The organism is Duganella kummerowiae (genome assembly GCF_053572355.1).
Genome location: NZ_JBKFEH010000009.1, coordinates 283,252 through 513,937, shown reverse-complemented (window position 1 = coordinate 513,937; position 230,686 = coordinate 283,252). Strand labels below are relative to the sequence as shown.

179 protein-coding genes, 1 tRNA gene and 2 pseudogenes (2 of these 182 running past the window's edge) are annotated in these 230,686 nt (G+C 65.7%); 65 read left to right on the top strand and 117 right to left on the bottom strand.

Going from position 1 to position 230,686, the window contains the following annotated elements; all coding sequences use genetic code 11:
* Positions 1 to 822, bottom strand: partial view of a YhdP family protein gene (locus ACLB1G_RS13290; RefSeq protein WP_491627685.1) — the 5' end (the start) only. 3,357 nt of this gene lie to the left of the window's left edge; only the first 822 of its 4,179 coding nucleotides appear in the window; it begins with the start codon at positions 820 to 822; its stop codon lies off the left edge, out of view.
* A 159-nt stretch (positions 823 to 981) separates the two neighbouring features.
* On the opposite strand from ACLB1G_RS13290, the gene glnE reads away from it, so the two are divergent.
* The gene (gene glnE / locus ACLB1G_RS13285) at positions 982 to 3,714 is read left to right on the top strand and encodes a bifunctional [glutamate--ammonia ligase]-adenylyl-L-tyrosine phosphorylase/[glutamate--ammonia-ligase] adenylyltransferase (protein WP_491627684.1); all 2,733 of its coding nucleotides are present in this window, start codon (positions 982 to 984) and stop codon (positions 3,712 to 3,714) included.
* 144 nt (positions 3,715 to 3,858) lie between these two features.
* Positions 3,859 to 6,765 (top strand): TonB-dependent receptor domain-containing protein, encoded by a 2,907-nt coding sequence (locus tag ACLB1G_RS13280; protein ID WP_491627683.1) that lies wholly within the window; start codon positions 3,859 to 3,861, stop codon positions 6,763 to 6,765.
* Positions 6,766 to 6,845: 80 nt separating this feature from the next.
* Here ACLB1G_RS13280 and gap read toward each other — a convergent pair whose 3' ends face one another.
* A complete protein-coding gene (gene gap, locus ACLB1G_RS13275; RefSeq protein ID WP_491627682.1) occupies positions 6,846 to 7,856 on the bottom strand; it encodes a type I glyceraldehyde-3-phosphate dehydrogenase in 1,011 nt (336 codons plus the stop codon).
* 57 nt (positions 7,857 to 7,913) lie between these two features.
* Positions 7,914 to 9,908, bottom strand: coding sequence for a transketolase (gene tkt, locus ACLB1G_RS13270; RefSeq protein ID WP_491627681.1), 1,995 nt, complete (start codon positions 9,906 to 9,908; stop codon positions 7,914 to 7,916).
* 154 nt (positions 9,909 to 10,062) lie between these two features.
* On the opposite strand from tkt, the gene ACLB1G_RS13265 reads away from it, so the two are divergent.
* Positions 10,063 to 10,788, top strand: a complete 726-nt coding sequence (locus tag ACLB1G_RS13265; RefSeq protein WP_491627680.1) for a 16S rRNA (uracil(1498)-N(3))-methyltransferase — start codon at positions 10,063 to 10,065, stop codon at positions 10,786 to 10,788.
* 42 nt (positions 10,789 to 10,830) lie between these two features.
* Positions 10,831 to 12,117: an aspartyl/asparaginyl beta-hydroxylase domain-containing protein gene (locus ACLB1G_RS13260; protein ID WP_491627679.1), complete on the top strand. Its 1,287-nt coding sequence runs from the start codon at positions 10,831 to 10,833 to the stop codon at positions 12,115 to 12,117.
* A gap of 76 nt (positions 12,118 to 12,193) precedes the next feature.
* Here the strand turns inward: ACLB1G_RS13260 and ACLB1G_RS13255 are convergent, their stop codons facing one another.
* Both ACLB1G_RS13255 and ACLB1G_RS13250 read right to left on the bottom strand, forming a co-directional pair.
* On the bottom strand, positions 12,194 to 14,974 hold the full coding sequence (locus tag ACLB1G_RS13255; RefSeq protein WP_491627678.1) for a TonB-dependent receptor domain-containing protein: 2,781 nt from the start codon (positions 14,972 to 14,974) through the stop codon (positions 12,194 to 12,196).
* A 536-nt stretch (positions 14,975 to 15,510) separates the two neighbouring features.
* On the bottom strand, positions 15,511 to 18,414 hold the full coding sequence (locus ACLB1G_RS13250) for a TonB-dependent receptor plug domain-containing protein (RefSeq protein WP_491627677.1): 2,904 nt from the start codon (positions 18,412 to 18,414) through the stop codon (positions 15,511 to 15,513).
* A 384-nt stretch (positions 18,415 to 18,798) separates the two neighbouring features.
* On the opposite strand from ACLB1G_RS13250, the gene ACLB1G_RS13245 reads away from it, so the two are divergent.
* Positions 18,799 to 20,442 carry an NAD(P)/FAD-dependent oxidoreductase gene (locus tag ACLB1G_RS13245; protein WP_491627676.1) on the top strand — a complete coding sequence of 548 codons (1,644 nt, stop codon included), beginning with the start codon at positions 18,799 to 18,801 and terminating at the stop codon, positions 20,440 to 20,442.
* On the opposite strand, the gene corA is transcribed toward ACLB1G_RS13245, so the two are convergent.
* From corA to glnA, 5 genes are all read right to left on the bottom strand, one after another.
* The gene (corA, locus tag ACLB1G_RS13240) at positions 20,439 to 21,407 is read right to left on the bottom strand and encodes a magnesium/cobalt transporter CorA (protein WP_491627675.1); all 969 of its coding nucleotides are present in this window, start codon (positions 21,405 to 21,407) and stop codon (positions 20,439 to 20,441) included. The two genes, ACLB1G_RS13245 and corA, sit on opposite strands and share 4 nt — an antisense overlap.
* Positions 21,408 to 21,573: 166 nt before the next feature.
* The gene (gene ntrC, locus ACLB1G_RS13235) at positions 21,574 to 23,073 is read right to left on the bottom strand and encodes a nitrogen regulation protein NR(I) (protein WP_491627674.1); all 1,500 of its coding nucleotides are present in this window, start codon (positions 23,071 to 23,073) and stop codon (positions 21,574 to 21,576) included.
* 70 nt (positions 23,074 to 23,143) lie between these two features.
* Positions 23,144 to 24,253 carry a nitrogen regulation protein NR(II) gene (glnL, locus tag ACLB1G_RS13230; protein ID WP_491627673.1) on the bottom strand — a complete coding sequence of 370 codons (1,110 nt, stop codon included), beginning with the start codon at positions 24,251 to 24,253 and terminating at the stop codon, positions 23,144 to 23,146.
* Between the two features lie 9 nt (positions 24,254 to 24,262).
* A complete protein-coding gene (locus ACLB1G_RS13225; RefSeq protein WP_491627672.1) occupies positions 24,263 to 24,781 on the bottom strand; it encodes a DUF4124 domain-containing protein in 519 nt (172 codons plus the stop codon).
* 101 nt (positions 24,782 to 24,882) lie between these two features.
* Positions 24,883 to 26,298 (bottom strand): type I glutamate--ammonia ligase, encoded by a 1,416-nt coding sequence (glnA, locus tag ACLB1G_RS13220; protein WP_491627671.1) that lies wholly within the window; start codon positions 26,296 to 26,298, stop codon positions 24,883 to 24,885.
* Between the two features lie 369 nt (positions 26,299 to 26,667).
* Between glnA and ACLB1G_RS13215 the strand changes: the two genes are divergently transcribed.
* Positions 26,668 to 27,126 carry a rhodanese-like domain-containing protein gene (locus tag ACLB1G_RS13215; protein WP_491627670.1) on the top strand — a complete coding sequence of 153 codons (459 nt, stop codon included), beginning with the start codon at positions 26,668 to 26,670 and terminating at the stop codon, positions 27,124 to 27,126.
* A 114-nt stretch (positions 27,127 to 27,240) separates the two neighbouring features.
* Here the strand turns inward: ACLB1G_RS13215 and ACLB1G_RS13210 are convergent, their stop codons facing one another.
* From ACLB1G_RS13210 to ACLB1G_RS13180, 7 genes are all read right to left on the bottom strand, one after another.
* Positions 27,241 to 28,602: a TAXI family TRAP transporter solute-binding subunit gene (locus ACLB1G_RS13210; RefSeq protein ID WP_491627765.1), complete on the bottom strand. Its 1,362-nt coding sequence runs from the start codon at positions 28,600 to 28,602 to the stop codon at positions 27,241 to 27,243.
* 112 nt (positions 28,603 to 28,714) lie between these two features.
* A complete protein-coding gene (locus tag ACLB1G_RS13205) occupies positions 28,715 to 31,879 on the bottom strand; it encodes a transglycosylase domain-containing protein (protein WP_491627764.1) in 3,165 nt (1,054 codons plus the stop codon).
* Positions 31,880 to 32,208: 329 nt separating this feature from the next.
* The gene (locus ACLB1G_RS13200) at positions 32,209 to 32,994 is read right to left on the bottom strand and encodes a competence/damage-inducible protein A (RefSeq protein ID WP_491627669.1); all 786 of its coding nucleotides are present in this window, start codon (positions 32,992 to 32,994) and stop codon (positions 32,209 to 32,211) included.
* On the bottom strand, positions 32,994 to 33,809 hold the full coding sequence (locus tag ACLB1G_RS13195; RefSeq protein WP_491627668.1) for an EI24 domain-containing protein: 816 nt from the start codon (positions 33,807 to 33,809) through the stop codon (positions 32,994 to 32,996). Before ACLB1G_RS13195 ends, ACLB1G_RS13200 begins: the two co-directional genes overlap by 1 nt.
* Positions 33,809 to 34,807, bottom strand: a complete 999-nt coding sequence (locus tag ACLB1G_RS13190; protein WP_491627667.1) for a sterol desaturase family protein — start codon at positions 34,805 to 34,807, stop codon at positions 33,809 to 33,811. Before ACLB1G_RS13190 ends, ACLB1G_RS13195 begins: the two co-directional genes overlap by 1 nt.
* Positions 34,804 to 35,622, bottom strand: a complete 819-nt coding sequence (locus ACLB1G_RS13185; RefSeq protein ID WP_491627666.1) for a polysaccharide deacetylase family protein — start codon at positions 35,620 to 35,622, stop codon at positions 34,804 to 34,806. The genes ACLB1G_RS13190 and ACLB1G_RS13185 overlap by 4 nt, the downstream gene beginning before the upstream one ends.
* Complete coding sequence (locus tag ACLB1G_RS13180) at positions 35,619 to 36,581, bottom strand: YVTN family beta-propeller repeat protein (protein ID WP_491627665.1); 963 nt, start codon at positions 36,579 to 36,581, stop codon at positions 35,619 to 35,621. The genes ACLB1G_RS13185 and ACLB1G_RS13180 overlap by 4 nt, the downstream gene beginning before the upstream one ends.
* A gap of 157 nt (positions 36,582 to 36,738) precedes the next feature.
* On the opposite strand from ACLB1G_RS13180, the gene ACLB1G_RS13175 reads away from it, so the two are divergent.
* Positions 36,739 to 37,095: an FKBP-type peptidyl-prolyl cis-trans isomerase gene (locus ACLB1G_RS13175; RefSeq protein WP_491627664.1), complete on the top strand. Its 357-nt coding sequence runs from the start codon at positions 36,739 to 36,741 to the stop codon at positions 37,093 to 37,095.
* 185 nt (positions 37,096 to 37,280) lie between these two features.
* Here ACLB1G_RS13175 and ACLB1G_RS13170 read toward each other — a convergent pair whose 3' ends face one another.
* The gene (locus ACLB1G_RS13170) at positions 37,281 to 38,033 is read right to left on the bottom strand and encodes an anti-sigma factor family protein (protein WP_491627663.1); all 753 of its coding nucleotides are present in this window, start codon (positions 38,031 to 38,033) and stop codon (positions 37,281 to 37,283) included.
* Between the two features lie 220 nt (positions 38,034 to 38,253).
* Here ACLB1G_RS13170 and ACLB1G_RS13165 point away from each other — a divergent pair, with 220 nt between their 5' ends.
* On the top strand, positions 38,254 to 38,538 hold the full coding sequence (locus ACLB1G_RS13165) for an HU family DNA-binding protein (protein ID WP_491627662.1): 285 nt from the start codon (positions 38,254 to 38,256) through the stop codon (positions 38,536 to 38,538).
* Positions 38,539 to 38,701: 163 nt separating this feature from the next.
* Positions 38,702 to 38,956, top strand: a complete 255-nt coding sequence (locus ACLB1G_RS13160) for an acyl-CoA-binding protein (protein ID WP_491627661.1) — start codon at positions 38,702 to 38,704, stop codon at positions 38,954 to 38,956.
* 135 nt (positions 38,957 to 39,091) lie between these two features.
* Here the strand turns inward: ACLB1G_RS13160 and ACLB1G_RS13155 are convergent, their stop codons facing one another.
* Complete coding sequence (locus ACLB1G_RS13155) at positions 39,092 to 39,373, bottom strand: polyhydroxyalkanoic acid system family protein (protein ID WP_491627660.1); 282 nt, start codon at positions 39,371 to 39,373, stop codon at positions 39,092 to 39,094.
* 145 nt (positions 39,374 to 39,518) lie between these two features.
* On the opposite strand from ACLB1G_RS13155, the gene ACLB1G_RS13150 reads away from it, so the two are divergent.
* The 8 genes from ACLB1G_RS13150 (at position 39,519) to nth (ending at position 47,021) form a co-directional block, all read left to right on the top strand.
* Positions 39,519 to 40,859 carry a hypothetical protein gene (locus ACLB1G_RS13150; protein ID WP_491627659.1) on the top strand — a complete coding sequence of 447 codons (1,341 nt, stop codon included), beginning with the start codon at positions 39,519 to 39,521 and terminating at the stop codon, positions 40,857 to 40,859.
* Between the two features lie 10 nt (positions 40,860 to 40,869).
* Positions 40,870 to 41,157, top strand: coding sequence for a protealysin inhibitor emfourin (locus ACLB1G_RS13145; RefSeq protein WP_491627658.1), 288 nt, complete (start codon positions 40,870 to 40,872; stop codon positions 41,155 to 41,157).
* Between the two features lie 271 nt (positions 41,158 to 41,428).
* Positions 41,429 to 41,752 carry a ferredoxin FdxA gene (fdxA, locus tag ACLB1G_RS13140; RefSeq protein WP_491627657.1) on the top strand — a complete coding sequence of 108 codons (324 nt, stop codon included), beginning with the start codon at positions 41,429 to 41,431 and terminating at the stop codon, positions 41,750 to 41,752.
* Positions 41,753 to 42,057: 305 nt separating this feature from the next.
* On the top strand, positions 42,058 to 43,293 hold the full coding sequence (locus tag ACLB1G_RS13135) for a polyhydroxyalkanoate depolymerase (protein ID WP_491627656.1): 1,236 nt from the start codon (positions 42,058 to 42,060) through the stop codon (positions 43,291 to 43,293).
* An 80-nt stretch (positions 43,294 to 43,373) separates the two neighbouring features.
* Positions 43,374 to 43,808: a MarR family winged helix-turn-helix transcriptional regulator gene (locus ACLB1G_RS13130; RefSeq protein WP_491627655.1), complete on the top strand. Its 435-nt coding sequence runs from the start codon at positions 43,374 to 43,376 to the stop codon at positions 43,806 to 43,808.
* Between the two features lie 94 nt (positions 43,809 to 43,902).
* Positions 43,903 to 45,606 (top strand): chloride channel protein, encoded by a 1,704-nt coding sequence (locus tag ACLB1G_RS13125; RefSeq protein WP_491627763.1) that lies wholly within the window; start codon positions 43,903 to 43,905, stop codon positions 45,604 to 45,606.
* A 24-nt stretch (positions 45,607 to 45,630) separates the two neighbouring features.
* On the top strand, positions 45,631 to 46,377 hold the full coding sequence (rsxB, locus tag ACLB1G_RS13120) for an electron transport complex subunit RsxB (RefSeq protein WP_491627654.1): 747 nt from the start codon (positions 45,631 to 45,633) through the stop codon (positions 46,375 to 46,377).
* Entirely contained in the window at positions 46,374 to 47,021 is a 648-nt protein-coding gene (gene nth / locus ACLB1G_RS13115; protein WP_491627653.1) for an endonuclease III, read from the top strand. The genes rsxB and nth overlap by 4 nt, the downstream gene beginning before the upstream one ends.
* Positions 47,022 to 47,068: 47 nt before the next feature.
* Here the strand turns inward: nth and ACLB1G_RS13110 are convergent, their stop codons facing one another.
* From ACLB1G_RS13110 to rplU, 6 genes are all read right to left on the bottom strand, one after another.
* Entirely contained in the window at positions 47,069 to 47,830 is a 762-nt protein-coding gene (locus ACLB1G_RS13110; RefSeq protein WP_491627652.1) for a PEP-CTERM sorting domain-containing protein, read from the bottom strand.
* Between the two features lie 13 nt (positions 47,831 to 47,843).
* Positions 47,844 to 48,611 (bottom strand): PEP-CTERM sorting domain-containing protein, encoded by a 768-nt coding sequence (locus ACLB1G_RS13105; protein WP_491627651.1) that lies wholly within the window; start codon positions 48,609 to 48,611, stop codon positions 47,844 to 47,846.
* 151 nt (positions 48,612 to 48,762) lie between these two features.
* Positions 48,763 to 49,881, bottom strand: coding sequence for a glutamate 5-kinase (gene proB, locus ACLB1G_RS13100; RefSeq protein ID WP_491627650.1), 1,119 nt, complete (start codon positions 49,879 to 49,881; stop codon positions 48,763 to 48,765).
* A 177-nt stretch (positions 49,882 to 50,058) separates the two neighbouring features.
* Positions 50,059 to 51,168: a GTPase ObgE gene (obgE, locus tag ACLB1G_RS13095; RefSeq protein ID WP_491627649.1), complete on the bottom strand. Its 1,110-nt coding sequence runs from the start codon at positions 51,166 to 51,168 to the stop codon at positions 50,059 to 50,061.
* 165 nt (positions 51,169 to 51,333) lie between these two features.
* Complete coding sequence (gene rpmA, locus ACLB1G_RS13090) at positions 51,334 to 51,606, bottom strand: 50S ribosomal protein L27 (protein WP_491627648.1); 273 nt, start codon at positions 51,604 to 51,606, stop codon at positions 51,334 to 51,336.
* Between the two features lie 15 nt (positions 51,607 to 51,621).
* Positions 51,622 to 51,933 (bottom strand): 50S ribosomal protein L21, encoded by a 312-nt coding sequence (rplU, locus tag ACLB1G_RS13085; protein ID WP_491627647.1) that lies wholly within the window; start codon positions 51,931 to 51,933, stop codon positions 51,622 to 51,624.
* Positions 51,934 to 52,185: 252 nt separating this feature from the next.
* Here rplU and ispB point away from each other — a divergent pair, with 252 nt between their 5' ends.
* A complete protein-coding gene (gene ispB, locus ACLB1G_RS13080) occupies positions 52,186 to 53,175 on the top strand; it encodes an octaprenyl diphosphate synthase (RefSeq protein ID WP_491627646.1) in 990 nt (329 codons plus the stop codon).
* A gap of 126 nt (positions 53,176 to 53,301) precedes the next feature.
* Here the strand turns inward: ispB and arsC are convergent, their stop codons facing one another.
* Together arsC and ACLB1G_RS13070 are read right to left on the bottom strand one after the other, a co-directional pair.
* On the bottom strand, positions 53,302 to 53,649 hold the full coding sequence (arsC, locus tag ACLB1G_RS13075; RefSeq protein WP_491627645.1) for an arsenate reductase (glutaredoxin): 348 nt from the start codon (positions 53,647 to 53,649) through the stop codon (positions 53,302 to 53,304).
* 40 nt (positions 53,650 to 53,689) lie between these two features.
* The gene (locus tag ACLB1G_RS13070) at positions 53,690 to 56,044 is read right to left on the bottom strand and encodes a TonB-dependent receptor (RefSeq protein WP_491627644.1); all 2,355 of its coding nucleotides are present in this window, start codon (positions 56,042 to 56,044) and stop codon (positions 53,690 to 53,692) included.
* A gap of 208 nt (positions 56,045 to 56,252) precedes the next feature.
* Between ACLB1G_RS13070 and ACLB1G_RS13065 the strand changes: the two genes are divergently transcribed.
* Positions 56,253 to 56,329, top strand: a tRNA-Pro gene (locus ACLB1G_RS13065).
* Here ACLB1G_RS13065 and ACLB1G_RS13060 read toward each other — a convergent pair.
* Complete coding sequence (locus ACLB1G_RS13060) at positions 56,318 to 56,593, bottom strand: hypothetical protein (protein ID WP_491627643.1); 276 nt, start codon at positions 56,591 to 56,593, stop codon at positions 56,318 to 56,320. The two genes, ACLB1G_RS13065 and ACLB1G_RS13060, sit on opposite strands and share 12 nt — an antisense overlap.
* A gap of 12 nt (positions 56,594 to 56,605) precedes the next feature.
* The gene (locus ACLB1G_RS13055) at positions 56,606 to 56,947 is read right to left on the bottom strand and encodes a helix-turn-helix domain-containing protein (protein WP_491627642.1); all 342 of its coding nucleotides are present in this window, start codon (positions 56,945 to 56,947) and stop codon (positions 56,606 to 56,608) included.
* Between the two features lie 343 nt (positions 56,948 to 57,290).
* On the opposite strand from ACLB1G_RS13055, the pseudogene ACLB1G_RS13050 reads away from it, so the two are divergent.
* Positions 57,291 to 57,461: pseudogene (locus ACLB1G_RS13050) on the top strand (Fic family protein); the annotation flags it as partial.
* 61 nt (positions 57,462 to 57,522) lie between these two features.
* Here the strand turns inward: ACLB1G_RS13050 and ACLB1G_RS13045 are convergent.
* Genes ACLB1G_RS13045 through ACLB1G_RS13030 form a run of 4 tightly spaced genes read right to left on the bottom strand, consistent with a single transcriptional unit; the run spans position 57,523 to position 64,756 of the window.
* The gene (locus tag ACLB1G_RS13045) at positions 57,523 to 60,642 is read right to left on the bottom strand and encodes a type I restriction endonuclease subunit R (protein WP_491627641.1); all 3,120 of its coding nucleotides are present in this window, start codon (positions 60,640 to 60,642) and stop codon (positions 57,523 to 57,525) included.
* A gap of 45 nt (positions 60,643 to 60,687) precedes the next feature.
* Positions 60,688 to 61,626, bottom strand: coding sequence for a DUF5655 domain-containing protein (locus ACLB1G_RS13040; RefSeq protein ID WP_491627640.1), 939 nt, complete (start codon positions 61,624 to 61,626; stop codon positions 60,688 to 60,690).
* Positions 61,623 to 62,909 (bottom strand): restriction endonuclease subunit S, encoded by a 1,287-nt coding sequence (locus tag ACLB1G_RS13035; RefSeq protein WP_491627639.1) that lies wholly within the window; start codon positions 62,907 to 62,909, stop codon positions 61,623 to 61,625. The genes ACLB1G_RS13040 and ACLB1G_RS13035 overlap by 4 nt, the downstream gene beginning before the upstream one ends.
* Positions 62,906 to 64,756, bottom strand: a complete 1,851-nt coding sequence (locus ACLB1G_RS13030) for a type I restriction-modification system subunit M (RefSeq protein ID WP_491627638.1) — start codon at positions 64,754 to 64,756, stop codon at positions 62,906 to 62,908. Before ACLB1G_RS13030 ends, ACLB1G_RS13035 begins: the two co-directional genes overlap by 4 nt.
* Before the next feature lie 364 nt (positions 64,757 to 65,120).
* Between ACLB1G_RS13030 and ACLB1G_RS13025 the strand changes: the two genes are divergently transcribed.
* The 4 genes from ACLB1G_RS13025 to ACLB1G_RS13010 are packed head-to-tail and all read left to right on the top strand — an operon-like array spanning position 65,121 to position 71,129.
* Positions 65,121 to 65,462, top strand: a complete 342-nt coding sequence (locus ACLB1G_RS13025) for a thioredoxin family protein (protein ID WP_491627637.1) — start codon at positions 65,121 to 65,123, stop codon at positions 65,460 to 65,462.
* Positions 65,459 to 66,457, top strand: coding sequence for a hypothetical protein (locus ACLB1G_RS13020; protein ID WP_491627636.1), 999 nt, complete (start codon positions 65,459 to 65,461; stop codon positions 66,455 to 66,457). Before ACLB1G_RS13025 ends, ACLB1G_RS13020 begins: the two co-directional genes overlap by 4 nt.
* A gap of 30 nt (positions 66,458 to 66,487) precedes the next feature.
* The gene (locus ACLB1G_RS13015) at positions 66,488 to 68,260 is read left to right on the top strand and encodes an ABC transporter ATP-binding protein/permease (RefSeq protein WP_491627635.1); all 1,773 of its coding nucleotides are present in this window, start codon (positions 66,488 to 66,490) and stop codon (positions 68,258 to 68,260) included.
* 25 nt (positions 68,261 to 68,285) lie between these two features.
* Positions 68,286 to 71,129, top strand: coding sequence for a TonB-dependent receptor plug domain-containing protein (locus ACLB1G_RS13010; RefSeq protein ID WP_491627634.1), 2,844 nt, complete (start codon positions 68,286 to 68,288; stop codon positions 71,127 to 71,129).
* 30 nt (positions 71,130 to 71,159) lie between these two features.
* Here ACLB1G_RS13010 and ACLB1G_RS13005 read toward each other — a convergent pair whose 3' ends face one another.
* The 6 genes from ACLB1G_RS13005 to ACLB1G_RS12980 form a co-directional block, all read right to left on the bottom strand.
* Complete coding sequence (locus tag ACLB1G_RS13005; RefSeq protein WP_491627633.1) at positions 71,160 to 72,080, bottom strand: helix-turn-helix domain-containing protein; 921 nt, start codon at positions 72,078 to 72,080, stop codon at positions 71,160 to 71,162.
* Between the two features lie 60 nt (positions 72,081 to 72,140).
* Positions 72,141 to 73,007, bottom strand: coding sequence for a hypothetical protein (locus ACLB1G_RS13000; protein WP_491627632.1), 867 nt, complete (start codon positions 73,005 to 73,007; stop codon positions 72,141 to 72,143).
* A complete protein-coding gene (trxA, locus tag ACLB1G_RS12995; protein ID WP_491627631.1) occupies positions 73,004 to 73,339 on the bottom strand; it encodes a thioredoxin in 336 nt (111 codons plus the stop codon). The genes ACLB1G_RS13000 and trxA overlap by 4 nt, the downstream gene beginning before the upstream one ends.
* 66 nt (positions 73,340 to 73,405) lie before the next feature.
* Positions 73,406 to 74,380 (bottom strand): thioredoxin-disulfide reductase, encoded by a 975-nt coding sequence (gene trxB, locus ACLB1G_RS12990; protein WP_491627630.1) that lies wholly within the window; start codon positions 74,378 to 74,380, stop codon positions 73,406 to 73,408.
* A gap of 2 nt (positions 74,381 to 74,382) precedes the next feature.
* The gene (gene tldD, locus ACLB1G_RS12985) at positions 74,383 to 75,849 is read right to left on the bottom strand and encodes a metalloprotease TldD (protein ID WP_491627629.1); all 1,467 of its coding nucleotides are present in this window, start codon (positions 75,847 to 75,849) and stop codon (positions 74,383 to 74,385) included.
* 33 nt (positions 75,850 to 75,882) lie between these two features.
* Positions 75,883 to 77,286 (bottom strand): TldD/PmbA family protein, encoded by a 1,404-nt coding sequence (locus ACLB1G_RS12980; protein ID WP_491627628.1) that lies wholly within the window; start codon positions 77,284 to 77,286, stop codon positions 75,883 to 75,885.
* Positions 77,287 to 77,717: 431 nt separating this feature from the next.
* On the opposite strand from ACLB1G_RS12980, the gene ACLB1G_RS12975 reads away from it, so the two are divergent.
* Positions 77,718 to 77,927, top strand: a complete 210-nt coding sequence (locus ACLB1G_RS12975) for a cold-shock protein (RefSeq protein ID WP_491627627.1) — start codon at positions 77,718 to 77,720, stop codon at positions 77,925 to 77,927.
* A 47-nt stretch (positions 77,928 to 77,974) separates the two neighbouring features.
* Here ACLB1G_RS12975 and ACLB1G_RS12970 read toward each other — a convergent pair whose 3' ends face one another.
* Complete coding sequence (locus ACLB1G_RS12970) at positions 77,975 to 79,147, bottom strand: sensor histidine kinase (RefSeq protein ID WP_491627626.1); 1,173 nt, start codon at positions 79,145 to 79,147, stop codon at positions 77,975 to 77,977.
* Positions 79,148 to 79,344: 197 nt separating this feature from the next.
* Here ACLB1G_RS12970 and ACLB1G_RS12965 point away from each other — a divergent pair, with 197 nt between their 5' ends.
* Both ACLB1G_RS12965 and ACLB1G_RS12960 read left to right on the top strand, forming a co-directional pair.
* Positions 79,345 to 80,409, top strand: a complete 1,065-nt coding sequence (locus ACLB1G_RS12965; protein WP_491627625.1) for a glycoside hydrolase family 43 protein — start codon at positions 79,345 to 79,347, stop codon at positions 80,407 to 80,409.
* Between the two features lie 67 nt (positions 80,410 to 80,476).
* A complete protein-coding gene (locus ACLB1G_RS12960) occupies positions 80,477 to 80,803 on the top strand; it encodes a hypothetical protein (RefSeq protein ID WP_491627624.1) in 327 nt (108 codons plus the stop codon).
* A gap of 8 nt (positions 80,804 to 80,811) precedes the next feature.
* On the opposite strand, the gene ACLB1G_RS12955 is transcribed toward ACLB1G_RS12960, so the two are convergent.
* Positions 80,812 to 81,333 carry a hypothetical protein gene (locus ACLB1G_RS12955; RefSeq protein WP_491627623.1) on the bottom strand — a complete coding sequence of 174 codons (522 nt, stop codon included), beginning with the start codon at positions 81,331 to 81,333 and terminating at the stop codon, positions 80,812 to 80,814.
* A gap of 22 nt (positions 81,334 to 81,355) precedes the next feature.
* Positions 81,356 to 81,733: a BON domain-containing protein gene (locus ACLB1G_RS12950; protein WP_491627622.1), complete on the bottom strand. Its 378-nt coding sequence runs from the start codon at positions 81,731 to 81,733 to the stop codon at positions 81,356 to 81,358.
* A gap of 138 nt (positions 81,734 to 81,871) precedes the next feature.
* On the opposite strand from ACLB1G_RS12950, the gene ACLB1G_RS12945 reads away from it, so the two are divergent.
* Positions 81,872 to 83,506, top strand: coding sequence for an ATP-binding domain-containing protein (locus ACLB1G_RS12945; protein ID WP_491627621.1), 1,635 nt, complete (start codon positions 81,872 to 81,874; stop codon positions 83,504 to 83,506).
* Positions 83,507 to 83,528: 22 nt separating this feature from the next.
* Here ACLB1G_RS12945 and ACLB1G_RS12940 read toward each other — a convergent pair whose 3' ends face one another.
* Positions 83,529 to 85,244, bottom strand: a complete 1,716-nt coding sequence (locus ACLB1G_RS12940; protein ID WP_491627620.1) for a methyl-accepting chemotaxis protein — start codon at positions 85,242 to 85,244, stop codon at positions 83,529 to 83,531.
* A 378-nt stretch (positions 85,245 to 85,622) separates the two neighbouring features.
* Between ACLB1G_RS12940 and folE the strand changes: the two genes are divergently transcribed.
* From folE to ACLB1G_RS12925, 3 genes are read left to right on the top strand one after another with little or no spacing between them, the layout of a single operon-like run.
* Positions 85,623 to 86,330 (top strand): GTP cyclohydrolase I, encoded by a 708-nt coding sequence (gene folE, locus ACLB1G_RS12935; protein ID WP_491627619.1) that lies wholly within the window; start codon positions 85,623 to 85,625, stop codon positions 86,328 to 86,330.
* A gap of 13 nt (positions 86,331 to 86,343) precedes the next feature.
* Positions 86,344 to 86,769, top strand: a complete 426-nt coding sequence (locus ACLB1G_RS12930; RefSeq protein ID WP_491627618.1) for a BLUF domain-containing protein — start codon at positions 86,344 to 86,346, stop codon at positions 86,767 to 86,769.
* Between the two features lie 3 nt (positions 86,770 to 86,772).
* The gene (locus tag ACLB1G_RS12925) at positions 86,773 to 86,922 is read left to right on the top strand and encodes a DUF2256 domain-containing protein (RefSeq protein WP_491627617.1); all 150 of its coding nucleotides are present in this window, start codon (positions 86,773 to 86,775) and stop codon (positions 86,920 to 86,922) included.
* Here ACLB1G_RS12925 and ACLB1G_RS12920 read toward each other — a convergent pair.
* Entirely contained in the window at positions 86,919 to 87,950 is a 1,032-nt protein-coding gene (locus ACLB1G_RS12920; protein ID WP_491627616.1) for a patatin-like phospholipase family protein, read from the bottom strand. The genes ACLB1G_RS12925 and ACLB1G_RS12920 overlap by 4 nt on opposite strands.
* A gap of 151 nt (positions 87,951 to 88,101) precedes the next feature.
* Here ACLB1G_RS12920 and ACLB1G_RS12915 point away from each other — a divergent pair, with 151 nt between their 5' ends.
* On the top strand, positions 88,102 to 90,300 hold the full coding sequence (locus tag ACLB1G_RS12915; protein WP_491627615.1) for a sugar nucleotide-binding protein: 2,199 nt from the start codon (positions 88,102 to 88,104) through the stop codon (positions 90,298 to 90,300).
* Between the two features lie 211 nt (positions 90,301 to 90,511).
* Here the strand turns inward: ACLB1G_RS12915 and ACLB1G_RS12910 are convergent, their stop codons facing one another.
* Positions 90,512 to 93,142, bottom strand: coding sequence for an NAD(P)-binding protein (locus tag ACLB1G_RS12910; protein ID WP_491627614.1), 2,631 nt, complete (start codon positions 93,140 to 93,142; stop codon positions 90,512 to 90,514).
* 82 nt (positions 93,143 to 93,224) lie between these two features.
* Complete coding sequence (locus ACLB1G_RS12905; protein ID WP_491627613.1) at positions 93,225 to 94,985, bottom strand: glycoside hydrolase family 2 protein; 1,761 nt, start codon at positions 94,983 to 94,985, stop codon at positions 93,225 to 93,227.
* 175 nt (positions 94,986 to 95,160) lie between these two features.
* Between ACLB1G_RS12905 and ACLB1G_RS12900 the strand changes: the two genes are divergently transcribed.
* Entirely contained in the window at positions 95,161 to 95,940 is a 780-nt protein-coding gene (locus ACLB1G_RS12900) for an N-formylglutamate amidohydrolase (protein WP_491627612.1), read from the top strand.
* Positions 95,941 to 96,014: 74 nt separating this feature from the next.
* Complete coding sequence (locus ACLB1G_RS12895) at positions 96,015 to 97,310, top strand: leucine-rich repeat-containing protein kinase family protein (RefSeq protein ID WP_491627611.1); 1,296 nt, start codon at positions 96,015 to 96,017, stop codon at positions 97,308 to 97,310.
* Between the two features lie 7 nt (positions 97,311 to 97,317).
* On the opposite strand, the gene ACLB1G_RS12890 is transcribed toward ACLB1G_RS12895, so the two are convergent.
* Complete coding sequence (locus ACLB1G_RS12890; RefSeq protein ID WP_491627610.1) at positions 97,318 to 97,956, bottom strand: NAD(P)H-dependent oxidoreductase; 639 nt, start codon at positions 97,954 to 97,956, stop codon at positions 97,318 to 97,320.
* Positions 97,957 to 98,024: 68 nt separating this feature from the next.
* Positions 98,025 to 100,379, bottom strand: coding sequence for a DNA polymerase II (locus ACLB1G_RS12885; RefSeq protein ID WP_491627609.1), 2,355 nt, complete (start codon positions 100,377 to 100,379; stop codon positions 98,025 to 98,027).
* 108 nt (positions 100,380 to 100,487) lie between these two features.
* Here ACLB1G_RS12885 and ACLB1G_RS12880 point away from each other — a divergent pair, with 108 nt between their 5' ends.
* Together ACLB1G_RS12880 and ACLB1G_RS12875 are read left to right on the top strand one after the other, a co-directional pair.
* Complete coding sequence (locus tag ACLB1G_RS12880) at positions 100,488 to 101,177, top strand: response regulator (protein WP_491627608.1); 690 nt, start codon at positions 100,488 to 100,490, stop codon at positions 101,175 to 101,177.
* A gap of 6 nt (positions 101,178 to 101,183) precedes the next feature.
* Positions 101,184 to 103,106, top strand: coding sequence for a sensor histidine kinase (locus ACLB1G_RS12875; protein WP_491627607.1), 1,923 nt, complete (start codon positions 101,184 to 101,186; stop codon positions 103,104 to 103,106).
* Between the two features lie 14 nt (positions 103,107 to 103,120).
* Here the strand turns inward: ACLB1G_RS12875 and ACLB1G_RS12870 are convergent, their stop codons facing one another.
* From ACLB1G_RS12870 to ACLB1G_RS12835, 8 genes are all read right to left on the bottom strand, one after another.
* Positions 103,121 to 103,798, bottom strand: coding sequence for a hypothetical protein (locus ACLB1G_RS12870; RefSeq protein ID WP_491627606.1), 678 nt, complete (start codon positions 103,796 to 103,798; stop codon positions 103,121 to 103,123).
* A gap of 22 nt (positions 103,799 to 103,820) precedes the next feature.
* On the bottom strand, positions 103,821 to 104,558 hold the full coding sequence (locus tag ACLB1G_RS12865; RefSeq protein WP_491627605.1) for a hypothetical protein: 738 nt from the start codon (positions 104,556 to 104,558) through the stop codon (positions 103,821 to 103,823).
* A gap of 3 nt (positions 104,559 to 104,561) precedes the next feature.
* Positions 104,562 to 112,862, bottom strand: a complete 8,301-nt coding sequence (locus ACLB1G_RS12860; RefSeq protein ID WP_491627604.1) for a two-partner secretion domain-containing protein — start codon at positions 112,860 to 112,862, stop codon at positions 104,562 to 104,564.
* Positions 112,859 to 114,565 carry a ShlB/FhaC/HecB family hemolysin secretion/activation protein gene (locus ACLB1G_RS12855; RefSeq protein ID WP_491627603.1) on the bottom strand — a complete coding sequence of 569 codons (1,707 nt, stop codon included), beginning with the start codon at positions 114,563 to 114,565 and terminating at the stop codon, positions 112,859 to 112,861. The genes ACLB1G_RS12860 and ACLB1G_RS12855 overlap by 4 nt, the downstream gene beginning before the upstream one ends.
* Before the next feature lie 188 nt (positions 114,566 to 114,753).
* Positions 114,754 to 117,261, bottom strand: a complete 2,508-nt coding sequence (locus ACLB1G_RS12850) for a TonB-dependent receptor (protein WP_491627602.1) — start codon at positions 117,259 to 117,261, stop codon at positions 114,754 to 114,756.
* 236 nt (positions 117,262 to 117,497) lie between these two features.
* Positions 117,498 to 118,109 (bottom strand): PqiC family protein, encoded by a 612-nt coding sequence (locus tag ACLB1G_RS12845; protein WP_491627601.1) that lies wholly within the window; start codon positions 118,107 to 118,109, stop codon positions 117,498 to 117,500.
* Positions 118,106 to 119,731 (bottom strand): PqiB family protein, encoded by a 1,626-nt coding sequence (locus tag ACLB1G_RS12840; protein WP_491627600.1) that lies wholly within the window; start codon positions 119,729 to 119,731, stop codon positions 118,106 to 118,108. Before ACLB1G_RS12840 ends, ACLB1G_RS12845 begins: the two co-directional genes overlap by 4 nt.
* On the bottom strand, positions 119,724 to 121,049 hold the full coding sequence (locus ACLB1G_RS12835) for a paraquat-inducible protein A (protein WP_491627599.1): 1,326 nt from the start codon (positions 121,047 to 121,049) through the stop codon (positions 119,724 to 119,726). Before ACLB1G_RS12835 ends, ACLB1G_RS12840 begins: the two co-directional genes overlap by 8 nt.
* Positions 121,050 to 121,218: 169 nt before the next feature.
* On the opposite strand from ACLB1G_RS12835, the gene ACLB1G_RS12830 reads away from it, so the two are divergent.
* Positions 121,219 to 122,406: a serine hydrolase domain-containing protein gene (locus ACLB1G_RS12830; RefSeq protein ID WP_491627598.1), complete on the top strand. Its 1,188-nt coding sequence runs from the start codon at positions 121,219 to 121,221 to the stop codon at positions 122,404 to 122,406.
* Between the two features lie 18 nt (positions 122,407 to 122,424).
* On the opposite strand, the gene ACLB1G_RS12825 is transcribed toward ACLB1G_RS12830, so the two are convergent.
* Both ACLB1G_RS12825 and ACLB1G_RS12820 read right to left on the bottom strand, forming a co-directional pair.
* Positions 122,425 to 123,657 (bottom strand): M20/M25/M40 family metallo-hydrolase, encoded by a 1,233-nt coding sequence (locus ACLB1G_RS12825; protein ID WP_491627597.1) that lies wholly within the window; start codon positions 123,655 to 123,657, stop codon positions 122,425 to 122,427.
* 9 nt (positions 123,658 to 123,666) lie between these two features.
* Positions 123,667 to 124,893, bottom strand: coding sequence for a urate hydroxylase PuuD (locus tag ACLB1G_RS12820; protein WP_491627596.1), 1,227 nt, complete (start codon positions 124,891 to 124,893; stop codon positions 123,667 to 123,669).
* A 125-nt stretch (positions 124,894 to 125,018) separates the two neighbouring features.
* On the opposite strand from ACLB1G_RS12820, the gene ACLB1G_RS12815 reads away from it, so the two are divergent.
* Positions 125,019 to 125,954 carry a LysR substrate-binding domain-containing protein gene (locus ACLB1G_RS12815; RefSeq protein ID WP_491627595.1) on the top strand — a complete coding sequence of 312 codons (936 nt, stop codon included), beginning with the start codon at positions 125,019 to 125,021 and terminating at the stop codon, positions 125,952 to 125,954.
* Here ACLB1G_RS12815 and ACLB1G_RS12810 read toward each other — a convergent pair.
* From ACLB1G_RS12810 to aptA, 12 genes are all read right to left on the bottom strand, one after another.
* On the bottom strand, positions 125,923 to 127,296 hold the full coding sequence (locus ACLB1G_RS12810; RefSeq protein ID WP_491627594.1) for a tetratricopeptide repeat protein: 1,374 nt from the start codon (positions 127,294 to 127,296) through the stop codon (positions 125,923 to 125,925). The genes ACLB1G_RS12815 and ACLB1G_RS12810 overlap by 32 nt on opposite strands.
* 15 nt (positions 127,297 to 127,311) lie before the next feature.
* Positions 127,312 to 128,985: a putative bifunctional diguanylate cyclase/phosphodiesterase gene (locus ACLB1G_RS12805; RefSeq protein ID WP_491627593.1), complete on the bottom strand. Its 1,674-nt coding sequence runs from the start codon at positions 128,983 to 128,985 to the stop codon at positions 127,312 to 127,314.
* 92 nt (positions 128,986 to 129,077) lie between these two features.
* Positions 129,078 to 132,665, bottom strand: a complete 3,588-nt coding sequence (locus ACLB1G_RS12800) for a M1 family aminopeptidase (protein ID WP_491627592.1) — start codon at positions 132,663 to 132,665, stop codon at positions 129,078 to 129,080.
* Positions 132,666 to 132,674: 9 nt separating this feature from the next.
* Positions 132,675 to 133,556 carry an ABC transporter ATP-binding protein gene (locus ACLB1G_RS12795; RefSeq protein ID WP_491627591.1) on the bottom strand — a complete coding sequence of 294 codons (882 nt, stop codon included), beginning with the start codon at positions 133,554 to 133,556 and terminating at the stop codon, positions 132,675 to 132,677.
* 136 nt (positions 133,557 to 133,692) lie between these two features.
* Positions 133,693 to 134,928: a Zn-dependent hydrolase gene (locus tag ACLB1G_RS12790; RefSeq protein ID WP_491627590.1), complete on the bottom strand. Its 1,236-nt coding sequence runs from the start codon at positions 134,926 to 134,928 to the stop codon at positions 133,693 to 133,695.
* A gap of 129 nt (positions 134,929 to 135,057) precedes the next feature.
* Positions 135,058 to 136,452 (bottom strand): dihydropyrimidinase, encoded by a 1,395-nt coding sequence (gene hydA, locus ACLB1G_RS12785; protein ID WP_491627589.1) that lies wholly within the window; start codon positions 136,450 to 136,452, stop codon positions 135,058 to 135,060.
* 129 nt (positions 136,453 to 136,581) lie between these two features.
* Positions 136,582 to 138,066: an NCS1 family nucleobase:cation symporter-1 gene (locus ACLB1G_RS12780; RefSeq protein ID WP_491627588.1), complete on the bottom strand. Its 1,485-nt coding sequence runs from the start codon at positions 138,064 to 138,066 to the stop codon at positions 136,582 to 136,584.
* A gap of 64 nt (positions 138,067 to 138,130) precedes the next feature.
* On the bottom strand, positions 138,131 to 139,447 hold the full coding sequence (gene preA, locus ACLB1G_RS12775) for an NAD-dependent dihydropyrimidine dehydrogenase subunit PreA (protein WP_491627587.1): 1,317 nt from the start codon (positions 139,445 to 139,447) through the stop codon (positions 138,131 to 138,133).
* Entirely contained in the window at positions 139,447 to 140,820 is a 1,374-nt protein-coding gene (locus ACLB1G_RS12770; protein WP_491627586.1) for an NAD(P)-dependent oxidoreductase, read from the bottom strand. The genes preA and ACLB1G_RS12770 overlap by 1 nt, the downstream gene beginning before the upstream one ends.
* Positions 140,821 to 140,906: 86 nt before the next feature.
* Entirely contained in the window at positions 140,907 to 142,409 is a 1,503-nt protein-coding gene (locus tag ACLB1G_RS12765; RefSeq protein ID WP_491627585.1) for a CoA-acylating methylmalonate-semialdehyde dehydrogenase, read from the bottom strand.
* A 29-nt stretch (positions 142,410 to 142,438) separates the two neighbouring features.
* Positions 142,439 to 143,554, bottom strand: coding sequence for an alanine dehydrogenase (gene ald, locus ACLB1G_RS12760; protein WP_491627584.1), 1,116 nt, complete (start codon positions 143,552 to 143,554; stop codon positions 142,439 to 142,441).
* Positions 143,555 to 143,577: 23 nt separating this feature from the next.
* Positions 143,578 to 144,894, bottom strand: coding sequence for an omega-aminotransferase AptA (aptA, locus tag ACLB1G_RS12755; protein ID WP_491627583.1), 1,317 nt, complete (start codon positions 144,892 to 144,894; stop codon positions 143,578 to 143,580).
* 169 nt (positions 144,895 to 145,063) lie between these two features.
* Here aptA and ACLB1G_RS12750 point away from each other — a divergent pair, with 169 nt between their 5' ends.
* Together ACLB1G_RS12750 and ACLB1G_RS12745 are read left to right on the top strand one after the other, a co-directional pair.
* Positions 145,064 to 146,515: an aminotransferase-like domain-containing protein gene (locus ACLB1G_RS12750; protein WP_491627582.1), complete on the top strand. Its 1,452-nt coding sequence runs from the start codon at positions 145,064 to 145,066 to the stop codon at positions 146,513 to 146,515.
* A gap of 11 nt (positions 146,516 to 146,526) precedes the next feature.
* Positions 146,527 to 147,210 carry a TetR/AcrR family transcriptional regulator gene (locus ACLB1G_RS12745; RefSeq protein WP_491627581.1) on the top strand — a complete coding sequence of 228 codons (684 nt, stop codon included), beginning with the start codon at positions 146,527 to 146,529 and terminating at the stop codon, positions 147,208 to 147,210.
* 124 nt (positions 147,211 to 147,334) lie between these two features.
* Here ACLB1G_RS12745 and ACLB1G_RS12740 read toward each other — a convergent pair whose 3' ends face one another.
* The 5 genes from ACLB1G_RS12740 to ACLB1G_RS12720 all read right to left on the bottom strand — a co-directional run bounded on the left by ACLB1G_RS12740 (position 147,335) and on the right by ACLB1G_RS12720 (position 151,866).
* Positions 147,335 to 147,919: a DUF1828 domain-containing protein gene (locus ACLB1G_RS12740; protein WP_491627580.1), complete on the bottom strand. Its 585-nt coding sequence runs from the start codon at positions 147,917 to 147,919 to the stop codon at positions 147,335 to 147,337.
* Between the two features lie 173 nt (positions 147,920 to 148,092).
* A complete protein-coding gene (locus ACLB1G_RS12735) occupies positions 148,093 to 148,623 on the bottom strand; it encodes a hypothetical protein (protein ID WP_491627579.1) in 531 nt (176 codons plus the stop codon).
* A gap of 133 nt (positions 148,624 to 148,756) precedes the next feature.
* The gene (locus tag ACLB1G_RS12730; protein ID WP_491627578.1) at positions 148,757 to 149,656 is read right to left on the bottom strand and encodes a choice-of-anchor A family protein; all 900 of its coding nucleotides are present in this window, start codon (positions 149,654 to 149,656) and stop codon (positions 148,757 to 148,759) included.
* On the bottom strand, positions 149,653 to 150,549 hold the full coding sequence (locus ACLB1G_RS12725; RefSeq protein WP_491627577.1) for a choice-of-anchor A family protein: 897 nt from the start codon (positions 150,547 to 150,549) through the stop codon (positions 149,653 to 149,655). Before ACLB1G_RS12725 ends, ACLB1G_RS12730 begins: the two co-directional genes overlap by 4 nt.
* Positions 150,550 to 150,756: 207 nt before the next feature.
* On the bottom strand, positions 150,757 to 151,866 hold the full coding sequence (locus ACLB1G_RS12720) for a collagen-binding domain-containing protein (RefSeq protein WP_491627576.1): 1,110 nt from the start codon (positions 151,864 to 151,866) through the stop codon (positions 150,757 to 150,759).
* A gap of 237 nt (positions 151,867 to 152,103) precedes the next feature.
* On the opposite strand from ACLB1G_RS12720, the gene ACLB1G_RS12715 reads away from it, so the two are divergent.
* From ACLB1G_RS12715 to ACLB1G_RS12700, 4 genes are all read left to right on the top strand, one after another.
* The gene (locus tag ACLB1G_RS12715) at positions 152,104 to 152,373 is read left to right on the top strand and encodes a hypothetical protein (protein WP_491627575.1); all 270 of its coding nucleotides are present in this window, start codon (positions 152,104 to 152,106) and stop codon (positions 152,371 to 152,373) included.
* Complete coding sequence (locus ACLB1G_RS12710; RefSeq protein WP_491627574.1) at positions 152,373 to 153,284, top strand: sensor histidine kinase; 912 nt, start codon at positions 152,373 to 152,375, stop codon at positions 153,282 to 153,284. Before ACLB1G_RS12715 ends, ACLB1G_RS12710 begins: the two co-directional genes overlap by 1 nt.
* A complete protein-coding gene (locus tag ACLB1G_RS12705; protein ID WP_491627573.1) occupies positions 153,281 to 154,048 on the top strand; it encodes a LytR/AlgR family response regulator transcription factor in 768 nt (255 codons plus the stop codon). The genes ACLB1G_RS12710 and ACLB1G_RS12705 overlap by 4 nt, the downstream gene beginning before the upstream one ends.
* 123 nt (positions 154,049 to 154,171) lie before the next feature.
* Positions 154,172 to 154,597 (top strand): VOC family protein, encoded by a 426-nt coding sequence (locus ACLB1G_RS12700; RefSeq protein WP_491627572.1) that lies wholly within the window; start codon positions 154,172 to 154,174, stop codon positions 154,595 to 154,597.
* 12 nt (positions 154,598 to 154,609) lie between these two features.
* On the opposite strand, the gene ACLB1G_RS12695 is transcribed toward ACLB1G_RS12700, so the two are convergent.
* The 7 genes from ACLB1G_RS12695 to xapA all read right to left on the bottom strand — a co-directional run bounded on the left by ACLB1G_RS12695 (position 154,610) and on the right by xapA (position 163,278).
* Positions 154,610 to 155,830, bottom strand: coding sequence for a nucleoside deaminase (locus ACLB1G_RS12695; protein WP_491627571.1), 1,221 nt, complete (start codon positions 155,828 to 155,830; stop codon positions 154,610 to 154,612).
* A 3-nt stretch (positions 155,831 to 155,833) separates the two neighbouring features.
* Positions 155,834 to 156,241, bottom strand: a complete 408-nt coding sequence (locus tag ACLB1G_RS12690) for a cytidine deaminase (RefSeq protein WP_491627570.1) — start codon at positions 156,239 to 156,241, stop codon at positions 155,834 to 155,836.
* Positions 156,242 to 156,254: 13 nt separating this feature from the next.
* Positions 156,255 to 157,577, bottom strand: coding sequence for a thymidine phosphorylase (gene deoA, locus ACLB1G_RS12685; RefSeq protein WP_491627569.1), 1,323 nt, complete (start codon positions 157,575 to 157,577; stop codon positions 156,255 to 156,257).
* 132 nt (positions 157,578 to 157,709) lie between these two features.
* Positions 157,710 to 160,091 carry an aldehyde dehydrogenase family protein gene (locus ACLB1G_RS12680; RefSeq protein WP_491627568.1) on the bottom strand — a complete coding sequence of 794 codons (2,382 nt, stop codon included), beginning with the start codon at positions 160,089 to 160,091 and terminating at the stop codon, positions 157,710 to 157,712.
* A gap of 15 nt (positions 160,092 to 160,106) precedes the next feature.
* Positions 160,107 to 161,069 (bottom strand): deoxyribose-phosphate aldolase, encoded by a 963-nt coding sequence (gene deoC, locus ACLB1G_RS12675; RefSeq protein WP_491627567.1) that lies wholly within the window; start codon positions 161,067 to 161,069, stop codon positions 160,107 to 160,109.
* Entirely contained in the window at positions 161,066 to 162,259 is a 1,194-nt protein-coding gene (locus ACLB1G_RS12670; RefSeq protein WP_491627566.1) for a phosphopentomutase, read from the bottom strand. The genes deoC and ACLB1G_RS12670 overlap by 4 nt, the downstream gene beginning before the upstream one ends.
* 182 nt (positions 162,260 to 162,441) lie before the next feature.
* Positions 162,442 to 163,278 (bottom strand): xanthosine phosphorylase, encoded by an 837-nt coding sequence (gene xapA, locus ACLB1G_RS12665; protein ID WP_491627565.1) that lies wholly within the window; start codon positions 163,276 to 163,278, stop codon positions 162,442 to 162,444.
* Between the two features lie 232 nt (positions 163,279 to 163,510).
* Between xapA and ACLB1G_RS12660 the strand changes: the two genes are divergently transcribed.
* The 3 genes from ACLB1G_RS12660 to ACLB1G_RS12650 are packed head-to-tail and all read left to right on the top strand — an operon-like array spanning position 163,511 to position 166,508.
* The gene (locus tag ACLB1G_RS12660; protein WP_491627762.1) at positions 163,511 to 164,641 is read left to right on the top strand and encodes a carbohydrate kinase; all 1,131 of its coding nucleotides are present in this window, start codon (positions 163,511 to 163,513) and stop codon (positions 164,639 to 164,641) included.
* Positions 164,642 to 164,644: 3 nt separating this feature from the next.
* On the top strand, positions 164,645 to 165,577 hold the full coding sequence (locus ACLB1G_RS12655; protein WP_491627564.1) for a pseudouridine-5'-phosphate glycosidase: 933 nt from the start codon (positions 164,645 to 164,647) through the stop codon (positions 165,575 to 165,577).
* Positions 165,578 to 165,599: 22 nt separating this feature from the next.
* The gene (locus ACLB1G_RS12650) at positions 165,600 to 166,508 is read left to right on the top strand and encodes a LysR family transcriptional regulator (RefSeq protein WP_491627563.1); all 909 of its coding nucleotides are present in this window, start codon (positions 165,600 to 165,602) and stop codon (positions 166,506 to 166,508) included.
* Here ACLB1G_RS12650 and ACLB1G_RS12645 read toward each other — a convergent pair.
* The 5 genes from ACLB1G_RS12645 to ACLB1G_RS12625 all read right to left on the bottom strand — a co-directional run bounded on the left by ACLB1G_RS12645 (position 166,494) and on the right by ACLB1G_RS12625 (position 172,277).
* Complete coding sequence (locus ACLB1G_RS12645) at positions 166,494 to 167,213, bottom strand: PEPxxWA-CTERM sorting domain-containing protein (protein ID WP_491627562.1); 720 nt, start codon at positions 167,211 to 167,213, stop codon at positions 166,494 to 166,496. The two genes, ACLB1G_RS12650 and ACLB1G_RS12645, sit on opposite strands and share 15 nt — an antisense overlap.
* A gap of 165 nt (positions 167,214 to 167,378) precedes the next feature.
* Positions 167,379 to 168,029, bottom strand: a complete 651-nt coding sequence (gene pcp, locus ACLB1G_RS12640) for a pyroglutamyl-peptidase I (RefSeq protein ID WP_491627561.1) — start codon at positions 168,027 to 168,029, stop codon at positions 167,379 to 167,381.
* 40 nt (positions 168,030 to 168,069) lie between these two features.
* Positions 168,070 to 169,020 (bottom strand): DUF979 domain-containing protein, encoded by a 951-nt coding sequence (locus ACLB1G_RS12635; RefSeq protein WP_491627560.1) that lies wholly within the window; start codon positions 169,018 to 169,020, stop codon positions 168,070 to 168,072.
* Positions 169,017 to 169,736 carry a DUF969 domain-containing protein gene (locus tag ACLB1G_RS12630; protein WP_491627559.1) on the bottom strand — a complete coding sequence of 240 codons (720 nt, stop codon included), beginning with the start codon at positions 169,734 to 169,736 and terminating at the stop codon, positions 169,017 to 169,019. Before ACLB1G_RS12630 ends, ACLB1G_RS12635 begins: the two co-directional genes overlap by 4 nt.
* Before the next feature lie 237 nt (positions 169,737 to 169,973).
* Complete coding sequence (locus ACLB1G_RS12625) at positions 169,974 to 172,277, bottom strand: TonB-dependent receptor domain-containing protein (protein ID WP_491627558.1); 2,304 nt, start codon at positions 172,275 to 172,277, stop codon at positions 169,974 to 169,976.
* A gap of 388 nt (positions 172,278 to 172,665) precedes the next feature.
* Between ACLB1G_RS12625 and ACLB1G_RS12620 the strand changes: the two genes are divergently transcribed.
* From ACLB1G_RS12620 to ACLB1G_RS12600, 5 genes are all read left to right on the top strand, one after another.
* Entirely contained in the window at positions 172,666 to 173,661 is a 996-nt protein-coding gene (locus tag ACLB1G_RS12620; RefSeq protein WP_491627557.1) for a BMP family lipoprotein, read from the top strand.
* Between the two features lie 72 nt (positions 173,662 to 173,733).
* Positions 173,734 to 175,263, top strand: coding sequence for an ABC transporter ATP-binding protein (locus ACLB1G_RS12615; protein WP_491627556.1), 1,530 nt, complete (start codon positions 173,734 to 173,736; stop codon positions 175,261 to 175,263).
* Complete coding sequence (locus ACLB1G_RS12610; protein WP_491627555.1) at positions 175,260 to 176,333, top strand: ABC transporter permease; 1,074 nt, start codon at positions 175,260 to 175,262, stop codon at positions 176,331 to 176,333. Before ACLB1G_RS12615 ends, ACLB1G_RS12610 begins: the two co-directional genes overlap by 4 nt.
* Before the next feature lie 7 nt (positions 176,334 to 176,340).
* Positions 176,341 to 177,312: an ABC transporter permease gene (locus ACLB1G_RS12605; RefSeq protein ID WP_491627554.1), complete on the top strand. Its 972-nt coding sequence runs from the start codon at positions 176,341 to 176,343 to the stop codon at positions 177,310 to 177,312.
* Between the two features lie 168 nt (positions 177,313 to 177,480).
* Complete coding sequence (locus ACLB1G_RS12600) at positions 177,481 to 177,789, top strand: hypothetical protein (protein ID WP_491627553.1); 309 nt, start codon at positions 177,481 to 177,483, stop codon at positions 177,787 to 177,789.
* A 44-nt stretch (positions 177,790 to 177,833) separates the two neighbouring features.
* Here ACLB1G_RS12600 and ACLB1G_RS12595 read toward each other — a convergent pair whose 3' ends face one another.
* The 14 genes from ACLB1G_RS12595 to puuE all read right to left on the bottom strand — a co-directional run bounded on the left by ACLB1G_RS12595 (position 177,834) and on the right by puuE (position 194,970).
* Positions 177,834 to 178,226 carry a hypothetical protein gene (locus tag ACLB1G_RS12595; RefSeq protein WP_491627552.1) on the bottom strand — a complete coding sequence of 131 codons (393 nt, stop codon included), beginning with the start codon at positions 178,224 to 178,226 and terminating at the stop codon, positions 177,834 to 177,836.
* Positions 178,227 to 178,235: 9 nt separating this feature from the next.
* Positions 178,236 to 178,604 (bottom strand): hypothetical protein, encoded by a 369-nt coding sequence (locus ACLB1G_RS12590; protein WP_491627551.1) that lies wholly within the window; start codon positions 178,602 to 178,604, stop codon positions 178,236 to 178,238.
* Positions 178,605 to 178,634: 30 nt separating this feature from the next.
* Entirely contained in the window at positions 178,635 to 179,015 is a 381-nt protein-coding gene (locus ACLB1G_RS12585) for a type II toxin-antitoxin system VapC family toxin (RefSeq protein ID WP_491627550.1), read from the bottom strand.
* A complete protein-coding gene (locus ACLB1G_RS12580) occupies positions 179,012 to 179,215 on the bottom strand; it encodes a type II toxin-antitoxin system VapB family antitoxin (protein ID WP_491627549.1) in 204 nt (67 codons plus the stop codon). Before ACLB1G_RS12580 ends, ACLB1G_RS12585 begins: the two co-directional genes overlap by 4 nt.
* A gap of 145 nt (positions 179,216 to 179,360) precedes the next feature.
* On the bottom strand, positions 179,361 to 179,933 hold the full coding sequence (locus ACLB1G_RS12575; protein WP_491627548.1) for a hypothetical protein: 573 nt from the start codon (positions 179,931 to 179,933) through the stop codon (positions 179,361 to 179,363).
* A 130-nt stretch (positions 179,934 to 180,063) separates the two neighbouring features.
* Positions 180,064 to 181,134: a S1/P1 nuclease gene (locus ACLB1G_RS12570; protein WP_491627547.1), complete on the bottom strand. Its 1,071-nt coding sequence runs from the start codon at positions 181,132 to 181,134 to the stop codon at positions 180,064 to 180,066.
* On the bottom strand, positions 181,131 to 182,357 hold the full coding sequence (locus ACLB1G_RS12565) for a phospholipase D-like domain-containing protein (RefSeq protein WP_491627546.1): 1,227 nt from the start codon (positions 182,355 to 182,357) through the stop codon (positions 181,131 to 181,133). The genes ACLB1G_RS12570 and ACLB1G_RS12565 overlap by 4 nt, the downstream gene beginning before the upstream one ends.
* A gap of 16 nt (positions 182,358 to 182,373) precedes the next feature.
* Positions 182,374 to 184,071 carry a bifunctional metallophosphatase/5'-nucleotidase gene (locus ACLB1G_RS12560; protein ID WP_491627545.1) on the bottom strand — a complete coding sequence of 566 codons (1,698 nt, stop codon included), beginning with the start codon at positions 184,069 to 184,071 and terminating at the stop codon, positions 182,374 to 182,376.
* Between the two features lie 161 nt (positions 184,072 to 184,232).
* On the bottom strand, positions 184,233 to 186,650 hold the full coding sequence (locus ACLB1G_RS12555) for a TonB-dependent receptor (protein ID WP_491627544.1): 2,418 nt from the start codon (positions 186,648 to 186,650) through the stop codon (positions 184,233 to 184,235).
* A 625-nt stretch (positions 186,651 to 187,275) separates the two neighbouring features.
* Positions 187,276 to 188,748, bottom strand: coding sequence for an adenosine deaminase family protein (locus ACLB1G_RS12550; RefSeq protein WP_491627543.1), 1,473 nt, complete (start codon positions 188,746 to 188,748; stop codon positions 187,276 to 187,278).
* 41 nt (positions 188,749 to 188,789) lie between these two features.
* Positions 188,790 to 190,100, bottom strand: coding sequence for a guanine deaminase (gene guaD, locus ACLB1G_RS12545; protein WP_491627542.1), 1,311 nt, complete (start codon positions 190,098 to 190,100; stop codon positions 188,790 to 188,792).
* Positions 190,101 to 190,187: 87 nt separating this feature from the next.
* Entirely contained in the window at positions 190,188 to 192,530 is a 2,343-nt protein-coding gene (gene xdhB / locus ACLB1G_RS12540) for a xanthine dehydrogenase molybdopterin binding subunit (RefSeq protein ID WP_491627541.1), read from the bottom strand.
* Positions 192,527 to 194,011 (bottom strand): xanthine dehydrogenase small subunit, encoded by a 1,485-nt coding sequence (gene xdhA / locus ACLB1G_RS12535; protein WP_491627540.1) that lies wholly within the window; start codon positions 194,009 to 194,011, stop codon positions 192,527 to 192,529. The genes xdhB and xdhA overlap by 4 nt, the downstream gene beginning before the upstream one ends.
* Positions 194,012 to 194,013: 2 nt before the next feature.
* Positions 194,014 to 194,970, bottom strand: a complete 957-nt coding sequence (puuE, locus tag ACLB1G_RS12530) for an allantoinase PuuE (protein ID WP_491627539.1) — start codon at positions 194,968 to 194,970, stop codon at positions 194,014 to 194,016.
* 123 nt (positions 194,971 to 195,093) lie between these two features.
* Here puuE and uraH point away from each other — a divergent pair, with 123 nt between their 5' ends.
* Positions 195,094 to 195,447: a hydroxyisourate hydrolase gene (gene uraH, locus ACLB1G_RS12525; protein ID WP_491627538.1), complete on the top strand. Its 354-nt coding sequence runs from the start codon at positions 195,094 to 195,096 to the stop codon at positions 195,445 to 195,447.
* 358 nt (positions 195,448 to 195,805) lie between these two features.
* Positions 195,806 to 197,308, top strand: a complete 1,503-nt coding sequence (locus tag ACLB1G_RS12520; protein WP_491627537.1) for a tetratricopeptide repeat protein — start codon at positions 195,806 to 195,808, stop codon at positions 197,306 to 197,308.
* On the opposite strand, the gene ACLB1G_RS12515 is transcribed toward ACLB1G_RS12520, so the two are convergent.
* The 4 genes from ACLB1G_RS12515 to ACLB1G_RS12500 form a co-directional block, all read right to left on the bottom strand.
* A complete protein-coding gene (locus ACLB1G_RS12515) occupies positions 197,309 to 199,072 on the bottom strand; it encodes an extracellular catalytic domain type 2 short-chain-length polyhydroxyalkanoate depolymerase (protein ID WP_491627536.1) in 1,764 nt (587 codons plus the stop codon).
* A 254-nt stretch (positions 199,073 to 199,326) separates the two neighbouring features.
* Entirely contained in the window at positions 199,327 to 199,914 is a 588-nt protein-coding gene (locus ACLB1G_RS12510) for a hypothetical protein (protein ID WP_491627535.1), read from the bottom strand.
* A complete protein-coding gene (locus tag ACLB1G_RS12505) occupies positions 199,911 to 200,450 on the bottom strand; it encodes an RNA polymerase sigma factor (protein ID WP_491627534.1) in 540 nt (179 codons plus the stop codon). Before ACLB1G_RS12505 ends, ACLB1G_RS12510 begins: the two co-directional genes overlap by 4 nt.
* An 85-nt stretch (positions 200,451 to 200,535) precedes the next feature.
* Complete coding sequence (locus ACLB1G_RS12500) at positions 200,536 to 201,753, bottom strand: glutamate carboxypeptidase (protein ID WP_491627533.1); 1,218 nt, start codon at positions 201,751 to 201,753, stop codon at positions 200,536 to 200,538.
* Positions 201,754 to 201,914: 161 nt separating this feature from the next.
* Between ACLB1G_RS12500 and ACLB1G_RS12495 the strand changes: the two genes are divergently transcribed.
* The 3 genes and pseudogenes from ACLB1G_RS12495 (at position 201,915) to ACLB1G_RS12485 (ending at position 204,794) form a co-directional block, all read left to right on the top strand.
* Positions 201,915 to 203,198: an HlyC/CorC family transporter gene (locus ACLB1G_RS12495; protein ID WP_491627532.1), complete on the top strand. Its 1,284-nt coding sequence runs from the start codon at positions 201,915 to 201,917 to the stop codon at positions 203,196 to 203,198.
* A gap of 48 nt (positions 203,199 to 203,246) precedes the next feature.
* Positions 203,247 to 203,445 (top strand): annotated as a pseudogene (locus tag ACLB1G_RS12490) (ATPase, T2SS/T4P/T4SS family); the annotation flags it as partial.
* A gap of 131 nt (positions 203,446 to 203,576) precedes the next feature.
* Complete coding sequence (locus ACLB1G_RS12485; protein WP_491627531.1) at positions 203,577 to 204,794, top strand: type II secretion system F family protein; 1,218 nt, start codon at positions 203,577 to 203,579, stop codon at positions 204,792 to 204,794.
* Positions 204,795 to 204,806: 12 nt separating this feature from the next.
* On the opposite strand, the gene ACLB1G_RS12480 is transcribed toward ACLB1G_RS12485, so the two are convergent.
* Positions 204,807 to 207,890, bottom strand: coding sequence for a sensor histidine kinase (locus ACLB1G_RS12480; protein ID WP_491627530.1), 3,084 nt, complete (start codon positions 207,888 to 207,890; stop codon positions 204,807 to 204,809).
* Between the two features lie 112 nt (positions 207,891 to 208,002).
* Here ACLB1G_RS12480 and ACLB1G_RS12475 point away from each other — a divergent pair, with 112 nt between their 5' ends.
* From ACLB1G_RS12475 to ACLB1G_RS12455, 5 genes are all read left to right on the top strand, one after another.
* Entirely contained in the window at positions 208,003 to 208,881 is an 879-nt protein-coding gene (locus tag ACLB1G_RS12475) for a prepilin peptidase (RefSeq protein ID WP_491627529.1), read from the top strand.
* A complete protein-coding gene (gene coaE, locus ACLB1G_RS12470) occupies positions 208,878 to 209,513 on the top strand; it encodes a dephospho-CoA kinase (protein ID WP_491627528.1) in 636 nt (211 codons plus the stop codon). The genes ACLB1G_RS12475 and coaE overlap by 4 nt, the downstream gene beginning before the upstream one ends.
* A gap of 61 nt (positions 209,514 to 209,574) precedes the next feature.
* Positions 209,575 to 210,330, top strand: a complete 756-nt coding sequence (zapD, locus tag ACLB1G_RS12465; protein WP_491627527.1) for a cell division protein ZapD — start codon at positions 209,575 to 209,577, stop codon at positions 210,328 to 210,330.
* Positions 210,331 to 210,339: 9 nt separating this feature from the next.
* Positions 210,340 to 210,513 (top strand): DNA gyrase inhibitor YacG, encoded by a 174-nt coding sequence (locus tag ACLB1G_RS12460; RefSeq protein ID WP_491627526.1) that lies wholly within the window; start codon positions 210,340 to 210,342, stop codon positions 210,511 to 210,513.
* A gap of 128 nt (positions 210,514 to 210,641) precedes the next feature.
* Entirely contained in the window at positions 210,642 to 210,875 is a 234-nt protein-coding gene (locus ACLB1G_RS12455) for a DUF6139 family protein (RefSeq protein ID WP_491627525.1), read from the top strand.
* On the opposite strand, the gene ACLB1G_RS12450 is transcribed toward ACLB1G_RS12455, so the two are convergent.
* Genes ACLB1G_RS12450 through ACLB1G_RS12435 form a run of 4 tightly spaced genes read right to left on the bottom strand, consistent with a single transcriptional unit; the run spans position 210,850 to position 216,044 of the window.
* Entirely contained in the window at positions 210,850 to 211,809 is a 960-nt protein-coding gene (locus tag ACLB1G_RS12450) for a glycosyltransferase family 9 protein (RefSeq protein ID WP_491627524.1), read from the bottom strand. The genes ACLB1G_RS12455 and ACLB1G_RS12450 overlap by 26 nt on opposite strands.
* Before the next feature lie 7 nt (positions 211,810 to 211,816).
* Entirely contained in the window at positions 211,817 to 215,356 is a 3,540-nt protein-coding gene (gene dnaE / locus ACLB1G_RS12445; protein ID WP_491627523.1) for a DNA polymerase III subunit alpha, read from the bottom strand.
* A 54-nt stretch (positions 215,357 to 215,410) separates the two neighbouring features.
* Positions 215,411 to 215,776, bottom strand: coding sequence for a DUF7684 family protein (locus ACLB1G_RS12440; protein ID WP_491627522.1), 366 nt, complete (start codon positions 215,774 to 215,776; stop codon positions 215,411 to 215,413).
* A 43-nt stretch (positions 215,777 to 215,819) separates the two neighbouring features.
* Positions 215,820 to 216,044, bottom strand: coding sequence for a hypothetical protein (locus tag ACLB1G_RS12435; RefSeq protein WP_491627521.1), 225 nt, complete (start codon positions 216,042 to 216,044; stop codon positions 215,820 to 215,822).
* A 222-nt stretch (positions 216,045 to 216,266) separates the two neighbouring features.
* On the opposite strand from ACLB1G_RS12435, the gene ACLB1G_RS12430 reads away from it, so the two are divergent.
* Both ACLB1G_RS12430 and ACLB1G_RS12425 read left to right on the top strand, forming a co-directional pair.
* Positions 216,267 to 217,421 carry a zinc-dependent alcohol dehydrogenase gene (locus ACLB1G_RS12430; RefSeq protein WP_491627520.1) on the top strand — a complete coding sequence of 385 codons (1,155 nt, stop codon included), beginning with the start codon at positions 216,267 to 216,269 and terminating at the stop codon, positions 217,419 to 217,421.
* Complete coding sequence (locus ACLB1G_RS12425) at positions 217,414 to 217,914, top strand: hypothetical protein (protein WP_491627519.1); 501 nt, start codon at positions 217,414 to 217,416, stop codon at positions 217,912 to 217,914. Before ACLB1G_RS12430 ends, ACLB1G_RS12425 begins: the two co-directional genes overlap by 8 nt.
* A gap of 112 nt (positions 217,915 to 218,026) precedes the next feature.
* Here the strand turns inward: ACLB1G_RS12425 and ACLB1G_RS12420 are convergent, their stop codons facing one another.
* Entirely contained in the window at positions 218,027 to 218,353 is a 327-nt protein-coding gene (locus tag ACLB1G_RS12420) for a hypothetical protein (RefSeq protein WP_491627518.1), read from the bottom strand.
* 262 nt (positions 218,354 to 218,615) lie between these two features.
* Between ACLB1G_RS12420 and ACLB1G_RS12415 the strand changes: the two genes are divergently transcribed.
* Positions 218,616 to 219,506: a sulfurtransferase gene (locus tag ACLB1G_RS12415; RefSeq protein ID WP_491627517.1), complete on the top strand. Its 891-nt coding sequence runs from the start codon at positions 218,616 to 218,618 to the stop codon at positions 219,504 to 219,506.
* A gap of 56 nt (positions 219,507 to 219,562) precedes the next feature.
* On the opposite strand, the gene ACLB1G_RS12410 is transcribed toward ACLB1G_RS12415, so the two are convergent.
* The 6 genes from ACLB1G_RS12410 to ACLB1G_RS12385 form a co-directional block, all read right to left on the bottom strand.
* Positions 219,563 to 219,772, bottom strand: a complete 210-nt coding sequence (locus ACLB1G_RS12410; RefSeq protein WP_491627516.1) for a DUF6447 family protein — start codon at positions 219,770 to 219,772, stop codon at positions 219,563 to 219,565.
* An 8-nt stretch (positions 219,773 to 219,780) separates the two neighbouring features.
* On the bottom strand, positions 219,781 to 221,109 hold the full coding sequence (locus ACLB1G_RS12405; RefSeq protein ID WP_491627515.1) for a TolC family outer membrane protein: 1,329 nt from the start codon (positions 221,107 to 221,109) through the stop codon (positions 219,781 to 219,783).
* Positions 221,109 to 222,467, bottom strand: a complete 1,359-nt coding sequence (locus ACLB1G_RS12400; protein ID WP_491627514.1) for an HlyD family type I secretion periplasmic adaptor subunit — start codon at positions 222,465 to 222,467, stop codon at positions 221,109 to 221,111. The genes ACLB1G_RS12405 and ACLB1G_RS12400 overlap by 1 nt, the downstream gene beginning before the upstream one ends.
* 11 nt (positions 222,468 to 222,478) lie before the next feature.
* Entirely contained in the window at positions 222,479 to 224,257 is a 1,779-nt protein-coding gene (locus ACLB1G_RS12395; RefSeq protein WP_491627513.1) for a type I secretion system permease/ATPase, read from the bottom strand.
* A 216-nt stretch (positions 224,258 to 224,473) separates the two neighbouring features.
* A complete protein-coding gene (locus ACLB1G_RS12390) occupies positions 224,474 to 226,015 on the bottom strand; it encodes a class I SAM-dependent methyltransferase (RefSeq protein ID WP_491627512.1) in 1,542 nt (513 codons plus the stop codon).
* Positions 226,016 to 226,164: 149 nt separating this feature from the next.
* Positions 226,165 to 230,686, bottom strand: the 3' portion of a protein-coding gene (locus tag ACLB1G_RS12385; protein ID WP_491627511.1) for a beta strand repeat-containing protein. It continues 1,322 nt past the right edge of the window; only the last 4,522 of its 5,844 coding nucleotides appear in the window; its start codon lies off the right edge, out of view; it ends in the stop codon at positions 226,165 to 226,167.

Sequence of the window (230,686 nt, the reverse complement as noted above, 5' to 3'; positions counted from 1 at the left end):
TTTCCAGGCCACCAGGTCCACCCCGCGCAGGTCGGCGTACAGCTCGCCCTTCCACATCGACACATTGGAGGGTTGGGCGCCGAAGGCCGGATGCAGGAAATCGGCGCGCACATCCAGCGGCGCGCCCAGCGCGGCGGGCGGCGTGGCGCGCAGGCCGACCTGGTGGCGCCGCCACTGGTTGTGCAGCACCAGGCTGACCTGCTGCAGCGCCAGCGGCGCCGCGCCGCGCCGCACGTCGTTCCAGGTCACGCTGCCCTCGCGGATGACGATCTCGCGCTGGGCCAGCAGCAGGTCGGCGGCCTTGCCGTCGCCCTGGTGCGCCAGGTCGACCGCCACCCCGGCCACGTACAGCCTGCCGTCGGCCTCGCGCCGCACGTCCAGCGACGGGCGTATCAGTTCCAGGCTGTGGAAGCGCGGCGAGGCCGAGGGCAGGCTCCACCAGGACAGCACGGCCGACACGCTGGGCAGGGACAGCACCTGGCGCCCCCGGGCGTCGTGCAGCACCACATCGCCCAGGAACAGGCTGGGACGGTAGCCGCTCCAGGAGGCATAGATGCGGTCTATGGTGACGGGATTGCCGAGCGCGCGGCTGGCCAGGCGCTCGATATCGCCCTTGTAATGGTCGATATTCGGCAGCACCGCGTAGCGCAGCGCCAGGAACAGCAGCACGAAACCGAAATACAGCAGCAGCGCCAGCTTGATGGTGAAGCCAAGCACGTGGTGGCTGGCCTGGTTGCAAATCCGATAGGCGGCACGCAGCCGGTGCCAGCGCACGGCCCAGGGCGTGTCGCCTGCCACGGTCTCCTCTTCGGTTTTTTGCATCAATAAGCTAATAAAAATCGGGCCCGGCGTAAAATAGTGTTCGCGGAGCATTCTACCGCATAGCATAGGCAACATAAGCCGTTTCAGCCGCCTGCCGCGCGGGTTTTACATCGCGTTACCGCCAGCTGAACCAACCTTACACATGAGACACGCCGCCTGATGACCCACCCATCCCTGACTTCCGCCTCCCGCTACTACCAGCGCTGGCTGGCCGCCGCCCCGGAGCGCGCCGCCAAGATAGACGAACTGGTCCAATTATCGCTGGATCAGATCAATCTTGCTGATTTTTTGGCAAAGGAATCCGTGGGACCGAATGGCGCGGCGCTGCCGCTCATGCGCGCCATGCGCCGCCTGCGCGCCCTGCTGGTCTGCGGCCTGATACGGCGCGACCTGGAGGGCAGCGCCGGCCTGGCCGAGGTGGTGGCCGCCATGACCCGCTTTGCCGACTTCGCCATCGGCCAGCATCTGGCGGCCTTGCATGCCGAGATGGCGGCCCTGCATGGCGAGCCCATCGGCAACGAATCCGGCCTGCCGCAGCAATTGATGGTGCTGGCCATGGGCAAGCACGGCGGCGGCGAGCTCAACGTGTCATCGGACGTCGACCTGATCTTCGTCTACCCCGAAGATGGCGAGACCGCCGCCGGCGAGGGCCAGCGCGGCCTGTCCAACCACGAATTCTTCATCCGCCTGGGCAAGAAGCTCATTGCCGCCCTGGCCGAGATCACCGAGGATGGCTACACCTTCCGGGTCGATATGGCGCTGCGCCCGAACGGCGCCTCCGGTCCGCTGGCGGCCAGCCTGGGCATGGTGGAAAACTACCTGATCGTGCAGGGCCGCGAGTGGGAGCGCTACGCCTGGGTAAAAGCGCGCGCCATCACCGGGCGCGCCGAGGATATCGCCGCGCTGGACGCCATTGTGCGGCCCTTCGTGTTCCGCCGCTACCTGGACTTCGGGGTGATTGACGCCATCCGCAACATGCATGCCCAGATCCGCGCCGAGGTCAACCGCCAGGAGCGGCTGCACCCGGACCGCAGCAACAACGTCAAGCTGGGACGGGGAGGCATCCGCGAGATCGAGTTCCTGGCCCAGGTATTCCAGCTGATACGGGGCGGGCGCGACCCGGCCCTGCGCGACCGCTCCACCCGCGCCACCCTGCGCACCATCGCCGAGAAGGGCCTGCTCCCGCAGGATACGGTGGATCAATTATTGGCCTCCTACACCTTCCTGCGCAACCTGGAACACCGCCTGCAATACCTGGACGACGCCCAGACCCACACCATCCCCGCCAGCGAGGCCGACCGCGAAGTGGTGGCCCGCATGATGGGCCTGCCCGACGCCGCCACCCTGCTGGCGCAGTTGGACGGCCACCGCCGCTACGTGGCCGAACAGTTCGACGCCATCTTTGCCGACAAGGGCGGTGCCGAAGGCGACATCGACCCGCAATCCATCAGCGACTGCGCCGATCCCGACAACCGCGAGGCCATCGAGGCGCGCTTCGCCGCCCTGGGCTTCAGCGACCCGGCCGCCGCCGCCAAGCGCCTGATCGCCACCTGGCAGGCGCCGCGTTTGCAATCGCTGCCGGAAGCCAGCCGCAACCGCCTGGTGACCCTGGTCAACCTGGCCCTGCCCCTGATCGCCGAGGCTGCGGCCGAATCGAGCGCCGGCAGCCAGCAGGCCACGCTGGGCCGGCTGCTGGACTTCCTGGAGGCCATCGCGCGCCGCGCAGCCTACCTGTCGCTGCTGACCGAATACCCGCGCACCCTGGCGCGCGTGATACGCATGGTGCACGCCAGCGGCTGGGCCGCCCAGTTCCTCAGCCAGCATCCCATCCTGCTCGATGAATTGCTGGACGACCGCCTGCTGGGCGCCGTGTTCGACCCGGCCGCAGTCACCGCCGAGCTGGAGCAGGCGCTCGCCAACGCGCCCGGCGACACCGAGCGGCAAATGGACATCCTGCGTGAAATCCACCACGCCCAGCTGTTCCACCTGCTGGCCCAGGACCTGGCCGGCAACCTGACCGTGGAAACCCTGGCCGACCACCTGTCGGCCCTGGCCGACGTGCTGGTGGCGGCCACCCTCAAGGCCGTGTGGCAGACCGTGGCCACGCGCCACCGCGAGGTGCCCAGGTTCGCCGTGATCGCCTACGGCAAGCTGGGCGGCAAGGAGCTGGGCTATGTGTCCGACCTGGACGTGGTGTTCCTGTACGACGACGCCGACCAGGACGCCCCGGCCCAGTACGCCAAGCTGGCGCAGCGCTTCATCACCTGGATGACCTCGCACACCCCGGCCGGCATCCTGTTCGACATCGACACCGCCCTGCGCCCGGACGGCGCCAGCGGCATGCTGGTGTCCAGCGTGGCCGCCTTCGAGCGCTACCAGGAAAAATCGGCCTGGGTGTGGGAACACCAGGCCCTCACGCGCGGCCGCTACTGCGCCGGCGACGCCGCCATCGGCGAACGCTTCGACCAGATCCGCTGCGCCGTGCTGCGCCAGCGCCGTCCGGATGAGGGACCGTTGAAGAAAGAGGTGCTGGACATGCGCAAGCGCATGCTGGACGCCAAGCCCAACCGCTCGCAGCTGTTCGACCTCAAGCAGGACCCGGGCGGCATGATAGACATCGAATTCATGGTCCAGTACCTGGTGCTCAGGCACGCGGCCGACCACCGCGAACTGACCGCCAACTCAGGCAATATCGCCCTGCTGCGCACCTGCGGCGAACTGGGACTGGTCGACCCGGCGCTGGCGGCCGAGGTAGCCGACGCCTACCGCAAGTTCCGCAAGCTGCAGCACCAGCTGCGCTTGCAGGGCCCGGACCTGGCCCGGGTCGATCCCTCACTGGTGACGGCCGAAGCAGCCGCCGTGCGCCGTTTATGGGAGGAAATTTTCACCTAAGCACTATTTTCGTGCATTTGTTGCTTTTTTGCGAATTCAACAGTGTGCACGTTTACATGCCTGGCTTGCGTGGATACAGTCAACAGTTACATAAAATGTAACACATAAGAATAAACTGTATTCACCACCTCAAAGGAGTCAGGAATGATGAAGGAAAGAGCCCTATCCCGCTCGGTACGCATGATCTGCGTCGGCGGTGCTGCACTGAGCCTGCAGCTGGCGTATGCCCAAGAGGAAGCGCCGATGCAGAAAGTCCAGGTGACGGGCTCGCGCCTGTCCTCGCCCAACGCGGACTCGTCCTCGCCGCTGCAGGTGCTGACGGCGGTGGACATCGCCCAGTCCGGCGTGGTCAACCTGCAGGACTTGCTGCAGAAAAACCCCACCATCGGTACGCCCACGCTGAGCCGCACCAATTCCAACTTCCTGACCTCGGGCGGCGGCACCACCACCGTCAACCTGCGCAACCTGGGCGATTCGCGCACCCTGGTGCTGGTCAACGGCCGCCGCTTCGTGTCCGGCGTGCCGGGCGACAGCGCGGTGGACCTGAACACCATCCCCATCGACTTCATCGAACGGGTCGACCTGCTGACCGGCGGCGCCTCCTCCACCTATGGCTCGGACGCCGTGGCCGGCGTGGTCAATATCATCCTCAAGCGCAATTTCAACGGCTTCACGGCCGACGCTTCAGTGGGCCAGAGCAGCGAGGGCGACGACCACAAGAAAAAACTGGCCCTGACCTGGGGCCTGACCAGCGCCGACGGCGCCAGCAACATCATGGCCCACTTCGGCTACACCAAGCAGGGCGCCGTGTACTCCAAGGACCGGCCGGCCTCGGCGGTGGACCAGTACACCTCGCTGGACGATGGCCGCCCCGACCTGGCCTTCGTGCCCATCCGCCCCTACTACTCGGGCTACGCGCCGCAGGGCCACTTCTACGCCGACAGCACCGACTTCACCTACGACAAGAACGGCAACATCATCCCGTGGTCGACCAACGGCAGCGCCACCCAGGCCGCCACCGGCTTCAACCGCTCCGAATACCGCACCATCGCCGTGCCCACCGAGCGCTACCTGTTTGCCACCAGCGGCAACTACGCCATCAACGCCAACCACAGCGCCTTCTTCGAGGGCACCTATGCCTCGACCAAGGTCAGCACCAATATCGAACCCTTCCCGCTGGGCTCGGACAATATCTATGCCGACGGCCAAGTGCCGGCCGGCACCCTGGTCAACGGCGTACTCGTGAAAAATCCGCTGGTGCCGCAATACCTGTACAGCCGCATCAGCGACAACAACGACGACGGCATCCCCGACTATTTCTTCACCCGCCGCCTGTCCGAGTTCGGCCCGCGCCACAGCGACGCCGACCGCAGCACCTTCCGCCTGGCCACCGGGCTCAAGGGCGTGTTCACCCTGGGCACGGAATGGAACTACGATACCTACCTGGTGTACGGCAAGACCAAGGAATCCCAGGTCTCGACCGGCCAGGTCAACGTGCTCAACATGCGCAACGCGCTGCAAGCCATCCCCGACCCGGCCAATCCCGGCCAGGCCATCTGCGCCGACGCCACCGCGCGCTCGCAGGGCTGCGTGCCGATCAATATCTTCGGCTACAACGCCGTGTCGCCCGCCGCGCTCAAGTACGTGACCGCGCCCGGCTCGCTGGACAATGCCATCGTGCAGAAACTGGTGGGCGGCTCCATCAACGGCGACGTCTTCGAACTGCCGGCCGGCAAGGTCGGACTGGCGGCCGGCTTCGAATGGCGCAGCGAGGATTCCAGCAGCGTGGCCGACCCGCTGACCCAGGCCGGCCTGAACGCCGGCAACGCGATTCCTCCCACCTACGGCAACTTCACCGTCAAGGAAGTGTTCCTGGAAACCCGGGTGCCCCTGCTCAAGGATAAATTCCTGGCGCGCCAGCTGGACTTCAACGGCGCCTTCCGCCACGGCGACTACTCCACCGTGGGCAGCACCAACAGCTGGAACGCCGGCCTGGAGTGGGCGCCGCTGCAGGACGTGAAATTCCGCGCCACCCGCGCCGTGTCCACCCGCGCGCCCAACATCAACGAGCTGTACTCGCCTCCCAGCCAGGACTTCCCCAGCATCACCGACCCCTGCCTGGGCGTGACCCTGACCAGCAGCGACGCCACCAGCGTGGCCTGCCGCGCCGCCCCCGGCGTGCTGGCCAACATCAACGCCAACGGCGGCGTGTTCAAGCTGAACCAGGCCGACATCCAGGGCGTCTCCGGCTACAACCGTGGCAACCCGGACCTCAAGGCCGAACAGGGCCGCTCCACCACCATAGGCGTGGTGCTGACCCCGCGTTCCATCCCGGCGCTCAGCAAGTTCACCTTCACCATCGATTACTTCGACATCAAGATTTCGGACGCCATCGTCAGCACCCCGCGCCAGTTCGCCCTGCAGCAATGCTACGGCGGCGGCAACACCAGCTTCTGCAACTTCATCACCCGCCGCCCCACCGCCAACGGCAACTACAGCGCCGGTTCCATCCAGTACAGCGACACGGCGGTGTCCAACAGCGGCGGCCTGGGCACGCGCGGCATCGACCTGACGGCCGGCTGGGCCGACCGGGTCGGTCCGGGCCGCCTGAGCGCCAACCTGGCCTACACCCACCTGAAAACCCTGTGGAACCGTCCGCTGCCGGGCGAGGACGTGGACCAGTCGGCCGGCGAGCTGGAATCGCCCAAGAACAAGGCCGTCATCAACCTGGCCTACAAGTGGGGCAACTTCGGCCTGGCCGCCACCACCACCTACACCGGACCGGTGGTGCTGGACGACCAGTTCCTGGCCCAGTACAACCTGGCGCCAGGCGCGGTGCGGGTCGGTTCGCGCACCTACCAGGACTTCCAGCTGACCTATGACGTGAAGAAGAACTGGCAGCTCTACCTGGGCCTGGACAATGCCTTCAACACCAAGGCCCCGCCCATCATCAGCGGCATCCAGGGCGACACCACCGGCACCGAGACCGACGCCAGCGCCTACGACCCCATCGGCCGCCGCTACTACGTGGGCCTGCGTGTGAGCCTGTAACTGCATCTGTCACCAGGCGAACCATAAAAAAACCCCTCCCAGGCCTGCGCCGGGAGGGGTTTTTTGTTGGACCTGCGCGATTACTTGGCGTTCATCAGCGCCACGGTGGTGTCCAGCATGCGGTTCGAGAAGCCCCACTCGTTGTCGTACCAGGACGAAACCTTCACCAGGCGGCCCGAGACCTTGGTCAGGGTGGCGTCGAAATTCGACGATGCCGGGTTGTGGTTGTAGTCCACCGACACCAGCGGCTCGGTGTTGTAGGTCAGCACGCCGGCCAGCGGACCTTCTGCGGCGGCCTTCAGCAGGGCGTTGACTTCATCCACGGTGGTGTCGCGCTTGGCGATGAAGGACAGGTCGACGATGGACACGTTGATGGTCGGCACGCGGATGGCGTAGCCGTCCAGCTTGCCGTTCAGCTCGGGCAGCACCAGGCCCACCGCGGCGGCGGCGCCGGTCTTGGTCGGGATCATGGACTGGGTGGCGGAACGGGCGCGGCGCAGGTCTTCATGCATCACGTCGGTCAGCACCTGGTCGTTGGTGTAGGCGTGCACGGTGGTCATCAGGCCGTTTTCCAGGCCGATGGCGTCGTTCAGCGGCTTGACCAGCGGGGCCAGGCAGTTGGTGGTGCAGGACGCGTTCGAGATCACGGTGTCGGTCGCCTTCAGCACGCCGTGGTTGACGCCGTACACGATGGTGGCGTCCACATCCTTGCCGCCCGGGGCCGAGATGATGACTTTCTTGGCGCCGCCCTTCAGGTGGGCCGAGGCCTTTTCCTTGGTAGTGAAGAAGCCGGTGCACTCCAGCACCACGTCCACGCCCAGGTCGCCCCAGGGGATTTCAGCTGGGTTGCGCTGGGCGAACACGCGGATCACGTCGCCGTTCACGATCAGGTTGTCGCCGTCCACTTCCACGGTGCCGGGGAACTTGCCGTGCGCGGTGTCGTAGCGGGTCAGGTGGGCGTTGGCCTTGGCGTCGCCCAGGTCGTTGATGGCCACGATCTGGATGTCCTGCTTCTTGCCGCCTTCGTAGAAAGCGCGCAGCACATTGCGGCCGATGCGGCCGTAGCCGTTGATTGCAACTTTGATCGTCATACTTTGCTCCTGATTAAAAAAATCTTCTCGAATTCTTCTTGTAGCAGCGATTATAGATTAAGCAATCACCGATTTGACTTTTGCGACAACATTTTCAACCGTGAAGCCGAAGTGCTTGAACAGCACGCCGGCCGGGGCCGACTCGCCAAAGGTGTCGATACCGACCACGGCGCCTTCCAGGCCGACGTACTTGTACCAGAAGTCGGTCACGCCGGCTTCGATGGCCACGCGCGGTACTCCCTTGGTGAGCACGCTGGCCTTGTAGGCGGCGTCCTGGCGGTCGAACACCTCGGTCGACGGCATGGATACCACGCGCACCTTGATGCCTTCGGCGTTCAGGGCCGAGGCGGCGGCCACGGCCAGCTCGACTTCGGAACCGGTGGCAATCAGGATGGCCTGGGCTTCGGCCACGTCGTTCAGCACATAGCCGCCGCGGGCGATATTGGCCACGGTGGCCTCGTCGCGCTCCTGGTAAGGCAGGTTCTGGCGCGAGAAGATCAGGCTGGAAGGACCGTTCTTGCGCTTGACCGCCTCGCCCCAGGCCACCATGGACTCGGTGGTGTCGGCCGGACGCCAGTTGTCCAGGTTGGGGATCAGGCGCAGCGAGGATACGTGCTCGACCGACTGGTGGGTCGGGCCGTCCTCGCCCAGGCCGATGGAGTCATGGGTGAACACGAAGATGGAGCGCTGCTTCATCAGCGCGGCCATGCGCAGGGCGTTGCGGCTGTAATCGGAGAAGGTCAGGAAGGTGGCGCCGAACGGGATGTAGCCGCCGTGCAGGGCGATGCCGTTCATGATGGCGCTCATGCCGAACTCGCGCACGCCGTAGTTGATGTGGTTGCCGGTCTTGCCGGAACGCAGGTTGACCGATTCCTTCCAGTTGGTCAGGTTGGAGCCGGTCAGGTCGGCCGAGCCGCCCAGGAATTCCGGCAGCACCGGGGCCAGGGCCTGGATGGCGTTCTGGCTGGCCTTGCGGGTGGCGATGGTTTCCTTCTTCTCCACGGTGGCGGCAATGGCGGCGGCCAGGGTGGACTCGAAATTGGCGGGCAGCTCGCCGGCCATGCGGCGGCTCAGCTCGGCCGCTTCGGCCGGGTACTTGGCGCTGTATTCGGCGAACTTGGCGCTCCACTCGGCTTCATGGGCGGCGCCGGCGGCCTTGCCGTCCCAGGCGCTGTAGATGTCGGCCGGGATCTCGAACGGGGCCGCGCTCCAGCCTATGTATTCGCGGACGGCGGCGATTTCCTTGTCGCCCAGGGCGGCGCCGTGCACCTTGTCGCCGCCTTGCAGGTTGGGCGAGCCCTTGCCGATGATGGTCTTGCAGCAGATCAGGGTCGGCTTGTCGGATTGCTTGGCGGCGGCGATGGCGGCGGCCACGGCGGCCACGTCATGGCCATCCACGGCGCGTATCACGTTCCAGCCGTAGGATTCGAAGCGTTTCGGGGTGTCGTCGGTGAACCAGCCTTCCACCTTGCCGTCGATCGAGATGCCGTTGTCGTCGTACAGGGCGATCAGCTTCTTCAGGCCCAGGGTGCCGGCCAGCGAGCACACTTCATGCGAGATGCCTTCCATCAGGCAGCCGTCGCCCAGGAAAGCGTAAGTGTAATGGTCGACCACGTCCAGGCCCGGCTTGTTGAACTCGGCCGCCAGCAGGTACTCGGCCAGCGCCATGCCGACAGCGTTGGCGATGCCCTGGCCCAGCGGGCCGGTGGTGGTTTCCACGCCGGGGGTGATGTCCACTTCCGGGTGGCCCGGGGTCTTGGAGTGCAGCTGGCGGAAGTCGCGGATGTCGTCCATGGTGACGGCGTAGCCGCTCAGGTGCAGCAGAGCATAGTGCAGCATGGAGCCGTGGCCGTTGGACAGCAGGAAGCGGTCGCGGTTGGGCCATTTCGGATTGGCCGGATTGTGGCGGTAGTGTCCGCTCCACAGGGCAACAGCGATCTCGGCCATGCCCATGGGCATGCCGGGGTGGCCGGAATTGGCCTTCTGGACGGCGTCCATCGCCAGCGCGCGGATCGCGTTAGCCATTTGGGTGGTGGGGAGCGTAGAGGTCATGGTCGTTCTATCACAGAAGTTTGGTAACTGAGTATGGAAACGGGGAGCAAGCGGCGGTAGGGGCTGCGCCTGGCTGCAGAACCAACTATTTTACCAGAGGCCCAGTGCTGCCATTAAAATTGGCGCTTTCCCCTCACCCTCTTGCCATATAGATATGCCGCGTTTTTACCATCCCGGTCCGCTAGCCGTCGGCCAGATCGCCGCCCTGCCCGAGACCGTCGCCCACCATGTCCAGGTCCTGCGCCTGGCAGAGGGCGACCTGGTCACCCTGTTCAACGGCGAAGGCGGCGAATACAGCGCCACCCTGGTCCAGCTGGGCAAGCGCAGCGCCAGCGCCGAGGTCAAGGTCCATCACCCGCGCGAGGCGGAAACACCGTACGCCATCACCCTGGCCCAGGCCCTGCCGGAGGCCAGCAAGATGGACTGGATAGTGGAAAAGGCGGTGGAACTGGGCGTGGCCGGGATACAGCCGCTGGCCGCGCAGCGCTGCGTGGTGCGCCTGAATGCCGAGCGCGCCGGGAAAAAGCTGGGGCACTGGCAGGGCATCATCGTCTCGGCCTCCGAGCAGAGCGGGCGCAACCGCCTGGCCCGGCTGGCGCCGCCGCAGGATTACCACCAGTGGATAGGCCAGCAGGACTTGCACAAGCGCGTCATCCTCAGCCCGCGCGCGGAGCAGTCGCTGGCCGACTGGGCCCGCCACCAGCCGCCCCAGGCCCTGACCCTGGTGATCGGCCCCGAAGGCGGCCTGACCCGTGAGGAGGAAGACCTGGCGCTGGCGCACGGCGCCCTGGCCCTGTCCATGGGACCGCGCATCCTGCGCACCGAAACCGCCGGCCTGGCGGCGCTGGCCATCCTGAACGCCCACTGGGGCGGCATGTAACTTGCTCCCGCTGCGAGGGCCATCACTTTAGAACAGGACACCATGCCCATCGCTCCCACTGATATCGCCGCCCTGGAAGCCATTGCCATCCAGACCGCCCAGGCTGGCCGCGAAGACGACGCCGCCCGCCTGTGGGCGCGCCTGCTGGAGCTGGCCCCCGGCCACGAGCGCGCCCTCAATGCGCTGGGCAAGCGCGCCTTCAAATACGGCGATCTGGCCACGGCGCGCCAGCTGTTCGAGCGCCTGGTGCGTGCCGCCCCCCGGCAGCCGCAGCACTGGGTGCAGCTGGCCCTGGTGTGCCAGGGCCTGCGCGACGAGGCCGGCGAGGAAGCGGCCCTGACCGGCGCCCTGACGGCCGATCCCAGCGACCTGCTGGGCCTGATCCTGCGCGCCAATCTGCTGGAGCGCCAAGGCCGCAGCCACGAGGCGGCCGGGGTGTACGGCGCCGTGGCCAGCGTGGCGCCGCCGCCGGCCCAGCTAGCGCCCGAGCTGCGGCCGGCCGTCAGCCACGCCATGCAATACCGGGGCGCCTACCAGCAGCGCTACGGCGCCTTCCTCGACGATTTCCTGGCGCCGCACTATGCCGAGCTGCAGGGCGAACAGCTGGGCCGCTTCCGCGAGTCGGTCGACATCATGCTGGGCCGCAAGCGGCGCTACGAGTCGCAATCCATGATGTACCACTATCCCGGCCTGCTGCCCGTGCCCTTCTTCGAGCGCGCAGATTTTCCCTGGCTGGACGCCTTCGAGGCCGGCACCGATGCCGTGCGCGAGGAATTCCTGCAAGTGCTGGCGCGCGAGGAAGGCTTCACGCCCTACCTCACCTATCCGGACGACGTGCCGCACAACCAGTTCGCCGAACTGAACAACTCGCCACGCTGGAGCGCCTGGCATTTGATCAAGGATGGCGCCACCGTGGCCGGCCACGCCGTGCAATGCCCGGCCACCATGGCCCTGCTGGGCACGGCGCCGCAGCCGGACCAGCCGGGCCGCACGCCCAGCGCCATGTTCTCGCTGCTCAAGCCCAAGACGCGTATCCCGCCGCACACCGGGGTCAGCAACGCGCGCCTGGTGTGCCATTTGCCGCTGATCGTGCCGCCAGGCTGCGGCTTCCGGGTCGGCAACGAGACCCGCCAGTGGGCGCCGGGCCAGGCCTGGGTGTTCGACGACACCATCGAGCACGAAGCCTGGAACGACAGCGACAAGCTGCGCGTGATCCTGATCTTCGACATCTGGCACCCGGCCCTGAGCGCGGCCGAGCGGCGCTTGATCACCGCCATGACCGAAGGCATCAACCGCTTCCGCGGCGGCGACGGCGGCTACGGGCTATAAAAAAGGCGGGCCCGCAGGCCCGCCAAAATCTACACGGCAATGCAGGCGGGCCCACGGGCCCGCCTTTGCTACAGGCCTAGAAACGGGCCGTCAGGTTCAGATAGATGTAACGGCCGGTCGAGTCGTACACCTGGGGATAGGTGTTGCCGTTGGCCGAACCGGCTGCTGCGGTGGCGTTGGTCGAAGCGATCGGCGGATCGCGGTCGAACAGGTTGTTGACACCGGCGCTGAGCGAGATTTTCTTGTTCAGCTGGTAGTTCACGTTCAGGTCGATGTAGTCGCGCGCACCCAGGCGCGATTCGATCTGGTTGACCGTACCGGACAGCAGCTCGCTCGAATTGAGCGCGTCGTTCAGCACCGAGTTCATGTGGCGCCAGGTGAGCGAAGTGTCGAACTTCCAGGGCGTGGTCCAGGTGGTGCGGAACTTGTGGCGCCAGGTCGGGTTCGGGGTGCCGCAGGAGGCGCCGAAATAGCCCTTGCAGTCATACTCGCCCAGGCCGGGCACGTTTTCCACCGTCAGCGATTTCAACAGGGTGCCATCCAGCTTGAAGTCCAGCACGCCGTAGTTGGCCGGCAGGCGCAGGCGGTAGCTGGCGCCGAAGTCCAGGCCGCTGGTGCCCACCGAGCCGATGTTGGCGGTAGTGTTCTGGATATAGCCGTCATTGGTCAGCCACAGGCTGCCCAGGCTGTCGCGGTGGATCAGGTTGCAGAACACCGGATTGCCGGTCTTGGCGCACTGGGTCAGGGCGATGCCAGGATCGACGCTGCTGATGGTGTTGTTGATGTCGATCTTGAAGTAGTCGACGGTCAGCGTCAGGTCGCGCACAGGATTGAGCACGATACCGAAGGTGTAGGTATCGGCTTCTTCAGGCGCCACGTTGGGGTTGCCGCCGGTCTGCGAGTGGTACTGGTTGGCCGAGTTCGCCTCGATTTTGCCATACTGCGATGCCGACACACCGGTGCGGGCGCATTCGGCTGCCGAGTACTCCGGCGTGGCGCCGGCGCAGGGATCATCCGAAGGACCGCCATTGCCCACCGATTGCGGGTTGTACAGGTCCTGGATGGTCGGTGCGCGCACGGCGCGCTGGTAGCTGGCGCGCAGGCGTGCCTGCTGGATGGGCGCCCAGTCGACACCGATACCGTAGGTGTTGGTCTTCTTGCCAGTGCTGTAGTCCGAGTGGCGGTAGGACCCGCTCAAGTCCAGCGACTGCACGAGGAATTTCTTGTCGGCGATCGGCAGCTTGAATTCGCCATACATTTCCTTGACCGAATAGCCGCCCGTCAGGGTCGGTGCGGCGCCGCCCGAACCGGACAGGTCGCCCGAAATGTTTTCCTCGTCGGGCTGATAGACCAGCTTCTCCGAGCGGTGTTCGAGGCCGAACGACACGCCCACGCCGGCATCGCTCCACGGGCTCTTGACGCCGTAGGCACTGAGGTCGGAACCGATGCTGCCGCCATACACGATCTGCTGGGTGTAGCCCTGCACCAGGCCGGACACCGACAGGTAGTCCAGCGCGGCCTTGGTCACGCCGCCGACGTGGTACAGGTCGTAGGGGACGCAGTTGAGATCGGTCTTGTTCACGTACGAGCGGCAGGCCGGCTGGCCGGTGGCGGGATCAGTGATCACGTCCAGCGCCTTGCTGATCTTGGCCACCGAGAAGTAGCCGTTCTGGTGCTGCGAGTGGTTGACGCGGGCGAACTGGCCAAACACGTCGTAGGTCCAGTTGCCCAGGTCACCCTTGACGCCCAGCACCTCGCGGTAGGACGAATCGCTGATGGAATCGACGCGCGGACCGCCTTCGACGTTGCGCTTGCCGACCGAGGCCGTGACGGAATTGGTCGGGGTGATGCCCAGCGCGGTTTTCCAGGCCTGGGTCAGCAGCGGATTGTCATAGCTGAGCACGGCTTGCTGGCCGTAGAAGATACCGCCGGCGGCGATTTGCGCGTCGGTCGAGTAATTGTGGAAGTTGAATTCCTGGTACAGGCGCACCTTCTCGTTGATGTCGTAGTGGGCCTGGGCGTTGAAGCCATAGGTCTGCGACGGCCGCTGCAGGTAGTTGATGGGGCCGAAGTTGTAGGCGTCGGCGGCGGTGTAGGCGCGCACGTTGCCGGCCGCGTCGGCGGCCGTGAAGCCGTTCACGCGGCCATTGGCGTTGGTGCCGGAACCGGAGCACGAGAAGGCCGTGTTGGACGAGGTCAGCGAACAGGCCGTGAAGTCGCGCTGGGCCTGGGTCAGGGCATCGGCTTCCTTGTAGGTGAAGAAGGCGGTGGCGTTGCCCTTGCCGCCGTCGAAGTTACCGCCGATCAGGACGTTGACATCCTTGACCTTGCCATCGAACTTGGCGTCGCCGGGCAGCGCGTAGTTGCGCGCGGCCACCGCATTGGCGATCGCGGTGCTGTGCTGGTCGTGGTTGTGGCCGGTCTGGTTCAGCTGCACCTCCACGCCCTCGAAGTTGTCCTTCAGGATGAAGTTGACCACCCCGGCCACGGCGCCAGCGCCGTACACGGCGCCAGCGCCGCCGGTCAGGATGTCGACCCGCTTGATCAGGGCGGTCGGGATTTCATTCAGGTCGGCCGCGGTGCTGCTGACGCTGCCGGCAGGCATGCGCTTGCCGTTCACCAGCACCAGGGTGCGGTCGGCGCCCAGGCCGCGCAGGCCCACGCTGGCCGTGCCCGAGGCGCCATTCGAAATGGCGGCGCCCTGGCCGGCAAACACCTGCGGCAGGTTGTTCAGCATGTCCTCGACGTTGCGCATGCCATCGATCTTGATGTCCTTTGCGCTCAGGACGGTCACCGGGCTCGCCCCTTCCGTGCTGAGGCTGGGAATGCGCGAACCGGTCACTTCCACTTTCTGCATGGCCTGCTCCGCCTCTTGAGCGTGCGCAGCCATTCCCAGCGCCATGCCGCCCATACATATCAGGCGGATGGAACGCGACAATATTCTTTCCGTGATCATTGCTAGTTCCTTGGGTGTGATTGTTGATCCATATGTTTTTTTATGTCCATGGCCATGGCGCTGGATCTATGGAAACATTCCAGTTAACTCGCTGTCAATCACGGAGAAGGTATTCAAATGTAAATATTCTCGCCGCCCCGTTTTGGACATGCGCGCGGTCAAAAACGGTGCACGGGATAATTTCTGTAATTGCAACGTTATAGATTGCTCTAGAGATAAATTGTGCGGATTTCCGCATTTACATTGCAGGGGCGCACACAGCGGCCATGACCGCCTTCCGGCCATGCACACCGCATGGCTGCGGGCTTGCCGTGGCTTGCACCATTTCAGCTAGTCGCATTTGCACAACACTTGATTGGCATCGGAAATGAAAAAACCCGCCGGTACAGGCCGGCGGGTTTCAGGCTATCCAATCAGGCCCCGAAGGGCTGTGCCGATTAGAAGGACTGGTTGTAGCGTGCGTAGAAGAAGCGGTCGATCGGCAGGTCGGGGTTGACCGACGACGACGACGACGGGCCGCCGTAGGCGCTGCCCGCATCCAGGACCACGCGCGGTTTGCGGTTGAAGATGTTGTTCGAACCAACCACGATCTGGCCCTTCCACGGGGTCTTGTAGCCCACGCTCAGGTCGCTGTACACCACGGCGCCCACCTTGTTGTAGCCGGTACCCCAGCTGGCGGTATCGTTCGGGTTCGAGCATTCCACGGTCGAGCTCCAGCAGTTGCCTTTCACCGAGCTGTAGTAGCGGCTGGTGAAGGTCGAGCTCCAGTTACCCTGCTTCCAATCCAGGCTGACATTGGACTTCAGGCGGTAGATGCCGTACTCGCCGGCATAGCCAACCCAGTCCGAGGTCGCGGTGCTCTTGATCTTGTAAGAAGCAACGTAGGAGTTTTCCGAACGCAAGGCGAACTGGCCATACTTCGATTTCGCGAAGCGGTAGTTCAGCGCCAGGTCCACGCCTTCGGTCGACAGCTGGCCCAGGTTGGCGTTGCCGCGCGACAGGGTCACGATCTGGCCGGTCAGCGGGTCACGCTTGAACTTGTCGCAGAACGACTGCACGCCTTGCACCACGCACTGGTTGATGACGTAGGTGGCCGAGACAGCGGTGATGCGGTTGTCCACCTGGATCTTGTACCAGTCCAGGGCCACGCTGGCGCCCGGCAGGAACGACGGGTTGTACACCAGGCCCAGGGTGCGGGTCTTGGCGGTTTCCGGGGTCAGCGAATCGTTACCCGCGCCGGTATTGAACGGGGTCGGCGATTGCGCGCCGCCTGCCGGCACGGCAGTACCGGCCTGGTTCACCTGACGGAAGGTCACAGGAACGCCTGCGGCCGTGCAACGCGCCTTGACGGTAGCGTTCTTGGCAGCTTCGCCCCATGCGCTGTCGCACGGGTCCAGGTAGGAGTCGTAGGACTGCGAACCGCCGCCGAAGGTGTCGCCCACGGTCGGAGCGCGGAAGCCTTCAGCGTAGGTACCGCGGAACAGCGCGTCGTTGTGCGGCTTCCACTGGAAGCTGGCCTTGTTGTTGGTGGTGCTGCCGAAGTTGCTGTAGTCCGAGTAGCGGCTGGCGAAGTCCAGGCTCAGCATCTTGGCGAAGGGCTTGTCCTTCAGCACAGGGATGTTGGCTTCCAGGTAAGCTTCCTTGACGGTGTAGGCGCCGAAGGTGGCATTGCCAGCCAGGTCGGTCGAGTAGCCCGATTGCTCGAACTGGCCCGGACGGTCATAACCGCTCACCTTGCGGTGCTCCAGGCCGCCAGCCACGCCGACGTCGCCTGCGGGCAGTTTCAGGACCGAACCGCTCAGGTTGGCGGTCCACGAGTTCACGGTGCTGCCATAGGTGCTCTGGCCGGTCGACATCACGTAAGCCAGCGCAGCCGAGTTGGAGGCCGACGGGCCGCCCAGGATATCCCACGGGGTGCATTCGGCCAGCGGGATCGGCGAGGCGGCGGTACCGCACTGCACCACGCCGTTGGCGTTCAGGAAGGACGGGCCCACGGCTTTCTTCAGGTTCAGCAGGTTCAGGTTGCCGGTGCTGAGGGTGGTGCCGGTGATGGCGCTGTGGTTGAAGCCCACATCCCAGGTCCACTCGCTGCCCTTGATGTTGAAGGCGCCGTCCAGGGTGGCGTCCACGTGCACGGTCTGGTTCTTGTTCTCGGTCACACGCGGCACTTCGATGGTGCGGCGGTAGAAGAACAGGTCCACGCCCTTGCCGGCGCCGGCAACCTGGTTGCCGTACGGGTTGTAGTAGCTATCCTTGTCGATGTACACCGGGTATTTCGACTGGGTCAGCGAGTTCAGCGGGTAGCCGGCGATCTGGCGGCTGGAGGTACGCTCAGCCAACATCGCGGTGCTGGCGAAATGCAGGCCCCACGGCAGGTTCAGTTCGCCCTTGGTGAACATCGAGTCCAGCTTGGAGCCCGACTGGAACATCATCTGGCTGGACGAGTTGAAGGTGTCGGCGTCCGCGCCGGTGTATGCTTGATAGTTGGCCGGGTTGCGCGAGCTCTGGCCCACGCCGTCGCCGTTGTAGCTGCCGGTGTGTTTCAGAATCTGGTTCATGCCCGAGGCGGCGCCGGTGGCGCTCACGTTGCGGATACGGCCCCAGGGGCTGGTGCCGAAGCCCGAATTCAGGTGGTTGGGACCATAGGTGGTGGCGGTGATTTCGCGATCCTTGGCCCATACCGGTTCGGTCTGGGTGTGGGTCAGGCCGAACATCAGCGAGCCGACTTCGTTCGAGGCGCCGTAGGACAGCGACAGGTCGCGCGCCTGGCCATCGCCCTTCTCGTTGCGGCCGGAGTACACGCTGACCTGGCCGCCTTCCATGGATTTCTTCAGGACGATGTTGACCACGCCGGCGATAGCGTCCGAGCCGTAGATCGCGGAGGCGCCGTCTTTCAGGATGTCGACGTGGTCGATCATCGAGGAAGGCACGGTGGACATGTCGGTGTAGCCGTCGACGGACTGGGTCCAGCGCTTGCCGTTGACCAGCACCAGCAGGCGCTTGGCGCCCAGGTTGCGCATGTCGAGGTACTGGCCGCCCTGTTCGCGGTTCGAGGTCAGGACCGAGCCCTTGCTGAACGCCGGGGTGCCGGAGGTGGTCATCTGGTTCAGCAGGTCGCCGACCGTCACGACACCGGTAGCCTGGATTTGCTCGGCGGTGATCTTGGTGACCGGTTGCGAGGTTTCCAGGTCGACCTGGCGGATGCGCGAGCCGGTAATTTCGACGCGCTGCGGTGCGGCTGCGGTGGTGCTGGTGCTGGTATCAGCCGACACCTGGGCATACGCAGACATCGAATTCAGGGCCACGGCCACTGCAATTGCTATCTTGCTTCGTTGATACATGGGTTCTCCGTGTAGAGGATACTTATTGTTGCCTGCTGCTCAAAGTCAGGCGCTGGGTAAGTTTTTATATGTCGTTGATCGGTCGAGCTCCCCTGTCACAGCCACCTCTTGAGTGGCATGCGAGATCTACTGACGTCGGCTATCAGACCATTTGGCGTTGTTCCTTGTCAATAAGTGAAGCCTGATCATTCAACATAGAAACAACAGAAATAAATCAAAACGCACCACAACGGTGCATCAATGAGCAAATTCTGTTTTCCGGTGCAGAAACGCACCATGATGGACGGAAAGGTCAAGACAAATAAAATTAGGCAAGGAAGGGGTTAAAATAGTGGGTTATGGGTCTGCCGGCGTTGTGACCGGCCGCCTTCATCAGGAAAAATCATGCTACGACTGAATGAATTGAAATTGCCTTTGGACCATGCCGAGACCGATTTGCGGGCTGCCATTTTGGTGCGCCTGGACATCCCGTCCGAGCAGCTGATCGGTTTCACGGTCTACAAGCGCAGTTACGACGCCCGCAAGAAATCGGCCATCGTGCTCATTTATTCGCTGGATGTGGAAGTCCAGGATGAAGCGGCGCTGCTGGCGCGCCGCCACCACGACCACCACCTGATGCCGGCCCCCGACACTTCCTACCACTTCGTGGCCACGGCCGAGGAACTGGCCGGCGCCGAACGCCTGCCGCGCCCGGTGGTCATCGGCACCGGCCCCTGCGGCCTGTTTGCCGCCCTGATCCTGGCCCAGATGGGCTTGAAGCCGCTGATCCTGGAGCGCGGCAAGCCGGTGCGCGAGCGCACCGTGGACACCTTCGGCTTCTGGCGCCAGCGCAAGCTGAACCCGGAATCCAATGTGCAATATGGCGAAGGCGGCGCCGGCACTTTTTCCGATGGCAAGCTGTACAGCCAGATCAAGGACCCCAGGCATTACGGCCGCAAGGTGCTGACCGAGTTCGTGCAGGCCGGCGCGCCGGAGGAAATCATTTACGTCAGCAAGCCGCACATCGGCACCTTCCGCCTGGTGAAAATGGTGCAGGAGCTGCGCGAGCGCATCACCGCCATGGGCGGCGAATACCGCTTCGAGACCAAGGTGGTCGATATCGACGTGGAAGACGGTCCGGACGGGCGCCAGCTGCGCGGCCTGACCCTGGCCAGCGGCGAGAAAATCGCGGCCAGCCACGTGGTGCTGGCGGTCGGCCACAGCGCGCGCGACACCTTCGAGATGCTGCACCAGCGCGGCGTGTACGTGGAAGCCAAGCCATTCTCGATCGGCTTCCGCGTCGAACACCCGCAATCGCTGATCGACAAGGCCCGTTTCGGCCCCAGCGCCGGCCATCCCATCCTGGGCGCGGCCGACTACAAGCTGGTGCACCACGCCAGCAACGGGCGGGCCGTGTACAGCTTCTGCATGTGCCCGGGCGGCACCGTGGTGGCGGCCGCCTCCGAGCCGGGCCGGGTGGTCACCAACGGCATGAGCCAGTACTCGCGCAACGAGCGCAACGCCAACAGCGCCATCGTGGTCAATATCGATCCGGCCACCGACTATCCGGGCCACCCGCTGGCCGGGGTGGCGCTGCAGCGCGAGCTGGAGGAAAAAGCCTTTGTGCTGGGCGGCGGCACCTACAACGCGCCGGGCCAGCTGATGGGCGACTTCGTGGCCGGCAAGGCCTCGACCGCCTTCGGCAGCGTGGTGCCCTCCTTCAAGCCGGGCGTGCACCTGACCGACCTGGCGCAAATCCTGCCGGAATTCGCCGTCACCGCCCTGCGCGAAGCCTTCCCGGCCTTCGACAAGCAGGTGCCGGGCTACTTCAAGCATGACGCCGTGCTGACCGGCCTGGAAACCCGCACTTCCTCGCCGATCCGCATCAAGCGCCGCGACGACACCCTGCAAAGCCTGAACACGCGCGGCCTGTACCCGGCCGGCGAAGGCGCCGGCTACGCGGGCGGCATCCTGTCGGCCGGCGTGGACGGCATCAAGGTGGCGGAAGCCGTGGCGCTGGACATCGTGGCCCAGCTGAAAAAAACCTAGAGCCAGCCTGCTTTCTTGAAGCGGTGATGCAGGTATAGACACACCGCCACCATCACGCACAGCGCCATCGGATAGCCGTACTTCCACTCCAGCTCGGGCATGACCTTGAAGTTCATGCCCCAGATCCCGGCAAACGCCGTGCAGATGGCGAAAATGGCGGCCCAGGCCGCCAGCCGCTTGTTCACTTCGCTCTCCTCGATGGCCACCATGGACAGGTTGACCTGGATCGCGGTGCTGATGGTGTCGCGTATGGTGTCCAGCGCGCCATTGATGCGGTAAAGGTGGTCGTGGACGTCGCGGAAGTATTCCTGGGTATTGCTGCACAGGGCGGGCACGCGGCCGCCGTGCAGGCGTCCCACGGCCTCGGTCAGCGGCGCCACGGCGTGGCGCACCATGGTGGCTTTGCGCTTGAGTTCGTAAAGGCGCTGGATGTTGTCGCGCTGGGCGCCCTGGATGAAGATCAGTTCCTCGATGCGCTCCAGTTCCAGCTCCAGTTCGTCGACCACGGGGAAATAGCGGTCCACCACGGCGTCCATCAGGGCGTACAGCACGAAGGCCGGGCCCAGGCGCAGCATGTCCGGCTCCTGCTCGGCGCGCTTGCGCACGCACAGGAAGCCCTGGGTGCTGTGGCCGTCGCGCGAGGACAGCACATAGTTCCTGCCGACGAAGATGTCGACTTCGCCCACCACGGGCTGGCCCTCCACCATTTCCACGGTTTTCACCACCACGAACAGGGAGTCGCCGTATTCCTCTATCTTGGGACGCTGGTGGCCGCGCTGGGCATCCTCCACGGCCAGTTCATGCAGGCAGAATTCGTCCTGCATCTCGGCCAGTTCGCCCGGCAGCGGATCGCGCAGGGCCACCCACACGAAGCACCCGGGACGGGCCACGTAGTCGCTGATGTCGGCAACGGGGATATCGGCCAGCTTCTGGCCGTCCTGGTAGGCGACGCAATTGATCAACATATGGAAAAGCTCCTGACTAGCAATACTGCAATAGTCAGGAGCTTACCTTAAGCCAAGCTTTTATGAGCGCCTGCCTCACCGCGAGCAGGGCTAGGCGCGGCGCCGAAGACAGTGCGGCTGCACGGCGAGGCGCCGCAACGACGCCATGCTCGCGGTGAAGCGGGCGCTAGTCGTCCTTGGCGCCGTCGATGCCTAGCTCCGCAATCTTGCGCGTAATCGTATTGCGCCCTATGCCCAGGCGCACGGCGGCGTCGTTCTTGCGGCCGTGGGTGTGCTTGAGCGCCGTACGTATCAAGGCCGATTCGAACTGCCGCCCCAATACCGCCATCACTTCCTGCTGGCCGCCGCTCAGCATGCTGGCGGCCTGGGCTTCCAGCAGGCCCAGCCAGGCGTCCGGCGAGGCTGGCGCCGGTTCCGGCGCCGCCACCGCGGTGACCGTGCCGTGGTGCTGCAGGCCGTTGTAGTTGTCCGGCGCGGATTGCGGCGCCGACAGCGAGGGCGTGCCGCCCGCCTGCTCCTGGGTCAGCTCCAGCGGCAAGTCCTTGATTTCCACGGTCTGGCCGGGCGCCATCACGGTAATCCAGTTGCACAGGTTTTCCAGCTGGCGCACGTTGCCGGGCAACTCCAGGCTGCACAGGAACTGCAGGGCCGAGTCGCTCATGCGCTTGGCTTCCACGCCCAGCTGCTTGGCGCTTTGCAGCAGGAAGTGGCGCACCAAAATGGGGATATCCTCGCGCCTTTCCCTCAAACTGGGCAGGCGCAGGCGGATCACGTTCAGGCGGTGGTACAAGTCCTCGCGGAACAGGCCTTCGCGTACGCGCAATTCCAGGTTCTGGTGGGTGGCGGTGATCACGCGCACATTGGCCTTGAGCGGCTGGTGGCCGCCGACCCGGTAGAAATGCCCGTCCGACAGCACCCGCAGCAAGCGGGTCTGCAGGTCGAACGGCATGTCACCGATCTCGTCCAGGAACAGGGTGCCGTTCTCGGCCTGCTCGAAGCGGCCGCGGCGCGTGGTCTGGGCGCCGGTGAAGGCGCCGCGCTCATGGCCGAACAATTCCGATTCCAGCAAATCCTTGGGGATGGCGGCCGTGTTGAGCGCGATGAAGGGCTGCGAAGCGCGCGGGCTGTGCTTGTGCAGGGCGCGCGCCACCAGTTCCTTGCCGGTGCCGGACTCGCCGGTGATCAGCACCGTCACGTTCGATTGCGACAGCCGGCCGATGGCGCGGAACACTTCCTGCATGGCCGGCGCCTGGCCCAGGATTTCCGGGGTCTCGGCCGGGCCGGATTCGACGCTGGTCTCGCGCAGGCTCTCGTCCAGGGCGCGCCGTATCAGCTCGACGGCCTTGTCGATGTCGAACGGCTTGGCCAGGTATTCGAAGGCGCCGCCCTGGAAGGCCGCGACGGCCGAGTCCAGGTCGGAGAAGGCAGTGATGATGATGACCGGCAGGCCGGGGAAGCGCGACTTCACCAGCTGCAGCAGGTCGAGGCCGGAGTCGCCCGGCATCCGGATGTCGGACACCAGCACCTGCGGCGTTTCAAACTCCAGCGCGGCGATGGCGTCGCGCGCGTTGGCAAAACTCTTGGTGGCCAGGTTTTCCCGGGCCAGCGCTTTTTCCAGTACCCAGCGTATCGATTCGTCGTCGTCTACTATCCAGATTGGCTTCATGTGTTTTGATCTATCCCGCAATATGGATCGTCTGTCAGGGACACGGCGAACAGTCGCTGCCCGCCCCCGCTTATGGCAAGGGCAGCAGTATCCTGAAATCCGTATATCCAGGCCGGCTCTCGCACTCGATCACGCCCATGTGCTGCTGCACGAAGGTCTGCGCCAGAGTCAGTCCCAGGCCGCTGCCGCCCTCCCGTCCCGACACCAGCGGGTAGAAGATACGGTCGCGGATCTGGGGTGCGATACCCGGTCCATTGTCGATGATATGCAAGTCTAATGCCAGCCCGTAGCGGACCTTGGCCAGGGTGACCTGGCGCGCCACCCGGGTCTTGAACACGATCTCGGCGTCGCCGGCCTCGATGCGCGCGGCCAGGGCCTGGGCCGCGTTGTGGGCGATGTTGAGCACGGTCTGGATCAGCTGCTCCTTGTCGCCCCGGAATTCGGGGATGGAGGCGTCGTAGTCGCGCAGGATGGTAAGGCCGGCCGGGAACTCGGCCAGCATCAGGCTGCGCACCCGCTCCAGCACTTCGTGGATGTTGACGTCGCCCACGATGTGCGGGCGGCGGTGCGGCGCCAGCAGGCGGTCCACCAGGGTCTGCAGGCGGTCCGCCTCCTTGATGATGACCTGGGTGTATTCGCGCAGCTGCTGCACGTGCAGCGGCGGCAGCTCCATTTCCAGCAGCTGAGCCGCGCCGCGGATGCCGCCCAGCGGGTTCTTGATCTCGTGCGCCAGGTTGCGTATCAGCTCCTTGTTGACCTGGCTCTGGTCCAGGATGCGCTCCTCGCGGTCCAGCTTGAGGTGCTGCTGGTTCTCGCGCAGCTCGATCAGCACGCTGTCGGCCGGTTCCTCCAGCGCCGAGACGATGCTGTGCACGTGCAGCGGCTCGCGCCCGGCGCGCTCCAGCGCCAGGTCCTGGCGCAGGTCGGAAAACTTGTGGGCGCGGGCCTGGGCGCAGATGTGTTCCAGTTCCTCGGGATTGAGGAAATGGGACGACAGCCTGCTGCGCAGCAGGGCCTTGACCGAGTTTTCCAGCAGGTTCTCGGCCGCCGCGTTGACGTAGCTGATCTTGCCTTCGCCATCGACCAGCACCACGGCCGAGGCCAGCAGCTCCAGCCCGGCCAGGGCCTGAGGCCGCGCGAACGCGGCGGCGCGCGCCGCGATATTACTCACTAAACTCATGTCGCATACTCACTTGATGTTGGCGATTTCCCGTTTCAGGGCGTCGACGTTTTTTTCCGAACGGCTGATGTTGTCGCGCAAAGCGGCCGTCCGCTCCTGGTATTTGGCGTAGTTGTGTTCGTCGCCGCGGCGCTCCGGCTGGCCATTGTTGTATTCCAGCCTGAGGGCGGCCAGCTTCTGCAGTTCGCTGCGCAGTTCCTCGTCCAGGATGGCGCGGCGGTCGGCGTCGCGGGCGCGCTGCTCGGCGCTGTCCACGCGGGGAAAACTGCCGGGCGTCGCCACGCCGGGCGTGGCCGCAGCGGCGCCGGAAGCAGCGGCGCCCGACCTGGCCGGCGCCACGCGCCTGGGCGGGGCCGGTATCTGCGCGCCGGGCACGTCGAGCACGCGGCATTGCGCAGCCGGACGCGCCGTGTCGGTCAACTCCTTGCGGCCCTGGGCATCGACACACAGGAAAATCTGCCCCTGGGCCTGGGCCGCGCCGGCCACGAGCAGGACGGCGCTGAAACAAAATCTGGTGCGGGTGGTCATGTCCCAATATACCATCCAAAACAAAACGCGAGGAAAGCCTGCGCTCGCCTCGCGTTTCTGCCTTCAGGCGGGCGCCGCTGCTGCAAGCCGGCGCGCTGCCATTACAGCGAGTAGTACATGTCGAATTCCGCCGGGTGGGTGGTCATGCGCATGCGCTGCACATCCTGCATTTTCAGTTCGATGTAGGCATCGATCATGGAGTCGGTGAACACGCCGCCGCGGGTCAGGAACTCGCGGTCCTTGTTCAGGTTGTCCAGGGCTTCTTCCAGCGAAGCGCACACGGTCGGGATCAGTGCGTCTTCTTCCGGCGGCAGGTGGTACAGGTCCTTGGAAGCGGCTTCGCCCGGGTGGATCTTGTTCTGGATACCGTCCAGGCCGGCCATCAGCAGGGCGGCGAAGCACAGGTACACGTTGGCCAGGGGATCCGGGAAACGGGTCTCGATGCGGCGGCCTTTGGGGTTCGCCACGTGCGGGATGCGGATCGAGGCGGAACGGTTCTTGGCCGAGTAAGCCAGTTTCACCGGGGCTTCGAAGCCGGGCACCAGGCGCTTGTACGAGTTGGTGCCGGGGTTGGTGATGGCGTTCAGGGCCTTGGCGTGCTTGATGATGCCGCCGATGTAGTACAGGGCGGTTTCCGACAGGCCGGCATAGCCGTCGCCGGCGAACAGGTTGGAGCCGTCTTTCCAGATCGACTGGTGCACGTGCATGCCCGAACCGTTGTCGCCCACGATGGGTTTCGGCATGAAGGTGGCGGTTTTGCCGTAGCTGTGGGCCACGTTGTGCACCACGTATTTCAGGTTCTGGGTCCAGTCGGCGCGCTCGACCAGGGTCGAGAACTTGGTGCCGATTTCATTCTGGCCGGCGCCGGCCACTTCGTGGTGGTGCACTTCAACAGGGATGCCCAGCGATTCCAGGATCAGGCACATTTCCGAACGCATGTCCTGGAAGCTGTCGACCGGGGGAACCGGGAAGTAGCCGCCCTTGACGGTCGGACGGTGGCCGCTGTTGCCGCCTTCGATTTCCTTGTCGGTCGACCAGGAAGCTTCGTCGGAGTCCACTTTCACGAAGCAGCCCGACATGTCGATCTTCCAGCGCACGCTGTCGAAGATGAAGAATTCGGGTTCCGGGCCGAAGTAGGCGGTGTCGCCGATGCCGGTGGCTTTCAGGTAGGCCTCGGCGCGCTTGGCGATGGAGCGCGGGTCGCGGTCATAGCCCTTGCCGTCGGCCGGTTCGATCACGTCACACTGCATGAACAGGGTGGTTTCTTCCATGAACGGGTCGATGCGGGCAGTGTTGGGGTCCGGCAGCAGTATCATGTCCGAAGCCTCGATGCCTTTCCAGCCGGCGATGGAGGAGCCGTCGAAGGCGTGGCCAGACTCGAATTTGTCGATGTCGAATGCCGACACAGGCACGGTGACGTGCTGCTCTTTACCACGGGTATCGGCAAAGCGGAAATCAACGAATTTCACTTCGTTGTCTTTGACCATTTTCAAGACTTCTGCGGCGGTTATTGCCATGCGTATCTCCTAAAGGAATGTGTGGGTGAGCCGACCAACTGCGGCGGATATTGCTGCACGTCCCCAAATTCAGTGCGACCGAAACTCTGACATTCCTGAAGCACTAATCGTGCCAGCGGGGAACGCATGAGCTTATGAAGCAAGCATCTTTGAACCTGCTGCCAACTGGCACTAAAATCTATCATGTTACCTAGATGCACCAATTTGCCACAGATCGAAATAGCACTACATTGGTGCATTTTGCGCTTATTGCACTATTTTGGTTCATTTTTGAGAAATGTCACAAAAATGCACCTTAATAGTGCAACCAACGGCGCCTGGATCGTCCGGCATCTATAATAAACTCATTACCTTTCTCGGAACAATGCTATGAACACCGCAGACGACCTCCTCCGCACGGCCCGGGCGCGGAACAAGGATTGGGCTTACCAGGGAGCGGTGACGCCCCGGGAAGCGTTGGAATTGCTGCAGGCGGATCCCCATGTGAAGCTGATCGACGTGCGCACCAATGCCGAGCGCGACTGGGTCGGACGGGTCACCATCCCGGAGACCCAGCATGGTGCGGTCCAGTGGAATACTTATCCGGGCGGCATCGCCAACCATGGTTTTATCGAGGAATTGAACGCCATTGCGCGCAAGGACCAAGTGCTGCTGTTCCTGTGCCGCTCCGGCGTGCGCTCGCGTGGTGCAGCCAAGCTGGCCAGCGAGCACGGCTACCAGCACTGCTACGACATCCTCGAAGGTTTCGAAGGCGACAAGGATGAACAGGGCCACCGCAAGAATGTGAATGGCTGGTGCAAGGCGGGATTGCCCTGGACCGGGGCCTGAGGCTGCGTCACACCGCCCAGGGCGTCGTTGCAGCTCCTCGCCGTGCAGGCGCACTGCCTTCGTCGCTGCGCCTCGCCCTGCCCGGTGTGAAGCAGCCTCTGTAAGGCTGCCTCGCTAGACGGGCACGGCGTCGCCCGGCGGTGAGGCCTCGTTCATCAGGAACAGGATGCGCTTGCGCACGAACTGTATGTGGCTGCGCAAGCCGTACAGACCATCCGCGAACGATAGCGGGATGGAGATCTGGTTGACCAGGTCCTCGATCTCGTCCAGCCGCTTGAGCTGGGCCTGGTAAACCTGCATGCGCTGGCCTGGCGGCGCCGTCTCCACCTTCTGCTCCACCGTGCGCAGCTGGCCGTACCAGCGGTAAACGCGCGAGCGGATGCGCCACACGTACAGCGGCGGCACCACTTTCGACAGCGGCAGGATCAGCGCGCCCAGCGCCACCACCAGCACCCACATGCGGTCGAAGAAATTGGCCAGCCAGAAGGTCATGTAGCGCTGCAGGAAGGGCGGGCCGTCCTTGTAGAACTTGGCCGCCTCCGGCGCCACCGGGATTTCCGTGTACCTGGCGGACGGGAACTGGCCCTGTTGCTGGAACCAGCCGGCACCGCCGTGGATGGCGCTGGCAGCCTGCACGAACAGCTCGACCAGGGCCGTGTGCACATCCTCGCGCGCCACCAGGGTGGCGGTGGGCGCGATCAGCTGCGAATCGTGGGAAGGAATGTCGCGCCCCAGGTCGACGATCCCGCGCGGCAGCACCACGTGGGTCAGGAAGGGCAGCTTGCGGGCGTAGGCTTCCGACTGGCTGAAGTCGAACAGCTTGATGCCCGGCGTCTGCAGCAGCATCTGGATCAGCGGCGCTTCCGGCGCCGAAGTGAATACCAGGCCGTCGAGGCGGCCCTCCAGCAGTTCCACCGTGGCCGGGGTGTTGGCCAGCGAATAGCGCTCCACCTCCCCTTTCTCGACGCCGTTCAGCTCCAGGATTTGATTGAACAAGCGCGGCGAACCGGAACCCTTGGGACCAAAATTGATCTTCTTGCCGCGCAGTTGGGACAGCTGGGTAATGGGCGGATGCTGCTTGTCCTCGCGCAGGAACAGCCAGAGCGGCTCGGTGAATAAACTGCCGAGCGATTGCAGGCCTTCGCGGTCGGCCGCCTCCTCGTTGGTGGAACCGCTCTGCACGAAGGCCAGGTCGACTTCGCCGGCCCGCAGGCGGCGCAGGTTTTCCGACGACCCGGCGGACGGCACCAGGGTCACCTTGACGCCATGTTTGGCCAAGGCGGCCGCGTACTTCTTGCCGAATTCCTCGTAGGCGCTGTTTTCCTGGCCGGTGCCCAGCCGCACCGTGCGCGGCGGCGCCGGATCGACCAGGATGTAGGCCAGCACGCACACGGCGGCTATCGCCAGCACGGTGGGACCGGCCGCTACGATCAGGTCCCGGATCGAGAAGCGGGTGAACTTGAGGATTTTCTTCATGTGGTGGCGCATAGCTTTCATGGGCTGATACATTGCCAACAAATGAACGACTATGCAAGGGTAAGTGGCACCGCAAGCGCGGCGCCGCCCCCGCCGCAGCGGGAGCGCGGGGTCAGCGGGCGCAGGCCGACATGTCCGCTGCCGGCGCCCTGGCGCCCGCATTGGTCCCATAGCCGGTCATCGCCGCCACCGCCACCGGCTTGACCGGATGCACGCCATCCTGCTCGATCAGCGGCATCAGGGTGGGCGCCAGCACCGTCAGCAGCTGCACCGGCAGTGCGCTGGTGAAGTCGTAGTTCTTCGATTCCGGCCCGTGCACATAAGCCGTCATGCTGCCGAAGAAGCGCTCGCCGATGTTGAACACGAAAGTCGCCGAGCGGTTCACATAGCGCGACTCGATCAGCCGCCCGCCGCCGCCATACACGTCGAAGCGCTGGTCGCCGGTGCCGGTCTTGCCGCCCACCGGGATGATGGTGCCGTCGGCCTTCACGAAGGCGGCCTTGACCCGCTTGGCGGTGCCGTCAGAGACCACGCCGCGTATCGCATCGGCCACCACGCGCGCCACTTCCGGCGCGATCACCTGTTCGTTATTGGCGGCCTTGGCGCGCGTGACCACGGTGTCATACGGCGTGTCCTGGGCGAAGTGCAGTTTGGAGACGCGCTGGCTGGCCTTGCGCACGCCGCCGTTGACGATGATGCCCATCATCTCGGCCAGCGCCGCCGGACGGTCGGCCGAGGCGCCCAGGGTGGTGGCGTAGGACGGCGTCAGCGAATCGAAGGGATAGCCCATCTTCTTCCACTGCTTGTGGATTTCCATGAAGGCTTCCACCTCCAGCAGCTGGGCGATGCGGCGGTCCTGGGCGTGCTTGCGGTGGGTCTTGAACAGCCAGGAATACACTTCCTGCCGTTCCTGCTCGCTGGCCTTGGTGATTTCCGCCAGGGTGGCGTTGGGGCGGTTCAGCATGTAGGCGACCATCCACAGCTCCAGCGGGTGCACGCGCGCCAGGTAGCCGCGGTCCGGCAGGTTCCACTTGTCGACCGCGTACTGCTCGTACAGCTTGCTGATCTTTTCCGCATCGACCTCGTTCTGCGACGGCAGGTTGGCGTTCAGGAAGGCGCCGAACTGCTGCTCACTGGCGGCCGGATGCAGCATGCGGTGTATCACGGCCAGCCGCACGGGGGTCGGACGTATGGTGTCGACCAGGATGTTTTCCAGCTCATTGGCCGGCTTGCCCTTGTACTTGGCGTAGAAGCGCGCCAGGTACAGCTTGCCCTCCTTGTCGGCGAAGCGCGCCAGGTACTGGGCCCGGCGCGGATCGTCGGCGTCGGCCAGCAGCGCGGCCGAGGAGCCGGGCGTCTCGAACATGTAGTAGCGCGCCACGTCGCGCATCAGGCGCACGAACACCAGGTTGGTCGAATGGCGCAGGGCCTCGGTCACGGTCAGGATCTTGCTGTTGTCTTCCTTGGAGAAGTTGCCGAAGGTGTGCAGGCCGCCGCCGGTGAAGAAGGCCTCGCCCGGATTGCCCGAATACTTGCGCTCCATGGCCGCGTTCAACATGGGCGTCAGCTCGCGTCCGCCCTTCTCCAGCGGCAGCGCCTTGAAGTACTCGATGGCCCACTGGGTCAGGCGGTCCTTCTCGTCCACCTTGACCGCCGCCAGCTCCGCCGCGTTCATGCCGGACAGGCGCTTGTGCAGCTGGTCCATGATGTCCAGGTAGCTGACCAGGGTGCGCAGCTTGGCGGTGGAACCCAGGTCCAGCTTGGCGCCCTCGTTGATGTCCAGCGGCTGGTCGAAATTGTCGGTCTGGATGCGCAGCAAATTGGTCTGCTCTCCCTTCTCCAGCAAGGTGAAGCTGTACACCACGTTGGCCGGATCGCCGTTGCCCAGCATGCCCTTGCCGGTCAGGCCGGCCTTTTGCGCCACCTCGGGGTCGCGCAGGTCGCGCAGCAACTGGGTGACCGTGGTCTGGGTCTGGGCGTCCAGGGTGGTGTTGACGGTCAGGTCCAGGCGGTCCAGGTTGTACATGCGGTTGTCGCCCAGCAGGTTGGCCAAGTGCACGCGGATGGCGTTGGACGCCTTGCGCTCGACGAAGGTCTGCGGCGGCGCCGCCGACAGGCCGTTGCCGGTGGCCGGATGCAGCTTGGCCCGCAGCGCCGCGTCGCGCAACTGCGGGGTGATGATGTTGTTCTGCGCCAGCAGGCGCAAGTGGCTGTTGGCCAGCACTTCCAGGTCCTCGGCGCCGTCGCCCAGGTAGTAGCTGGGGCGGCGCTGGGCGATCAGGAGGCTGAGCGCTTCCTTGAAGGCGATCGGGCTGTCCGGCTGGTCCATCTTGCCGCCCAGGAGGCGCTTGACCTCGTCGAAATCGCGGCCATACCAGACCCACATGCCGTCGCCTATGCCGTTCACCTCGCCGTAGCCCGGCTTGGCCGACAGCGGCACCGTGTTGAGGTAGTCGACCACGATCTGGCGCCGCACCCGGGTGGTGTCCTCGCCGCCCTGGTAGGAGCGCAGGCTGGCCGACACCATCTGCTGCAGCTTGTCCTTCATGGAAGCGGTGCGCCCTTCCGGCGAATGGCGGTATTTCTCGATCTGGGTGGCCAGCGTGCTGCCGCCGGCCGGACGGTGGCTGCCGGCCACGGCGGCGGCGGTCTTTTCCAGGATGGCCTTGCTCAGGCGGTCCCACTCCACGGCCGGATTGCGCTTGGGATGCTGGCTGTCGAGCAGCTCGCGGTTCTCGATGAACAGCAGGCTTTGCACCAGCGCCAGCGGGGTCTGCTCGAACTTCGCATACACGCGCTCCGGATAGGCGGCCGTGAACAGCGGCTGGGCGCGGCAATCGTAGATGTGCAGGCCGGTCTTGGTCTTTTCGCGGTAAGGCGTGAACACGCCCATGTCGGTCACTTCCATCAGCTTGGGCGAGAAGCGCGACTGGGCGCTGATGGCGTAGTCGCGCGCCTGCAGCCGGGACAGGTAATCGGGCAGGTTGGCATAGCCCAGGCGCTCGTCGTACGGGCTGTCCTTGGGATAGCGGATGGCCTTGCTGGGCCCCGGCTCGACTTTCCACGTCATCTTGCCTGCCAGGCCGTGGAAGAAGCGCGCCTGCATCGCCGACGTGCGGGTTTCCTGCACGCCCAGGTAGATGGCGAAGGACAGGCCCACCAGCAGCACCAGGATCAGCGCATTGCGCGAACGCTTGCCGCGTTTGGGCGAGGATGGCGGCGGCGGCGCCGGCTGGGCGTGCGCCAGGTGGGCGGAACTATCGTCGTCGGGCAGCATGGAGTCAGGAGCGGGAGGGGAGTCGGGCACGGCGCGCAGGTGGCGGCGTTTGCTAAAGCCGATGGCGGTGGCGCCGGCGCGCAATTTGCGCACTGCGCGCGCCACGATACGGGGCCGGCGGAAACGTCGATTGCTTAACATATGATTCTGACCGTCAGCTATTTACACAAACCTACTGGCATCCATTGCACCACAACAGCAGCCGGGCCATGGCCGGCACGCGCAAATTATTTTATGCAACTTGAGTTTTTCGCAAAAAAACAACGGCGCTCTCCTTTAAGGAAGAACGCCGTTTCATACGGAGAACCCGGTTCTGAACAGCAAGCTTGCTAGAGATGTTGAAACTCTACTTGCATGCGCTTGAGCTCGTCGCACAGTTGCGCGAAAGCGGTTTTCGTTTGCTCCGGTTCGCCCTTCACGCCCAGTTCGATATGGCGCCGGGTGTGGGCGTCGCCCACGCTGGGCAGGCTGAATACTTTCACGCGCGGATACTGCGCCTCCAGCGCCACCATCAGCGGCGTCAGGGCCGATTCGGCCGCCTCGAACACCAGCACCGACTGCTCCAGGCGCGGCTCGCGGTGGAACAGGTCGGCGTACTGGGTATCCAGCACCCATTCGATCATGGGCCAGGCCATCACCGGGAAGCCCGGCACGAAGTAATGGCGCTGCAGGGCGAAGCCGGCGATGTTGTTGTAGGGGTTGGGGATCAGGGCCGCGCCCTGGGCGAATTCGGCCATCTTCAGGCGGTGCAGGTTTTCCGCCGATACCAGGTCGGCCGTCTGCCCGGCCTCCTGCGCCATCTGCACGATGCGCTGCTGGATATTGCGCTTGCCCTGCTCATGCAGCACCAGCGGCAATCCCAGCGCCTCGGCGGCCGCCTCGCGGGTATGGTCGTCCGGGGTGGCGCCTATGCCGCCGCAGCAGAACACGATGTCGCCGCTGGCGAAGCTGCGCTTCAGGGTGGCGACGATGCGCTCCCGGTCGTCGCCGATGATCTCGGCCCAGCCCAGCTGCAGGCCACGCGCCGCCAGCAGCTGCACCACCTTGGGGAAGTGCTGGTCGGCGCGCCGCCCGGACAGGATTTCGTCGCCGATGATGATCAAGCCTATAGCCATTATTGTCCTTCGATGACGGGTTGCTCACGCAGGCGGGCCAGCGCCTCCATGCAGTAATAGGAGAACCACAGGCCGGTGAAGATGAAGATCATCACGTACAGCCAGATCGAGGCCGCCGCCAGGAAGGGGAAGAATACCACCGACAGCACCATGCCCCCCAGCCACATCACGCCCGGCAGCGCGCCGGCGGCGCCCGATATGACGCCGATGGCCAGCAGCTGCCAGCGGTGGCGCGCCAGGATGTGGTGGCGCTCGTCGGCGCTGGCGTAATCGGCCAGGGCGTCGTACACCATCACGCGGCAGGTCAGCCAGCCCCACAGCAAGGCCTGCACCGCCACCGCCAGCGGCGGGAAGAAGTATAGCGGCAAGGTCACGATCCAGGCCAGGATGAAGATGGCCATGCCGCCCAGCGCCGTCAGGGCGCTGCCCAGCAGGGTGCCGCCGCGGCGCTGTTCCAGTTCGGGGTAATGGCGCCGTCCCACGTGGCGGCCGATGGCCGGCATGGCGGCCACGCCGATGAACACCAGCGCCGTCAGTATCATCAGCGGCAGCAGGAGCAGCATGGCAATCAGCGGCACGATGATGGTCTTGGCCACGCCCAGGCCCAGGGTGGTCAGCAGGCTGCTGCTGTAGGCGAAACCGTCATACCGGACAAACAGCGATTGCACGTGGTCGATCAGCGGCTGCAGGCCCAGGTACAGCAGCACGCCCCACAGCACCACCGCCGCCACGAACGGCGCCACGCTCAGCATCAGCATCCTGGCGCTCAGCTGCGCCGCCAGCGCGCGTCCATAGGAACGCAGCACGCCCACCATCAGATCATATCCTTATTAATATTCACCATTCTTTTCAATCCCAGCCATTGTTGAGCCCAGAAACCCTTGCCATACTCCCGGCCCGGCCGCACCACGCCGTCCGCATCCATGTGCGGCAGCTGGTCGCGGATGCCGGTGGCGGCAAATCCGGGGCGGAAGCTGGCCGTGCCGAACAGGATATCCCAAACCGGCAGCAGCACCGCGAAATTGCAGCCATAACCGCCCTGCCCGCCTTCGTGTCCATCGCCTATCGCATGGTGCATGCGATGATAGCGCGGCGACACCAGCAGGCGCTCGCCGATGGCGCCGAAATGAATCCGCACATTGGCGTGCTGCAGGCTTTGCACGATGCGCGACACCGACACCAGCAGCACGTACTGCGAAGGTTCCACCCCGATGGCCAGCGCGATCAGGCCCATGTAGACGTCGCGCAGCAAATCGTCCAGCAGATGGTTGCGGTTGTCGCTCCACAGGTTCAGGTTACGCTGGCTGTGGTGCAGGCTGTGCAGGCCCCACCACCAATGGTAGCGGTGCGAGGCGCGATGGTACCAGTAATCGAAGAAATCCAGCACCACCAGGTACAGCAGGAAACTGGCAAGGGGGCCGAGAGGGGCCCACTGCGCGGGCCACAGCGACTCCAGGTTGACTGGATGGACGCCCTCCAGACGTAGCGCGCCGGCCAGGCTGTCCAGCAGCGGATCGAGGGTGAAGAACACCAGCAGCGAGAACAGGCCGATGCGGTGCAGCACGGTGTACAGGAAATCGATGCGGCGCGCGCGCCTGTCGGTGATGGCCTGGGCCGGCAGCAGCGCCTCCATGGGCCGCAGCACCAGGAACAGCAGCACCAGTTCGCACACGCCGGTCAGCAGCCATTCCGTGCCCTCGAACGCTTCCTCGATATACGCGCCCAGGCCGAGCTGGAAGGCCAGCGGCTGTATCAGCGCCTCGAACAGCCAGCCCTGCACCGCGCCGAAGAGATCGGCCAGCTGCTGCATCATGGCCGGTCTCCGCTGCTGCGGCCAAGCTGGTAGCGCGGATGCTCGCGCAGGGTGGCGAAGCAAAAGCCCTTGCGCTCCAGGCCCGCGATCAATGGCTCCAGGTTGGCCGGAGCCCAGGCATCCTTGCGCGACCAGATGCCCATGTGGGCAATGAAGATGTCGCCATCCTTGAGCCCATCCAGCGATTGTTTCAGCAGCATGGCGTTCGGATAGCGCTCGCTGGGCAGCTCGTCGCCGGAATAGCCGGCCGGGGCCCAGCCCACGTGGGCGTAGCCGCACGCCTGGCCGGCGGCGATGCTGCGCGCCGAGGTCTTGCCGCCGGGCGCACGCCAGATCGGATCCAGATGGCGGCCGGTAAGCTGCTGGAAGCGCTCATCGGAGCGGCGGATTTCCTCGCACAGCTGCTGCGCAGTCCAGTCGACGGCCTGGCCGGCGCGGGCGCCGAATTGCGGCTTCATGCGCAGCCGGTCCGCGCCCACGTCCTTGACGAAATACACGTGGTCGTAGGTGTGCGAGCCGAAGGCATGGCCCTCGGCCACCCTGGCTTTCCAGAATTCGGCCCAGGACGGGTCCAGCGCATAATCGCCGCGCACGGTTTTCTCGTTGGCCAGGAAGAAGGTGGCCTTGATACGGTGGCGGCGCAGCGTGTCGGCGATCAGTTCGGCCTGCGACTGGCTGCCGGTATCGAAGGTGAGGTAGATGGCGCCCTTGCAGCGGTCCGGCGAACCGGCGGCCGGCGAACCGGCGGCCGGCGCGCCGGCCGCCAGCGCCGGCGGCGCGCACGACAGCAGCGCCAGCCAGCGGAGCGCGCTCACAGCCGCGCCGAGGAATTGGCAAAGAAAACGCCGTGCGGCGAGCGGCCCACGGGGATCACCTTGGTCACCTTGCGGCTGGCCAGGTCGATCACGGCGACTTTCTTGATCCAGCGCAGGGTCACCCACATGGTCTTGCCGTCGTCGGTCACTTCCATGCAATCGGGGCCGCCCGGCACCGCGATGGTGCCCACGTTTTCCAGCGTCTTCTGGTCGATGATGTTGATGGTGTTGGACACGCGGTTGGACACGTAGGTATAGCGGCCGTCGCCGGCGGCGCGGAAATTGTGGGTGCCGGCGCCGGCCTTGATGCGCTTGACGGTTTTCTGGGCGCGCCAGTCGATCACTTCCACGTAGTCGGCGCCCATGATGCCCACCAGCAGGTACTTGTCGTCCGGGGTCATGGCAATGCCGGCCGGCAGCTGGCCCACCGGCAGGGTCCATTTCACGGCCTGGGTCTTGAGGTCGATGGCGCTCACCTCGTGGCTGCCCTGCTGGGTGATGAACACCATGTCGCTGGCGGCGTTGAAGGCCATGTGGCTGGGCAGCTTGGCCAGCGGGATGCGCTTGGCCAGGGACAGGCTGCTGCCATCGTAGCGGTACAGGTCCACCCGGTCCAGGCGCAGCGAGTTCGACACGAACCATTTCTGGTCGGGCGAAAAGCCGATCTGGTAGGGGTCGAGGATGTTCTTGATGGTGCGCTGGACCTGGCCGCTTTTCGGGTCCAGGAACACCAGCTCGTTGCCGGCCGAGCTGGCCACGATCAGGGACTTGTTGTCCGGCGTGGCCATCAGGTGGTGCGGTTCCTTGCCTACCGGGATGGTGCCGAGGTCGCGCTGGGTGTCCTGGTCCAGCAACTGTATGGTGGCGTCGCGCGAATTGAGCACCACGACGACAGGAGACTGGGCCTGGGCCGCCAGCGGCATCAGCGCGAGGGCGGAGTAAACGAGACGACGTAGCATGGAACGAAACGAATCAGGGACAAAACACTATTTTACGTGCAAAGGATGGGCTGTCTCCAGGACGCAGCAAATTTTGTTGCCGCACGCCACATGGCAGTTTGAGCAGGCTTGCTCTACAATGAAGAACTATTTTTCACCACCAAGCAAGGATTTCAACATGTCCATCATTACCACTCCTTCCGGCCTGCAGTACGACGAACTGGTGCAGGGCGAAGGCGCCGAAGCCAAGGCCGGCCAGAACGTCACCGTGCACTACACCGGCTGGCTGCGCAACGACGACGGCAGCAAGGGTCCGAAATTCGACTCCAGCAAGGACCGCAACGACCCGTTCGAGTTCGCCCTGGGCGCCGGCATGGTGATACGCGGCTGGGACGAGGGCGTGCAAGGCATGAAAGTGGGCGGCACCCGCCAGCTGATTATCCCGGCCGACCTGGGCTACGGCTCGCGCGGCGCCGGTGGCGTGATCCCGCCCAACGCCACCCTGATCTTTGACGTGGAACTGCTGGCCGTCTGATTATTGAGGCCGCTTCAACGCGGCCAGGGCCAGGCGTGGCAGCCGCATACAGTGCGGCTGCACGGCAAGGCGCCGCAACGACGCCATGGCCGGTTCAACGCGGCCAGGGCTAGGCGTGGCAGCCGCAGACAGTGCGGCTGTACGGCAAGGCGCCGCAACGACGCCATGGCCGCGTTGATGCGGACTCAGCGCTGCCAGTTGCGGCGCAGGGCCTCCATCTCCGCCCGCGCATCCAGCATGCCGCCCACGATGCGCTGGTCTATCGCCTCCAGCAAAGCGCTCGGCATCTCCGTGCTGGCCATGTGATAGCTGCCCATTTGCGGCTGCGGCCGCACATTCTGCACCAGCACCGGGATGCGCCATTCCTCCGCCGCGCGGCAGGCGATGCCCACCAAATCCTGGCTGGCGCCCACCAGGGTGAAGCTGCGGCAGTAACTTCCCTCATTGGATAAGAAGCTCAGCCCGACCCGCACATCGGTATCGGCCTGCATTGCGCCGCCCATCTGCTGGCTGAGCGAGTTGGCCAGCCTGCCCTGCGCCACCAGCATGCCGTCGCGGTTCAGCACCTGGCTGGGCGGCGGCTGCGATCCGCCCAGCCAGGACGGCTGCCAGGCCGACAAGCCGAAGCGGCCCGCTGCCAGTCCCAGCACCAGCACCGTGCCCAGCGCCGTCCATTCGATCCAGCCCCAGCGGTGCGAACGGGCCTTGCGCGCCGCCTGCTGCGCCGCCGCACGGTGGGCGCGCACATCGGCCAGCTGCACCACATTGCCGCGCCGCACCGACGGCGGCTGGGAGGCGAAGCTGCGCTGGCTGCGCAGCCTGGCCATGCGCCGCGCCAGGCTGGCGTCGGCGCGCATGGCATCCTCGATGACGCGCCGGGTGGCGGCATCGAGCTCACCGTCCGCATACGCAATCAGGGTCTCGTCGGAAAAACTCATGATGTTCCTCGCTGCGGACATGATAACCCTTTATTACCCTTTTTTCTCCTTTTATAACGGGCTGCAGCGCGTGACATGATGGCTTTTGCCAGCAACGGCGGGCGCTCCTGGAGGCCGAAGCGCGGACGTTCAGCACCCGTATGGCTTGCTTTTTAGAGAAACCATTACATTTGACAATATTTATGCTAATCTGCGGCCTCTAATAACCAAGGAGGTAGTAATGAAAAAAGGCGAACTGATTGCAGAATTTGCGAAACGCTCTGAAGTGTCCGCTGCTGCCGCCAACGATGCAGTGAACACGCTGATCGCCATCATCACCGAGCGCCTGAAAAAAGGCGACACGGTGGGCATCACCGGCTTCGGCACCTTCTCCGTTGCCAAGCGCGCTGCACGTAAAGGCCGCAATCCTGCAACCGGCGAAGCGATCAAGATCGCTGCGTCGAAAACCCCGAAATTCTCGGCTGGCGCCACCCTGAAGGCAGCGGTCAATCCGAAGAAGAAGTAAGCGTCGCACGCAACGGGTTCAGTGCCTGCAAGGGCACCGGAAACGGCGGTTCAGGGCGGACTCGGGTCCGGCCCGGACCGCCGTTCTGTTTTGGAGCCCATCCTCTACGAAGAACGGCCGTTCTTTTGTATGATGGCGGGCACTTAACTTGAGGAGCACAACGATGAGCATCCAGGAACAATTCGCCCAGGCCCAGGCCGATTCCAAGAACCTGCCGGAACGTCCGGACAACATGACGCTGCTGAAGATCTACGCCCTGTTCAAGCAGGGTTCGGCGGGCGATGTGGAAGGTGAGCGCCCCGGCATGACCGACTTCGTCGGCCGCGCCAAGTACGACGCCTGGGCCGCCCTGAAAGGCACCAGCCAGGAAGAGGCGCAACAGCAGTACATCGATTTGATCGAAGAGCTGAAGGGCTGAACCAATCCGATGTTCAACCGGGTGTCTCTCCAACCCGGTGTCAGATCTGCCATTAGTACAAGAGCCCGCTTTTATGATGTGGCGACCCCATGTACCAATGGCAGATCTGACACCGCTGGGTGGACACCGCTGTTTTTATGCGGTGGCGAACACGCGCCGCATTTTGTCTTCGATCTTGCCGCGGATCTGGGCCGCCATCAGTCCGTACGGGAAGCCCAGCGACAGTTCCATGCGCGCCAGTTGCGGCTCCAGGCTCAGGGTGCCGTTCACGCCGCTGCGTGAAAAGCTCAGCACCTGGTCCTGCCAGCTGCAGGCCAGCTCGAACTCGGCGGCCAGCTTGGCCGCCACCTGGTCGGCCGCCGCGCGCGCCGCCGCCGGGTCTAGTTGATGGGCTTGGGTGATGGTGATGTCCGCCATGCGGCCTTCCTTATAGAAAAATACAAAAGCCGACATGATGCCAGCCCGGCCGCCGCCGCGCCAGCCCATGTTTTGCGCAGGCGCAAAAGCCGCCGCTGCGCCAGGGGCGACCATGCAGGTTCATCCAGCCCAAAGGAGAACCATCATGGACCAGAAAGTCGCCTCGTTGCCGGTCGGCTTCGTGCCCACCCCGTCCGCCCCTTACCGCCAGCACCGCAAGGCGGCCCAGCTGCTGCAGCAGCCAGGCACACCGCGCGCCGTGCATGAACGGGCCGCCGCCGCCCTCCCCGCAGGCAGCCGCATGCTGATCTGGAAACAGGACCCGTCCGTCGCCGATCCCGGCATGCGCAAGGTGTTCCTGCCCGGCGTGGTGCTGCAGGGTCCGCGCGACGCCCGCGTCGCGTCCGGCCAGCCCGGCATCGCCCCGGTCAGCCCGAACGCCTTCGGCGACTTCATCATGGCGCCCGACACCGACCAGTTCGACGCCGTCCACACCTACGCCATCGTGCGCCAGACCCTGACCATGTACCAGCGCGCCCTGGCCAGCGGCGGCGAAGCGGCGCCCCTGCCCTGGCAATGGAACAGCAAGGGCAACACCGATCCCATCGCCGTGTTCCCGCACGGCCTGCCCAACGTCATGAACGCCTATTACAGCCGCAGTGACCGCGCCCTCATGTTCGGCCACTTCGTGCCCAGCGGGGAAGACAAGCGCGTGTACACCTGCCGCTCGCTGGACATCGTCGCCCACGAAGCGGGCCACGCCATCCTCGACGGCCTCAAGCCCAAGTGGCTGCTGAGCAGCAATCCAGCGCAGACCGGCGGCCTGCACGAATCCTTCGGCGACCTGACCGCCATCTTCCTCACCCTCTCGCAGCTGGACCAGGTGGAAGCCATCGTGGCCCAGACCCGCGCCGACCTGCACGACAAGACCTTCCTGGCCGACATGGCCGAGCAGTTCGGCCTGGCCCTGGGCCGTCCCAACGGCCTGCGCAACGCCGACAACGACCTCAAGCTGTCCGAGGCGGGCAACGAGGTGCATGCCCTGTCCCAGGTGTTCACCGGCGCGATCTACGACATCCTGGCCGACTTCTACGCCCACGAGCGCCAGCCCGGCGTGCGCGACGACGCCGCCGTGCTACTGGCGGTCGGGGACTACCTGCGCGGCCTGGTGCTGCGCGCCCTGATGGCCGCCCCCGACCAGGCCGCCACCTACGCCCACGTGGCCAGGCAGATGCTGGCCATCGCGGCGGCCGACGGCAAGCCGGCCGCCTACACCGACGCCATCCGCGCCCGCTTCGTGGTACGTGAGATACTGGCCGCTGACGGCAGCGCGCCGTCAACCGCCATCAGCGCGGATCCCGCCGCCCGCCAGGACCGGCGCGCCTGCTGCGGCACCATGAACCACGCCGCCTACGCCGGCCTGGAGGATGTACTGGAGCAGGAGCGCCAGGCCCTGGCCCTGTGGTGCGGCCGCCGCCAGCAATGAGGAGAGCCCCATGAAGATACACGCCACCGTGGAGGGCGGCCTGGCCGGCCTCACGCAGCACTACGACATCGACACCGCCGCCATCCCTTACGGCGCGGCGCTGGAGGCTGCGCTGGCCGACCCGGCCCTGTTCCTGGCGGTGGCGGCGCCAGCGCCGGCCGTGGGCGCCGACCTGCAGCGCTGGACCATACAGGTGGAAAACGGACTGCCGCGCAGCGCCAGCTTCACGGCCGACGGCAACCCGCAGCACCGGCGCTGGGAGCCGGTGCTGAACCTGATACAGGCCGCCGCGCCTTGAGGCTGCTTCAAAATGACCCTGGCGTCGTTGCAGCGCCTCGCCGTGCAGGCGCACTGTCTTCGGAGCTGCGCCTAGCCAAGCTCATTTTGAACCAGCATCGCTGTAAAGCTTGGCTGCGCCACGCCCGCAATCCGCATTTGCTTATACGAATAGTGTCTAACTCCAATTTGTGGGATCGCGGGAATTACCTTAAAATACAGTGTTTTACTGGGGTCAGCCCGATGTGGACACAGCGCTGACGCCGCAGCACAACTCCATTGATAGGACTGTTATGACCCACGTTGTCACCGAATCCTGCATCGCCTGCCGCTACACGGACTGCGTCGATGTCTGCCCGGTGGATTGCTTCCGCCAAGGCCCGAACTTCCTCGCCATCGATCCCGACGAGTGCATCGATTGCGCCGTCTGCGTCGCCGAATGCCCGGTAAACGCCATCTACGCCGAGGAAGATGTCCCGGCCGACCAGCAGCAATACATCAAGCTCAACGTCGAACTGGCCGCCAACTGGCCATCGATCACCAAGACCGTGCCGGCCCTGCCCGACGCCGAAAAATTCAAGGACGTCAAGGACAAGTTGCACCTGCTGGTGCGCTGAGGTCGCTTGAAGGTGGCCCAGGCGACACTGCACTTTGAAGCAATCTCTTGAAATGTTGCAGTGCCGCGAGAAGAGATCAGCCTGATCCTCACCTTGCCCGGCATAGCCTCCTACAAAAAAGCAGCGGAAACGCTGCTTTTTTTATTGCTGTAATACGATTAACATGGCTGTATAAGCACTGTTCGGGCAGTAAATGTTTTTCCACGGGGCATCAGAAATGCTCTACGTCACGGCCAAATATTCTATAATTGACCTGGGCCATCAGGTATGGTGCAATGCACCAAAACATACGAACGGATAACGCCATGCTTTACCAATTGCACGAAATGCACCGCACCTTCCTGACGCCGCTCATGCAGTGGGCGGACACGTCAGCGAAGCTGTTCACCAACCCGGTATCGCCGTGGGCGCACACCCCGTTCTCGCAGCGCATCGCCGCCGCCTATGAACTGATGTACCGCCTCGGCAAGGAATATGAAAAGCCGGCCTTCAATATCAGCGCCGTGGAGGTCCAGGGCAAGCCGGTCGGCATCATTGAGCACGTGGTACAGAACAAGCCCTTCTGCCGCCTGATACACTTCAGTAAAGACCTGGACCCCAAGCAGGTGCGCGCCCTGGCGCAGCCCACCGTGCTGCTGGTGGCGCCGCTGTCCGGCCATCACTCGACCCTGCTGCGCGATACCGTGCGCGGCCTGCTGGCCGACCACGACGTCTACATCACCGACTGGACCGACGCCCGCATGGTGCCCCTCAGCGATGGTCCGTTCCACCTGGACGATTACATCTATTACGTGCAGGACTTCATCCGCCTGCTGGGTCCGGACGTGCATGTGATCTCGGTATGCCAGCCGACCGTGCCGGTACTGGCCGCGATCTCCCTGATGGCCAGCAACAAGGATCCCAAGCAGCCCAAAACCATGACCATGATGGGCGGCCCCATCGATCCACGCCGCTCGCCCACCGCCGTCAACAACCTGGCCACCGAAAAGAAATTCTCATGGTTCGAGAACACCGTGATCTACTCGGTGCCGCCCAACTATCCCGGCTTCGGCCGCAAGGTCTATCCCGGCTTCCTGCAGCACGCCGGCTTCATCGCCATGAACCCGGGCCGCCACGCCCAGAGCCACCGCGACTTCTACAACCACCTGGTGGAAGGCGACCAGGAAACCGCCGAAGCGCACCGCAAGTTCTACGACGAGTACAACGCCGTGCTGGACATGCCGGCCGAATACTACCTGGACACCATCAAGACCGTGTTCCAGGACTTCGCGCTGCCGCGCGGCGAATGGATGGTGGGCGGCCAGCTGGTGCGCCCGCAGGATATCGAGAGCGTGGCCCTGTTCACCGTCGAGGGTGAACTGGACGACATTTCCGGCGCCGGCCAGACCCAGGCCGCGCACGACCTGTGCTCCGGCATTCCGGCCGCGCGCCAGAAGGACCTGGTGGTGCAGGGCGCCGGCCACTACGGCATCTTCTCCGGCCGCCGCTGGCGCGAAGTGGTCTGCCCCCAGATCACGGAATTCATCAAGAAACACGGCTGATTCCAGCCGCCGCTGCGACGCTCCCCACCGGGAGCGTTTTTTTGGGCCGTAATACATCACGTTGTGATATATTTCGGTGCATGACCAAGCCCACTCCTCCCCTGCCCCCGCTGAGCAAGGCCGACTTCTCGGTCCTGTCCGAATTCCGCTACCAGATGCGGCGCTTCGAGCGCTTCTCCGAAGACGCCGTGCAGGCCGAGGGCATCACGCCCCTGCAGTATTTGCTGCTGCTGCACATCAAAGGCTATGAAGGCCGCGAGTGGGCCACGGTGGGCCAGCTGGCCGAGCGCCTGCAGGCCAAGCCGCACGGCGTGGTGGCGCTGGTGACACGCTGCGAGGCCGGCGGCCTGGTCGAGCGCCGCCCCAGCACCACGGACCGGCGCCAGGTCGAAATCCACCTGTTGCCGGCCGGTGAAGCCATCTTGTCGCGCCTGGCCGAGCGCCACCGCATTGAACTGCTGTCGCTGGACGGCGTGTTCACCGTGCCGAAACTGGGAGCCAAGAGTGGCAAATAACGGCGGCGGCCGTGACGGGAGCCGTCGTGACGACAGCCGTTACGACGCCCGCCGCGACTTCGACGACAGCGCGCGCCTGTTGCGGCTGATCGCCATGGCGGCCGTGACCGGCGCCATCAGCACCGTGACGGCAGGCTTGCTGCTGCACGCGATCCGCTTCTTCACCAACCTGTTCTTCTTCCACCGGTGGTCCAGCGCCGAGGCCTCGCCCGCCATGCACACGCTGGGCGCCTGGGTGATCGCGGTGCCGGTGCTGGGCGGCCTGGTCATCGGCCTGATCGCCCGCTACGGCTCCGAGCAGATACGCGGCCATGGCATCCCGGAAGCGCTGGAAGCCATCCTGTTCAAGCGCAGCGCCATGTCGCCCAAGGTGGCCGTGCTCAAACCGCTGGCCTCGGCCATCGCCATCGGCAGCGGCGGCCCGTTCGGCGCCGAAGGGCCCATCATCATGATCGGCGGCGCCATGGGCTCGCTGCTGGCGCAGCACTTCCACCTGAGTTCCGCCGAGCGCAAGGCGCTGCTGGTGGCCGGCGCCACAGCCGGCATGACGGCGGTGTTCGGCACGCCGATCGCGGCCATCCTGCTGGCGGTGGAACTGCTGCTGTTCGAACTGCGCCCGCGCAGCCTGGCGCCGGTGGCCGTGGCCTGCGCGGTGGCCGGCTTCTTGCGTCCATTGCTAATCGCCGCCGGCCCGCTGTTCCCGCTGCACAGCGCGGCCGCGGCGCCATCGGCACTGCTGTCCTGCCTGGTGGCCGGGCTGCTGTGCGGCGCCCTGGCCTGCCTGCTCTCCACCGCCCTGTACCGGGTCGAAGACGCCTTCCGCAAGCTGCCCATGCACTGGATGTGGTGGCCGGCGCTGGGCGGGCTGGCGGTCGGCATCGGCGGCTATGTCCAGCCGCGCGCGCTGGGCGTGGGCTATGACGTCATCGCCGACCTGCTCAATGGCGCCCTCAGCGGCCAGCTGGCGCCGGGCGCGGTGGCCGCGCTGCTGGCAGTGAAAGCCGTGATCTGGCTGATCGCGCTGGCGTCCGGCACCTCGGGCGGCGTGCTGGCCCCGCTGCTGATGCTGGGCGCCGGACTGGGCGCGCTGCTGTCGCCCTGGCTGCCGGGCGCCGACCCGGCCGTGTGGCCGCTGGTATTCATGGCCGCCACCCTGGGCGGCATGATGCGCGCGCCGGTCATGGCCGTGGTGTTCGCCTTCGAGCTGACGCACGACGTCAACGCGTTGCTGCCGGTGCTGGCCAGCGCCACCATCGCCTACGCCTTCACGGTAGTCACCATGCAGCGCTCGATTTTGACCGAGAAGATCGCGCGCCGTGGCCGTCACATCTACCGCGAATACGGCGTCGATCCGCTGGAACGCCACAGCGTGGCCGAAGTGATGAGCGCCGCGCCGCACACCGTGGACGTGCATGCGCGCCTGCAGGACGTGCTGGCCTCGCACTTTGGCGCCGGCCAGCGCCACCGCGCGTATCCGGTGCTGCGCGACGGCGCCCTGGTCGGCATGCTGGACCGCCAGGCGCTGCAAGCCCGGCCGCAGGCGCGGCTGGTGAGTGAACTGTACGGTGTCTATCCACCGGCTTACGCGCTGCCGGATGAAACCTGCCGCACCCTGGCCAGCCGGCTGGCGGTGCTGGGACTCGAACGCTTGCCGGTGGTGGAGGATGGCCAGTCGCTGCGCCTGGTCGGCATCGTCAGCCGCAGCGACCTGGTCAAGCCGGCGCTGGACGTGCACGGCGAGGAGCAGGAACGCCAGACCCTGCGCCGCCTGTGGCTGCAACGCCCCCGCACCCGCTAAGGTTTTTTGGCCAGCCGGCGCGGGATGGCGGATAATGGCGTTTTACCGTTTTCCGCCCCTACCGTGCCCGTTTCCGATAAGCCGTTTGCCGACCGCATCGAAGACCTGCTGCCGCAGACCCAGTGCACCAAGTGCGGCTACGATGGCTGCCGTCCCTACGCGCAGGCCATCGCGGCCGGACAAGCGCAGATCAACCAGTGTCCGCCCGGCGGCATGGAGGGCGTGCGGCGCCTGTCGGCCCTGACCGGCCACCCCGTCATTCCCATCAATCCCGTCAACGGCCTGGAGCGCCCGCGCGCCGTGGCCTACATCGACGAGGACCTGTGCATAGGCTGCACCCTGTGCATACAGGCCTGCCCGGTGGACGCCATCGTCGGCGCGGCCAAACTGATGCATACCGTGGTGCCGGCGCTGTGCACCGGCTGCGACCTGTGCGTCCAGCCCTGCCCGGTGGACTGCATCGTCATGTATCCGGTTACGGAAGCCACCGGCTGGGACGCCTGGAGCCAGCGCGAGGCCGACGCCGCGCGCGAACGGCACGACTTCCGCACCCTGCGCCTGCAGCGCGACAAGGAGGAAAACGAGGCGCGCCTGGCGGCCAAGGCCATCGCCAAGCTGGAAGCGGTGCAAGCGCTCACGCCGGAAAACGAGGCCGAGGCGGCCGAGAAGGAACGCAAGCGCGCCATCATTGCCGCCGCCATGGAACGCGCGCGCCTGAAAAAGGAACAGGCCGCCGGCACCACCCCGCCACCCGACAACAAGACTGAATGAACAACGCCAAACGCCACGAAATGTTCGTGCGCTTCCGCGCCGCCAATCCCAAGCCGGTCACCGAACTGGAATACACCACGCCGTTCGAACTCTTGATTGCCGTGCTGCTGTCGGCCCAGGCCACCGACGTCGGCGTCAACAAGGCCACCCGCAAGCTGTACCCGGTGGCCAATACGCCGGCCGCCATCCTGGCGCTGGGCGAGGAAGAGCTCAAGAGTTATATCCAGACCATAGGCCTGTACAAGACCAAGGCCAAGAACGTGATCGCCACCTGCCGCATGCTGGTCGAGCTGCATGGCGGCGAAGTGCCGCGCGGCCGGGAATCGCTGGAAGCGCTGCCCGGTGTGGGCCGCAAGACCGCCAACGTGGTGCTGAACACGGCGTTTGGCGAACCGACCATGGCGGTCGATACCCACATCTTTCGGGTCTCGAACCGCACCGGCCTGGCGCCAGGCAAGAACGTCGATATCGTCGAGCAGAAGCTGCTCAAGTTCGTGCCCAAAGAATTCCTGCACGACGCCCACCACTGGCTCATCCTGCACGGGCGCTACACCTGCAAGGCGCGCAAGCCGGAGTGCTGGAACTGCATCCAGATCGATTTGTGCGACTACCGCGCCAAGACCCCGGCGCCCGACAACCTGTAGGAAACCGCCGCGCATTGCGCGGCGGATGGCGCGTGGCTAAAGGCTGCTTATGCCTTGCGTCGGCGCTGGAGGGCGCCGAGCATGGCCAGGCCGCCCACCAGCATCGCATAAGTCCCAGGCTCCGGAACGGGACTGACCTGCCGCAATGCGAGAGGCGCAGCGTCCGCCACAGTGCTGAAGCTGTAGCTGAGCCGGGTGATAGAGAGAGAGCTGCTGGAAATTTCCTTTTCATACACCGAGCCCGAAAATGATGTGCTGATACCCAGTACATCGGTCAACGTGGTGCTGCCACCGTATGGCGACAGAACGAAAGCTGCGGGGCCACTGCTGATCTGGTTGGCACGGTTCAGCTGCAGGCTGCTGTAGGCGGTGTAAAACGGCTCGCTGGTAAGTTTGCCATTGGTGTAGGCGCCTAGGAACGCTTGGGACTGCACATAGGCGTTGGCCCCACCATTCAGGCCGGTCATCGAATACTCCCCGATCGCGCTGCTGCTGAAACCGGCTACCAGGCTATAGCCGTCATTGGCAACGATGTACAACGCTTTTCCCGCAGTGCTCGAGAAGGAAGCGTCTTTGGACGAGCTGGCGCGTGTGCCGGTGACGCTAGCGCTATAGCGCTGAGGGTCCAAGTCGAACGAGATCGAGTTGCCTATTACCGTGGTCCGGCTGAGGTCGAAGTAATCGGAATCGACAAAAAACTTCAAGGTTGCGCCTTGGAACTCAACAAAATGGGTGGCCCGGGCGGGAACAGCGCTGCACAGCAAGGCGGCTGCAGCGGCAAAATAGAACAAGGGTTTATTCAGCGTCATGGTCCGCGTCCTCTTAAGCCAAGGAGATGATGCGGGACGAGCGGCGACGCGCCACCCATCCCAAGATGCCCAGCCCGGCCAGCATCATGCCGTAAGTTTCAGGCTCAGGCACTGCCTCAGGCGGGTTGATTACCGTTCCGGCTGTCACCGCGTTAAAACTGTACGTGAGCGACTTGAGGGTGAAAGTCTGCGTGCCGATGCCGGCCTGCGAGACCCCTACCCCAAAAGATGTACCGGTCAGCTTGATCGCTTGTGCGGTACCGCTAAGACAGCATGCGGTACTGCCAGTTGTGTAAGTACGAGTGCCTGCTGCCTGGACGGCCGAGTACCCATTCTGGCCGGTTGACAGGTCCATGCTGGAAGAGCCATTGGAGGTGAATACGCCGTTGCTATAGGTTCCCGCGGACTCCGCCGCCGAAATCGACGTGTATCCATTGATTTTGCTAGTGGTCGAGGCTATCGTCGAATTGGCTGAAATACTCGCCCGTACGTCCAGCAGATAACCGTCCTTTGCCACGGCGAGCAGAGGGGAGACGGTGCGAATGCTGGTACTGGCGGTCTTGCTATCAGCCGCATAGGCCACATTGACGGTGACGGAGATGTCCGTGGGGAGGCCAAATTGGATGGAGTCGCCGGAAACGCTAACATTATCTGGAGAAAAAAAATCGGTGTCGTAATAGAAAACTGTGTGCAGTCCTTGAATCTCCACGTAGTTGACAGCACTGGCCGGTAGGACCGCAGCCGCCAGTAATGCCGCAAGCGATAAGACGGTAAAACGCATGGCACCTCCCTTTGTTGCAAAAAAGAAAACCAGTCACATACTAAATCAATGTTTACTTAATGTAAACATAGTTGACTAAAAACATTTACTTTTTTATTAAAAGGGACTCTGGCTGCTCACCGCTTGCACTGCGCAGCGCATCGGCGCCAGATCACAGCAGCACCAGGTTGTCGCGGTGGATGAGTTCCTGGCCCTCCACAAAACCGAGGATGGCCTCGATTTCGCTGGACGGCTTGCGCATGATGCGGCGCGTCTCGCCGCTGGTGTAGTTGGACAGCCCGCGCGCAATCACCGCGCCCTGCTGGTCCACGCAGGTGATCACGGAACCGCGCCCGAATTCGCCCTTCACTTCCACCACGCCAATGGGCAGCAGCGACTTGCCTTCGCGCGTGAGCTTCTGCACGGCGCCGGCGTCCAGCACTACCTGCCCCGAGGTTTGCAGGTGGTCGGCCATCCACTGCTTGCGGGCCGTCAGGTGGCCGGTCTGGGCCGCCAGCTCGGTGCCGATGGCCTCGCCGCCGGCCAGGCGCTCCAGCACACGGTCTTCGCGGCCGTAGGCGATCACCGTGTGCGCGCCGGACTTGGCGGCGCGCTTGGCGGCCAGGATCTTGGTCAGCATGCCGCCCCGTCCCAGGCTGGAGCCGGCGCCGCCGGCCATGGCTTCCAGCTCTGGATCGCCGGCGCGCGCATGCTGTATCAGCACCGCGTGCGGGTCCTTGCGCGGATCGGCGCTGAACAGGCCCTTCTGGTCGGTCAGGATGATCAGGGCGTCGGCCTCGATCAGGTTGGCCACCAGCGCGCCCAGGGTATCGTTGTCGCCGAACTTGATCTCGTCCGTGACCACGGTGTCGTTCTCGTTGATGATGGGGACCACGCCCATGCGCAGCAGGGTGGTCAGGGTGGAGCGCGCGTTCAGGTAGCGTTCGCGGTCGGCCAGGTCGGCGTGGGTCAGCAGCACTTGCGCGGTGCCGATGCCGTGCGCACGGAAGCTGGTCTCGTAGATCTGAGCCAGGCCCATCTGGCCGACGGCGGCGCAGGCCTGCAGTTCGTGGATGTCGGTGGGACGCTTGTCGAAGCCCAGGCGCAGCATGCCCTCGGCAATCGCGCCCGAGCTCACCAGCACGACCTGCTTGCCCAGCTGGCGCAAGGCGGCGATCTGCGACGCCCAGCGCGCGATGGCGGCGTGGTCCAGCCCGCGCCCGTCGTTGGTGACCAGCGAGGAACCGACCTTGATGATGATGCGGGTGGCTTTCTGTATGACGGAATTCATGGATGCGGCGGTAGTCTGATCAAAGAGGAGAGCCCTCGCGGGGCCGTGACGCTGCAGTGATGCCGCGGGCGGATGGCCCGGCCTTGCCGCTGGCGGCGCCGCGCCCGGGGATGCCGGGCCGGCCGCGCCATGGTAGGCATCATCGGCGTGTGGCCGATTATGCCGGTGATGCAGGGATTAATCGAGGATTTTGAAGCGTGGATCGTCCGGATCGATGGACGAGATGCCGCGCGCTTCTTCCGTCATGTGGACTTCCTCGGCGCGCTGCTCGCTGTGCTTTCTCTGTTCCAGGTGCTGGTAGATGGCGTTGACCAGCTCCTGCGTGCCTTCGTGGCCCAGGGCGGAAATCTGGAACACGGGACCTTTCCAGCCGAAGCGCTTGATGAAGTCCTTGACGCGCTTGGCGCGCTCTTCCTCCGGCACCATGTCCAGCTTGTTGAGCACCAGCCAGCGCGGCTTGTCGGCCAGCGAGGCGTCGTACTTTTCAAGTTCCTTGACCAGGGCCTTGGCTTCCTTGACCGGATCGACATTGGCCTCGAACGGGGCCAGGTCGACGATGTGCAGCAGCAGGCCGGTGCGCTGCAAATGGCGCAGGAACTGGTGGCCCAGGCCGGCGCCTTCGGCGGCGCCCTCGATCAGGCCGGGAATGTCGGCAATCACGAAGCTCTTCTCGTGCGACACGCGCACCACGCCCAGGTTGGGGTGCAGGGTGGTGAACGGGTAGTCGGCGATCTTCGGGCGCGCGTTGGACACGGCCGTGATGAAGGTGGACTTGCCGGCGTTCGGCATGCCCAGCAGGCCAACGTCGGCCAGCACCTTCAGCTCCAGGCGCAGCTCGCGGCGTTCGCCTTCCTTGCCCTCGGTTTTCTGGCGCGGCGCGCGGTTGGTCGAGGTCTTGAAGTGGATGTTGCCCCAGCCGCCCTCGCCGCCCTTGGCCAGCAATTCCATTTGGCCGTGCTCGGTCAGGTCGGCGATGATTTCGCCGCTGACCTCGTCGATGATCAGGGTGCCGACCGGCAGGCGCAGGTGGACATCGTCCGCGCCCTTGCCGTAGCAGTCGGAGCCGCGGCCGGCCTCGCCGTCCTTGGCCTTGTGGACCTTGGAATAGCGGTAGTCGACCAGGGTGTTGACGTTGCGGTCGGCGTAAGCCCAGATCGAGCCGCCACGGCCGCCGTCGCCGCCGTCGGGGCCGCCGAAGGGACGGAATTTTTCACGGCAAAAAGAGGCGCAGCCATTCCCGCCGCTGCCGGCGATGACTTCGATTTTTGCTTCGTCGATAAACTTCATGATGTGCCACCTAAAAATAGAAAGGCCGTTTCAAAAGGAGCTGCCACCGCGCCATGCTCGCTTTGAGACGACCTCTAAAACTAAAAGGCCCTACCTTCTTGGGCAGAGCCTTTCGCTGGAAGGCTTGCGCCTTACAAAAAGCAGGACCGCAGTCCTGCTGAGCAATTACGCTGCGGCTTGCTGGGCCGGGACCACGGTCACGAACTTGTTCGAACCTTTGCCTTTGGTCACGAACTTGACCACGCCGTCCACCAGGGCGAACAGGGTGTGGTCTTTGCCGGTGCCCACGCCTTCGCCGGCGCGCACGGGGGTGCCACGTTGACGGATGATGATGCCGCCAGCGTTGATAGCCTGGCCGCCGTAGACTTTAACGCCCAGGCGTTTTGACTCGGAATCGCGGCCGTTGCGAGTAGTGCCGCCACCTTTTTTGTGTGCCATGTGATAGCTCCTTGATTAGCCGTTGATCGAGACGATTTGGATCTCGGTGTAGTTCTGACGATGACCTTGGTGTTTCTGGTAGTGCTTACGACGGCGCATCTTGAAGATCTTCACCTTGTCGTGACGACCATGCGAAACAACGGTAGCCAGAACTTTAGCACCTTCAACCAGGGGCGCACCAAACTTGATGCTGTCGCCGGCGCCAATGGCCAGGACTTGGTCTATGGTGAGTTCGGAACCAATGTCAGCAGGTATCTGTTCTACTTTGAGTTTTTCGCCAGCAGCAACTTTGTATTGTTTGCCGCCGGTTTTTATGACCGCGTACATGATTTGAAACCTCATCAAATGTTAAAAGAGTTTCCCCGCAAAAACCGGAGAACCGCTGATTATACACGGGATGCCATCCTTCGTCAAAGCCTGCCGTGGCTGCGGCGCCGCTGTGATGTGCAAGGCAATCTTGGCACAGCGTGAAACTTGGTGTTCCGTTATCGAAGTTGCCCCGTACGCCATGCCAGCCGCCCCGGGTCCCGGGGCATGACGTATAATCGCGGCACTTACTAAGACTTATGCAGGTTTGCCTTGTCCGCCGCTACCCCACACGCCAGCCAGAACCAGATTACCCAGACGATCGCCGCCGACATGGAAGCGGTGAACGCAGTAATCCGCAAGAAATTGCACTCCGAGGTCAGCCTCGTCAACCAGATCGCGGAATACATCATCAGCGCCGGCGGCAAGCGCATCCGGCCGGTGCTGGTGCTGCTGGTGGCCAACGCCTATTCCTACCAGGGCACGGCGCACCACGAACTGGCCGCCGTGGTGGAATTCATCCACACCGCCACCCTGCTGCACGACGACGTGGTGGACGAATCCTCGCTGCGCCGTGGCCGCGCCACCGCCAACGCCCTGTTCGGCAACGCGGCCTCGGTGCTGGTGGGCGACTTCCTGTATTCGCGCTCGTTCCAGATGATGGTTTCGCTGGACAATATGCGCGTGATGCAAATCCTGTCCGACGCCACCAACGTAATTGCCGAGGGCGAGGTGCTGCAGTTGCTGAACATGCACGATCCGGACGTGAACCAGGAACGCTACCTGCAGGTGATACGCTCCAAGACCGCCAAGCTGTTCGAGGCAGCGGCCGAACTGGGCGCGCTGATTTCGGGCGCCAGCGATGCGCAGATCGCCGCCGCCGGCGAATACGGCCGCTCGCTGGGCACGGCCTTCCAGCTGATCGACGACGTGCTGGACTATGCCGGCGATGCCGAGGAAATCGGCAAGAACGTGGGCGACGACCTGCGCGAGGGCAAACCCACGCTGCCGCTGATCTACCTGATGGAAAACGGCACCGAGGAGCAGCGCCAGCTGGTCCGCCAGTGCATCGAGCAGGGCGACGAGCAGCACTTCGACACCATCCTGGCCGCCATCACCACCAGCGGCGCGCTGGACTACACGCGCCGCCAGGCAGTGGAACAGTCGGAACGCGCCATCGCGGCGATTACCGATTTGCCGGACAGCGTGTACAAGAACTCCTTATTGCAGCTGGCACGCTTCGCAGTGGATCGTAGCCACTAGGAGCCTGCTTCAAAGCGAACATGGCGTCGTTGCAGCTCCTCCCCGTTTTCGCGTGCTAGCGCACTGCCTTCGTCGCCGCGCCTGGCCCTGCTCGCTTTGAAGCAGGCTCCACGCGGCGTGCCCCCCCTACAGGATCTCGTTGGCCAGCTCGGAAGGCCGGCACAGGCGCACACCCTTTTCCGTCACCACGAATGGCCGGTTGATCAGGATGGGATGCGCCATCATGGCGTCCAGCAGCGCCTCGTCGGTCAGGGAAGCATCGGCCAGGCCCAGCTGCTCGTACAGCTCGCCCTTGTCGCGCATGGCGCCGCGCACGGTGAGGCCGGCCTTGGCGATCATGTCCCGCAACTGCTCGCGTGAAGGCGGATTTTTCTGGTAATCGACCACCTCCGGCTCGACGCCCCTGGCGCGTATCAGGTCCAGGGTCTTGCGCGACGTGCCGCAGGCGGTGTTGTGGTAAATGGTGACGGTCATGGCGGTCCTCGGCATACAAAGGCCGCCATTATCGCCGAAATCAGAACCGCGCGGACACGCTCACACCGATGCTGCGCGGCTGCAGCCGGTAGCCCTGGACGATGGAAGCCACCTGCGGATGCTGGATCACGGTATCGTCATCGAGCGCGTTCTTGACGAACACGGTGACGCTGGTGCGGTCGAAGTTCAGGCCCGCGCTCAGGTCCACCGTGTGATAGGACGGACGGTTGTAATCGGTCTGCTCGGGATCGAGCGAACCATGGCTGCTGCCCACCCAGCGCACCGAGCCCATGACGAAGCCGGTCTTGTTGTCGCCCACGCCGAAGTTGTACTGGGCCGTGGCCGAGGCATTGTATTTGGGGACACCCTGTATCGGCGCGCCTGCCACCGCGCCCACCACGCCCGACTGCGCGCCCTTGTCGTTGGACAGCTCGGCCTTGGTGTAGCCGCCCGAGGCGCTCAAGGTCAGGCCGGCCATGGGCTTGCCCTTGATCTCCAGCTCGAAGCCCTTGCTGGTGGCGTCGCCCGCGTTGGCGTTGTAGGTGTAGGCGCAGGTCGGCATGTACACGCCCTGCTGGATGTTCTTCCAGTCGACATAGAACACCGAGGCGTTGACCTGCAGGCGGTTGTTGAGGAAGCGCGACTTGCTGCCCACCTCGTAGCTCCACAGGCTGTCCGGCGCGTAGGTGGTGGGCGCGTTGGTCAGGCCGTTGGCTTCCAGGTCGGGGCCGCAGGTGGTGGGCGGCACGTAGACGTTGGAGCCGCCCAGGCGGAAGCCCTTGGCCACGCTGGTGTACACGGTGTTGGCCGGATCCACCTCCCAGGTCAGCGCGTACTTGGGCGTGTAGGCGCGCGCGGATGTGCTGGCGGTGCTGTTGTTGCCGGCGCCGGCCAGGTACAGGCCATTGGCCTGCTGCAGGGTCGAGCTGCCGTGCAGGTAGCGCGCGCCCACGGTGGCGTGCAGGGCAGGCGTAAAGTAGTAATTGAGTTCGCCGAAGATGGAGCCCTGCTTCTCGCGGTAGTGGAAGGCGCCGGCAAAGGCGTTATCGTTGGGGAAGGCGCCCGGATAGGCGTCCGGCAGCAGGTCCGGGTCGGCGATGTCGTAGCCATAGGACTTGAACAGCGCCGTCACGCCGAAGATGGGATCGTTCTCGATGATGTTGGTGTGCTGGTTCGAGTAGTACACGCCGCCCAGCCAGGTCCACGGCGAACGGGCCGGATCATAGGGCTTGGAGGCCAGGCGGAACTCCTGCGCCACCTGGCGCACCTGGTTGTTCAGGTAGACCGCCGACGGCAGGTTGGCCACGTCCTCGATCAGCTGCGGCGGCGCGTTGCCGCCATCGGCGGTCGAGGTCAGGAAGGTCGACAGCGAATAGCTGTTGTAGGCCGAGCCGTTCTGGGTGCGGTCGAACTTGCGCTGGAAGTAGCTGGTGACCGAGGTCAGGTCGGCCCCGCCCAGGTCGTAATTCACCGTCAGGCTGGGCGACAGCAGCTTGTCGATGGATGGCTCGCGCACCTGCTTCTGCGCCTTGTAGCCGGGCAGCTCCAGGTTGAAGGCGTTGATGTCCTTGGCGTCCACCCGCTGGAAGTAGACGGCCGGGGTCAGCACCAGGTCCCGGGTCGGCTTCCACTTCAGGGCCACGCGCACTTCCTGGTCGTTGATCTTGTTGATGTTGTCGGCGATGGTGGCGCCGCTGCCATTGACCTGGTCGATATAGCCGCCGGTGCGCTGGGTCTGCACGCCGATGCGCAGCGCCAGCTCGTCCTGGATCAGCGGCAGGTTGGCCACCGCGTTGGCGGAATAGCCCATGCTGCCGCCCTTGGTGCCGGACAGCTCGGCGTAGGTGGTGAATTCGCGCTCCTTCAGGTCCGGCTCGATGGGCACGAACTTGATGGTGCCACCCATCGAACTGGCGCCGTACAGGGTGGCCTGGGGGCCGCGCAGCACCTCCACGCGATCGATGTCGAAGAACTTGGGCTCGATATTGCCCATGGTGTAGACGTTGCCCACCGTGACCGAGGTATCGCCCAGGTAGACGCCGACGGTGGCCGCGCCGGCCGCCGAACTGATGCCGCGCACCTCGATATTGGAGGTGCCGGGGCCAGCGCCGCCGTTGCCGCTGGCGGCCGTGAACGAGATATTCGGCACCACGCGCGTCAGGTCGGTGAAATCGGTCACGTGCTCGGCCTGCAGCTGGGCGCCAGTGACGGCCGAAATGCTCATGGCGATCTTGCTGGGATCTTCCTTGCGTTTCTGGGCCGTCACCCGCACCACCTCGATCTGGTCCGACTGCGCGGCCGGCGGCGCCCCCTCGTCGGCCCAGACGGCGGTTGCATAAGCCACGCAAGCGGCGGCGGCGGTCAGACGTAGCACTGCACTTGGACGTTTCTTCATGTTGTTTCCCTTGGTCAGTAAGCGGGGCTCCACGCCCGCACATGTCGAACATTCTTGCCTGTCAGGATGATTGCGTTTTTGAAATAGCACAACAACCATCTTGACTTTTTAACAAAGCAAGAAACTTGCCAAGCTATCTTTCGCGACAGAATGATTGATGGACTTGAAAAATGCGGAAGAATCTGGTCTAATAATGCCTCACCCAAGTCGGGGTGTAGCTTAGCCCGGTAGAGCGCTACGTTCGGGACGTAGAGGCCGGAGGTTCGAATCCTCTCACCCCGACCAATGAATTCCAAAAAAGCCCAAGTGATTCAAGCACTTGGGCTTTTTGCTTTTGGTCGTGGAAATGCGGGGTGAAGCTGCCTTATCAGAAATCGAGAGGCTAACAGGGTCAACCTCCAACGCCTGAGGCCTCATAAGGTATTTGCTACCGTATGAGAAATCCGATGTCACCACGGAGGTGTTTTCCTCGTGCAGTGTCAACAAGCCGGCAGGAACGAACGCATCTTCGACATGCGCAAAGACCGCAAGTTTGTTTTGCTTGATCATGCAAGAGGAAGCTTAGAAGTTTAGTTCTTCTTGTTCGCGCCTTGACAACGGACGAACGCGCTTTCGCCGTTCTTTTGCTTCTAAGGCCGCAATGGCGGAATCGTCTTCCAACAAGAAGTTTTGGAGCGTTTTGCCTGGCGCAATTGCGTCCAGATAGCGTAGAAGCTGGCCAAGGGCAATACTTGGCTCCCCCTTCTCCAGTCGATAGGCGGTATTCCTTGACATGCCGGCCCGTAACGCCGCCTCGGTTTGAGAGATGCTTCGAGCCACTCGCAGACGAGCCAAGCGCTCACCAATTTTCGTGGCTTCTATTGCAAGGTGAGATGGCAATGCATCAGCTTGTGCGACGCGCATAGCAAGGAGGAGGCTCTACAAGCTTGTATATTCAAACTATGAACTTCGTCCGCCAAAATGTCAAAGGATGTTCGATGTATCGAACAAACCATGACAACAATGCAAATGAAAAGGTAGCGTACCAGCCTTACTCCACACTGTATGTAAGAGAACAGGAGGTAATTATCTTCCACCCGACGGTCAATAGGTGCACTGCTCCCCCTGCGTAGTCTCCTCGCCTCGGCAGCAACGTCGGCCTTGGCAAACTCCATCGGCGACGCTCATCCCGAAATGGCAGTTCAGTGGCTTCCATGAAACCGAAATGGGGTAATCACTGGCTTATTGGGGTAATGATACCCCAATATACCCCAATTGCAATGGCCGCATCGCTCGGCTGTTGACCCTGCAGTCGCTCTATCACTTCGACTATGCGGTGGGCCGCTACATCAGCCTGGAGCGCATCGTCGAAGAATCGAAGAAGATCTACTACGAAACGCTGGAAGCCAGTTCCCAAGGCTGCCACGAGGCCGCGCACGGCCTGTACTAGAAACTCGGCGGCGGTACATCGTGGGGGGGGAACCTGGCGGCGCGCCAGCTCACGGACGCGGGACAAGACTGCTTGTTACCGACTTGGCACGCAACGCCTCGTATAGCTGGCCCGGGCCCAGAATAATATCCAAAATGCCATTCAAGATGTGCTCTGAGCTCAATGCCTGCGCGGTCATCAGTTGGTGAGCATCGCCTGCATCGATGATTGCGTCCACTAGCGCCGTCCTCAGGTCCGGGGAATTGTCGAACTGATTCTTGCTATTGCTGGCGGCTTGGCGTACCAACGTCTCATTTTCCATCAGTTTGCCTTTAAGAACCCCGTTCACATATATGAGCTTGTCGCCGTCGCTGAGGTCGCCCTCGAACAAGCCGTTTATCTTCTCGATGATTTCGGTCAGATAATCTTCCTGCTTTTCCTGCACGCTGCCGCTGCCCACTGCATCCATGGGCGGCAGCTTGTAACTACCGTCAGCGTTCAAGCCCATGGGCTGCTTACCCCGGTTCTTTAAGGTATGGTGTGTTAGCACGACCTTGCTGAGGTCCACCGTGTTGCGCTCTCGCCCAAAGTCCAGTAGCGGAACCAGGCGTTTGTAGAAGAGGAAACGCTTCTCGATGTCGGTGTTACCGTAGTCGAAAATCTGACTCAGGAAGGCATACAAGCGCGTGTAGGCCCCCATATCGTTCTTGAACAGCAGCAGTGCCTCCATCTGGTCCTTGGCTGCACGCGCGGCCTTCTCGTCATGCTTCTCCTCCGCCAGCGCCATGTCCTGCTGCGCCGCCTTGTAACGCTTGAGCAAACGGTCGGCAACGGGCGCGATGGCGGCGTCAAGTTGCTTCTGGGTGCCGTTCGGGTCCAGGTCCACCTTGGCGACGCGCTCGACCTCGTAGTCGTCATAGAATCCGGCCGCATCCAGCTTGGCACGCAGGTCATAGACCAGGTGCGGGTCGGTGACCGCTTCCATCTCAGCGGTTTCATAATACGTTTTGAAGGCCTTCAGAATTTCAGCCGGTTCGTTCACAAAATCCAGTACGTAAGTGAACTCCTTGCCCGGATACGAGCGGTTCAAGCGGGAAAGCGTCTGCACGGCCTGAATGCCGCCGAGCAGCTTGTCCACGTACATGCCGCACAACAGCGGCTGATCAAAGCCGGTCTGGAATTTGTTAGCGACCAGAAGGATATGGAAATCCGGCCCTTTGAAGACTTCGCGAATGTCACGCCCGCGCAGGCCTGGATTCAAATCCTCGCTGGTCTCGGTCACAGCCTCGGGGTAGCTGTCGGTATCTTCAACTTCGCCAGAAAAGGCGACCAGCACGCCAAGCGGATAGTGCTTTGTGGTAGCGTAGGCGCGGATTGCCTTCTGCCAGCGAACGGCTTCCTTGCGGCTGCCGACCACCACCATCGCCTTAGCTTTCCCCTCAAGCAGCGGCTGGATGTTCTCCCGGTAGTGCTCCACCACGATTTGAACTTTGCTGGCAATGTTATAAGGGTGCAGCCGTACCCACTGCATCAGGCCTTTCATCGCAGTGCTGCGCTCGACGGCCTTATCGCCCCACTCTTGCCCATCATGGGCCAGTTTGAAAGCCAGCTTGTAGCTGGTGTAGTTCTTCAGCACATCGAGGATAAATTCTTCCTCGATGGCCTGGCGCATGGAATAGACATGGAACGGTTGCGGCAGACCATCCGCGCCCTTTCGACCGAACAATTCCAGCGTCTTGGCTTTAGGCGTCGCAGTAAAGGCGACATACGTCAGCCCTTTCACTCCAGCACGCGCCTCCATCTGCGCTGCAAGCAACGCTTCGGTATCCACCTCGCCGCCATCCTGCAAATCGGCCCATTCCTGCGCCGACAGCAACTGCTTGAGCTTGGCTGCCGCCTCGCCAGTCTGCGAGCTATGGGCTTCATCGGCGATGACTGCAAAGCGCTTGCCTTCGGTAGCGGCCAGTTTCTGCACCTCCTGCAATGCGAACGGGAAGGTCTGGATGGTGCACACGATGATCTTCTTGCCGCCCTTGAGCGCCTGCCCCAGTTGAGCGCTCTTGCTGCCATGCTCATTGGTGATGGTGGCCACCACGCCTGTCGTGCGCTCGAAATCGAAGATGGCCTCCTGAAGCTGGGCATCCAGCACATTGCGGTCACTGACCACCAGCACGCTGTCGAACAGCTTGTTATGCTGAGCGTCGTGCAGATCGGCCAGGAAGTGCGCCGTCCAGGCAATCGAATTGGTCTTGCCCGAGCCAGCCGAATGCTGAATTAGATAACGCTCGCCGGGGCCCATATCGAGCACGTCGGCTACCAGCTTGCGGGTCGCGTCGAGCTGGTGGTAGCGCGGGAAGATAATGGCTTGCGCCTGCTTCTTGTCGTTGCGCTTGCAGATGAGGTAGCGATGCAGGATGTCCAGCCAGCTATCGACCGCCCAGACTTCTTCCCACAGGTAGGCCGTGGCGTAGCCGTCCGGATTTGGCGCATTGCCGGCGCCACCGGCATTGCCCCGGTTGAAGGGCAGGAAGGTCGTCGCCGTTCCGGCCAGCCGAGTGGTCATCATGACCTCGGACTGGCTCACTGCGAAATGCACCAGAGCGCCGCCCGGGAAGCACAGCAGCGGCTCAAGCACGCCGCCCTTGGGTTGCGGATGGCGGTCTTCGCGGTATTGGTCAACCGCGTCATGCACACTCTGGGTGAAGTTGCTCTTCAGTTCAGCCGTGGCCACCGGGAGGCCATTCAAAAACAGCACCAGGTCCAGCTCGGCCTTTGGATTGTTGGGCGAGTGACAGACCTGACGCACCACGCGCAAACGGTTGGCGGCATACTTCGCCCCGATGGCTGGATTGATGGCCAGCGCCGGCTTGAACTGCGCCAGTTCCAGAGGCGCAGGCAGCCCCAGCATCTCCACGCCCCGGCGCAGCACATCCAGCGTGCCGCGCTCGTTCATGTTCTTGCGGATGCGGTCGGCTAGCACTTTGGGCAGCGCAGCGCCGTGGGTCTTGGCGAGGCGCTGCCAGCTCTCGGGCTGCGTTGCTTCAATCCAGACCAGCAGATCGGGCAGGAACAGGCCGCTGGCGCGGTCGAAGCGGGCAGCGTCGCCTTCCTCGTACAGCCAGCCATTGGCAGCCAGGTGGGCGCAGATTTCGGTTTCGAAGTGGTGTTCCTGGTGCAGGTTCTGGCTCATTGCAATTTCCTGATTTATTCTTTCTTGCGCCGGCGGGCGCCGCGCTTAGATTTCGGCGTAGCAGCGCTCCAGCAGCGGCTGGGCCCGTTGCAGGTCGAGAGGACCGAGAAGACATAATTCGACGTCGCCCGTACCCCAATGGCCCACCTGGCTGACGTCGCGGCTGAAGCCTTCCTCGAATGTGACTGTACTGGGGTCCAGCTTGAGCGTGATAAGCAAGCGGTTCGGATAAACGATAACGCAGGCGAAATTCTTCAGCCGCCGGAACGCGGTGTAGAGCTTGAGCGACTTCTGCTGCACGTCATCACCCATCGACATCAGCAGCGACGTGGTCTGCTCGTACAGCGCACGAATATCCGGTGTGGCCAGCGCCAGTTGCTCGGCCAGCGACTTGTCCTTGCCCTGCGGCTTGGGCACTTCCTGTTCGACGGGAGGAACGTCGGCTGCGGCAGGCTTTACAGCCGTGGCATCCGCCACGCTCTGTGCGTTCACCAGTTCCAGCAGCAGAAGGTCATCACCGAACAGCTTGTAGCGGATGAGTTCGATGTTGCGTGGTATCTGCTGCACGGCGTGCTGATCGTAACGGGTGAAGTCGGACGCGATGCACAACAGCCGAGTTCCCTTCCATTCGATATGCTGGGCGGTCTCTTTGCCAAACTTTTCCATGACGAGCCAGCGAAATTCGGCCTGGTGGTCTAGCAGCCAATCCAGGTAGAACAACCCTTGGTTAATGACGTTTTCAGTGCTGTGGCGCTTGTACTCGACGATGACCGGACAGCCGTTCTCGTCCAGGCCCAGCGAATCGATGCGACCCCGGTGCGTCTTGCCAGTGGCGTATTCGCTGGCAAGGAAGCGCACGCCGAGGAAGGTTTCCATCTGGCCTTCGATGAGGGCTTGCAGAGTCTTTTCCTGCGGTGCGGCCTGGCTGGTGAGTTCCGTTACAGCGCTGGCGCCGTGCAGGCGGAAGAGTTGGATGTCGCTCATGCTGGGATGCCTTCCGGGCTTACCGCCGCGTGCGGTACGGTACTGCGCACGTCGATTTGACCGGTGACGGCGGCCGAGATAAGGGCGCTGCGGCGTTCCTTGAGAAGCTCAATTCCATGCTCCGATTCAGCCCGTAATGCATCAATTTTTGCGGTTTCTTGCGAAATGAATTCGACCAACTGAACCTGTTCTTCGAGCGGTGGAATCGGCAATTGCATAGACGTCCACGCATCCATACGTAGTGCCTTCGTTCCATGGCCCGCTTCATCTAAACGTTGGAGCGATTCATTCGCGCTGCCTCTGAGAAGCCATGCGAGAAAAGACGCATTGATTCCTTTTAGTGGCATAACCGCCTTTAGGTCTTGGTTAATTGCCATCGGTACGAGTGCTTCAACCACGGGGAACATTCGGGCCAGAATCATCCCTCTGACAACCACGAGAACAGCACCAGCGGGTATGATGCTAGCTGCGCCTTCTTCAACCGCCTGCTGTGTGATACAGTCAATTGTGCCTCTGAGTTTTTCTACCTTCAAATCCTTCGCCGATGCCCATGGGACGTCGCCATCCCAATACTTCAAGTTATCCTTACTAGGCGTACCGCCGCTCCGCAGTTCAACTAGATACTTGAGCGGCATGACGACCCAATGCGCTGGTACCTTCCCCAACCAAGCTACGCCAGAATCCTTCATTGGAACGTGCGGGTTGATGCCTTTGATGACGGCATGGGAAATGGTGGCCTGGCGCTTTTCGGCCAGCAGGGCGATGAGCTTTTCCTGCTCGGCAATCAGCGCGTCGATTTTGGCGGTTTCGCGGTCGAGGAAGGCGGCGATGGAGGATTGCTCGTCCAGAGTTGGGCGAGCTATCAAGTGGGTGCTCAAAGCACCCTTCGTCATGCTCGGCAAAGCCGTATTTGTCGAGTAGTAGTCAAAAGGAATCGTCAGCGTTGCGTAATAGGCATAGCGCCCGTTCGTTCCGGGACGCACCTTGGACCAATACATTGTGTCTACAGTCCAGAATGGACCGTTGAAGAATAGAGGCTTATCAATCGTGCCTTTCCGCCCGAGCAGGACAGACTCTCCATCGTACAGGTAGGTAGACGCATATGCGAATTGCCCACCTGAGCCAATTACTGGAAAACCTTCCGCCTGCTCTACATTTTTGTGGTCTGCTCCGTTCTGAATGTCGAGCAAATGCTTTAGCGCGACAATATCCCAATGTGCTGGAACGCTACCAATCCAATCGACACCACTGTCTTTATACTCTTCATATCTCGGCAAACTCATTCCGCTAACTCCTCAAGCATCTTCATGATGCTCGCCGATACCGCCTTCAGTTCTTCGTCAATCGCATGCAAGCTGCGCGGCGGCTCAAACACATAGAAATGGCGGTTAAAGGGAATCTCATACCCAACCTTGCTTTTCTCCGCATCAATCCATGCATCGGGCGCATGTGGCAGAACCTCACGCTCGAAATAGCCCTGAATGTCCTCGGATAATGGCACATTCTCGGTATCGCGCAAGGCGCTGTCCGGCTGCAGCTTGCCCTTCTGCTTGCCTTTCACGCCGAGCACGGGATTGCCGTCCTCGTCGCGTAATGGCCGCTCGACAGTGATGGTCGTGTAGCCAAAATCTTCGTTCGCGAAGATGCGCGAGATGGGTACGCGCTTGAGCTTGCCACCTTCAGGCGTAACAGGCGCGTTGTCGGTGCCAGTCACAAGCTGCGGCTGGCCAAGCGCCGCCCCGCTAGCATCAAACACCGTGACGAGTTCAGCTTCGGTGAAGTCACCGAACAGCCGCGTAACAGTGGCAATATGTTCATCGCTCATTTCCTTGCGCTTGCTGCCCAGGCTCTTGCGCATCTTTTGCCAGAAGCCGCTGGCGTCGATGAGCTGCACAAAACCCTTGCGGTCGGCCGGCTTCTTGTTCGACAAAATCCAGACATAGGTGGCGATACCAGTGTTGTAGAACATATCAGTCGGCAGGCCGACAATGGCCTCCACCAGATCGTTCTCCAGCACGTAGCGACGAATTTCGCTTTCCCCGCTGCCAGCGCCGCCGGTGAACAGAGGCGAACCATTGAGCACGATGCCGAAGCGGCTGCCGCCCTCGCCATTGACCACCGGCGCCATCTTAGAAATCAAGTGCATCAGGAACAGCATGGAGCCATCGGAGACGCGCGGCAGGCCGGGGCCAAAGCGGCCGTCGTAGCCTTTCTGCTCGTGCTCCTGACGCACCGCCTTCTCGACTTTTTTCCATTCGACGCCAAAAGGCGGATTGGACAGCATGTAGTCGAACTTGCGCCCGACGTGGCCATCGTCGGAAAGCGTATTGCCGGCGATGATGTTCTCCACCGGCTGGCCCTTGATAAGCATGTCGGCCTTGCAGATGGCGTAGGACTCGTCATTGAGCTCCTGGCCGAACATGGTCAGGCGCGCCTGCGGGTTGTGCTCCAGCAGGTATTCACCGGCAATCGACAGCATGCCGCCCGTACCCGCAGTCGGGTCGTAGATGGTGCGCACCACGGCACTGCCGGGTGTGAGCACGTCGTCATCCTCGATGAACAGCAGGTTCACCATCAGCCGGATGACTTCGCGCGGGGTGAAGTGTTCACCGGCCGTTTCGTTCGAGATTTCGGCGAATTTGCGTATCAGTTCCTCAAATACCAAGCCCATGCTGGCGTTGTCCACCACTTCAGGGTGCAGGTCGATGTTGGCGAATTTCTCGGTGACGAGGTACAGAAGGTTGGCCTTGGCCAGGCGCTCGACCTGGGTGTAGAAGTCGAAACGCTCGAAAATGTCACGCGCTGCGGGCGAAAAACCCTGGACGTAGGCATACAGGTTCTGACGAATATGGTCCTGGTCACCCAACAGCTTAACGAGGTCCAACGGCGACGTATTGTAAAAGCTTTGATTGCCCGCCGCACGGCGCAGGAATGGGTCCGGATTCAGTCCTGCCTTGCTCTTGGCCGCGAACTCGGCCAGCACGGCCGGCTTGGTCGCTTCTAGCACGCAATCCAGGCGGCGCAGCACGGTGAATGGAAGGATAACGCGGCCGTACTCTGATTGTTTAAAGTCGCCGCGCAAGAGGTCAGCAACCGACCATATAAACGACGAAAGAGCTTGATGATTCATGAAATTAAAAATCTTTAACTTTTTTCTTGAAATATGCACTTTATCATCTTCAAATGGCCGTAGTGCCATTCCGGCCTCTCTTGCCAGGCGAATACCATACCGCCACGCGGCCAGTCCACCATCGAATATGGGACCGCCCTCCCCCTCCAGCACCGCCGTAGCGCCCCACTTTCCCCGCCAAACAGCGAGCGCCCCCTCCTCCTCCCATGGTTTGCACTCTCAGGCAAAAACCAGGGTCCTGTCGAGCCATCGTCGGGACACCCAGGTCATATGCTTGTCACACTGCATATACGCTTGATAGCCCGGGGCGGCCAGCCGCCCGGGGGCTATCCCTCAGCACTCCATCACCGCAAGGACTACCGATATGACCGCGCAAATTACAACCGTCAACGATGCGAACTTTGAGGCCGAAGTGGCCCACAGCGAGGTTCCCGTCCTGATCGACTTCTGGGCCCCGTGGTGCGGCCCCTGCATGGCGCTCATGCCCACCCTGCAGGCGCTGGCGCCCATGTACGAAGGCAGTTTGAAGATTGCGAAGGTCAATATCGACGAGTGCCCGGAACTGGCGGATCGATTCAATGTGCGCGGCATCCCTTACATGATATTGACCAGGCATGGCGACGCCGTGGCCACGCTGCACGACCGCAGCCGCACGCGCCTGGCCAGCGAAATCGACGCCTTCCTCGATCAGGACGGTGAAGCATGAGCGCCGCCGCACCGTACTGCGCCTTCCAGGGCGATCCGGCACGCAAGGCGGAGATGTTGGACCGGGTGCGCGCCAAATGGGCGCAACGACGGGTCTTCCCCCTGCCCTATCTGAAGTGGCGCACGGATGGCGGGATGGTCTCGATGGCGGGCGCCCTGGCTGAAACCCAGGCCCCAGAGCAGTTCATCGAGCGCACCGGCCTGCCGATCGAACTGGCGGCCTTGTGCGAAGGCCTGGTCTATTCCGGCGTCGAGTTCAGCGAGGATGCGACCGCCCCCCTGGGGTTGGCCTTGAAGGGCGGCGAGACCATCCTGGCGTTTGCCATCGGGTGGCTGGAAGCCATTCCCGTGGGCGCCGATCTGGGCGACCTGGTGCCGCGCTTCATGCAGCGCTTCCTGGCCAGCGTGCTGGCGCCCGATTTCCCCACGGCGGCCCACCTGTCCCCCCCCGTGCGCGCCTGCGCCGAGCAGATACTCGGCTTGTGGGCCCGTGAGCTGGATGGCGCACAGGTGGCGCCCAAGGAATGGCGCGGCGTGCGCGCCGCGGCGCTGCGGGCCTCGGAGGAGCATGGCGCCGCCTGGGACTACGGCTGGTCCGAGCTGGTCGAATCGCTGGCCTGGCCGGCGCGCGGGCTGGCCCTGGAATTCGCGTCCATCTTCCAGCTCTTCGTGAAGGAAATGCGCCAGTTGCTGGCGGCCCCTTACCTGAGCAGCGAAGACCGCGCGCTCCTGCCACAGGCGCTGGCCGGCCTGGCGCAAGTGACGCGCGCCCAGCGCGATCCCGAGCTGTCGCAGTTGCCCATCGAAACGCTGCTGGAGCGCGATCCGCAATCGCGGCAGGCGGTGCTGACGTTTACGCACCCGGACATGCAGGCCCGCGTCCGTGCCGCAGAAAAGCAAGCCCGGCCGGAATCCGATCGGGTGCTGGGCCAGCAAATGGCCATGCTGCGCAGCCTCATCGAGGCCGCCGGCCAGCTGCCAACAAGCGCGGCATGATGGCGCTTTACTCTTACCAGGAAACTCAGCATGACTAACGTTGTCATGTCGGACCCCGCAGCGGCAGAGGCGGTCAAGACCGAAATGCCGCAGGAAAGCGGGAGCAAGTCGCTGCGGGCCGACCTGCGCTATGGCGCGGCCCTGGTCACGCAATACGTCAAGGCCGATCCGCTGCTGGGCTCGCTACTGATCGCCTACCAGTTCGCGCACAGCGGGCTGGCGATGTCCTTCTTCCTCAAGATGCAGCTGGCGTTCGCGGACATCGTCAACGCGCTGGCCGCCCGCAATGCCGCGGTCGTGCCGGGCATCGTCGCCAATATCCTGCTGTTCGGCGTGGTGACCACGGTGCTGGCCGCCATCGGTACCTGGTCGCGCCTGTCCCTGCGCATGCGCATGCGCCGCGTGTTGACCACCACCCTGCTGGACCGCTGGATGCAGGACCACCGTTTCTTCCACCTGGAGCGGCGCGCACGGATCGACTATCCCGAGCAGCGTATTCAGGAAGATATCTTCCAGTTTGTCGACAAGCTGACCCAGATCGGCGTGTCGGTCCTGGCCTCGCTGTTCGGCGTGCTGCTTTACACGTCGCAACTGTGGCGCCTGTCGCCCCCGGTGACCGTGCCCGCCATCGGCATGACCCAGCCGGTCCCCGGCCTGCTGGTCTATCTCGCCTTCGGCTTTGCGGTGGCGATGACGGTGCTGGTGCACTGGGTAGGCGCACTGCTGACACGCGCCGAGGTGGTGCGGCAACGGCTGGAAGCGCAGTTCCGTTCCGAAATGCACGCGGTCCGGGAAAACGGCGAATCGATCGCCTTCGTGCGCGCGGCCGCCCTCGAGCGCCGCCGCCTGGCCGACACCTTCGCGCTGATCGTCCAGAACTGGCGCACCTACACCGTGGCCAACATGCGCATCGCCATCGCCACCGGACTGCCCGACATCCTGCTGATGTTGCTGCCCTACCTGCTGTGCATCCCGTTCGTGCTCGACGGGCGTATGCAGATCGGCGACATCCAGATCGTGTCCGCCTCGTTCAGCCAGGTCTATAACGGCATCGGCGCCCTGGTGACGCAATATGCCGAGCTGGCCACCTGGCGCTCCTCCATCGCCCGTTTGCGCCTGCTCGACGAAGCGCTGGCGCAGCCCGTGGACAGCGCCATCGTGATCAGCGCCAGCCCGGCGCCACGCATAGCCGCCCGCGACCTCAACATCGCGTTCCCGAACGGCGCGCCGATGGTGGCGCTGCCCGGGCTGGCCATCGAGCCGGGCGCCCGCATCCTGGTGCAAGGCAGCTCCGGCGCCGGAAAAAGCACGCTGTTGCGCAGCATCGCCGGGCTGTGGCCCTACGGTTCGGGCGCGGTGGAACTGCCTGCCGACGCCGCCATCGCCTTCCTGCCCCAGCGTAATTACATGCCTAACGGCACAATCGCCAGCTTGATGGCCTATCCGCACGCACCCGACTACTTCCAGGATCAGCAATACATCAGCCTGCTGACCGCGCTGGGCCTGGAGCGCCTGTTGCCCGACTTGCACAGCTACCAGCCGTGGAGCCGCATCCTGTCCCCTGGTGAGCAACAGCGGATCGCGGCGGCCAGGGCGATTTTGAGCCAACCCGACTTCCTGTTCATCGACGAAGGTACCAGCGCCCTCGATGCCCAGTCAGAAACGAAGGTTTACCAAACCATCGTCGAGCGCCTGCCCCAGGCGGCGCTGATCTCGGTGGCCCACCGCGAAAGCGTGGCGCCATTCCACCAACAGCTTCTCAAACTGGAGAAGGGCAGGGCCAGCCTCTCGCCACTCAGTTAACTTTTGTCATGAAGAGGGATCGCAGATGAAGTTGGACATTACAGGTGCACGTTTCCGCGCACTGATGGGCTTGAGCAACCTGGCCATGGGGATGTCGTTGTGCAGTATCACGCAGGCGCAGGATCAGGCCGGCGCGGCCCGGGCCAATGCCGACAGCGGCGCCGGCGCGGCCGCCATTCCCCAGATTCTGGTGCACGGCAAGAGCACACTGGACATGGACATCCGCCGCAGCCGGGATGACATCCAGCCGTATGTGGTGTTTGATGCGGAACAGATAGCCCAAAGCGGCGCGCAAACCATCGAAAGCTTCCTGCAGGCCTATCTGCCGATGAATGCGCAGCAGACCTCGACCTCGCAGCTGGGGCCGCAAACCCAGCCCTCCGGCCGCATCGACCTGCGCGGCCTGGGCGCCAATCAGACGCTGATACTGGTGGACGGCCGCCGCCTGCCCTCGATTTCGACCGGCGACTCGTTCCAGCAGGCCAGCCTCAACGGCATTTCGGTGTCGCAGATCGAACGCATCGAAATCCTGCCCGCCACGGCAAGCGGCATCTATGGCGGCGGCGCGACCGGCGGGGTGATCAACATCATCCTGAAGCGCGATTACGCCGGCATCGACGTCGATGCCAGCTATGGCAATACCTCCGATGGCGCGGTGGGACAAGACCGCGTCGGCGTCAGCGGCGGCTTCTCGCTGGAAGATGGACGCACGCGGGTCCTGTTTTCGGCCTCGCATGCCGATGCCGGAGTGCTGCAATCGAACCGGCGCAGTTACGACAGCAGGGGCCGGCAACTGCAGATGCGCAACGACCCGACCGATCCCAGCATCCTGATGGGCGGCGCCAACCTGTGCGCCACCGTGGACGGCTACACCTGCGCGACCGACCCCTTGCAGCTCAAGAGTGGCGCTGTGCTGCGCTCGCCGCTCACCAGCGTGCCGCGCCAGTACCCCGGCGCGGCCAGCGATGGCGGCGCGGCGCTGGCCGCCAACGCCGGCCAGCTCCAGTTCAACAACACTGCGCTGCCCATCTGGTCGGCGCCTGAAACCACCACCTTCAGCTTCAACCCGCGCCGCGAGTTCAGCAAGGATATCGAAGCCTATCTGGACTACGCGTACGATACGTCCAAAACCTCGCTGACCATGCCGACGCAGACCCTGCAGTATGTGCCGGCCGGCGCGGACGTCAATCCCTTCGCTCAGGATGTGCTGTCCTACCTCACCGTGCCCAATGGCCTGGTGCAGCAACAGGTGGTCAAGAATACCCGCGTCCACGCCGGGGCGATTGCGCGCCTGCCGGGGCAATGGAGCGCGGTGCTGGAATACGGGTGGCTGCGCAGCGTCACCTCCAGCACCAACAGCACGGTCCTTGGCAGCGCCTCGGACGCCGCCGACGCGATCCTGCAGGGCGCGGTCATGCGCGACATCGTCGCCGCGCCGCTCAGCGACCCGAACTCGCTGCTTTCGTACTACCAGCAAGGCGGTGAAATCGGCAGTACGCTCAAGAGCCTGTCCTTGCGCCTGAGCGGCCCGCTCATGAAGCTGCCCGGCGGCAGTCTGACCGCCACGGCCTCGCTGGAACAACGGCGGGAAACCAGCGACAACTCGATCAATGTCACTGACATCCGGGGCGCGAGCCGGTACACCTGGACGCCCGAGGCCCATCGCAAGGTGGATGCACAATATCTGGAACTGCGCGCGCCGTTGACTTCGCCCGGCAATAACGTGCCTTACGTGCACGCGCTGGAACTGATGGCCTCGGTCCGCCATGATGCTTACCGGACCGACTTTTCGGGTTCTCAGCTTCCGGTCGATAGCGCCAGCGGGCCGTTCCCGCCCGAAGCGCCCTCGGTCAACAGCTTCGGCTCGACCAATAGCACGCTGGGATTCCGCTATGCGCCCACGCGCGATATCGCCGTGCGCGGCAGCCGCGGCACCGGCTTCCTGCCGCCCGACCTGGGGCAAATCCGCAGTTCGGCGCCGAACGTGTACCCGTCGTTCCTGATCTCCCTGCTGGGTCTGCGCGATCCGAAACTGGGCAACGCGCCGCCGGCCGGGCCGCTGACCGTCCTGGCCGGCGGCAGCCCGTCGCTGGCGCCGGAAACCTCGCGCAGCGCTTCCTGGGGCCTGATCCTGACCCCGCGCCTGGTGCCGGGCCTGCGGATTTCCGTGGACCACACCGATATCCGCAAGTCCAATGAGGTCAGCACCCTGCCGCTGAGCTATATCATCGAACATGAAGACGCGCTCCCCGGGCGCGTGGTGCGTGCGCCAGGGACCAACGGACAGCCGGGTCCCATCACGCAGCTCGACGCCTCCTCGCTCAACCTGGCAAGCACACGCCTGCGGGCCTACGACCTCCAGGCCGACTACACGGCCGGCAGCGAGCGCTTCGGACAGTGGCGCTTCCATGCCGCCGCCACCTATACGCAAGCGCTGAGCCGCCGCGTGCTGGCGACGGATGCGGAAATCGATCGCGCCGGCTTCTCCGATGGGCCACTGCAGTGGCGCGGCAACCTCGGCATCGAATGGAGCCCGAACGATAACTGGAGCGCCGGCTGGAACACCCAGTATTACGACAGCTACCGGATTTGCCAGTCCACCCAGTCGGCCGCCGACTGCCTGGCCTGGGAGCGGTGGCAGGGCGCCAGCAAAGTGGCCAGCCAGCTGTACCACGACCTCTACGTGCGCTATGACTTCGGCAGTCGGCGCGACCTCCTGGGCGAAACCCAAATCAACCTGGGCGTGAACAACGTGTTCAACAACCAGGGTTCGGCCATCGCCAGCGGGGTCGCCTACGCGGTGGGCCCGGCATCGTATGTCGATCCGCGCGCGCGACGCTTCACGCTGTCGCTGCGCAAGCACTTCTGATCGGGCGGGCGCCGCAAGCGGGGGCCGCCCTCACTGCGTGGGGCGGTTCGCCTGTCGCGGCGCGGGGACTTCGGTATCGCCTTGGTGTTGGGCGCGCATGGCCTTGGCCGTGATGCCGAAGCGCGCCCGGAACAGGCGCGAGAAGTGCGACAGGCTGGCAAAGCCTACGTCGTAGGCAATCTGGGAAATGCGCTGCTGGCTGCGCAGCAGCTGATACTGCGCGGTCACCAGCCGGGTTTCGATGAGCACCGCGCTGAAACTGGTGCCATGGGCCGCGCAGGTGTTATAGATCGTGCGCACCGAGCATTTCAGGCTGGCCGCGGCGTCCTGCGCCGACAGGCCGGTCTGCTCGATGTTGCGGGCGATGAACCACAGGATTTCGCCCATGCGCCCGCGCGCGCGCGGCATCAGCGTGTCCGGCTTGACGGCGGCGGCCAGCGCGGTGCGCAGCAGGTCGGAAATCATGGTCAGGGCCTGCGGCACCTGCGCATCATCGGGCAGGCCGGCGATCAGCTGGGCCAGGCCGGCGATGACCGGGGCGGCAAAGTAGTCCTTGCTGACGTAGAGGTCGGGCAGCAGCTGCAAGGTGTCCATGAAGCGCCGCAGCGCCCACCAGCCCGGCAAGGTGATGATCAGGATATCGACATCGCCAGCGGCGGCCAGCGCCATCGGATGCCAGGCGCAGGCGATAAAGATGTCGCCGGCCAGCAGCCGGCGCCGATGCCCGTGCTGTTCCACACTCAATTCACCGGAACGCAGCAAGATGATGTGGGTGCAAAAGCCCCTGCCATCGGCGCCGGTGGCGCCCTCGATGGAGCTGGCGAAGGCGCCGGTGGCGATCTGGTGCACGGTGGCGATGTCGCGGCTCACACTGCTGACACGCCAGCCATTGCCTTCGCGGGCGCCGCGAAAGCTGTTATCGAAAATGGCGGCAATAAGCGTAGACTTCACTGGCATACCTTACCTGTCCGGCCCGGACCAAGGCCGGGCCGCTCCCCTGAACGTGTTATGTTACCGGAACAGCACGGCAGCGTCATCCAGCACGGCTTGCCGCAACACGGCGCGCCAGCGGGCCAGCGCGGCCCTGACCCGCGCCTGCCGGGCCAGCGCCCGCTGCCTAAGGGCGCTGGCGGCAGGGTCCGCCGCCCAGCGCCGGTTGACCTCTGCCAGGAATTCGTCATAGCTCGGGTCGCCATCGCCATCCACCATGTTGAGGGCGGCGAAGGTTTCGCCATTGATGCGGTCCATGGCAGACTGGAACAACGCGGCCTCGGCCTCCGTGAACGGGTCCTGGTCGCCGGCCTCGGCCTCGGCGGACAGCTGCGCGCTCCAGGCCCGCATGACGTCCTGCACCGCGCCGGGCGAATGTTCCAGGTCCCAGGCCAGCGACAGCATCAGATCGGCCACCGCCTCGTTCGCGGGGGTGGCGCGCTGGGCCTGGGTCAGCGCGGTGCGCGCGGCGCGCCAGGCCGGCTTCTCGACGGTGCTGTCCATCGATTGCCGCACCAGGGTGATGATGGCCTCACAGGCCGCGCGCACCGGGCCGGCCGGGACCTGCTTGGCGCGGCCATGGACCGGATCGGTCCAGGCCAGCAGCACGGCGCGGCGGGCCAGCTGGCCCGTGCCGGCGCCGACCGGGATGGCGGCCAGCAGCGCGTCGTAAAACGCCAGCGCCGCGTCATCCTGGCCAAAGTCGCCCAGCGCCGGCAGCAGCCGCACCAGGGCCGGATGCAAGCCATAGTCGTCCGACACCGGCGTCAGGTCGCCCTCGATCGCGGCCTCGGTCAGCCACGCGGTATAGACCGGCCCCTTGCTGCGCAGATCGGCCCTCAGGTCCTCCTTGGTGGCGGCGCTGCCAAAAGCGTGGAAGGCGGTCACTGGCCAGCTCCGGTATAGGGTTCGAGCACCGCCGCCAGCTTGCCGCGCGAAACCAGGCCGATGAAGCGCTCCACCGGCTGGCCTTGCTTGATCAGGATAAAGGTCGGCACGCTCTGCACGCCGTAGGCTTGGGCCAGCTGGGGCTCCTGGTCGATATCGACCTTGACGAAGGCGACCTCGCCCTCGAACTCGCGCGCGGCATCTTCCAGCGCCGGCGCGGACGCCTTGCATGGGCCGCACCAGACGGCGTGGAAATCAATCAGCACGGGGACCGGCGAGCGCAGCACGTCGTCCTCGAAACTGCTGGTGGTGGTGACTTTGAGCAGGGACATGGAGTTATCCTTTGTAGGGTGGGAGCCGCCCGTCCAGCGGGCGGCGGGGAAGGAGTCAAAAATGCGTCAAGCGGGCGGGCTGGCGCCGGCCTGGGTGGCGATGAGAAAGCGTTCCGCTTCCAGGGCCGCCATGCAGCCCATGCCGGCCGAGACCACGGCCTGGCGGAAATGCTGGTCCTGCACGTCGCCCGCGGCAAACACGCCGGGCACGCTGGTGGCGGTCGAGCCTGGCGTCACCAGCAGGTAGCCATCCTCGTCCATGGCCAGCTGGCCCTTGAACAGGCTGGTGGCCGGATCGTGGCCGATCGCCACGAACAGGCCATCGACCGCCAGTTCCGAAGTCGCGCCGTCCTCGCGGTGCCGCAGGCGCAGGCCCGTGACCTTGCTGCCGTCGCCCAGGACTTCGGCCACTTCGGCGTTCCAGACCGGCGTGATCCTGGCGTTGGCCAGCAGGCGGGCCTGGTTGGTCTTGTCGGCGCGCAGGCTGTCGCGGCGATGGATCAGATAGACGTGGCTGGCGAAGTTGGCCATGTGCAGCGCATCCTCCACGGCGGTATTGCCGCCGCCCACCACCGCCACCACGCGGTTGCGGAAGAAAAAGCCGTCGCAGGTGGCGCAGGCCGACACGCCCTGACCCCGGTAGCGCCGTTCGCTGTCCAGCCCCAGCCAGCGCGCATTGGCGCCGGTGGCGATCACCAGGCTGTCGGCGCTGTAGCGCGCGCCGCCGTCGCCCACGGCCACGAAGGGCCGCCGCGACAGGTCCACCTCGACGATGTAGTCGTTGATGATGTCGGCGCCCAGGTGGCGCGCATGGGCGCCCATGCGCGCCATCAGTTCGGGGCCTTGCACGCTGGTGTCGCCGGGCCAGTTCTCCACCTCGGTGGTGATGGTCAGCTGTCCGCCAGGCTGCAGGCCCTCGATCAGCACCGGTTCCAGCGCGCTGCGCGAGGCGTAAATGGCCGCCGTGTAGCCTGCCGGCCCGGAACCGATGATCAGGAGTTTGCTGTGGCGCGGCGCCGCTGCATCTGTTTTTGCTTGCATGATCATCCCTCTGCTCCGCCGACGACGACGTTGTCGATTCGGATCGTCGGCTGGCCCACGCCGACCGGCACCATCTGGCCGTTTTTACCGCATGTCGCCACCCCGCCATCAAGCGCCAGGTCGTTGCCGATCATGGAGATGGATTTGAGGGTCTGGTTGCCGACGCCGATCAGCGTGGCGCCTTCAATCGGCGTGGTCGCCTTGCCGTTCTCGATCAGGAAGGCTTGCTCGGCCGAGAAATTGAACTGGCCCGAGGTGATATCGACGGTGCCGCCGCTGAACTCCACCGCATAGATGCCGTGGCGGACCGAGGCCAGGATTTCGGCCGGGTCATACGCGCCGTTATCCAGGAAGGTGTTGGTCATGCGCGGCATGGGCAGGTCGGCGTAGGACTGGCGCCGGCCATTGCCGGTCACGCCGCAGCCCATCAGGCGGGCGCTGGTCTTGTCCTGCATCAGGCCGACCAGGCGGCCGTCCTCGATCAGCAGGGTGCGCTGGCCGCGCACGCCCTCATCATCGACGTTGAGCGAGCCGCGGGCATCGCCCAGCGTGGCGTCGTCAAACACGTTGACGCCGCGCGCAGCCACCTGCTGGCCTATCATGCCGTTGAAGACCGACTCGCGCTTGCGGTGGAAATCGCCCTCCAGCCCGTGCCCCACCGCCTCGTGCAGCAGCACGCCGGGGAAACCAGGCCCCAGCACCACGGTCATTTCGCCGGCCGGCGAGGGCTTGGCCGCCAGATTGGTGAGCGCGATCGAGGTGGCCTTGCGCACCATTTTTTCCAGCCGCCCGGCGCTGAATTCACTCAGCGCGCAGCGCCCGCCGCCGCCGGCCGCGCCGGTGGTCCGTTTGTTGGCGCTTTCCGCGATGACCGAAATGTCCAGCCGCACCAGCGGGCGCACATCGCCCGCCAGCGTGCCGTCGGTGGCCGCCACCAGCATGGTGGCATCCTCCACCGACAGCTTGGCCGAAACCTCGGTGATGCGCGGATCGACGGCGCGCGCCATCTGGTCGAGCCGCTGCAGCAGCGCCACCTTCTCGACGCTGTCCATGCCGCCGGCCGCCTCGATGGCTGGATAGGCTTGGGCATCGCGGGCCGCCCCGGCAATGGCCACGCCGCGTCCGGCCGCGGCCATATCCTGGCCCTGGGCCTGCATGGCGCGGGCCGCCGCCGTGATGGCGGTGATGGACTTGTGGCTGATGTCGCTGGAATAGGCAAACGCCGTGTTATCGCCGTTCACGGCGCGCGCGCCCACGCCCTGCGAAATCGAGAAGGCGGCGCGCGCCACCTTGCTGCGTTCCAGCGACCAGGCATCGCGGGTCGTCAATTCGAAATACAGATCGCCGTACTCGGCGCCGCGTGCCCACAGGCCGGACAAGCCCTCCTGCAGCTGGTGGAGATCGAGGTCGTTGGCGAAGATCAGCCTGTCCTGGGCCAGGGCCAGGCGATGGGAAGCGTTGATAGGCATGGAAAGCGGTTCTTTCTGCAAAATGGATGGAGATCAGCGCCCTGCAATCTGCAGGTCGGGCAGCAGGATGGAGCCGACCCGGATCGCGCCCTCGCGGTGCACGTCGGCGCCCACCGCGACGATGGCCTTGAGCATGTCCTGCAGGTTGCCGGCCACCGTGAAGCCCTGGACCGGCCCCACCACCAGGCCGTTTTCGACCCAGAAGCCGGCCGCCGCCCGCGAATACACGCCGGTGGCCGGATTGCTGCCGCCGCCCATGAAGCGGGTCAGCCACAGGCCGGTGCCCAGCTTGCGCAGCATGGCCGCCAGGTCGTCGCCCGCTTCGGTGGCGCTGCTGGCCAGGGTCAGGTTGCGCATGCCGCCGGCGTTGCCGGTGGAGGCCTGCCCCAGCTTGCGCGCCATGCGCGTATCCAGGAACAGGCTCTCGACCACGCCGTTGCGCACGATGGCGCGGCGCCGGCCGGCCACGCCTTCGCTGTCGAAGGTGCTGCTGGCCAGGCCGAAGGGCTCGAACGGATCTTCTTCCAGCGTCAGGTGCGCGGCGGCCAGGGTCTGGCCCAGCGCGTCGGGCAGGAAGGTCATGCGCTGGAACTGCGCCGCGCCGCTCAGCTGCGCGCACAGGTCGCGCACCAGGCTGGAAGCCACCGGCGCATCGACCAGCACCGGCACGCGGCGCGTGCTCAGGCCTTGCGCGCCCAGCATGCCCAGCGCCTGTTCGGCGGCCATGCGGCCCACCTCGGCATGCGGGCGCAGGCCGTCCAGGCGGCGGTCCGCCGACGACCAGTGACCCTGGCGCATGTCCTCGCCGCGCTGGGCGATGGTGTGGCACCAGCGCTGCTGGACCGAGCCGCTGCCGGTGCGGCAAAAGCCCTGGCTGGTGGCCAGCGCAAAGCGCATGTCCTGGCTGGCGGCGCCCGCCTCCGAGACCCGGACCTGGTCACGGGACGTGGTCGCCAGGGCGGCGGCCTCTATGGCCAGGGCGGCCTCGGTCAGATCCCCGGCAGACTGGCCGCCGGGCGCGAACAGGGGTACCTCCGGCGTGGTCCACGCCAGGGTGTCGCGCTCGGCCAGGCCGGCCTCCGGGTCCGGTTCCAGCTGGCGCGCCATGGCGGCGGCCTGCGCCACCACCCGGTCGATGGCGCTGCGGCCGAGCGATTCGGTCGAGGCCATGCCGGTGCGGCCATCGGCAAAGACGGTGATGCGCAGGCTTTGATTGCCTTCGCGCACGGCAGTCTCGACCTTGCCTCCGGCCACCGTGACGGTGATGCCGCCTTGTTCGCTGACCATGGCGATGGCCTCGCGGGCCCCCACGGCGGCGCTGCGCTCGATGGCGTAGGCCACGGCCTGGGCAAGTTCGCCCTCGCTTTGAAGAAGATAGCCATCGCCTTGCGCGATGGACGCTGTTGCAGTGGTGCGGGTAGCTCCGCTCAGGCTCATGTGACTTCCTTTGGTAAGCACCGTTTGGGACATCTGTCGGTTCAGGGCGGCGGACGCGGGGCCCGGTACGCCAGGGATGGCCGGTTGACCAATGCGGCAACTATAAGGTGCTTGCCCTATGCCGGTTGGCTCGGCAGGACCCGGCTTGTTGTCTGACAGTGCAAGCTGGGGCGGGAGCAAAGAGCCGGATGGCAGCGCAACCACCTTGCCCAGCAGAATGGAACTTGCGCCGCCCGCGCAATTAAATCCGAAATCGCTAGGTAATCCGGGAGAAGTCCTGTATGTTGGGTCCTGCACTACATCAAGTCGCTGTTATTGTTGGTCTCTCTCCTGTCTCGCCTCGCGCGGTCCCGTTTGATTTCCTCCCTTATCCCTCTTGGTCGCAAGTGCATCCCGGGCGACTTGCCCATGCAATGTAAAGGATGAATATCATGTCTACTCAAACCGGCACCGTAAAATGGTTCAATGACTCCAAGGGCTTCGGCTTCATCGCGCCCGACGCAGGTGGCGCCGACCTGTTCGCACACTTCCAGGACATCCAGTCGAACGGCTTCAAGAGCCTGTCCGAAAACCAGCGCGTCTCGTTCGTGCGTTCGAGCGGCCCCAAAGGCGACAAGGCTGGCAACATCACGCCGATCTGAGCCCGCGGGTGTGAGGCCGTAAGAACACCCGCCGCATGGCGGGTTTTTTACGTGCGGCGCGCCAGCACCCCGAGCTCAGGCGCCGGCGGCTGGCGCGGCAGCAGGACCGTGAACGTGGTGCCGCTGTCCTGGACGGAGGTGGCGTCCAGCCGCCCGCCGTGTGCATGCACAATCTCGCGCGCAATGTACAGGCCTATGCCCAGGCTGGTATGTCCGATCGGGTCGGCAGCACCGCTGGCATGGGCCCGAACAAAGGGATCGAAAATGCGGCCGAGCCGATCGGCCGGTATCAACGGGCCGCGATTGTTGACGGTGATGGTGATGGCCGCGTCGTCGGCGCCCACCGTGACCACGACCGGGACATCGACATCGCCATATTGCAATGCGTTGCCCATCAGGTTGGACAAGGTCTGCGCCATGCGGGCCCCATCGAGCCAGGCCTCCAACCGGGTGGGGGCGTCCAGGGACAGTCTCCGCCCGGGATGGCCGGTCTGCAGCTCATCGAGCACTTGGCGGCAGATGGCCACCAGGTCACAGGGGCCGGCGTGGATGGGTATACCTGGCCCCAGATGGGTGCGGGTAAAATCGATAAGGTCCGTGACCAGCGCGTTCATGCGCCTGGCGCTGCTGAGCATGCGGGTGGCAACCATCAGGTACTTGGGCGGGAGGTCACCGGTGTGCAGGATCAGGCTGGAGCCACTGACCAGGGTGCCGAGCGGATTGCGCAAATCGTGGCCCAGGATCGCCAGGAACATATTCTGCGATTGCTTGACCAGCTTTTCGTAGCGCGCCACCGATTCGCCCAGCGCCTGGTCGATCGCTTCATTGAAACGGGTCATGTCGCCCAGATCGGTCGCCTGCATCGGATTGGCGTCCTGGGCCCACAGTGACAGCACGCTGGAACGCAAGGCCCGGTATTCGGACACCAGCTGCACCACGGTATAGCCCGACAACAGGCGCGCCTCGGCGTGCGTTTCGGCGGCGCTGTCCTGCACACCGCGCTGGCCGTCGCCCTGGGATTTGGCCTTGCGCTCATGGTCCGATTGCGCCAGCTCCAGGTCGGCCGCGAATTCCAGCAACATCTGGCGGGCGTGGTCGCGCAGCGCCATGTCATTCATCGTCAGCGCGGGAGGTTCGATCGTGCGCGCAAAGTCCTCCCAGGCCTGGAGTATGGGTGCGAGATTGCTGCGGATGAAATCGGCGAGCCTTTTCTGCGTCATGATGGGGGCATGGCCGTGCCGCGCCACGACAGTCCTACCGGAAAGAATCACCGCATCATAGCACTGCTACGCGCCAGCGCTACGCGCGCGCCGTTATGCATCATCAAACCGACAGGCCAAGCCACGCATCAGCGGCATTGAGGCTGTCCGTCATTGCCCGGCTTACAATAAGCAACCGCTTATCCCCGAGGAACAACATGACTTACCACCACCCTGGAATGGCCGCGCTGCTGTTCTCCCTGGCCCTCCCCGCCTGCGCCCAGCTCACGATGCCGGACATGCCGCTGCACGATCCCTACATCGTGGCCGACCAGGCCAGCCACAGCTACTACCTGTACACCACCAACGTGCCGTCCGTCAGCGGCCAGTGCGGCGTCGGCATCATGGCCTACACCAGCCGCGACCTGAAGAACTGGACCCGTCCCACCGTCGTGTTCAGCCTGCCCTCTGGCAGCTGGGCCAGGGACGGCGCCTGGGCGCCGGAGGTGCACGCCTGGCGCGGCAAATACTACCTGTTCACCACCCTGCACAACGACAGCGCCAGGATCAACGAAGCCTCGGCCTCCGGCTGGCCGGCCTACCGGCGCGGCACGGTCATGGCGGTGTCCGACCGCCCGTCCGGCCCGTTCACCGTGGTCAACGGCGGCGAACCGGTGGCCCCGGCGCAGATGATGACCCTGGACGGCACCCTGCACGTGGACCGCGATGGCAAGCCCTGGTACGTCTACGCCCACGAGTGGATACAGACCGCCGACGGCACCATCGAAGCCATGCCGCTATCGAAAGACCTGACACCGGAAGGTGCGCCGCTGGTGCTGTTCCATGCTTCCAGCGCTCCCTGGGCCAGGGGCCAGCGCCCCACCGCGCCGGACGGCACCCCGGCCAAGGCCGACGTCTATGTGACCGATGGCCCGCAACTCTACCCTTCCAAGGATGGCAGCCTGCTGATGCTGTGGTCCAGCTATGACCAGAACGGCTATGTGCAGTCGGTGGCGCGCTCGGCTTCCGGCAAGCTGGCCGGCCCGTGGGAACAGCTGCCGCCCCTGCTGCGGCGCGACTCCGGGCACGGCATGCTGTTCGATACCTTCGACGGCAAGCGCATGCTGGTGGTACACCGGCCGTTCAAGAATGCGCGCGGCAAGCTGTACGAGGTGCGCGACGCCGGCGGCAAGCTGGAAGTGCTGAACCAGCGCGTGGACCTGGATGGCGACCACCTGATGGGACCATCGCCGCAGCCGGAGCGCGACAACTGCCGTCCTTAATGTCCCGGGCCATGCGGCCGCCCATGTCCTTTACACCATACAGGAAAATACATACGGGGAGAGCGGCATGGTATCGGGCATCAGCGGTAGCGGGGGCGCCATGCGCTCCCACGGCAGCGAGGGCGCGCGCGCCCAGATCGAAGGCTTGATGGCCCAGATCGGCGTGCTGCGCAAGCGCATCGCCGCGCTGTACAAGAAACTGATGGACACCAGTGATCCCGCGCTGCGCATGCAGCTGATGAAGGAAATCGCGGAAACGGAACAAGTGGTCAAGCTGCTGGAGCAGCGCATCGCCCAGCTGGAACAGAACGCGCACCAGCAGGCGGTGGCGCGCCGGCACGCGCAGGCCGCCGCCAGGCAGGCGCGCCGCGAGGGCGGCCAGGACAGCGGCTAGCCTGGCGCTCAGCGCGGCGCTGTCGCTTCCGAGGTCGAGCGGATATCGTCGGCCTTGGCATCTTCGAAGATCTTCCTGGCGGCCTTGATCTGGTCCGAGTTCTCGGTGTGCACCGAGATCAGGATATTCCCGCTGCGGACCTTGCCGTCATACAGCTTGGCCTCGTACTCGGGGATGCCCATGCCCACCAGGGCGCCGATGATGCCGCCGGCCGCGCCGCCGACAGCCGCGCCGCCCAGCGCCGCCAGGATCGGGCCGGCCGCGATGAACGGGCCCACGCCGGGGATGGCCAGGGTGCCGATGCCGGCCAGCCAGCCCAGGATGGCGCCGGTGCCCATGCCTGCCACGCCGCCGGCGGCGGCGCCTTCCGGCAGCTTGGTGTTCTGCTCGTGCGCGAAGTCGCGGGTGCCGTTACGGTCCGGGAACAGCACGGAAATGTCGCTGGGCGCGAAGCCCGCGGCCTTGAGGTTGGAGACGATGGTTTCCGCATGCGGATGGTCGAGGGCGATGCAATAGACGGCAGTGCTCATGGTGGCTCCTGTTTGGTTGGTCTCAGTTGGTCTTGACATCGAGGTTGTTCTGCACGGAGGTCACGCCGGCGACCTGCCTGGCCAGCGCTTCGACCTTGGCCTTTTCCTCGTCGCTCTTGACGGGCCCGCGCAAGGTGACCACGCCGTTGGCGGCCAGGATCTTGACGTTGTGGGCCGTGGTCGACAGTGACTTGTCCTTGACCACGCTGCGTCGCACGGCGGCCAGCAGTTCCACGTCGGCCTTGGCGTTCGATTGCGATTGCGCCATGTCGCCGCTGCCCAGCTGGTCGCGGCTGTTGACGGCGGTATTGTCGGGCGCCTGGCCGGCAGGGGCGGTCTGGGCCGAGGCGGCGCCGGCCCAGGCCAGGGCCAGCGCCATTGCAAATGCTGTGGTGCGCATGTGATCTCCTTGGTTGGCTAGGTGATGGAGCACATCATGGCGCATGCATGTACGCGCTTCTGTACGATGGCGTACTGGAGGACGCGACCGGCGCCCGCGCGTCCGCTTACAATGAAGTTTTGGCTACCGCATCCAACCATGGCCCACTTACATCCCACCGGCTGGCAGGAAATGGCCGCCACCGGCGCCGCCGCGCGCGAGATCGAGACCCTGCACTACCTCAAGTCCACCCTGGCCGACCAGCCCTACCGCATCTATCACGGGGTGCACTGGACCAATGTGGAACATGGCTATTCGGTGTACGACGAGATCGACTTCATCATCGTCGCGCCCAGCGGCCGGGTGCTGCTGATCGAGCAGAAAGCCGGCTTCCTCAACGAAACCCCGGACGGCCTGATACGCCATTACGCGGGCAAGCCGGTCAAGGTGGCCAACCACATCCTGCGCTCCATCAGGGGGCTGGCGGCGCGCTTCGGCGGCGAACTGTCTATCGACTACCTGCTGTACTGCCCCGACTACATCGTCAAGGACCCGCGCCTGGCCGGCATCGACCCGCACCACATCATCGACGCCCACGGCAAGCACCGCCTGGCGCAAGCGATACGCGAGATCCTGCCGGTGGACAGCCCGGAACCAAACGAACAGTTCGAAAAGGTCACGCGCTTCCTGGGCAACATGCTGAGCCTGCGCCCCGATCCCAGTTCCATGATAGGCAACGCGGCCGGACTGGTGCAGCGCCTGTCGGGCGGCCTGGCCACCTGGGCGCGGCGCCTGGACTTCGCGCCATTCCGCCTGCACGTGATGGGCACGGCCGGCAGCGGCAAGACCCAGCTGGCGCTGGCCGAGTACGGCGCCGCCATCGAGGCCGGCCTCAGGCCGCTGTACGTGTGCTACAACCGGCCGCTGGCCGACCATATCGAGAGCCTTGTGCCGCCCGGCGGCCGGGTGGCCAGCTTCCACATGCTGAGCGACGCCTGGGCGCGCGAGAACGGCGCCATTCCCCACTACGGCGCGCCCGGGGTGTGGGAAGAGATCGAGGCGCGCATGGCGGCCTCGCCGCTGCCGCCGGACTGGTTATACGACGTGCTGATCGTGGACGAGGGCCAGGATTTTTCGCCGGCCTGGCGCGACATCCTGCTGCGCATGCTCAAGCCGGAAGGCCGCGCCATCTGGCTGGAGGACCCCAACCAGAACCTGTACGGCAGGGACAGCGTGCCGCTGCCGGGCTGGGTGACGCTGCATTCGGACACCAACTACCGCAGCCCGCGCCAGATCGTCAGCATCCTGTCGCGCATAGGCGCGGCGCAGACGCCGGTGGAGGCGGGCAGCCCGTTCCGGGGCGCCGACATCGAGGAGCTGACCTATCCGCACGGCGACACCGAGGCCATGCTGGCGCAGACCCGGCGCGCCGTCACGCTATGCCTGGGGGCCGGCTATGCGCGCCACGACATCGCCATCGCTTCCTTCCGGGGCCGCGAGCATTCCGTCATCCTGCACCTGGACCAGCTGGGCGAGGCGCACTCGCTCAAGTCCTTCACCGGCGAATACGACCTGTTCGGCGTGCCGCAATACCGCGACGGCGGCCTGCTTGCCGAATCCGTGTACCGCTTCAAGGGCCAGTCGGCGCCGGCCATCATCTTCACCGAAATCGACTTCGAGGCCATCGACCAGCTGGTGCTGCGCAAGCTGTTCGTCGGCATGACGCGCGCCCGCCTCAAGCTGGTGATGGTGCTCAGCGAGCGCGCCCAGCTGCAACTGCTGGAACGTATCTGAGGCGCAAGCGCCGGCCGTACGCCTAGAACTCCTCCCAATCACCGCCGCCGGCGGCCACGGCCACCGGCTTGGGGGAGCGCCGCGGCGCCATGGGGGGAACCGCCTTGACGGCAGGCGCAGCCAGCCGGACCGGCGCGGAACGCCGGGCGGGCGCCACCGGCGCGGCGGCCGGCGCCGGCACGGCGGCCACGCGGCGCTGCTCGCCCGCGCTGGTCTTGAACACCGACACCAGCGCGCTGAGCTGGTCGGCCCGCTCGTTCAGCGACGCGGTGGCCGCCGCCGCTTCCTCGACCAGCGCCGCATTCTGCTGCGTGACCGTGTCCATCTGGGCGACGGCTTCGTTGATCTGCTCGATGCCGGTTTCCTGCTCGCGGCTGGCCTCGGCAATCTCCCCCATGATGTCGGTGACGCGCTGCACGCTGGCCACCACCTCGCGTATGGTGTCGCCGGCCTGGGCCACCAAACGGTTGCCGCTGGCGACCTTGCCGGTCGAGTCGTCGATCAAGTCCTTGATTTCCTTGGCGGCGGCGGCGCTGCGCTGGGCCAGGCTGCGCACCTCGCTGGCCACCACGGCAAAGCCCCGGCCCTGCTCGCCGGCGCGGGCCGCTTCCACGGCCGCGTTCAAGGCCAGGATGTTGGTCTGGAACGCAATGCCGTCGATCACGCCGATAATGTCGGACATGCGCGACGACGACTCGCTGATGGTGCCCATGGTGGCTACCACCTCGGCCACCACCTCGCCACCCTGGCGCGCCACCCCGGCGGCGCTGTCGGCCAGCTGGCGCGCCTGGCGCGCGTTCTCGCTATTGTGCCTGACGGTGGAGGTCAGTTCTTCCATCGAGGAAGCGGTTTCTTCCAGCGCGCCGGCCTGCTGCTCGGTACGCGCGGACAGGTCCAGGTTGCCACGTGCCACCTCGCCTGTGGCGGTGGCGATCTCGTCCGTGCCCTCGCGCACCTGCGAGACCACATGCAGCAACTTGGCGTTCATTTCCTTGAGGGCTTGCAGCAACATTCCGACTTCATCCTTGCTGCGCACCTCGATGTCGGCGGTCAGGTCGCCGCTGGCGATGGTCTGCGCCAGCCCCACCGCCTGCGCCACCGGACGGCTGATGGAACGGGCGATCAGCCAGGCGATGACCAGCGCCGCAGCGCCGGCCGCCAGCGCCAGCCCCAGCGTCATGGTCACGGCGGCCGCGCCATCCTCGTGGGCGGCCGCGCTGTCGCTGCGCATCAGGCCGAGCTGGAATTCGGCCAGCGCGTCGAGCGCGTCAAAGAACTTGGTCTGCACCGGGCGCACCTCCTTGAGCACGTAGGCGCCGGCCGCCGCCGCATCCCCGCCGGTGAGCAGCTTGACCGCGGCGGTGCGCGCCTCGCCGTAAGCCTTGCGCGCGGTGACCATTTCCTGGTACAGCTGGCGCCCCTTCTCGGAGCGGATCTTGGCGTCGATCTGGGCCATCAGTTCGTCGTTCTTGCGCGCCGAGGCGGCCATCTTGTCGAGCGAACTGCTGACCTCGGCGGGATCGGCAGCGCCGATGATGGCGTTGCGCAGGAAGCGCGCCTGGGCATTGACTTCCAGCTGGATCTGCTTGGCCAGCATCACCTTGGCCACGCGGTCGTTGAGCAGCTGGTCCATGACCGCGTTCAAGACGTGGATGCGCTGGATTGCGATCGCCGCCACGGCCGCCAGCAGCAGGGTCACCAGTCCGAAGCCGAGCGCCAGGCGCCAGCCGACTTTCATATCAGAGAGCTTCATATTGTTATCGCTTTGAAGATGAAATTAACAGCCTGCGCAACAGGCAGGTCCGGTACTAGCGCGGCAGGGGAGGGGCGCGCGGAAACGGGGCACCGCGGTATGAGGCGGGTGCGCGGACGCGTGGCGTGGCGTCCGTGCCAGCGGGAACTGTAAAAAATTCCTTTGTGGCAAAAACTATCTTGATCCAGAATGGCGGCAAGTTCAAGCCAAATGTGCTGCACGATACAAACTGTACCCGCACAGCAACAGGGCACCGGGCGACGGCGCGCGGGAAATCACTACTCATTGGTAGCTTTTAATACCAATCAGTAGTACGATACTGCCGTGCCCCTGGCGCACACTTAGAGTACAGAAAGGACGCCCATGCATTACGCCCCCGCCCCGGCCGACAGCGGCCCGCCTCTCCCGGTGTCGGACCGCATCCGGGCCCGGCTGCGGGCCAGCGGCACCCGCTTCCACGCCAATGACAATATCGCCGCCCACATCGCCCCGGGCGAACTGGACGAGCTGCTGGAGGAAGTCAGCCAGCGCATGCAGGGGGTGCTGGAAAGCCTGGTGATCGATACCGAAAGCGACCACAACACCCAAGGCACGGCCCGCCGCGTGGCCAAGATGTATCTGCAGGAAGTGTTCGGCGGGCGCTATGCGCCCGCGCCGGCCGTGACCGAGTTTCCCAATGTGTCCCACCTCAATGAGCTGATGATCATCGGTCCGGTGACGGTGCGCAGCGCCTGCTCGCACCACCTGTGCCCCATCATGGGCAAGGTGTGGATAGGGGTGATGCCGAACCAGCATTCCAACCTGATCGGCCTGTCCAAGTATGCGCGCCTGGCGGCCTGGGTCATGAACCGGCCGCAGATCCAGGAGGAGGCGGTGGTGCAGCTGGCCGAGCTGCTGCAGGAAAAGATGCAGCCGGACGGGCTGGCCGTCATCATGGAGGCCGAACATTTCTGCATGCACTGGCGCGGGGTCAAGGACACCGACGCCCTGATGGTCAACAGCGTCATGCACGGCTCCTTCCTCAAGGACCCGGCGCTGCGGCGCGAATTCCTGTCCCTGATCAAGCGCTGAGCGCGGAGGTTACATGCTAGTCCAGTTACTGTATGCCAGCCGGGCCGCCGCCGGCATCGACAGCGCCGCCATTGCCGCCATCCTGCAGCAGGCGCGCCGCCATAATCCGGAGGCCGGCATCACCGGCGTGCTGTGCCACAGCGAAAGACTGTTCCTGCAATTGCTCGAAGGCGGGCGCGAGCAGGTGAACCGGCTCTACGAACGCATCCTGTCCGACCCGCGCCACAGCGGCGTCACCCTGCTGCACTACGCCGAGGCCAGCGAGCGGCGCTACGCCGCCTGGACCATGGGACAAACCAATCTCGACAAGCTGAACCCGGCCACCCTGCTGCGCTACTCGGCCCTGCCCGGCTTCGACCCCTACCAGTTGCCGGGCAGCAGCTCGCTGGCCCTGATCGACGAGCTCATGGCCCAGGCCGCCGTGCTGGGCCGCGCCTGAGACGTGGCCCACGCCAAGCCGCACCTGCCGCACAAGCTGTGCCTGCACTGCGGCCGTCCCTTCAGCTGGCGCAAGAAGTGGGCGCGCGACTGGGACCAGGTCCGTTATTGCTCGGAACGCTGCAAGCGCAGCCGGCCGCGCGCTTCCAGCTAGCCGGGATCGCGCTGGAACAACGGGCGTGGATCGAAGGATGAGCGCAGCCCGATATCCTGCTGGTGGGCGGCCAGCCAGCGGTCGGCGGCCTGCACGCCCAGGTCGTGCAAACGCATCAGAAAGGCGGGCTGCGCATTCATCTTGGACGAGATGCTGAGACCGGCCAGGTCGGCCTGGGCGCTGACCAGGTGCAGCCGCGCCGGCCCCGGCCGCATGGCGTCGCCGCGCTCCTCGTCCTGCACCGCACCGCAGTGCAGGATGGAAGCCAGTTCGCGCAGGAAGCTGACGTTGAAGGCAATTTCGTCCGAGCGGTTGCCGATGTCGGCCATGGTGCGCGGGATCTCGCGGCGCGCCACCGGGTTGTTCTGCACGATCAGCACATCGCGCGGCTGCGGGCCGCGCGCCAGCGGCGCCAGTGGCGGATTGGCCACGTAACTGCCATCCCAATAGGTTTCGCCTTCGACTTCGACGGCCGCGAACACGGTCGGCAGGCAGCACGAGGCCATGACACGCTGCACGTCCAGCTCGCGCCGCATAAACAGCTTGCCGGTCCCGCTACGCACATGGGTGGCGGCGATATACAGCTGCAATTCCTCGCAAGCCCGCACCCGCTCGAAATCGACCATGGCGCTGAGGAAGTTGCGCAGCGGATTGAGCGTGAACGGGATCTCGAACACCGGTCCGGCCATGGCTGCCGCCATTTCCATCATCTGGTAGCCGGGCGAATATTCCATGGTGTAGCGGCCCGCCAGGTAATCGGCCGGCGACGGCTGCAAGGGACTGAGCAGGCACACTTGGCCCAGCCCCAGCCAGAATTTGCCGAGCGCGGCGCGCGCACCGGCGCGGCCGCCGCCCAAGGCATAGCCGTCCGCCAGCACCACCGCGTTGATGGCGCCGGCGCTGGCCCCGCTGATGGCCGTGATGGCCAGCGTTTCCTCCTGCAGCAGGCGGTCCAGCACGCCCCAGCCGAAAGCGCCATAGGTGCCGCCGCCCTGCAGCGCCAGGCTGATGTTATTGGAACCCGCCATGACCATGCCCCCTGCCTGCTTGTCGATGACAAAAATACTATCAAAATCGGGCTCTTGGGCTTTTCCAATTCCGCGCGGCACATGGTCAAGAGTGCGCCGCCAGCCCGCATTCAACGCCATACTGGGATCCCCTCCGACTTCCACTCCCGCCATGACCCTACATCCGCCCGAACGGCGCGGCTCCATCGAGTTATGGGGCGGCGTCGAGAGCACCATCAACCGCGTCGGCGACCGCTATTTCAACCAGCTCGAACGCAGCGGCCACGCCCACCGTGCCGATGACCTGGAGCGCTTCGCCGCGCTCGGTATCCGCGCCCTGCGCTACCCCGTGCTGTGGGAACAGGTGGCGCCGCAGGGCCCGCAGCTGGCCGATTGGGACTGGCCGGACGCGCGCCTGGCGCGCCTGCGCGAGCTGGGCGTGGAACCCATTGCCGGCCTGGTCCACCACGGCAGCGGACCGCCGCATACCAGCCTGCTCGATCCCGCGTTCGCACCGCAGCTGGCGGCCTACGCCGGCGCCGTGGCGCGCCGCTATCCGTGGCTGCGCGACTACACGCCCGTCAACGAACCGCTGACCACGGCCCGCTTCTGCGGCCTGTATGGCGTGTGGTATCCGCACCGGCGCGACGACCGCAGCTTCGTGCGCGCCCTGCTCAACCAGTGCCGCGCCGTGGTGCTGTCCATGGAAGCGGTACGGGCGGTCAATCCCGCTGCGCGCCTGGTGCAGACCGACGACCTGGGCAAGAGCTATGGCACCAGCCAGATGAGCGGCTATGCGGCCTTCTACAACGAGCGGCGCTGGCTGGCCTGGGACCTGCTGTGCGGCATGGTGGACCGGTCGCATCCGCTGTGGGGCTACCTGGTCAAGCATGGCGCCGGCGCCTATGAACTGGCCTGGTTCCGCCAGCACGCCTGCAAGCCGGACATCATCGGCGTCAATTACTACGTCACCAGCGAGCGCTGGCTGGATCACCGCGCCGGACTGTATCCGCCCCATGTGGTGGGTGCGGAAGGTTTTGCCGATATCGAGGCGGCGCGCGTGCTGGCCACGCCCACGCCCGGCGTGGCGCCGCTGCTGGAGGAAGCCTGGGAACGCTACGGCCTGCCGCTGGCCATCACCGAGGCGCACCTGGCGGCGCCGCGCGAGGACCAGCTGCGCTGGATGGCGGAACTGTGGCGCGGCGCCAACGAAGCCGCCGCGCGCGGGGCCGACGTGCGCGCCGTCACGGCCTGGTCGCTGCTGGGCGCCTACGACTGGAACAGCCTGGTCACGCGCGCCGACGGCTACTACGAGAGCGGCGCCTACGACCTGCGCGGTCCGGCGCCGCGTCCCACCGCCGTGGCCGGGCTGCTGCGCGAGCTGGCCGGCGGCCGCCCGCCCTCGCACCCGGTGCTGCGCGGGGCCGGCTGGTGGCGCCGTCCGGGACGTTTCCTGTGCCCGCCGGTGGCCAGCAGCGCCGCCAGCGCCGTACTGCCGCCGCCGCGCGGCGAGGCGCCGCCGCCCATCCTGATCATCGGAGCGGGCGCGCTGGGGCGGGCCTGCGCGCGCCTGTGCGCCGAGCGCAACCTGGCCTACCGGCTGCTGGAGCGCGGCCAGATGGACATCGCCGACCACGCCTCCGTGCAGCAGGCCATGGCCGCGCACCGGCCCTGGGCCGTGATCAATGCGGCCGGCTACGGCCAGGTGCGCAGCGGCCAGCGCGACCTGGCGCGCTGCCGGCGTGACAACGCGGTCGGCCCGTCCGTGCTGGCCGCCGCATGCGCCCGCCACGGCGCCGCGCTGCTGACCTTTTCCACCGACCTGGTGTTTGATGGCGCCAAACCTGGCCCGTATCTGGAAAGCGACACGCCGTCACCGCAACACGACTGCGGCCGCCACAAGGCCGAGGCCGAGCGCAGCGTGCTGCTGATCCATCCGGAGGCGCTGGTGGTGCGCACCAGCGCCCTGTTCGGCCCCTGGGACGGCGGCCATTTCCTGGCGCGCCTGCACCAGGCGCTGGCGCAGGGCGTACCGCTGGCGGCGGCGCCCGAGCTGGTGACGCCCACCTACCTGCCGGACCTGGTGCACGCCTGCCTGGACTTGCTGATCGACCGCGAACGGGGCCTGTGGCACCTGAGCCACGGCGACGCCGTCAGCTGGCTGGAACTGGGACGGCGCTACTGCGAACTGGCCGGCCACGGCCACGGCGTGCTGGTGCCGGACACGCCGCAGGCGGCACTGGTGCGGCGCGCCCTGGGCAGCGAGCGGGGCGCCCTGCTGCCATCGCTGGAGCATGCGCTGGCGCGCTACCGGGACAGCGCCGGCCTGGCCCACGACTTGCCGGAATTCGTACACTCGTCTTTTCACTAGGTACTCGTATCCTGTGCCCGGCCCGGGCCAGAGCGGACGCGGCTGCGGCGACCTGGCGGCGCAGCCGGAGGGCTAAGAACCCGTTTCAAAATGAGCAGGGCTAGGCACGCGACGAAGACAGTGCGCCTGCACGGCTAGGAGCCGTAACGACGCCATGGTCATTTTGAAACGGGTTCTAACTGGTGGTCGGCAGCGACTACGCGCCGCCCGCTCACGAGCCGGCCAGCTGCGGCGACGTATCGCCGGCCTGCAGCGCCTTGACCTTCTCGGCCGCCTTGCGCCCTGCCAGGAAGGCGTGGTCGGAGTTGTAGTACTCCCACTCGCTGTAGCGGCCCGCCAGGATGATGTCGTGCTGCTCCATCCAGGCCCGCACCGTGGCCACGTTGGCGGCCCGCGCATGGTCGTACACCACGTAGGCATAGGGCATGTCGACCTGGTTGGCGACCAGCACCCGGTCGTCCTCGCGCATCATGCCGACCTTGATGCAATCGTCTATGCAGCGCTGGATCAGGGCTTCGCCGTCCAGCGGCAGCGGCTTCCACGGCGAATACGAAATCTCGCAGGTGAAGCCGAAGCCGCCCGGCGCATTGCATTCCGGGCTGGCGTTGCCCTGCACGAAAATGCGGTGGAAGATGCTGTCCTCCGGGTAGTAGATCCAGTGCTTGTCGGTGACCCCGGTGCGGGCGATGCCGATGTTCACGCAGCGTATCGAGATGTGCCGCAGGCCCTGGGCCGCGGCGCGCACATGCTCGGGCGCCTGCGCCCCCACCAGCTTGACCAGCTCCGGCAGCGGCATGGTGCTGACCAGGTGACCGTACTGGATGCGGCGCCCGTCGGCCAGCGCCAGCGCATGCTCCTGCGGCAGCACCTGCACCACGTCCGCGTTCAGCTCCACCTTGCCGCGTATGTGCGGCAGGAAGCCGGACACCAGCGCCTGGAAGCCGCCCTTGCGCGGATAGCCGAAGCGCGCGTTCGGCCCCATGGGCTTGGCCACCGGCTGCAGGGCGCCGTCGATGATTTCACCCAGGTCCGGCAGCGGCACCCGCCCGCCCAGCCACGAGGTTTCCATTTCGGACAGCGGCACCGTCCACAGCTTCTTGTTGTAGGGGATGGCGAAGTGCTTGGCGATGCCGGCGCCCCACACCTTGTAGATGAATTCCTCGAAGCTCTGGGTGGTCTGCTGGCGCGCGCTGGCGCCGGCATTGGCCGCGTCGGCCGTGCCGTCGGCGCAGCAATCCTCCACCTTGCCGGCCGCGCAGGCCGGCGCCGCCTCGTTGGCCGCGCTCTCGCCGTAGCGCGCATTGACAGCGCCCAGGATGCACTCCTTGATGACGTCCGGCGGCAGGCCGTACAGCGCGCCCTGGAAGGGATAGCGGGTGAACACCTGCTTGCTGTAGACCCAGGCCTCGCGCATCTGCCAGTGCTGGTTATCGCCCAGCAGGATGTCGTACAGCTTGAGCACATAGGGGTCGTTGGAAAACATGATGTGGCCGGCGTAGTCGAAGGTGAAGCCGGCGTCCTGGATGGAGCGGCACCAGCCGCCCACGGTGGCGTTACGCTCCAGCAGCATGGTGTCGGCCCCGCTGTGGTAGGCCGCCGACAGGCCGGTGGGGCCGCCGCCGATGATCACGCAGCCGGCCGACTTGGCGGCGGTGCTGGCGCGCAGCGGATTGATCTTGCCGCTTTCCGCGTAGCTGGGCGCCTCGCTGTCGGCGGCTTGCGCCGCACCGGGCAGGCGCCGGGCCGGATTGCTGCGCGTGGTCTCCAGCAGGGTGCGCATGGCCTGCGCGGTGGCGTCCCAGGAAGTGGCGGCGATCACCTCGCGCATGCGCGCCGCCATCTTGCCATAGTCGCCCGCGCCTTGCGCCAGCGCCGCCTCGCAGTGGGCGATGAATTCGGCGTGGCCATGGCCGATGGCGACGATGCCGCCGTAGGGCTGCTCGACGTCGGTGATGGCGGTGCTGACGATGGGCAGCTCGGCCGCCATGTATTCCAGCACCTTGGTCGGGCTGATGTAGCGGGTCGCCTCGTTCAACGCGAACGGCAGCAGGCACACGTCCCAGCCGGCCAGGAATTGCGGCAAGGACTGGTAGGACTGCTGGCCCAGGTAATGGATGTTGGGCAGGCGCGGCAGCGCGTCCTCCTCGATCTTGACCACCGGGCCCACCAGCACGATCTGCCACTCAGGATGGGCCTGCGCCATGGCGGCCACCAGCGCGGTATCGAAACGCTCGTCGATCACGCCGTAGAAGCCCAGGCGCGGGTGGGGTATGGCTTGCTGGGCCGGGTGTTCGCGGCTGCGCTCCAGCGCCTGGGCGAAGTGGGCCGCTTCCACGCTGCTGGGGAAGCAATGCACATTGTGATGGCGGCCGCGCTTGGCCTGGTACAGGCTGGGACCGCCGGTGAACACCAGGTCGGCAATGCTGAGCAGCGCCGTCTCGCGCTGCAGCAGCTGGCGCGGCGGATTCTTGAAAGCGGCCAGCTCGTCCATGCAGTCGTACACCACCAGCGACGGATGGAACAGGGCCAGCAGGGGCAGCGCCATCGGGGTATAGAACCAGACGATGGGGTCCTCGCCATCCGGCACCAGGGAGGCCAGCAGGCCTTGCAGCAGCGGGATCTGGTCATCGTGGAAGCCGGGCGCCGGCACCGGGGTGTGCGGCTGGCATACCGTGAGGTTGGGCGCCGGACTGTAGGTGCGCAAGTGGGCCGCGCCTTCGTCCTGCAGCGGCTCCTCGACGAACAGCACCTTGTAGTGCCGGGCCAAACGGGTCAGCAATTGCTGCGGACGCTGGAACACGAAATCCCAGCGCAGGTGGCAAAACACGACTATCGTGGACATGGCTCTCTCCTTGCCCCGCACGGGGGCTGTCTGTCTCTGTCTATTGGCGCGGGAACAGGTGCACCAAACTCCTGTGCACCCGTCAATGGCCGGCGTTGCGGGTGGCGGCGCTGATCTGCTCCAGGGGGATCTTGGGCGACCGGTCGGCGTTCAGCAGGCCGTTCGTTTCCTGGAAAGTGTCAGCAAACTGGGTGTAGCAAAAACCGGCAAACATGGCCGTGTCGTTGACGGCCTTGAGCAGCGCCCGGTACAGCTGGTGGTAGCCGTCCGCCGTGCTGCTGCGCGAATAGCCCCAGGTATGCTGTGCGGACGCCTTGGGGTCGTAGGCGATGCCGCCGAATTCGGTGAGCACGATGGGCTGGCCGCGATGCGGGAAGCCGTCCAGGGTCAGGATGCGGCCGCCGGGACGGCGCCGGTCGAACAGGGTTTGCGCATCGTGCTGCACATAGCGCGCGGCCAGGCGCTGCGGGTCGCCGTCGTAGTCGTGGATGCCGAGGATGTCGGTGGCCGACGCTTCCCAGCCATCGTTGCCGATCACCGGGCGGGTCGCGTCCAGCACGCGCGTCATGTGGTACAGGGCTTCGACCGCGTTGCGGTGGGCCTGCATGGCGGTGAGATTGGGCACGCCCCAGCTCTCGTTGAAGGGCACCCATACGATCACGCTGGGATGGCTGTAGTCACGTTCTATGGCCTCGGTCCATTCGCGCACCAGGCGCGACACGGCGCGCGGGCTGAAGGCGTAGGCCGAGGGCATTTCCTCCCACACCAGCAGGCCAAGCTTGTCGGCCCAGTACAGGTAGCGGGGGTCCTCGATCTTCTGGTGCTTGCGCACGCCGTTGAAGCCCATGGCCTTGGCCAGTTCCACGTCGCGCCGCAGCGCCTCGTCGGACGGCGCCGTCATCAGCGACTCGGTCCAGTAGCCCTGGTCCAGCACCAGCCGCAGCGGATAGGCGCGGCCGTTGAGCATGAAGCGGTCACGGTTGATCGAGACCGAGCGCAGCGCCGTGTAGGAGCGCACCGTGTCCAGCACGCGGTCGCCGTCGCGCAGTATCACTTCGGCGTCGATCAGGGTCGGGCGTTCGGGGCTCCACAGCAGCTCATTGCGCGAATCGTCGATGCCGGGATCGGACAGCGCGATCTTGCGGTTGGCCTCCTGTCCCACCAGCATGTAGACGTCGTCGGCCAGCAGCCGGCCCTCCAGCGACAGGCGCACCTCGACCGACAGCCCGGATTTCTGCTGGCCGGCCGCCAGCACTTCGCAGCCGATCTCGAAGCCGTCGAAGATGGGGGTCCAGCGCAGGGTCTTGATCCAGGTGGCGCACACCGCCTCCACCCACACGGTCTGCCAGATGCCGGTGGTGCGCGGATACCAGATCGAGTGCGGCTCGCGCAGCCAGTCCTGCTTGCCGCGCGGCTTGTGCAGGTCGGCCGGGTCGTCCTCGGCGCGCACCACCAGCACCTGCGGGCCGCCCGCCACCAGGAATTCCGTGATCTCGGCCGTGAACGGCGTATGGCCGCCTTCGTGCTGCGCCACCAGTTGGCCGTTCAGCCACACCCGGGCGGCGTAGTCGACGGCGCCGAAATGCAGCAGGATGTGTTCGCCGTGCACGTCCAGTTCGAAGCTGCGCCGGTACCACACGCAGGGATGGAAGTCCTGGTCGCCCAGCCCGCTGGCCGGCGATTCGGGGCAGAACGGCACCGTGATGCGCAGTTCCCAGGGGATGCGGTCATCGCCGGGGCCACGGTAGCGCAGTTCGTTGTCGTAGGCGAATTCCCATTCGCCGTTGAGCGACATCCATTCATCACGCACCAGCTGTGGGCGCGGGTATTCGAACTGGCTCATGCGGGGGCCCCGTGAAGTAACAATTAAAGGATAATTGTTAAAAAGTGTATCAGCCTCCCTCGCTGTTCAACTTACGTTTTCCCTCGGAGCTCCGTAAGAAACGTCCTACACAGTCTTGCTCGCGCCGCACAGCGGTGTAAGATGAAGCCAATCCGCACAACCCGCAAGCCACCTGATGCCGATCACGCGCCTGACCGCCCTGCTCTTCCTGCTATGGACCAGCGCGGCGCATGCCGCCCCGGCCACGATGCCGCTCTCATCCTATCTGACGACAGAAAACGGCAGCCTGCCGGTGATACTGTCGGCGCCGCACGGCGGTACCCAGGCGGTCCAGGGCGTGCAGCCGCGCAGCGCCGGCACACGGGTGCGCGACAACAATGTCGATCTGCTGGCCGCCGCCATCCAGCGCAGGCTGGCCGCAAAGACCGGAGAACGGGCCTACCTGGTCGTCGCCAGGGCAAGCCGCAAATATGTGGACTTCAACCGCGCCCCGGCAAGGGCCTACGAGGACATCGCTGTCAAGCCGCTGTACGACGCCTACTACGACGCGCTGGCGCGCGACGTGGCGGCGGTGCGCAGCCGTCCCGGCGCGGTGCTGCTGGATATCCACGGCCAGGGCGCGCTGCCCGACACCATCCTGCGCGGCACCGGCGACGGCCTGACCGCCGACAATGCATCGTTGTACGCGGCCCCGGACGGCTTTTTCACGCGCCTGCTGGCGGCTGGCGTGAAAGTGGCGCCGGCGCAGGCACAGGGCCGCGAGCATCCCAGCTTCGACGGCGGCAACATCGTGCGCACCTTCGGACGCGGCAGCCCCGGTGGCATCGACTGCATACAGCTGGAATTCGGCGCCAGCTGGCGCGCCACGCCGGCACAGATCGAACAGGCTGCGGATCTGGTGTCGGACGCACTGGTGGCCTGGCTGCGCGCCGCCCACGCCCTGCAGGCAGGATAAGCGTCCCGCGCCCAGCGGGCTCTTTTCAGGGGCTGAGGCGGTGTTACACTGCGCGCTTTGCCCGTCCCACTGCGATGCACACCCTAGAAGAGATACGCTGCGGCGCCCTGGCCGGCACACGGCGCCTGACGCTGCGCTGCGGCCTGACCGCCTTCCCGCCCGAGATCTACACCCTGGCCGACTCGCTGGAAATCCTCGACCTGTCCGGCAATGCCCTGTCCTCGCTGCCGGACGACCTGCCACGGCTGCACAAGCTGCGCATCGTGTTCTGCTCCGATAACCTGTTCACCGAACTGCCTGCCGTGCTGGGACGCTGCCCGAACCTGAGCATGATAGGCTTCAAGGCCAACCGCATCCGCAGCGTGCCGGCCGCCGCGCTGCCGCCGCAGCTGCGCTGGCTGACCCTGACCGACAACGCCATCGAAGAACTGCCGCCCGAGCTGGGCCGCTGCACGCGGCTGCAAAAGCTCATGCTGGCCGGGAACCGCTTGCGCGCCCTGCCGCCCGAACTGGCCAACTGCACGCGCCTGGAACTGCTGCGCATCGCCGCCAACCGCTTCGACGCGCTGCCGCCATGGCTGCTGGCGCTGCCGCGTTTGAGCTGGCTGGCGTGCGCCGGCAATCCCTTTGCCGACGCCGCCGTGCCGCCTGCGGCCAGCGCCACCATCGCCTGGAACAGCCTGCGGCTGCGCCACCGGCTGGGCGAAGGCGCCTCGGGCGTCATTTACCAGGCCCTGTGGGACGACGGCGTGCGGCAGCGCGAGGTGGCGGTCAAGCTGTTCAAGGGCGCCGTCACCAGCGACGGCCTGCCCGCGTCCGAGATGGCGGCCTGCGTGGCGGCCGGTGCGCATCCGCACCTGATACCGGTGCTGGGCACGCTGGCCGGACATCCGGACGGCACGCCGGGCATGGTGATGCCGCTGATAGACCCGGCGTACACCAACCTGGCCGGTCCACCCAGCCTGGACAGCTGCACACGCGACGTCTACCCGGACGGCAAGCGCTTCAGCCTCGATGCCCTGCTGGAGATCGCGCACGGCATCGCGTCGGCGGCGCGCCACCTGCACCAGCGCGGCATCCTGCACGGCGACCTGTATGCGCACAACACGCTGCATACGGAGGAGGGACTAACACTGCTGGGAGATTTCGGCGCGGCTTCGTTCTACGCGCGGGACGGCGTCCACGCGCAGGGACTGCAGGCGCTGGAAGTGCGGGCCTACGGCTGCCTGCTGGAGGAATTGCTGCAGCGCTGCGAGGCCGGCGCCGTGGCGCCGGTGCTGCTGCAATTGCAGGCGGAGTGCCTGCAGGAAGAAGCCAGCCTGCGCCCGCCGTTCGAGGAGATCGAACGGCGCCTGCGCAGCCTGGCCTGAGGCGACTTCAGGCCACCGTGGAGATGAAGGCCTCGCGCGGACGGCGCACCTTCTTCAGGTTGACCAGCCAGTCGCCTTCCTCCGCGCGGTAGCCCAGCGGCAGTATCACCACCGAACGCAGGCCGCGCTCGCGCAGCTTGAGGATCTCGTCGACCTTGGCCGGATCGAAGCCTTCCATCGGGGTGCTGTCCACTTCCTCGTAGGCGGCGGCGATCAGGGCCGAGCCCAGGCCGATGTAGGCCTGGCGGGCGGCGTGCTGGAAGTTGGTTTCCGCGTCGCGCTGCGGGTAGGTATTGAGCAGCATCTGGCGGTAGTTTTCCCAGCCCTCGTTCTTGAAGCCGCGTTCCTGGTTCACCAGGTCGAACATCTGGTTGATGCGGTCGGCCGTGTAATTGTCCCAGGCGGCGAACACCAGCAGGTGCGAGCTGTCGGTAACCTGGCCCTGGTTCCAGGCGTGCGGCTTGATTTCCTCGCGCACGGCCTGGTTGGTGACGACGATGACTTCATACGGCTGCAGGCCGCTGGAGCTGGCGGTCAGGCGCACCGCTTCCAGGATGCGGTCCACTTTTTCCTGCGGCACGGCCTTGGCCGGGTCCATTTTTTTGGTGGCGTAGCGCCATTGCAGTTTGTTCAACAGATCAGACATGGGGGGTCACTTTCTTCAAAATTTGAGTGAGATACCGCAGGTTGGGGCACATTTGTAATTTTCAAGCCTTAAAACAGTGTACCCTGCCCCGTGGTCAGGCTGTCATAGCTGTCGTTCATGGGCTGCAGGATAGCGTCGGCGATGGGCTGCAGCTGCTTGCCCAGGTAGTGCTGGTAGTCGATGGGCGAGCGCAGCGCTTCCAGCGGTTCCGGGCCGCTGGTGGTCATCACGTAGCTGATCCAGCCGCCGTTCTGGTAGCGCAGTGGGCGCCGCATGGCCTGGTTGTAGTCGTCCGCGATGCGCGCCGCGCGCACCTGGGGCGGCACGTTGACCTGGTAGTCGTCCAGCCGCTGGCGCAGGCGCTTGCGGTACACCAGCAGCTGGTCGAACTGGCCGGACAGGGTCTGGCGGGTATAGTCGCGGATGTATTCCTGGTAGGGCTGGCCCTTGAAGATGCGCAGGAACAGGCCTTGCTGGAACTGCTGCGCCAGCGGGGTCCAGTCGCTGCGCGCCACTTCCAGCCCGCGGTAGATCACTTCCTCGCGGCCGTCCTCGTGCACCGCCAGGCCGGCGTAGCGCTTCTTGCTGCCCATGTCGGTGCCGCGTATGGTGGGCATGAAGAACTTCTGGTAGTGGGTGTCGAATTCGATTTCGAGGTGGCACTCCAGCCCCAGCTCGTCGCGCAGGTGGCGGCGCCACCAGTCGTTGATCTTGTCCACCAGGCCCCGGCCGATGGCGTGCGCCTGCGCGTTCGGATATTCGCGCTTGAGCCAGATGAAGATGGAGTCGGTGTCGCCGTAGATCACGTCGTAGCCCTCGGCCTCCACCAGGGCGCGCGTCTGGCGCATCATCTCATGGCCGCGCAGGGTCACGGACGACACCAGCTGCGGGTTGAAGAAGCGGCACTCGGGCGAACCGAGCACGCCGCAGAAGGAATTCATCAGCAGCTTGAGGGCCTGCGACAGCGGCTCGTTCTTCTGCCGCTTGGCAGCGTCCCGCCCCAGCCACAGCTGGGTGGTGATGGCCGGCAGGCAGTGGCGCGAGCGCGAGAACACGGCGCCGCGCATGCCCGGCACCACCTGCGCGGGATCGTCGGCCGCCAGGCCTTCGATCAGCCCGACCGGATCGACCAGGAAGGTGCGAATAATGGACGGGTACAGGCTTTTATAGTCCAGCACCACCACCGAATCGTACAGGCCGGGCCGCGAATCCATCACGAAGCCGCCCGGCGAGGAACTGCCGGCCACATCGCCCACGCTGGGCGCCACATAGCCTTCGCGGTGCATGCGCGGCAGGTAGTGGTGGCTGAAGGCAGCGATCGAGCCGCCCATGTGGTCGGCCTGCAGCCCGGTCACGCTGGCGCGCTCCAGCATGAAGTCCAGCAACCGCGCCTGCTCGAAGATGCGGGTGACCAGTTCGCAATCCTTCAGGTTGTACAGCGCCAGCGCCGGCTTGTCCTCATGGAAGCGGCGCTCGATCTCGGCCATCTTGTCGTATTCGCTGCCGATGTCCTTGCCCTCGCCCAGCATCTGCTGGGCCACGTTCTCCAGACTGTAGGAGGAAAACATGCGCGAGGCCGCGCGCAGCGCCTCGATGCCGTCGATCGCAACCCGGCCCGGGATGGAAGCGAATACATAGTGCTCGCGCGCCGGGTGCGTGCGCCAGTCGGCGGTCCTACCCTCGCGGCCCAGCTGCAGCGGCACCTTGTGGCGCTCGGCGTTCTTCTGCAGCACGCGCAGGTCGAACTGCACCAGGCTCCAGCCCACGATCACGTCCGGATCGTGCTGGCGCAGCCAGGCGTTGAGCTTTTCGATCAGCTGGCGCGGCGTGGAGCAGTATTCCAGGCTGAAGTCCAGTTGCGGCGCATGGGCCGGCGGCGCGCCCAGCATGTAGACCTGGCGCTGGCCGCAGCCTTCCAGCGCGATCGAATACAGGTCCTCGTAGGCGCTGGTCTCGATATCGAGCGACACCATCTTGAGCCTGGGGCGGTAGGCCGGATCGGGTTTCAGCCTGCCGCCGCTGATGACGGCGCCGCGCCGTTCACCGCCCTCGACCTGCACGGCGGCCGTGATGAAGCGCTCCATCAGGTAGCGCTCGGGAGGGCGGATGTCGGCCTCGTACAGCTTGACGCCGTGCTCGCGCAGGCTGCGCTCCAGCGCCGTCAGCTGCTTGTACTGGCTGGCGTACACGCCCAGCACCGGCTGGCGGCCGAAGGTCTGGAGCGCCACCGGGCGCAGCTCGACGCCGGTCGCGCCGTCCAGCTGCGATACGATGGCCGAACGCAGCCCCGCCTCGGCAAAGGCCACCGAGGCCTGGCCGGACAGCAGCACCTTGCGCGGGCCCTCGTCCGTGGCCAGCCAGAATTCGATTTCCGTGCCCTGGGGCGTGTCGCGCCAGTGCCGGGTGAGGATAAAACCTTGCATGGGGCGGATTATACTGTACAAAAATACAGCCACCCAGGACTCGCTACTTGTAGAACAAACGTGCTACAAGCCCGCCTGGCGCGCCGCAAAGCACCGTACAATACCGGCATGACAGCCTCCCCGCCCTCCGACCATGACGACGGCGCCATCCACGTCGCCATCGTGGAGGACGACCCCGGTTTCCGCGACGCCCTGAGCCAGGTGGTGGCGCAGGCGCCCGACATGCGGCTGGCCGGCTGGGCCGCCAGCCGCGCCGGCGGCCTGGCCCTGCTGGACGGCCGGCCGGCCGACGTGCTGCTGGTGGACCTGGGTCTGCCGGACGGCTCCGGCATTGCCGTGATCGAAGCCGCCGCCGTCCGCTGGCCCGGCTGTAACATCATGGTCAGCACCAATTTCGGCGACGAGACCAATGTCATGCGCTCGATCGAGGCCGGCGCCGCCGGCTATCTGCTCAAGGACAGCAGCCCGGCCCGCATCATCGACGAGATCCGCAGCCTGGCCAACGGCGGCAGTCCGATCAGCCCCATCATCGCGCGCCAGGTGCTGTCGCGCTTCCGCCGTCCCGCGCGCGCGCCGGCGCCGGTCGCCGACGAGAGCCAGGCCCAGCTTTCGCTGCGGGAAAAGGAAGTGCTGGACTACATCACCAAGGGCTTCACCGTGCACGAGATCGCGCGCCTGATGGAACTGTCGCACTTCACGGTGCGCACCTTCGTGCGCCGCATCTACAGCAAGCTCAAGGTCAATTCCAAGGCGGAAGCCATCTTCGAAGCCCGTACCCAGGGCCTGATACGGCACTGAGCCGCGATGCGACGCATCCTGAGCAGCCTGCCGGGCTATGTGCTGATGGTGCTATCGGTGGCGCTGCTGGGGGTGGCGGCGGCGCTGTACATGGGCGTGGGCGGCCCGGCCGAAGGACCGCCGCTGCACCTGGAAAGCGCCGACTGGCAGCAGAGCGGTGCGGCCGGCTACCGCACCCCGCCGGCCGAATTGCATGCGGACCAGCTGCCGCCCGACTGGCGCAGCGTCGTCCTCCCCTTCCACCCCACCGTCGCCCTGCTGCGGCAGGCCACGCGGCAAGACCCGGCGGCGGTGGTGGTGGACTGGCTGCGCCTGCGGCCCGGCAGCTTGCCGCCGGAGAGCCGCCTGCTGGCCCTGTATGCGGCCCGCATCCGCACCGATGGCACCATCGCCGTGTATGTCGACGGCCGGCTGGTGCACCGCGCCCAGCAGCACGGGCCGCTGTGGAACAGCAGCCGCACCCCGCTATGGCTGGCGCTGGAACGGCCCGAAGGCGCGCCGCCGCCGCGCGAGATCCTGCTGCGGCTGGAGCATACGGCAGGGTCGCAGGTGGCGGTATCCACCCTGTGGCTGGGTTCCTCCGGCGCGCTGGCGCCGCGCCACCTGTTGCGGCAGTGGCTGCAGCAGGAACTGCCGGCGCTGCTGAGCGCCTCCTTCATGGCGGTCGGCCTGTTCGCACTGGCGGTATGGCTGCGCCGTCCGCACGACACTGGCTATCTGCTGTTCTTCAACATGGGCGCCACCTCCTTCCTGCGCGGCCTGCATTTCTACGTACCGGTCCCGATCGCCAACGACTGGTTTGCCTGGCTAACCGTCAACGCCCTGTTCTGGCAGGTGTGCGCCGTGCATTTTTTCCTGTGCCTGCTGCACGGCCGACCGCTGAAGTGGCTGACCCGCGCGCTGCTGGCGGCCGGGCTGCTGGTGGCGCTACTGACCATGCCGACACTCGCTGTGCTGCCCAATACACCGCGCGTCACGCCGCTGCTGTATCCGCTGGCGGCCCTGATGGGGGCGCTGGCCTGTGTGGTGGGCGGGCTGGCGGCCTGGCGCAGCTCCGCAGAGGGACGCATGGTGGCGGCCGGCATCGGCGTGTGCACCTTGCTGGGCGTGGCCGACTGGCTGCTGCAGAATAACGTCGCCAGCCCGGAAGGCTGGTATTTGGGCGCTTACACCAATGCGGTCTGCTTCATCGTGTTCGGGGTGCTGATGTACCGCCGCTACCTGGACGCACTGGTGGCGGTGGAGCGCGCCAATGCCCGGCTGGCCGAGCGGCTGCGCGCCCGCGAGGCCGAGCTGGAGGACAGCCACCAGCGCCTGCGCGCCATCGAGCTGCAGCAGACCATCAGCGGCGAACGCCAGCGGCTGATGCAGGACATGCACGACGGCCTGGGCTCCTCACTGATCAGCGCGATCCGCTCGGTGGAGGGCGGCGGCCTGAACGAAGCGGCGGTGGCCCAGGTGCTGAAGGATTGCCTGGACGACCTCAAGCTGACCATCGATTCCATGGAGCCGGTGGAGGCCGACCTGCTGCTATTGCTGGCCACCCTGCGCTTCCGGCTGGAGCCGCGCCTGGAGGGCAGCGGCGTGGCGCTGCGCTGGCAAGTGCGCGACCTGCCGCCGCTGGCATGGCTCAATCCTTCGAGCGCGCTGCACATCCTGCGCGTGCTGCAGGAAGCCATCGCCAACATCCTGCGCCATACCCGGGCCACGGAAATCCGCATCGGCACCGCGCTGGAGCGCGACGGCGTGACGGTCACGGTGGCCGACAACGGCCAGGGCTTCGACAGCGCGCGCGCCCTGCGGGAAGGCGGCGGACGCGGGCTGCGCAACCAGCAGCGCCGCGCCCAGGCCCTGCGCGGCGTGGTGGACTGGCAATCGGGCGCCGATGGCACCCGCTTCACGCTGTGGCTGCCGCTGCAGCACCAGTAGCACCAGTAGCACCATCATTTCTTGCCGCTGCGGGCCACGTCCGGCTTGCCCGCCGCGGCGGCGTAGGCGATGCGCAGCCGGGTCGGCCCGGCGGGGGGCGCCGACACCCCGTCCTGGCCCTGGATGGCGACGCCGCTCAGGCGCACCTCCACCAGCGCGTTATCCGGATCGACGCCGCCAAAGAGGACCACGCCGCCGGGGCCGGCCGGGATGCCGCCCACCACGCCGTCCGGCTTCCAGCGCAGGCCACGGAAGTAGGACACCAGCTGCAGCCCGCCGGCCGCGTAGCGGCTGCGCAGCTGCGGGCTGGCGTCGGCCGCCGAGGCCCACAGTACGTTCACATGAATCAGCTGGTGGCTGGCGGCGCCGAAGATATAGGTGACGCTGGCCGGCAGGCCAACCGGATCGAGCGCGGGCAGCGGCAGCACTAGGGAGCGGGTCTGCTCGGCGCGGTTGTCCACCGCCTGCAACTGGCTGGCGGCGTCCTTGAAATCCTGGGCCACCGCCTGGCGCACCTGGTCCTCGGTCATGCCGAAGCGGGCGCTGCGGAATCCGGTGATGTGGTGCAGGGCGGCGTCGGCCGCCGGAGCGCCGGCCGCCGGGGCGCCGGCCGCCGGCGCGGCAGGCTGCGCCAGGGCAGCGCCGGTGGGAAGGAGTGTCATCAGGCTGGCGCAGGCGAGGGTTTTGAACATGGGCTTGCTTTCGATGCGGCGCTCAGAAGGCGCCGGCGGGAATCTGGTAAATATCGGGATGGTCCACATTGGCCACGAAGCTCTGGCGCAAACGCGCCGGGCCGGACGGCGCCGGGCGTTGCTGCGGTGGCTGGCCATGCGGCTGCTCGACCGCCAGCGCCACTCCCTCGACGCGGATCTCGACCGCGCCGCCATTCGGGGTGCGCCCGGCAAACAGGATGAAGGCGCCCGGACCCTGCAGCGCGCCGCGGGTGGTGCCGAACACCGGCCATTGGTAGCCCACCAGCTCGCCGGCCAGCAGCGTGGCCGCGTGCAGCACCTGCTGGCGCGCCGCCGCCCCGGGCTCGCCTTCCACGCCCCAGCTCAGGTGCACCGCCACCAGCCGTCCGCTGGCGGCGCCAAATACGTAGCTGAGCGCGGCGGGGCCGGGACCGGGCGGCAGCGCGGCCACGGTCAGGCCCAGCGCCGTGCTCCGGGTGACGGGGTCGTCCTGCTCGCGCAGGGTGGACAAGGCTTGCGGAAAATCGCGCGCCAGCACGGCGCGCACCTCGTCCTTGCTCATGCCCCAGCGGGCATTGCCATAACCGGGGTTGTCGTAGGGCTCGCCGCGCACGATCCAGGACGTTGGCGCGCCGGTGCGGGAATATTCTTGCGCCGGGGCGGCCGGGGCCTTGGCCGGGGCCTGGGCCGAGGCGGCGCCGCAGGCCAGCGCCAGCGCGCCGCAGGCGCCCTGCCACGAGGTGGGAAGTTTGGGCTTCATCGTTCAGTCCACAAAAGTAAGATTGGAATCCTGCACGCCCAGGCGCAGGCCCAGGCGGGCCGCGTCCGAGCGCAGGCGTATCGTGGCCTTCTGCTGCTGTAGCTGCTGGTCGTGCGCCAGGTCCACCGCCGCCTGCGGGTCGGTGGCCAGCAGCTTGAGCATCTGGGCCTGGTAGGCGCGCTCGCTCTCGACCAGCTGCTTGGCGTTGCTCACCAGGTCGGCGTAGCCGCTCAGCAGGCCCTTGTATTTCGTCATGGCGAAGCCGGGCGCTTCCTCGCCGAACTGGCTCCACAGCGAGTGGCTGGACAGATATTCCAGCAGCTGGACCTGGTCGCCGGCCTGGGCCAGCCGGTTCACCTCGTCGCGTTCGCTGGCGGCCCGGGCGAAGACGCTGGGGGTGCGCTCGGCCAGGCCGGTGAACACCTTGGCCACTTCGTTCAAGTCGATGCTCACATCCAGTTTCAGCTCCAGGCCGCCGATGCCGATGGCGGCGCCGATGTCCAGCGCGAAGCTGATGGTGCCGTTGTCGTAGGCGCCGGTCAGGTTGAAGCTGGCGCCCAGGCTGCCGGGCGAGACCACCGTGACGCCGCCTTCCGCGCCGCCGTAATTGCCGCTGATGCTGCCCGTGACGCCGGCCTGCACGCCCACGCCCACCTTGCTGTCCGCCTTCATGGTCAACACGCCGTCGATGATGCCGTACTTGTAGTCGGCGTTGACCGAGGCATAGGCGCCGGTGGTGGCGCCTATGCTGCCGCTGCCGACCCCGCCCAGGCCGCCGGCCGCGCCGCCGCCCACGTAGGTGCCGGCCGACGCGTCGGCCTCGATGGCGACCCCGGTCCTGCCGATATTGGCCGTGGCCACCGCGCTGCCCTGGGCGCCATAGGTCACATAGCCGGGCCCATACTGCAGCATGACATCGACGTGGCCTTCGGCGCTGGCCTGCAGCGTGACGCCGCTAACGCCGAATTTGGCCAGGGCCTCGGCCAGCACCTCGGCCTGGGTCGAGACCGTAGCGCCGCCTACCGTCGTGGAGGTGCCGGCCTCGGCGCTGGTGCTGCCGCCGGCCTGGACCGAGGTCAGGTTGACCGAGACGCCGCCGCCCGCGCCGGTGCCGGGGTTCTGGCGTCCGAAGGCCAGCGGGTCTTCATTGTCGCCGCTCTGGCGCAGGGTCACCGGCCGGATCTGGTGAGGCAAGCTGGGCAGCAAGTCCTCGACCACCCCGGGGTCGTAGGCCACCCCGCCTATGGTGGAAGTGGTGCTGGAGGCCGCATCCAGCGCAGCGGTGAGCGGCGCACCGGTGACTGGAACGCCGGCTCCCGCAGGCGCCGTATAGACTTCGTTGTATAGCGGCTGGTTGTTGCCCGCGCCGACGGCCTTGGTTGGCGTGACCAGCGGCGGCGCGGGCAGGTTCTGCGGCTTGGTGTAGCTCAGCCCGAGCGTGGTGTCGGCATAGATATCCAGCGTGCCCACGGTGTTCGGCCCGCCCCAGGCGCCAGCGTTGTTCCAGAAGTCGTAGCTGGAAGCCAGGGGCCGGTAATTGCCGGCGTCGGGGCCGACTATGCCCTTCACCAGATAGTAGTAGTGGCCGGGCTTCAGGCTGGCCGAGTTGGTCACAGCATTGAGTCCGATGTCGTACATGGTCGCCACGCCGTAGGCCACGTCGCCGTTCAGCAGGCCGCCGCCATTCGGGCCGTACAGGGTGGCCACGCCCGGATTGCCCGCCACGCCGTAGCCGGACATGATGATGCCGCTGCTGACGCTCCAGCTCACGCCCAGCGGCACCAGGTTGAAGATGCCGGGCAGGTTGCCGCTGGGGGCCAGCTTGTAGTTGCCGGCCGAAGCGCCGCTGATATCGCTCACCACCTGGAAATAGGAACCCACCGGCGACTTGCTGTTGATGGTCACCGGTGCGCCGGCCAGGTCCAGCAGCTGCACCGTCCCCTTGACCTCGTCGCCCGCCAGCACGCCCTGGAAGATGGCGTTGCCCAGCACTACGCCGCTGGCCGGGTTGGTGCAATCGCACATCTGGTAATTGCCATACTGGCCGCTGGCGGCCGATACCGTCCATTGCAACTCCTTGGGCGTGATGGTGAAAGCGCCGCTGCTGTTGGCCAGCCGGTAGTTGGCGGACGAGGCGCCCGACAGCTGCACGCTGTAGCTGTAGCTGCCGACGTTGACCTTCTTGTCCAGGTACAGCAGGCCGGATTCGATGCTCGATAGCAGGCCACCAGTGTCGCCCACCATGGTGAACGCCACCTGGTCGCCGCTCAGCACGCCGCTGCGCGAGCCCAGGACCGGCGAAGTGCCGTAGGTCTGGGTCTGGGTGGCGGGCAGGCCCAGGTCGATGGTCCTGGGCTGCACCAGCAGGTTGCCCTTGGTGCTGGCGCCGGTGTCGAGCACGTAGTTGAGCGGATTGGTGCCGTTCAAGCCCTGCAGGCCGGTAACGCTGGTGGTATAGCTGCCGGCATTGGTACGTTCGCCGTAGCTGATGGCGTGGCCGCCACTGTCGGTGTAGGCCGCTACCGCCGCCAGGCTATCCCCGCTCAGGACGCCGTAGACGGTGCCGGTGCCGACCTCGCTACGGGTGCCGTAGACGGTAGTGGAACTGGCCGCCGCAGCCGTCACCACGCGCGGCGCCACGGACAGCGTGGCGGCATTGGTATCGGTGTAGTAATTGCCGGCATCCGCACCCAGCAGGTTCAGGAAATAGCGGTAGCTGCCGACCGGCAGCCGCGTATCGGCAATCCAGTATTCGATGCCGGACGCGCCGCTGACCGTGCTGTTGACATATACCATGGAACGCAGGCTGACATCGTCGCCGGCCAGCACGCGCGACAGGTCGATGCCGATGGCGGCCGGCATCTCGCCATACACCAGGCTGGTGGCGCCGCTGTAGCTGGACGGCAGGTAGCGCTTGTACACGGTGGCGCTGCCACTGCTATTGGGGCCGACGCTGACGGTGGCGCCGTTGAAGGCGCTGGTCCAGCTGCCGCCCTCCGGCGCCAGCACATAGTTGGCGGCGGCGGCGCCGGTCAGCTGCTGCGCCGCGCTGACGGTGTAGGTTCCGGCCGGCGCGCGCTCGCCCGCCAGGTACAGCCGGCCAGCGCTGTCCGTCACATAGGCCGGCACGCCGATGTCGTCGCCCGCCACCGCGCCAGACAAGGTGGCGCTGGCCACAGGGAAGTTGCCGTACTCGGTGGACGTGGCGCCATACTGCACGCTGATGGGGCGCTGCTTGACGGTCAGCCTGCCGATCGCGCCGCTCTGTATGCCTGTCCCCTGCAGTGCATAGTTGCCGGCGTCGGCCCCGGCCAGGCTGGCGTAGACGCCATAATCCCCGGCCGCCATGTTGGGCGGCAGGACCGAATACAGGCTGCCGCCGATTTGCACCCCCACGCTGCGCGTCACCTGGTCGCGCGCCAGTGGCGTAAAACTGTCGAACACCAGGTGGCCGCCGTTGGTGTCGCCATAGGTCAGGCTGGCCAGGGAGTTGTTGTAGAAGTCCAGCAGGCGCCAGCCGTTCGACACCTGGCGCGCCGCCACGGTGATGGTGGCGTTGCTGCTGGCCGCCAGCGACAGCACGTAGTTGGCCGCGTCGGCGCCATACAGCGAACCGCCAGTGGCGGTGTACTGTCCGGCCGCCAGGTAGCCGCTGCCGGAAAGACGGAAGTCCGCAGCTGGACCCGTGATACGGACATCGTCGCCCGCATAGTTGCCGCTCAGGTAGGTGTTGACGGCCGGCAGGCCCTGGATGTCGCCATACACGGAACTATAGGGCGCGGCGATCTCGGTGTGGTAACCGATGGCCCGCTTCTGCACCGTCAGCCAGCTGCTGTCGAGAGCGCTGGCCACTTTGTAGTTGCCGGCGCTGGCGCCCGTCAGGAACGGCGACGCCACATCGATCAGATAGGTGCCGGCCAGCACATTGCCACTGGCCGAACGCGGCAGGCTACCGGTATAGTAATTGAAGGGCATGCTCACCTGGTCGCCGGCCAGCACGCCGGTCAGTGTGGCATAGCCGCCGTTGGGCAGCGCATCGCCATAGGTCATGCTTAGCGACGGCGCGGTATACCAGAGCGGCCTGGGCAGGACCGTGAAATCGAAGGCGTAGCCGGGCGCGGCGCTGTAGTTGGGGTTGTCCACGCCGGTCACCAGGGCGCGGTAGGTGCCGGCGTTCAGCCGCGTCAGGTCGCCGCCGTGCCCATCCACTGTATAGGATACATGCACCGTGTCGCCGGGCAGCAGGTTGTAGGCGCTCAACGCGGGCGTCATGGCCTCGCCATAGACCGACTGGCTCCCCACAATCTGGTACTGCAGCTGGCGCGGGGTGACGCTCAGGGCGGCGCCCTGGTTGCCGCTGGCGGCCAGCATGTAGTTGGCGGCGGCGCTGCCCTGCAGCCCGGTCACGACCCACTGGTAGCTGCCCACCATGGGCCGGGCGACGATGGCGCCGGTGCTGTTCATGGCCTGGCCCACGGCGCGCACGTCGTCGCCGCCCAGCGCTCCAGCCAGGGTGACGCCGCTGGTGTCGATGGCGTCGCCATAGGCCACGCTGGTGTCCCTGGCCGACCAGGTCAGCGGGCGCGGCGCCACCGTCAGGGTGCCGGCCGCATTGCTGGCGAGCTGATAATTGCCGACCCCGGCGCCGCTCAGGCCGACCCGGATCGCGTAGCTGCCGGCCGCCAGCCGGTCATACGCGGCCACCGGATCGCCAAGGGTGTTGTACAAGCTGGTATTGGCGTAGATGGCGTCGCCGCTGACCACGCCGCCCAGGGCAGGGGCCGCGATGACGGCGCTGGTCCCGTACACGGAGTGGACGTCGCCGCCGCTGACAGTCAGCAGCTTGGGTAGCACCTTCAGGGTGGCGCCGGCGCCGCCGGCCAGGGTGTAGTTGGCGGCCGAGCTGCCGTCCAGGGCGCCGGCGCCCAGCAGGTAGCTGCCCACCGCCAGCATGCCGCTGCCGCCCTGCTGCGCGCTGGGCATGGACTGCAGGATGGCGGCTGTGGCACTGACGCTGTCGCCGCTCAGCACGCCGCTGAGCGCCAGTTGCGGCAGCACCGTGCTGCCGTAGGTCTGGGTCAGGTCGGACAGGGTATAAGCCAGGGTGCGGGGCGCGATGGTCAGGCTGCCCAGGGTGTTGCCGCTGGCGGCCAGCGTGTAATTCCCCGCGCTGGCGCCGCCCAGGCCAGACAACAGCAGGCTGTAGCTGCCGGCCGCCGTGCGTTCGGTCGGCGCGAAGACTGATCCGCCGCCACCGTCGGCCAGCAGCGCACCGCCCGTCACGCTATCGCCGGACAGCACGCCGGCCAGGGTAGCGGTCCCCAGCGTGGCCAGGTTGCCGTAGGTGCTGCTGGCGCTGGCGGTGGTGTAGGTCAGCGCCTTGGGATAGACCGTGTACACGCCCGCAGTATTGCCGCTGGCAGCCAGCTGGTAATTGGCGGCGTCGGCGCCGGCAAGGCCACCGAGGCTGGACACATAGCTGCCTGCATTCAGGCGCGCGCTGTGCGCCACTCCGACGCCGCCCTGGCTGAGCGCGGCCACGCCGGCCACATCGTCGCCGCCCAGCACGCCGTCCAGCGTGGCGCCGGGTGCGGCCCCCAGGGTGCCGTAGGTCTGGCTGGCGGATTGCATGGTATAGGTCAGCGCCTTGCGGCTGACCTCGAAGCTGCCGCTGATGGCGCCGCTGAGGTCGAGCTGGTAATTGGCCGCCGCGCCGCCGCCCAGTCCAGTCAGCGTGTAGCCATGGCTGCCGGCGGCGGTACGCGCGCCAAACGCGTAGCCGCTGCCGCTGGCGGCCAGCAGGGTGCCGCTGGCGCCGTCCAGGGTGGCGACCGGCGCCACCGCGTCGCCGTTGACGATGTTGGACAGGCTGACCACCGGCGCCGCCGTGCCGTACACGGTGCTGACGGTGCTGGCCAGGGTGGGCGTCAGCGTGCGCTTGCTGATGGTCATCGGCAGGACGGCGTCAGCCAGGTTGATGAAATAGCCCCCCATCAGCCCGGAAGCAAAGGCGATGCCGGAGGTGGCCGACAGGGTCAGGCTGGCGCTGCCGGCGCTGGCCGTGACGCCCGGCCCGCTCACGGCCAGCGAACCGGACTGCAGGATGGCGTCGATGGAGTCCGCCGCCACGCCCGCCGTCGCATGCAGCAGGTGCTGGCCCAGGGTGGCGGCGCCGGGATCGGCGTCGCCGTAAGCACGGGTATAGGTGCCGCTGCCCTGCCCCAGCGCCAAACGGGTGGCGCTGGCGTTTTTCAGCGCGCCGATGTGGGTCAGCACGCCGCCCTGCACGAACTTGACCAGCCCTTCGCCGCTGATGCTGTCCGTACTTTCGGTCTGCCAGTCCACGCTGGCGCCGCTCAGCGTGGCGCTGGCATTACTCAGGCGCAGGCTGCCGTTCAGGGTGATATCGTTGGCCACGGCCACATTGTTCAGCATGATGTAGCTGCCGATGCCGGGAATGCCGCTGGAAGCGCTGGGCAGCACGGTGGCCGAGAGTCCATCGCCGCTGTAGCCCGGCAGGTAAATGCTGCCGGCCGCCGTGTTGGTATTGCCGGCGCCGTCGGCCAGGGTCAGGTCGAGGCGGCCGTTGCTGTTGATGAAGCTGGCGCCGCCCAGGTTCAGGCTGGCGAGGCCGGCGCCGCGCTCGGCATCGGCCACGCCATGGGCAGCGCTGTCGTTGGCCACCATGGTCCAGTGACCGTCGCCATTCTGGAAGATACCGCTCAGGATGATGGAGCGGCCGGCTGCCAGCGTCAGGTCGCCGGCCGCCGCCTGGCCGTTGCGCGGCACGGCGGCCGAAAAGGTGTTCCAGCTGATGTCCTGGCTGGCCTGCAGGCTGACATTGGTGCCACTGCCCAGCAGCGCGGTCAGGTCGGCGGTCTTGAGGTGGGTGACCCCGCCCGGGTTGTCGCCGTAGTTGACGCTGGCGGAGGCGTCGCTGGTGGCGCCGTCGCTGATCTGGATATCCTGCGGGTCCAGCAGCAGCTTGCCGCCCTTGCCCAGGGCGATGCGGTCCAGCGCCACCGCCTGCACGGTGGAGGCCGAGGACACCTCGACCGCGCCGGCCGCGCGCGCGCCGCGGCCATCGATGGCGCCGGCCATGACGGTGGCCTGCTGGCTCCACACCACCGCCGTGCCGCCCTCGCCTTGCGCACCCCTGGCCGAGACGTCGATGCTGCTGGCGGCATCGATGCTGGTGCTGGCGGCGCTGGTGGGCGCCGCGGCGGCGCCATAGCGCTCCACATAGCGCGCCGCATCAGCGCTGCCGGCTTGCTGCGCGCGGCCGCCCTGGAAGGCGCCGCCCACCCGCACCAGCCCGCCGCGCTCATTGCCGCTGGCATCCAGGGTGGCGCCGCTCAGCGCCACGCTGTGGCCGCCGATATCGATGCGCCCGCCGCTGGCCTCGCCCTCGGCGGCCGCCGCATCGATATGGCCGGAGACCCGTACCGCGCCGCCCTCGCCGCCTTCCAGCACCACGGCGCCGTCGCGTCCGGACACGCTGCGGGCGCGGATCTCGCCCGGCATGTAGACGGCCTCGCGCAATGCCTGCTGCACGGTGGCCGCCTTGAGCACCACGCTGCCGCCGTCGGCCTGGATCACGCCGCTATTGCTGACCAGGGGCTGGCCGTCGGCACTGGTGGCGCCGGCCGGCGCCAGCACCTGCAGATAGCCGTCGCCCGACAGGTCCAGCGTGACGGCCTGGCCGGAGGCCAGCGCCACCTTGCCCAGCGGCGCCGCGATCAGGCCTGCGTTGGCGACGCTGGAACCGAGCAGGGCCACGTAGCCGCCTTCACCGGCAACGATGCTGCCGGCGTTGCGCACGGCGCCACCCTGGCCCTGGAACACCAGGCGGCCATGCATGAAATCGTCTTCCGACATGCCCAGGGTGGAAGCGACGAAGCCGCCGCGCACGTCCACCGCGCCGCTGTTGGTGATGGCGATGCCGTTCTGGTTGATCACGAACACCGAGCCGTTGGCGCTGAGCTTGCCGGCCAGCTGGCTGGCGTCGGCGCCGCCGACCACGTTCAGGGTGGCGGCCGCCGCGTTGGGCTGGACGAAGTTAACCGCATTGCCCTGGCCGATATTGAAGGAAGACCAGCGTACCACGGCGCGCTGGCTATCCTGCCGCACCTGCAGGCTGTTGGCGCCGGCACCGCCTATGCTGGCCTTGCCGGCCGTGACCACGGCGCCGGTTGGCAGGTTCTGGGCGTAGGATGGCGCGGCCATGGGCAGGGCCACCGCCACCGGCAGGGCCAGGGTGCGGCGCAGCCGCTGCGTGCTGCGCAGGATGGACCGGGTTCTCAATATTGCACCTGTAATTTGAAGAAGGTCTGGGTGCCGGACACGCCGAGGGGACGGACGCGCGCGCGTCCGTGTTCGACCGCCAGGCTGGCGCCGCGGTAGCCCAGGCGCAGGCCCAGGCCCCAGGCGGCGCCCAGGTAATAAGGTGTGCCGCCCTCCAGTTTGCTGAACGGCTTGGCGGCGGCCCCGAACACATAGGGGGCGACGCTGAAGCGCGACCAGCGCTCGGGCAGCACCAGCGGGCGCGACAGCTCCTGGCGCAGGCTCCAGCCGCCATCGTCGGACAGCGCGCCCGCATGCAGCATGGACAGCGCATCCTCGCCATCCAGGCTGAACAGCTCGGCGCTGGGCAGGATGCCGCGCAGCGCCCATTGGCCGCGCGCGCTGCCATGCGCCAGCACGTTCCAGGGCAGCCAGCGCTCGTAGTCGACCAGCCCTTCCAGCTTGCTGTAGCTGGACGAGGCGCCGCTGCGCGACATCGGCAGGCCACTGGTGTAGATATCGTCGTTGCGGCGCGCGCCCAGGCGCGCCATGCCCTGCGACCAGGTGGCGCTGGCGCGCACCCGGCCGTTATCGAGGTTGCGGCTCCAGTCGGCCACCAGACGCAGGGTGCGCAGGCGGTCCACGTCCAGCTCGAAGCCGAAGTAGGGCAGGCTGTCGGTCTGGCGGCTGGCGTCCAGGCTGGCGGTCAGGCTCAGCTCCTGCTGACGGCTGACCATGGCCGGATACACCAGGCGCACGGTGGCGCGCTCCAGCTGGCTGCGCGAGGCCAGTTCCGCGATCGGGCTGCGCGGCTTGGTGTCGGACACCGTGAATTCGGGGTTGAGGCTGAGGCCATTGGCCGTCAGCGGAACGATCAGGCCGCCGCCCCCCACCCGGCGCGCCGCCGTGGCGTGGGTGGCGGCCGACAGCGGCAGCCCGCCGGACAGGTAGAGGTAAGCCTGTTCGCCCCAGCCGAACGGCTGGTTCAGGCGCAGCTGGACGGTCTCCTGCCACGGTCCCAGCGCATCGCCCAAGCGGTTGTCGGCCGCCAGGCTGGCGTTCACTGTCTGCAGTTCGCCATCGAGCACCAGCACGGTGGCGCCAGCGCCGGCGCCCGGCCCCAGGGTGGAGCGCAAGCTGAGGCCCGGGGCGCGCGCGGCCAGGGTCAGCGCCCGTTCCAGCTCGGCCTCGCGCAGGTGGCGCCGGGCCGCCAGCGGCTGCAGCATGCGCAGCACATGGCGGCGCGCGCGCGGCGGCAATGCGTCGGCGTCGATCTTCTCGATATAGCCATCGACCACCATCAGGCGCAGCGTGGCGCCATCGTCCAGCGACTGCGGCGGCACCACCACCCGCACCAGCGGGTAGCCGGCCTCGCGGTACAGCTGCTCGATGGCGTCGGCCAGCAGGTAGAAGGCCGACACCGCCGTGCGCTGGCCGCGCAGCGGCGCCGCCAGCGCGGCGCTGGCCTGGCTCAGCTCAGGAAAGCCGCCCTGCAGCTGCAGGCCGCCCAGGCTCACGAACAGCTGGTCGGCGCCTGGCGGGATGGCATTGCCGCCGCCGCGCTGGGGCAGCGTGACAGGCGGCTTGGGCGGCGTCTCGGGGCGCAGGTCGCGCGGCGTGACCTGCGGGGCCAGCGGGGCCAGCGGGGCCGGCGCCTGCTGCGCCAGGGCCGCGGCCGGCAGCAGGGACAGCACGGCGGCGCGCGCGTATCGTAAGGCGTTCACTATGGAAAATCGGCTGTAGGGAAAGCCGCATCATATTTCCCATAAGACAACTTGTATGTAGCGCAAACGTGCTACACGGCGTATGCAACTGCCACCATGGCAGGGTCACGGCAGCTGTAAAAAAGCCGCCTGCAGCTTTGCGGCGGCAGGCGGCGCTGGCCAGGAGCGGCCGTATCAACAGCTCACGCTCAGTACTTCACATCGAGCTTGACGCTGAAGTAGCGGAACACGTCGCGCGGCGGCACCCAGCTGGTGGCCGAGACCTGGGGCGAGGTCGAGGTGGGGCCGTTGCGGAACGAGGACGGGCCGCTGGCGTTGGCGTTCGGGATGTAGAAACGGTCGAACAGGTTGTTGACGCGGAAGCTCAGCTTGTACTTGTCCCTGGTGTCGCGCACGCCGAAGCCCAGGTCGGTGATGCTGTACGGGTCGTTCACCGAGTTCGGGTCGTTGTTGATGTTGGTGTTGTACTTGCTCTGGTAGCGCACGTTGACGTTGACGAAGCCCTTGAGCGGCATGTTCGGGATCAGGAAGTCGTAGTTGGCGCCGATGTTGAGCTTGATCTTGGGCGTGCCCGGGAAAATGCTGTGGTCCAGGTTCTGCACCCCGGTGGTGGAGCCGGGCGTGATCGGGAAGCAGGCTGTGTTCTGGCCGGCGATGGAGCCGTTGGCGGCGTACTTGGTGGTGCCCACGGCGACATTGGTCGGGTCGCTGTAGCACGGGCCGTTGGACCATTTCTCGATGGTCGGCAGGGTCAGGGCCATGGCCGCGTTGACGGTCAGGTCCTTGGCCACCAGGGCGTTGACGTCGATCTCGACGCCGTGGGTGCGGATGTTCGGGATGGAATTGAGCTGGCTGTAGATGGTCGGATCGTTGGGCAGCACGTAGGTCACGTTCTGCTGGTAGTTGAAGAAGTCCGAGTTGAACACGGTGGCCGCCACCGAGAGCCGGTTGTTGAACAGGTTGGCCTTGGTGCCGATCTCGAAGCTCTGGCTGGTTTCCGGACGCACGGGGAAGGCGGCCGACGCCTTCAGGCCCGAGGTCACGTCATACGCTTCGCCCTTGTAGCCGGTCGAGGCCTGGGTGTAGACCATCCAGTCCGGCGTGACCTGCTTCTGGATGCTGACCTTGCCGGTGGTGGCGCGGTCGGTGTTGCCGGTGCTCTGGAACTGGTCCACGCCCACCGGGCCCGGGGTGAACGAGGCTTCGTCCAGCTGGTTGGTCAGGTAGTTGCGCTTGTAGTGGTAGCCCGAGATTTCCTCGTTCACGCGCAGGCCGGCCGTCAGGGTCCAGGTCGGGATGAATTCCCACGAAGCCTGGCCGAACACGGCCTTGTTGGTGTTGTAGATGTCCGTGTAGTAGTTGGTCGGGCTGGACGGCGAGTTGGCCGTGCAGGTGGCCGCCGTCACGCAATAGCCTCGGATGAAGTGGCGGTAGATCTCGTTGTGCGCCGCCCACAGGCCGGCCACGTACTTGAAGTTGCCGCTGTCCGGCGACACGTAGCGGATTTCCTGGGTCTTGGAGCGGATGTCGTAGGTGCCGAACTGGTAATTGCCGACGGTCGGAATGGTGGAGCCGGCCACCGCGATGGTGGGCACGTCGGTGAAGTCCTGGTCGCGGAAATCGTTGGCCAGGTACTTGCTCCACGAGGTGATGGACATCAGGGTGGCGTTGTTGGGCAGGGTCCACGATACCTTCAGGCCGACGCCGCGGTCGCTGGAAATCAGGCCGGTGGGAAAGTCGCGCCGCACGTTGCGGTTGCCCGGATCGTTGACGTCTATCCCGGCCAGCACCGTGGTGGCCGGCAGGTTGGGATTGCCGTTGAGGTAGACGCCATTCAAGCCTATCGGGGTCGAGACCTGGGTGCCCAGCGCGGCCGAGCCGGTGCGCAGGAAGAAGCCATTGACGGCCGTCACGCCACGGGTGTTTTCCTGGAAGTTGTAGCGAGGGGTCAGGTCCACCTGCACGTTGTCGACCGGGTTCCACTGCAGCTTGGCCATGAAGGTCTTGCCGCCCGAGCCGTTGACGTCGGTGCCGGTGGTCAGGTTGTGGAAGGTGCCGGGCAAACGGGTCTTGCTGCCGTACAGGCGGAAGGCGAAATGCTCGTCCACCTGGCCGCCGGCCGAAGCGTTCAGGCGCCACTCGTTGTCGCTGGTGTAGTAGGTGCTGCCACGGTAGCTGATGGGGCCGGAAATCTGCTTGGTGACGATGTTGACGGCGCCGGCCACTGCGCTCTTGCCGAACAGCGTGCTTTGCGGGCCTTTCAGGACCTCGATGCGGGCCACGTCGGCCAGGTCCTTGAAGGCCTGGAACTGGGTGGCAATGGGAATGTCGTCGATGATCACGGCCACGTCGGACTCGACGCCGATGCCGACCGAGACCGTGCCTATGCCGCGCATGAAGATGGCGTTGTTGGCGGCCGTGGTGCCGGAGTTCAGGGTCAGGGCCGGCATCATGGCCACCACGTCCTCGATCTCGCGGATATTGGTGCGCTGGATTTCCTGCTCGCTCATGACGGAAATCGCCATCGGCACGCTTTCCAGTTTCTCGACCCGCTTGTTGGCGGTCACCACCACGGTTTCCAGGTGGTCGGACGGCGCGGCCTCCTGGGCCAGGGCCGGGCTGGACAACACCAGGGCCAGCGCGGCGGCCATGGGCGTCAGATGGAATTTGGGTTGCTGCTGGTAATTGTGTAACACGGTTGTCCCCTCTTTTTAATTTGATAACGTCCCGTAAAACGTTTAACTATAGAATCGTTTCCACCCCTTCAGGTTGATGCTTGGGAATATGCGATAAACAAGGTTATCCAACCGGCTTTTTCATGTCAATCGTTTTCCTAAATTCGCGCAATAAGTACCGGAAAACAACATTGATACACTTCGGGAATTGCGCCGCGCTGCGCCCTGTGGCAAGGATGCAGCGCGCGCAGGGGAAGTCAGCAGGAGGGGGTAGCGCCGCCGGCAAGGCTGCGCACGGCTTTCGCCATGTCGGCGGCGGCCCTGGCGACGGCGCGGCGGTGGCCGTCTACCAGGGCTTCATAGCCCTGCCCCACCGTCTCGCGCGCGACGCTGCGGCAGGCCAGCACCTTGGCGTCGCCGGCCAGGCGCACGCTCCATACCGCGTCCAGCAAGGCGTACTGGCCGGGCGAGGACTCGAAGCGCTGGATGTTGATGCTGACCCGGTACACCGGCGCCTGCTCGGGCGCCGGGGTGCGCGCCACGTCGATCACGCCCAGGCTGTCGGACAGGGCCAGCGACAAGGCCTGGCGCAGCTCGGCCGCCGGCGGCGCGGCCCAGCGCTCCTGCTCCAGCAAATCGACCCGGCCGTCGCCCAGGGTCACCACCAGCTGGGTGCGCGCCACCTGCTGCGGCACCGTCACGGGCGGGACTTCGATGTAGTAGCCTGCCGCCGCCAAGGGGGCGGCAGGCGCCGGCAGGCCTGTGCTCAGGCTGTAAAAATGCTCGGGCGGGGTGCTGGCGCAGCCGGCCAGCAGGACCGTCCCGGCCAGCCCGGCCAGCAGCGATGCGCGAAAAATGGTAACGCTCATTTTTTCTTCACCTCGTCTTGTTTGTTCAGTTTGCCGCGTATCAGCGATTCCGGATGGCGCTCCAGGTAGTCGGACAGGGCGTTCAGCGATTGCAGCGTCAGCGTCATCTGCTGCAGCGCCTCGCGCAGGTCGGACTGCAGCGGCGAGTCCTTGTCCAGCGCGATGCGGGCCGCGCCGAAGGTCTGCCTGGCGGAATCGAGCGTGCCGCGCATTTCCGGCACCACCTCGCTGTCCAGGCGGCGCAGCAGCACGTCGGCGCTCTTCAGGGTGTCCTTCAGCTGTATCCCGATTTCGTCGAACGGCACCTTGTCCAGCTTGCGGGCGATGCTGGAGAGCTGGGTCTGCAGCTCGTCCAGGCTGTTGGGCACGGTCGGCAGCTCCAGCGGATACTGGCTGATGTCCACCTTGGCCGGCGGCGCGGCCGGGAAGAAGTCCAGCGCGATGTACAGCTGGCCGGTCAGCAGGTTGCCGGTGCGTAGCTGGCCGCGCAGGCCGCGGCTGACCATGCGGTCCAGCACCATGGGCCCGGCGTTGCGGTCGTTGTCGGCTGCGATGGCTTGCTGGAAGCGCTGGCCCAGGCGGCCCGGGTACATGTCCACCGTGACCGGCATGCGGAAGTTCTTTTTCACCGGGTCGTAGTCGACGCCCACCGAGCGCACCTCGCCCAGCACGATGCCGCGGAAGTCCACCGGCGCCCCCACCGACAGGCCGCGCAGCGACTGGTCGAAATACAGCACCGTGGTGATGGGCGCGCCGTCCGGCTCGCGCAGGGCGCTGGCCTGGTCGGCCGCCAGCGCGAACTGGTGGCCGGCCGGGGCCGGCTTGTCCGGCTTGCGGCCGTCCAGGCTCTCGAAGGCGATGCCGCCCACCAGCAGCGCCGCCAGCGACTGGGTATTGAGCTTGAAGCCGCTGGAGTCCAGCCGCACGTCGACTCCGCTGGCATGCCACCAGCGCGCATTCTCGCCCACGTACTGGTCATAGGGTGCGTTGATGAATACGGTCAGGGTCACCCCGCCACCCTTGGGATCGAGCGCGTAGCTGGCCACCTGCCCGACCTGTATGCGGCGGAAGAATACTGGCGAGCCGATATCGAGCGAACCGAGGCTGGCCGCTTCCAGCGTGTACTGGCGACCCGGCTGGCCGGACACCACGGCCGGCACCTCCTCCAGGCCGGTGAACTCGCGCTTGACCTCCTCCGACTTGCCGGCGTCCACCCCGATGTAGGCGCCGGACAGCAGCGTGCCCAGGCCGGACACGCCGGACGCGCCCACGCGCGGGCGCACCACCCAGAAGCGGGTGTCGGCGGCCGTGAAGCGGCGCGCCTCCTTGCTCATGTCGATGGTGGCCAGCACCTTGGACAAATCCGGCGCCAGGGTGATGGTGCGCACCACGCCGATATCCACGTCCTTGAACTTGACACGGGTCTTGCCCGGTTCCAGGCCGTCGGCGCTGCGGAAGCTCACCACCACGGTGGGGCCACGGTCCAGGAAGGACTTGGCCACCAGGCCCAGGCCGATCAGGGCCGCCAGCAGCGGCACCAGCCACACCAGCGAGGGCAGCCAGCGGCTGCGGCGGTCCAGCACGGGCGATGGCAGCGCGTCGTCGCCGTTGAGGTCAGACATGCGGTAATCCTTTCTCATGGTGGGGCAGCGGATCCCAGATCAGGCGCGGATCGAACTGCAGTGAAGCGAGCATGGTCAGCACCACCACCGCGCAGAAGGCCAGCGCGCCGGGACCGGCGGTGATCACGGCCATGCTCTGGAAGCGCACCAGCGCCACCGTCAGGGTGATGACGAAAATGTCCAGCATGGACCAGCGGCCCACGAGTTCGACCATGCGGTACAGCACCGTGCGCTGCAGCGGCAGCCAGCGCGCGCGCCGCTGCGCCGACAGCGCCAGCAGCGACAGCGCGGCCAGTTTCAGCACCGGCACCATGATGCTGGCGACGAAGATGATGGCGGCCAGCGCGGGCGAGCCGCTGTCCCAGAAATACAGCACGCCGGAGATGATGGTGTCGTCCTGCTGGCCGAACAGGGACTGGGTGTACATCACCGGCAGCAGGTTGGCCGGGATGTACAGGATGGCGGCCGCCAGCAGCAGGGCCCAGGTGCGGCCCACGCTGTCCGGGCGGCGGCGGTGCAGGGTCTTGCCGCAGCGCGCGCAGCACAGGCGCCGGCCGGCGCCGGGCAGCGCATTGCGCAGGCTGTTGCGCCAGCCCGTCGCGGCGGCGTGATCGGGCGGGCAGCGGTTGACCAGGCCGCAGGCGTGGCAGCTCAGGGTCGGCACGGTAGTCAGCAAACGGTAGCTCAGGGGCGCCAGCGGCGGCGGCGGCGGCTGCATCAGCTGGTCGGCCATGCGCCACAGCAGCTTGGGGTCGAAGGATGCGACCACCGCCAGCAGCACGGTCAGCGCGCCGAAGGCGAACAGGCCGGGCTGCACCAGCACGGCCGCCATGCTGGTCATCTTGATGATGGTGATCAGGATGCCGATCAACAGCACCTCGGTCATGCCCCAGTGGCGCACCTGGCTGACCATGCGCAGCAGGCGATGCAATCCGTGCGGCACCTGGCCGGCGCGCAGCGCCAGCGTCACGTACAGCAGGGCGCCCAATTGCAGCGCCGGACAGACCATGGTGAACAGCACCACGATGGCAGCCACCACCTCCATCTGCTCCTGCCACAGCACGCCGACGGCGCCCCACAGGGTGGCGCTGGAGGTGGCGCCGTTCACCTCCAGCTCGACGATGGGGCTGGCCTGGGCGATCAGGAAGGCGATCAGGGCGGCCAGCACGATGGCGGCCATTTGCCCGGGATGGGAAGCGACGCCACGGTACAGCACCGAGGCGCAGCGCACGCAGCGCGCCTTCTGGCGCGGGTGCACCCGCACCCGGCGGTGCAGGACGCCGCATTCATGGCAGCTGATCAGGTCCGATCGAAGCACTTGCTTTTCCCGAAACAATAACCCTTGCATCATACGATAAAACAGCGGCATTTCCGCACAGGCCGTCACCGTGCGCGCCTGCTGCGCCGGCTGTACTTGCCCGCCGGTTTGCCGTAAAGTGGCCGCAACGGCGCCGCCCGGCGCCCCCTCATTTTCAAAAGGACATCCCATGCGTGCTGCACGATCCCTCGCTTGCGCGGTACTGGCGCTGGGCGCGCTGCTGGGAGGACCGCCTGCGCTGGCGGCGGCGCCCGCCGATATCGAAACAGCCGTCGCGCAGCGGGCCGAGGCGGCCGGGCTGGCCGGCGTCGCGGCCGCCATCATCCTGGACCGCAAGCTGGTCTGGAGCCACGGCTGGGGCCTGGCCAATGTGGAGCGCCAGCTGCCCTTCACCCCGGACACCGTGATGAACATCGGCTCGATCAGCAAGACCGTCACCGGCGTGGCGCTGATGCAGGCGGTCGAGGATGGCAAGCTGTCGCTGGACGCCGATATCAACACCTACCTGCCGTTCCGGGTCGAGAACCCGGCTTTCCCCGGGCTGCCGATCACGCTGCGCCAGCTGGCCACCCACACTTCCGGCATCACGGACCGCTGGGAGATCTACCGCGCCACCTACCATTGGGGCGGTGATGCGCCGCAGGGCCTGGGCGCCTTCCTGAAGGACTACCTGGTTCCCGGCGGGCGTACCTACGCCAGCGACAACTTCCTGCCCTTCAAGCCGGGCGCCCACCGCGAGTATTCCAACATCGCCTCCGGCCTGGCGGGCTACATCGTCGAACAGGCGGTGGGCGAACCGCTGGGCCAGTACGCGCGGCGCCGCATTTTCCAGCCGCTGGGCATGACACGCACCGGCTGGAGCCTGGCCGAAATCCCACCCGGGACCCACGCGGCCCTGTACGTGGGCCAGTCCGGGCTGCGGATTCCCATCCCCCTGTACGGCATGACCACCTATCCGGACGGCGGTGTGCGCACCTCGGTGGCCGACCTGGCGCGGCTGTTCATCGCGCTGCTCGATGGCGGCCAATACGGAAACGCCCGCATCCTGAGCCCGGCCACCACCGCCGAGATGCTGCGCTTCCAGTACACCACCGGGAACAAGCCGGACAACGTCGACCTGGCGCAAAAGAACTCGGGCATCTTCTGGTCCACCAAGTACAACGTCACCCGCATCGGCCACGGCGGCTCCGATCCGGGGGTGCGGGCCGAAATGCTGGCCGACCTGTCGCGCGACACGGCTGTCATCCTGCTGACCAACACCTCCATCGAGGGGCCGGACAGCAAGGTGTACGAGCAGATCCTGGCCGAGCTGTGGCGGCACGCCGCCGCGCTGCGGCGCCCGGCTGCGCAGCACTAGCCCGGCGTCCGGGAGCGCTCAGGCGGCGAGGAAGTCGTACAGGGTGGCGGCCACCACCTTGGTGGCCTTGCGCAGGTCGTCCAGCTTCAGGCGTTCATCGGCTTTTTTGGCATTCGATTCGGGCACGGTGCGCGGGCCGGCGCCGTACAGCACGGCCGGGATGCCGCGCTCACCGTACAGGCGGGCGTCGGCGTACAGCGGGGTGCCGTGCGCCGGGATCTGCTCGCCGAGATAGGTGAGCGCGTTGGCCTGCAGGCTGGCCACCAGCGGCGCGCCGCCCGGCAACGGACGCAGGGCGTGCGACAGCAGCAATCGCTTGATCTCGATGTGGATGCCTTCCACGCCCTCCACCGCCGCCTCGATCAGAGCCCGCACCTGGGCTTCCACCGCCACCGGATCTTCTTCCGGGATCATGCGGCGGTCCATCTTCAGCACCACCTTGCCCGGCACCACATTGGTGTTGGTGCCGCCGTCGATGCGGCCCACCAGCATGGTCGGCGAGTCTATGCCCGGCACGCCGGACTTGATCTTCTTCAGCTCCGACAGCTGGCCGTAGATGGCGTTCAGGATGCGCGTGGCCGCCTGCAGGGCGTCGTGGCCGGTCTCCGGCATGGCGCCGTGGCCGGACTTGCCGTGCACCGTGATCTCCAGCTGCAAACAGGCGTTGTGCGCGGTGACGATGCCGTAGCTGAAGCCGGCCGCGATCACCAGGTCAGGTTTGGTCAGGTTCTGCTCCAGCAGCCAGCCGGGACCCAGCAGGCCGCCGAATTCCTCGTCGTAGGTGAAGTGCAGTTCCAGTCCGCCCTTGAGCGGCGCGCCCAGCGCCTCCAGCGCGCGCACGGCAAAGATGTAGGTCGAGAAGTCGCACTTGGAGACGGCGGCGGCGCGGCCGTAGATATAGCCATCCTGCACCACCCCGCCGTAGGGCGGATAAGTCCAGTTGTCACCGGGCGGCACCACGTCGCCGTGCGCGTTCAGGGCCAGGGTCGGGCCGCCGGCGCCGTACGGACGGCGCACGATCAGGTTGGTGATGGTCTCCATGCCGTAGTCGCGCACCACCTGCTCCGGCACGGCGTGGCGCTCGGCCTGCCAACCGTAGGCCGCCACCGCCTCGGCCACCATTTCCGCGTGCGGGGCATTGTTGCCGGGCGGGGTGTCGGTGGGGGTGCGCAGCAGTTGCTGCAGGAAGGCCACCTGCTCGTCGAAGTGGGCGTCTATCCAGGCCGCCAGCTGTTCCTTGGAAGTGCTCATCGTCTGTCCTTATTTGGCGCCGGCCTCGTACCAGGCCGCGATCTGGGCCCGTTCGGCATCGGTCATGTTGGTGAGGTTAGCCAGCGGCATGGCTTTCAGCTGGACCGCCTGCTTGTAGATCTTTTCCGCGTTCTGGTGGATCTGGTCCGCGTTATCAAACGTGATGCCGGACGGCGCGGTGGCGAAGCCGGCCTGGGTCGGATGGGCCGAATGGCAGCTGGCGCAGCGCTGGGCGATCACGCCCTGCACCTGGGCGAACTGGGCGGCGCTGTCCGCAGCTCCAGTCCCAGCCGCCGCTGCAGCAGGCCGCGGCGGCGCGATCGCCACCGCCGTGGCCGCCAGCAGGGCCACGCCGATGGCCGGATAGCGCCATTCCACCCTGCCCTTGTGGCGCAGGTTGAAGAAGTGGCGGATGAAGACCCCGGCCGCCATGATCATGGCCAGCACCAGCCAGGCATGCTCGTTACGGTAGGTCATGGCGTAGTGGTTGCTGATCATGATGAACAGCACCGGCAGCGTGAAGTAGTTGTTGTGCACACTGCGCTGCTTGGCTTTCTGGCCGTGGATGGGATCGGGCAGGCCGCCGGCCGACATGGCGTCCACCATCTTGCGCTGGCCCGGGATGATCAGCATCAGCACATTGCCGACCATGATGGTGCCGATCAGGGCGCCCACGTGGATGTAGGCCGCGCGTCCGCTCAGCACATGGGTCAGGCCATAGGCCGCCGCCACGATCAGCAGGAAGATCACGATGCCGAACCACAGGTCGTGCTTGCCCAGCGGCGAGCGGCACAGCAGGTCGTACACGGTCCATCCCACCACCAGGGTGCCGAGGCCGATGCCGACCGCCTGCCAGGTGGAGAGATCCGCCACGGATTTATCCACCATCATGGCCTGGGCATTGAAGTAGTAGGCGATGGTGAGCAGCGCAAAGCCGGACAGCCAGGTCGAATACGCTTCCCATTTGAACCAGTGCAGTTCCTTGGGCAGTTCGGCCGGCGCCACCAGGTATTTTTGCGGGTTGTAGAAGCCGCCGCCATGCACGGCCCACAGCTCGCCCGACACACCCTTTTTGGCCAGCTCGGAGCCGGGCGCCGGCGGGCGGATGGAATTGTCCAGCCAGACGAAGTAGAACGAAGCGCCTATCCAGGCGATGCCGGTAATGATGTGCAGCCAGCGCACGATCAGGTTCAGCCATTCGAGGCCATAGGGGAGCAGATAGGCAAATACGTCCATGTCGTCCTGGTGGGTGAGATTGTGGCGAATTTACATACGATAAACGCTGGTGTGCAGTGCGTCATGAACACCATGGTATATGGAACATATACAATAACGTATATCAATTTTGCCTGTAACTATCCATGGCCGCCCTGCCGCAACACCTGGACCTCCATCTGATCCGCATTCTCTACCTGCTGCTGGTGGAGAAGAACGTCTCGCGGGTGGCGCTCAAGCTCAACCAGCCCCAGCCTTCCATCTCGGCTTCCCTGCGCAAGCTGCGCGAACTGACCGGCGACCCGCTGCTGGTGCGCGGCGCGCGCGGCATGGTGCCGACCCAGCATGGCGAAAGCCTGCTGGCGCCGGCCAAGCGCATCCTGGACGAGACCGAGAGCCTGTTCCTCAAAAAGAGTCCGTTCGTGCCACAGGAAGAAGCGCGCACCTTCCACATCGCGGCCCCGGATTACCTGGACAGCCAGTTCCTGCCCAACCTGGTGGCGCTGCTGCGGCGCGGTTCGCCCAACAGCCGCATCCGCATCCACAGCCTGGGACCGGCGGTCGATTACGTGCGCCTGCTGTCGGACGGCGACATGGACCTGGTGATCGCCAACTGGGACGAGCCGCCCGAGCACCTGCACATGTCCAAGCTGTTCGAGGACCCCATCATCTGCGCCATGCGCGCCGACAGTCCCTACGCCATGCGCACCGCGCCGGACGAGATGACCCTGACCGACTACCTGGCGCTGCCGCACGTGGCGCCGGCCCAGATCCTGCCCGGCTACTTCGGCGTGATCGACGACTTCCTGGAAAAGCAGAACTTGCAGCGCAACGTGGCGGTGGAGTCGGCCTATTTCGGCCTGATCCCCTACATGCTGACCCAGACCGACCTGGTGCTGACCACCGGCCGCCAGTTCCTGCGCTATTACGAGCGCCACATGCCGCTCAAGATCTACAACGTGCCGGTGAAGTTTCCCCCCATGCGCTTCTACCAGCTGTGGCACGAGCGCGTGCACCAGGCGCCCGAGCACAAGTGGCTGCGCGAACAGGTCAGCGCGGCGGCCAGGTCGCTGGGCAAATAGCCGACAAGGCCTGCGCCACGGCGGCCAGCGCGGAACGCCAGTCGCCGTCCTGCTGGCGGAACAAACGGGTGTGCGGATACCAGGGCGTGTCGCCGCGCTGCTTGAGCCAGCGCCAGTCGCAGCGGTAGTCGGGCAGCAGCAGCCAGCACGGCTTGCCCAGCGCGCCGGCCAGGTGGGCCACGGCCGTATCCACGCTGATCACCAGGTCCAGGTTCACCAGCAGCGCGGCGGTGTCGGCCAGGTCGCGCAGGCGCCCGCCGGGACGGTACAGCGCCATGCCGTCCGGCGCTGGATCGTGTTCACCGGCGCCCTTTTGCAGGCTGACGTAGTCCACGCCGGGAATGGCGGCCAGCGGCGCCAGGGTGGACAGCGAGGGCAGCGAACGGTCGGCATCGTTCTGGAAATCGGGATTGCCGCGCCAGGCCAGGCCCACCTTCAGGCCGCCGCCCAGCTCCTGGCACAGCAGCTCGCGCCAGCGCGCCGCGCAGGACGCGTCGGCCGACAAATACGGCACCGGGGCCGGCACCGTGTCCGGCGTGGTGCCGAACAGGCCGGGCAGTTGCATGGGCCGTACCTGGACATCCCAGCCCTCGGCCGGCACGGGACCGTCGTAGGGATGCACCTCGTCCACGCCGGGCAAGGTGGCGAACAGGCGCGCCAGGGCCGGATGGCAGACCAGGCCCACGCGCGCCGCGCCGCGCTCCTTGAGCAGGGCGGCATAGCGGCAGAACTGGATCATGTCGCCCAGCCCCGCTTCCAGGCCGATCGCCACCGCCCTGCCCTGCAGCGGCTCGCCCTGCCAGTGCGGGGCGCGGAACAGGTCCGGATAGCGGTCGAATTCCCAGCGCGCCTCCAGCAGGGGCCAGCCGGCTTCCCAGCGGCCCTGGCGCAGCAGCAGATAGCTGTAGTTGAAGCGCGCCAGTGGATGGTGCGGCGCCAACGCCAGCGCGCGGCGGTAACAATCCTCGGCTTCCTCTTCGCGCTGCGCGCTGGCCAGGATGGCGCCCAGCTGGCTCCAGCCGCCGGCCGATTCCGGCTCCAGCCGCAGCGCCATGCGCGCCAGCTGCTCGGCCTCGGCCAGCTGCTTGCGGCGCAGCAGCAGCGCGCCCAGGTTGCGCAGCAACTGGGCGTGCTCGGGCAGCAGTTCCAGGGCGGCGCGGTAGTGGCGCTCGGCCTCGTCCAGCGCGCCGCTCTGCTCCTTCAGGTAGCCCAGGTTGGCGCGCGCGGCCGGATGATCGGGCTGCAGGGCCAGCGCGTGCAGGAACAGGCGCTCGGCGCCGGCGCTGTCGCCGGCGGCCAGCAGGCGGTTGGCTGCGATGTAGAGGTCCTGGGCAGTGTGCATGGGCACAGCATACCATCAGCGCGCGGCGATGAAACCAGCCAGCTCCCCTTCCTGCAGCGGCTTGCTGTACAAAAAACCCTGGTAGGACTGGCAGCCCTCGGCCAGCACCAGCGACAGCTGGCGCGCCGTCTCCACGCCCTCGGCCATCACCGACATCTTCAGCGCCCGCCCCAGCGCCACGATGATGCGCACGATGGCGCTGCCATGCACCTCGTTGAAGGCGTTCCAGATGAAGGACTTGTCGATCTTGATCTGGTCCAGCGGCAGCCGGTGCAGATAGGACAGCGAGGAATAGCCGGTGCCGAAATCGTCCAGCGCGAAGCACACGCCGGCCTCCTTGAGGCGGCGCATCCTGGCGATGACGCCTTCGATATCGTTGAGCAGCATGCTTTCCGTGACTTCCAGCACCAGCTGCTGCGGCGGCGCTCCGGTCTCGGCCAGGACCTGCAATACCTGCTCGACGAAATCGGGGCGGTGGAACTGCGGCGCGCTGATGTTGACCGACATGCGCAGCGCGCTGGTGCGCGGGTCACTGCCCCACACGGCCAGCTGGCGGCAGGCGCGCTGCAGCACCCAGCGCCCGATCGGCACGATCAAGCCCATTTCTTCGGCAATGGGGATGAACTGTGTTTGCGCTACCAGCCCGCGTACCGGATGGCGCCAGCGCAGCAGCGCCTCCACGCCCAGCAGCCGGCCATCGATGGCGGCCTGGGGCTGGTAGTGCAGCTCGAACTCGTCCTGCGCCAGGGCGCGCCGCAGGTCCGACTCCAGCCCGACCCGCGCGCTGACCCGGGCCTGCATTTGCGTATCGTAGAACACCGCGTTGTTGCGGCCGGCTGCCTTGGCCTGGTACATGGCCAGGTCGGCGCGGCGCAAGGTATCGTCGGCGCTGGCGGCGCCGTCGAACAGGGCCACGCCCATGCTGGGGGTGGTGTGCTGCAGGCCGCCCGCTATCATGAACGGCGCCTCGAAGGCCAGCAGCACCTTGCGCGCCACTTCCTGCGCCACGGCCGCCACCTCGGCCTCGCCCTGGCCCGCGTCCTCCAGCAGCACGACGAATTCGTCGCCGCCGAAGCGCGCCACCGTGTCGCTGGCGCGCACCGCGCCGGCCATGCGCGCGGCGGCGTCGCGCAGCAGGGTGTCGCCCTGGTCATGGCCCAGGGTGTCGTTGATGCTCTTGAAGTTGTCCAGGTCGATGAACAACAGCGCGCCCGGATGGCCACTGCGCCCGCTGACCACGATGGCGTGGGCGATGCGGTCCAGCAGCAGCTGGCGGTTGGGCAGGCCGGTCAGGGTGTCGTAGAAGGCCAGGCTGTGGATCTCGGCCTCGCTGGCCTTGCGCCGGCCGATATCGCGGAAGTAGATCGCCAGCCCCTGCTCGGAGGGATAGGCGCGGATCTCGGTCCACAGGTCGAGCGGCGCGTAATGCTCCTCGAACGCGACCGGGATGCCGGTGTCCATCGCCTGCCGGTAGGCGCGGTAGTAGGTGGTGTCCACCGCTTCCGGGAACACCTCCCACATGCTGCGCCCCAGCACATCGGCGCGCAGCACCTTGGCCAGACGCTCGGCCTCGGCGTTCAGGTACGTCAGGCGCCAGTCGCGGTCCAGCAGGATGACGGCGTCCGATATGCTTTCCAGCGCCGCCGCCAGACGCGCGTCAGACGGCGGCCGTTCCGGTATCGTTTGCATGATGATAGCCTGTCGATGGCGATGCACAGGCTAGGATAATGCAAATCCGGCGGCGGCAGCGCTCCGGTACGGGGCGCTGCTGCAAAAACACATCAGTCCACGCTGACTTCCTTGCGGTTGTCGCGCGAGACGCGGTCGATCAGCTTGTTGTACGGGTCCACCCCGACTTCAAAGGGTTTTTCCTTGACAGTCACCGTGACCACGGGATCGGCGCCCTGCAGCAGACGCTTCTTGTTGTACAGCACGCGCTCGTCGGCTTCCCTGGCGCCGGGCGCACGCGCGAAGATGCCGATTTCCACCGGCTCGTCGTAGGCGCGCGGGCTTTCCTTGCCCTTGCCGTCGGCCTCCATTTTCGCCAGGTGCAGCTTCATGGTCACATCCCACTGTCCATCCGGGCGCTTGACCGCCTTGGCTTCGGTGACGCGGTTATCGTAGAACACGATCTTCTCGAACAGGTCGGTGATCAGGGACTGTTTATCGGCCGGCGCCTCGGCGCGGATGTAGTCCAGCAGTTCGCGCGAGGTGGTGTATGGCGGCTGCTGGTAGCCCTTGTCCTGCAGGAAGCGCTTGAGGGCGCGGTTCAATGCGTCCTCGCCGATCTCGTCGCGCAGGCGGTAGAACACCAGGCTGCCCTTGCGGTAGTGGATGTACTGCTGGTTCTCGACGCGGAACAGGGGCTGCTCCTCGATCAGTTCCGAGCCGCGGTCGCGCAGGTAGCGGTCCAGCTCATAGCGCAGGTAGCGGCGCAGCTTGCCGCGTCCGTACTCCTTCTCCATCACCATCATGGCGGAATACTGGGCCAGCGATTCAATCAGCATGGTGGCGCCCTGCACCTTGGCGCCCACCACCTGGTGGCCCCACCACTGGTGCGCCATCTCGTGCGCGGTCACGTAGAACACGTAATCGAGATCGTCCTTGTCGCGCAGGTCGGCAATGAAGCCTATCGATTCTGAATACGGAATCGTGTTGGCAAACGACTGCGCGAAGCTGGCGTAGCTGGGGAACTCCAGGATGCGGGCCTGGCGGTGCTGGTAGGGCGTGAACTGGCTGCTGAAATAGTCGAGCGACTTCTGCGCCGAGGAGATCATCTTGTCCACGTTGTAGGCGTGCTTGTGATCGTAATAGACCTCGATGGGGATGCCGTGCCAGTCGCCCTTGCGCACGTCCCAGTTTGCCGACAGGTAGGCGAAGAACGGCATCATGGGGCGGTCCATCTTGTAATGGAAGTAGCGGCGGCCATCCTGTTCCCAGGTTTTCTGCAGGTAGCCGGGGGCGATCGCGGTCTGGCCGGCGCTGGTCGACACGGTGGTCTCGAAATCGATCCAGTCGGCCGAGCTGCCGAACACGTTGTTGGCGTAGGCAGCCTTGTTTTCCAGCTTGTCCACGCGGTGCGGCTCGCCCAGGCCGCGCTTGCGGCGCTCGTTGCGGTCATGCAGCTCGGCGCCCTCGTTGTAGCCGAAGCTGGGGAAGAACTCGGCATTGTTGAAGAAGGTGCCGTTCAGGTTGACCGTATCCGGCCGCCCGGAATTGGTGAAGCCGGGATGGCGCACGTCCACCACGAAGTCCAGCGCCAGGGTGGCGCCGGGCGCCAGCGGCTGCGCCAGCTTCAGGATGCTGAAACCGGCCTCCTTGTCGTCCAGCGTGACCTGGTGCGGCGGCAAATTGCTCCACGTCGTATCGATATCGCGGTTGAGCTGGATGCGCAGGGTGTCCAGCGGCGCGGCCGTCTTGTTCTGCAGGTCGTAGTGGCCACGGATGCTGACCCGGCGCTGTTCGGGATAGATGTCGACGTCGGCGCGCACCGCGGTGATCTTGGGCTGCGGCAGGTCGATGTAGCGGCGGTACAGCTTTTCGTAGCGCGCCTGGCGGTCCATGGCGGCATCCGACGCGATGTACTCGTTCAGCACATTGGTGTTGTAGTAGATCCAGGCGCCGCACCCGGCCCAGGCCAGCACCACCACGGCCAGCGCAGCGCCGGCGCCGCCGGACAGGCGCTGGCGCGCCGTGCGCAGGCGGGCGCGCCAGGGCTGCGCCAGGCCACGCACCCACAGGGCCTGGGCCACCATGAGCAGCGCCACCGCGAACAGGGTCCAGTACAGCGCGAACCAGGACCAGCCCTTGAGGAAGTGGCCGTAGCCGTTCATGTCCGAATACGGAATGGCTGGCAGCCCGGCGTAGCTGTACAGGTTGTGGTCGAAGTGCAGCACGCCCAGTACCACCTGCGACAGCAGCATGACAATCATCAGGAAGTAGCCGATGAACTTGTTGTTGGTATAGACCTGGATGGCCAGCGCCAGCAAGCCCATCAGCACGAACGGCACTGCCCCCAGCAGGATGCCCTTCAGGTACAGCAGCGGCTCCAGCGCCACCCCGCCCTTGACCAGCTGGAAGCACATGGCGGCCACGGCGCCGGTCAGCATGAAGCCCAGCACCACACCCACCAGGGCCAGGCACTTGGCCACCAGAGGCACCCAGTCCGGGGCCGGCATGGCGTCGCTGACGTCGGCGATCTTGACCTGGCGTTCCTTGAAGATCAGCTCACCGGCGTAGAAGGTGACGATGATGACCAGCATGAAGTTGAAACTGTTCTGCAGCGCTTCCAGCATCTCGCGCGTGACCGGATAGACCTTGGTGCCGAAGATGGAGCCGCCCTGGCTGGCGCTGCCGACCAGGTTGACCACGCCGAACAACAGCATGACGAGGAAGGGGATGCTGCGGAATACCATGCCGGCGTCGAAGCGCAGCACCTGCCAGCACTGGGCCCAGGCGGTGGCGGCGCCGAAGCGCGGCTCCACGCGCGGCAGCTGCAGCGGCGCCGGCCGGGCCGGCGCCGCATCCTTGGCTGCAGCCTTGGCCTTGCCGAACAGGCGGCGGCCGGTGCCCACGCGCTGCGGCTTGAACAACGCCACGGTGGCGACGAACATCAGCAGGCCCAGGCCGGACCACAGTGCGCGGTTGGCCAGCAGGTAGCCGTTCAGCGGCGGCAGGCCGGCATTCTGCTCGGCGGCCGAGAAGTAGCGCACCATGCGGGCAAAGGCGCGGATGCCGAAGGGATCGATCAGCACCGCGATCCATTCATTGCCGATGTCGCGCGTGAAGGTGCCGGCCACCGCCCACAGGATGAAGAAGCCGATCACGCCCACGTACACCAGCATAATGGAACGCGAGGTGGCTGCCAGCAGCATCAGCAGGCCGCCGATGAACAGCAGGTTGGGGATCACGAACACGCAGAAGCCCCACAGGTAATCGTGCAGGGAGAACGGACCGACGCGGGCCGGATCAACCCAGGGCATCAGCGGGCCTATCATCATGCCGATCGAGATCAGCACGAAGATGAACAGGCAGGCCACCAGGCCGGCCGCGAAGCGGCCCAGCAGGTAGTCCCATTTGCGCATGGGCGTGGCGAACAGCATGTCGGAGATGCCGACTTCCGTGTCGCGCAGCACGGTGCCGGCAATGAACACCGTCACCAGCAGCATGGACATCACGCAGAAGGTGCCCAGCAGCTGGGCCACCACCACCGGCGCGTTGCGGTTGACGTTGCCGATTGCGCCGCCCACCTGGATCGCATCGCTGGTGGTGGCGCCAAAGGCCAGTAAAGCCATCAGCAGGCCGCCCACCCACAACAGGGGCTGGCGCAGCTGGTAGTCGAGGTCGAACTTGAAGAATTCACGCCACATGGCCGCTCCTCAAGCCGCAGCGCGCGCGGCGTTGCGCAGCTGGAGGAAATAGACGTGCTCCAGGTCCGGCTCGACGCGCAGGAAGCCGTCGTCGGGCTGGCTGTCGGCAAAGACGTTGATGGTGGGCTTGCCGCCCACCAGGCGCGTGTCCAGCACCGTGTAGCGTTCCTGGTATTCAGGCAGGGACTCGGCGCTGACGCTGCGACGCCAGACCTTGCCGCGCAGCTGGTCGATGGCGGCCTGCGGCTCGCCCTGCGCCAGCACCTGGCCCTTGACGATCATGGCCATGCGCGGACACAGGTCGGTGACGTCTTCCACGATGTGGGTGGACAGTATCACCACCACCTGCTCGCCTATCTTGGCCAGCAGGTTGAGGAAGCGGTTGCGTTCATCGGGATCGAGGCCGGCGGTCGGTTCGTCGACGATCACCAGCCGGGGCGCGCCCAGCAGGGCCTGGGCGATGCCGAAGCGCTGGCGCATGCCGCCCGAATAGGTGCCCAGGCCGCGCTTGCGGGCTTCCCACAGGTTGGTTTGCTGCAGCAGCGCCTCAACCGCCTCCTTGCGCTCGCCCTTGTTGGTCAAGCCTTTGAGCACGGCGAAGTGGTTGAGCAGCTTTTCCGCGCTGACCTTGGGATAGACGCCGAAATCCTGCGGCAGGTAGCCGAGCTGGCGGCGCAGCGCGGCCTTGTCCTGCAGGACGTCGGTGCCGTTGAAATGGATGCTGCCGCTATCGGGATCCTGCAGCGTGGCGATGGTGCGCATCAGCGAGGACTTGCCGGCGCCGTTGGGGCCAAGCAGGCCGAACATCCCGTTGGGGATCTCCAGGCTGACATTGTTGATGGCCTTGACGCCGTTGGCGTAGGTCTTGTTGAGCTGCTTGATCGATAGCATAAAGCCATTCTCCTGGTCCAAGTCGAAAAGGGCGGCGCGGATCGCACCATCCTTGGACTATACAGATCAGCTTGCTCAAAAGATACTATTGTGCGACAGACAGCAGTTTTTGCGGTACAGAATACGAACTGGCGGATCACACCACCCTGGCGCACTCCAGCATGGCGTGCAGCAGCACGTTGCAGCCGGCTTCCAGGTGCTCGGACTTGGCGTCCTCGATTTCGTTGTGGCTGATGCCATCCTTGCAGGGCACGAAGATCATGCCTGCCGGAGCCAGGCGGGCCGCGTAAATGGCGTCATGGCCGGCGCCGGATACCACGTCCATGGTGCTGTAGCCCAGCTTGGCCGTGGCGCTGCGCACCGCATCCACGCACTCCGGATGGAAGGGGCATGGCGGATAGTAGGACACCCGCTCCAGCTCGACCTTCAAGCCGCTGGACGCGCGCACGCCATCGAGGTAGGCCAGCAATTCCTCGTGCATCGTGTTGAGCAGCTCGTCGTTCACGTTGCGCAGGTCGATGCTGAACTTGACCTGGCCCGGTATCACGTTGCGGCTGTTGGGGAAGACCTGCACCATGCCCACCGTGCCGCGACCATACGGCGGATAGCGGTTGGCGATGGCCACCACTTCCTGCATGATGGTGGTGGCCACCTGCAGCGCATCCTTGCGCAGATGCATGGGCGTAGGGCCGGCGTGCGCCTCCATGCCGGTCACGGTGCAGTCGTACCACGACAAGCCCATCACGGCCGGCACCACGCCGATCACCTTGTCCGCATCCTCCAGCACCGGGCCTTGCTCGATATGGGTTTCGAAGTAGGCGCCTATCGGATGGTCGCCCGGCACCTGGGTACCCTTGTAGCCTATGCGCTCCAGTTCCTCGCCCACGCTCTTGCCGTCGACGTCGCGCGCCGCATACGCCGTCTCCAGGCTGAAGGCGCCGCAGAACACGCCCGAACCCATCATCACCGGCACGAAGCGCGAGCCTTCCTCGTTGGTCCAGAACGCGACTTCGATCGGGGCCTCGGTCTTGATCTTCAAGTCGTTCAGGGTGCGCACCACTTCCAGCCCGGCCAGCACGCCATAGTTGCCATCGAACTTGCCGCCGGTGGGCTGGGTGTCGATATGGCTGCCCGTCATCACGGGCGGCAGCGCGTTGTTGGTCCCGTCGCGGCGCATGAAGACGTTGCCGATCTGGTCTATGGTGATGGACATGCCGGCTTCCCGGCCCCAGCCGACCACCAGGTCGCGGCCCTGCTTGTCGAGGTCGGTCAGGGCCAGGCGCTTGACGCCGCCCTTCTCGGTGGCGCCTATCTGCGCCAGTTCCATCAGCGAGGCCCACAGGCGCTCGCCATTGATACGAAATTCACTCATGTCGTACTCCTAAAGCCGGTGAGGGCCAGTTGCGTCGCTCCCGCGCATGCGGGAGCCTATGCTGAGCAAGCGCCGCGTTGTCTCATGCCCGGCACGGGCTCCCGCCTTCGCGGGAGCGACAACGGTTGTTCAGGCGGCGCTGGTCGGAACAAAAGCCGGGCGGTCGATGTGGCGGCCCGCGCCTTCCACCGCGCGCAGTTCGCCCTGGTGGTAGACGACCTTGCCGGCCGCCACGGTCGTGGTCGGAATGCCACGTACGGTGCGGCCCTCGAACACATTGAAGCCACCCCTGGCATGCTGCGTCTTGGCCGAGATGGTGCGCGTGCCTTGCGGGTCCCAGACCACCACGTCGGCGTCGGAACCGCTGGCGATCAAGCCCTTGCGCGGATAGATGTTGAAGATCTGCGCCGCGTTGGCCGATGTCACCTTGACGAACTCCGAGGGCGTCAGCAGGCCGGCGCTCACCCCGGCGTCCCACACCACGGCCATGCGTTCTTCCACCCCGCCGCAGCCGTTGGGGATGCGCGGGAAATTGTCCTTGCCGGCCGCCTTCTGCTCGGCGCAGAAGGTGCAGTGGTCGGTGGCCGTAGTGTGCAGGTTGCCGCCCTGCAGGCCCTGCCACAGCGCGGTCTGGTGGTGCTTGCTGCGGAACGGGGGGCTCATCACGTGGCCGGCCGCGAAATCGAAGTCCGGACTCTGGTACACGCTGTCGTCTATCACCAGGTGGCCGGCCAGCGCTTCGCCGTACACGCGCTGGCCGTGGGCGCGGGCCCGCGTGATGGCCTCCAGCGATTCGGCGCAGGACACATGCACGATGTACAGCGGCGTGTTCAGCACCCCGGCAATGGCGATGGCGCGATTGGCCGCTTCCGCCTCCACCGCCGGAGGACGCGACAGCGGATGCGCGCCAGGTCCCGTCATTCCGCGCTTCATCAAGTCCTGCTGCAGCTGGAACACCAGCTCGCCATTTTCCGCATGCACGGTGGGGATGGCGCCCAGCTCCAGCGCGCGGCGGAAGCTTTTCACCAGGGTTCCGTCGTCCGCCATGATGGCGTTCTTGTAGGCCATGAAGTGCTTGAAGCTGTTCACGCCATGGTCGCGCACCAGGATGCCCATGTCGCGGTACACGGTCTCGTCCCACCAGGTGATGGCGACGTGGAAGGTGTAATCGCCAGCGGATTTTTTGGCCCACTCGCGCCACTGGTGGTAGGCCTCGATCAGGTTCTGCTGCGGATTCGGGATGACGAAGTCCATGATGGTGGTGGTGCCGCCAGCCAGCCCGGCGGCCGTGCCGGTGTAGAAATCGTCGGCCGTCACCGTGCCCATGAAGGGCAGGTTCATGTGGGTGTGGGTGTCTATCCCGCCCGGCATCACGTACTGGCCGTGCGCGTCTATCACCTGGGCCGATGCCGGCGCCTCCAGGTTCTCGCCGACGGCGACGATCTTGTCGCCATAGCACAGCACATCGGCGCGGAAGGCGCGGTCGGCGTTGACTACCGTACCGCCACGTATCAATATCGACATGAACAACTCCAGTGGGAACCCGTTTCAACAAGACCAGGGCGTCGTTACCGCTCCTCGCCGTGCAGGCGCACTGCCTTCGTCACGGCGCCTAGCCCTGCTCATGTTGAAACAAGTTCTAAAAAAAAAAAGCTAGCGCTGGGGCGCGGCGCTCAATACGGGCGCCGCCTTCCCCTTCATCATGACACCGTACACCAGCGCGGACAAGGCCAGTCCGATAAACCAGGCGTAGGTGTACACAGTTTTAAACCCTTCGGCCACGCCCGGGAAGGCGGCCGGGAAGGCGGCGTTCAGGAAGCCGGGCACATTGGGCGCCACGCCGATCAAGAAGGCAACGATGGCGGCCACGTTCCAGCCGTTGCCATACGAGTACTGGCCATCCTCGCGGTACAGCTGCTCGACATTGAGCTCGGTCTTGCGCACCAGGTAGTAATCGACGATCAGGATGCCGGCAATCGGGCCCAGCAGCGCGGAATAGCCGACCAGCCAGGTGAAAATATAGCCCTGGGTGGATTCCAGTATCTTCCACGGCATCATCAGGATGGCGATGCCGGCCGTCAGGTAGCCGCCGGCGCGGTAGGAAATCGCCTTAGGCGCCAGCGAGGAAAAGTCGTAGGCAGGGCCGACCAGGTTGGCCGCCAGGTTGACCGACACCGTGTCGATCAAGAGTATCAGCAGCGCGATCAGCACCGCCGCGCCGGTCATGCGCGAGGACAGGTCGACCGGGTCCCAGATCGCCTTGCCATACAGGACCACGGTGGCCGAAGTGACGATCACCGCCATCATGGCCAGCAGGCCCATGGGCACCGGCAGTCCCACCGACTGGCCGATGATCTGGTCGCGCTGGGTCCTGGCGAAGCGGGTGAAGTCCGGGATATTGAGCGCCAGCGTGGCCCAGAAGCCCACCATGGCGGTCAGCGAGGGCCAGAACACGGTCCAGAACTGGCCGGCCTTCTTGCCGCCCTCGACGAACTGCGACGGCGCCGACAGCAGGTCGCCAAAGCCGCCAGCCTTGCTGTACACCCAGCCCAGCAGCACGAAGCAGATCAGGATCTTGAGCGGCGCGGTATAGGTCTCCAGCTTGCGGATGGAATCCATGCCGTGCACGATGTACCAGAACTGGATGGCCCAGAAGGCCAGGAAGCACAGCAGCTGGCCGCCGTTGATGCCCAGGCCGGCGATCTTCCCGCCGCCGATCTCGGCGCCCATCAGTACGCCCAGCAGGGTGTAGATCATCTGGCCGCCGAACCAGGTCTGGATGCCGTACCAGCCGCAGGCCACGATGGCGCGCATCAGGGCCGGCAACTTGGCGCCGGAGGTGCCGAACGAGGAGCGCGCCAGCACCGCGTACGGGATGCCGTACTTGGTGCCGGCATGGCCTATGGCCAGCATGGGCAGCAGCACGATGGCGTTGGCCAGGAACACCGTGAACACGGCCTGCCAGCCCGACATGCCGCCTTCGATCAGGCTGGCCGACAGCGTATAGGCGGGGATGCACATCACCATGCCGACCCACAGCGCCGCGAAGTGATACCAGCGCCAGGTGCGCTGTGCGGGCGTGGTGGGCGCAAGGTCCTCATTCCATAGCTGCGAACTGCCGGATGCTTCTTTGCTCACGATGGTCTCTCCGTGTTGGGTGGGCTGGGTATCTTGTTTAGACCTGCAATTTTTATACCTGAGCCTAGACCAGCACCGGCGCCGCGGCCACCGGCTCGGCGGCCGGCTTGGCGATCTCGGCGCGCGGATTGCGTGGGTCCTGCGTCCAGTTCATGTACGGCAGGCCGGTCTTCTGCGGCACCATGGTGATGCAGCCCTGCACCGGGCAGGTGATCTCGCACAGGTTGCAGCCCACGCACTCGTCCTTGTTGACTTCATAGGTGCGCACGCCGGCCGCGTCGATCAGCTGGTTGATGGATTGGTGCGAAGTATCCTCGCAGGCCACGTAGCAGCGTCCGCACTTGATGCAGTCGTCCTGGTTGATCTGGGCGATGACCTTGTAGTTCATGTCCAGGTATTTCCAGTCGGTGGTGTTGGGCACGGCCTTGCCGGAGAAGTCGGCAATGCTGCGGTAGCCCTTCTGGTCCATCCAGCGCGACAGGCCATCCTTCATTTCCTCGACGATGCGGAAGCCATGCAGCATGGCGGCGGTGCAGACCTGCACGCAGCCGGCGCCCAGCGCGATGAACTCGGCCGCGTCGCGCCAGCTGCCGATGCCGCCTATGCCGGAAATCGGCAAGCCCTTGGTGGCGGGATCGCGGGCGATCTCGGCCACCATGTTGAGCGCGATCGGCTTGACGGCCGAACCGCAGTAGCCGCCGTGGGTGCTGGCGCCGCCCACCACCGGATAGGCCACCATGTCGTCCAGGTCCAGGTGGGTGATGGAGTTGATGGTGTTGATCAGCGAAACGGCATCGGCGCCGCCGGCCTTGGCCGCGCGCGCCGGGGCCCGCACGTCGGTGATGTTGGGCGTGAGCTTGACGATCACCGGCAGCTTGCTGTGGGTCTTGCACCAGCGCGTGACCATCTCCACGTATTCCGGCACCTGGCCCACGGCGGCGCCCATGCCACGCTCCGGCATGCCGTGCGGGCAGCCGAAATTGAGCTCGATGCCGTCGGCGCCGGTGGCTTCCACCTTGGGCATGATCTCGGCCCACAGGTGCTCTTCGCAAGGCAGCATCAGCGAGACGATGATGACGCGGTCCGGCCAGTCCTTCTTGACCTGGGTGATTTCCTGCAGGTTCAGTTCCAGCGAGCGGTCGGTGATCAGCTCGATGTTGTTAAAGCCCAGCACCTCGCGGTTCTTGCCGTAGTGCGCGGAATAGCGCGACGACACGTTGACGGCCGGCGGGTCCTCGCCCAGGGTTTTCCACACCACCCCGCCCCAGCCGGCTTCGAATGCGCGCACCACGTTGTAGGCCTTGTCGGTCGGCGGCGCCGACGCCAGCCAGAACGGATTGATGGATTTGATGCCGCAGAATTCCACGCTCAGATCAGCCATTATGCAGCCTCCAGTTGTTTCGCTTGTATGTCTTGATGGATGGCGTGGGCCGCCAGTTTGCCGTGCTGTACCGCCTGCACCGTCAGGTCCTGTCCCGGTGCCACGCAGTCGCCGCCTGCGTAGATGCCGGGCAGGATGGTGCGGAACTGGGCGTCGACGTGGATCTTGTCGCCGTCGCGCTGCAGGGTGCGCGCAAAAGTGTCTGCGGTGATGGCCTCGTCCATGCTCTGGCCTATGGCCTTGAAGATCGCGTCCGCTTCGATGTCGAAGGTCTCGCCGGTGCCGGCCAGGCGGCCGCCCACCTCGGCGGTTTTCTCGAAGCGCATGCCGCGCACGCGGCCATGCTCGTCCAGCAGCACTTGCTGCGGCTGGGCCCAGGTCTTGATGCGCACCTGGTTGTCCTTGGCGATGTGCTGTTCATGTTCGGTGGCGCTCATGGCTTCGAAGCCGCGCCGGTACACCAGGGTCACATCCTCGGCGCCCAGGCGCTGGATCTGCACCGCCATGTCGATGGCGGTGTTGCCCGCGCCGATCACGATGGCGCGGCGCGGCAGCGGCAGCGCGGCCAGGTCGTCGGCCTGGCGCAGCGCGGCGATGTAGTCCACGGCGGCCAGGAGGCCCGGGGCATCCTCGCCGGTCAGGCCCAGTTGGCGGCTGGCGCCCAGGCCCAGGCCCAGGAACACAGCATCGTACTGGTCGTGCAAGTCCTTGAGCTGCAGGTTCTCGCCCAGCTTCTGGCCGTGGCGGATTTCGATGCCGCCTATGGACAGCAGGAACTGCACTTCCTTCTGCGCGAAGTTGTCGGTCAGCTTGTACTTGGCGATGCCGTATTCGTTCAGGCCGCCGGCCTTCTCTTTCGCCTCGTAGATCACCACGTCGTTGCCCAGCATGGCCAGGCGGTGCGCGCAGGACAGGCCGGCCGGACCGGCGCCCACCACGGCGATCTTCTTGCCGGTGGACGGATCGCGCTTGAATGGATGGGCGTCCAGCTGCATGTTGTCGATGGCGTAGCGCTGCAGCAGCCCGATCTTGACCGGCTGGCCTTCGGCGTCGTGGTTGCGCACGCAGGCGTCCTCGCACAGGATCTCGGTGGGGCAGACGCGCGAGCAGCTGCCGCCCAAAATATTCTGCTTGAGGATGCCAACCGCGGCGCCGTTCACATTGCCGTCGTGGATGTTGCGGATGAAGCTGGCCACGTCGATGTCGGACGGGCAGATACGCGTGCACGGCGCGTCGTAGCAGTACAGGCAGCGCGAGGCCTCGATGGCGGCCTGGCGTGCGTTGAGCGGCGGCGCCAGGTCGGTGAAGTGCTTGGCCAGTTCGCTGTTGGGCTGCGGAGATGGCGGCAGGTAGTGCAGGGTTTCGATCGTCATTCTTTTTCCTGGCTGGTTTGCTTGGTGAACGATACGCTGGTTGAACCATTCGATAGAGCGCCTGTAGGTAAAGGCGCTACGGGGTGTCACTTCATTTGTGGGAATGCAAATTCCGCGCCAGCGCTGGCGGTATTGGGCCAGCGCTGCATCACTGCCTTGTGCCGCGTGTAGAAGCGCACGCCTTCCGGTCCGTAGGCATGGTGGTCGCCAAACAGGCTGCGCTTCCATCCGCCGAAACTGTTGAAGGCCATGGGTACCGGCAGCGGCACGTTCACGCCTACCATGCCGACCTGTATCTGGCGCACGAACTCGCGCGCCACACCGCCGTCGCGCGTGAAGATGGCCACGCCATTGCCATACTCGTTGCTGTTGATGAGCTCCACCGCCGTGGCCACGTCGGGTGCGCGCAGCACGCACAGCACCGGGCCAAATATCTCTTCCTTGTAGATGCTCATGTCGGAGGTCACGTGGTCGAACAAGGTGCCGCCGACAAAGAAGCCGTTCTCGCGTCCCGGCACCTTGTAGTTGCGGCCATCGACCACCAGGGTGGCGCCCTGCTCCACACCCTCGGCTATGAGTTTCTCTATACGCTGCTTGGCCGCGTTCGTGACGACAGGTCCCATTTCCGCACCATCTTCCATCCCGTCGCGCACTTTGAGTGCAGCGGTGCGCTGCGCCAGTGCGTCCACCAGTTTGTCGCCGGCGTCGCCCACCGCGACCGCAACGGAGATCGCCATGCAGCGCTCACCGGCGGAACCAAAGGCGGCGCCCATCAGCGCATCGAGCGCCATGTTCATGTCGGCGTCCGGCATCACCACCATATGGTTTTTCGCGCCGCCCAGGGCCTGCACCCGCTTGCCTTTGGCGCAGCCGCGCGCGTAGATGTATTCGGCAATCGGCGTGGAGCCGACAAAGCTGATGGCCTGCACCACCGGATGGTCGAGCAGCGCATCGACCGTGACCTTGTCGCCCTGCACCACGTTGAAGACGCCATCCGGCAAGCCCGCTTCCTTCAGCAGTTTGGCGTGCAGCAGCGAGGGCGAAGGATCGCGCTCGGAAGGCTTGAGCACGAAGGTGTTGCCGCAGGCGATAGCCACCGGGAACATCCACATCGGCACCATCACGGGGAAGTTGAACGGCGTGATGCCGGCCACCACGCCCAGCGGCTGGCGCATGGACCAGGCGTCGATGCCGCGTGCGATCTGGTCGGTGAATTCACCCTTCAGCATTTGCGGTATGCCGACCGCGAATTCCACCATCTCGATGCCGCGCGCCACTTCGCCCTTGGCGTCGTCGAAGGTCTTGCCATGTTCGCGCGTGATCATGGCCGCGAATTCGTCGGTGTGCTGCTGCGCCAGCTGCAGGTACTTGAACAGCACGCGGGCGCGCGTCAGCGGCGGCGTCGCGGCCCAGGCCGGGAAGGCTTGCGCCGCGGCCTGCACCGCCAGGTTGACGTCATCGGCCGTGCCCAGCGCGACGCGCGCCACCGGCTCGCCCAGCGCCGGGTTGTAGACATCCGCATGGCGGCCGCTGTGGGTGTCGGCCTTGGCGCCGTTGATGAAATGGGTGATGGTGTCGAGGTCGCTCATGATGTTCCGTTCTTCTTTCAATTGCGGCGTCAGCCCAGCAGGCTGTCCGCCGCCACATAGGGATATCCCAGTCCGTGCGCCACCGCTTCGTAGGTGACGTTGCCCTGGCATACATTCAGTCCGTTCTTCAAATGCGGATTGGCCGCCAGCGCTTTCTGCCAGCCCTTGTCGGCCAGCGCCAGCGCGTGGCCGATGGTGGCGTTGTTGAGCGCGAAGGTGGAGGTGCGCGCCACAGCGCCCGGCATATTGGCCACGCAGTAGTGCACCACGCCGTCCACCACGAAGGTGGGCTGCTCGTGCGTGGTGGCGTGCGAGGTTTCAAAGCAGCCGCCCTGGTCGATGGCCACGTCCACCACCACCGCGCCCTGCTTCATGCGCGCGATCATGGAGCGGGTGACCAGCTTGGGCGCGGCGGCGCCCGGCACCAGCACGCCGCCGATCACCAGGTCGGCGTCCAGCACCGCCTGTTCGATGGTGTGGGCATTGGAATACATGGTCTGCACGCGGTTGCCGAACACCAGGTCCAGCTGGCGCAAGCGGTCCACGTTTTTATCGAGGATGGTGACGCGCGCGCCCATGCCGACCGCGATTTGCAGCGCATTGGTGCCGACCACGCCGGCGCCCAAAATCGCCACATGTCCTGGCGCCACGCCGGGCACGCCGCCCAGCAGCAGGCCCATGCCGCCCTTGGATTTTTCCAGGTGGGCGGCGCCGGCCTGCACCGCCATGCGCCCCGCCACCTCGCTCATGGGCGCCAGCAATGGCAGGCCGCCGTTGGCGCCGGTGATGGTTTCATAGGCGATGCATACCGCACCCGACTGCACCAGCGCCTTGGTTTGTTCCGGGTCCGGCGCCAGGTGCAGATAGGTGTACAGGATCTGCCCTTCGCGCAGCATGGCGCATTCCTGCGGCTGCGGTTCCTTCACTTTCACGATCATCTCGGCGCGCGCGAAAATCTCCTGCGCGCTGTCGATGATGCTGGCGCCCGACGCCTCGTACATGGCGTCGGTGAGGCCGATGGCCGCGCCCGCGTTTTGCTGCACCAATACCTGATGACCACGCAATACGAGTTCCTTCACGCTGGCCGGGGTAAGGCCGACGCGGGACTCCTGGTTCTTGATCTCTTTTGGGACGCCTACCAGCATGGTGTTCTCCTCGCTCTGAAAGTTTATTCCAGGTTTTTCAGTACCTCTCCCAGCTTGCCAAACAGTTCGTCGATATGCTTTTTCTCCAGCACCAGCGGCGGCGACAGTGCGATGATGTCGCCCGTGACGCGTATCAGCACGCCGTCCGCAAAGGCCTTCTTGAAGGCGGCGAAGGCGCGCGCGCCGGGCTTGCCGGGTATCGGCGCCAGTTCGATGCCGGCGATCAGGCCGATGGTGCGGATGTCGATCACGTGCGGCAGGCCCTTGAGCGAATGCACGGCGTCGGCCCAGTACTCGGCCATGCCGGCCGCGTGCTCCAGTATCTTCTGCTCCTGGAACACTTCCAGCGTGGCCAGCGATGCAGCGCAGGCCACCGGGTGGCCCGAGTAGGTGTAGCCGTGGAACAGTTCGATGCCGGCCGGCGCGTCCATGAAGGCGTCGTGGATGAACTGCTTGCTGAACACGGCGCCCATGGGAATGACGCCATTGGTCAGGCCCTTGGCGGTGGTCATCATGTCCGGCTCCACGTCGAAGTAGTCGGCCGCGAACGGCGTGGTCAGGCGGCCGAAGCCGGTGATCACCTCGTCGAAAATCAGCAGGATGCCATGCTTGGTGCACAGTTCGCGCAGGCGCTTCAGGTAGCCCTTGGGCGGGATCAGCACGCCGGTGGAACCGGCCACCGGCTCCACGATCACGGCCGCGATGGTGGAGGCGTCATGCAGGGCCACGATGCGCTCCAGCTCGTCGGCCAGCTGCCAGCCGTGTTCCGGCTCGCCGCGCGTGTAGGCGTTCTTTTCCAGGTTGTGCGTGTGCGGCAGGTGGTCCACGCCGGGCAGCATCACGCCATAGGGCTTGCGGTTGCCGGCGATGCCGCCCACCGAGATGCCGCCGAAGCCGACCCCGTGGTAGCCGCGCTCGCGGCCGATCAGGCGCGTGCGGGAAGCCTCGCCGCGCGCCTTGTGGTAGGCCAGCGCAATCTTGAGCGCCGTATCCACCGACTCCGAACCGGAGTTGGTGTAGAACACATGGCCGAAGCGGTGGTTGGTGTACTCCATCAGGCGCTCGGCCAGGTCGAAGGCGGCCGGATGGCCCATCTGGAAGGTGGGCGCGAAATCGAGCTGGCCCACCATCTCGCGCACGGCGGCGACGATCCTCGGCTGGGCGTGGCCGCAAGGGACGCACCACAGGCCGGCGGTGCCGTCCAGGATGCTGTTGCCATCCACGTCCTTGTAATACATGCCCTCGGCCGACACCAGCAGGCGCGGGTGGGCCTTGAAGTCGCGGTTGTTGGTAAATGGCATCCAGAAGGACGCCATCGATACAGGTCTGGATTCGTTCATGCACCTCTCTCCTAACAACGGCGTAAAAAAAATTTACCAGTTGGCAAAATGATGATGCAATAATAGACAGCAGGTCCACTATGGCACAGATACACAAATTGCAAAATCGTCCAACCGTATTGGCGGCAAAAACAATACAGTTCGGGATACACAGGAAAGGGAGTGCAGGATGGAGCAAGGCGAGCCAGTCCCCGGGCCGGGCAGCGGCTGGCCCGTCCTCGCCATAGAGCGCAGCGGCAAGGGCGGGCTGGTGGAGCAGATCGTGGCGGCCATCAGCGCCATGGTGGCGGCGCGCGAGTTGCGCGTGGGAACCAAAATGCCCTCGGTGCGGCAATTCGCCAAGTGTAATGGCATCTCCACCTTTACAGTTGTGGAGTCCTACGACCGCCTGGTGACCCTGGGGCTGCTGTCCTCGCGGCGCGGTTCCGGCTACTTCGTAGCGCGCCAGGACCTGCCCGCCATCCTGCTGCCGCCCACGGCCCAGGTCCAGCCGACCGCCATCGACGCCCTCACCCCGGAACTGTATTCGGGGGTGTCGGAAGCGCTGCCGGTGGGCGCCGGCTGGCTACCGCCAGAGTGGTATGGCGAGGACACCATCCTGGACGCGGTGCGCCAGGCCATGCGCATTCCGGCCAACCGCCTGCGCGGCTACGGCCATCCGCTCGGCTTCCCCACCCTGCGCCAGCACATGGCGGCCCAGCTGAGCGAGGAACTGTATCCGGTCGAGCCGGAGCAGATCCTGCTGACCCACGGCGCCACCCACGCCTTCGACCTGATACTGCGCACGCTCACCCGGCCCGGCGACACCGTGTTCGTGGAAGATCCCGGCTACAGCAACCTGCACTCGCTGATACGGCACCACGGCTGCGTGGCGGTCGGCATCCCGCGCGGCGAACACGGCCTCGATATGGAGGCGCTGGCGCGCCAGGCGGCCCTGACCCAGCCCAAGCTCATGTTCGTCAACACGGTCCTGCAAAACCCGCTGGGCACGTCCCTGAGCCAGGCCCAGGCCCACCGCCTGCTGGCCATGGCCGAGCAGTTCGATTTCTGGCTGGTGGAGGACGATATCTACCGCGAATTGGCGCCGCGCGGGGAAGCCTCGCTGGCCGCCATGGACGGACTGCGGCGCGTGATACGGGTCGGCAGCTTTTCCAAGACCCTGTCGCCGGTACTGCGCGTGGGCTCGATTTCCGCCTCGGCCTCGCTGATTCCCGAGCTGTTACGGGTGAAGATGCTGGCGGGCCTGACCACCTCCGAGATCAACGAGCGAGCCGTGTACCACGCCATCACGGCGCGGCCCTACCGGCGCATGGTGGACAAGCTGCTGGCCCAGCTGGACGCGGGCCGCGAGCGCGCCATCGACAGCCTGCGCGCCATCGGCATGGCGCCGCTGGCGCGTCCGCGCGGCGGCATGTTCGTCAGCGCCGGCTGGCCCGACGCGCCGGGGCCGGACTGGAACGGCAAGCAGATCGCCGACCAGGCGCTGAAAGCCGGCATCCTGCTGTCGCCGTGCGACTTCTTCATGCTGCGGGCGCCGGAAACCATCTGGTTCCGCTTCAACGTGGCCTATGCCGCCGCACCCCAGCTGCAATCGTTTTTGCTGTCGATACGTCCCCGATGAAAGAGAGATCCATGCCCAGCGTGAAAAACTCCGAACCCAGCGACACGCCGCGTATCAAGCGCCGTGTACTGAACCGTGACAAGCTGGAAGCCGACATCGCCGCCGAGGCCGTGCGCGTGTTTGCCGAATGCGGCTACGAAGGCGCCTCGATCGCAGCCATTGCCGAAAATGCCGGCCTGTCCAAGCAGAACCTGATGTACTACTTCCCCACCAAGCAGGCGCTGTACCAGCGCGTGCTGGACGATGTGCTGGACGACTGGCTGGCGCGCATGGACAGCCTGGCGGCCGAGCAGCAGGACCCGCGCGAGGTCCTGCGCGCCTACGTCCAGGCCAAGCTGCGCTTCTCGCGCGAGCAGCCGTGGGCCTCCAGGGTGTATGCAATGGAAGTGATCAGCGGCGCGCCGCTGTACGGCGCCCAGATCCAGGCCCGCGTGGTGCCGCTGGTGCGCAAGGATATCGAGGTGTTTGAAAAGTGGATCGCGGCCGGCAGGATCGCACCGGTCAACGCCACCCACCTGCTGTTTGCGATCTGGGCCATGACCCAGTCCTACGCCGACTTCGCGGCCCAGATGCAGCTGGTGATGAACAAGAAGACCCTGTCCAAAAAGGATTACGACGACGCAGAAAAGCTCATCGTCGACATGGTGCTGGCAGCCATTCGCATACCGACACTCAAAGATGAGCCTGTGGCCTAGAAAAGTGCTGATTTGGCGCGAAATCGAAGCAATAGCGAACTATTGCAAGATTTTGCAACGCGCATGGGCCTTTTTCGCGGTCAAGCGCGCCCTCGTGAATAAATCAGCGCTTCCCCAGGCATCATCACAACTCCAGCGTACTTGTTCGAACTTCGCTCAATGTCCGTACTTTGGATGACAAACCGAGGAAATGTACGGCCATGCCAAATTCCTCGGGCATAGCGCCTTCCTCGATGACGGTCAGGCGATTCTCAATATCCGAGGCCGCCTTGAGATCAAACAGCTTGCCCTGCACCTCGTAGATTGTCGGCCAGTTGAGTTTGCCATCATCCAATGCAACCGGCTGTACGAACAGCATGGTTCCATCCTTACACTTTACGCCTATGGGAAATTCAATCTCATGTCCGCTTGCGCCTCGAACCCGAACTTGCTCAAGTACGCGCTCCAGACCTAGCTGAGCCTGCAATTCAGCCAATACCAGCGCTCTGAACTTCGCTTCCGCGAATTTAGTCTGCCACTTCTCGGACCGGAATGACAAAGCCAGCGCCAACTTCAAAGCGTCCCATAACGCGCATTGAAGCTGACTCACCGGACCGCTGGCCTCTATGCTCCAATCGGCTTCAAATTTGGCCATGCGGATACCCGGTGTTCTGTTCAGTCCTTCGAAACGGGCTTTACTGAGTACGACGCCCGACTGCTCAGCAATCATGGCGGTTTCGCACGCGTCCGTCAGAAAAAAAGTCTCAGGACTCGGGCTGCCCACGTAAAAGGCAATATGCGGTCCGCCCTCCAACAATCCGAAAGGAGCAACAGCTCGGACAGCAGACTCTCCTGCGGGGATGCAATGCCAACTCGTTGCACTTGCTATGGTTTCGCAGTTAATCACAGTAAAGTCCTCGTTTTGCCAAATTCTGGATGGCTGAAATTCCCATTCAGCTGAAGGTTAACACGAACGCAAAAATTTTCAATCAGCTCTTCCAGTTCGAGCAAAGGCGGTTCGACAGGCTCAACATAGCCGTCACCAGCACCCACATCTGTCCACAAATGCACATGGGTAGTGGCGGTAATGGTCTGGCCCGAGTAAGAACGACCAGGTACGATGACATTGGTATGACGTTGCCCAGGCTGGGTATCAATCGCGTAGACCCGAGGCTCCCGAATGTAGATGGACACATAAAACGTTTCGGGGATCGGTATCGACAGATTCCCTCTCGTCCGAACACCGGCGGGGCGATAATGAGCGCGAAAGACCACTTCTTCGGACAAAGACGAGCCTAGATAGCAGATACTTTCGAACTGCTGCCATCTCGGGATTTTGTTGCTGGGGCGTTCGGTCCACTCCATCCTGCGGACCAGTGATTTTTTGAGGCTGAGGAAAGCCGCAACATCTGATACGCCGGGACGCATGTTCACGCTTTATCTCCTGCTTGGCGTTGAGATACTTTGCCAAATTATAAAGCAGGTCAGCTGAGTGGCAGCATGTGCCCTTTGAACTCATGGTGCTGGCAGCCATACAGGTGGCGCCAGCACTCCGGGCTGAGACGGCTTAAGCCGACTTGCGGCGCGTGAGGAAACCTACCAGCCCCAGGCCCGCCAGCAGCATGGCCCAGGTTTCCGGTTCCGGCACGGCGGCCGCCAGGCCGGCCACGTTGACGGCCTTGAAGTTGTTTTCGGCGTTGATCTGCATGGCCGAGTTCCAGTCCTTGACCACCACCTGGCCGTCGATGGCGCCGGTGCTGTTCAGGCCTACGCTGGCCAGCGGCGCCAGTACGCTGGCTTCCATGCTGGCCAGCTTGAGGCTGGTAGCCTGGTAGAAGTTGAACAGCACGTTGTAGCCGGCGAAGGTCGAGTAGTCGCCACCCAGCGCGACACTGCTGCCGCTGACGTTGAAGATCAGGGTGGAACCGGCCGCCAGCTTGCTGAAGCTGAAACCGGTCACCGAGGCCAGCTGAGCCGCGCTGACGTCGAACACCTCCACGCCGCTGCCGCTGCCGGTCAGGTTGAGGGTGCTCCACTGCGCCACGGCCTTGCCGGTATGGGCCACCTTGGACAGATTGCTGGAGGTGGTGGCCAGTGTGGAGGCCAGCGCACCCAGCGACACCGGCGTCGCACCGTTCTTGACCGCGCCATGGTCGGCCTGGACGATGCTGACCGCGCCGCCCGCATAGATATCGCCGTTGCGGATGGAGCCGCCGTTGTAGCTCAGGTTGCGGCCTACGATCAGCGCATAGTTGCCGAACGCGTCGCCATTCTTGTCATTGACCGTGTAGTGGCTGACGTTGAAATCGCGGCCCACGAGGATGGCGCCTTCGACGTCCGCGCTGGGCGCCTTGAAGTCGGTAAAGGAGAATGCATTGGCGCCGCCCAGCCCCAGGTCCAGCACGGCCGCGTGGGCGCCACCCGCGCACGCCAGCGCCAGCGCGGCCCCCGCTATCGCAGCCCTCATGCCTGCACCCGGCCGCGGCGGCGCGCCACGGCGCCGATCAGGCCCAGGCCGCCCAGCAGCATGCCCCAGGTTTCAGGTTCCGGCACGGCGGCGGCCAGCTGCAGGCCGGCGATATTGGTGGCCGTGAAGTAGTGGTTGGAATTGATCTGCACCGCCGAGTTCCAGTCGCCCACGATCACGTTGCCGTTGATCTGGCCGTAGGCGCCGGTCACGCTGGCCAGCGGCGCCAGCAGGGTGCCGTACAGGCCGACACCGGTCACCGACAGCGAATTCGCTTCGTAGAAGTTGTACACCACGTTGTAGTTCTGGAAGGCGGACAGGCCCACGCCCCACTCGCGGAAATTGGCGCTGGTGCCGCTGACGTTGACCACAATGGTGGAACCCGAGGCGATATTACTGATATTGAAGTTGGAAATGCCGGACAGCTCGCTGTTGGTCAGGCTGAACACCTGTACGCCCGTGCCGGTGCCCGACAAGGTCATGGTGCTGTCCTTGATGATGGAGCTGCCGGTTTCCGTCAGCTTGCCCAGCGCCTTGGAATCGGCCTTGACGGTGCTGGCCAGGGTGCTGAACGACACCGGCGCCGCGCCCTTGGAGATGGTGTTCTGGATCGAGGTGGTGACCTTGCCGCCCACGTAGATATTACCGTTGTTGATGCTGCCGTTGGTGTAATTCAGGTTGCCGCCAACGATGGCTGCATAACCATTGCCCTTGGTCGCGAACGCGTCCTTGTTATTGGCGTTGACGCTGTAGCTGCTGGCGGTCAGGTTTCCAGCGATCAGCATGGACCCTTCCACGTCGGAGTAAGGCGCATAGAAATTGCTCAGCGAATAGACGTTGGCGCCGCCGATCAGGCCGCTAAGGTCGAGGACGGCAGCATGGGCGCCGCCCATGGACGCAACAGCAAGAGCTACAGCAGAAACAGCGGTTTTCGCATTGAGCAGCATCATAGTTCCCTTGGTTAGTCATTCAATGCTGAAGAGTTTAGCACGGAATATTGACTATGGACAATTTATTTATCCATAGAGAAACTATATGATTGCGCGTATAAACGACAAACGGCGCCCGCGGCGCCGTTTGTGGTCAGGTTAATGCAGCGATCAGGAACGCTGGCGGCGGCGCGCCATCAAGCCCATCAGCCCCAGGCCGCCCAGCAGCATGGCGTAGGTTTCCGGTTCCGGCACGGGTGCTGCCGGGATGGTGCCGGTGAAGGCTTGCTGGTGGATTTCGCCATATTGGTTGACCGCCTTGGCAAACACGCCGCCCTCGACGTTGGCGCCGTTGGCGTTGGTGAAAGTGGCATTGGTCGCCAGCACCTGGCCGACGATGGTGGTGTTGACGGTCACGCTGGTCGCGCCGGCAAAGTTCCAGATGATCTTGGCGCCGTTGGCGTTGCCGAAATTGAAGTTGGCCGAGGTGGTCAGGACTTTATCGTCGGTATTGAAGATGACGGTGCTGGCGCCGTTCAGGTTCAAATTCATCTCGGTGGTGCCGCTGGAGAACAGCAGGGTATCCAGGCTGGTCAGGTCGAACACGGCGACGCCGTTCTTGGCTTCGGCGTTGAAGGTCACTTTGGTTCCATCGCGGAACACGCCGCCATTGGCCGCGGTCTCGGTGCTCTTCAGCTTGGACAGGTCGGACGACAAGGTGCCCAGGGTGGTGGAAATCTGCGCCGCGCTGGCGGACTGGGCGGCGGCCAGGTTGGTCTTCATGGTGGCCGTGAGGTCGCTGAGCGGATTGTTGTTGTTGGTGCCGTTATACAGGTGGGCGGCATGGCCGCCGCCGTTGAAACCGACACCGCTGGCATCGCCCACTATCCAGCCATTGCCCTGGAACTTGACGCCGGTGGCATTGCCGCCTACCCAGGAGTCGCCGTTATAGTCGGAATTCTGGCCGCTGACACTGCCGTACACCACCGCGCCCTTGTTCAGCACCTTGGCATTGTCGCTGGCGTTGCCGAACACGGTCAGGCCGGCATAGTTCGAGGCGGGGGTCGTGTTCGGATGGGACACGAACTCTCCGCCGCTGACATTGCCGCCCACCAGGGCGCGGCCATCCACGTGCGAAGTCGACTTCAGGTCGCCGATGACGACCAGATTGAACTGCTGCAGCATCTGGGTGGCGGTCAGCGGGGTGGTGGCGGCGTGGGCGGCACTGGTGGACAGGATGGCGGCGGCGATGGCGCTCAGCGCGTAACGGCGTGCGGTCATACAAACTCCCAATAGGTTAATTTCTTTTAAGAAATGCGAATTGCGTTTAGTATATCATGTTTTGCGATTTATTAATGAAAATTCTAATTAATTTGCAACTTTTTTGACACACCCCACCACTCATCGCCGTGCATCGCAGCTGATACCGCCAATTTCGCAGCTGATCGGAATTCCCCCCACTCGCCGCCAGCGCTTTGATAAAGTGTCTCCATCGCAACCCGTATATGGAGCCCTCCCGTGAAAGACATCAACCCGAAACCCAAATCGATCTGCGACCTGTTCGAGGAAGCCGGCCGCGCTTTCATGGGCGTGCTGCGCCATGCCATGCGCACCCTGCAGCGCATGTCCTGGCCGGCCATCCTGGTGGCCTGCCTGGCGCTGGCCTTCATCCTGACCATTTTGCCGCTGGCCATCACCCTGTTCGTGGCCTTCATGCTGGTCAAGGTGGCCATCGCCCTGTTCGCGGTCAAGCGCTACAAGCAAGCTCCCACGGAGTACCACCAATAATGAGTTCGCCGGGCCGCCAGTACGCCACCGGCATGCTGGGATTCATGCAGGAACTGGGCGACACCGCCAGCCACTTGTGGTGGCGCTTCTTCGACTGGCTGGCCCTGGTATCGTGGCGGCGCCTGCTGATGGCCTCCCTGCTGCTGCTGTTCGCGGCCACGCCCTTCAATGTGTCCGACCAGGCTTTCACGCTGATCGTGGTGTCCGTCGGCCTCAAGGTGCTGGCCGGCGGCAAGCGCAAGGCCGAGCTGGAGGCGCGCGCGGCCGCATCCCAGGCCGACCAGGAAATCCTGGAGCGGCGCCTGGCCGAAGCGCGCATGGCGGCCCTGCAGGCCCAGGTCGAACCGCACTTCCTGTTCAACACCCTGGCCCTGATCGGCCAGCTGATCGAAACCGACCCGCCGCAGGCGGCCCGCATCCACGCCCATTTGATCGACTACCTGCGCTCCACCCTGCCGCAGATGAAGGCGCGCAGCAACGGCACCCTGGGACGCCAGCTCGACCTGTCGCGCTCCTACCTGGCCATCATGCAGGCTCGCATGCAGGCGCGGCTGGCAGTCTCCATCGAAGTCCCCACCGAATACCTGAGCGCCAGTTTCCCCACCATGATGCTGCAGATCCTGATCGAGAACGCCATCAAGCACGGCCTGGAACCCAAGGTGGCGGGCGGCCGCATCGACCTGCGCGCCCAGGTCGAGGGCGGCATGCTGCAGGTCGATGTGATCGACGACGGGGTCGGCTTCAGCCCTCACGCGGCCGACGGCACCGGCTTGAACAATGTGCGCGAACGCTTGCGTATCCTGTACGGCGAGCGCGCCCAGCTGATCATCGAGACGCCGCTGGAGGGCGGGGCCAAGGTCAGCATCCGCCTGCCCTACGCGCCCGACATCTTCGCCCAGGGATACGCATGAAGCTGACTCCCGAGCTGCCGGCCCGCGCCATCATCGCGGACGACGAAGAACCCATGCGCGCCCAGCTGCGTAGCCGTTTGCGCGAGCTGTGGCCCGGCCTGGAGATCGTGGCCGAGGCCGGCAACGGCCTGGACGCCGTGGCCATGGCCGGCCAGCACCAGCCCGACATCGTGTTCCTCGACATCCGCATGCCCGGCCTGTCCGGCATCGAGGCGGCGCGCCTGCTGTTCAACCGCTGCCGCCTGGTGTTCGTGACGGCCTACGACCATTACGCCATCGAAGCCTTCGAACAGGGCGCGCTGGACTACCTGCTCAAACCCGTGGGCGGCGAACGCCTGCGCACCACCTGCGCACGCCTGCAGGAACGCTTGCAGCGCCAGCCGGACAACATCGAGCACCAGCTCAGCCGGCTGCTGCATGCGCATGCGCCCAAGCCCGAATACCTGCGCTGGATACAGGCCGTGGTCGGCACCAGCCTGCGCATGATCAACACGCGTGAAATCCTGTTCTTCCGCGCCGATGAAAAATACACCCGGGTCCAGACCCGGCAATCGGAAGTGCTGATACGCAAGACCCTCAAGGAGCTGGCCGATGAGCTCGATCCGGACGAGTTCTGGCGCATCCACCGCTCCACCCTGGTGCGGGTGGACGCCATTGCCGAGGTCACGCGCGACCTGCGCGGGCGGCAGATGGTCAGCATCCACGACTTCCCCGAGCAGCTGGAAGTAAGCCGTGGCCACGCACACTTGTTCCAGCAAATGTGATCCTTCTGATCGCGGTCAAGCTATACTGGATTTTCTGAACGCCGGCGCCGAACGCCATGGCCGCCGGCAGGGTCGCATGTACATCACCCTACACCAGCCCACACCATCCCACGGGAGACCGCCATGTCCAGCATACCCAAGCAGACCCTCGCCACTGTCATCCCCTGCCTGCGCTACCGCGACGCGCCGGCCGCCATCGCATGGCTGTGCGACACCTTAGGCTTCACGCCGCAACTGGTGGTGCCGGGCGAGGATGGCCGCATCGCCCATGCCCAGCTCAGCTACGGCAATGGCATGATCATGCTGGCTTCCGTGTTCGACACGGAATTCGGCCGCCTGCTCAAGCAGCCGGACGAGACCGGCAAGGCCGTGACCCAGAGCGCCTACCTGGTGGTCAACGACGCCGATCTGGTGTACGGCCGCGCGCTGGAGGCCGGCGCCCAGATCGTGCTCGACATTAAGGACGAGGATTATGGCGGGCGCGGCTTCACCTGCCGCGATCCCGAGGGCCACGTGTGGAGCATAGGCACCTACGATCCCTGGAAGTGACCCGGCAAGGACTCAGGACAGGGCGGCGACCAGGTCCCGGTCGGCCACCTGGCGCGGGCTGATGCGTATCACGTTGCGGTACAGCGGCGGCATGGCGGCGCACACGGCGTCCAGCTGATCCTGCGCCACGGTGGGCAGCACATACTGGAACTGGGCCGGATTATCGTCCGGCAGCGGGCCTTCCATGGTGGAGCCATAGGCGCCCAGGTTCATATAGCCCAGCGCATCCTGTCCCGGCGCATGGGTAAAGACAAAGGTGCCGTCGCGCGGATGGCCCAGGTACTGGCGCACTTCGGCCTGCTGCTCCGGGCTGGCGCCGGCCATCAGTTTGTAACGCAGCTGGGCGTAGCCCCGGGTCGCTTCCATGAAGGCGGTGCGGATGCCGGACTGGCCCAGGCGCCCGTGCGCGCACAGCAGCAGGTTGCCGTAGGCATCCAGCAGCGCCACCGCCTCGCCGGGGCCACCGTGCTCGCGGTCGCGCGCCATGGCTTGCAGCAGGAAAAGCGCCAGGCCGGCATCGGGACGCTGCGGCGCGGCGCGGTAGGCCAGCGCATCAGGGTACAGTTTTTTCAGCTCGCGCACGATGGCGTGGCCCGGGTCCAGGGTAGATGGGCATTTCAGTTCGGCGCGCGGCAGGTTGTTGCGGAACAGCGCCAGCACGCCGGGCGAGCTGGCCTCGAACACCAGCGCGCACAGGGCCTGGGTGGCCTCGGCGATGGTCTTCCCAATGAAGAAGGACCTGGGTGCGGCGCCCGATGCCGGCCGTGCATACGATGAGGCGCCCAGCACGGCAGGATAGCTGAAGCTGGCGCCAGCCTGGGCCCGCAGCCCTTGCGGCAGGGTGTCGAAGGCGGCGTCCAGGCCGCAGTTGACGCCGGCGTCGGTATCGGGCGCGGCCACCACGACGTTGAAACCGGCAGCGAGTATCGCACCGCTGCACATGCTGCACGGGTCCAGCGAACTGACGATGGTGATCTCGTGCGGCTCGGGCAGTTCGCGGCCGCGCGCCCGCTCCGCGTAGTACCAGTCGATCAGCTGGCGCTCGCCGTGCGCCGTGGGGTCGTACACCATGCCCTGGCGCACCACATTGTTGTGCAGGGCGTGCAGCACGTTGCCCTGCGGGTCCAGCATCACCACCCCGACCGCGAACGTGCCCTGGGTCTTGGCGGCAATGGCTTCCGAGGCCGCCAGGGCGGCGGCGGCCTGCACGTCGATGGCCTTCCTGATCGCCAACGCTTACTTCTTCTTCAAGTCGGCGCCGCCGAAGGCATTCGGCAGCTGGGCGGCGGCGGTGGTCTCGAACACATCGCCCTTGAGGTTGGCCAGCACCACCGGCAGCTCATTGCCGCCCAGTTCCAGTATCACCTGGCGGCAGGCGCCGCACGGAGCGATGGGGCCGTCCGTTTCACCGATCACGGCCAGGCGCTCGAAATCGCCGGGCTGGTAGCCGTGCGCGAAGGCGCTGAAGAAGGCGGTGCGCTCGGCGCAGTTGCACAGGCCGTAGGAAGCGTTTTCCACGTTACAGCCGTGGAACACCTTGCCATCGTTGGTCAGCAGGGCGGCGCCGACCTTGAAGTTGGAGTACGGGGTATAGGCCTTGAGGCGCGCGGCGGCGGCTTCGGCAATCAGTTGGTCGTTGTTCATATCGGATACGCTATCAGGGACGGATGGAACGATACACCACCGGGTTGGCTTGCGGCGCATCAGGGCTGATCTGGTAGGCCTGCCGCACCTGCTGCACGGCGCGCTCGGCGGCCGCTTCGGTGCGGGCGTGCACCATGGCCAGCGGCTGCCCTGCTTCCACCCGGTCGCCCAGCTGGGCCAGGCCGGTCAGGCCGACCGCGAAGTCCACCGCATCCTGCGGCCGGGTGCGGCCGCCGCCCAGCGCCACCACGGCCAGGCCTATGCCACGGCAATCGGTGGCGGCGGCGTAGCCGGCGTGCGGCGCGGGCACCGGCACCACCACCGGCGCCGAATCGAGGTGCGCATCCGGCTTTTCCATCAGGTCGGCCGGACCGCCCAGGGCCGCCACCATGCGCGCGAAGCGCTCGGCGGCCGCGCCGCTGTCCAGCGCCGCCTGCAGCCTGGCGCGCGCTTCCTGCTCGGTGGCGGCCAGCTTGCCCAGCACCAGCATCTCGGCGCACAGCGCCATGGTCACCTCGTGCAGGCGCGCGGGACGCGCACGGCCGCTCAGGTAATCGAGGGCGCCGCGCACTTCCAGCGCATTGCCGGCGTAGGGCGCCAGCGATTCATTCATGTCGGTCAGGATGGCCGAGGTCTGCATGCCGGCGCCATTGCCAACGCCGACGATGCTCTCGGCCAGCTCCACCGATTTTTCGTAGGTCGGCATGAAGGCGCCGCTGCCCACCTTGACGTCCATGACCAGCGCATCCAGCCCGGCCGACAGCTTTTTCGACAGGATGGAGCCGGTGATCATGGCCACCGATTCCACCGTGGCGGTGACGTCGCGCACGCCGTAGAACACCTTGTCCGACGGTGCCAGCGAGGAAGTCTGGCCGATGATGGCCACGCCCACTTCCTTCACCACCTTGCGGAACAGGGCATTGTCGGGCGTGGTGGTGTAGCCGGGGATGGAATCGAACTTGTCCAGGGTGCCGCCGGTGTGGCCCAGGCCACGGCCCGAGATCATGGGCACGTAGCCACCGCAGGCCGCGACCATGGGGCCCAGCAGCAGCGACACCACGTCGCCCACGCCGCCGGTGGAGTGCTTGTCGACCACCGGTCCGGGCAGGTTGAGCGAGCGCCAGTCCAGCACCTCGCCGGAGTCGCGCATGGCCAGGGTGAAGGCGACCCGCTCGTCCATGTTCATGTCGTTGAAATAGACCGCCATGGCCAGGGCCGCGATCTGGCCTTCGGTGACATAGCCCTGGGTGATGCCCTTGACGAAGAACTGGATTTCTTCGGCGCTCAGGACGCCCTGGTCGCGCTTCTTGCGTATGATCTCTTGGGGTAAAAACATGCGTAACTCCGCTGTGATGAGGTCACTCCCGCGCACGCGGGAGTCCATGCTGAATGTGGGTCGGCGGCGGCGCATGCCCGGCATGGATTGCCGCCTGCGCGGCAATGACGGCGCTGCCGCCGCAGGCCGGGTTCAGACGCCGTAGGGTATCCAGATGTTTTTCACCTGCGAGGCATGGGCCAGCACCGCGCGGCCGCCGGCTTGCGCCGTGCTGAACCAGTCGCGGCCCTTGGCGCCGCCCACCCAGGTGCGCTTCAGGGTGGCGGCCGACAGGCGCTCCACTTCGGCGCAGCCCGCGGCCGAGCCGTCGTGGCGCCACACGGCGTCCACGTCGCCGTGGGTGGCCAGGGTGCGCGCCAGTTCATCGGCGCTGCCGGTCACGATGTTGACCACGCCGCCCGGCAGGTCGGAAGTGTCGAACACCTGGTACAAATCGGTGGCGGAAAGCGGATGCGCTTCCGACGGCACCACCACCACGCGGTTGCCCAGCGCGATGGCGGGCGCCACCAGCGAGATGAAGCCCAGCAGCGGCGCCTCGTTCGGGCACACGATGCCGATCACGCCCAGCGGTTCGTTCAGGGCCACGGTGATGCCGTGCATGGGCGGCTGGTGCGCCAGGCCGTCGTACTTGTCGGCCCAGGCCGCGTAGTAGAACAGGCGCTCGATCGAGGCCTCGACTTCTTTCTGCGCATTCTTGGCGCCGGTCTGGGCGGCGATGCGGGCCGCGAATTCCTCGCCGCGCGCGGCCAGGTTCTCGGCAATGTAGTACAGCACCTGGGCGCGGTTGTGCGCGGTGGCCTTGGTCCAGCCGCCGGCCTTGTGCGCCGCTTCCACGGCGTTGCGGATGTCCTTGCGGTTGCCCTCGCCCACTTCGGCCAGGAACTCGCCGCTGGCGCCGTAGACGGCGCGGCTGTAGGCGCCGTCCGGGCGGGCCTGCTTGCCGCCTATGTACAGCTTGGCGGTGCGGTCGATGGCGAGCGGGCTGTCCGATACCGGTGCGGCCTTGGCCTTCACAGGAGCCGGCAGCAGCGGCGCGGCCGGGCGCTCGTCCTCGGCGCGCGCGGTCAGGTATTCATACATGCCTTCGCGGCCGCCCTCGCGGCCGTAGCCGGATTCGCGGTAGCCGCCGAAGCCGCAGGCGGCGTCAAACTGGTTGGCGGTGTTAATCCACACCACGCCGGCCTTGACTTGCGGCGCCACGTCCAGCGCCAGGCTGATGTTCTCGGTCCACAGCGAGGCGGCCAGGCCGTACACCGTGTTGTTGGCCAGCTGTACCGCTTCCGGCGGGGTGCGGAAGCTCATGGCCACCAGCACCGGGCCGAAGATCTCGGCCTGCGACACCTCGGCCGAGGTGGAGGCGCCGGTGATCAGGGTGGGCGGGAACCAGGAGCCGCTGGCGGGAATCTCGCAGGCCGGCTGGTAGATGGTGCAGCCTTCGGCGCGGGCCGATTCCACCAGTTTGGCGATGCGCTGCTGCTGCACCGGATCGACCAGGGCGCCGATGTCGATCGACTTGTCCAGCGGCGAACCCAGGGTCAGCTTGTCCATGCGGGCGCGCAGCTTGGCCAGGAATTTCTGCTCGACGGATTCCTGCACCAGCAGGCGCGAGCCGGCGCAGCACACCTGGCCCTGGTTGAACCAGATCGAATCGACCAGGCCTTCGATGGCGGCGTCCAGGTCGGCGTCCTCGAACACGATGAAGGGCGACTTGCCGCCCAGTTCCAGCGACAGCTTCTTGCCGCTGCCGGCCGTGGCCTCGCGGATCAGGCGGCCCACTTCGGTCGAGCCGGTGAAGGCCAGCTTGTCGATGCCGGGATGCTGGACGATGGCCTCGCCCACGCGGCCATCGCCGGTGACGATGTTGACCACGCCGGCCGGCACGCCGGCCTGCTGGCAGATCTCGGCAAACAGCAGCGCCGTCAGCGAGGTGAATTCGGCCGGCTTGAACACCACCGTGTTACCGGCCGCCAGAGCCGGGGCGATTTTCCACGCCAGCATCAGCAGCGGGAAGTTCCACGGCACGATCTGGCCCACCACGCCCACGGCGCGGTAGTCGGCGAATTCTTCCGATTGCAGCTGGGCCCAGCCGGCGTGGTGGTAGAAGTGGCGCGCCACCAGCGGCAGGTCGGCGTCGCGGGTTTCGCGTATGGTCTTGCCGTTGTCCAGGGTTTCCAGCACGGCAAACAAGCGGGCATGCTTTTGCAGCAGGCGCGCCAGCGCGTACAGCACGCGCGCGCGGCCATGGCCGCCCAGCGCCTGCCAGCCCGGCTGGGCGCGGCGCGCCGCTGCCACCGCGCGGTCCACGTCGGCGGCCGTGCCCTGGGTCAGGTCGGCCAGCTTGGAACCATCAGCAGGGTTGGTGGAGGCGAACAATTCACCGGCTTCGGTCCACGCATTGTCGATGAACAGGCCGAACTGGCGGCCGCGCTGCTCCAGCCAGGCCTGCGCTTCTTTTTGGCTTTCGGGTGCGGGGCCGTATTCCATGGTGTTGAGGATCTCTTTGATAGTGGGCATGACGTATCCGTGGTATTAGGGTTGCGCGTGGCGGTGTGCGGCGGAATAGGCGCCGGTCACGTAGTGCTCCAGCTGGCGCTCGATGTCGGTCAGCAGGCTGGAGGCGCCGATGCGGAACAGATGCGGTTCCAGCCACTCGTTGCCCAGTTCTTCCTTCATCAGGGTCAGGTACTGCAGCGCGGCCTTGGCCGTGCCCACGCCGCCGGCCGGCTTGTAGCCGATCTTGAAGCCGGTCTGCTCGTGGTAGTCGCGGATGGCGCGCACCATGGTCAGCGACACCGGTATGGTGGCGTTGACGGCTTCCTTGCCGGTCGAGGTCTTGATGAAATCAGCGCCGGCCATCATGCACACCCACGAGGCCTTGGCCACGTTTTCCAGGGTCACCAGTTCGCCGGTGGCCAGGATGGCTTTCACGTGCGCGTCGCCACAAGCCTGGCGGTAGGCGCGCATCTCGTCATACAGCGCTTGCCAGCTGCCGGTCAGGACGTGCTGGCGGGTGATCACGATATCGATTTCGGAGGCGCCGGCGGCCACCGACAGTTCGATCTCGCGCACCTTGGTTTCCAGGCTGGTGAGGCCGGCCGGGAAGCCGGTCGACACGGCGGCGATCGGCAGGCGGCCCTGCAGCACTTCCACGGCCGGTTTGATCATCTCGTGGTAGACGCACACGGCGCCGGTGGCCAGGGGGTAGTCCTGCAGGTCCAGCGCTTGCACCAGGTCGGCACGCAGCGGGCGCAGCGCCTTGCGGCACAGGCGCTCCACGCGGCCCGGGGTGTCGTCGCCGGACAGCGTGGTCAGGTCGATCAGGCCGATGGCCTTGACCAGCCAGGCGGCCTGGTATTCCTTCTTCACGGTGCGGCGGTTGGCCAGGCTGGCGGCGCGGCGCTCGGCGGCGGATTTGTTGACGTTGATGTGCTTGATCCAGCCCAGGTCCAGGGGGACCGCTTCGTTGCGCTGGAAGCCGGTGATGATAGTCATAACAGATTGGTTCCGTTGGAGAGAGGTTTAACGCCGAGGTGGTGGGCCAGGGTCTGGCCGATGTCGGAGAAGGTGTCGGACACGCCCAGCGCGCGCGGCGCCACGCCGGGGCCGAAGAACAGCACCGGGATGTGTTCGCGGGTGTGGTCGGAGCCGGGCCAGGTCGGATCGCAGCCATGGTCGGCGGTGATCACGGCGATGTCGCCTTCCTGCATTTGCGCGATGAACTCCGGCAGGCGCGCATCCATCTCGTGCAGGGCGTTGCAGTAGCCCACCACGTCGCGGCGGTGGCCGAAGGACTGGTCGAAGTCGACGAAGTTCACGAAGGTCAGCGAGCGGTCGCCGGCCTCGCCCTGCACTTTCAGCAGCGCTTCGAACAGGGCCATGTTGTCCTTGCCCTTGACCACGCGCGACACGCCTTGCGCGGCGTAGATGTCGCTGATCTTGCCCAGGGCGATGACTTCGCCGCCGCTGTCCTTGACGTGGTCCAGCAGCGTGGGCGCGGACGGCGCCACCGCGTAGTCGTGGCGGTTGCTGGTGCGGGTGTAGTTGCCGTTGGCGCCGATGAAGGGACGGGCGATCACGCGGCCGATGTTGTAGGGTTCAACCAGTTTGAAGGCGATCTCGCATACCTCATACAGGCGCTCCAGGCCGAATGCTTCCTCGTGCGCGGCGATCTGCAGCACCGAGTCGGCCGAGGTGTAGATAATCGGCTTGCCGCTGGCCACATGCTCGTCGCCGTGCTTGTTGATGATCTCGGTGCCGGACGCGTGGCAATCGCCCAGGAAGCCCGGCACGCCGGTCAGTTCCTGCAGCCTGGCGGTCAGCTCGGCCGGGAACGAGGGCACGGTCTTGGGGAAGTAGCCCCAGTCGAACAGCACCGGCACGCCGGCGATTTCCCAGTGGCCGCTCTGGGTATCCTTGCCGGTGGACTGTTCGCGCGCCACGCCCCAGGCGCCGGTAAAGCCGTCGCGCTGCGCGAAGCCGGCGGCCCACTCGCCGCTGGCCAGGTGGCCGGCCGCGGCCAGGCCGATCTTTTCCAGGTTGGGCAGCGACATGGGCTTGCCCTGTTCGGCCGCCCAGCGGGCGATGTGGCCGAAGGTGTTGGCGCCGGCGTCGTTGTACTTGGCCGCATCCGGCAGCGCGCCCAGGCCGAAGGAATCCAGCAGAAGGATGAATGCACGTTTCATAACGATGACTCCAGTATCGTTGGCGCCGTCATTCCTGCGGAAGCAGGAATCCATGCTGAAGCCGTGTTGACGCGGCCTCGGTATAGGCTCCCGCCTGCGCGGGAGCGACGTTGTGGATAGCTTTACAGTGTAGGTACTATCGCGGAAAAACAAAGGGGCGGACCAGCCGCCCCTCCCAGGTGTTACGCCTGTGGCGTCTGCGCCACTTTGCCCAGGTAGGCCAGGATCAGCTTGACCAGCGATTCGGCGCCGATGGCGGCGTATTTCAGGGTCTGCTCATGCGACAGCGGGAACGGCGACAAGCCCTCGGCCAGGTTGGTGATGACCGACACGCCCACCACTTTCAGGCCGCAATGGCGGGCCGACACCACTTCCGGCACCACCGACATGCCGACCACGTCGGCGCCCAGGGTCTTGAAGGCGCGGATTTCCGCCGGGGTCTCGAAGTTGGGGCCGGCGTAGGCGATGTACACGCCTTCGTGCAGGGTCACGCTCTGCTCGGCGGCGGTGGCCTGCAGCAGCTTGCGCAGGTCGGCGTCGTAGGCATTGGCCATGCTGAAGAAACGCGGGCCGAAGCGCTCGTCGTTGGGGCCCATCATCGGGGTGCCCGGCAGGAAGTTGATATGGTCGTTCAGGGCTACCAGCGAACCGGCGTCCACTTCCGGACGCAGCGAACCGGCGGCATTGGTCACGAACAGGAATTCGCAGCCCAGCAGTTTCATGGTGCGCACGGCGCTGGTCATCACGCCCAGGCCATAGCCTTCGTACACGTGGCCGCGGCCCTTCATGCACACCACCGAAACGCCGGCCAGGGTGCCGATCACCAGTTCGCCGGCATGGCCGTGTACGGTGGAGATGGGGAAGCCCGGCAGCTCATCGTAGGCAATGGTGACGGCGTCGCTCATCTGCTCGGCCAGCACGCCCAGGCCGGAGCCCAGGATCAGGGCCACGCGCGGCTTGAAATCGGCCGGCAGGCGCGAACGGATGATGGCGGCTGCCTGGAATGGAGAGTTATTCATGGATATCCTCGTTTTTGGTATGGAAGTACAGCCGACGGCGGGCCTGAAGGGCTTGCTGGTATGTATCCGACACTATGCCTGAAGCTGTATATGTATAGCAAATACCATTTTTCTTCTATATTTATATTCATGTCGTCTAAATCCCGAATGAAATACGTGCGCGCGGGCCTGGATTGACAGTCGAAGGACAAATGTTTACCATCACAAACAATTGTTCAATACCCTGCCCGCCGTGACCGACGCTTCCAAGAAGGACCAGCTTTACCAGCTGATCCGCGCCAACCCCTTCATTTCCCAGCAAGACCTGGCGGTCGAGCTGCGCCTGTCGCGCTCGGCCGTGGCCGGCCACATCGCCAGCCTGATACGCGAACGCCGCCTGCTGGGCCGCGCCTACGTGCTGCCGGACCGCCGCCCCATCCTCTGTATAGGCGCTGCCAACCAGGACCGCAAGCTGCGCAGCATCGCGCCGCTGCAGATGGGCACCTCGAATCCCGCCAGCGCCGAGGAAGTGTTTGGCGGGGTGGCGCGCAACATCGCCGAGAACCTGGCGCGCCTGAATGTGCCGACCGCCCTCCTGACCGCCCTGGGCGAGGACGGCGCCGGGCGCGCCCTGCTGGAGCACGCGGAACACGCCGGGATCGACACGCGCGGCAGCCTGCGCGTCCAGGATGGCGCCACCGGCACCTACACGGCGGTGCTCGATGCGCGCGGTGAACTGGTGCTGGCCCTGGCCGACATGGCCGTGTACGAGCGCATGACGCCGGAATTCCTGGCCAGCCGCCAGCCGCAGCGCGCCGCTGCCGCCCTCACCGTGGCCGACCTGAACCTGCCGGCCGCCAGCGTGGCCGCCCTGCTGCAGGACGCCCAGCGCGACCACGTGCCGCTGGTGATGGTGGCCGTGTCCCAGCCCAAGATGGCGCGCCTGCCGGCCGACCTGCGCGGCCTGCGCCTCTTGATACTCAACCGCGGCGAGCTGGAAACCCGGGCCGGACGCGCCCTGCCCACCGAGGCCGACGTCGGCGCCGCCTGCACCGGGCTGCGCGAACAGGGCGTACGCGACGTCATCGTCACCTGCGGCAGCCAGGGCGTCTACCATACCCGTGGCGCCGGGCTGGCCTGGCTCCCCGCCCATCCGGTGGAGGTGGTGGACGTGACCGGCGCCGGCGACGCCTTCTCGGCCGCCGTGTGCTGGTCGCTGTACCAGGGCAGCGAAGACCTGGGCCTGGCCTGCCGCCGCGGCTTGAAGGTGGCCGCCATGACGCTGGAATGCAACGAGACCGTGTCGCCGCTGCTGGCGGCCGATGTGCTGGACGAGATACACGACTTTGACTTGAGCGCCCCGCTCTTTCCCCCACAGGACTGACCCATGCAACCCTACCTGCTGTTTTCGGCCGAAGTGGCCGCCGCCCGCGCCGCCGGCCTGCCCATCGTGGCGCTGGAATCGACCATCATCTCGCACGGCATGCCCTATCCGCAGAACGTGCAGACCGCGCGCGAAGTGGAACAGATCATCCGCGACGGCGGCGCGGTGCCGGCCACCATTGCCATCATCGATGGAAAAATCTGCATCGGCTTGTCCGATCAGCAGCTGGAGCTGCTGGGCAGCTCGCCGGACGCCATGAAGGTGTCGCGCCGCGACCTGGCCTATGTGCTGTCACAGAAAAAACTGGGCGCCACCACGGTGGCCGCCACCATGATCTGCGCCCGGCTGGCCGGGATCGCGGTGTTCGTCACCGGCGGCATAGGCGGCGTGCACCGCGGCGCCGAGACCAGCTTCGATATCTCGGCCGACCTGCAGGAACTGGCCCGCACCTCGGTGGCGGTGGTGTGCGCCGGGGTCAAGTCCATCCTCGACATCGGCCTGACGCTGGAATACTTGGAAACCCAGGGCGTGCCGGTGGTCAGCGTGGGCCAGCGCGGCTTCCCCGCCTTCTTCACGCGCGAGAGCGGTTTCAACGCCGACTTCCAGCTCGACACCCCGGCCGAACAGGCGGCCTTCATCCAGGCCAAATGGGCGCTGGGCCTGGAAGGCGGCGTGGTGGTCAGCAATCCGGTGCCGGCCGATGAGGCCATGCCCAAGGAGGAAATCGACGCCATCACGGAACAGGCGCTGCGCGAGGCCGGCGAACAGGGCGTCAGCGGCAAGAATGTCACCCCCTTCCTGCTGGCGCGCATCAAGCAGCTGACCGGCGGGCGCAGCCTGGCCACCAATATCGCGCTGGTGAAGAACAACGCGCGCTGCGGCGCGGCGCTGGCCAGGGCACTTGCCACCTCGCTGCAACAGCACGCCGCCTCCTGAACCGCGCTACAATCGGCCCGCCATGTCCATCGACCTGAAACAGTTAAAGTATTTTCTCGCCGTCGCCGAAGAAAAGAGCTTCAGCCGGGCGGCGGAACGGCTGCACATCTCGCAGCCGCCCCTGAGCCAGCAGATCATGAAGCTGGAGAACGAGCTGGGCGTGAAACTGTTCGCGCGCACCACGCGCAGCTTCGAGCTGACTGTGGCCGGCAAGGCCCTGATGGGCGAGGCTGCCGAGCTGCTGGGCAAGATGCGCATGACCATAGACACCATACGCCAGATCGACCGCGGCGAGGTGGGACGGCTGCGGGTGGGCATCGTCGGTTCCGCCATGTGGGGGCCGATACCCAGCCTGCTGGAGGAATTCCAGACCAAGTTTCCGCGCGTGACCTGGACCCTGCATGAACTGGGACCCACCGCGCAGTACGAAGCGCTGCGCGCCAAGCAGGTGGACGTGGGCTTCTGGCGCGAACCGAAGTTGAACGAGGATGATCTGCGCCAGGACAACCTGCGCCAGGAACTGTGCTTCCGCGAGAACGTGTGCGTGGCCATCAACGAACACCACCCGCTGGCCAAGCAGGACGCCATCGAGCTGACCGACATCGCGGACGAACCCATGCTGACCATGGCGCTCGATAAATCGGCCTTCCCGCGCTACCTGATACAGTGCTGCGTGAACGCCGGCTTCCAGCCCGCCATCTTCCAGGAAGCGACCGAGCCGCAAACCCTGCTGGCCATGGTGGGCGCCGGCCTGGGCGTGACCCTGATCCCGGAGACGACGAGCCGGATCGGCTGGCCGGGCGTGGTGTTCCTGCCCATCCGCACTAATCCGCCCTCGGCCAACCTGTACATCACCTACACCACGCTGGACGATGCGCCGGTGGTGCGGGCCTTCCTGAATATCCTGAATCCGCCCTCACGCGCGGAATGAGCGGCGGCGCGCCACGGCGCCCACCAGGCCCAGGCCGCCCAGCAGCATGGCCCAGGTTTCCGGCTCCGGCACCGGCGCCAGCGTGCCGGGCGACACGCTCTGCAGGGTGGCGCTGATGCTCAGCTCATGGAAGCCGTCGACCCAGAAGCCCTGCAGGGTGCGGGTGCCGAACAGCGATTCGTTCAGGGGCGCCGGCAGGCTGGTGTCGCTCAGCGCGGTGGCGCTGCCATCGGACAGCGTGATGTAGCCGGCCGTGGTGATCATCCCGAAGTTACCTGTTGCAAACTCAACGGCGTCGGCGCCGTAATAGTCCGAAGAATTATTGGATACCGCCACCGAATACACCAGCGATGGATCGCTCTGGTAAGAGAAGCCGCCGCGCACCAGCGTGTAGGAGACCGACACACCCGGCAGGTCGTAATAGGTTTGACTGCCTGACCTCGGCTGGGACTGGTAAGCGGACAAGGTGGCCAGCGACAGGTCATAGGAATACTGGCCGGTGATGGTGTCGCCCAGGCGCACGTCCACCGGCGTCACGTAGTTGTGGTCCACCGCGTTGATGGTGCCAGCCAGGAAGTCGACCTCCACCAGCGCAGTGACGACGGCGGTGAAATCCACCGTGACCCGCTCCGCCCGCGCCTGCTGTCCAGCCAGCGCGCAACCCAGTGCCGCCAAAGCCGCCATCCGCTTCATGTAATGCGCCATCCGCTACTCCTTTCGCAACATTGTCAATCCGGAAAGCAATTATAAGGACTACATTAAAAATGAAGCAAGTTTTAATGTGTAACGGTCTCGACACGATCATGACACAAAATTGGAAACGCATGCGGCCGAACGCCAGCCTCTGTTGCGGCGCAACATCAGATCGCGCTAATGGGTGACGCCCCCGGCCAGGCGCACATCGACATCGGCGGCCAGCGACGTGCGGATGGCGATGCGCAAGCCTTCCACCACGCAGTCCAGGCTCATGCTGGGCGCACCCGGATGGCGGGCCGCCTGCTGCGGTAAATAAGGGATGTGGATGAAACCGGCGCGCATGGTGGTGCCCCACTCGTCCGACTGGTGCAGCAGGCTGTAGAACACGTGGTTGCAAACGAAGGTGCCGGCCGAATGCGAGACCGAGGCCGGCAAGCCGCGCTCGCGCAGGGCAGCCACGATCGCCTTGACCGGCAGGGTGGAGAAATAGGCGGCCGGGCCGTTGACGTTGACCGGCTGGTCGATGGGCTGGCGCTGCTCGTTATCCGGGATGGGTGCGTCGTCGATGTTGATGGCGACCCGCTCCACCGACAGGTCGCTGCGTCCGCCGGCCTGGCCGACCGCGATCACCACGCTGGGCTGCAGTTCCTCGATGGCCTGGTGCAGCACCTGGCTGGATTTGCCGAACACGCAGGGCAGCTGGCGCGCATGCACGACGAAATCGCCTTCATGCCAGCCTTGCAGGGCGCTGACGGCTTCCCACGATGGGTTGATGGACTCCTGGTTGAATGGTTCGAACCCGGTTAACAAGATTATCTTTTTCATCTACGCATACTCCGCACGCCTGGCGCACAACCCTGCTACTTTACATCAGAAAGTACAGCAACAGGATATTGGCTCCCAGCAGCGGCAATGCGGTGGGGATCTGGGCCTTGATGACGGCGTGCTTGTCGGGCAGTTCCAGCAGCGCGGCCGGCACCATGTTGAAGTTGGCCGCCATGGGCGTCATCAGGGTGCCGCAATAGGCGCTGAACATGCCGATGGCCGCCATTACGGCCGGGTTGGCGTGGTAGACGCCGACCAGGATGGGAATGCCGACCCCGCCCGCCATCACCGGGAAGGCGGCGAAGCCATTGCCCATCACGATGGTGAACAGGGCCAGGCCCACGCAGTACACGGTGACCGCCGCAAGCCGGGTGTCCAGGCTGACATAGGCGGTGCTGATGTGGGCCACCGCCTTGCCGACCCCGGCCTCGGAAAACAGCAATCCCAGCACGGCCAGCATGTGCGGCAGCACCACGGCCCAGCCCATGCAGTCGACCAGGCGGCGCGCCTCGCGCATGGCCTGGGTGGGCGCGCTGCGCGTCAGCCAGCAGGCCAGGGCCACGGCCAGCAGCGAGCCGCAGCCCAGGCTGACCAGGGTCGCGTCCTTGGGATCGAACAGCTGGCGCCCGGCCACTTCCAGGCCCTTGAGCACAGTGGAGCCGAACACGGTGACCAGGGGGATGGCCAGGGCCGGTATCAGCAGCTTGTGGCCCAGGCGCGCGGCGCTGGACTGGCGCTGCTCCGCGCTCAGCCCCGGATGGCGGCCCATGGCGACGCCGCCGAAGCCGGCAATCAGGGCCATGGCCACCATCACGGCGCCGGCCGCCTCCGGCGCCAGGCGGTCGCCGGCCAGGTAGATCAGCGCGTACAGGCCCCAGAACAGGGCGCTGCCATAGCGCCGGGGATGGGCGGCGTCGCGCAGGGTCATGATGGCGATGGCGGCCAGCATCAGGCCCAGTACGACGTAGAAATGCTCGAGCCTGAGTATCATGGCGCCGCCTTGCCGTCCGCCTGTCCGGCGCGCGCCAGCTCGCGCTTGATGTGTTCGTCCAGCCGCCGCAAACGCCAGGCGTGCACCACGAAGGCCGTGACAGCGGTGGGGATGCCCCACAGCGCCATGTGCAGCGGGTTGACCTCTATGCCCTCGGCACGCAGGATGGTCTGCATCAGCACGATGGCGCCGAAAGCCACGAACACATCCTCGCCGAAGAACAGGCCGACGTTGTCGGTGGCGGCCGCCATGGCGCGTATGCGCAGGCGCAGGGCCGGCGTCAGATCCGGATGGCGGGCCTCGGCCGCGCCCTCGGCCATGGGCGCGACCAGCGGGCGCACCATGTTGGCGTGGCCGCCCAGGCTGGTCAAGCCGCAGGCGGCGGCCAGTTCGCGGATGGCCAGGTAGACGATCAGCAGCCGCCCGGCCGTGGCGGAGCGGATGCGCGAGATCACGGCCTGGGCGTGCTCCTTCAGGCCGAAACGCTCCAGCAGGCCGATGGCGGCCAGCGGCAGCAGCAAGATCATGGGCAGGTTGCGGGTCTTGACGAAGGCCGCGCCCAGCGAGGCCAGGATGTGCTCCACCGGCATGGCGGCGCACAGCCCGGTGACGGCGCAGGCGGCGATCACCACCAGCACCGGATGGGCGCGCAGGACGAAGCCGGCCACGATGACGGCCACGCCCAACAACGGCCACAGATTAACGGCGTCATGCATACCACTCTCCTCCGATGTCCACCCCAGCGGTGTCTGTCCACACCAGCGGTGTCAGGTCTGCCATTGGTACATGAGTCCGCCATTTCTGGCAAGCTCATGTACTTTTGGCAGAGCTGACACCAGCGGTGCTTTTGACACCAGCGGTGCTTTTGGCAGACCTGACACCAGCGGTGGACACCAGCGGTGCGCTTCGCAAAGCGAGCTCATGTCCGAATGTGAGATCTGACCCCGAAGATTTTAGAACGAGACCTTGAAGGTGGCGCCCCAGGTGCGGGGTTCGTTCAGCATGCCGGTCAGGTTGTCGAAGTCGATCGCGCCGATCAGCACCCGCTTGTCGGTGATGTTGCGGCCGAAGCCGGCCACTTCATATTTGCCGTTGCCCCATTTGTAGCCCACCCGCAGGCCGCCTTCGGTGAGCGGCTTGGCCTTGTACTCGGGCGCCTCGTACAGGAAGAAGTTGTAGCTGCTGCGGTAGGCCCAGTCGGTGTAGGCGTAGAACTCGCCATCGCCGAGCTCGGTGCTGTACTTGAGGGTGAAGTTGAGCTGGGTCTTGGGCGCGCGCGGCAGCGGGTTGCCGTTGATGCTGGAGGTGCCCGCGAACGGACCGGCGGCATTGGTCGGGGTGCAGCCGCTGGCCTTGTTGTTGGTCACGTTGCCGCAATACTGCACGTACAGGCTGGGGTCCTTGATCTCGGTATCGTTGTAGCTGCCGCCGAAGGTGGTGCTGAAGCCGTTGCCCAGGTTGGCCTGCAGGTCCAGCTCCACGCCCTGGCCGGTGACCTTCTCGGCGTTGATCAGCTGGTTCATGTTGACGTTGCCGCTGCCGGCCGTCAGCTGCTTGTCCTTGATGCGGTACTGGAACACGCTGGCGCTCAGGCGGGCGCGCTTGCCGAACAGGTCCTGCTTGACGCCGGCCTCGTAGGACAGGGCTTTCTCGGCGCCGGCAAACGAGGGCTTGTCGGTCAGGCCGTTCAGGCGGCCCTGCATGGACGGCGCGCGGTAGCCGGTGGCGACGCGGGCGAACAGGTTGGTGTCCTTGTCCAGCTCATAGGTGCCGCTCAGGTCCCAGCTGACGTTGTGCGAAGTGTTGTCGATCTCGAACGGGCCGGACACCAGCGGCGGCTCGACCCGCGAGGCCGAGAATTCCTTCTTGTCGCTGGTGTAGCGCAGGCCGCCGCGCAGCTTGAACTGCTCGCTGACGCTGTAGTTGAGCGAGCCGAAGGCGGCCCAGGACTTGGCTTTCTGGTACTGCACGGCGTAGGCCGCATTCTGCGGATTGCCGGCGGCGAAGGTGTTGAAGCTGATCGAATCGATCTGGATGTTCTCGTCAAAGAAGAACAGGCCGCCTATCCATTGCAGCGGCCCCTTGTAGTTGGACTCGGCGCGGAACTCCTGGGTGAACTGCTTGTGGTTGGGCAGCAGGTCGGCGGTCTCGACCGCGAACGGGATGAAACCGGGGCCGTACGGCGGGGCGTACACGGCGCCATAGCCGCCATCCACGTCGGCGCGGCTGTAGAAGTCCAGCTTCTCGTAGCCGGTGATCGAGTGCAGGGTGATGTCGTCCAGGTTGTACTTGATGCGGATGTTGCCGCCCTTGGTGCGCAGGTGCTGGTAGTTGATGCCGTCGCTGGGGTAGGAGCCGTAGTCGAAGCCGTCCACCAGGTCGTTGGTGCCCTTCTTGATGATGTTGGCGCGGAACAGGGTGGCGCTGCCGTGGTAGTCGCGCCCGTGCAGATTGAACAGCACGCTCAGGTCCTTGTTGGGCTGCACCAGGGCCTGCAGGCGGTAGGCCTGGTCGCCATAGCCTTCGAAGTCCTGGGTGCCCTTGCCGGACGGGTTGGTGTTTTTTACGCGGTCGTCGCGGTGCTGGCTGGTGGCCGAGAAGCGCAGCGCCACCGTGTCGCTGACCGGCACGTTGTACACGCCTTCCACGTTCTTGGCCGAGTAATTGCCCACCCCCAGGGTCAGATAGCCTTCCTGCTTGAACACCGGCTTGGCCGAATCGAACTTGATCACGCCGGCCGGCGAGTTGCGGCCGAACAGGGTGCCCTGCGGGCCGCGCAGCACTTCCACCTGGTCCACGTCGAACACGGGGAAGCCCTTCAGCATGGCGTTTTCCTGGACGATGTCGTCCATCACCAGGCCCACCGGCTGCGAGGCGTTCAGGTCGAAGTCCGTGTTGCCCAGGCCGCGGATGTAGAAGCGCGGGAAGGTGCGGCCATAGTCCGATTCCACGTTGACCGACGGCGAGCGGCCGGACAGGAAGCGGATGTCGGCCGCGCCCGAGGTCAGCACGTCCAGCTTGTCGCCCTTCATGGTGGCGATGGACATGGGCACGTCCTTGATGTTCTCGGCGCGGCGCTGGGCCGTCACGATCACGGTTTCCAGCTGGCCAGCGGCGGCCGGAGTGGATTGCGGATCGGCCGCATCGGCCGACGGCTCCGGGGCGGCGGCGGGATCGGCCAGCGCCTGCAGCGGATAAGCGGCGGCCACGGCCAGCGCGATCAGTGTACGGACTGCAAATTTGCTTGGTTGCTTCATCTTCCTGGCTCCCTCAATGATGTGTAAAGACTATATTTCTTATAACGATATGCAAATAACAACGATGCTAACCCAGTTTTTACACCCAGGATTCATATTTAAATCATATAAATAGCCAAGAAAAAACGTATTTGCTGCGAATAACAGCAGTGGGGCATAGTTATGGACCGGCGGAGTACGCTCTGGGAAGCGCCGCCACAAGCGGCGCACTATGAGGCGGCCACATCGACCCTGTGGCCGCCGGTCCCTTGCCCGGTATGGCGGCCTTCTTTGCTGGGAAGACAATGTTGCGGCGCTGCGACATCGGCTGCGGGCATGGAATATGCTGGCAAATTGGATGTATACCCCAATAAAAATATACAATACCGATCTTCCCAGGAGCTTATACATGAAACTTTCACAACTTGGTTTGACCCTTGCAGCCATGTCCATCGCTGCCAGCGCGTCCGCGGCTGACCCTAAGCTGGGCATCGTGTATGACGCGGGCGGCAAGTTCGACAAATCGTTCAACCAATCGGCTTTCGAAGGCGCCTCGCGCTTCAAGAAAGAAACCGGCATCGACTTCAAGGAAGTGCAAGCCTCCAGCGACACCCAGGCCGAGCAGGTGCTGCGCGGCCTGGCGCGCAAGAACCTGGACCTGATCGCCTCCATCGGCTTCGCCCAGCAGGCCGCCGTGCAGAAGGTCGCCAAGGAATTCCCCAAGGTCCGCTTCGTGCTGATCGACGGCGTGGCGCCGGGCGCCAATATCAACTCCATCACCTTCAAGGAAGAAGAAGGCTCCTACCTGGTCGGCGTGGCCGCCGCCATGGCCTCCAAGTCCAAGAAGATAGGCTTCATCGGCGGCGTCGACATCCCGCTGATCCGCACCTTCGCCTGCGGCTACTCGCAGGGCGCCAAGGCCGTCAATCCCAAGATCGAAGTGAGCGCCAACATGGTGGGCACCAGCGCCCAGGCCTGGAACGATCCGGCCAAAGGCGGCGAGCTGGCCCGCTCGCAATTCGACCGCGGCGTGGACGTGGTGTTCGCGGTGGCCGGCGGGTCCGGCCTGGGCACCCTGCAGACCGCCAAGGAAAAGGGCAAACTGGCCATCGGCGTGGACTCCAACCAGAATTCGCTGTACCCGGGCTCCATCCTGACTTCCATGGTCAAGCGCGTGGACAACGCCGTGTATGACTCCTTCATGCAGATGAAGAACGGCACCTGGAAGGCCGGCGTGACCGCCAAGGGCCTGAAGGAAGGCGGCGTCGACTGGGCGCTGGACGAGAACAACCGCAAGCTGATCACCCCCGAGATCGAAAAGCGCGTGATCGGTGCGCGCAAGGACATCATCGATGGCAAGATCAAGGTGATCGACATCCGTTCCGGCGCCAACTGCCCCGTTTAATTCTTGTATGCCCCTTAACGCGCCGCCGGAGCCTCCTCCGCGCGGCGCGTTTTACTTAACCAAAAACGACCTATGCAGCCAGCAGTAGAATTTCGCGGCATCTCCAAGCATTTCGGAGCTGTGAAGGCGAACACGGACGTCAGCTTCTCCATTGCCAAGGGGTCCATCCATGGCCTGGTGGGCGAGAACGGCGCCGGCAAATCGACCCTGATGAGCATCCTGTACGGATACTACCGCGCCGATGGCGGCGAGATCCTGCTGGACGGCCAGGCGCGCCGCATCCACACCAGCCAGGAAGCCATCGCGCTGGGCATCGGCATGGTGCACCAGCACTTCATGCTGGTCGAGAACATGACGGTGCTGGACAATGTGATGCTGGGCAGTGAAGGCGGCTTCCAGCTCAAGCGCAAGCGCGCGCAAGTCGAAGCCGAGCTGCGCGAAATCTGCCAGCGCTACCGCCTGGAGGTCGATCCGCTGGCCACCATCCACGACCTGTCGGTGGGGGCCCAGCAGCGCGTCGAGATCCTCAAGCAGATCTACCGCAGCGCCAACATCCTGATCCTGGACGAGCCGACCGCCGTCCTGACCGCGCAGGAAACCGCATCGCTGTTCGACATCCTGCGCCTGTTCAAGGAACAGGGCAAGACCATCATCCTGATCACCCACAAGCTGCAGGAAATCCTGGACATCACCGACACCGTGACCGTGATGCGGGCCGGCCGCGTGGTGGGCGCCGTGGCCACCGCCGGCACCACCAAGGAAGACCTGGCCAACATGATGGTCGGGCGTCCGATCGAGAACAACCTGCCGCGCGCGCCCTACAAGCCGGGCGCGCCGGTGCTGGAAGTGGACGGCCTGCAGCTGCTGGACCAGCAGGGCGTCAAGCTGCTGGCCGACATCGGCTTCACGCTGCGCGCCGGCGAGATCGTCGCCATTGCCGGCGTGTCCGGCAACGGCCAGAGCGAACTGATGGAAATCCTGTCCGGCATGCGCCTGCCGACCTCCGGCAAGCTGGACTTCCTCGGCCAGGCCCTGCCTTTCGCGGGCCGCTCGGACGCCGACGGCCTGCCGCGCACCTTCCGCGAACTGGGCATAGGCCACGTGCCGGAAGACCGGCTGCGCGACGGCGTGATCAAGGCTTTCTCGGTCATGCACAACACCATCTTCGGCTATCAGGACAAGCTGAAAAACAAGTGGGGCCTGCTGGACTTCAAGGCCATTGCGGCGCGCTGCGCGGACCTGATGAAGAACTTCGACGTGCGTCCCAACAACCACGACCTGCGTATCGGCCTGCTCTCGGGCGGCAACCAGCAAAAGGTGGTGATCGCGCGCGAAGTGCTGGCCCAGCCCAAGCTGATGCTGGTCGGCCAGCCCACGCGCGGGGTCGACATCGGCACCATCGAGAGCATCCACACCCAGCTGCTCAAGCTGCGCGACCAGGGCGTGGCCATCCTGCTGGTGTCCGTGGAGCTGGAGGAAGTGCGCGCGCTGGCGGACCGCATCCTGGTCATGTGCGGCGGCCGCATCACCGGCGAACTGAAGATTGAAGAATTCGATACCACCCGCATCGGCTTGCTGATGGGCGGGATGCACAAATCATGAATAAAGACTTGCCACGCTGGGCCACGGCCTTTGTCCTGCCCATACTGAATTTGCTGTCGGCCCTGGCGGTGACGGCCCTGGTCGTCCACCTGCTGGGCGAAAGCCCGACCGAGTCGCTGGCCATCCTGGTCAACAGCGCCGTGGTCAATCCGGAAGGCCTGAGCTACACCCTGTTCTACGCCTCCACCTTCATCTTCACCGGGCTGGCGGTCTCGATCGCCATGCAGGCCGGCCTGTTCAACATCGGCGCCGAGGGCCAGATGTACTTCGCCGGCCTGGGCCTGACCCTGGCCATGCTGTGGCTGGACAGCTCGCTGCCGGCCTGGCTGCTGATCCCGGTGGGCATGCTGGGCGCGGCCCTGTTCGGCGCGCTGTGGGCCTTCGTGCCCGGCTACCTGCAGGCCAAGCGCGGCAGCCACGTGGTGGTCACCACCATCATGTTCAACTACATCGCCGCCTCCCTGATGAACACCGTGATCGTCAAGCTGGTGCCGCCCGGCGAGCAGAATCCGGCCAGCCGCGCCTTTGCCGCCGCCGCCGAGATGCCGCGCCTGAACCAGTGGTTGCCGTCGCTGGGCGAGACCCCGCTCAACGTCAGCTTCTTCCTGGCCATACTCGCGCTGGTGATTTACGGCGTGGTGGTGTCGCGTTCGGCCTGGGGCTACAAGCTGCGCGCTACCGGCTTGAACCAGCACGCCGCGCACTACGCCGGCATCCGCATCAGCAAGATGATCATCATCGTGATGCTGATCTCGGGCGCGCTGGCGGGCCTGGGTTCGGTCAATTCCATCATGGGCTCGACCCATTACCTGTCGCTGAACTTCGTGGGTGGAGCCGGCTTCATCGGCATCGCCATCGCGCTGATGGGGCGCCAGCATCCGGTCGGCATCTTCCTGTCGGCGGTGCTGTTCGGGGCCCTGACCCAGGGCGGCTTCGACCTGTCGCTGGAAAAGCAGAACATCCCGCCCGAGATGGTGATACTGGTGCAGGGACTGATCATCCTGTTCTGCGGCGCCATGGAATACCTGTACGCACCGGCCATCGCCAGGATGCTCAAGTTGAAGAAGTGAGGACGAGATGACTTTCGATGACCTGCATATCGGCAGTATCCTGGTATCGACCGTGCGCAATGCGCCGGTGCTGATTTTCGCCGGCATGGCCGGTTTGTTCGCGGAGCGCTCGGGCGTGATCGACATCGGCCTGGAGGGCAAGATCCTGGCCTCGGCCTTCGTCTCGGCGGCGGTGGCCTACACCACCCAGAATCCCTGGTACGGCGTGGCGGCCGGGGTGCTGGCGTCCATGCTGCTGGCCACCCTGCAGGCGTACATCGCCATCACCCAGAAGGGCAACCAGCTGGTGGGCGGGATCGCCATCAACATCGCCATGAGCGGCCTGACCTTCGTGCTGGCCCAGTACTTCTTCCAGCAGGGCGGCCGCACCCCGGACCTGGGCTCGGCGCGCCTGTTCGACGTGGTGCTGCCCGGTTCCGCTGCGCTGGAAAACGTGCCCTTCATCGGCTGGCTGTACGCGCACCTGATCGGCGGCCATTCGGTGCTGGTGTACCTGGCCTTCGGCCTGGTGCCGCTGGTGCACTGGGTGATCTACCACAGCCGCTTCGGCCTGCGCCTGCGCGCCTGCGGCGAGAACCCGCATGCGGCCGACGCTGCCGGCGTCAGCGTCGAACGCCAGCGCTATGCGGCCATGCTGATTGCCGGCTTCCTGTGCTCGTTCTCGGGCGCCTACCTGGCCATCGTGCAGAGCGGCTTCTTCCTGCGCGACATGTCGGCCGGCGCCGGCTACCTGGCGCTGACCGCCATGGTGTTCGGCAACTGGCGTCCGCTGCACACCTTCCTGGGCTGCTTGATGTTCGGCTTCTTCGGCGCGGTGCAGATCCAGATCGAAGGCGTGGAACTGCCCGTGGTGGGCCGCCTGCCGGGCTCGCTGATCCAGATGGTGCCCTATGTGCTGACCGTGATCGTGCTGGCCGGCCTGATGGCAAAATCGGTGGCGCCGAAAGCGCTAGGCACGCCCTTCGTCAAGTCGCGCTGAGCGCGCCCTGCCTCACGACAAAAACGGCGCTGGTTTCCAGCGCCGTTTTTTATTGCCCTTCCGTCCTCAAGTGCCCCCGCTAAAAGCTGCGCGCACTGAAATGCGTTAAGCTAGCTTCACCTACCGAGCACCTTTTCTCAGAAATAAGTTTCGCTTTCGACATTTCAAATGACAGAGAACAGCCCAAACGCAATTCACCTACCTGATCTGAAGCAGGCCATCGACGCCATCTTTCTTCATATGACGGAAGTTCTCAACATCGATCATGTCCCGCTGGATCAAGATTACTACTTGAACATACCCAGGCAGCTTTTATATGAAGCAGGAGACCACTGTCCTCCACTGGAAGTAGGCAGTCTCTTTGAGGATCTTGATTTTATAAACAAGGTGTCGAGGAACAAGGAAGACGCGGTATCACTCATGCTGGTGCACGTCGCTCCGTTATTGCGTTACCTGGCATATAAAGTAGGTCAATAGCATTTCTCGGCAGTGGTCATCCTGTGGGCTTTATTGCATCCGCTTCAGGCGGTCATCAGATGCGGCCACAACAACGCCCCCTGCACGGGCCTGGCCTCGGCAGGCACGGAGCGGATGCCATCGTTCAGCAAACATACTTCCGTGACGTCACCATTAAAATCCTGGGTGACAGCCCACACATGGGGCTGATCCAGCGCCCCGACCACGGTTTGCTGACCGGTCTTCAATTTTGCCAGTGATTGCTGGTCCACAGGCACGACAATCAGCCGCACGCTAGCCGAAGCAAGGTCTACAGCCGACTGGTACACCAGCACCAGTTGGGAGCCAAGCAGGCTGGTGTATATCATCGGCGTTTCCAGCTGATACAGCACTTCTACCGGCTGCATACCCGCAAACGGCGCAGGATCAAGCCGTATTCCATCTGCTATCCAGATCATTGCCGCCTCCTAATGAAATGCAGCACTGCGAACTATGCCATCAAATGGCCACCAGGTCTGATGTAAGGAAAATCGCCCCGGCGTATTTGCAATGACGCCGTGCTGCGCACTCAGCAAGCCCTCCGCAATGTAGCTACCGTTGGAAGGGAACAGACTCAACATGTGCAGGCAATCCGACTTGGCGCCAAAAACCGACAAGCCAAAACACATGCAAAGCATCAAACCTGATTTGCCACGCGCACGGCCCTGCTCCGCGAACGTCCGAAAATCATACTCCTGTGGCGGCGAATTGCGGCACGCACGAAATACCGTGCCGTGACATGGGAGAGCATAGGCAGGTGGGCAGTTCTTGGGCATCGTCAACGATATCGGTTTCATGCTCGCTCCTTATTTCCGGCGCCGCTCGGTTCAGGCCCAATCCGGCCGATGCGCGGCGCCGTAGCGGTATGCCAGGGCAGCCAGGCGGCGGTCCAGTGTCCATAGCTTGACGCCGGGCGTCATCAGCGCCGAGGTCAGCACCATCAGGTCCGACAGCCCGCAGCCCTGGCCATACAAGTGTTCGCTCTCGACGAAGGCGACCACTTCGCGCACGCTGGCGCGCTGGGCCTGGCGCAGCCGCCACAGGTCGCGCAGGATCTGGTGCCGCGACGGCGCCGCGCCGCAGGCGATCTCGCCCCAGATCAGCGGATGGGTCAGCACCAGGTCCAGCCGCAGCAGCGTGGCCAGGGTGTCGTTGCGGCGGCGGAAATGGCTGAACCACACCGAAGTGTCCACCAGCACCTGTTTCATGTGGCGGACTCGGCGTGGGAACGCGGTACGTCCTGCAACTCTGGCAGCATGCCGCCCAGCGCCGCCAACCGTTTGCCGGACTGCACCCTGACGAAGGTTTGTATGGCTACACGGAACAGGTCGGCCTTATCCATGGCGGCGTCCGCCACCTCCAGGGCCGTCTGGTACAGTTCGTCGTCTATGGTCACGGTGGTTCTCATCGTCGTCTCCAGGCAGTTGGGATGGTCCATTCTTGCCCGGCGGCGGCGTCCCGCCCATGATCTTGATCATGCCGACGGCGCTAACATCCCCGCTTTCAACATTCGGCAACAGCTCAGCCGTGGAGTGGATACAGCAACCAGGCCGTCATGGGGGACAACTGCGTGGTCCGGCGCGCCCCGCCTGCAGCCAGGCGCTGGGCGGCGTCGTGCCATGGCGTTCAAACAGCCATAGTCCGCCATGGCGCCTGAATACATAGGAATCCGTATAGCGCTCCGGCGTCGTGGGGTCGGCCCACTCCATCAGGAACGCCAGGCGATCCGGATCGGGCTGGCTCCAGCAAAACAGTACCGTATGCACATAGCGTTGGCCGGGTTCGCGCCGGGTGGCGGGCGGGAAGCGCAGTGTGCTCCTGGCGGCCGGTTCTATATTCCTGACCAGGGCGGCATCGTTGGCCGGCGCCGGCGCCGAGAACAGGCTCAGGGCGAATTCGGCAATGGAGTCCGATGCCGAGTTGATCGCCGCCACATGCTGGCGCTCCGCGTCCACCACGTAGATGCCGCGCTTGGTGGACAGGTATGGCTGCGTAATGAGGACACCATTGCGCTCGGAGGTGGACAGCGGATGGGCCGCTGGCGGCAGGCCGCAAGCGCTCAGGGACAAGGTGGTCATCAGCGCCAGGCAGATGCTGGCGATGGCGGTTGGTATGGTGGTTTTCATGGCGGGAGGCGGCGTGGCAAAACGCCAATCTACGCCAGCGGCGCGCGTGCATGAGATGGCGATTGCCAGGGCGCGCCGCAAGCGATCCAGGGTAGCGCGCCACGCTACCCTGCCCTCTATCACCGCGCGCTCAGTTCGGCCAGATCGCCTGCAGCAGCGCGGCCAGACGGTAGCCGCCCTTGATCAGCTGCTCCTTGGCGGCTGCCGAGCTCGGTACCGGGTAATCGTCCGGCACGGTCAACTTCCACACGCTGTAGGCTTCGCCGGTGCTGCGGCTGGTCTGCTTGGCCATCTGGCCCGGCACCACGCCCACGTGCGCGGCCTTGGCCGCCACCAGGGTGTCGTCCGCCCATTGGTAGGGCCAGGTGGCCGGATCGCCCGTGTTGGCGGCCACCACCGGATGGGTCGCGATCACCGCCTGCGCGAACTGCTCCGGGGTGCGCACGCCGATGCGGCGGAAGGCGTAGTTCACCACCGTGCTGTCCCAGTACGAGTGGAAGGGCTTGGTCAGTGCCTTGTTGGGCGTGGCCGGTGCGTTGTCGCCCCCTTCCTTGGCCGGCGCAGCCGGGATCAGGCGTTCGCTGTTGGCGGTGAGCTTGACGTCGTCCATCAGCAGGTTGTTGCCGCCCTGGGCGTTGAAAATCTGCAGGCCGTCGATGTCGCTGGGCTTCTTGGGCACCACGAAGCCGCCGTCGGCGCCCACGAAGGCAGCGCCCACGTGCAGCGGCTGCGCAATGTCGCCGGTCAGGTGGGTCACCAACAGCAGCGCCTGGCGCTGGGTGAAGTGGTGCGGATTGCTTTCTTCCGTGTCCTTGCCCTGCAGCACGGCGATGGCCTGCTTCAGGGTCTGCACGATGTCCACGTCGGCGGTACCGGCGTCATGGTCGTGATAGTGCTCGTTCTGGAACGGCACGTCGGTGTAGTGGTATTCGCTGTGTTTGGGATTGGCGGCGGTGTAGGCCGTCATTTCGGCGGTCTGCGGGCCGCAATAGGTGCCCTTGACGCAGTCGGCCCAGGTCGAGACCTTTTCCAGGCTCTCGCCCGGCAGCAGCAGGGCCTGGACGTGCTTTTCGGCCGGCGTGCCCTTGAGTAGCTGGTCGGCGATGGCGCCCACGGCGCGGTGGCCGTCGAAGCCCCAGGCCTGGGCGTTGAAGGAGACGAAAGCGCCGCTGAGCGCCACGATGCATGCGAGTTTGTTCATTCCGGGCTGCCTTTGCTAGGTTTGGGATAGGCCTTGTTGATGTCCAGCGCCTGGGCGTATGGCGAGCTCCAGGTCTGTTCGTGCAGGGCGGCGATGCGTTGCGCCATTTTCTCGTTGCGCAGCACCACCTCCAGGTTGCGCGACAGGTCGAAGTAGCCGCCGCTCCAGTTGGAGGTGCCGACCCAGGCGATCTTGTTATCGATGACCATGGTCTTGCTGTGGATGACGCGCGCGAACGGGATGAAACCGGTGGACGCCACCGGCAAGGTCACGATGCGGATTTCCACGTTGGGCAGCAGGGCCAGGCTTTTCAGGTAGACCTGGGCCGGCTGTTCCAGGTTCCAGTTGGAGACCATCAGCTTGATCTTGACGCCGCGATTGGCGGCGGCGCGCACCGCGTTGTCGATCACGGCATAGTACGGACGGGTGCCGTTGGGGCCGTAGCTGAGCGGCGCGTAGTCCAGCAGCTGCACCCTCACCTCGTTTTTCGCTTCGGCCAACAGGGCCGGCAGCGCCGCTTCTGAATCGGCCACGCCGGCCGGGTTGTATTGCGCAGGGCTGGCGACCAGGAAGGCGGACTGGCTGTAGTCGGCGCCCGCCAGCGGCTTGCTGTTGAGCGCAGGCACCGGCTTGCCCGCCGTGTAAAGCCCTTGGGCGCGCCAGTCCTGCTCGAACACCGCCTGCACCTGGCCGACTATCTTCGCATCGGTGATGCGCAAGCCGGTTTCGTGGATGTGGGTGAACGAGCGCCAGTCGAAATTCTGGCTGCCGATGTAGGCCGTGGCGCGGTCCACCACCAGGTATTTGGCGTGCAGGATGCCGTTGCCGGTCAGCTTGTTGAAGTCGATGATGCGCAGTTCCAGGTGGGGAATCTGCTTGATGCGTTCGATGGTGGCCTGGTCCGACAGCCCCACGCCCTTCTGGTCCAGCAGGAAGCGTATCTTCACGCCGCGCTTGCCGGCCGCCTCCAGCCGTTCCAGCACCTTCTCGAACGGGCTGCCGGCCTGGCCGACGATGTAGAACTCGCCGATGGCGATCTCCGATTTGGCGCCGTCGAATAGCTGGCTGAACACGGTGACCGGGTCGCGCAGGTCGGGATTGGACAGCGTGGTCTCGACCGGCGCGGTCTGCACCAGCTCATAGCCGGGAATGGAAAACTCGGCGCGGGCGGCGCCGGCCGCCAGCAAGGCCGGCAGCAGGACGGAGTAACAGGTTCGACGCATGGAAGGCTCCCAAGGGTTATTGAAGGCGCGTGATACGGTTGGCCGGTTCGCTGGCGCCGGCCGGCTTGCCGTCTCGTTCACGCTTGACCAGGTAATCGGTCAGGGCATCTGCGTCGCGGATGCCGGTTTCGGCGCGGCTGCTGCCGGCCACGAACACGGAGAACGCTTCGCCGCCCTCCGCCAGAAAATTGTTGGCCACGATGCGGTAGGAAGTGGAGTCCACCAACGGCGCGCCGTGCAGGCGCACGCTGTCCGGCACCACTTTGGAACCCACCGGCCGCTTCGGGTCCCAGCTGTAGCTGAAGCCGTCCGATACCTGCAGCAGGCCGCGCGTGATATCGCGCCCGCCCAGCCATTGCTGCTCCAGCAGGGCGCGGATCTGGGCCCCGGTCAGATTCATCACCACCATGAAGTTCGCGAATGGCAGCACCTGCAGCACATGGCCCACGGTGACCCGGTTGCCGGAGCCGCTGTCCAGGTCCTGGCGCATGCCGCCGTTGCTCATGAAGGCGATCTGCGCGCCGTATGGGCGCGCCGCGTCCAGGTAGGCGTCGGCCACCATGTCGCCCAGCGCCGATTCGCCATCGTCGCGCCGCTCGCGCAGCACGGACGGCAGCGCGATGCGCGCCACCGGACGCGCCAGCGCGGCGCGGCTGCGGTCGCGCACTTTGTTCAGGTAATCGTCCAGGCGCGTGTCGGCCGGCCAGCGGCCAGGCAGCATCACTTCCTGGCGCGCGTCCACGCTCTGCAGGCTGTTGGTCGCCAGGTCGATGTTGAGCTTCAGGCGCGACATCACGTGCCCGCCCATGTCGGACTGGGTCACCAGGCGGCCGTCCACCTTGCACAGATAGCCCTTGTGCGAATGGCCGCTGACCACCAGGCGGATGGCCGGATCGAGCTTCTTCACCACGTCCACGATGGGGCCGTACAAATGGCTGCAATCCTGCTGGTCGAAGAAATCCGTGGTGCGTCCGCCCTGGTGGATCAGCACCACGAACACGCCCACGCCCTGCTGGCGCAGCGCCGGCAGCTGGCGGTTGATGGCCTGCGCCTCGTCGGTGAAATCGAGGCCGGCGATGCCGGAGGCCAGCGCCTTCTCGGCCGCCTCGCGCAGCACGGCGCCGATGAAGCCTATCTTGACGCCATGCGCTTCCTCGATCTTGTAGGCCGGCAGCAGGGTCTTGCCGGTCTTCAGGTCGACCACATTGGCCGCCAGGTAGGTGAATTTGGCGCCGTCGTAGCGCGGCTCGAACTGGCAGGCCTTTTCCGGACGCGGCGAGGCGCAGCCGCCGTACTGCTGGCGCAGCAACTCGACCCGGCCTGGATCGAATTCATGGTTGCCCAGCGAGCTGACACGCAGTCCCAGCAAGTCCATGGCGCCCAGGCTGGGCTCATCGGCCCACATGTTGGACATGGCGGGACTGCCGCCTATCAGGTCGCCGGCGCCCACCAGCAGCAGCTGCGGGTCTTCGCGGCGCCAGGCTTGCAGGGCCGCGCCCAGGGTATCGATGCCGCCCGCGACCACCGTGCGTTCCTGGCGGTCGGCCACGCTGGTGTAGGTAAACTTGCTCGCTTCGATATTGCCGTGGAAATCGTTCAGCGTCACCAGGTTGACGTCGACCGTGCCGGATGGTGCGCGGTGGGTGGCGCAGCCGGCCAGGGCCAGCAGCAGCGCCAGCGGCGCCAGCAAGCGCCCGGGGCGCGGGATGATCATGGATGCGGAACTCCGTGGGTCACGGCGCAGGAGACTAGGACGCGCACGCGTGAAAAGCCGTTAGCGTACACGAAAAAACGGGCCCGCAGGCCCGTTGTTTTGTTTCGGTTTGTGCGGCCCGCGGAGGGCGGCCCGCGCAGGGCGGCCCGCCACCTCGAGGCTTAGAAGTCGGCCGAGAAGGTCACCGAGCTGAAGCGCGGAGCGCCCAGGTAGTAGAACACGGTCTTCGCGCTCACGCCGTTGTAGGCCAGGGCGTTGGTCACGCTTTGCGAGGACGGGTTGCGGTACTGTTTGTCGGTCAGGTTGCTGATGTTCAGCGTGATCTTCGGACGTTTCAGCCAGCTGGTGTTGGGGAAGGTGTAGCCAGCGTCGAAGCCGTAGGTGGTGTAGCCCGGCACTTGCTCGTCGTTGGCCAGGGTGGCCCACTGCTTGCTGGTTGCCTTGGCTTTTACGCGGGCGTAGAACGGACCATCCGAGTACTCGACCACCAGGCCGGCCTTCTGTTTCGGGGTCAGCGGCATTTCCTTGCCGGCGGTCGGCAGGTAGTAGTAGTTCTTCACGCCGGCGGTGGTGGTCACGTTGGCCAGCAGGTTGTCCTTGATTTCGGACTTGCTGTAGCCGTAGGACACGTAGCCTGCCCAACCGTTGATCGGGGTGTTACCCACTTCGATCTCGAAGCCCTTGTTCTTCACTTTACCGACGTTGGTCAGCACGCTCAGGGCGGTGAACGGGTCGTAGGCGGTGGCCTGGCGATCCTTGAAGTCGATGTTGTACAGCGTGAAGGAGCTGACCAGGGCCTTGGTCTGGTGGCGCCAGCCGATGTCCAGGTTGTACGAGGTTTCAGCCTTGATATCGGCGGCCAGGGTAGCCACGCCGGCGCTGGTCACGCTGATGTTGGAACCGGTCGGGGCGAACGCGAAGTTGGCCGGGGCCTTGAAGTTCTTGGCCAGGCTGGCGAACAGCTGGTCATCGTTGGTCAGCTTGTAGCGCACGCCGAACTGCGGCAGGGTCTCGTGGTACGACTTCTTGAAGTTGTACGTGATCAGCGAGGACGACACGTCGGAAGCGTAGTTGGTGAAGTCACGCTTGGAGTAAGGCACGCGCACACCGACGTTCACGGTCAGCTTGTCGTCCAGGAAGGACATGGTGTCCTGGGCGAAGGCCTGGTAGGCGGTCGACACGGTCATCCAGTCGCGCGATTCGAACGGATGGCCGTCGGCGCGCAGCACCTGGCCGTTCTGCAGGTAGTCGTCGACCGGGGTGCCGTCGTTATTCACGCGCACCATCGGGCCGGTTTGCTCGTGACGGGCGCGCTCGTACCAGAAGCCAGCCAGCAGCTGATGGTTGTCCACGTTGTGGGTGACCGAGGCGGTGATGCCGGGACGGTTGGTCAGGGTGAAGCTGGAGTTAGCCATCAGCACGGTGTCCAGCGTGTCGCCGTCGCCGTTCAGGTCGATCTTGCCGGTCAGTTTGCCGGTCGACTTGTCGTAGGAAGTGCCGCTTTCGGCGATCAGGCGCTGCTGCACGCCACCGGTGCCGTAGCCGTACCAGAAGTAAGGCACGACCTTGATGTCGGTGTTTTCGCCGATGCGGAACTTGGCGATGGCCGAGGCGATGATGTTCTTGAACGGGTTCTTGGCCAGTTCGTAGTACTGCGGCGAGTTGGCCACGTCGACCTGGGCGGTGCCGGCCACCGGCGTCTTGTGGCCGCTGAACACGGTGCTGTAGTCGTAGTAATAGCCGTTCTTGTTCAGCTCAGCCAGGCTCATGCTGTAGAAGTTGTTGTTGACAGCTTCGTTGTACAGGAAGGTGGCGTGGATGTAGTTGAAGCGGTCCCAGTCGTAGTTGAAGCCGGCGTCGATGTGGTCGCGCTTGGCGCCGCCCGCGCCTTTCCATTTGTCGGCTTCGGCGTGCGAAGCGGAGAAGAACAGCTTGGCTTTCTTGGCGTCGCCGAACAGGCCGGTGTCGTAGCGCACGAAGGTTTTCTTGGCGCTCAGCTGGCCGATGGTCTGCATGAAGCGGACGCGGGCCTGGTCTTGCGGATTGCAGGTGGTGATGCCGAAGTTGCCGCCGGTGGCGCCCACTTGCGGCGAGTCCACGTCGGTCGAACCCTGAGTCACGAATTCGGAGCAGGTGTTTTCCTGGTCCACGTACTCTTGCGGGTACACCGAGTAGGAACCGGAGTCGTTCACGGGTACGCCATTGATGGTGGCGCCGATCTGGTCGGAGTTGAAGCCGCGCAGGGTCAGGCCGCCGCCGAACAGGCCGGTGGCGTCATAGTTGTAGCTGTTCACGGCGGGCAGCATTTCCAGCGCCTCGTAGGCGTTGCCGGTGGGGCGTTGCTTTTCCAGTTCTTCAGCGGTGATGGTGGAACGGGCCTTGGGCGCGTCCTCGGTGACCATCAGGCCCATGCCCAGCTTTTTGCCGGTGATGACCACTTCGGCCTTGCCGGTGTTGATGGTGGTGGTAGCGGGGGCGGTGGCGTCGGCTTGCGCGTAGGCGGCCGAAGCGCACACCAGCTGGCATGCCATCGCAACCAGGCTCAGGCGTAGCTTGGGGGTGTGTTGAACGGATTGCATTAAGGAAACTCCCTATCGTATAAAATTGTGTGTGGTGTAAGACGCCTGCCGGGATCTGGCTGACCACTGGGGCTTACATATCGCAAGATCCGTCCGGTGCGCGGACGGTCTCATGATGACAACTTAAAATTGTAACCAGATAATATTTCATGCTCGTGACACCGTATGACAGTGCCGTGACAACCATCTCTCCCTTTGCTGGCCCTCGCCGCCGCCTGCAGCGCCGTGTGGCCAATGCCGCCAAAGCTGTCACAGAATTGACATAATGGAAGCATCTAAACTTACTATGCCCCAGTGGAATAAGTGTGACAAATACGATTTAGCTTAGGGATTTATTCGCACAGGCTATAAATCGTGCAAATAGATATGATTACCGTCTAGCAAGGCCTACAACAAAAATCCAGGAGCAAGATTATAGGACAGGCCAGACCGGGTGAAATTATTTCATGCGGAAAATCCTAGGTGAGCGCTTCTATAACGGATTTTTTGTGGCTATGCAGCCACATCGTCAAATAATGTGTATTAGCGTCGCGTGATGATGGTGCAAATGACAAGCACCAATATGGGGCAGGAAATGATGGTGCGGCGCACACCGCAGTGTGCGCCAAATACAACGAATTGCTAGTTACTTGGCAATTTTTTGCGCCGCCGCAATATCGGCTTCAAATTTGGCAAACTTGCCGTTCAAGTCCTTCAGCAGGCGCTGCTTGTCGGCCTCGGCCAGGAATGAATAGCGGATGCTGTCGTAGGACAGTTTCTTCACTTCCGCGTAGCTGGGCTTGTAGCGCGCCGCGTACAGCACGTATTCGCCGGACAGGTTGTTGCGCGACACGCCGGCGTCGTCGGTCGAGATCACATACGGCACGCCATACTTGCGGTACAGGGTCACCGGGTGCGCCTCGTCCTTGATGCCGAGGATGAAATCGTTGCTGCTGAGGTTGATTTCGACGGGGATTTTCTTGTCGCGCATGGTCTTCAGGATGTCCAGCGCGCCGGTCTCGTGGGCAATGTCCATGCCGTGGCCGATGCGGGCCGCGCCGGCCACGTCCAGCGCTTCCTTGATGTGGAAGGTCAGGCCTTCCGGCGGCACCATGCCCAGCGACAGCTCGCCCGCGTGCAGGGCCAGCTTCACATCCGGGTATTTTGCCTTCAGGTACTTGAACATGCGCATGTGCAGCGAGTAGTCGCGCATGGACACATTGGTGCTTTCCTGGCCGACGATGTTCACGCCCACGATCTGCGGACTGGCGCTGGCCAGCTTGAGGCCGGACAGGATTTGCGAAAACACCTGGGATGGGCCCAGCAGGCGCAGCGCGTAGGGCTGGAAGCGCAGCGTGAAGTTGGCGTCATCGATGCCGGCGCTGGTGGTCTTCACATTGTCCAGGTAGGACTGTATCCACTTCAGCCAGGCGGCGTCATGCTCCAGCTTGTCGGCCCAGGCCGCGAAGTCGGCTTCCGTCAGCGTACCGGCGGCGGCTTTCTTGTCGAAATCCGTGTCCTGCGCGATGGGCGCGATGTGGAACATGGTTTCGATGTAGCTGAGGTTTTCCTGCAGCGCGCGCTGCTTCAGGCGCGCCAGGCCGTCGGCCGTGTTGGTAGAGGACACCGGGCCGAAATAGGCGAAGGTGTCGAAGAACTGCCGGTCCGGTGGCGACTGTATGCCGCTGTGGTTGTAGAAGTCCTTGTCCGACCAGCGCTGCAGCAGGTTGGCCAGCACCGTGTTGTTGTTCATGACTTCCTGGCCCGACAAACAGGTCTTGTCGGCCATGGCCTTGGCCCGTTCGGCGCTCACCACCTCGGCCTTGGTTTCAATCATGTAGGTGGTCTTGTTGACGCAGAAGTTTTCCTTGTCCACCCACTCCAGGTACTGCTCGGCGTACAGCGCGCCCGAGTAGTGATGGTGCAGGTCGCCGCCCTTGGGCATCATGGTGAAGAACATGGTCAGCTCGGCCAGCTTGGGCTGGCTGCCGGACAGCAGCGCGGCAAAGTGGCGGCGCGTGACTTCCTCATTGCTGGCTGCCTGGGCGCCCTGCGGCAGGGCGCAATACAGGGCGGCGGCTAGGGCGGCGGCTTTCAGGCGGGCGGAGTGTGTTTGCATGGGGTTCCCGGAAAAATGGACGTAGGATGGTGAGACTGTTTTTAAACCGCCTCGCGCACATGGACCCGGCGACCGCCCGAGTAGGTGGCCGCCACCGCGCGGTCATCACCCAGCAGGGCCAGCGCGAACAGCAGCTCTTCCAGGCTGCCGGCGTGGGCGGTACGGCGCTGCAGCAGCGGCGTGGCCTGCGGGTCGAGCACGATGAAATCGGCCTCGCAGCCGGGCGTGAACGCGCCTATCACGCCCTCCAGCCGCATGGCGCGCGCGGCGCCCAGGGTGGCCAGGTAAAACATGCGCAAGGCGGGCAGATAACTGCCCTTCAAGCGCGCTACTTTATAGGCTTCATTCATCGTTTGCAACATGGAGAACGAGGTGCCGCCGCCGGTATCGGTGGCCAGCGACAGCAGCATGCCGTGCCGGTCGGCCGCCTCGACGTCGAACAAGCCGCTGCCCAGGAACAGGTTGGAAGTCGGGCAGATGGCGGTGGCGGCGCCGCTTTCGGCCATGCGGGCGCGGTCGGCGTCGCTGAGCCAGATGCAGTGGCCGTACATGGCGCGCGGGCGCAGCAGGCCGCAGCGGTCGTACACGTCGATGTAGCTGGACGCTTGCGGGAACAGTTTCGCCACCCAGGCGCATTCGGCCTGGCTTTCCGAGACATGGGTCTGGATGTAGGTATCCGGATAGGCGCGCGCCAGTTCGCCGGTCAGGCGCAGCTGTTCCTCGCTGGAGGTGGGGGCGAAGCGCGGCGTCAGCGCATACTGCTGGCGGCCGCGATTGTGCCAGCGGCGTATCAGGTCTTCGCTGTCGCGCGCGCCCGATTCCGCCGTGTCGCGCAAAAAGTCGGGCGCGTTACGGTCCATCAGCACCTTGCCCGCCACCATGCGCAGGCCGCGCCGCTCGCTGGCGGCCAGGAAGGCGTCGACCGACTGCGCGTGCACGGTGCAATACACCATGGCGGTGGTGGTGCCGCAGCGTAGCAGCTCGTCAAGGAAGAATTCGGCCACCGCGCCGGCATGGGCCTCATCGCCGAAGCGGCCTTCGGTGGGGAAGGTGTAGGTCTCCAGCCAAGGCAGCAGGTCCGGCGCCGGCGAGGCGATCATGTCGGTCTGCGGATAGTGCAAATGGGTGTCGATGAAGCCGGGCGTGATCAGGCTGCCGCTGTAGTCGTGCAGCTCGGCGCCGGGCGGCAAGGTGGGGTGCAGGGCGGCGTAGTCGCCCGCCTGCAGCACCTTGCCGTCCGCGACCACCAGCAGGCCATCCTCATGCCAGCCATGGGCGTGCTCGCTGAAGGCGGGATCGGCGTGGAAATGCAGCAAGCTGGCGCGGTAGGCCTGCACGGGCAAGTCGGACATGGGCTGCACCTCCGGCGGTAAGTGGAGGGCCGGCGCGCAGGCCGGCCCGGGTGGCTCAGGATTGCGCTGGCGCAGGGAAAGGCGCCATCATGACGCTGCCGCCTGCACCGCCATGACGGCGCGCAGGATTTCCTCGCTGGTGGCGGGCGCGTTCAGCGGCGGGCTGGCGCGGTGGCCGCCCACGCTGGAAACCGCATCGCGGATGGCGAAGAACACCGAGAACGGCAGCAGCAGCGGCGGCTCGCCCACCGCCTTGGAGCGGTGGATGCTGTCTTCCACGTTGCGGTTCTGGTACAGCCGCACGCGGAAGTCTTCAGGGCAGTCGGACACGCCCGGTATCTTGTAGGTGGACGGCGCATGCGTCATCAGCTTGCCGGCCGCGTTCCACCACAGCTGCTCCGTGGTCAGCCAGCCCATGCCCTGGATGAAAGCGCCTTCGACCTGGCCGATGTCGATGGCCGGATTGAGCGACTGGCCGGCGTCGTACAGGGCGTCGGTGCGCAGCAGCTTCCATTCGCCGGTCAGGGTGTCCACCACCACTTCCGAGACGGCGGCGCCATAGGCATAGTAGGAGAACGGGCGGCCGTTCATGGTCTTGGGGTCCCAGTGCAGGCCGGGCGTGGCGTAATAGCCGTCCGACCATAGCTGGACCCGCGCCAGGTAGGCCTTCTGCACCAGCTCGGGGAACGGCACGCTGTGGCCGTTGACGTGCACCGTGTTGGCCTGGAAGCGCACCTCCTGCTCCGCGCCGCCGTACTGACGCACGGCAAACGCCGCCAGCCGCGCCTTGATCTGCGCCGCCGCATCCTGGGCCGCCTTGCCGTTCAGGTCGGCGCCGGTGGAGGCAGCCGTGGCCGAGGTGTTGGCGACCTTGCTGGTGTCGGTGGCGGTCACGCGCACGTGTTCCGGGTCCAGGCCCAGTTCATGCGCCACCACTTGCAGCACCTTGGTGTTGATGCCCTGCCCCATCTCGGTGCCGCCATGGTTGACCAGCACCGAGCCGTCCACGTACACGTGCACCAGCGCGCCGGCCTGGTTCAGGTGCGTGACGTTGAAGGCGATGCCGAATTTCAGCGGCGTGAACGCCAGGCCTTTCTTGAGCACCGGACTGGCCGCGTTCCAGGCGTGGATGGCCTCGCGGCGGGCGCGGTACTCGCTGCTCTGCTCCAATTCGGCGGTCAGCTCGTGCAGCACATTGTCCACGATGCGCTGGCCGTAGGGCGTGACGTTGCGCTCATCCTTGCCATAGAAATTGAGCTTGCGGATGTCCAGCGCATCGCGGCCCAGGGCGCGGGCGATATCGTCGATCACGTATTCGATGGCGATGGCGCCCTGCGGCCCGCCGAAGCCACGGAAAGCGGTGTTGGACTGCGTATTGGTCTTGCCGCAGGCGGCGCGGATATCCACGTCCGACAAATAATAGGCGTTGTCGAAGTGGCAGACCGCGCGCGTGGCGACCGGGCCGGACAGGTCGGCCGAATAGCCGGCGCGCAGCGTCATGTCCACGCGCGCGGCCAGGATGCGGCCATCATCATCGTAGCCCACTTCATACTCGTAGTAGAAGCAGTGGCGCTTGCCGGTGACCAGCATGTCGTCGTCGCGGTCGGCGCGCAGCTTGACCGGCTTGCGCAGGCGCGCGGCGGCAATGGCGGCGGCGGCCGCCCACAGGGCCGACTGCGATTCCTTGCCGCCGAAACCGCCGCCCATGCGGCGGCACTCCACCTGTACGTGATGCGAATGCAGGCCCAGCGCGTGCGCCACCACGTGCTGCATTTCGCTCGGGTGCTGGGTCGAGCACTGCACCAGCATGCCCTGCCCTTCCCTGGGGATGGCGTAGGCGATCTGGCCCTCCAGGTAGAACTGTTCCTGGCCGCCGACGAACAGCTGGCCGCGCACGGTATGCGGCGCTTGCGCGAACGCGGCCTGGGCGTCGCCACGCTCCAGGCGCATGGGCGGCAGCACGTAGGAGGCGGCGGCCTTGGCCTCTTGCGGCGTGAAGATGGCGGGCAGCTCCTCGTAGCCGACCAGCGCCTTACGGGCGGCGCGGCGCGCGTTGTCGTGGGTATCGGCCACCACGATGAAGATGGGCTGGCCCACGTACTGCACCAGCCCTGGCGCGAGGATGGGATCGTCGTGGATGATGGGGCCGCAGTCGTTGTTGCCGGCGATATCGTCGGCCGTGTAGGCCGCCAGCACGCCGGGCGAGGCCAGCACCGGCGCCAGGTCCAGCGACGTGATGCGCGCATGGGCCTGGTCCGATAACCCCAGGGCCGCATGCAGGGTGCCGTGCAGCTCGGGGATGTCGTCCGTATAGTTGGCCTGGCCCAGCACGTGCAGCTCGGCCGATTCGTGCGGGCGGGAGACGCCGACGGCCTTCCAGCCGTCGGTGGTGGTGGCGGGATTCAGTTCCGGTGCGCCGGGGTGGTTCATGCTGCCTCCTTGCTGGCCTTGCAGGCAAAGGCGTTGACGGCGTCCGGCGCCAGCGGCGCGTCGGCGCGGGTCTCGAACCAGTAGCGGCGCAGCAGGTTTTGCGCGGCCGTCATGCGGTATCCGCTGGAGGCGCGCATGTCGGACAGCGGCGCATAATCCTGCGCCAGCGCCGCCGTCGCAGCGTTCAAACTCTCCTCGCTCCAGGGCTGGCCCTTGAGCACCGCCTCGGCATGCGACGCGCGCTTGGGCGTGGCGGCCATGCCGCCATAGGCGATGCGGGCTTCGGCGATGATGCCGCCGTCGAAGCGGAAGGCAAAGGCTGCGCACACGGCCGAGATATCCTGGTCAAAGCGCTTGGCCAGCTTGTAGGTGCGCAGCCGCACGCCGGGACGCGGCAGCGGCACGCGCACCGCCTGCACGAACTCGTCCGGCTGCAAGTCCTTTTTCTGGTAGCCGAGGTAGAACTCGTCCAGGGCCAGGATGCGCTGGCCCTGCGCACTGCGCAGCACCACCTGGCTGCCCAGCGCAATCATCCAGGGCATGGAATCACCGATGGGCGAACCGTTGGCCACGTTGCCGCCCAGGGTGCCCGCGTTACGGATGGGCAGCGAGGCGAAACGCTGGCGCAGCTCGCCCAATTCGCCGGGATAATGTGCGCACAGCGCGCCGTAGGCGTCGTCCAGCGAGACCCCGGCGCCGATCTCCAGGTAGCCGTCCACCTCGCGCACGCCCTGCAGCGCGGCCACGTGGCCCAGGTAGATGATGTCGCCCAGGTCGCGCATCTGCTTGGTGACCCACAGGCCGATGTCGGTGGAGCCGGCCAGCAGGGTGGCCCTGGGATGGGCGGCGCGCAGCTCCACCAGTTCCTCCAGGGTGCGCGGCGCGTGGAAGCTGCGGCCATGGGCGCTGTAGGTGACGCCCGCATCGCGCTGCAGGGCGCGCAACTGGTCCGCCAGCGCGGCGCGGTCGAATTCCACTGTCGGCAGCTCGGTCATGCGCAGCGCGGCGTCCATGATGGGCCGGTAGCCGGTGCAGCGGCACAGGTTGCCGGACAGGCAGTCGGTGATTTCCTCGCGTCCGGCCGGCTGGCCATCCCGGTCCAGGTACAGCCCCCACAGCGACATCACGAAGCCGGGCGTGCAAAAGCCGCACTGCGAACCGTGGCAATCCACCATGGCTTGCTGCACCGGATGCAGGGCCCCATCCGGCTGCTGCAGGCTCTCCACCGTGTACAGCGCCTTGCCGTCCAGGGTGGGCGTGAACTGGATGCAGGCGTTGACGGCCTTGGTCACCAGCTGGCCGTCGGCGTCCAGGCTGCCCAGCACCACGGTGCAGGCGCCGCAATCGCCCTCGGCGCAGCCTTCCTTGGTGCCGGTGCAGTGCAAGTCCTCGCGCAGGTATTGCAGCACGGTCTGGGTGGTGGCCACGCCGCTGACTTCATGCAACCGGCCGCCGTAGTAGAAGCGTATCGGATCAGCCATGCTCAGCCCGCCTTCCAGGGGTGGGTCTGGTGCCAGTGTTCGGCGATGTCGATGCGCCGCGTCAGCCAGACTTTATCGTGCGACTGCACATAGTCCAGGAAGCGCGCCAGGGCGGCGGCGCGGCCAGGACGGCCTATCAAACGGCAGTGCAGGCCGATGGACAGCATCTTGGGCTGGTTCAGCCCGTTCGGGTCGCCCTCGGCGTACAGCACGTCGAAGGCATCCTTTAGGTAATCGAAGAACTGGGTGCCGGAGTTGAAGCCCTGGGCGGCGGCAAAGCGCATGTCGTTGGTATCCATGGCGTAGGGCACGATCAGCTGCTGCGCCACGGCCGGCTTGCCATCCTCGCCCCGGTATTCCACCGGCATCCAGAACGGCAAGTCGTCGCCGTAGTAGTCGGCGTCGTAGCGGAAGCCGCCGTGCTCCACCACCAGGCGGTGCGTATTGGGCGAATCGCGGCCGGTGTACCAGCCCAGCGGGGCGCTGCCCGTCATGTCCTTGATGATCTCGACCGCTTCCTGCATGTGGGCGCGTTCGGTGGCTTCATCCACGTTCTGGTAGGAGATCCAGCGCAGGCCGTGGCAGGCGATTTCGTGGCCCAGCTCCTTGAAGGCCGCCACCGCTTCCGGATTGCGCTTGAGCGCCATCGACACGCCAAAGATGGTGAGCGGGATCTTGCGCGCCTCGAACATGCGCAGCAGCCGCCACAGGCCGGCGCGCGAGCCGTATTCATAGATCGATTCCATGCTCAGGTGGCGCGCCGGGAAGGCGGCCGCCCCTATCATCTCGGACAAGAAGGTCTCGGACGCGGGATCGCCGTGCAGCACGCTGTTTTCCGCGCCCTCCTCGTAATTGAGCACGAATTGCAGCGCCACGCGGGCGCCGCCCGGCCACTGCGCGTGGGGAGGCTTGGGGCCGTAGCCCAACAGGTCGCGCGGGTAGTTCTCGTAAGTAGTCATCGGCAGTCGCAAGAAAGCTATGGGGGATCAATGAAGCATATACGGTGAATAATATATTGCACTTCCGGCAGCGGTATATGATTTGCACGATAAACACTTTCACTTCCAGATATAGGACTCCCCATGGCCAAGCTTAGTACCCACGTGCTCGATATCACCGCTGGCAAGCCGGGCGCCGGCGTCAAGGTGGCGCTGTATGCCGTCACCGACAGCGGCAAGCAGTTGCTGAAGACCGATGTGACCAATGCGGACGGCCGCTGCGACACCCCGCTGCTGGAGGGCGAGAGCCTGAAACCGGGCAAGTACGAGCTGGTATTCGGCGCCGGCGACTACTTTGCCGCAAGGGGCGTGGACCTGCCCTCGCCGCGCTTCATCGACGAGGTGACCATCGCCTTCGGCATCGCTTCCGCCGGGCAGAACTACCATGTGCCGCTGGTGGTGTCGCCCTGGGCCTATTCCACCTATCGCGGCAGCTAAGAACCCGTTCAAAAAGATCATGGCGTCGTTGCCGCTCCTTGCCGTGCAGGCGCACTGTCTGCGTCGCGGCGCCTAGCCCTGCTCATTTTGAAAAAGATCATGGCGTCGTTGCCGCTCCTTGCCGTGCAGGCGCACTGTCTGCGTCGCCGCGCCTAGCCCTGCTCATTTTGAAAAAGACCATGGCGTCGTTGCCGCTCCTTGCCGTGCAGGCGCACTGTCTGCGTCGCCCCGGCCTTGGCCCGCGACTAGCCCTGCTCATTTTGAAACGGGTTCCAAGAAATAAAGTTATTACCTTGCGAAGCCGGCTTGGCGCCGGGCGCTGCTACAATCCCGGGCTCCGTTCCTTGCGATGCGCCCCATGAATCCCGCTTCCCTCCTCCAGCAAGCCGTGGCCCTGCACCAGCAGGGCCGCTACGCCGCCGCGCAGGACCTGTACCGCCAGGTGCTGGCCCGGGATCCACGCAACTTCGACGCCCTGCACCTGTCGGGCGTGGCGGCGCGCCAGCTGGGCCAGCCCGAAGCCGGCGGCGCCCTGATCGCGCAGGCGCTGGCGCTCGATCCCAACCAGCCTGCCGCCCATTGCAACCTTGGCGCTGCCCTGCAGGATGCCGGCCACACGGAAGCGGCGCTGGCCAGCTATGAACGCGCCCTCGCGCTCAAGCCGGACTATGCGCTGGCATGGAGCAACCGCGGCAACGCCCTGCGCAAGCTGGGGCGGCTGGAGGAGGCGCTGTCCAGCTACGAACAGGCGCTGCGGATCAAGCCCGATTATCCGGAAGCGTGGTGCAACCGTGCCCTGGCCCTGCTGGACCTGGGGCGTGCCCAGGAGGCGCTGCACAGCGCCGAGCAGTCGCTGGACCTGCGCCCGCACCACGCCGACGCCTGGTGCGCGCGCGCCAACGCGCTGCAGGAGATGGAGCGCTTCGACGATGCGCTGGAGTGCTACGACCACGCCATCGCCCTGCGGCCGGACTGGGCCCAGGCCCATTGCAGCCGGGGCACGGCGCTGCAGCGCATCAAGCGCCACCAGGAGGCGCTGGACAGCTACCAGCGCGCCATCGCCCTGCAGCCGCACTACCCGCTGGCGCACCAGTATCGCGGCAATGCCCTGCGCGCGCTCGGGCGCAACGGGGAAGCCATTGCCGCCTACACCGAGGCGCTGAAACAGGGCGGTGATGGGGAACAGATAGGCTACGCGCTGGCCGCGCTGGGCGTGGGCGACACCCCGGCCGCGCCGCCGTCCGGCTACGTGCAAACCCTGTTCGACCAATACGCCGGCCACTTCGACCGCCACCTGGTGGACGTGCTGGACTACCGCATGCCGGAGCGGCTGCACGCCCTGCTGCGGCGCCACCTCGGCGCGGCGCAGGGACTGGACATCGCCGACCTGGGCTGCGGCACCGGCCTGTGCGCACCGCTGCTGCGGCCGCTCGCCCGTACCCTGGACGGTGTCGACCTGTCGCACAATATGCTGGAGAAGGCGCGCGAACGCGCGCTGTACGATCACCTGGCGTGCGCCGACCTGAATGACTTCCTGGCGGGCCGCGACAACCACTACGACCTGCTGCTGGCCGCCGACGTGCTGGTCTACCTGGGAGACTTGTCGCCGGTGATTGCCCTGGCCTGGCTGGCGCTGCGCCCGGGCGCTTACTTCTGCTTCTCGGTGGAAGCGGGCCGGGGACGCGACTACCAGCTGCGGCCCTCGCACCGCTATGCCCACAGCCTGGGCTACCTGCAGAGGCTGGCCGCCAGCCACGGCTTCGAGATCGTCGAAGCCGAACAGCAGGCGGCCCGGCTGGACCAGGGCGAACCGGTGATGGCGCACGCCTTGCTGCTGCGCAGCCTCAAGCCGGCGCCATGATCATGGGCAGTTGCCGATCACGTAGTAGCCGGGCGCGGTCTGCGCCAGCGTGGTCGAGTAGAACAGGTTGTTCAAGCCCATGTTCTGGTTCGATCCCTTGGCCAGCGCATAGCCCATGCTGTTGACCGCGCGCCCCGCCGTCACGTGGGCATAGTTGGACGCCGTGGTGGCGCTGCAGGTGTAGGCCGATTGGGTATTGGCCGTCACCGGCGCCGAGGGCGCGCTCTCGTTGCCGTTGGCATAAGCCGTCACCGTGTAGGTGTAGCTGCTGCTGGCGGCCAGGCCCTGGTCGGTGTAGCCGGTGGCGGCAACCGGCGAGGCCGTCACGCGCGCCCCGTTGCGGTAGACGTTGTAGCCGCTGGCGCCGGGCACCGAGGTCCAGGCCAGGGTCACGCTGCTGGCGGTGGCGGCGCTGACCTGCACACCGGTGGGCGCGGTGATGGGCGGCGGGCTGCCGCTGGTGGTGGCGCTGACCGGGGCCGAGGCGGCGCTGGCGGCGCCGCTGGCGGTGAGCGCCTTGACCGTGTAGCTGTAGGTGGTGCCCGAGGCCAGGCCGCCATCGGTGTAGGCGTTACCCGTCACCGGTGCGCTGTTGGCCTTGGCGCCGCCACGGTACACGTCATAGCCGCTGGCACCCGACACGGCGGCCCAGGCCAGCGCCACCGCGTTGTTGGTCACGCCGGTCACCTGCAGGCCGGTGGGCGCGGGCAGCGACACATGGCCGCCGTTCACGCGGTCCACCATGCCCTTGATGGCGGCCATCTGGCGTCCGCTCTTCTTGGCGTAGTTGGCGTCGTCGTAGCCCCACCAGTCCCAGCAGCCGTTCGGATTGCCGCTGCTGCTGGGCGCCGTCTGCGGATACAGCACGATGATGTTGTTGGTGTCGGCCCAGCGGTTGTAGCCGGTGCGGCGGTAGTACTGGTCGCCGATCTTGGTGGTGTCCTGCTGGCAGCCGTGCAGCACCAGGTGCACGCGGCACGACTGCCCGGCGCTGCAGCTAGCCGGCACATAGGCCCAGCCGCTGGAGGCCATGCCGTGGCTGGCCGGATCGCTGATGAACTCGGACTGGTCATACTCGATGAAGCTGCCGCCCAGGGCGCCGCTGTTACGCGGCTGCAGGCTGCCGTAGATCCACTTCAGCATCTCGCCCGCGAGGTCGAAATTGCAGTTGTTGATGTACGGGCTGCCCTTGGTGCTGCAGCTGTTGCCGTAATCGTCGGTCACCATGCCATGCTCGGAGGCGATGTTGTTCTTGTAGTAGATGTTGGCCGCGTTGACGTAGTGCTGGTAGTAGGCCTTGGCCTCGTCCATCACCGGCTGCTTGACGGTGCTGTCTATCGATCCGGAATACAGGTAGACGCGCGAGGCGGCCAGGTTGCTGGTCGCATCGATCTGGCCTGCGGCGGCCCAGCTGTCCGTGGTGGAGATCAGGCTGGAAGTGGGCGGCTTGCTGTAGGCGCTGGCGGCCATGCAGACCGAGAGCGCATTGCCTATCGATCCCTGGGCGCAGTAGAACGGGCCGCCGGCGACGATGCCGGCGCCGGCCTTGAACGTGGACGAAAACGCCACGTGGACCTGGGCGGCCATGAAGCCGCCCGAGGATAGTCCGGACACGGAATTCTGTGCCGGGTCGGTGTTGTAGCTGGACAGGCGTGCGGGTGCGGCCTGGGCCTGCAGGCTTGTGGCCAGCAGGATTCCTGCGAACAGCGGCAGGATGGAGCGGGAGGTGCTGTGGTGCAGCGGGGTTTGGGCTTCGGTGTACATGCGGGTCTCCTGTGATCTATATGCGCAGCGTGTGCTACGCGGCCTGCCTCGAGACTCCGCTCTGACGGCGGCTGGCTGCCTCAAGGGGAAGTCCGATCATCTCAAACCCGGCAGCAAAGTGCCATGAGCGCACCCAAGAATGATGCAAAATCTTTCCCGGAAGCGCACTGGACAATAAACCGCTGCAGGCCTGATTGCACACGCTGGAAATTAGACGCCTCCGTTAGCCCTTCCGTTCTGATAGCTAGCGCACCTTAGTCCACATTTTCCTGCCCGCCGTCCTCGCGCTCCATGCGATCGAGTTCGCGCTGCAGCTGATTGGCCGCGCGGCGGTTCACCAGGATCACGGCCAGCAGCACCACGGCGATCAGCAGGTTGGCGGCCAGCCCCCGCGCGAACGGCGCGCCCGGCGCCAGCTGGCTCTCCACGCCCCAGCGGAACAGTATCAGCCCCGGGACGTAGGGCGCCACATACCAGCGCCACGCGCTGCGCAGGGCGTCGCGCTGGCGCCGCAATTGGGCGCGATGGAACTCGCGGCTGGCGACGGCGCCGCTGTCGGCCGGCAGCGCGCGCCGGGACGCCCGCCGGCGCAGCTGGAACAGCACCAGCAGGGTGGCCGCCATCACCAGCGCGCTGCCGATGCGCACCAGCGGCGCCGGAAAAGCCCAGATGTAAAAACCGAAGCAGGCCAGCACCGCCACCCCGGCCAGGTATTCGGCCAGGTTGCGCAGGCCCACGCGGCGCTGCATGGCGGCGGCGCGCCGGCGCAGCGCGGCCGTATCGAAGTGGGGGGCGGCGGCCGGCTGCGATTGCCACAGCTGTTTCAAATCCTCGTCGTTCATGGACGGCTCCTCAGTTGTTGCGCCAGTGCGGCCTTGATGCGGTGCACCTTGGTGGCGACATTGCGGGCCGACAGTCCCGTGATCTCGCCGATGGCGGCGGCCTCCATGTCTTCCAGGTAGAGCAGCATCACGGCGCGGTCCAGGGGCGCCAGGCGGTGGACCAGCGCCAGCAGGCGTTCCAGGTCCAGGCGGCGTTCGGTGATGGCCATGTCGGCCTGCTCGTCGGCCACCCGCCCGGCCTGGCCGTCGAGGTCCAGGTCAAGCCGCTCCACCGTGCGCAGGCTGCGCTGCACATGGCTGGCGCACACATTGTGGGCCACGCGGTAGGCCCAGGTACGCAGTGAGCACTGGCCGCGGAAGGTGGCCAGGCTCTGCCACAGGGCGACGTGGACATCCTGCAGCAGTTCCTGGCGGCGCGCCGGTGCGCGCTCGTAGCCGTGCACGAAGCGCGCCAGTTCCGCGCCGTGGCGGCTGGCCACCTCGCGGTAGGCGCGCTCCTGGTCCTGGTCAGGCGGGGCGGGTGGTCTTGGTGTCATGGCGGGGGCGTATCCTGCCGGTGCAGGCGCTGTGTCGATACCCGGGTAGTCGGGCCGCGGCCGGATTTCTTACAGCTTCCCGCCATTATTTTGCGGCGCCATACTCCATCATCAGGCGCGCCAGCAGGTAGAGGCGCGGCACGATGCTGTCCAGCTCGGCGTACTCCTCCGGCGTGTGGATGCCGCCGCCCACGATGCCCAGGCCGTCCAGGGTGGGCACGCCCGCCGCCGCGATCAGGCTGGCGTCGGCCGCGCCGCCCGTGCCTTCCAGCGTCAGCTTGCGGCCCAGTTCGCCGTAGATGGCTTGCGCGCGGGCCGCCATGGCGTCGGTGGCGGCGTTTTGCGGCATGGGCGGGAAGCCGCGCCGCAGCTGTGCAGACACTTGCGTGCCGGGGATAAGCTGCTGGGCGCTGATGCGTTTCAGGTCGCGCTCGACGCGGTCGAATTCTTCCGGCACCGCCACCCGCACGTCGGCCTGGGCCATGGCAGAGTCCGGGATGACGTTGGTACGTTCACCGGCCTTGATGACGGTGAAGTTGACCGTGGTCTGTTTGGCCGGGTCGCCCAGCCTGGACAGCTGCAGGACCTGGTGCGCGGCTTCCATGGCGGCGTTGCGGCCACTGTCCGGGGCCACGCCGGCGTGCGCGGCCTTGCCCTGCACTTCCAGCTCGATCTCGCCGCTGCCCTTGCGCCAGATCACCAGACCGTCGGCGGCGCGCCCCGGTTCGAGATTGAACGCGACATCGTGCTGCTGCGCCAGGCGCTCGATCAGGCCGCGCGTGCCGGCCGAACCGGTTTCCTCGTTGGTGTTGATGAGCAGGCTGATCTGGCCATAATCCTCGTACTTGAGCTGGCGCAGCAGGCGCACGGCCTGCAGGGCCAGCACCACCCCGCCCTTGTCGTCCATGATGCCGGGCCCGTAGGCGCGCCTGCCCTGCACCCGGTAGGGACGAGTCTTGGCGCTGCCGTCGGCGAATACGGTATCCGTGTGGGCCACCAGCAGCACCCGGCCCTTGCCGGCGCCGCGCCAGGTGGCCAGCAGGTTGCTGCCCTTGGCCGGTGCGGCGGAATGGGTCTCGATGCGGGCCCCCAGCGCTTCCAGCTCCGCGCGCACGATGGCGCCCACCGCGTCCAGGCCGGCTTGGTTGTAGCTGCCGGAATCGATGTTGACCAGGCGCTCCAGCAGCTGTTCGGTGCCGGCGCGCAGCTGCGTGGCCTGGTCCAGCACGGACTGGCGCGGCGCGGCCTGCGCCGTGCAGCAGCACATCAGGGCGGCCGCCAAAACTATGTTTTTACGCATCAATTCCCCTCTCAGACGGTGGGCAACCATGATATCCCGCCCCAAGGCTCAGCTGCATGCTTACTTGCATGGAAACTTCGCTTGCCTTAGAATCAGGCTACCTTTCACTCTGCGACGCCGTGCCTGGCCGAACAGCTCCCATGCAAGATTCTTTACGGTGACCCTTGGATACCGTGCCCTTATGGGTGCAATGTCTTGCACTCGCCCTCCTGATACTGTGCTCGGCCTTCTTCGCCATGGCCGAAACCGCCTTGATGGCGGCCAACCGCTATCGTTTGCGCCACCAGGCCAAGCGCGGCAGCCGCGCCGCCCTCACCACGCTGTGGCTGCTGGACCGCACCGACAAGCTGCTGTCCCTGGTGCTGATCGCCAATACCCTGCTCAACGCCACCGCCACCGCCCTGGTCACTTCGCTGGCCATCCAGGCCTTCGGCCATGACGACGATGTGATCAGCGTGTCCACCGCCGTGGTGGCCTTCCTGCTGATCGTGTTTGCCGAGATTTCGCCCAAGGTGGTGGGCGCCACCTATCCGGACAAGATCGCGCTGGGCAGCAGCCTGCTGCTGCGTCCGCTCATGACCGTGGCCAAGCCCCTGATCTGGTTCGTCAACCTGTTTGTCTCGCTGCTGCTCAGACTGCTGCGCATCAAGGCCGGCAGCCACGCCCACGAAACGGCCCGCCTCTCGCCCGAGGAGCTGCGCACCCTGGTGCTGGAAGGCGGCACTTTCATCCCGCAAAAGCACAAGAGCATCCTGCTCAACTTGTTCGACCTGGAAACCATCTCGGTCGAGGACATCATGACGCCGCGCGCCCAGATCGAGGCCCTCAACCTGGAATTGCCGGTCGAGGAAATCAAGCGCGAGCTGACCACCTGCTACCACAACAAGCTGCCCGTGTATGAAGGCGAGATCAACCGCATCATCGGCATCCTGCACGTGCGCAAGACCCTGGCCCTGCTGGACCAGGAACAGGAGCTGAGCGCCAGCCATTTCCGCGAACTGCTGAGCGAGCCGTATTTCATCCCGCAGGACACGGGTGTGTTCACCCAGTTGCAATATTTCCAGGAAAACCGCGAACGCCTGGGCATCATCGTCGACGAGTACGGCGAGGTGCAGGGCCTGGTCACCCTGGACGACATCATCGAGGAAATGATAGGCGAGTTCACTACCTCCACCCCGGGCGCGGCGCGGGCCGACAGCTTTGGCTGGAGCGCCCAGGGCGACTGCCTGCTGGAGGGCGCCACGCCCTTGCGGGACATCAACAAGCGTCTGGGATTACATTTCCCGCTGGACGGTCCGAAAACCCTGAACGGCATGATGCTGGAGTTACTGCAAGAGATACCGGAATACCCCATCAGCATCAAGGTCGGCTCCGTGGTGATCGAGGTGGTGCAGGTGCAGAACCAGTCCATCAAGATCGTCAAGCTGATACGCCCCGGCGGCAGATAGGCTCTTCCCACGGCGGCAGTCCTCCTGCGCCAGGATACGGACATCGTCATGGTGGGCGAGATCCGCGACCTGGAAACGGCCGACATCGCCGTCAAGGCGGCCCATACCGGGTACATGGTGTTACCCCCTGCACACCAACGACGCGCCCTCGGCCTTGACGCGGCTCATGAACGTGGGCGTGGCGCCGTTTAACATCGCTACATCGATGCTGCTGATCACGGCCCAGCGCCTGGCGCGGCGGCCGTGCGCCTGCAAGCAGCAGGCCCAGGCCGCGCGCGCAGGCGTCCAGACCCTGCGCCAGGCCGGGCTGGTGAAAGTCATGGCCGGGCTGACCAGCCCGGAGGAAGTGCTGGGCTGTACCAACGAACAGGACGCGACATGGCCAACAACGCCGGCAACCAGGTCAGGGAATCCATCTTCGCCTGGGAAGGCAGGGACAAGAGCGGCAAGACGGTGCGCGGCGAGCTGCGTGCCGGCGGCGTGGCGGTGGTCAACGTCACCCTGCGGCGGCAGGGCATCGTGGTCACCCGGGTGCGCAGGACAGCCTACCGCAGCGGCAAGCGCATCAGCGACAAGCACATCACCCTGTTCACGCGCCAGCTGGCCACCATGATGAAGGCCGGGGTGCCACTGCTGCAGGCCTTCGACATCATCGGCAAGGGCCACGACTCCCCCTCCATGTCCCGCCTGGTGATGGACTTGCGTAGCGACATAGAAACGGGCACCAGCCTGAACCAGGCCTTCCGCAAGTTCCCGCTGTACTTCGATCCCCTGTTCTGCCACCTGGTGGCGGCCGGAGAACAGGCCGGCATCCTCGAGGAGATACTGGCCAGGCTGGCCGTGTACCAGGAAAAGACGCAGGCCATGAAAGCCAGGATACGCTCGGCCCTGGCCTATCCGGTAGCCATCCTGGCGGTGGCCTTCGTAGTGACGGCCGTGATCATGATCTGGGTGGTGCCCGCCTTCAAGGAAGTGTTCAAGAGCTTTGGCGCCAGCCTGCCGGCGCCCACGCTGGCGGTGATGGCAGTGTCGGAATTCGTGGTCGAATATGGCTGTATCATCGTGGGCGCCCTGGCGGCCGGCGTGGCGCTGTTCCTGCGCGCGTGGCGGTGCTACCCGCCGCTGCAGCGCGCCATGGACGTGATCGTGCTGCGCCTGCCGGTGCTGGGCGAGGTGGTGCGCAAGGCCACCATCGCGCGCTGGACCAGGACGCTGTCCACCATGTTCGCGGCCGGGGTGCCGCTGGTGGAATCGCTGGACTCGGTGGGCGGGGCGTCTGGCAACGCCGTCTACCAGGACGCCACGCGCCGCATCCAGACCGAGGTCAGCACCGGCACCAGCCTGACGGTGGCCATGCAGAACGCCGAAGTCTTTCCCAACATGGTGACGCAGATGGCGGCCATCGGCGAGGAATCGGGCGCCCTGGACGCCATGCTGGGCAAGGTGGCCGACTTCTACGAACAGGAAGTGGACGAGGCCGTGTCCTCGCTGTCCAGTCTGATGGAACCGATGATCATGGTGATCCTGGGCGTACTGATCGGCGGCCTGGTGATCGCCATGTACCTGCCCATCTTCAAGCTCGGCTCGGTGGTGTAGCCAAAACCCGGCTCAGCCGGCCGCCTCGGCGCGGCCCAGCCAGGCGGCCAGGCGGCGGCGCCAGCCGGGGCGGCGGCGCGGGCGGTAGGCCAGTTCGGCCGGCAGCTTGAGCACCACTTCCGTGCCCCGCCCCGGCTGGCTCCGCAGGTCCAGGCTGGCGCCGATTGCCGCCGCCCGCTCGCGCATGCCTTTCAGGCCCCAGTGGCCGGGCCGGCCTACCTGGCGCAGCTCGCCGCTCATGCCGCGGCCGTCGTCGCGCACGTACAGCACGAAATGGTCGCAGCCATACACCAGCTCCAGCTCCACGCTGTCCGCTCCCGCGTGCTGGAAGGCGTTGAACAGGGCTTCGCGGCCGATGTGGTACAGCTCCTCGCCCTGGGCGCTGTCCAGCGGCGACAGGTCGCCGTCCACCGCCATGTGGAAGGGGGTGTGGAAGGTCTCCTGCAGCGCCTGGCCCACCTCGGCCAGGGCCTGGCTCAGGTTGTCGCCGTAGGCGCTGGCGCGCAATGCCATGATCTGCTTGCGGCCCTCCACCATGACGCCGTCGGCCTGGTCCAGGATGGTTTCCATGGTGGCGCGCGCCTCGCCATCGACCGGCAGGCGCCGGCTCACGCTCTGGAAGCGCAGTATCAGGCCCTGCATGCTTTGCAGCAGGGTGTCATGCAGGGTGCGGGCGATGCGCTCGCGTTCGGCCAGGCGTACCTGCAGGCGCTCGCCGTAGCGGCGCGTCACCTGCTCCATGCGCAGCCGGTACAGCGCGTACAGCAGGCCGCCGCCGGCCATCACGCACAGCAGCAGGAACAGCGGCGTCTGCACGAAGGTCGGCTGCAGCACCACGTCCATGCTGGCGGCGCCGGCGCTGGACACGCCATCCTCGTTGATGGCGCTGACGTGAAAGCGGTACCTGCCCGGCCGCAGCTGGGTGTAGTAGGCGGCGCGCCGGGTGCCGGCCTCCTGCCAGTCCTGGTCCACGCCGTCCAGCCGGTAGCGGAAGCGCACCCGCTCCGGCATCACGTAGCTGAGCGCCGTGTAGTCGATGCGCAGGTTGCCGCCGCCGGGCGGCAGGGTCAGGCTGGGGGCGGCCGGCAGATAGGGCTGGCCGGCCGTCTCCAATCCGCGTATCAGCACCGGCGGCGGGAGCGTGTTGCGCACCAGGCGCGCCGGGTCCAGCGACACGATGCCGGCCGTGGTCACGAACCACAGCCGGCCGTGGGCCTCGGCCGCGCTGTTGCGGGCCACCGTGGTCATGGCGGCGCCGGTGTAGCCGTCCAGCGCATCGAAACGCTCGTGGCGCAGCGGCGCCGCCTTGCCGTCCTGCGCTCCGTCCTGGACGGCTGCCCAGTCGGCGGCCGCCACGTGCAGCACGCCGTGCGCGCCATTGAGCCAGCGGTCGCCGTTGGCCGTCACCACCTGGCCGCTGATGGAGGCCAGCGCATCGTCGCCATCCGCCGCCAGGCGCCGGAAGCGGCCCTGGCGCAGCACCGCCAGGCCGCGGTCGCCGCCCAGGACCACGCCGTGTTCGGTGTCCAGCAGGGTGATGGCGCCCACCGCGTCGGCGCCGCGCGGCGTGACGTCGCGCGCCACGCCCTGGTGGTAGCGCAGCACGCGGCCGTCGCGCAGGCCCAGCCACAGGGCGCCGTCGGCCGCCATGGCCAGGTAGCGCCCGCCCCGGGGCAAGCCCAGTTCAGTGTCGGCGCGCCAGCTGCCGTCCGCGTAGCGGTACACGCCGCGGAAGGCCAGCGCGATCCAGATATTGCCGGCGTCGCCGCACAGGGCGACCACGTGCTGCGGCGCCTGCCCGCCCAGCGGCGCGGGCGGCAGCGCCACCGACACACTGCGCGCGCCGCCGCCACGGCGCTCCACCCGAAAGCCGTCCGCCGCCAGCCAGCTGCCGTCCGTTGCCTGCGACAGGCGCAGGTTGCCGCCGCGTCCGCCTGCCGCCGGGCCGGGAAGGCCATCGCGGTCCAGCTGGAACACCAGGCCGCCGGGTTCGGTCGACACCCACAGCCGCCGTTCGGTATCCTTCGCGATATGGAAATAGCGCTCGCCGGCCGGCAGCCGGGCCGCGCGCAGGCGGTTGTGCCGGAATCGCTCCAGCCCGGCCTGGGTGGCCACCCAGACATTGCCCTCGGCATCCTCCAGCGCCACGTTGGTGGTCAGGCTGCTGAGCTGCCAGGCCTGGTCCAGCTTGTCGCGCGCCAGCTTGCCCAGCTCGAAGACCTGCACCCCGCGCAATTCCGCCGGCGTCAGGCGGCACAGCCCGGCAGGGCAGCCCAGGCCCCACAGGTTGCCGTCGCGGTCGAAGATGCCGTCGGTGCCGCCGGTGGGACGGCGGTAAGGGACCGGCGGCGGCCGCAGCCGGTCCTGGTAAGGTCCCTCGGCCTGGCGCCAGCGGCCCATGGCGCCGACCCATACCCGGCCGTCGCCGGCCTCGGCGATGTTGCTGGTCGGCCCAGGCGGGCCGCTGGCGACGAAGCGTCCGCTGGCCCGGTCCAGCCGGTACAGCTGGCTGCTGTTGCTGGCCCACAGCTGGCCATAGTGGTCGCGCGCCACGTGGTCGGCATGGCCACCGGGGAAGCCGGCCTCGGCGCCCACGGCCTGCCAGCGGCCCCGGGCGTAACGCCGCAGGCCAGTGGTGGTGGCCACCCACATGGCGCCATCCAGGTCGGCATCCATCATGAAGGTGGCGCCGATGGCGGGCTGGGTGGCGGCGGTGGCGATATGGCGCAGTGTGCCATCGCGCAGCACCGACATGCCGCCGCCCAGGTAGCCTATCCACAGCGCCCCGTCCGGCCCGGCCCAGACGTTGGAAATGGCGTCGCCCATCACCGGCACGCCCGGGCTGCCGGTGTATTTCTCGAAACGCACGCCGTCGAAGCGGTACAGGCCGGAAGCCGTGCCCAGCCACAGCCAGCCGTCGCGGGTCTGGGCCATGGTGGTGATTTCGCCGGGGGCGCCATCCTTGGCGGTCCAGATATCGTGGTGATAATCCTGCAGCGGCACACCGCTGTCCAGCGCCCGGCTGGCCGGCGCGGCGGCCAACGCCAGCAACAAGGGCCAAACCTGTTTCCATTTCTTGAAGCGGGGGGCAATCATGCCCCCACCTTGCCACAAGCTCAACTTCGCGCCTATTCCCCTTTGGAGGGGGGCGGAAAATGCTTTAAGATGGCCGCGTGACAGACTGACGCCCCGCGCCGGGCCCTCCTCCATGCCGCCAGACTCCCTGCTGCACGCCGCCCCCGCCGACCTGGCCATCAGCCTGCTGGCCGCCCTGTTCGGGCTGCTGATCGGCAGCTTCCTGAACGTGGTCATCCACCGCCTGCCCATCATGATGCAGCGCGAGTTCGACAACTACGTCGCCAGCGAAAGCGGCAAGCCGGAGCCGCACACGGAGCGCTACGACCTGGTCGTACCGCGCTCGGCCTGCCCCTGCTGCGGGCACCAGATCACGGCGCTGGAAAACATCCCCGTCGTCAGCTGGCTGGTCCTGCGCGGCAAGTGCAGCCAGTGCCGGGCCCGCATCTCGGCGCGCTATCCGGCCGTGGAGCTGCTGACGGCGGCGCTGTCCTTCCTGGTGGTGTGGCGGCTGGGATCGGGCTGGGCCGGGCTGTCCGGGCTGGTGTTCCTGTATTTGCTGGTGGCCATGACCTTCATCGACGCCGACACCCAGCTGCTGCCGGACGACCTTACCTACCCGCTGCTGTGGCTGGGGCTGATCATGAACCTGGACGGCACCTTCGTCGGCCTGCGCCAGGCCGTGATCGGCGCCGTGGCAGGCTACCTGTCGCTGTGGTCGGTCAACGCCCTGTACAAGCTGGTGCGGCGCCGGGACGGCATGGGCAACGGCGACTTCAAGCTGCTGGCCGCGCTGGGCGCCTGGATGGGCTGGACCATGCTGCCGGCCATCGTGCTGATGTCCTCGCTGGTGGGCGCCGTGGCCGGCATCGTGCTGATGCTGGTCAACCGCGGCGGGCTGGAATACAGGATTCCGTTCGGGCCCTACCTGGCGGCCGCCGGCCTGGCCTGCTTCCTGTACCGCGAACCGATCGCGGCCTTCACCGGCGTGCTGTATCCCATCCTGCCATGAGCGCGCCGTTTTCCATCGGCCTGACGGGCGGCATAGGCAGCGGCAAGAGCACGGTCTCGGCCCTGTTCGCGGCGCGCGGCGCCACCATCGTCGACACCGACCGCATCGCCCACGCCATGACGGCGCCGCACGGCCCGGCCATGGCGGCCATCGCCAGCGAGTTCGGCCAGGAATTCGTGGCAGCCGACGGTGCGCTGGACCGGGCCCGCATGCGCGCCCTGGTGTTTGCCGACCCGCAGGCCAAGGCGCGGCTGGAAGGCATATTGCATCCGGCCATACGGGCGGCGGCCGCGGCGGAGGGCATGGCGGCCGGCGGCAGCTACGTGATCTACGACGTGCCGCTGCTGGTCGAAGCAGGCAACTGGCGCGAGCGGGTGGACCGCATCCTGGTGGTGGACTGCCCCGAAGAGCTGCAGCTGAAGCGCGTGCTGGCCCGCAGCCAGCTGCCGGAAACCCAGGTGCGCGCCATCATGGCCAGCCAGGCCACCCGCGCCCAGCGCCTGGCGGCGGCCGACGACGTGGTCGTGAACGAGGCCGGGTTGGACGCCCTCCCCCCACAAATCGACCGCTTGCACGATATATATCTGGCATTTTCGCGGGGAAGGGGCACAATACCGTCGCAGCGTTTGTAATTTTGCTTGGCTTGCTTCAAAATCACGAATTATTTGCGGGTCCACCTTAGAGGATGTTATTTTGATTGTCTACGAATATCCTTTCAACGAGCGCATACGCACCTTGCTGCGGTTGGAGGATTTGTACGAGAAATTCAAGTTTTTCGTGCATCAAGAACATCCGATGCAGCACCATGTCGCCCTGTCCACCATTTTCGACATGCTGGAAGTGGCTGGCCGCGCCGACCTGAAATCGGACCTGCTGCAGGAGCTGGAGCGCCAGCGCCAGTCGCTGCTGGGCTACCGCATGAACCCCAACGTGCAGGCCGAGATGCTGGACGCCGTGCTGTCCGAGCTGGACGCCGTCAGCAGCGCCCTGGTGGCGGCGCAAGGCAAGACCGGCCAGAACGTGCGCGACAATGAATGGCTGATGAGCATACGCGGCCGCACCATCATCCCCGGCGGCGCCTGCGAATTCGACCTGCCCTCCTACTACGCCTGGCAGCAGCGCAGCGCCGAGCAGCGCTTTGCCGACATCGCCAACTGGTTCGCCCCGCTGGCGCCCCTGTTCGACGCCCTGGGCCTGGTGCTGCGCCTGCTGCGCGACTCCGGCGCCCCGGTCAAGATGATCGCCTCGTCCGGCAGCTACCAGCAGATGCTTCAGGGCAAGGTCTACCAGATGCTGCGCCTGACCCTGGATGAAACCATGGGCGCCATTCCCGAGATTTCGGCCAACAAATACATGCTATGGGTCCGCTTCACCACCCAGGGCGGTGATTTGAAACCCAAGCATCTGGAAGAAGATGTACCATTCGAGCTTACGCTTTGTAATTTCTAATGGTTTGCCATGGCTACTGTAGTTGACTGCCCGACCTGCTCCAAAAAAGTGGAGTGGAAGCCGGAAAATAAATACCGCCCGTTCTGTTCAGAGCGCTGCAAGAAAATCGACCTGGGCGCTTGGGCCGAGGAAAAATACACGATTCCCGCCGCCCCTCCCCGCGATCCCCAGGACGAGGAATAAGCTCGGGTCAGGGCCGACATTCGTACATGAGCTCGTGTACGGATGTTGGCTCTGGCCCCGGTTTTATTCGGGCGGCGGGCTGCGCCGAATTGCGCTACCATGAACTTTTCGTCCACAGGAGGGTAGCCATGCGCGTCGATATTTACCGCCGAGCGGAACACGAAGGCCAGTTTTCCTATCTCGCAGTGCCTGAAGGCAAGCGAATTCCCGAAGAAGCCACCAATACCGATTGGGAGCCGGAAGCCCAGCAGGTCGAGGTGGACGAAAGCCACGACCAGCTGCCCGGCTACCATATCGACCAGCCCCTGGCCCAGATCAGCGACAAGGGCTACGCCATCACCTCGCTGAAAGAACTGCACTAGGCCGGGCATAGGCGGCGCGCAGCGCCGCCGCCTGGTCCAGCACCTCGTCCACGGCAAAGCCGGCAATGCTGTCCGCACTGGTGGACAGCACGCGCGCCGCCAGCGCCGTGCGCGGCCCCCATTGCACCGCCTTGACGCCATTGTTCTGGTAGATGCCGATCACGGCCCGCCCATAGGCGGATGATATGTGCACCAGGGCCGTATCCGGGCTGATGGTCAGGTCGGCGCGCTGGCACAGCCGCAGCAGGCGTGGCAGGTTGCCGTCGCAGTTGACGACTTCCGCGCCGGCAGCGCTGGCATCGGCCACGGCGCGCGCCTGCGCTTCGGTGGCCTTGGTGCAGACCAGGCATAGCCGTGCCTCGGCCGCCTGCGCACGCAGCCCGCGTACCAGCGCCACCGCCTGGGCCTGCGGCACGTTGCGCTCCGGGTCGGCCGCGAACAGGTTCAATAGCACCACTTCCCGGCCCGGCGGCAGCTGGGCGTCGATCTCTGCGCAGCAGGCCGGCATGCCGATCTCGTAGGCCGGTTCGTCCTCGCACGGCAGCCCCATCTCGCGCAGCACGGCAGCGCAGGCCGTCACCTTGTGCTGCAAGGGTCCGGCGTTATAGGCGCGCAGGTCGATCACCTTGCCGGGGTTGGCCAGCCACAGCAGCAGCTTGTTCTTTTCCTTGCGCAGGCGCTGCCAGGTGACGATGTAGTCGTAACGCTCGCGCCGCATGGCCAGGCCGGCGCGCACGGTGTCGCCCCAGCCGGGACGCCACAAGCTCCATAGTTTCCCTATGCGGGGGTCGGCGCCCCAGAAGGCGGCGGTGGCGCCGGCCACGGTGGCGTGGATTTCGCAGTCCGGCGCGGCCCGCCGCAGCGCCGCCACGAAGGCGGTGTTGACCACGGCGTCGCCCAGCTTGCCGTCCTGCGAGAAAAACAGGACTTTCAAGGGCGGCTCAATACTCAATCGCCACCTCGGTGGCGCCCAGCTGCTGCTGTAGCGCCAGGCGCAAGTCGTCGGACGGCGCCACACTCCATGAATCTCCCAGCTGCAGCACGCAACCCACGCCCTGCGGCGCCACCCGCAGCGACACCGGCATGCCGTACTGGTCGCGGTAGGGCGCGAGCAGCTCGGCCATCTTGCGGCTGTCCACCGTGGCAGGCAGGGTCATGGACAGCTGGCGGCCGAACTGGATGCGGGCCGCGATGATGTCGTACACCTTCTCGGCTGAAATCCGCAGCCCGCCCGAGAAGCGGTCCTCGGACACCTTGCCCACCACGGCCAGGAATTCATCATCCTTGAACATCTTCTTGTTCTCTTCGAACAGCTCGCTGAACACGGTCACCTCCACCACCGCGCTCTTGTCGTCCAGGCTGATGATGTAGATCTTGCCGCGCTGGGTCATCTGCGGGCGGATGCCGGTGATGACGCCGCACAGCATGCGCGGCTCGCGCGAGGGCTCCAGCTCGGACAGCTTGGTGCGGGCGAAGCGGCGCGCCTCCGGCGCGTAGGAGTCGAACATGTGGCCGGACAGGTAGAAGCCCAGCGCGGTCTTTTCCTCGGACAGCTTCTGGCGCTCGGTGAAGGGCGCCGCCTTCACGTACTCGGGCGGGGCCACCAGGTCGGCATCGTCGCCGCCGAACAGGCTGACCTGGTTGGCGGACCGGGCTTCCTGGTCGGCGCACTCCATGGCGAAGCCCACCGAGGCCAGCAGGATGGCGCGGTCCACGCCCAGGCAGTCGAAGGCGCCGGATCGTATCAGCGATTCGATGGTGCGGCGGTTGATCTGCTTCTTGTCCACCCGCTTGCAGAAGTCGAACAGGCTGGTGAACGGGCCGCCGGCCTCGCGCGCCGCGATGATGGCTTCGATGGCGTTCTGGCCGGCGCCCTTGACGGCGCCCAGGCCGTAGCGGATCTGGGTGACCTTCTTGCCCGTGACCGAGGGCGGCGGGCCGTCCGGCACGAAGCGGAATTGCGACTTGTTGATGTCCGGCGGCAGGATGGCCAGGCCGCACACATCGATCGCATCCTCGACCAGGATCTTGACCTTTTCGGTGTCCTCCATGGCCAGCGACATGTTGGCTGCCATGAACGCGGCAGGGTGGTGCGCCTTCAGGTAGGCGGTGTGGTAGGACAGCAGCGCGTAGGCGGCCGCGTGCGACTTGTTGAAGCCGTAGCCGGCGAACTTTTCCATCAAGTCGAAGATCTCGTCGGCCTTTTCGGTCGACAGGCCGTCCTTGGCGGCGCCGGCGCGGAAGATGGCGCGGTGCTCGGCCATTTCCTCGGCCTTCTTCTTGCCCATGGCGCGGCGCAGCATGTCGGCGCCGCCCAGCGAGTAGCCGCCGACGATCTGCGCCATCTGCATCACCTGCTCCTGGTACACCATGATGCCGTAGGTTTCGGACAGGATGGACTCGGTGCGCGGATCGGGATAGTCGAACTTCTCGCCGTGCTTGCGCTTGCAGAAGTCGGGAATCAGGTCCATCGGGCCCGGGCGGTACAGCGCCACCAGCGCGATGATGTCCTCGAAGCGGTCGGGACGCGCATCCTTGAGCATGCCCTGCATGCCGCGCGACTCCAGCTGGAACACGGCCACGGTCTTGGCCTTGGTCAGCAGCTCATAGGAGGCGCGGTCGTTCAGGGGCAGCTTGGCCAGGTCGAAATCGGCGTCCCTGGGATCGAGGTCCTTGATGTAGCGTACCGCGCGGTCCAGGATGGTCAGGGTGGTCAGGCCCAGGAAGTCGAACTTCACCAGGCCGACCGCCTCCACGTCGTCCTTGTCGTACTGCGACACCACGCCGGTGTCGCCGGACTGGGTGTACAGCGGGCAGAAGTCGGTCAGCTTGCCGGGCGCGATCAGCACGCCGCCGGCGTGCATGCCGATGTTGCGGGTGATGCCTTCCACCTGCTGCGCCAGGTCCAGCAGCTGCGCCACTTCCTCCTCGTTCTGCTGGCGCTCCTTGAGCATGGGCTCTTCCTCGATGGCCTCGGCAATCGAGACCGGCTTGCCCGGCTTGAACGGGATCAGCTTGGACACGCCGTCGCAGAAGTTGTAGCCGAAGTCCATCACCCGGCCGACGTCGCGGATGGCGCCCTTGGCCGCCATGGTGCCGAAGGTGGCGATCTGCGACACGGCGTCGCGCCCGTACAGGTCCTTCACGTGCTGGATCACCAGTTCGCGCTTTTCCTGGCAGAAGTCGATGTCGAAGTCGGGCATGGAGACCCGCTCGGGGTTCAGGAAGCGCTCGAACAGCAGGTTGTACTTGAGCGGATCGAGGTCGGTGATCTTGAGCGCATAGGCCACCAGCGAACCGGCGCCCGAACCCCGTCCCGGGCCGATGGGCACGCCATTGTTCTTGCCCCACTGGATGAACTCCGCCACGATCAGGAAATAGCCCGGGAACTTCATCTTGATGATGGTGTTGTTCTCGAACTCCAGGCGCGCCTCGTAGCGCGGGCGTTCCTGTTCGCGACGGGCGGGATCGGGGAACAGCTGCAGCAGCCGCTCCTCCAGGCCCTTCTTGGTTTCCGCCACCAGGTATTCATCGATGGTCATGCCGGGCGTGGGGAAGTTGGGCAGCTGCGGCTTGCCCAGCGTGAGGGTCAGGTTGCAGCGCTTGGCGATTTCCACCGAGTTGGCCAGCGCGGCCGGCAGGTCGTGGAACAGCGCCTGCATCTCGGCCTGGGTCTTGAAGCGCATCTGCTCGTTGAAGCGGCGCACACGCTTGGCGTTGGCCAGCATCTCGCCCTCGGCGATACAGATGCGGGCCTCGTGCGCGATGAACTCGGCGTCGCGCATGAACTGCACCGGATGGGTGGCCACCACCGGCAGGCCCAGCTTGGCGGCCAGCGCCACCGAGTGGCGCACCTGCATTTCCTGGTTGGGCTGGCCGGCGCGCTGGATCTCGATATAGAAATGGCCGGGGAAAATGGACGCCCACTTGCGCGCGTGCTGCTCGGCCAGGGCCGGATTGCCGTTCTCGATGGCCATGCCGACGTCGCCGAAGTGGGCGCCGGACAGGGCGATCAGGCCGTTGGACGGGTCCTGGTCCGGCAGCAGGGCGTAGGTCTTGTTGGGCAGCTCGCCCAGCCATTCGGTGCGGATTTCGGCGCGGCCCTTGTAGGTGTTGGTCAGCCAGGCCAGCGACAGCAGTTCGCACAGCTGCAGATAGCCCATGCGGTTTTTCGCGTACAGCATCAGGCGCGAGGGCTTGTCGCGGTTGTCGTCATTGGTGATCCAGCAGTCCACCCCGACCACCGGCTTGATGCCCTTGCCGCGCGCGGCCTTGTAGAACTTGACCATGCCGAACATATTGGCCAGGTCGGTCACCGCCAGGGCGCCCTGCTTGTCCTTGGCGGCGGCGCCGACCAGGTCGTCGATGCGCACCAGGCCGTCCACGATGGAGTATTCCGAGTGCACCCGCAGGTGCACGAAGCCGGGCCCCACCGGAGCCGCCACCGCCGCGTTTTCTTGTTCGTTTGCTACCATGTTCATGTGCCGCCCGCTGCTGATTCAATAACCGCCTATTTTAACCTGCGGCGCGGCGGCCTATCTTTCCAGCTCTCTCAGCAGTTGCTCGCTCTCCGGGGTCGGCTGGTCGAGGATGACCAGGCAGCGAAAGCGCTCTTCCTTGGGGCAGGCGGCGTGGAGTACGAAATTGGCGACGTCTTCCACCGTTTCTCCGTAGTGGGAAGTGGTAACGACGTCGAACCGGCCTTCGTCTTCCAGCAAAGCATCGATCTCTTCCTCGATAATGCCCGCCAACGGGCCATATGCGGCGAACAGTATGGTTCCGGCCGCCAGCGCGCCGCTCACCACGCGCGCCAGTGCCAAACGCTCAGGATGCCGGGACAACAGCAGCAAGGCAACGGTCGGCATCGCTGTCCAGTTGGCGGCATCCAGGCCTTCATTCAAGCCGACTATATTCAAGTCGCAAGCGCGCATGGTTCCTCCCTGCCTACGGACGGTTGCGGATTTTTTCGATGTTGCCCCGCAGAGTACGGATTTCGGCCTCCAGGTGCCGGATTCGGGCCGCACGCTGGGCGTCGATCACGTCTTGCGGCAGATGTTCCATTCCAGACCTGACGGTGGGATTGCTTTTGAAGTCTGCCAGCTTGCGCTCGTGTTTCTCGATCTGTCTCTCCAATGAGCGTATGGCTTTGCCATCCTCTCGGGACATCATACACGCCTCCATGGACGATGCTGAAGCAGCGCGTGTGGTCACGGCGCACTGCGCGGCCGCTGCAGCGGCAAGACCGAAAGTCATACTAGGCTGGCACGCGATAGCAGTTCTGACACGCCGCAAACCCGCAGCGCTATCGTCCTACACGGCATGCCAACCCGCACCTACAAGACCGCGGCCGGGCGGCGTGCATCATGGCCTTTTGTTCACCGAGGAGCGACCATGCTGGCCATGAATTATCGCGGTCCCTACCGTATCCGCGCCGCCCACAAGCCCGATCCGGAGATCGAACATCCGGGCGACGCCATCGTGCGCGTCACCCGCTCCTGCATCTGCGGCTCCGACCTGCACCTCTACCATGGCCTGGTGCCCGACACCCGGGTCGGCTCCACCTTTGGCCACGAATTCGTCGGCGAGGTGGTCGACGTCGGCCCGGCCGTGCGCAAGCTGAAGGTCGGCGACCGCGTGCTGGTGCCCTTCAATATCTTTTGCGGCAGCTGCTATTTCTGCGAACGCGAGCTGTACAGCAATTGCCACAACGTCAACCCGGAAGCCTCGGCCGTGGGCGGCATCTATGGTTATTCGCACACCACCGGCGGCTACGACGGCGGCCAGGCCGAGTACGTGCGCGTGCCCATGGCCGACGTCGGGCCCATGGTGATCCCGCCCGATATCGATGAAGACGACGCCGTACTGCTGACCGACGCCCTGCCCACCGGCTACCAGGCCGCCGAGATGGGCGACATCGCCGAGGGCGACACGGTGGTGGTGTTCGGCGCCGGCCCGGTCGGCATCTTCGCCGCCAAGTCGGCCTGGCTGATGGGCGCCGGGCGCGTGATCGTGGTCGACCACGTCGAGTACCGGCTGGACTTCGTGCGCCGCTACGCCCAGTGCGAAGTGATCAACTTCCGCGAGGTGGACGACATGGCCCTGCACATCAAGAAAATGACGGACTGGCTGGGCGCCGATGTCTGCATAGACGCGGTCGGCTGCGAGGCGGCCGGCAACGCGCTGCAGACCCTGACCGGGCGCACCACCATGCTGCAGGCCGGCTCGGCCACCGTACTGCACTGGGCCATCAACTCGGTGCGCAAGGGCGGCAATGTCTCCATCGTCGGCGTGTACGGCCCCACCTTCAACGCGGTACCGATCGGCAACGCCGTCAACAAGGGGTTGACCCTGCGCATGAACCAGGCCAGCGTCAAGCGCCATTTGCCGCGCCTGATCGAGCACATCCGCGCCGGCCACATCGATCCCAAGCAGATCATCACGCACCGGGTGCCGCTGGCCGACGTGGCGGACGCCTACCAGATTTTTTCCAGCAAGCTGGACAACTGCATCAAGACCGTATTGATACCGGGAGGCCAGCATGGCTGAAAACACCCTTCCTGGCGCCCAGCCTTCCGCCCGGCGCCCCGACATCCCCGGCTGGGGCAGCGACCTGGACCGCGCCAATCGACCGGCCGTGCCCATGGAGCGCATGCCGGCCCGCCTGGACGGCCCGCTGGAGCCGCCGGCCCAGCAGCACAGCCACACCGAAATCCTGGTCTCGACCGAGCGTCCCGGCATCACGCCGCTGTACGGCACCAGCGCGCCGCCGCGCGGCCTGAGCGGCCAGCTGCGGCGCTACGCCTTCCGCCAGACCGAAAACGACCTGCGCCACTGGCTGCTGCTGATGCTGGCCGACCGGGTCGACGCGGTGGAAGGCGTGGGCGACGACCTGCGCCATGGCCACCTGCCCAACCTGGTCGAGGAACTGGGCCTGCGCGCGGCCTGGCGCCATGACGCGCGCGGCGTGGTGCGCAAGGCGGCCATCGGTGCTGCGGTGGTCGGGGTCGGATACTGGCTGCTGAAGCGCGGCAAGCGCTGAGGCTGTTGCGGCTGTTGCGGCTGTTGCTGGCTGTTGCGCGATGGCGGCCGCTGCGGCAATGCGGCAATGCGGCGATGGCCGCGATGGCGGCGATGGCGGCCGGACCGGCTACTCAGCCATCCTCTTCGCGCAGCCGCAGGTAGTCCTGCAGCAGCTGGCGCAGCACGGCGATCAGCGCCAGGATGGCGGTGTCCCCCACCCGGGCGCCGAGACGCTCGGCCGCCACCACGATCACGGTGGGCGAGACCCGTATGCCCTCTTCCATGCTCAACCAGCACTCGCGCATATCGACCAGGTATTGCCGGATGAAGGGGTGGGAGCGCCGGTCCCAGGCCGCCGGCGAACCCGTGAGCCACGCCTGTACCTCTTGTTCGAGGCGCTGCAATGTGTGTGTGATGTCGCGGCGCAGGGCCGCCATCTCTGCGTCATGATCGTGCATGGGAAGCACCTGAAGAATGGCACAATCCCCGGCGTCCGCCGACGTCATGCCCCGTCCACCGGACCTCAGGCGAACCGATCTGTTCGCCTGTACAGCTCCATTGTACGGAGTTGACGCCAGCGGCGCTTTTTCAATCGTGCGGCGCGGGCGCGCTTCACCAGCCTGTCACCGTGTCGCGATGCCTGTTATGTGGGCAAACATGGCCTGTGCGCGGCGCCCGGGCGTATAATGTCCGGCTGTTCCGCTTTTACATCCCCGTACCATGCAAGCTCAGATTTCCAGCGCGGCCGCGCCGGCCGCCGCTGCGGCGCCCCATGTCAATATCGCCGCCTACAAGTTCATCACCTTCGACAACACCGAGGAAATGCGTCCGCGGTACCAGGCCATCTGCAACGAGCTGGGCCTGAAGGGCACGGTGCTGCTCACACCCGAGGGCATCAATATGTTCCTGTCCGGACCGCGCGCCAGCATCGACCAGTTCCTGGCCTGGGTGCGCAGCGACGCCCGTTTCGCCGACCTGGAAGTGAAGGAAAGCCTGTCGGCCGAGCAGTCGCACAAGCGCATGCTGGTGAAGATCAAGAAGGAAATCATCACCATGCGCATGCCGCTGATCAAGCCGGAAGACGGCCGCGCCCCGGCCGTGGACGCCCATACCTTGAAGCGCTGGCTGGACCAGGGCCACGACGACCAGGGCAAGCCGGTGGTGATGGTGGACACCCGCAACGACTTCGAGGTGGACGTGGGCACCTTCGACAACACGGTCGACTACCGCATCAGCAAGTTCACCGAATTCCCGCAGGTGATCGCGGAGCACAAGGCCGACTTCGACGGCAAGACCGTGGTCACCTTCTGCACCGGCGGCATCCGCTGCGAGAAGGCCGCCATCCACATGCAGAACATCGGCTACGACAACGTCTACCAGCTGGAAGGCGGCATCCTGAAATACTTCGAGGAAGTGGGCGGCGCCCACTACACGGGCGACTGCTTCGTGTTCGACTACCGTACCGCCCTCAACCCCAAGCTGGAGCCGACCGAGACCGTGCAGTGCTTCGCCTGCCGCGCCGTGGTCACCCCGCGCCAGCAGCTGTCGCCGCAGTATGTGTACGGTGTGTCGTGCCCGCACTGCCACGGCCGGCATTCTGCACAGGCCTGAGGCCGCCCGCAGCCCGCTGCCACAAAAAAACGGCCGCTGCAAGAGCGGCCGTTTTGCTATTGAAGGGAGCGCGGCAGGGCTTCCCGCAGCGCATGCTCGTAGGCGATCCTGGCGGTGGTGTACACCGCCAGCTTGGCGTTGAGGCGCGCGATCTCGCCCTCCACGAACTGCAGGTTATGGACCTGGGCCTGCGCCTCGGCGCTCAATTCCGCCACCTTGTAGGTGACCCCGCTCACGGTGACTTCCAGCTCCTTGTCCGGTTCCACGGCAGCTCCTAGCGGAAATTGGCGGCCAGCTCGCGCACGTCGCCGCCCGACAGGACGCCCGCCGCCGCCCGCAGCTTGAGATAGGACATCACATAGGTATAGCGGGCCTGCGCCAGGTCGCGCCGGGTCTGGCTCAGCTGGCGCTGGGCATCGAGCAGGTCGAGGTTGATGCGGACCCCGCCCTTGATGCTTTGCTCGGTGGCCTTGACCAGCAGCTCGCCCGACTCGGCCGCCTTGGCCATGGCCTGGATGCGCTTGGCGCTGCTGACCACCGAGTCGTAATCGCGGCGCAGTTCCAGCAGCGCCTTGTCGGTTTCGGACTGCAGCTCGGCCCTGGCCTTTTCCGTGTTGGCCACGGCCTGGCGCGTGGAGGCGCTGACCGCGCCGCCGGAGTACAGCGGAATATTGATCTGGAAGCCGATCGACCGGGTGGTGTAGTCCTGGTCGATGGTGTTGATGGAGTCGGATTTGCTCTTGCTGTAGCTGGCCACGAAATCCACCCGCGGCGTGTGGCCGGCACGCGCCTTGTTGACCTCCTGCTGGCTCAGCGCCACGTTCAGGGCGCGCGCCTTGAGGTCGGGATTCTTTTCCATCATCACATTGCGCCAGGCGTCGAAGCTCAGCGTCTCGGCCGCGGTCGGCAGGAAGCTGGGCGACAGCGGCTTGAGTTCTCCGACCTCGCCGCCCACCACGCTCTCGAGCGTGGTGCGGGTGGCGGCCAGGTTGTCCTCGGCCTCCACCAGCGCGGCCTCGGCCACGTCCAGCCGGGCCCGCGTTTCCAGCATGTCGGTGCGGGTGCCTTCGCCCTTGTCGAACATGCGGTCATTGACCTTCATGCGCTCCAGGTAGGTATCGCGCTCGATCCGCGCCAGGGCCAGCTGGTCCTGCTTGAACAGCACTTCCACATAGGCGCCCACGGCGCGGATCGCCACCTGCTGCGTCTCGCTGAGGAAGGCGGCCTCGCTCTGGTCGGCCTGTAGCCCGCCCTGCTTGTAGCGCGCCAGCGCTTCCAGGCTGAACAGGGGTTGGCGCAGCTGCAGCACGGCCGACTTGGTATTGTAGTCCTCATGGCGGGCAGCGGCGCTGCCGGTGGTGATGTCGCTGTGCGATTTGCCGCCCGAATAGCTGCCCGACAGCTGGGGCAGCAGGTTGGAACGGCCCAGGATGCGGTTTTCCTTGCCGCCCTCGTTGGCGTAGAACGCCGCGCGGTAAGCCGCGTCATTTTTCAGGGCTGCCTCATAGACCTGGTTCAGGTCCATGGCGCCGGCCGCGCCGCACGCCAGCAGGGCAGCCGCCGCGGCCGCGCGCAGCGTCGTGGTCAGGTTGCGCATGGCCATCAGTCCTCCGCCATCGAGGTCTTGGCGCGGTCGAACACCGGCTTGAGCAGGTAGCTCATCATGGTGCGCTCGCCCGTCTTGACGAACAGTTCCACCGGCATGCCGGGACGCACATCCATATGCTTGGCCTGCATCAGCTTGACGCCTTCCGGCAGCACCTTGGCCTGCACGCTGTAATACGGCTGTCCGGTTTTATCGTCGATCAGGCGGTCCGGCGACACCGTGGTCACCTCGCCCTTGATGTGGGGCGTGGTGTTGCTGTTAAAGGCGGAGAAGATCAGCTCGGCCGGCAGGCCCGGGTGCACCTTGTCCACCAGGTTGATCGGCAGGCGCCCTTCCACCACCATGCCGTCGTTGATGGGCACCACGTCCATCATGCGGAACCCTGGCTGCACCACGCCGCCCTGGGTGAACACGGCCATGCCCTGCACCACGCCATCCACCGGCGACTTGACCTCGATGTTGCTGACCGCGTATTCCTCGGCCACCAGGCGGCTGGCCAGGGCCTCGCCTTCCTTCTGGGCGTCGGCCAGCTGGCTGCGCACTTCCTTCTGGTACTCCTGCTGGCGCTGGGCGCGCTTCAGATTGAGTTCGGCGATCTGGCGCTGGATGCGGCCGATATTGCCGGTATCCTCGAAAATCGAGGCATTGGTCTGGGAATAGGCGCGCTCCACTTCCAGCAGCTTGCTGCGCGCTACATAGCCGTCGCGCTCCAGGTCGCGCAGATTGCCGACCTGCTCCTTCAGCATGTCCAGCTGCTCCTTCCTGGCCTGGCGCGACGCCAGCAAGCCGTCCAGCTGCATCTTCAGGCCGGCGACCGACTCCTCGGCGGCGGCCAGCTCGCTTTGCAGGCTGGTCTGGCGCGAGGTCAGCAATTGCTGCTGCAGGGCCAGGTTCTCGGCCACGCGCGGATCGTTCTTGAAGCGGTCCAGTTCGGGCATGTGGACGGCGGTGGGCTTGCCGTCACGCTCGGCCAGCAGCCGTCCCTGGGCCGCCAGCGAGGCGATCAGCTGCACCGTGGTGACCTGCGACTGGGCGGTGGCGTTGATGCCGTTCATGCGCACCAGCACCTGGCCTTTCTTGACCAGGTCGCCATCCTTGACCAGGATGGCCTCCACGGTGCCGCCGGACACGTGCTGGATGGCCTTGCGGTTGCCTTCCTTGGCCACGTTGCCCTGCATGGGCACGCCCTTGTCCAGCGGGGCGAAGCAAGCCCACACCAGGAAGCCGATCACGCCCACGATGACGATCAGCCAGCCCAGCCGGCTATACGCGCTGGCGTCGGTGTTGACCGTCATGGGCGTCACGTCGTGCGTGGTGACGTCGGTGGCAAGCGCCTTGGTATCTATCAGTTTCATACGTACTCCTCTTACTGGGCCGCACCGGCGGCCGGGGCGGACGGCGCCTGGCCAGGCTGCGCGGCGCGCGCCTGGGCCGCCTGCTGCTGGGCCAAGGCATTTTTCTGTGCATTCTGCTGCAGCGCAGCCAGTACCTGGTCGGTCGGGCCGAACATTTCGGCCACGCCTTCGCGCAGCAGCAACAGCTTGCTGGTGATGCCGATGGCGCTGGTGCGGTGCGTGATCAGCACGATGGTCTTGCCCTGGCTGCGCAGATCGGCCACGGCGGCCAGCAAGGCCTGCTCACCGACGTCATCCAGGTTGGAATTGGGTTCATCGAGGACCAGCAGGGCCGGGTCGCCATACATGGCGCGCGCCAGGCCGAGCCGCTGGCGCTGGCCGCCGGACAGGCCGGCGCCGCCCTCGCCCAGCTTGGTGTCATAGCCTTCCGGCATGTGCAATATCATTTCATGCACGCCGGCGCGCTTGGCGGCCTGCACCACCTTGTCAGCGTCCAGCTCGCCGAAGCGGGCGATGTTTTCACTGATGGTGCCGGCGAACAGTTCGATATCCTGCGGCAGGTAGCCCAGGTGGGGGCCCAGCTCGGCTTTGTTCCACTGGAAAATGTCGGCGCCGTCCAGGCGCACCTTGCCGCCCTGGGCCGGCCAGATCCCCACCAGCAGGCGCGCCAGGGTCGATTTACCCGAGCCGCTGGGGCCGATGATGCCCAGCACGTCGCCGGGCTGGATGGCGAAGCTCAGATTTTTCAGCAGCGCGGCCTTGGCGCCAGGCGGCGCGGCCACCACGCCTTCCACCGACAGCTTGCCGGTCGGTACCGGCAGCGGCATGCCCGAGGGGCGCTCGGGATTATGTTCCAGCAGGGCGGTCAGGCGCTCGTAGGAGCTGCGCGTCGAGGCCCAGCTTTTCCACACGCCGATCACCTGCTGCACCGGCGCCAGGGCGCGGCCCACCAGGATGGAGGCGGCGATCATCATGCCGGGGGTGATCTTGTTATCCAGCACCAGCAGCGCGCCAAAGCCCAGCACCAGCGACTGCAGCGAGGTCTGCACGAACTTGGTGACGGCGCCGATCAGGCCGGCCTTTTCGCTGGCCTCGCCCTGCAGGTGCAGGAACAGGCCATGCAGCTTGTACCAGCGTCCCATCAGGTTGGGCAGCATGCCCATGGCCTCGATCACCTGGGCATTGCGCAGGTTGCTGCTGGCCTGGTTGCTGGCCGTGATGGCCATGGTATTGGCTTCGGCCAGCGGAGTCTTGGTGACTTTTTCATTCACCACGGCCAGCACCACCAGCACGATGGTGCCGCACAGGGCGAAGAGGCCCAGCGACGGCTCGAAAATGAAGATGACGATCAGATAGACCGGGAACCAGGGCGCATCGAAAAAGGCAAACAGCGCGTTACCGGTAAGGAATTGACGCAGGTTGGTCAAGTCCATCAGGGCCTGGCCGGCATTGCCGCCGCCCTGCTTGAGGTTTTGTTCGAAGGTGGCGGTATAGACGCGCCGGTTGAGCGCCATGTCGAACCTGGCCCCCACCCGCACCAGCACGAAGCTGCGTATCAGTTCCAGTGCCGACAGCAGCAGGTAGGCGCCCAGTATCATGAGGGTCAGCATCAGCAGGGTGATTTCGTTGCGGCTTTGCAGCACGCGATCGTAAATCTGCAGCATGTACAGCGAAGGCGCCAGCATCAGCATGTTGGTGATGGCGCTGAACGCGCCCACCGTGTAGAACGTGCTCTTGAAAGTGAGCAGGACCTGCTCAATTTCATTTTTTGGATTCAATAGTTTTTTCATGGTTGTGCAGGCTAGATCCGGCGGTATGGGCACGCAACGCGCGGCGGCCCGTCATCCGGGTCGCCGCACGGCCTTGAACCTCGGGGATGCGAGGTTCAAATTTTTGTAAAGACGTGACATTATCGCCGATTTCCGGCAGAAAATGTGATATGGGTCACATTTATGCTGAAAAAACTGAAGTCCGTGTGATTTATATCACACCGATGCTTGAGCGCATCACAGGCGCCACTGCTCCCAGCGCGGCAGTTTATCACGCAGCAGCAGTCCGATCTGTGCGCGCAGCGAGGCCAGGTTTTCCTCGGGCGAGGCGATCGGCTGGCCGTCCTTGAGCAGGCGGCGGTCCTGGGAGCGCATGATTTCCCAGCCCGCCGCGGCCAGGACCTGCGGATCGCGTTCGCCCGGATGCTGCGCCAGCAGCCAGTACAGCAAGCGTTCCACGTAGCTCATCCCCAGGCAATTGCCCAGCAGGGGCGAGCACAGCGCTTGGTAGTCGTCGGCATAGCGCAGCCGGCCCGCCAGCGCGCGGTTCATGCGCTGGGCCGCAGCTGCCGGCACGGTGTCGCCGCCAGCCGGGCACAGCAGGCCCTGGCCGCTGGCGCTGAGCAGGGCCACGGTCTGCACCACATTTTCAAACGGCTGGCCGGCCAAGGCCGGCAAGGCGGCCAGCTCGGCCACCGTGTGCGGCCGCTGGCTCAGCGCCGTGCACACCGGATCGAAGATGGCGGGTACGGCGTCCACCTCGCCGAACGACAGCTTGAGCTTGAAGCTGAGCGCCTCCGGCGCCGCGACCAGCACTACCACGCACTGGCCCAGCCACTGGCGGCGCTGCAGCGGCGCCATGCGGCGCAGTCCGCGGACGAACACATCCTTGCGGAAGCTGGTGTTGAGGAAATAGTCCTTGAGGGTCTCCCGCATGGCAGGGTCGGGCAGGCGCTGGACCAGGGCCTCGCGCGCCTCATCCAGATACAAACGGGTGTAGGCGCCGGCCAGGTCGGCCGAGCCGGCGAATTCGAGCTTGGCGCCGGCCAGATCGCGCGCCACGTCGGCGTGATACAGGGGTTGCCAGTGGCGGTGCATGTATTCATGCACCAGGTAATTGCGGTTATGCGTCTGCAATCCTTCCAGGCGCGGCTTGCAGCCCGGATGCTGGCTGAAATAGGCGGCGTTCTGGCCGGCCAGTTCCTGCACGAAAGCGGCCGCGCCAGCCAGTTGCTGGTCGCTGCGCCCAGGGTGGGCGTCGCCCCACTCCACCAGCAGCCGCTGCAGCGGCAGGCTGGACGTCCAGCCCGGCATGGCGTTGTAGCTGACGTAGGCCACCCCGCCCGGCTTCAGGTAGCGCGCGATGAAGGCGGCGATATGGGCCCGGTTTTCGGCCGTGACCCAGGTGTAAATGCCATGCAGCGTGATGAAGTCGAACTGCGGCAGGCCGCCGGCGGCGCCGGCGGCCAGTTCCGCGAAGCTGTGCTCCAGCAGGGTCAGGTTGGGCAGCTCGGCGGCTGCGGCCAGCTCGCGCGCCCCGGCCACGTGGGCAGGATTGAAATCGGCCGCGTAGAAGCGGCCCTGGGGATAGCTGGCGGCCAGCAGGTTGACGGTCAGCCCGCGTCCGAAGCCGAGCTCGCAGTAATCGAAGCCGCGCTCCAGGGGTAGCGGCTCGACGCCATTCAGGGCGCACACGACATTCAGGTGGTGCGGACTCTGCTCCACATAAAAGCCGGCCGTGTATTCAATATCCGATGCATATCCCGACGTCCAATCCATGCGTGCGACTCCCTTGAGTTGATAGAACAGGCTGATGGTTGCAGGGATTGTAATGCATCCCGGCCACGCACTAAAAAAAACACCCCGCCGAGGCGGGGTGTTTTGCACTGGTCGGCGGCGGACCGGAGTCCGCCGCGTTCAGGCCGGTATTACAGGGTGATGACGTGGTCGCCCAGCACAGCGGCGGCGCCGTTGGTGCCGGAGGCGGTCAGGTCGACCAGGCCGGTCAGCTTGACGATCACGTCGGTACCGTTGACGAAGCCGGTGCTGAGCGAACGGTCTTCCACGATGTAGGTGTTACCACCGAACTGGAACCACGAGAAGACACCGTTGGTAACGCCGCCGGTTTGGGTCGTGGCGCTGGCGGTGGCGGCAGCCACGTAGTCGGCGAACAGGGCGGTGCCGCTGTTCAGCACGATCTTCGCGGAAGCAGCCGAAGCGGCGCCAGCACCGGTGTAGTTGCCCCACACCTCGGTACCCTGGTCAGCAAAGTTCAGCTGGTCGCCGGTGGCCAGGCCGGTCACGGTCGAGTAGGTATTGGCCGTGGCGGTCGAACCGAAGGTGATCACGTCAATGTCGCCGGTGTCGCTGGCGATGGTGATGGTGTTGGCGCCGCTGCCGACGGTGATGTTCTGCACACCGGTGCCGGCGGTGATGGTGTTGTTACCATTGCCAACGACCACGGTGTTGTTGCCGGTACCCACGTCGATGCTGTTGTTACCGTTGCCCAGCTTGATCGTGTCAGCGCCGGTGCCTGCGGTCACGGTGTTGTTACCGTCGCCGGCGGCAGCACCGGTGTTGATCGAGTTGTTACCGTTGCCCAGGGTGAAGACGTTGTTGTTGTTGTTGGTGCTGACAATCACGTCGTTGCCCGTGCCGCCGGTGTAGGTGACGAAGGTCGAGGCGGTGGTGGCCAAGTTCAGGCCGATGGTGTTGGTGCCAGCAGCCGAACCCTTGATCACCGACGAAGCAGCCAGGGTACCAGCGGTCCAGGTCAGGCCGCCAGCGGCGCCCGACAGGGTCAGGCCGGAGGCGTCCAGCGAGGTCAGGGTGCTGGAGGTCAGGCCGGTGGCGTCAAAGCCGATGTTGCCCGAGATGGTCACGCTCTTCACCGAGTCAGCCGAGATCGGGCTGACGAACACGCTGGTGGCCGCGGTCGCATCGGTATCCAGGGTGGTGATCTTCAGGTTTTCCACGCCATTGATGGTCAGGGCGCCAGCGCTGGTGAAGCCGGTGGCAGCCGTGTAGACCAGGTTGACGGTGTCCGACGTACCGGTGGAGTTGGCCAGGGCGATGCTGCTTGCGCTGGCGTTATCGGTTGCGCCGGTCTGGGTGAAGGTGAAGTTCGCCGCAGCGTTGGTCACGGTCAGGCCGCCACCGGTGGAACCGGCGCTGATCAGGCTGTTGATGCCGTCAGCATTGGCCATGTTGATGGTGGCCGCGTTGGCGGTGTCGGACAGCTTCAGCACTTCGAAGTTGGCCACGGTGTTGGCGAAGGTGCCGTTCGCGGTCGCGGTCTGCGCGATGCCACGGGTCATCTGGATGGTGTCGGTGCCTGCGCCGGCGTCGATCGAACCGCCAGCTGCCAGGGCGCCCTTGTAGGTGATGACGTCGTCGCCAGCGCCGGTGCTGATGGCGGCGGTGCCGCCAGCCGACACGGTGATGGTGTCCACACCCGAACCGCCGGTGTACGACTGGCCGGTCAGCAGGTCGGTGCCCAGGGTCACGTTGCCGGTGCTGGTGCTGGTGATGGCAGCGGTGGCGGCGAAGGTGTCAGCCGTCAGGACCAGGTTCTGGTTACCGCTGATCGAGACCGTGGTGGCGCCGGTGGCCGACAGGCTGCCGATGGTGGTGGCGGCATCCGAGGTGGCGATCTTCAGCGTCTTGACGTCGGTGTCCAGGGTGACGGCGCCGGTGATGGTCGCGCCTTTCAGGTTCAGGTTCAGGGTGCTCACGGCCGGGGTGGTCAGCACGCCCGAGGTGCCTGCGTTCACCGAGGTGCCGGTGCCGGACAGGTTCAGGTTGGCCAGCGCGCCCGAGTTCACGGTGGCGTTGCCGAAGCTGCTCAGGGTCACGGTGTCGATCTTGCCGGCTGCGGTGGCCGAAGCGGCGTTCACATCGGTGATGGTGACGTCGCCGTTCACCACCGAGGTACCCTGGGTGGTCACGTTGACAGCCGACACGCTGCCGGCGGTGGCGCCGGTGAAGCTGGCCGAGGTGGCGTCGGTCATGACACCGGTGGCCTTGGCGGTGAAGGTCACCGTGCCGTTGTTGTTGACAGCAGTGTAGTTGGTGCCGGTGGCGGCGTTGTAGGCGTTAACGAACGCGGTGGCGCTGGCATTCGCATCGGCGGTACCGGTGAGGGTGGTGTAGGTGAAGCCGTCGAAGGTCACGCTGGCGCCAACCTGCAGGGCGGAGGTGAAGGTGGCGCTGAAGACTTCAGCAACACCGGTCACACCCTGGGTGGTCACCGTCACGCCGTTCACGGTGCTGGCGCCGGCACCGGTGAAGGAACCGTCGGTGGCGTCGGTGATTGCACCAGCCACTTTCTGGGTGAAGAACACGGTGCCGTTGACGGCATTGGCGGTGTACTTGGTGCCGCTGGCCAGGTTGTAGCCGGTGGCGAACGCCTGGGCGGTCGCTGCCGCGCTGCCGGTGGCGGAAGCCGCGGTGTAGGTGTAGCCGTCGAAGGTCACGGTGGCGCCAGCAGCCAGGCCGCCTGCGAAGTTGGTCTGGAACACTTCGGCAGTGGTGCCGCCTTGGGCGGTGACAGCCAGAGCACTCAGGTGGCTACCCGAATCGGAAGTAATGACCAGATCGGTTTTGTTGCCAGCAGTCTTAGCAACAAAAGTAACCACGGCGCCAACTGCACTTGCGGTGTAGTTGGTGCCACCGGCTAAGTTGTAACCGGCGACGAACGCCGCGGCGCTAGAGGCAGCATCTGCGCCGTTAACAAGCGGAGTGAAGGTGTAGCCGTCAATGACAATCGAGTCGGAGGTCGGAACAGCGCTTTGGAAAGTTACCGTCGCGGTTTCGTTCACGCCCTGGGTGGTCACGGTGGTGGTGTTCACGCGTGCGCCTTGGGTCACGGTGAACGAGGCATTGGTGGCGTCGACCATCACGCCGAAGTTCTTGGCGGTGAAGGTGATGGTGCCGCCGCTGGAGGTGGCGACGTAGTTGGCGCCGTTGACCGCGTTGTAGGCGGTGACGAAGGCGGCTGCCGAAGCGGCTGCGTCGGCGGTGCCGGCGGCAGGCGCGGTGTAGGTGACGCCGTCGAAGGCCACGGTGTCGCCGGCGCTCAGGCCGCCGGTGATGTTGGCGGTGAACACTTCTTTCACTTGGGTGACGCCTTGGGTGCCCACGCTCACGTTGTTCACACGTACGCCAGCCGCGCCGGATGCGACGGTGAAGGACGAGGCGCTGGCATCAGCGGTCGAGCCTGCCACTTTGGCGGTGAAGGTCACCACGCCGTTGCTGGCGGAAGCAGTGTAGTTGGTGCCGTTGGCTGCGTTGTAGCCGGTCACGAAGGCGGTGGCCGCAGCGGTGGCGGTGGCGTTGCCGGCGGAGGTGAAGGTGTAGCCGTCGAAGGCCACGGTATCGCCAGCGGTCAGGGCGCCGCTGAAGGTGCCGGTGAACACTTCCTTGGTCGAGGCGGTCGCGGCGGTCTGGCTCACCGACACCGAGGTGGTGGCGGTGGTGCCGGTCACGGTCACGGCGCCTTGTACCGACGAGGTGCCGGTGGTGCTGTTGGCGCTGGTGGTTTCGGTCACGGTCACCGAGCTGCCGCCCTTGACGGTGATGGCGCCGGCGCTGCTGCCAGCGGCGATGGTGCTGTTCACGACCACGGCGCCGGTGGGGGCGGTGGTGGTGCCGACGGTGATGGAACCGGTGGTCACGCCGTTGGCGGTGTAGTTGACCGAGGTGCCGCCGTTGATCACGGTGTTGCCGGCAGCCAGGGCGGCCGAGGTGGCGGACACGGTGCCGGTGGCGCCGGCCACGGTCACGGCAGCGCCGGTGGCGATGCTCACGTTGGCGCCGCCGGTCACTTTGGCGCCGGAGGTGTTGCCGGTGGTGGACACGGCCACGTTGGTGGTGGTGGCGGCGGTCACGTCAACCAGGCCCACGTCGGAGTCGGTCACGGCCAGGTTGGTCACGCCGGTGAAGCCGGTGGCGTCCACGGTGAAGCCGGTGTTGCTGGTCGAGTTCAGGGTGATGGTCTCGACGTTCTTGATCGAGATCTGGCCAGGCAGCGAGGAGCCGCTCAGCAGGGCGACCAGGGAGTCGCTGCCGGCGCCGCCGTCGATGCTGTCGAAGGCGCTCAGCGAGTTCAGCGCGCCTGCGTTGAACACGTCATTGCCGGCGCCGCCGGTGAAGTTGCTGACGGTGTCCACACCCGAGGTCAGGGTGAAGGTCTTCGGCACGTACAGGGCCGGCAGGGCATTGGCGGCGTTCAGGTGCGCGTTGGCGGTGGCCAGTGCGGTGGCGGCAGCGGTCACTGCGGCTTGCGCGTCGGTCAGGGCTTTGGTGCCGGCGGCGTCATCAGCGGTGGTGATGGTCGACGCGGTGGCGGTCTGGTAGGCGGTGGCTTGCTTCAGGGCTTCGTCGGCCGATGCCTTGGCCTTGGTGGCGGCGGTCACTTCCGCGGTGGCGGCGGTGATGGCGGCCTGGGCG

Excerpts from the sequence above, each read along its gene's own strand:
- ACLB1G_RS12575 (WP_491627548.1), bottom strand. The coding sequence starts at position 179,933 with ATGAAAACCACCATACCAACCGCCATCGCCAGCATCTGCCTGGCGCTG.
- ACLB1G_RS13170 (WP_491627663.1), bottom strand. The coding sequence starts at position 38,033 with ATGAGTTTTTCCGACGAGACCCTGATTGCGTATGCGGACGGTGAGCTC.
- ACLB1G_RS12740 (WP_491627580.1), bottom strand. The coding sequence starts at position 147,919 with ATGATTGCTGAGCAGTCGGGCGTCGTACTCAGTAAAGCCCGTTTCGAA.
- ACLB1G_RS12565 (WP_491627546.1), bottom strand. The coding sequence starts at position 182,357 with ATGCGTCGAACCTGTTACTCCGTCCTGCTGCCGGCCTTGCTGGCGGCC.
- ACLB1G_RS12940 (WP_491627620.1), bottom strand. The coding sequence starts at position 85,244 with ATGAAAGTCGGCTGGCGCCTGGCGCTCGGCTTCGGACTGGTGACCCTG.
- ACLB1G_RS12830 (WP_491627598.1), top strand. The coding sequence starts at position 121,219 with ATGCGTGCTGCACGATCCCTCGCTTGCGCGGTACTGGCGCTGGGCGCG.
- glnA (WP_491627671.1), bottom strand. The coding sequence starts at position 26,298 with ATGGCAATAACCGCCGCAGAAGTCTTGAAAATGGTCAAAGACAACGAA.
- ACLB1G_RS12920 (WP_491627616.1), bottom strand. The coding sequence starts at position 87,950 with ATGGCGGGTTCCAATAACATCAGCCTGGCGCTGCAGGGCGGCGGCACC.
- ACLB1G_RS13010 (WP_491627634.1), top strand. The coding sequence starts at position 68,286 with ATGAAGTTGGACATTACAGGTGCACGTTTCCGCGCACTGATGGGCTTG.
- ACLB1G_RS13055 (WP_491627642.1), bottom strand. The coding sequence starts at position 56,947 with ATGCGCGTCGCACAAGCTGATGCATTGCCATCTCACCTTGCAATAGAA.
- ACLB1G_RS12620 (WP_491627557.1), top strand. The coding sequence starts at position 172,666 with ATGAAACTTTCACAACTTGGTTTGACCCTTGCAGCCATGTCCATCGCT.
- ACLB1G_RS12655 (WP_491627564.1), top strand. The coding sequence starts at position 164,645 with ATGCAACCCTACCTGCTGTTTTCGGCCGAAGTGGCCGCCGCCCGCGCC.
- ACLB1G_RS12505 (WP_491627534.1), bottom strand. The coding sequence starts at position 200,450 with ATGACACCAAGACCACCCGCCCCGCCTGACCAGGACCAGGAGCGCGCC.
- ACLB1G_RS12585 (WP_491627550.1), bottom strand. The coding sequence starts at position 179,015 with ATGAAACAGGTGCTGGTGGACACTTCGGTGTGGTTCAGCCATTTCCGC.
- ACLB1G_RS13255 (WP_491627678.1), bottom strand. The coding sequence starts at position 14,974 with ATGCAGAAAGTGGAAGTGACCGGTTCGCGCATTCCCAGCCTCAGCACG.
- ACLB1G_RS13245 (WP_491627676.1), top strand. The coding sequence starts at position 18,799 with ATGCTACGACTGAATGAATTGAAATTGCCTTTGGACCATGCCGAGACC.
- fdxA (WP_491627657.1), top strand. The coding sequence starts at position 41,429 with ATGACCCACGTTGTCACCGAATCCTGCATCGCCTGCCGCTACACGGAC.
- ACLB1G_RS12605 (WP_491627554.1), top strand. The coding sequence starts at position 176,341 with ATGACTTTCGATGACCTGCATATCGGCAGTATCCTGGTATCGACCGTG.
- xapA (WP_491627565.1), bottom strand. The coding sequence starts at position 163,278 with ATGAATAACTCTCCATTCCAGGCAGCCGCCATCATCCGTTCGCGCCTG.
- ACLB1G_RS13035 (WP_491627639.1), bottom strand. The coding sequence starts at position 62,909 with ATGAGTTTGCCGAGATATGAAGAGTATAAAGACAGTGGTGTCGATTGG.
- puuE (WP_491627539.1), bottom strand. The coding sequence starts at position 194,970 with ATGACTACTTACGAGAACTACCCGCGCGACCTGTTGGGCTACGGCCCC.
- ACLB1G_RS12600 (WP_491627553.1), top strand. The coding sequence starts at position 177,481 with ATGACAGAGAACAGCCCAAACGCAATTCACCTACCTGATCTGAAGCAG.
- ACLB1G_RS13130 (WP_491627655.1), top strand. The coding sequence starts at position 43,374 with ATGACCAAGCCCACTCCTCCCCTGCCCCCGCTGAGCAAGGCCGACTTC.
- ACLB1G_RS13040 (WP_491627640.1), bottom strand. The coding sequence starts at position 61,626 with ATGAGCGACATCCAACTCTTCCGCCTGCACGGCGCCAGCGCTGTAACG.
- hydA (WP_491627589.1), bottom strand. The coding sequence starts at position 136,452 with ATGTCGATATTGATACGTGGCGGTACGGTAGTCAACGCCGACCGCGCC.
- ACLB1G_RS12800 (WP_491627592.1), bottom strand. The coding sequence starts at position 132,665 with ATGTGGCGTGAATTCTTCAAGTTCGACCTCGACTACCAGCTGCGCCAG.
- ACLB1G_RS12805 (WP_491627593.1), bottom strand. The coding sequence starts at position 128,985 with ATGCAAACGATACCGGAACGGCCGCCGTCTGACGCGCGTCTGGCGGCG.
- ACLB1G_RS13205 (WP_491627764.1), bottom strand. The coding sequence starts at position 31,879 with ATGCTGCCCGACGACGATAGTTCCGCCCACCTGGCGCACGCCCAGCCG.
- ACLB1G_RS12950 (WP_491627622.1), bottom strand. The coding sequence starts at position 81,733 with ATGCGCACCACAGCATTTGCAATGGCGCTGGCCCTGGCCTGGGCCGGC.
- nth (WP_491627653.1), top strand. The coding sequence starts at position 46,374 with ATGAACAACGCCAAACGCCACGAAATGTTCGTGCGCTTCCGCGCCGCC.
- rsxB (WP_491627654.1), top strand. The coding sequence starts at position 45,631 with ATGGCGGATAATGGCGTTTTACCGTTTTCCGCCCCTACCGTGCCCGTT.
- ACLB1G_RS13260 (WP_491627679.1), top strand. The coding sequence starts at position 10,831 with ATGCCCATCGCTCCCACTGATATCGCCGCCCTGGAAGCCATTGCCATC.
- ACLB1G_RS12815 (WP_491627595.1), top strand. The coding sequence starts at position 125,019 with ATGGCCGCCCTGCCGCAACACCTGGACCTCCATCTGATCCGCATTCTC.
- ACLB1G_RS13070 (WP_491627644.1), bottom strand. The coding sequence starts at position 56,044 with ATGAAGAAACGTCCAAGTGCAGTGCTACGTCTGACCGCCGCCGCCGCT.
- ACLB1G_RS12555 (WP_491627544.1), bottom strand. The coding sequence starts at position 186,650 with ATGCAATCCGTTCAACACACCCCCAAGCTACGCCTGAGCCTGGTTGCG.
- glnL (WP_491627673.1), bottom strand. The coding sequence starts at position 24,253 with ATGAGTTTAGTGAGTAATATCGCGGCGCGCGCCGCCGCGTTCGCGCGG.
- ACLB1G_RS13135 (WP_491627656.1), top strand. The coding sequence starts at position 42,058 with ATGCTTTACCAATTGCACGAAATGCACCGCACCTTCCTGACGCCGCTC.
- ACLB1G_RS12960 (WP_491627624.1), top strand. The coding sequence starts at position 80,477 with ATGGTATCGGGCATCAGCGGTAGCGGGGGCGCCATGCGCTCCCACGGC.
- ACLB1G_RS12975 (WP_491627627.1), top strand. The coding sequence starts at position 77,718 with ATGTCTACTCAAACCGGCACCGTAAAATGGTTCAATGACTCCAAGGGC.
- ACLB1G_RS12890 (WP_491627610.1), bottom strand. The coding sequence starts at position 97,956 with ATGTCTGATCTGTTGAACAAACTGCAATGGCGCTACGCCACCAAAAAA.
- ACLB1G_RS12885 (WP_491627609.1), bottom strand. The coding sequence starts at position 100,379 with ATGCAAGGTTTTATCCTCACCCGGCACTGGCGCGACACGCCCCAGGGC.
- ACLB1G_RS12725 (WP_491627577.1), bottom strand. The coding sequence starts at position 150,549 with ATGGGCGGCGCCCATGCTGCCGTCCTCGACCTTAGCGGCCTGATCGGC.
- ACLB1G_RS12795 (WP_491627591.1), bottom strand. The coding sequence starts at position 133,556 with ATGCTATCGATCAAGCAGCTCAACAAGACCTACGCCAACGGCGTCAAG.
- ACLB1G_RS13180 (WP_491627665.1), bottom strand. The coding sequence starts at position 36,581 with ATGCTACGTCGTCTCGTTTACTCCGCCCTCGCGCTGATGCCGCTGGCG.
- ACLB1G_RS12610 (WP_491627555.1), top strand. The coding sequence starts at position 175,260 with ATGAATAAAGACTTGCCACGCTGGGCCACGGCCTTTGTCCTGCCCATA.
- ACLB1G_RS13250 (WP_491627677.1), bottom strand. The coding sequence starts at position 18,414 with ATGTATCAACGAAGCAAGATAGCAATTGCAGTGGCCGTGGCCCTGAAT.
- xdhB (WP_491627541.1), bottom strand. The coding sequence starts at position 192,530 with ATGAACCACCCCGGCGCACCGGAACTGAATCCCGCCACCACCACCGAC.
- ACLB1G_RS12425 (WP_491627519.1), top strand. The coding sequence starts at position 217,414 with ATGGCTGAAAACACCCTTCCTGGCGCCCAGCCTTCCGCCCGGCGCCCC.
- guaD (WP_491627542.1), bottom strand. The coding sequence starts at position 190,100 with ATGTCCGACTTGCCCGTGCAGGCCTACCGCGCCAGCTTGCTGCATTTC.
- ACLB1G_RS13265 (WP_491627680.1), top strand. The coding sequence starts at position 10,063 with ATGCCGCGTTTTTACCATCCCGGTCCGCTAGCCGTCGGCCAGATCGCC.
- uraH (WP_491627538.1), top strand. The coding sequence starts at position 195,094 with ATGGCCAAGCTTAGTACCCACGTGCTCGATATCACCGCTGGCAAGCCG.
- dnaE (WP_491627523.1), bottom strand. The coding sequence starts at position 215,356 with ATGAACATGGTAGCAAACGAACAAGAAAACGCGGCGGTGGCGGCTCCG.
- ACLB1G_RS13145 (WP_491627658.1), top strand. The coding sequence starts at position 40,870 with ATGAAGATACACGCCACCGTGGAGGGCGGCCTGGCCGGCCTCACGCAG.
- ACLB1G_RS12390 (WP_491627512.1), bottom strand. The coding sequence starts at position 226,015 with ATGGATTGGACGTCGGGATATGCATCGGATATTGAATACACGGCCGGC.
- ACLB1G_RS13195 (WP_491627668.1), bottom strand. The coding sequence starts at position 33,809 with ATGGTGGGCGTGCTGCGTTCCTATGGACGCGCGCTGGCGGCGCAGCTG.
- glnE (WP_491627684.1), top strand. The coding sequence starts at position 982 with ATGACCCACCCATCCCTGACTTCCGCCTCCCGCTACTACCAGCGCTGG.
- ACLB1G_RS13190 (WP_491627667.1), bottom strand. The coding sequence starts at position 34,807 with ATGATGCAGCAGCTGGCCGATCTCTTCGGCGCGGTGCAGGGCTGGCTG.
- ACLB1G_RS12460 (WP_491627526.1), top strand. The coding sequence starts at position 210,340 with ATGGCTACTGTAGTTGACTGCCCGACCTGCTCCAAAAAAGTGGAGTGG.
- ACLB1G_RS12650 (WP_491627563.1), top strand. The coding sequence starts at position 165,600 with ATGTCCATCGACCTGAAACAGTTAAAGTATTTTCTCGCCGTCGCCGAA.
- ACLB1G_RS12405 (WP_491627515.1), bottom strand. The coding sequence starts at position 221,109 with ATGGCCATGCGCAACCTGACCACGACGCTGCGCGCGGCCGCGGCGGCT.
- ACLB1G_RS12820 (WP_491627596.1), bottom strand. The coding sequence starts at position 124,893 with ATGGACGTATTTGCCTATCTGCTCCCCTATGGCCTCGAATGGCTGAAC.
- ntrC (WP_491627674.1), bottom strand. The coding sequence starts at position 23,073 with ATGAAGCCAATCTGGATAGTAGACGACGACGAATCGATACGCTGGGTA.
- ACLB1G_RS12680 (WP_491627568.1), bottom strand. The coding sequence starts at position 160,091 with ATGCCCACTATCAAAGAGATCCTCAACACCATGGAATACGGCCCCGCA.
- ACLB1G_RS12510 (WP_491627535.1), bottom strand. The coding sequence starts at position 199,914 with ATGAACGACGAGGATTTGAAACAGCTGTGGCAATCGCAGCCGGCCGCC.
- rpmA (WP_491627648.1), bottom strand. The coding sequence starts at position 51,606 with ATGGCACACAAAAAAGGTGGCGGCACTACTCGCAACGGCCGCGATTCC.
- ACLB1G_RS12945 (WP_491627621.1), top strand. The coding sequence starts at position 81,872 with ATGGCCCACTTACATCCCACCGGCTGGCAGGAAATGGCCGCCACCGGC.
- ACLB1G_RS13015 (WP_491627635.1), top strand. The coding sequence starts at position 66,488 with ATGACTAACGTTGTCATGTCGGACCCCGCAGCGGCAGAGGCGGTCAAG.
- ACLB1G_RS13110 (WP_491627652.1), bottom strand. The coding sequence starts at position 47,830 with ATGACGCTGAATAAACCCTTGTTCTATTTTGCCGCTGCAGCCGCCTTG.
- ACLB1G_RS12825 (WP_491627597.1), bottom strand. The coding sequence starts at position 123,657 with ATGAGCACTTCCAAGGAACAGCTGGCGGCCTGGATAGACGCCCACTTC.
- ACLB1G_RS12415 (WP_491627517.1), top strand. The coding sequence starts at position 218,616 with ATGCAAGCTCAGATTTCCAGCGCGGCCGCGCCGGCCGCCGCTGCGGCG.
- arsC (WP_491627645.1), bottom strand. The coding sequence starts at position 53,649 with ATGACCGTCACCATTTACCACAACACCGCCTGCGGCACGTCGCGCAAG.
- ACLB1G_RS12630 (WP_491627559.1), bottom strand. The coding sequence starts at position 169,736 with ATGCATGACGCCGTTAATCTGTGGCCGTTGTTGGGCGTGGCCGTCATC.
- ACLB1G_RS12875 (WP_491627607.1), top strand. The coding sequence starts at position 101,184 with ATGCGACGCATCCTGAGCAGCCTGCCGGGCTATGTGCTGATGGTGCTA.
- proB (WP_491627650.1), bottom strand. The coding sequence starts at position 49,881 with ATGAATTCCGTCATACAGAAAGCCACCCGCATCATCATCAAGGTCGGT.
- ACLB1G_RS13165 (WP_491627662.1), top strand. The coding sequence starts at position 38,254 with ATGAAAAAAGGCGAACTGATTGCAGAATTTGCGAAACGCTCTGAAGTG.
- ACLB1G_RS13125 (WP_491627763.1), top strand. The coding sequence starts at position 43,903 with ATGGCGGCCGTGACCGGCGCCATCAGCACCGTGACGGCAGGCTTGCTG.
- trxB (WP_491627630.1), bottom strand. The coding sequence starts at position 74,380 with ATGCAAGCAAAAACAGATGCAGCGGCGCCGCGCCACAGCAAACTCCTG.
- ACLB1G_RS13025 (WP_491627637.1), top strand. The coding sequence starts at position 65,121 with ATGACCGCGCAAATTACAACCGTCAACGATGCGAACTTTGAGGCCGAA.
- ACLB1G_RS12745 (WP_491627581.1), top strand. The coding sequence starts at position 146,527 with ATGCCCAGCGTGAAAAACTCCGAACCCAGCGACACGCCGCGTATCAAG.
- ACLB1G_RS13030 (WP_491627638.1), bottom strand. The coding sequence starts at position 64,756 with ATGAATCATCAAGCTCTTTCGTCGTTTATATGGTCGGTTGCTGACCTC.
- ACLB1G_RS12515 (WP_491627536.1), bottom strand. The coding sequence starts at position 199,072 with ATGTACACCGAAGCCCAAACCCCGCTGCACCACAGCACCTCCCGCTCC.
- ACLB1G_RS12570 (WP_491627547.1), bottom strand. The coding sequence starts at position 181,134 with ATGAACAAACTCGCATGCATCGTGGCGCTCAGCGGCGCTTTCGTCTCC.
- pcp (WP_491627561.1), bottom strand. The coding sequence starts at position 168,029 with ATGAAAAAGATAATCTTGTTAACCGGGTTCGAACCATTCAACCAGGAG.
- aptA (WP_491627583.1), bottom strand. The coding sequence starts at position 144,894 with ATGAACGAATCCAGACCTGTATCGATGGCGTCCTTCTGGATGCCATTT.
- ACLB1G_RS12455 (WP_491627525.1), top strand. The coding sequence starts at position 210,642 with ATGCGCGTCGATATTTACCGCCGAGCGGAACACGAAGGCCAGTTTTCC.
- ACLB1G_RS12905 (WP_491627613.1), bottom strand. The coding sequence starts at position 94,985 with ATGAGCCAGTTCGAATACCCGCGCCCACAGCTGGTGCGTGATGAATGG.
- ACLB1G_RS12590 (WP_491627551.1), bottom strand. The coding sequence starts at position 178,604 with ATGAAACCGATATCGTTGACGATGCCCAAGAACTGCCCACCTGCCTAT.
- ACLB1G_RS12765 (WP_491627585.1), bottom strand. The coding sequence starts at position 142,409 with ATGAGCGACCTCGACACCATCACCCATTTCATCAACGGCGCCAAGGCC.
- ACLB1G_RS12870 (WP_491627606.1), bottom strand. The coding sequence starts at position 103,798 with ATGTTCAAAACCCTCGCCTGCGCCAGCCTGATGACACTCCTTCCCACC.
- ACLB1G_RS12420 (WP_491627518.1), bottom strand. The coding sequence starts at position 218,353 with ATGCACGATCATGACGCAGAGATGGCGGCCCTGCGCCGCGACATCACA.
- ACLB1G_RS12840 (WP_491627600.1), bottom strand. The coding sequence starts at position 119,731 with ATGTCTGACCTCAACGGCGACGACGCGCTGCCATCGCCCGTGCTGGAC.
- ACLB1G_RS12430 (WP_491627520.1), top strand. The coding sequence starts at position 216,267 with ATGCTGGCCATGAATTATCGCGGTCCCTACCGTATCCGCGCCGCCCAC.
- ACLB1G_RS13200 (WP_491627669.1), bottom strand. The coding sequence starts at position 32,994 with ATGGCTATAGGCTTGATCATCATCGGCGACGAAATCCTGTCCGGGCGG.
- ACLB1G_RS12670 (WP_491627566.1), bottom strand. The coding sequence starts at position 162,259 with ATGAAACGTGCATTCATCCTTCTGCTGGATTCCTTCGGCCTGGGCGCG.
- ACLB1G_RS12705 (WP_491627573.1), top strand. The coding sequence starts at position 153,281 with ATGAAGCTGACTCCCGAGCTGCCGGCCCGCGCCATCATCGCGGACGAC.
- ACLB1G_RS12980 (WP_491627628.1), bottom strand. The coding sequence starts at position 77,286 with ATGAGCCTGAGCGGAGCTACCCGCACCACTGCAACAGCGTCCATCGCG.
- ACLB1G_RS13280 (WP_491627683.1), top strand. The coding sequence starts at position 3,859 with ATGATGAAGGAAAGAGCCCTATCCCGCTCGGTACGCATGATCTGCGTC.
- ACLB1G_RS12930 (WP_491627618.1), top strand. The coding sequence starts at position 86,344 with ATGCTAGTCCAGTTACTGTATGCCAGCCGGGCCGCCGCCGGCATCGAC.
- ACLB1G_RS12845 (WP_491627601.1), bottom strand. The coding sequence starts at position 118,109 with ATGAGCGTTACCATTTTTCGCGCATCGCTGCTGGCCGGGCTGGCCGGG.
- ACLB1G_RS12965 (WP_491627625.1), top strand. The coding sequence starts at position 79,345 with ATGACTTACCACCACCCTGGAATGGCCGCGCTGCTGTTCTCCCTGGCC.
- gap (WP_491627682.1), bottom strand. The coding sequence starts at position 7,856 with ATGACGATCAAAGTTGCAATCAACGGCTACGGCCGCATCGGCCGCAAT.
- rplU (WP_491627647.1), bottom strand. The coding sequence starts at position 51,933 with ATGTACGCGGTCATAAAAACCGGCGGCAAACAATACAAAGTTGCTGCT.
- ACLB1G_RS12645 (WP_491627562.1), bottom strand. The coding sequence starts at position 167,213 with ATGGCGCATTACATGAAGCGGATGGCGGCTTTGGCGGCACTGGGTTGC.
- ACLB1G_RS13160 (WP_491627661.1), top strand. The coding sequence starts at position 38,702 with ATGAGCATCCAGGAACAATTCGCCCAGGCCCAGGCCGATTCCAAGAAC.
- ACLB1G_RS13150 (WP_491627659.1), top strand. The coding sequence starts at position 39,519 with ATGGACCAGAAAGTCGCCTCGTTGCCGGTCGGCTTCGTGCCCACCCCG.
- ACLB1G_RS12730 (WP_491627578.1), bottom strand. The coding sequence starts at position 149,656 with ATGAGGGCTGCGATAGCGGGGGCCGCGCTGGCGCTGGCGTGCGCGGGT.
- ACLB1G_RS12710 (WP_491627574.1), top strand. The coding sequence starts at position 152,373 with ATGAGTTCGCCGGGCCGCCAGTACGCCACCGGCATGCTGGGATTCATG.
- ACLB1G_RS12625 (WP_491627558.1), bottom strand. The coding sequence starts at position 172,277 with ATGAAGCAACCAAGCAAATTTGCAGTCCGTACACTGATCGCGCTGGCC.
- ACLB1G_RS12790 (WP_491627590.1), bottom strand. The coding sequence starts at position 134,928 with ATGAGTGAATTTCGTATCAATGGCGAGCGCCTGTGGGCCTCGCTGATG.
- tkt (WP_491627681.1), bottom strand. The coding sequence starts at position 9,908 with ATGACCTCTACGCTCCCCACCACCCAAATGGCTAACGCGATCCGCGCG.
- ACLB1G_RS12400 (WP_491627514.1), bottom strand. The coding sequence starts at position 222,467 with ATGAAACTGATAGATACCAAGGCGCTTGCCACCGACGTCACCACGCAC.
- ACLB1G_RS13045 (WP_491627641.1), bottom strand. The coding sequence starts at position 60,642 with ATGAGCCAGAACCTGCACCAGGAACACCACTTCGAAACCGAAATCTGC.
- ACLB1G_RS13225 (WP_491627672.1), bottom strand. The coding sequence starts at position 24,781 with ATGACCACCCGCACCAGATTTTGTTTCAGCGCCGTCCTGCTCGTGGCC.
- ACLB1G_RS12475 (WP_491627529.1), top strand. The coding sequence starts at position 208,003 with ATGCCGCCAGACTCCCTGCTGCACGCCGCCCCCGCCGACCTGGCCATC.
- ACLB1G_RS13020 (WP_491627636.1), top strand. The coding sequence starts at position 65,459 with ATGAGCGCCGCCGCACCGTACTGCGCCTTCCAGGGCGATCCGGCACGC.
- ACLB1G_RS12520 (WP_491627537.1), top strand. The coding sequence starts at position 195,806 with ATGAATCCCGCTTCCCTCCTCCAGCAAGCCGTGGCCCTGCACCAGCAG.
- ACLB1G_RS13105 (WP_491627651.1), bottom strand. The coding sequence starts at position 48,611 with ATGCGTTTTACCGTCTTATCGCTTGCGGCATTACTGGCGGCTGCGGTC.
- ACLB1G_RS12910 (WP_491627614.1), bottom strand. The coding sequence starts at position 93,142 with ATGTCCACGATAGTCGTGTTTTGCCACCTGCGCTGGGATTTCGTGTTC.
- deoC (WP_491627567.1), bottom strand. The coding sequence starts at position 161,069 with ATGACTATCATCACCGGCTTCCAGCGCAACGAAGCGGTCCCCCTGGAC.
- ACLB1G_RS12615 (WP_491627556.1), top strand. The coding sequence starts at position 173,734 with ATGCAGCCAGCAGTAGAATTTCGCGGCATCTCCAAGCATTTCGGAGCT.
- deoA (WP_491627569.1), bottom strand. The coding sequence starts at position 157,577 with ATGTTTTTACCCCAAGAGATCATACGCAAGAAGCGCGACCAGGGCGTC.
- ACLB1G_RS12880 (WP_491627608.1), top strand. The coding sequence starts at position 100,488 with ATGACAGCCTCCCCGCCCTCCGACCATGACGACGGCGCCATCCACGTC.
- ACLB1G_RS12720 (WP_491627576.1), bottom strand. The coding sequence starts at position 151,866 with ATGACCGCACGCCGTTACGCGCTGAGCGCCATCGCCGCCGCCATCCTG.
- ACLB1G_RS12770 (WP_491627586.1), bottom strand. The coding sequence starts at position 140,820 with ATGACGATCGAAACCCTGCACTACCTGCCGCCATCTCCGCAGCCCAAC.
- ald (WP_491627584.1), bottom strand. The coding sequence starts at position 143,554 with ATGCTGGTAGGCGTCCCAAAAGAGATCAAGAACCAGGAGTCCCGCGTC.
- ACLB1G_RS12560 (WP_491627545.1), bottom strand. The coding sequence starts at position 184,071 with ATGATCATCCCGCGCCCCGGGCGCTTGCTGGCGCCGCTGGCGCTGCTG.
- ACLB1G_RS13175 (WP_491627664.1), top strand. The coding sequence starts at position 36,739 with ATGTCCATCATTACCACTCCTTCCGGCCTGCAGTACGACGAACTGGTG.
- ACLB1G_RS12955 (WP_491627623.1), bottom strand. The coding sequence starts at position 81,333 with ATGAGCACTGCCGTCTATTGCATCGCCCTCGACCATCCGCATGCGGAA.
- ACLB1G_RS12750 (WP_491627582.1), top strand. The coding sequence starts at position 145,064 with ATGGAGCAAGGCGAGCCAGTCCCCGGGCCGGGCAGCGGCTGGCCCGTC.
- ACLB1G_RS12485 (WP_491627531.1), top strand. The coding sequence starts at position 203,577 with ATGGCCAACAACGCCGGCAACCAGGTCAGGGAATCCATCTTCGCCTGG.
- xdhA (WP_491627540.1), bottom strand. The coding sequence starts at position 194,011 with ATGGCTGATCCGATACGCTTCTACTACGGCGGCCGGTTGCATGAAGTC.
- preA (WP_491627587.1), bottom strand. The coding sequence starts at position 139,447 with ATGGCTGATCTGAGCGTGGAATTCTGCGGCATCAAATCCATCAATCCG.
- ACLB1G_RS12550 (WP_491627543.1), bottom strand. The coding sequence starts at position 188,748 with ATGCAAACACACTCCGCCCGCCTGAAAGCCGCCGCCCTAGCCGCCGCC.
- ACLB1G_RS13060 (WP_491627643.1), bottom strand. The coding sequence starts at position 56,593 with ATGATCAAGCAAAACAAACTTGCGGTCTTTGCGCATGTCGAAGATGCG.
- ACLB1G_RS12435 (WP_491627521.1), bottom strand. The coding sequence starts at position 216,044 with ATGATGTCCCGAGAGGATGGCAAAGCCATACGCTCATTGGAGAGACAG.
- tldD (WP_491627629.1), bottom strand. The coding sequence starts at position 75,849 with ATGCCTATCAACGCTTCCCATCGCCTGGCCCTGGCCCAGGACAGGCTG.
- ACLB1G_RS12635 (WP_491627560.1), bottom strand. The coding sequence starts at position 169,020 with ATGATACTCAGGCTCGAGCATTTCTACGTCGTACTGGGCCTGATGCTG.
- trxA (WP_491627631.1), bottom strand. The coding sequence starts at position 73,339 with ATGTCCCTGCTCAAAGTCACCACCACCAGCAGTTTCGAGGACGACGTG.
- ACLB1G_RS12810 (WP_491627594.1), bottom strand. The coding sequence starts at position 127,296 with ATGCACACTGCCCAGGACCTCTACATCGCAGCCAACCGCCTGCTGGCC.
- ACLB1G_RS12580 (WP_491627549.1), bottom strand. The coding sequence starts at position 179,215 with ATGAGAACCACCGTGACCATAGACGACGAACTGTACCAGACGGCCCTG.
- corA (WP_491627675.1), bottom strand. The coding sequence starts at position 21,407 with ATGTTGATCAATTGCGTCGCCTACCAGGACGGCCAGAAGCTGGCCGAT.
- ACLB1G_RS12865 (WP_491627605.1), bottom strand. The coding sequence starts at position 104,558 with ATGAAGCCCAAACTTCCCACCTCGTGGCAGGGCGCCTGCGGCGCGCTG.
- ACLB1G_RS13210 (WP_491627765.1), bottom strand. The coding sequence starts at position 28,602 with ATGAAGAAAATCCTCAAGTTCACCCGCTTCTCGATCCGGGACCTGATC.
- ACLB1G_RS12915 (WP_491627615.1), top strand. The coding sequence starts at position 88,102 with ATGACCCTACATCCGCCCGAACGGCGCGGCTCCATCGAGTTATGGGGC.
- coaE (WP_491627528.1), top strand. The coding sequence starts at position 208,878 with ATGAGCGCGCCGTTTTCCATCGGCCTGACGGGCGGCATAGGCAGCGGC.
- ACLB1G_RS13215 (WP_491627670.1), top strand. The coding sequence starts at position 26,668 with ATGAACACCGCAGACGACCTCCTCCGCACGGCCCGGGCGCGGAACAAG.
- ACLB1G_RS12595 (WP_491627552.1), bottom strand. The coding sequence starts at position 178,226 with ATGATCTGGATAGCAGATGGAATACGGCTTGATCCTGCGCCGTTTGCG.
- ACLB1G_RS12970 (WP_491627626.1), bottom strand. The coding sequence starts at position 79,147 with ATGACGCAGAAAAGGCTCGCCGATTTCATCCGCAGCAATCTCGCACCC.
- ACLB1G_RS12700 (WP_491627572.1), top strand. The coding sequence starts at position 154,172 with ATGTCCAGCATACCCAAGCAGACCCTCGCCACTGTCATCCCCTGCCTG.
- ACLB1G_RS12900 (WP_491627612.1), top strand. The coding sequence starts at position 95,161 with ATGCCGATCACGCGCCTGACCGCCCTGCTCTTCCTGCTATGGACCAGC.
- obgE (WP_491627649.1), bottom strand. The coding sequence starts at position 51,168 with ATGAAGTTTATCGACGAAGCAAAAATCGAAGTCATCGCCGGCAGCGGC.
- ACLB1G_RS12690 (WP_491627570.1), bottom strand. The coding sequence starts at position 156,241 with ATGAACAACGACCAACTGATTGCCGAAGCCGCCGCCGCGCGCCTCAAG.
- ACLB1G_RS12395 (WP_491627513.1), bottom strand. The coding sequence starts at position 224,257 with ATGAAAAAACTATTGAATCCAAAAAATGAAATTGAGCAGGTCCTGCTC.
- ACLB1G_RS12895 (WP_491627611.1), top strand. The coding sequence starts at position 96,015 with ATGCACACCCTAGAAGAGATACGCTGCGGCGCCCTGGCCGGCACACGG.
- ACLB1G_RS12480 (WP_491627530.1), bottom strand. The coding sequence starts at position 207,890 with ATGATTGCCCCCCGCTTCAAGAAATGGAAACAGGTTTGGCCCTTGTTG.
- folE (WP_491627619.1), top strand. The coding sequence starts at position 85,623 with ATGCATTACGCCCCCGCCCCGGCCGACAGCGGCCCGCCTCTCCCGGTG.
- ACLB1G_RS13155 (WP_491627660.1), bottom strand. The coding sequence starts at position 39,373 with ATGGCGGACATCACCATCACCCAAGCCCATCAACTAGACCCGGCGGCG.